General features: G+C 47.6%; 199 protein-coding genes and 1 pseudogene (2 of these 200 cut by a window edge). 78 read left to right on the plus strand and 122 right to left on the minus strand.

Annotation, left to right across the window (positions count from 1 at the left end):
• Both BLU87_RS01300 and BLU87_RS01305 read right to left on the minus strand, forming a co-directional pair.
• A protein-coding gene (locus BLU87_RS01300) for a DUF4198 domain-containing protein (RefSeq protein WP_092344126.1) crosses the window boundary here: on the minus strand, nt 1–365 show its beginning. It extends 454 nt beyond the left edge of the window; the window shows 365 of its 819 coding nt (coding positions 1–365); the start codon lies at nt 363–365; its stop codon lies beyond the left edge, outside the window.
• Between the two features lie 77 nt (nt 366–442).
• The gene (locus BLU87_RS01305) at nt 443–2,329 is read right to left on the minus strand and encodes a TonB-dependent receptor plug domain-containing protein (RefSeq protein WP_092344127.1); all 1,887 of its coding nucleotides are present in this window, start codon (nt 2,327–2,329) and stop codon (nt 443–445) included.
• Nucleotides 2,330–2,644: 315 nt separating this feature from the next.
• Between BLU87_RS01305 and BLU87_RS01310 the strand changes: the two genes are divergently transcribed.
• From BLU87_RS01310 to BLU87_RS01375, 14 genes are all read left to right on the plus strand, one after another.
• On the plus strand, nt 2,645–3,421 hold the full coding sequence (locus BLU87_RS01310; RefSeq protein ID WP_092344128.1) for a DUF3450 domain-containing protein: 777 nt from the start codon (nt 2,645–2,647) through the stop codon (nt 3,419–3,421).
• Entirely contained in the window at nt 3,418–4,857 is a 1,440-nt protein-coding gene (locus BLU87_RS01315; RefSeq protein WP_092344129.1) for a MotA/TolQ/ExbB proton channel family protein, read from the plus strand. The genes BLU87_RS01310 and BLU87_RS01315 overlap by 4 nt, the downstream gene beginning before the upstream one ends.
• A complete protein-coding gene (locus BLU87_RS01320; RefSeq protein ID WP_092344130.1) occupies nt 4,841–5,464 on the plus strand; it encodes a MotA/TolQ/ExbB proton channel family protein in 624 nt (207 codons plus the stop codon). Before BLU87_RS01315 ends, BLU87_RS01320 begins: the two co-directional genes overlap by 17 nt.
• A 4-nt stretch (nt 5,465–5,468) precedes the next feature.
• Nucleotides 5,469–5,891, plus strand: a complete 423-nt coding sequence (locus BLU87_RS01325; protein WP_092344131.1) for an ExbD/TolR family protein — start codon at nt 5,469–5,471, stop codon at nt 5,889–5,891.
• A complete protein-coding gene (locus tag BLU87_RS01330; RefSeq protein WP_092344132.1) occupies nt 5,892–6,536 on the plus strand; it encodes an energy transducer TonB in 645 nt (214 codons plus the stop codon).
• A gap of 4 nt (nt 6,537–6,540) precedes the next feature.
• Entirely contained in the window at nt 6,541–7,725 is a 1,185-nt protein-coding gene (locus tag BLU87_RS01335; protein WP_092344133.1) for a tetratricopeptide repeat protein, read from the plus strand.
• Between the two features lie 284 nt (nt 7,726–8,009).
• Nucleotides 8,010–8,597, plus strand: coding sequence for a DUF1007 family protein (locus BLU87_RS01340; RefSeq protein ID WP_092344134.1), 588 nt, complete (start codon nt 8,010–8,012; stop codon nt 8,595–8,597).
• Nucleotides 8,594–9,481 carry a nickel/cobalt transporter gene (locus BLU87_RS01345; RefSeq protein WP_092344135.1) on the plus strand — a complete coding sequence of 296 codons (888 nt, stop codon included), beginning with the start codon at nt 8,594–8,596 and terminating at the stop codon, nt 9,479–9,481. Before BLU87_RS01340 ends, BLU87_RS01345 begins: the two co-directional genes overlap by 4 nt.
• A gap of 179 nt (nt 9,482–9,660) precedes the next feature.
• Nucleotides 9,661–10,728 (plus strand): LbtU family siderophore porin, encoded by a 1,068-nt coding sequence (locus BLU87_RS01350; RefSeq protein ID WP_092344136.1) that lies wholly within the window; start codon nt 9,661–9,663, stop codon nt 10,726–10,728.
• 137 nt (nt 10,729–10,865) lie between these two features.
• Nucleotides 10,866–11,300 (plus strand): Fur family transcriptional regulator, encoded by a 435-nt coding sequence (locus BLU87_RS01355; protein WP_245706322.1) that lies wholly within the window; start codon nt 10,866–10,868, stop codon nt 11,298–11,300.
• 211 nt (nt 11,301–11,511) lie between these two features.
• Nucleotides 11,512–12,168 (plus strand): DUF3793 family protein, encoded by a 657-nt coding sequence (locus tag BLU87_RS01360; RefSeq protein ID WP_175498229.1) that lies wholly within the window; start codon nt 11,512–11,514, stop codon nt 12,166–12,168.
• Between the two features lies 1 nt (nt 12,169).
• Complete coding sequence (locus tag BLU87_RS01365; RefSeq protein WP_175498230.1) at nt 12,170–12,883, plus strand: Crp/Fnr family transcriptional regulator; 714 nt, start codon at nt 12,170–12,172, stop codon at nt 12,881–12,883.
• A 275-nt stretch (nt 12,884–13,158) separates the two neighbouring features.
• Nucleotides 13,159–13,656, plus strand: a complete 498-nt coding sequence (locus BLU87_RS01370; protein ID WP_092344139.1) for a flavodoxin — start codon at nt 13,159–13,161, stop codon at nt 13,654–13,656.
• Between the two features lie 18 nt (nt 13,657–13,674).
• Entirely contained in the window at nt 13,675–14,025 is a 351-nt protein-coding gene (locus BLU87_RS01375) for a DUF2325 domain-containing protein (protein ID WP_092344140.1), read from the plus strand.
• A gap of 70 nt (nt 14,026–14,095) precedes the next feature.
• Here the strand turns inward: BLU87_RS01375 and BLU87_RS01380 are convergent, their stop codons facing one another.
• The 7 genes from BLU87_RS01380 to BLU87_RS01410 all read right to left on the minus strand — a co-directional run bounded on the left by BLU87_RS01380 (nt 14,096) and on the right by BLU87_RS01410 (nt 20,667).
• A complete protein-coding gene (locus BLU87_RS01380; protein WP_092344141.1) occupies nt 14,096–15,718 on the minus strand; it encodes a DUF4857 domain-containing protein in 1,623 nt (540 codons plus the stop codon).
• A complete protein-coding gene (locus tag BLU87_RS01385; RefSeq protein ID WP_092344142.1) occupies nt 15,718–16,578 on the minus strand; it encodes an ABC transporter ATP-binding protein in 861 nt (286 codons plus the stop codon). The genes BLU87_RS01380 and BLU87_RS01385 overlap by 1 nt, the downstream gene beginning before the upstream one ends.
• A complete protein-coding gene (locus tag BLU87_RS17260) occupies nt 16,556–16,720 on the minus strand; it encodes a hypothetical protein (protein ID WP_175498231.1) in 165 nt (54 codons plus the stop codon). Before BLU87_RS17260 ends, BLU87_RS01385 begins: the two co-directional genes overlap by 23 nt.
• A 72-nt stretch (nt 16,721–16,792) precedes the next feature.
• Nucleotides 16,793–17,611 carry a DUF4198 domain-containing protein gene (locus BLU87_RS01395; RefSeq protein WP_092344143.1) on the minus strand — a complete coding sequence of 273 codons (819 nt, stop codon included), beginning with the start codon at nt 17,609–17,611 and terminating at the stop codon, nt 16,793–16,795.
• A gap of 49 nt (nt 17,612–17,660) precedes the next feature.
• On the minus strand, nt 17,661–17,972 hold the full coding sequence (locus BLU87_RS01400) for a hypothetical protein (RefSeq protein WP_175498232.1): 312 nt from the start codon (nt 17,970–17,972) through the stop codon (nt 17,661–17,663).
• Between the two features lie 11 nt (nt 17,973–17,983).
• Nucleotides 17,984–20,422 carry a ferrous iron transport protein B gene (gene feoB, locus BLU87_RS01405; RefSeq protein ID WP_092344144.1) on the minus strand — a complete coding sequence of 813 codons (2,439 nt, stop codon included), beginning with the start codon at nt 20,420–20,422 and terminating at the stop codon, nt 17,984–17,986.
• On the minus strand, nt 20,416–20,667 hold the full coding sequence (locus tag BLU87_RS01410; protein ID WP_217637415.1) for a FeoA family protein: 252 nt from the start codon (nt 20,665–20,667) through the stop codon (nt 20,416–20,418). The genes feoB and BLU87_RS01410 overlap by 7 nt, the downstream gene beginning before the upstream one ends.
• 461 nt (nt 20,668–21,128) lie before the next feature.
• Between BLU87_RS01410 and BLU87_RS01415 the strand changes: the two genes are divergently transcribed.
• A complete protein-coding gene (locus BLU87_RS01415) occupies nt 21,129–22,202 on the plus strand; it encodes a GTP pyrophosphokinase (protein WP_092344146.1) in 1,074 nt (357 codons plus the stop codon).
• 44 nt (nt 22,203–22,246) lie between these two features.
• Here the strand turns inward: BLU87_RS01415 and BLU87_RS01420 are convergent, their stop codons facing one another.
• The 12 genes from BLU87_RS01420 to djlA all read right to left on the minus strand — a co-directional run bounded on the left by BLU87_RS01420 (nt 22,247) and on the right by djlA (nt 33,958).
• A complete protein-coding gene (locus BLU87_RS01420) occupies nt 22,247–22,459 on the minus strand; it encodes a hypothetical protein (protein WP_092344147.1) in 213 nt (70 codons plus the stop codon).
• A 64-nt stretch (nt 22,460–22,523) separates the two neighbouring features.
• Nucleotides 22,524–22,928 carry a hypothetical protein gene (locus tag BLU87_RS01425; RefSeq protein ID WP_092344148.1) on the minus strand — a complete coding sequence of 135 codons (405 nt, stop codon included), beginning with the start codon at nt 22,926–22,928 and terminating at the stop codon, nt 22,524–22,526.
• A gap of 346 nt (nt 22,929–23,274) precedes the next feature.
• Complete coding sequence (gene prxU, locus BLU87_RS01430) at nt 23,275–24,000, minus strand: thioredoxin-dependent peroxiredoxin (protein ID WP_092344149.1); 726 nt, start codon at nt 23,998–24,000, stop codon at nt 23,275–23,277.
• 248 nt (nt 24,001–24,248) lie between these two features.
• Nucleotides 24,249–24,971, minus strand: coding sequence for a gamma-glutamyl-gamma-aminobutyrate hydrolase family protein (locus tag BLU87_RS01435; RefSeq protein ID WP_175498233.1), 723 nt, complete (start codon nt 24,969–24,971; stop codon nt 24,249–24,251).
• 13 nt (nt 24,972–24,984) lie between these two features.
• Nucleotides 24,985–25,965, minus strand: coding sequence for an ABC transporter ATP-binding protein (locus tag BLU87_RS01440; RefSeq protein WP_092344151.1), 981 nt, complete (start codon nt 25,963–25,965; stop codon nt 24,985–24,987).
• Nucleotides 25,958–26,947: an ABC transporter ATP-binding protein gene (locus BLU87_RS01445; RefSeq protein ID WP_092344152.1), complete on the minus strand. Its 990-nt coding sequence runs from the start codon at nt 26,945–26,947 to the stop codon at nt 25,958–25,960. The genes BLU87_RS01440 and BLU87_RS01445 overlap by 8 nt, the downstream gene beginning before the upstream one ends.
• Nucleotides 26,948–26,955: 8 nt before the next feature.
• Nucleotides 26,956–27,969 (minus strand): ABC transporter permease, encoded by a 1,014-nt coding sequence (locus BLU87_RS01450; protein ID WP_092344153.1) that lies wholly within the window; start codon nt 27,967–27,969, stop codon nt 26,956–26,958.
• A gap of 9 nt (nt 27,970–27,978) precedes the next feature.
• Nucleotides 27,979–28,917, minus strand: coding sequence for an ABC transporter permease (locus BLU87_RS01455; protein WP_092344617.1), 939 nt, complete (start codon nt 28,915–28,917; stop codon nt 27,979–27,981).
• A gap of 66 nt (nt 28,918–28,983) precedes the next feature.
• The gene (locus tag BLU87_RS01460) at nt 28,984–30,522 is read right to left on the minus strand and encodes an ABC transporter substrate-binding protein (protein WP_092344154.1); all 1,539 of its coding nucleotides are present in this window, start codon (nt 30,520–30,522) and stop codon (nt 28,984–28,986) included.
• A gap of 177 nt (nt 30,523–30,699) precedes the next feature.
• Entirely contained in the window at nt 30,700–31,530 is an 831-nt protein-coding gene (locus BLU87_RS01465) for an HAD family hydrolase (protein WP_092344155.1), read from the minus strand.
• Nucleotides 31,527–33,185, minus strand: coding sequence for a glucose-6-phosphate isomerase (gene pgi, locus BLU87_RS01470; protein WP_092344156.1), 1,659 nt, complete (start codon nt 33,183–33,185; stop codon nt 31,527–31,529). Before pgi ends, BLU87_RS01465 begins: the two co-directional genes overlap by 4 nt.
• A gap of 8 nt (nt 33,186–33,193) precedes the next feature.
• Nucleotides 33,194–33,958: a co-chaperone DjlA gene (djlA, locus tag BLU87_RS01475; protein ID WP_092344157.1), complete on the minus strand. Its 765-nt coding sequence runs from the start codon at nt 33,956–33,958 to the stop codon at nt 33,194–33,196.
• 158 nt (nt 33,959–34,116) lie between these two features.
• Here djlA and BLU87_RS01480 point away from each other — a divergent pair, with 158 nt between their 5' ends.
• From BLU87_RS01480 to BLU87_RS01500, 5 genes are all read left to right on the plus strand, one after another.
• On the plus strand, nt 34,117–34,755 hold the full coding sequence (locus BLU87_RS01480; protein ID WP_092344158.1) for a lysophospholipid acyltransferase family protein: 639 nt from the start codon (nt 34,117–34,119) through the stop codon (nt 34,753–34,755).
• 170 nt (nt 34,756–34,925) lie between these two features.
• Nucleotides 34,926–35,135: a GSU3473 family protein gene (locus tag BLU87_RS01485; RefSeq protein ID WP_092344619.1), complete on the plus strand. Its 210-nt coding sequence runs from the start codon at nt 34,926–34,928 to the stop codon at nt 35,133–35,135.
• 438 nt (nt 35,136–35,573) lie between these two features.
• Entirely contained in the window at nt 35,574–36,089 is a 516-nt protein-coding gene (locus BLU87_RS01490) for a YgjV family protein (RefSeq protein WP_281242479.1), read from the plus strand.
• Nucleotides 36,090–36,197: 108 nt separating this feature from the next.
• Nucleotides 36,198–37,481, plus strand: a complete 1,284-nt coding sequence (locus BLU87_RS01495) for an aconitase X catalytic domain-containing protein (protein WP_092344160.1) — start codon at nt 36,198–36,200, stop codon at nt 37,479–37,481.
• A gap of 1 nt (nt 37,482) precedes the next feature.
• Nucleotides 37,483–37,899 (plus strand): aconitase X swivel domain-containing protein, encoded by a 417-nt coding sequence (locus tag BLU87_RS01500; RefSeq protein WP_092344161.1) that lies wholly within the window; start codon nt 37,483–37,485, stop codon nt 37,897–37,899.
• Nucleotides 37,900–38,070: 171 nt separating this feature from the next.
• Here the strand turns inward: BLU87_RS01500 and BLU87_RS01505 are convergent, their stop codons facing one another.
• The 16 genes from BLU87_RS01505 to BLU87_RS01580 form a co-directional block, all read right to left on the minus strand.
• Nucleotides 38,071–39,372, minus strand: a complete 1,302-nt coding sequence (locus tag BLU87_RS01505) for an aspartate kinase (protein WP_092344162.1) — start codon at nt 39,370–39,372, stop codon at nt 38,071–38,073.
• A 165-nt stretch (nt 39,373–39,537) separates the two neighbouring features.
• Nucleotides 39,538–41,166 carry an anaerobic glycerol-3-phosphate dehydrogenase subunit C gene (locus BLU87_RS01510; protein WP_092344163.1) on the minus strand — a complete coding sequence of 543 codons (1,629 nt, stop codon included), beginning with the start codon at nt 41,164–41,166 and terminating at the stop codon, nt 39,538–39,540.
• Nucleotides 41,167–41,193: 27 nt separating this feature from the next.
• The gene (locus BLU87_RS01515) at nt 41,194–42,876 is read right to left on the minus strand and encodes an FAD-dependent oxidoreductase (RefSeq protein WP_092344164.1); all 1,683 of its coding nucleotides are present in this window, start codon (nt 42,874–42,876) and stop codon (nt 41,194–41,196) included.
• Between the two features lie 142 nt (nt 42,877–43,018).
• Complete coding sequence (locus tag BLU87_RS01520; protein ID WP_092344165.1) at nt 43,019–44,038, minus strand: proline racemase family protein; 1,020 nt, start codon at nt 44,036–44,038, stop codon at nt 43,019–43,021.
• A 66-nt stretch (nt 44,039–44,104) separates the two neighbouring features.
• Nucleotides 44,105–47,107, minus strand: a complete 3,003-nt coding sequence (locus BLU87_RS01525) for an NAD-glutamate dehydrogenase domain-containing protein (protein WP_092344166.1) — start codon at nt 47,105–47,107, stop codon at nt 44,105–44,107.
• A gap of 643 nt (nt 47,108–47,750) precedes the next feature.
• Nucleotides 47,751–48,923 (minus strand): M24 family metallopeptidase, encoded by a 1,173-nt coding sequence (locus tag BLU87_RS01530; protein ID WP_092344167.1) that lies wholly within the window; start codon nt 48,921–48,923, stop codon nt 47,751–47,753.
• Between the two features lie 144 nt (nt 48,924–49,067).
• Nucleotides 49,068–50,357: a TRAP transporter large permease gene (locus BLU87_RS01535; RefSeq protein ID WP_092344168.1), complete on the minus strand. Its 1,290-nt coding sequence runs from the start codon at nt 50,355–50,357 to the stop codon at nt 49,068–49,070.
• Between the two features lie 2 nt (nt 50,358–50,359).
• The gene (locus BLU87_RS01540; protein ID WP_245706324.1) at nt 50,360–50,989 is read right to left on the minus strand and encodes a TRAP transporter small permease; all 630 of its coding nucleotides are present in this window, start codon (nt 50,987–50,989) and stop codon (nt 50,360–50,362) included.
• A gap of 135 nt (nt 50,990–51,124) precedes the next feature.
• The gene (gene dctP / locus BLU87_RS01545) at nt 51,125–52,171 is read right to left on the minus strand and encodes a TRAP transporter substrate-binding protein DctP (protein WP_217637416.1); all 1,047 of its coding nucleotides are present in this window, start codon (nt 52,169–52,171) and stop codon (nt 51,125–51,127) included.
• Nucleotides 52,172–52,323: 152 nt separating this feature from the next.
• Nucleotides 52,324–53,529, minus strand: a complete 1,206-nt coding sequence (locus tag BLU87_RS01550; RefSeq protein WP_092344169.1) for a M20 metallopeptidase family protein — start codon at nt 53,527–53,529, stop codon at nt 52,324–52,326.
• 11 nt (nt 53,530–53,540) lie between these two features.
• Nucleotides 53,541–54,269 (minus strand): aspartate/glutamate racemase family protein, encoded by a 729-nt coding sequence (locus BLU87_RS01555; RefSeq protein WP_092344625.1) that lies wholly within the window; start codon nt 54,267–54,269, stop codon nt 53,541–53,543.
• Between the two features lie 60 nt (nt 54,270–54,329).
• Nucleotides 54,330–55,355 (minus strand): aspartate-semialdehyde dehydrogenase, encoded by a 1,026-nt coding sequence (locus BLU87_RS01560; RefSeq protein WP_092344170.1) that lies wholly within the window; start codon nt 55,353–55,355, stop codon nt 54,330–54,332.
• Between the two features lie 87 nt (nt 55,356–55,442).
• Entirely contained in the window at nt 55,443–56,825 is a 1,383-nt protein-coding gene (locus tag BLU87_RS01565) for an aspartate aminotransferase family protein (protein WP_092344171.1), read from the minus strand.
• 46 nt (nt 56,826–56,871) lie between these two features.
• Nucleotides 56,872–57,633: an IclR family transcriptional regulator gene (locus BLU87_RS01570; protein ID WP_092344172.1), complete on the minus strand. Its 762-nt coding sequence runs from the start codon at nt 57,631–57,633 to the stop codon at nt 56,872–56,874.
• Between the two features lie 320 nt (nt 57,634–57,953).
• The gene (locus tag BLU87_RS01575) at nt 57,954–59,024 is read right to left on the minus strand and encodes an aspartate-semialdehyde dehydrogenase (protein WP_092344173.1); all 1,071 of its coding nucleotides are present in this window, start codon (nt 59,022–59,024) and stop codon (nt 57,954–57,956) included.
• 230 nt (nt 59,025–59,254) lie between these two features.
• Nucleotides 59,255–60,124: a DMT family transporter gene (locus tag BLU87_RS01580; protein ID WP_092344174.1), complete on the minus strand. Its 870-nt coding sequence runs from the start codon at nt 60,122–60,124 to the stop codon at nt 59,255–59,257.
• A 218-nt stretch (nt 60,125–60,342) separates the two neighbouring features.
• On the opposite strand from BLU87_RS01580, the gene queF reads away from it, so the two are divergent.
• Together queF and BLU87_RS01590 are read left to right on the plus strand one after the other, a co-directional pair.
• Nucleotides 60,343–61,173 carry an NADPH-dependent 7-cyano-7-deazaguanine reductase QueF gene (queF, locus tag BLU87_RS01585; RefSeq protein WP_092344175.1) on the plus strand — a complete coding sequence of 277 codons (831 nt, stop codon included), beginning with the start codon at nt 60,343–60,345 and terminating at the stop codon, nt 61,171–61,173.
• 54 nt (nt 61,174–61,227) lie between these two features.
• Entirely contained in the window at nt 61,228–61,674 is a 447-nt protein-coding gene (locus BLU87_RS01590; RefSeq protein WP_092344176.1) for a hypothetical protein, read from the plus strand.
• A gap of 63 nt (nt 61,675–61,737) precedes the next feature.
• On the opposite strand, the gene BLU87_RS01595 is transcribed toward BLU87_RS01590, so the two are convergent.
• Complete coding sequence (locus BLU87_RS01595; protein ID WP_092344177.1) at nt 61,738–62,226, minus strand: universal stress protein; 489 nt, start codon at nt 62,224–62,226, stop codon at nt 61,738–61,740.
• Nucleotides 62,227–62,394: 168 nt separating this feature from the next.
• On the opposite strand from BLU87_RS01595, the gene BLU87_RS01600 reads away from it, so the two are divergent.
• Together BLU87_RS01600 and BLU87_RS01605 are read left to right on the plus strand one after the other, a co-directional pair.
• On the plus strand, nt 62,395–62,757 hold the full coding sequence (locus BLU87_RS01600) for a rhodanese-like domain-containing protein (protein ID WP_092344178.1): 363 nt from the start codon (nt 62,395–62,397) through the stop codon (nt 62,755–62,757).
• Nucleotides 62,758–62,767: 10 nt separating this feature from the next.
• Complete coding sequence (locus BLU87_RS01605) at nt 62,768–64,372, plus strand: B12-binding domain-containing radical SAM protein (protein WP_092344179.1); 1,605 nt, start codon at nt 62,768–62,770, stop codon at nt 64,370–64,372.
• Here the strand turns inward: BLU87_RS01605 and BLU87_RS01610 are convergent.
• The gene (locus BLU87_RS01610) at nt 64,356–64,556 is read right to left on the minus strand and encodes a DUF1232 domain-containing protein (protein ID WP_217637417.1); all 201 of its coding nucleotides are present in this window, start codon (nt 64,554–64,556) and stop codon (nt 64,356–64,358) included. The genes BLU87_RS01605 and BLU87_RS01610 overlap by 17 nt on opposite strands.
• 179 nt (nt 64,557–64,735) lie before the next feature.
• Between BLU87_RS01610 and BLU87_RS01615 the strand changes: the two genes are divergently transcribed.
• The 3 genes from BLU87_RS01615 to BLU87_RS01625 all read left to right on the plus strand — a co-directional run bounded on the left by BLU87_RS01615 (nt 64,736) and on the right by BLU87_RS01625 (nt 68,409).
• Complete coding sequence (locus tag BLU87_RS01615; RefSeq protein ID WP_092344181.1) at nt 64,736–65,233, plus strand: hypothetical protein; 498 nt, start codon at nt 64,736–64,738, stop codon at nt 65,231–65,233.
• A gap of 159 nt (nt 65,234–65,392) precedes the next feature.
• Nucleotides 65,393–67,675: a Tex family protein gene (locus BLU87_RS01620; protein ID WP_092344182.1), complete on the plus strand. Its 2,283-nt coding sequence runs from the start codon at nt 65,393–65,395 to the stop codon at nt 67,673–67,675.
• A gap of 140 nt (nt 67,676–67,815) precedes the next feature.
• Nucleotides 67,816–68,409, plus strand: a complete 594-nt coding sequence (locus BLU87_RS01625) for a MarC family protein (protein WP_092344183.1) — start codon at nt 67,816–67,818, stop codon at nt 68,407–68,409.
• Nucleotides 68,410–68,441: 32 nt separating this feature from the next.
• On the opposite strand, the pseudogene BLU87_RS17925 reads toward BLU87_RS01625, so the two are convergent.
• The 27 genes and pseudogenes from BLU87_RS17925 to larB all read right to left on the minus strand — a co-directional run.
• Nucleotides 68,442–68,729, minus strand: a pseudogene (locus BLU87_RS17925) (ArsC family (seleno)protein); the annotation flags it as partial.
• A 133-nt stretch (nt 68,730–68,862) separates the two neighbouring features.
• The gene (locus BLU87_RS01630; RefSeq protein ID WP_092344184.1) at nt 68,863–69,744 is read right to left on the minus strand and encodes an ATP-binding protein; all 882 of its coding nucleotides are present in this window, start codon (nt 69,742–69,744) and stop codon (nt 68,863–68,865) included.
• A gap of 145 nt (nt 69,745–69,889) precedes the next feature.
• Nucleotides 69,890–71,125 (minus strand): LL-diaminopimelate aminotransferase, encoded by a 1,236-nt coding sequence (locus tag BLU87_RS01635; RefSeq protein ID WP_092344185.1) that lies wholly within the window; start codon nt 71,123–71,125, stop codon nt 69,890–69,892.
• A gap of 77 nt (nt 71,126–71,202) precedes the next feature.
• The gene (locus BLU87_RS17750; RefSeq protein ID WP_281242480.1) at nt 71,203–71,328 is read right to left on the minus strand and encodes a hypothetical protein; all 126 of its coding nucleotides are present in this window, start codon (nt 71,326–71,328) and stop codon (nt 71,203–71,205) included.
• A gap of 21 nt (nt 71,329–71,349) precedes the next feature.
• Nucleotides 71,350–72,150 (minus strand): 4-hydroxy-tetrahydrodipicolinate reductase, encoded by an 801-nt coding sequence (gene dapB / locus BLU87_RS01640; protein WP_092344186.1) that lies wholly within the window; start codon nt 72,148–72,150, stop codon nt 71,350–71,352.
• A gap of 104 nt (nt 72,151–72,254) precedes the next feature.
• Nucleotides 72,255–73,130, minus strand: a complete 876-nt coding sequence (gene dapA, locus BLU87_RS01645; protein WP_092344187.1) for a 4-hydroxy-tetrahydrodipicolinate synthase — start codon at nt 73,128–73,130, stop codon at nt 72,255–72,257.
• 229 nt (nt 73,131–73,359) lie between these two features.
• Nucleotides 73,360–74,733 carry an argininosuccinate lyase gene (gene argH / locus BLU87_RS01650; RefSeq protein WP_092344188.1) on the minus strand — a complete coding sequence of 458 codons (1,374 nt, stop codon included), beginning with the start codon at nt 74,731–74,733 and terminating at the stop codon, nt 73,360–73,362.
• A 148-nt stretch (nt 74,734–74,881) separates the two neighbouring features.
• On the minus strand, nt 74,882–75,373 hold the full coding sequence (locus tag BLU87_RS01655) for an NUDIX domain-containing protein (protein ID WP_092344189.1): 492 nt from the start codon (nt 75,371–75,373) through the stop codon (nt 74,882–74,884).
• A 67-nt stretch (nt 75,374–75,440) separates the two neighbouring features.
• Nucleotides 75,441–76,661, minus strand: coding sequence for an argininosuccinate synthase (locus BLU87_RS01660; RefSeq protein WP_092344190.1), 1,221 nt, complete (start codon nt 76,659–76,661; stop codon nt 75,441–75,443).
• A gap of 30 nt (nt 76,662–76,691) precedes the next feature.
• Nucleotides 76,692–77,318 carry an RDD family protein gene (locus BLU87_RS01665; RefSeq protein ID WP_092344191.1) on the minus strand — a complete coding sequence of 209 codons (627 nt, stop codon included), beginning with the start codon at nt 77,316–77,318 and terminating at the stop codon, nt 76,692–76,694.
• A 3-nt stretch (nt 77,319–77,321) separates the two neighbouring features.
• Entirely contained in the window at nt 77,322–78,233 is a 912-nt protein-coding gene (gene argF / locus BLU87_RS01670; protein WP_092344192.1) for an ornithine carbamoyltransferase, read from the minus strand.
• Nucleotides 78,234–78,320: 87 nt separating this feature from the next.
• The gene (locus tag BLU87_RS01675) at nt 78,321–79,514 is read right to left on the minus strand and encodes an acetylornithine transaminase (RefSeq protein WP_092344193.1); all 1,194 of its coding nucleotides are present in this window, start codon (nt 79,512–79,514) and stop codon (nt 78,321–78,323) included.
• Complete coding sequence (gene argB, locus BLU87_RS01680) at nt 79,511–80,401, minus strand: acetylglutamate kinase (protein WP_092344194.1); 891 nt, start codon at nt 80,399–80,401, stop codon at nt 79,511–79,513. The genes BLU87_RS01675 and argB overlap by 4 nt, the downstream gene beginning before the upstream one ends.
• A gap of 90 nt (nt 80,402–80,491) precedes the next feature.
• Nucleotides 80,492–81,820 carry an ATP-dependent protease ATPase subunit HslU gene (gene hslU, locus BLU87_RS01685; RefSeq protein WP_092344195.1) on the minus strand — a complete coding sequence of 443 codons (1,329 nt, stop codon included), beginning with the start codon at nt 81,818–81,820 and terminating at the stop codon, nt 80,492–80,494.
• A complete protein-coding gene (hslV, locus tag BLU87_RS01690; protein WP_092344196.1) occupies nt 81,817–82,347 on the minus strand; it encodes an ATP-dependent protease subunit HslV in 531 nt (176 codons plus the stop codon). Before hslV ends, hslU begins: the two co-directional genes overlap by 4 nt.
• Before the next feature lie 134 nt (nt 82,348–82,481).
• The gene (locus BLU87_RS01695; RefSeq protein WP_092344197.1) at nt 82,482–83,594 is read right to left on the minus strand and encodes a hybrid sensor histidine kinase/response regulator; all 1,113 of its coding nucleotides are present in this window, start codon (nt 83,592–83,594) and stop codon (nt 82,482–82,484) included.
• A 114-nt stretch (nt 83,595–83,708) separates the two neighbouring features.
• Nucleotides 83,709–86,348 (minus strand): alanine--tRNA ligase, encoded by a 2,640-nt coding sequence (gene alaS, locus BLU87_RS01700; RefSeq protein WP_092344627.1) that lies wholly within the window; start codon nt 86,346–86,348, stop codon nt 83,709–83,711.
• 239 nt (nt 86,349–86,587) lie between these two features.
• Complete coding sequence (locus BLU87_RS01705) at nt 86,588–87,115, minus strand: rhodanese-like domain-containing protein (RefSeq protein WP_092344198.1); 528 nt, start codon at nt 87,113–87,115, stop codon at nt 86,588–86,590.
• 1 nt (nt 87,116) lies between these two features.
• Nucleotides 87,117–87,653 carry a MauE/DoxX family redox-associated membrane protein gene (locus BLU87_RS01710; RefSeq protein WP_092344199.1) on the minus strand — a complete coding sequence of 179 codons (537 nt, stop codon included), beginning with the start codon at nt 87,651–87,653 and terminating at the stop codon, nt 87,117–87,119.
• A gap of 23 nt (nt 87,654–87,676) precedes the next feature.
• Nucleotides 87,677–89,518, minus strand: coding sequence for a VTT domain-containing protein (locus tag BLU87_RS01715; protein ID WP_092344200.1), 1,842 nt, complete (start codon nt 89,516–89,518; stop codon nt 87,677–87,679).
• A gap of 237 nt (nt 89,519–89,755) precedes the next feature.
• Nucleotides 89,756–90,238, minus strand: coding sequence for a regulatory protein RecX (locus tag BLU87_RS01720; protein WP_092344201.1), 483 nt, complete (start codon nt 90,236–90,238; stop codon nt 89,756–89,758).
• Nucleotides 90,210–91,400 carry a type IV pilus twitching motility protein PilT gene (locus BLU87_RS01725; RefSeq protein WP_092344202.1) on the minus strand — a complete coding sequence of 397 codons (1,191 nt, stop codon included), beginning with the start codon at nt 91,398–91,400 and terminating at the stop codon, nt 90,210–90,212. Before BLU87_RS01725 ends, BLU87_RS01720 begins: the two co-directional genes overlap by 29 nt.
• A gap of 35 nt (nt 91,401–91,435) precedes the next feature.
• Complete coding sequence (recA, locus tag BLU87_RS01730) at nt 91,436–92,464, minus strand: recombinase RecA (RefSeq protein WP_092344203.1); 1,029 nt, start codon at nt 92,462–92,464, stop codon at nt 91,436–91,438.
• 209 nt (nt 92,465–92,673) lie between these two features.
• On the minus strand, nt 92,674–93,924 hold the full coding sequence (locus BLU87_RS01735) for a CinA family nicotinamide mononucleotide deamidase-related protein (RefSeq protein ID WP_175498235.1): 1,251 nt from the start codon (nt 93,922–93,924) through the stop codon (nt 92,674–92,676).
• Nucleotides 93,925–93,970: 46 nt separating this feature from the next.
• Entirely contained in the window at nt 93,971–94,456 is a 486-nt protein-coding gene (locus BLU87_RS01740) for a phosphatidylglycerophosphatase A family protein (protein ID WP_092344205.1), read from the minus strand.
• On the minus strand, nt 94,446–95,648 hold the full coding sequence (gene larC / locus BLU87_RS01745) for a nickel pincer cofactor biosynthesis protein LarC (RefSeq protein WP_092344206.1): 1,203 nt from the start codon (nt 95,646–95,648) through the stop codon (nt 94,446–94,448). Before larC ends, BLU87_RS01740 begins: the two co-directional genes overlap by 11 nt.
• Before the next feature lie 95 nt (nt 95,649–95,743).
• On the minus strand, nt 95,744–96,499 hold the full coding sequence (larB, locus tag BLU87_RS01750) for a nickel pincer cofactor biosynthesis protein LarB (RefSeq protein ID WP_092344207.1): 756 nt from the start codon (nt 96,497–96,499) through the stop codon (nt 95,744–95,746).
• Nucleotides 96,500–96,828: 329 nt separating this feature from the next.
• Here larB and yjgA point away from each other — a divergent pair, with 329 nt between their 5' ends.
• Entirely contained in the window at nt 96,829–97,332 is a 504-nt protein-coding gene (gene yjgA, locus BLU87_RS01755; RefSeq protein WP_175498236.1) for a ribosome biogenesis factor YjgA, read from the plus strand.
• A 35-nt stretch (nt 97,333–97,367) separates the two neighbouring features.
• On the opposite strand, the gene BLU87_RS01760 is transcribed toward yjgA, so the two are convergent.
• The 10 genes from BLU87_RS01760 to BLU87_RS01805 all read right to left on the minus strand — a co-directional run bounded on the left by BLU87_RS01760 (nt 97,368) and on the right by BLU87_RS01805 (nt 115,909).
• Nucleotides 97,368–100,271, minus strand: a complete 2,904-nt coding sequence (locus BLU87_RS01760; RefSeq protein WP_092344209.1) for a PAS domain S-box protein — start codon at nt 100,269–100,271, stop codon at nt 97,368–97,370.
• A gap of 143 nt (nt 100,272–100,414) precedes the next feature.
• Nucleotides 100,415–101,611: an L-2-hydroxyglutarate oxidase gene (gene lhgO, locus BLU87_RS01765; RefSeq protein ID WP_092344210.1), complete on the minus strand. Its 1,197-nt coding sequence runs from the start codon at nt 101,609–101,611 to the stop codon at nt 100,415–100,417.
• Nucleotides 101,612–101,660: 49 nt separating this feature from the next.
• Entirely contained in the window at nt 101,661–103,505 is a 1,845-nt protein-coding gene (locus tag BLU87_RS01770) for a chloride channel protein (RefSeq protein WP_245706325.1), read from the minus strand.
• Nucleotides 103,506–103,560: 55 nt separating this feature from the next.
• Nucleotides 103,561–105,252: an ABC-ATPase domain-containing protein gene (locus BLU87_RS01775; protein ID WP_092344212.1), complete on the minus strand. Its 1,692-nt coding sequence runs from the start codon at nt 105,250–105,252 to the stop codon at nt 103,561–103,563.
• Between the two features lies 1 nt (nt 105,253).
• The gene (locus BLU87_RS01780) at nt 105,254–106,312 is read right to left on the minus strand and encodes a type IV toxin-antitoxin system AbiEi family antitoxin (protein WP_092344213.1); all 1,059 of its coding nucleotides are present in this window, start codon (nt 106,310–106,312) and stop codon (nt 105,254–105,256) included.
• Between the two features lie 225 nt (nt 106,313–106,537).
• A complete protein-coding gene (locus tag BLU87_RS01785; protein WP_425429682.1) occupies nt 106,538–107,932 on the minus strand; it encodes a tetrathionate reductase family octaheme c-type cytochrome in 1,395 nt (464 codons plus the stop codon).
• Nucleotides 107,933–108,194: 262 nt separating this feature from the next.
• Nucleotides 108,195–110,471 (minus strand): DNA translocase FtsK, encoded by a 2,277-nt coding sequence (locus BLU87_RS01790; protein ID WP_092344215.1) that lies wholly within the window; start codon nt 110,469–110,471, stop codon nt 108,195–108,197.
• Nucleotides 110,472–110,680: 209 nt separating this feature from the next.
• Nucleotides 110,681–112,360 carry a ribonuclease J gene (locus tag BLU87_RS01795; RefSeq protein WP_092344216.1) on the minus strand — a complete coding sequence of 560 codons (1,680 nt, stop codon included), beginning with the start codon at nt 112,358–112,360 and terminating at the stop codon, nt 110,681–110,683.
• A complete protein-coding gene (locus BLU87_RS01800; RefSeq protein ID WP_175498237.1) occupies nt 112,353–113,063 on the minus strand; it encodes a lysophospholipid acyltransferase family protein in 711 nt (236 codons plus the stop codon). Before BLU87_RS01800 ends, BLU87_RS01795 begins: the two co-directional genes overlap by 8 nt.
• A 122-nt stretch (nt 113,064–113,185) precedes the next feature.
• Nucleotides 113,186–115,909, minus strand: a complete 2,724-nt coding sequence (locus tag BLU87_RS01805) for a response regulator (protein WP_092344218.1) — start codon at nt 115,907–115,909, stop codon at nt 113,186–113,188.
• A gap of 518 nt (nt 115,910–116,427) precedes the next feature.
• Here BLU87_RS01805 and BLU87_RS01815 point away from each other — a divergent pair.
• The 8 genes from BLU87_RS01815 to flgL all read left to right on the plus strand — a co-directional run bounded on the left by BLU87_RS01815 (nt 116,428) and on the right by flgL (nt 123,718).
• Nucleotides 116,428–117,150, plus strand: coding sequence for a winged helix-turn-helix domain-containing protein (locus BLU87_RS01815; protein ID WP_092344220.1), 723 nt, complete (start codon nt 116,428–116,430; stop codon nt 117,148–117,150).
• Nucleotides 117,151–117,476: 326 nt separating this feature from the next.
• Nucleotides 117,477–118,787: a flagellar filament capping protein FliD gene (gene fliD / locus BLU87_RS01820; protein ID WP_092344221.1), complete on the plus strand. Its 1,311-nt coding sequence runs from the start codon at nt 117,477–117,479 to the stop codon at nt 118,785–118,787.
• A 22-nt stretch (nt 118,788–118,809) separates the two neighbouring features.
• Nucleotides 118,810–119,472 carry a flagellar hook assembly protein FlgD gene (locus BLU87_RS01825; RefSeq protein WP_092344222.1) on the plus strand — a complete coding sequence of 221 codons (663 nt, stop codon included), beginning with the start codon at nt 118,810–118,812 and terminating at the stop codon, nt 119,470–119,472.
• Complete coding sequence (locus BLU87_RS01830) at nt 119,469–119,750, plus strand: hypothetical protein (protein ID WP_092344223.1); 282 nt, start codon at nt 119,469–119,471, stop codon at nt 119,748–119,750. Before BLU87_RS01825 ends, BLU87_RS01830 begins: the two co-directional genes overlap by 4 nt.
• A 31-nt stretch (nt 119,751–119,781) precedes the next feature.
• Nucleotides 119,782–121,053 carry a flagellar hook protein FlgE gene (locus BLU87_RS01835; protein WP_092344224.1) on the plus strand — a complete coding sequence of 424 codons (1,272 nt, stop codon included), beginning with the start codon at nt 119,782–119,784 and terminating at the stop codon, nt 121,051–121,053.
• Nucleotides 121,054–121,077: 24 nt separating this feature from the next.
• Nucleotides 121,078–121,431: a hypothetical protein gene (locus tag BLU87_RS01840; protein ID WP_092344225.1), complete on the plus strand. Its 354-nt coding sequence runs from the start codon at nt 121,078–121,080 to the stop codon at nt 121,429–121,431.
• Between the two features lie 2 nt (nt 121,432–121,433).
• Complete coding sequence (gene flgK, locus BLU87_RS01845; protein WP_092344226.1) at nt 121,434–122,831, plus strand: flagellar hook-associated protein FlgK; 1,398 nt, start codon at nt 121,434–121,436, stop codon at nt 122,829–122,831.
• 11 nt (nt 122,832–122,842) lie between these two features.
• Nucleotides 122,843–123,718, plus strand: coding sequence for a flagellar hook-associated protein FlgL (gene flgL / locus BLU87_RS01850; RefSeq protein ID WP_092344227.1), 876 nt, complete (start codon nt 122,843–122,845; stop codon nt 123,716–123,718).
• Between the two features lie 41 nt (nt 123,719–123,759).
• Here the strand turns inward: flgL and BLU87_RS01855 are convergent, their stop codons facing one another.
• Both BLU87_RS01855 and BLU87_RS01860 read right to left on the minus strand, forming a co-directional pair.
• A complete protein-coding gene (locus BLU87_RS01855) occupies nt 123,760–125,088 on the minus strand; it encodes a sensor domain-containing protein (RefSeq protein ID WP_092344228.1) in 1,329 nt (442 codons plus the stop codon).
• Nucleotides 125,089–125,401: 313 nt separating this feature from the next.
• A complete protein-coding gene (locus BLU87_RS01860; RefSeq protein ID WP_092344229.1) occupies nt 125,402–127,168 on the minus strand; it encodes an EAL domain-containing protein in 1,767 nt (588 codons plus the stop codon).
• A 443-nt stretch (nt 127,169–127,611) separates the two neighbouring features.
• Between BLU87_RS01860 and BLU87_RS01865 the strand changes: the two genes are divergently transcribed.
• Complete coding sequence (locus BLU87_RS01865) at nt 127,612–128,115, plus strand: single-stranded DNA-binding protein (RefSeq protein ID WP_092344230.1); 504 nt, start codon at nt 127,612–127,614, stop codon at nt 128,113–128,115.
• A gap of 328 nt (nt 128,116–128,443) precedes the next feature.
• Here BLU87_RS01865 and BLU87_RS01870 read toward each other — a convergent pair whose 3' ends face one another.
• The 7 genes from BLU87_RS01870 to BLU87_RS01900 form a co-directional block, all read right to left on the minus strand.
• The gene (locus tag BLU87_RS01870; protein WP_092344231.1) at nt 128,444–129,475 is read right to left on the minus strand and encodes a response regulator; all 1,032 of its coding nucleotides are present in this window, start codon (nt 129,473–129,475) and stop codon (nt 128,444–128,446) included.
• A 23-nt stretch (nt 129,476–129,498) separates the two neighbouring features.
• Nucleotides 129,499–132,867, minus strand: coding sequence for a response regulator (locus BLU87_RS01875; protein WP_092344232.1), 3,369 nt, complete (start codon nt 132,865–132,867; stop codon nt 129,499–129,501).
• A 6-nt stretch (nt 132,868–132,873) separates the two neighbouring features.
• Nucleotides 132,874–133,944: a chemotaxis-specific protein-glutamate methyltransferase CheB gene (gene cheB, locus BLU87_RS01880; RefSeq protein ID WP_092344233.1), complete on the minus strand. Its 1,071-nt coding sequence runs from the start codon at nt 133,942–133,944 to the stop codon at nt 132,874–132,876.
• Nucleotides 133,941–136,244 carry a hybrid sensor histidine kinase/response regulator gene (locus BLU87_RS01885; protein WP_092344234.1) on the minus strand — a complete coding sequence of 768 codons (2,304 nt, stop codon included), beginning with the start codon at nt 136,242–136,244 and terminating at the stop codon, nt 133,941–133,943. Before BLU87_RS01885 ends, cheB begins: the two co-directional genes overlap by 4 nt.
• Nucleotides 136,245–136,264: 20 nt before the next feature.
• The gene (locus tag BLU87_RS01890; protein ID WP_092344235.1) at nt 136,265–137,716 is read right to left on the minus strand and encodes a methyl-accepting chemotaxis protein; all 1,452 of its coding nucleotides are present in this window, start codon (nt 137,714–137,716) and stop codon (nt 136,265–136,267) included.
• Between the two features lie 79 nt (nt 137,717–137,795).
• A complete protein-coding gene (locus BLU87_RS01895; RefSeq protein WP_092344236.1) occupies nt 137,796–138,830 on the minus strand; it encodes a chemotaxis protein CheW in 1,035 nt (344 codons plus the stop codon).
• The gene (locus tag BLU87_RS01900; RefSeq protein ID WP_092344237.1) at nt 138,823–140,319 is read right to left on the minus strand and encodes a CheR family methyltransferase; all 1,497 of its coding nucleotides are present in this window, start codon (nt 140,317–140,319) and stop codon (nt 138,823–138,825) included. The genes BLU87_RS01895 and BLU87_RS01900 overlap by 8 nt, the downstream gene beginning before the upstream one ends.
• Nucleotides 140,320–141,204: 885 nt before the next feature.
• On the opposite strand from BLU87_RS01900, the gene BLU87_RS01905 reads away from it, so the two are divergent.
• Both BLU87_RS01905 and BLU87_RS01910 read left to right on the plus strand, forming a co-directional pair.
• The gene (locus BLU87_RS01905) at nt 141,205–141,894 is read left to right on the plus strand and encodes a DUF1847 domain-containing protein (protein WP_092344238.1); all 690 of its coding nucleotides are present in this window, start codon (nt 141,205–141,207) and stop codon (nt 141,892–141,894) included.
• 91 nt (nt 141,895–141,985) lie between these two features.
• Nucleotides 141,986–143,785 carry a cation:proton antiporter gene (locus tag BLU87_RS01910; RefSeq protein ID WP_092344239.1) on the plus strand — a complete coding sequence of 600 codons (1,800 nt, stop codon included), beginning with the start codon at nt 141,986–141,988 and terminating at the stop codon, nt 143,783–143,785.
• A gap of 68 nt (nt 143,786–143,853) precedes the next feature.
• On the opposite strand, the gene BLU87_RS01915 is transcribed toward BLU87_RS01910, so the two are convergent.
• Entirely contained in the window at nt 143,854–145,470 is a 1,617-nt protein-coding gene (locus BLU87_RS01915; RefSeq protein ID WP_092344240.1) for a glycerol-3-phosphate dehydrogenase/oxidase, read from the minus strand.
• 49 nt (nt 145,471–145,519) lie between these two features.
• Complete coding sequence (locus tag BLU87_RS01920) at nt 145,520–146,308, minus strand: DeoR/GlpR family DNA-binding transcription regulator (RefSeq protein ID WP_092344241.1); 789 nt, start codon at nt 146,306–146,308, stop codon at nt 145,520–145,522.
• A 185-nt stretch (nt 146,309–146,493) separates the two neighbouring features.
• Between BLU87_RS01920 and glpK the strand changes: the two genes are divergently transcribed.
• On the plus strand, nt 146,494–147,993 hold the full coding sequence (gene glpK, locus BLU87_RS01925; protein ID WP_092344242.1) for a glycerol kinase GlpK: 1,500 nt from the start codon (nt 146,494–146,496) through the stop codon (nt 147,991–147,993).
• A 133-nt stretch (nt 147,994–148,126) separates the two neighbouring features.
• Here the strand turns inward: glpK and wrbA are convergent, their stop codons facing one another.
• Together wrbA and BLU87_RS01935 are read right to left on the minus strand one after the other, a co-directional pair.
• Complete coding sequence (gene wrbA / locus BLU87_RS01930) at nt 148,127–148,729, minus strand: NAD(P)H:quinone oxidoreductase (RefSeq protein ID WP_092344243.1); 603 nt, start codon at nt 148,727–148,729, stop codon at nt 148,127–148,129.
• 265 nt (nt 148,730–148,994) lie between these two features.
• Complete coding sequence (locus BLU87_RS01935) at nt 148,995–149,810, minus strand: class I SAM-dependent methyltransferase (protein WP_175498238.1); 816 nt, start codon at nt 149,808–149,810, stop codon at nt 148,995–148,997.
• Between the two features lie 84 nt (nt 149,811–149,894).
• On the opposite strand from BLU87_RS01935, the gene coaE reads away from it, so the two are divergent.
• Nucleotides 149,895–150,524, plus strand: a complete 630-nt coding sequence (gene coaE / locus BLU87_RS01940; RefSeq protein WP_092344245.1) for a dephospho-CoA kinase — start codon at nt 149,895–149,897, stop codon at nt 150,522–150,524.
• A gap of 105 nt (nt 150,525–150,629) precedes the next feature.
• On the opposite strand, the gene BLU87_RS01945 is transcribed toward coaE, so the two are convergent.
• The 5 genes from BLU87_RS01945 to BLU87_RS01965 all read right to left on the minus strand — a co-directional run bounded on the left by BLU87_RS01945 (nt 150,630) and on the right by BLU87_RS01965 (nt 154,714).
• The gene (locus BLU87_RS01945; RefSeq protein WP_092344246.1) at nt 150,630–151,421 is read right to left on the minus strand and encodes an alpha/beta hydrolase; all 792 of its coding nucleotides are present in this window, start codon (nt 151,419–151,421) and stop codon (nt 150,630–150,632) included.
• A 77-nt stretch (nt 151,422–151,498) separates the two neighbouring features.
• Nucleotides 151,499–152,281 carry an IclR family transcriptional regulator gene (locus BLU87_RS01950; protein ID WP_092344247.1) on the minus strand — a complete coding sequence of 261 codons (783 nt, stop codon included), beginning with the start codon at nt 152,279–152,281 and terminating at the stop codon, nt 151,499–151,501.
• A gap of 156 nt (nt 152,282–152,437) precedes the next feature.
• Nucleotides 152,438–153,673, minus strand: a complete 1,236-nt coding sequence (gene truD, locus BLU87_RS01955; RefSeq protein WP_092344248.1) for a tRNA pseudouridine(13) synthase TruD — start codon at nt 153,671–153,673, stop codon at nt 152,438–152,440.
• 2 nt (nt 153,674–153,675) lie between these two features.
• Entirely contained in the window at nt 153,676–154,359 is a 684-nt protein-coding gene (gene trmB, locus BLU87_RS01960) for a tRNA (guanosine(46)-N7)-methyltransferase TrmB (protein WP_092344249.1), read from the minus strand.
• A 22-nt stretch (nt 154,360–154,381) separates the two neighbouring features.
• Nucleotides 154,382–154,714: a c-type cytochrome gene (locus tag BLU87_RS01965; RefSeq protein WP_092344250.1), complete on the minus strand. Its 333-nt coding sequence runs from the start codon at nt 154,712–154,714 to the stop codon at nt 154,382–154,384.
• Nucleotides 154,715–154,874: 160 nt separating this feature from the next.
• On the opposite strand from BLU87_RS01965, the gene BLU87_RS01970 reads away from it, so the two are divergent.
• Together BLU87_RS01970 and aroF are read left to right on the plus strand one after the other, a co-directional pair.
• A complete protein-coding gene (locus BLU87_RS01970) occupies nt 154,875–156,029 on the plus strand; it encodes a pyridoxal phosphate-dependent aminotransferase (RefSeq protein ID WP_092344251.1) in 1,155 nt (384 codons plus the stop codon).
• 64 nt (nt 156,030–156,093) lie between these two features.
• On the plus strand, nt 156,094–157,101 hold the full coding sequence (aroF, locus tag BLU87_RS01975; RefSeq protein ID WP_092344252.1) for a 3-deoxy-7-phosphoheptulonate synthase: 1,008 nt from the start codon (nt 156,094–156,096) through the stop codon (nt 157,099–157,101).
• A gap of 86 nt (nt 157,102–157,187) precedes the next feature.
• On the opposite strand, the gene BLU87_RS01980 is transcribed toward aroF, so the two are convergent.
• Both BLU87_RS01980 and BLU87_RS01985 read right to left on the minus strand, forming a co-directional pair.
• Nucleotides 157,188–157,388, minus strand: a complete 201-nt coding sequence (locus BLU87_RS01980; RefSeq protein WP_092344253.1) for a hypothetical protein — start codon at nt 157,386–157,388, stop codon at nt 157,188–157,190.
• A 27-nt stretch (nt 157,389–157,415) separates the two neighbouring features.
• Nucleotides 157,416–157,628: a hypothetical protein gene (locus BLU87_RS01985; protein ID WP_092344254.1), complete on the minus strand. Its 213-nt coding sequence runs from the start codon at nt 157,626–157,628 to the stop codon at nt 157,416–157,418.
• Nucleotides 157,629–158,038: 410 nt separating this feature from the next.
• Between BLU87_RS01985 and BLU87_RS01990 the strand changes: the two genes are divergently transcribed.
• The 3 genes from BLU87_RS01990 to BLU87_RS02000 all read left to right on the plus strand — a co-directional run bounded on the left by BLU87_RS01990 (nt 158,039) and on the right by BLU87_RS02000 (nt 161,956).
• Nucleotides 158,039–160,231, plus strand: coding sequence for a primosomal protein N' (locus BLU87_RS01990; protein ID WP_245706327.1), 2,193 nt, complete (start codon nt 158,039–158,041; stop codon nt 160,229–160,231).
• 103 nt (nt 160,232–160,334) lie between these two features.
• A complete protein-coding gene (mltA, locus tag BLU87_RS01995; RefSeq protein WP_092344256.1) occupies nt 160,335–161,519 on the plus strand; it encodes a murein transglycosylase A in 1,185 nt (394 codons plus the stop codon).
• Complete coding sequence (locus BLU87_RS02000; RefSeq protein WP_092344257.1) at nt 161,516–161,956, plus strand: NUDIX hydrolase; 441 nt, start codon at nt 161,516–161,518, stop codon at nt 161,954–161,956. The genes mltA and BLU87_RS02000 overlap by 4 nt, the downstream gene beginning before the upstream one ends.
• Here BLU87_RS02000 and BLU87_RS02005 read toward each other — a convergent pair.
• Genes BLU87_RS02005 through BLU87_RS02015 form a run of 3 tightly spaced genes read right to left on the minus strand, consistent with a single transcriptional unit; the run spans nt 161,938 to nt 167,812 of the window.
• Nucleotides 161,938–163,527 carry a TolC family protein gene (locus tag BLU87_RS02005; RefSeq protein ID WP_217637418.1) on the minus strand — a complete coding sequence of 530 codons (1,590 nt, stop codon included), beginning with the start codon at nt 163,525–163,527 and terminating at the stop codon, nt 161,938–161,940. The genes BLU87_RS02000 and BLU87_RS02005 overlap by 19 nt on opposite strands.
• The gene (locus tag BLU87_RS02010; RefSeq protein WP_092344258.1) at nt 163,524–166,613 is read right to left on the minus strand and encodes an efflux RND transporter permease subunit; all 3,090 of its coding nucleotides are present in this window, start codon (nt 166,611–166,613) and stop codon (nt 163,524–163,526) included. Before BLU87_RS02010 ends, BLU87_RS02005 begins: the two co-directional genes overlap by 4 nt.
• Complete coding sequence (locus BLU87_RS02015; protein ID WP_092344259.1) at nt 166,613–167,812, minus strand: efflux RND transporter periplasmic adaptor subunit; 1,200 nt, start codon at nt 167,810–167,812, stop codon at nt 166,613–166,615. Before BLU87_RS02015 ends, BLU87_RS02010 begins: the two co-directional genes overlap by 1 nt.
• A gap of 351 nt (nt 167,813–168,163) precedes the next feature.
• On the opposite strand from BLU87_RS02015, the gene aceE reads away from it, so the two are divergent.
• The 4 genes from aceE (at nt 168,164) to BLU87_RS02035 (ending at nt 176,379) form a co-directional block, all read left to right on the plus strand.
• Nucleotides 168,164–170,848 (plus strand): pyruvate dehydrogenase (acetyl-transferring), homodimeric type, encoded by a 2,685-nt coding sequence (aceE, locus tag BLU87_RS02020; RefSeq protein WP_092344260.1) that lies wholly within the window; start codon nt 168,164–168,166, stop codon nt 170,846–170,848.
• Nucleotides 170,849–170,857: 9 nt separating this feature from the next.
• Complete coding sequence (locus BLU87_RS02025) at nt 170,858–172,207, plus strand: 2-oxo acid dehydrogenase subunit E2 (protein ID WP_092344261.1); 1,350 nt, start codon at nt 170,858–170,860, stop codon at nt 172,205–172,207.
• A gap of 4 nt (nt 172,208–172,211) precedes the next feature.
• On the plus strand, nt 172,212–173,618 hold the full coding sequence (gene lpdA, locus BLU87_RS02030) for a dihydrolipoyl dehydrogenase (RefSeq protein ID WP_092344262.1): 1,407 nt from the start codon (nt 172,212–172,214) through the stop codon (nt 173,616–173,618).
• 184 nt (nt 173,619–173,802) lie between these two features.
• Entirely contained in the window at nt 173,803–176,379 is a 2,577-nt protein-coding gene (locus BLU87_RS02035; RefSeq protein ID WP_092344263.1) for an amino acid permease, read from the plus strand.
• A 123-nt stretch (nt 176,380–176,502) separates the two neighbouring features.
• Here BLU87_RS02035 and BLU87_RS02040 read toward each other — a convergent pair whose 3' ends face one another.
• The 7 genes from BLU87_RS02040 to BLU87_RS02080 all read right to left on the minus strand — a co-directional run bounded on the left by BLU87_RS02040 (nt 176,503) and on the right by BLU87_RS02080 (nt 184,799).
• Entirely contained in the window at nt 176,503–177,135 is a 633-nt protein-coding gene (locus BLU87_RS02040) for a MarC family protein (protein ID WP_092344264.1), read from the minus strand.
• Between the two features lie 225 nt (nt 177,136–177,360).
• Nucleotides 177,361–178,749: a phospholipase D-like domain-containing protein gene (locus BLU87_RS02050; RefSeq protein ID WP_245706329.1), complete on the minus strand. Its 1,389-nt coding sequence runs from the start codon at nt 178,747–178,749 to the stop codon at nt 177,361–177,363.
• Between the two features lie 46 nt (nt 178,750–178,795).
• The gene (gene mprF / locus BLU87_RS02055; RefSeq protein WP_092344267.1) at nt 178,796–181,363 is read right to left on the minus strand and encodes a bifunctional lysylphosphatidylglycerol flippase/synthetase MprF; all 2,568 of its coding nucleotides are present in this window, start codon (nt 181,361–181,363) and stop codon (nt 178,796–178,798) included.
• Between the two features lie 97 nt (nt 181,364–181,460).
• Nucleotides 181,461–182,327 (minus strand): alpha/beta fold hydrolase, encoded by an 867-nt coding sequence (locus BLU87_RS02060; RefSeq protein WP_092344268.1) that lies wholly within the window; start codon nt 182,325–182,327, stop codon nt 181,461–181,463.
• Nucleotides 182,328–182,430: 103 nt separating this feature from the next.
• Entirely contained in the window at nt 182,431–182,835 is a 405-nt protein-coding gene (locus tag BLU87_RS02065; RefSeq protein WP_092344269.1) for a SpoIIAA family protein, read from the minus strand.
• 380 nt (nt 182,836–183,215) lie between these two features.
• On the minus strand, nt 183,216–183,698 hold the full coding sequence (locus tag BLU87_RS02075) for an alpha/beta hydrolase (RefSeq protein ID WP_092344271.1): 483 nt from the start codon (nt 183,696–183,698) through the stop codon (nt 183,216–183,218).
• Between the two features lie 114 nt (nt 183,699–183,812).
• Nucleotides 183,813–184,799 carry an undecaprenyl-diphosphate phosphatase gene (locus BLU87_RS02080; protein WP_092344272.1) on the minus strand — a complete coding sequence of 329 codons (987 nt, stop codon included), beginning with the start codon at nt 184,797–184,799 and terminating at the stop codon, nt 183,813–183,815.
• A gap of 270 nt (nt 184,800–185,069) precedes the next feature.
• On the opposite strand from BLU87_RS02080, the gene BLU87_RS02085 reads away from it, so the two are divergent.
• The 3 genes from BLU87_RS02085 to BLU87_RS02095 all read left to right on the plus strand — a co-directional run bounded on the left by BLU87_RS02085 (nt 185,070) and on the right by BLU87_RS02095 (nt 189,069).
• Nucleotides 185,070–187,349 (plus strand): ribonucleoside-diphosphate reductase subunit alpha, encoded by a 2,280-nt coding sequence (locus BLU87_RS02085; protein ID WP_092344273.1) that lies wholly within the window; start codon nt 185,070–185,072, stop codon nt 187,347–187,349.
• 41 nt (nt 187,350–187,390) lie between these two features.
• The gene (locus BLU87_RS02090) at nt 187,391–188,428 is read left to right on the plus strand and encodes a ribonucleotide-diphosphate reductase subunit beta (protein ID WP_092344274.1); all 1,038 of its coding nucleotides are present in this window, start codon (nt 187,391–187,393) and stop codon (nt 188,426–188,428) included.
• A 215-nt stretch (nt 188,429–188,643) separates the two neighbouring features.
• Nucleotides 188,644–189,069 carry a bacteriohemerythrin gene (locus tag BLU87_RS02095; RefSeq protein WP_092344275.1) on the plus strand — a complete coding sequence of 142 codons (426 nt, stop codon included), beginning with the start codon at nt 188,644–188,646 and terminating at the stop codon, nt 189,067–189,069.
• Between the two features lie 63 nt (nt 189,070–189,132).
• Here BLU87_RS02095 and BLU87_RS02100 read toward each other — a convergent pair whose 3' ends face one another.
• Nucleotides 189,133–190,749 carry a GGDEF domain-containing protein gene (locus BLU87_RS02100; RefSeq protein ID WP_092344276.1) on the minus strand — a complete coding sequence of 539 codons (1,617 nt, stop codon included), beginning with the start codon at nt 190,747–190,749 and terminating at the stop codon, nt 189,133–189,135.
• A gap of 293 nt (nt 190,750–191,042) precedes the next feature.
• On the opposite strand from BLU87_RS02100, the gene BLU87_RS02105 reads away from it, so the two are divergent.
• Complete coding sequence (locus BLU87_RS02105) at nt 191,043–193,700, plus strand: hybrid sensor histidine kinase/response regulator (protein ID WP_092344277.1); 2,658 nt, start codon at nt 191,043–191,045, stop codon at nt 193,698–193,700.
• Between the two features lie 117 nt (nt 193,701–193,817).
• Here the strand turns inward: BLU87_RS02105 and BLU87_RS02110 are convergent, their stop codons facing one another.
• Nucleotides 193,818–194,426, minus strand: coding sequence for a YceI family protein (locus BLU87_RS02110; protein ID WP_092344278.1), 609 nt, complete (start codon nt 194,424–194,426; stop codon nt 193,818–193,820).
• Nucleotides 194,427–194,516: 90 nt separating this feature from the next.
• On the opposite strand from BLU87_RS02110, the gene BLU87_RS02115 reads away from it, so the two are divergent.
• Nucleotides 194,517–194,963 (plus strand): YaiI/YqxD family protein, encoded by a 447-nt coding sequence (locus BLU87_RS02115; RefSeq protein WP_092344279.1) that lies wholly within the window; start codon nt 194,517–194,519, stop codon nt 194,961–194,963.
• A gap of 6 nt (nt 194,964–194,969) precedes the next feature.
• On the opposite strand, the gene BLU87_RS02120 is transcribed toward BLU87_RS02115, so the two are convergent.
• Both BLU87_RS02120 and BLU87_RS02125 read right to left on the minus strand, forming a co-directional pair.
• A complete protein-coding gene (locus tag BLU87_RS02120; protein WP_092344280.1) occupies nt 194,970–195,413 on the minus strand; it encodes a tetratricopeptide repeat protein in 444 nt (147 codons plus the stop codon).
• 121 nt (nt 195,414–195,534) lie between these two features.
• Nucleotides 195,535–196,059, minus strand: a complete 525-nt coding sequence (locus BLU87_RS02125) for a shikimate kinase (protein WP_092344281.1) — start codon at nt 196,057–196,059, stop codon at nt 195,535–195,537.
• 230 nt (nt 196,060–196,289) lie between these two features.
• Between BLU87_RS02125 and BLU87_RS02130 the strand changes: the two genes are divergently transcribed.
• Nucleotides 196,290–196,532, plus strand: a complete 243-nt coding sequence (locus BLU87_RS02130) for a CDGSH iron-sulfur domain-containing protein (RefSeq protein WP_245706331.1) — start codon at nt 196,290–196,292, stop codon at nt 196,530–196,532.
• A gap of 60 nt (nt 196,533–196,592) precedes the next feature.
• Here BLU87_RS02130 and BLU87_RS02135 read toward each other — a convergent pair whose 3' ends face one another.
• Entirely contained in the window at nt 196,593–197,237 is a 645-nt protein-coding gene (locus tag BLU87_RS02135) for a peroxiredoxin (protein ID WP_092344282.1), read from the minus strand.
• A 260-nt stretch (nt 197,238–197,497) separates the two neighbouring features.
• On the opposite strand from BLU87_RS02135, the gene BLU87_RS02140 reads away from it, so the two are divergent.
• The gene (locus BLU87_RS02140; protein ID WP_092344283.1) at nt 197,498–198,331 is read left to right on the plus strand and encodes an MYG1 family protein; all 834 of its coding nucleotides are present in this window, start codon (nt 197,498–197,500) and stop codon (nt 198,329–198,331) included.
• Nucleotides 198,332–198,335: 4 nt separating this feature from the next.
• On the opposite strand, the gene BLU87_RS02145 is transcribed toward BLU87_RS02140, so the two are convergent.
• Together BLU87_RS02145 and BLU87_RS02150 are read right to left on the minus strand one after the other, a co-directional pair.
• The gene (locus tag BLU87_RS02145; RefSeq protein ID WP_092344284.1) at nt 198,336–198,935 is read right to left on the minus strand and encodes an NUDIX hydrolase; all 600 of its coding nucleotides are present in this window, start codon (nt 198,933–198,935) and stop codon (nt 198,336–198,338) included.
• Nucleotides 198,936–199,019: 84 nt separating this feature from the next.
• Complete coding sequence (locus BLU87_RS02150; protein WP_092344633.1) at nt 199,020–200,012, minus strand: NAD(P)H-quinone oxidoreductase; 993 nt, start codon at nt 200,010–200,012, stop codon at nt 199,020–199,022.
• Between the two features lie 345 nt (nt 200,013–200,357).
• On the opposite strand from BLU87_RS02150, the gene BLU87_RS17070 reads away from it, so the two are divergent.
• The 13 genes from BLU87_RS17070 (at nt 200,358) to gspN (ending at nt 213,107) form a co-directional block, all read left to right on the plus strand.
• Nucleotides 200,358–200,567 (plus strand): hypothetical protein, encoded by a 210-nt coding sequence (locus BLU87_RS17070; protein ID WP_139167441.1) that lies wholly within the window; start codon nt 200,358–200,360, stop codon nt 200,565–200,567.
• Nucleotides 200,568–200,625: 58 nt separating this feature from the next.
• The gene (locus BLU87_RS02160) at nt 200,626–201,786 is read left to right on the plus strand and encodes a hypothetical protein (RefSeq protein WP_092344285.1); all 1,161 of its coding nucleotides are present in this window, start codon (nt 200,626–200,628) and stop codon (nt 201,784–201,786) included.
• 192 nt (nt 201,787–201,978) lie between these two features.
• Nucleotides 201,979–202,878 carry a type II secretion system protein GspC gene (gspC, locus tag BLU87_RS02165; protein WP_092344286.1) on the plus strand — a complete coding sequence of 300 codons (900 nt, stop codon included), beginning with the start codon at nt 201,979–201,981 and terminating at the stop codon, nt 202,876–202,878.
• Nucleotides 202,879–202,887: 9 nt separating this feature from the next.
• The gene (gene gspD / locus BLU87_RS02170; RefSeq protein ID WP_092344287.1) at nt 202,888–204,885 is read left to right on the plus strand and encodes a type II secretion system secretin GspD; all 1,998 of its coding nucleotides are present in this window, start codon (nt 202,888–202,890) and stop codon (nt 204,883–204,885) included.
• Between the two features lie 3 nt (nt 204,886–204,888).
• Nucleotides 204,889–206,589, plus strand: coding sequence for a type II secretion system ATPase GspE (gene gspE, locus BLU87_RS02175; RefSeq protein WP_092344288.1), 1,701 nt, complete (start codon nt 204,889–204,891; stop codon nt 206,587–206,589).
• A gap of 3 nt (nt 206,590–206,592) precedes the next feature.
• Nucleotides 206,593–207,801 (plus strand): type II secretion system inner membrane protein GspF, encoded by a 1,209-nt coding sequence (gene gspF / locus BLU87_RS02180; RefSeq protein ID WP_092344289.1) that lies wholly within the window; start codon nt 206,593–206,595, stop codon nt 207,799–207,801.
• Between the two features lie 127 nt (nt 207,802–207,928).
• Nucleotides 207,929–208,441 carry a type II secretion system protein gene (locus BLU87_RS02185; protein ID WP_139167443.1) on the plus strand — a complete coding sequence of 171 codons (513 nt, stop codon included), beginning with the start codon at nt 207,929–207,931 and terminating at the stop codon, nt 208,439–208,441.
• A complete protein-coding gene (locus BLU87_RS02190; RefSeq protein WP_092344291.1) occupies nt 208,416–208,808 on the plus strand; it encodes a type IV pilus modification PilV family protein in 393 nt (130 codons plus the stop codon). The genes BLU87_RS02185 and BLU87_RS02190 overlap by 26 nt, the downstream gene beginning before the upstream one ends.
• Nucleotides 208,805–209,392, plus strand: coding sequence for a prepilin-type N-terminal cleavage/methylation domain-containing protein (locus tag BLU87_RS02195; RefSeq protein ID WP_092344292.1), 588 nt, complete (start codon nt 208,805–208,807; stop codon nt 209,390–209,392). The genes BLU87_RS02190 and BLU87_RS02195 overlap by 4 nt, the downstream gene beginning before the upstream one ends.
• Nucleotides 209,392–210,339 carry a type II secretion system minor pseudopilin GspK gene (gene gspK / locus BLU87_RS02200; RefSeq protein ID WP_092344293.1) on the plus strand — a complete coding sequence of 316 codons (948 nt, stop codon included), beginning with the start codon at nt 209,392–209,394 and terminating at the stop codon, nt 210,337–210,339. The genes BLU87_RS02195 and gspK overlap by 1 nt, the downstream gene beginning before the upstream one ends.
• A 4-nt stretch (nt 210,340–210,343) precedes the next feature.
• The gene (gene gspL, locus BLU87_RS02205; protein WP_092344294.1) at nt 210,344–211,732 is read left to right on the plus strand and encodes a type II secretion system protein GspL; all 1,389 of its coding nucleotides are present in this window, start codon (nt 210,344–210,346) and stop codon (nt 211,730–211,732) included.
• Nucleotides 211,729–212,247 (plus strand): type II secretion system protein GspM, encoded by a 519-nt coding sequence (gspM, locus tag BLU87_RS02210; protein WP_092344295.1) that lies wholly within the window; start codon nt 211,729–211,731, stop codon nt 212,245–212,247. The genes gspL and gspM overlap by 4 nt, the downstream gene beginning before the upstream one ends.
• Nucleotides 212,244–213,107 carry a type II secretion system protein GspN gene (gene gspN, locus BLU87_RS02215; RefSeq protein ID WP_092344296.1) on the plus strand — a complete coding sequence of 288 codons (864 nt, stop codon included), beginning with the start codon at nt 212,244–212,246 and terminating at the stop codon, nt 213,105–213,107. The genes gspM and gspN overlap by 4 nt, the downstream gene beginning before the upstream one ends.
• Before the next feature lie 8 nt (nt 213,108–213,115).
• Here the strand turns inward: gspN and BLU87_RS02220 are convergent, their stop codons facing one another.
• Together BLU87_RS02220 and BLU87_RS02225 are read right to left on the minus strand one after the other, a co-directional pair.
• Nucleotides 213,116–213,823, minus strand: a complete 708-nt coding sequence (locus BLU87_RS02220) for a response regulator transcription factor (RefSeq protein ID WP_092344297.1) — start codon at nt 213,821–213,823, stop codon at nt 213,116–213,118.
• A complete protein-coding gene (locus tag BLU87_RS02225) occupies nt 213,810–214,766 on the minus strand; it encodes a sensor histidine kinase (protein WP_092344298.1) in 957 nt (318 codons plus the stop codon). Before BLU87_RS02225 ends, BLU87_RS02220 begins: the two co-directional genes overlap by 14 nt.
• A 150-nt stretch (nt 214,767–214,916) precedes the next feature.
• On the opposite strand from BLU87_RS02225, the gene BLU87_RS02230 reads away from it, so the two are divergent.
• Nucleotides 214,917–215,996 (plus strand): NAD(P)H-dependent flavin oxidoreductase, encoded by a 1,080-nt coding sequence (locus BLU87_RS02230; protein WP_092344299.1) that lies wholly within the window; start codon nt 214,917–214,919, stop codon nt 215,994–215,996.
• 168 nt (nt 215,997–216,164) lie between these two features.
• Here BLU87_RS02230 and BLU87_RS02235 read toward each other — a convergent pair whose 3' ends face one another.
• The 4 genes from BLU87_RS02235 to BLU87_RS02250 are packed head-to-tail and all read right to left on the minus strand — an operon-like array spanning nt 216,165 to nt 218,945.
• Entirely contained in the window at nt 216,165–216,821 is a 657-nt protein-coding gene (locus BLU87_RS02235) for a DUF8082 domain-containing protein (protein ID WP_092344300.1), read from the minus strand.
• Nucleotides 216,822–216,832: 11 nt separating this feature from the next.
• On the minus strand, nt 216,833–217,171 hold the full coding sequence (locus tag BLU87_RS02240; RefSeq protein WP_092344301.1) for a hypothetical protein: 339 nt from the start codon (nt 217,169–217,171) through the stop codon (nt 216,833–216,835).
• 23 nt (nt 217,172–217,194) lie between these two features.
• Entirely contained in the window at nt 217,195–218,058 is an 864-nt protein-coding gene (locus tag BLU87_RS17570) for an OmpA family protein (protein ID WP_092344302.1), read from the minus strand.
• A gap of 20 nt (nt 218,059–218,078) precedes the next feature.
• On the minus strand, nt 218,079–218,945 hold the full coding sequence (locus tag BLU87_RS02250) for a c-type heme family protein (protein ID WP_092344303.1): 867 nt from the start codon (nt 218,943–218,945) through the stop codon (nt 218,079–218,081).
• A 670-nt stretch (nt 218,946–219,615) separates the two neighbouring features.
• On the opposite strand from BLU87_RS02250, the gene BLU87_RS02260 reads away from it, so the two are divergent.
• The 5 genes from BLU87_RS02260 (at nt 219,616) to BLU87_RS02280 (ending at nt 224,947) form a co-directional block, all read left to right on the plus strand.
• Nucleotides 219,616–220,338 carry a hypothetical protein gene (locus BLU87_RS02260; RefSeq protein WP_092344305.1) on the plus strand — a complete coding sequence of 241 codons (723 nt, stop codon included), beginning with the start codon at nt 219,616–219,618 and terminating at the stop codon, nt 220,336–220,338.
• Between the two features lie 114 nt (nt 220,339–220,452).
• Complete coding sequence (locus BLU87_RS02265) at nt 220,453–221,562, plus strand: radical SAM/SPASM domain-containing protein (protein ID WP_092344306.1); 1,110 nt, start codon at nt 220,453–220,455, stop codon at nt 221,560–221,562.
• Between the two features lie 129 nt (nt 221,563–221,691).
• Nucleotides 221,692–222,726, plus strand: a complete 1,035-nt coding sequence (gene hemE, locus BLU87_RS02270; protein WP_092344307.1) for a uroporphyrinogen decarboxylase — start codon at nt 221,692–221,694, stop codon at nt 222,724–222,726.
• Nucleotides 222,727–222,794: 68 nt separating this feature from the next.
• Nucleotides 222,795–223,766: a ferrochelatase gene (gene hemH / locus BLU87_RS02275; RefSeq protein ID WP_092344308.1), complete on the plus strand. Its 972-nt coding sequence runs from the start codon at nt 222,795–222,797 to the stop codon at nt 223,764–223,766.
• Nucleotides 223,767–224,122: 356 nt separating this feature from the next.
• On the plus strand, nt 224,123–224,947 hold the full coding sequence (locus BLU87_RS02280; RefSeq protein WP_092344309.1) for a protein phosphatase 2C domain-containing protein: 825 nt from the start codon (nt 224,123–224,125) through the stop codon (nt 224,945–224,947).
• Here the strand turns inward: BLU87_RS02280 and BLU87_RS02285 are convergent.
• Complete coding sequence (locus BLU87_RS02285; protein WP_092344310.1) at nt 224,933–226,168, minus strand: glycosyltransferase family 4 protein; 1,236 nt, start codon at nt 226,166–226,168, stop codon at nt 224,933–224,935. The two genes, BLU87_RS02280 and BLU87_RS02285, sit on opposite strands and share 15 nt — an antisense overlap.
• Before the next feature lie 290 nt (nt 226,169–226,458).
• Between BLU87_RS02285 and BLU87_RS02290 the strand changes: the two genes are divergently transcribed.
• The gene (locus BLU87_RS02290; RefSeq protein ID WP_175498239.1) at nt 226,459–226,932 is read left to right on the plus strand and encodes a CBS domain-containing protein; all 474 of its coding nucleotides are present in this window, start codon (nt 226,459–226,461) and stop codon (nt 226,930–226,932) included.
• A gap of 118 nt (nt 226,933–227,050) precedes the next feature.
• Complete coding sequence (locus BLU87_RS02295) at nt 227,051–228,391, plus strand: ArsB/NhaD family transporter (protein WP_092344312.1); 1,341 nt, start codon at nt 227,051–227,053, stop codon at nt 228,389–228,391.
• A 108-nt stretch (nt 228,392–228,499) separates the two neighbouring features.
• Here BLU87_RS02295 and ccsB read toward each other — a convergent pair whose 3' ends face one another.
• Together ccsB and resB are read right to left on the minus strand one after the other, a co-directional pair.
• Nucleotides 228,500–229,360 carry a c-type cytochrome biogenesis protein CcsB gene (gene ccsB / locus BLU87_RS02300; protein WP_092344313.1) on the minus strand — a complete coding sequence of 287 codons (861 nt, stop codon included), beginning with the start codon at nt 229,358–229,360 and terminating at the stop codon, nt 228,500–228,502.
• Nucleotides 229,361–229,363: 3 nt separating this feature from the next.
• Nucleotides 229,364–230,686, minus strand: partial view of a cytochrome c biogenesis protein ResB gene (resB, locus tag BLU87_RS02305; RefSeq protein WP_092344314.1) — the 3' portion only. 57 nt of this gene lie beyond the right edge of the window; the window shows 1,323 of its 1,380 coding nt (coding positions 58–1,380); the start codon falls outside the window, past its right edge; the stop codon is at nt 229,364–229,366.

The following is a 230,686-nucleotide window of genomic DNA, read 5'->3' on the forward strand; positions in this document are numbered from 1 at the left end:
TTGTACATTGTGTAGAAGCCGGTGTTTGTTGACGCTGATACTGTATAGGCACCGGCTTTTTTCAGAACCAGCGGTGTGGCCAGAAAACCACCGTTACCAGCTTCAAGATCCATTGTGCTTTGGTCGGGACGAATCAATTGGAATTCGCGCAATTTGCTTTTATCGAGGAAGTCGGCGACCGGGAATTTATGTCCAAAACCAAAATAGACTTTGCTATGCGCACCGGCGCGTCCCGTCAATGTTGGTGAAAAATCGGTTGCATTCAACCACAGGTTGTGGGCTTGAGCCTGAAGTGGAAGTAAAATAAGGAGCAGTAAAAACGGTAATAATTTTGCGTTTATGAGTGCTTTGAATTTTGATCTCATCGGTTTGGTTCCTTTTAGATAATGGTATTCAGCTGACGTTGTGTTTGCTGCGTGAAATGCGATTGATATCCCTGTTATTAAAAGCGGTAATTGATGCTTGCATATACCAACCTGCCCTTGATTTCATAAGGGGAGTCGTCCAGGTCTTCATCGGTGAGGTTGTCGATTCCCAATCTGGCAGTCAAAGAGTCAAGGAAGGTTTTTGCCAGTTGCAGATTGTATTGGGTGAAGGCATCGTATTCCTCTCCGGATGCTTCTTGCTCGCCAGTGTAGTTGGCGCTTAAAGTGGCATTAAGCCCCCAAGGTAACTGAGAAATCAGTCGGGCATTGATTGAATGTTTCGGGCGATAAGACAAATCTTCTCCGGTCGATTTGTCTTCGGTATCAAGGAATTGGTAGCCCAGCCTGATGTTATGATCTGCGGTTATATCCTGCGTCAGTTCGAGTTCGAATCCTTGCATCTGTGCCTCGTTGACGTTTGCATACTGATATATTCTCCCTCCTGACGCTGTGGAACCGATCTGTTCGCTGGCGATTAGATTGTCGACTTCAGTTTTGTAGAGAGCTGCTTTGAAAACGGTTTTTTCAGCATGATACTCGTAGCCAACTTCATAGCTTTTTGAGTTTTCAGGCTGTAGATCGTCATTGCCGTGAAAAATATGTCGTGAAGTAGAAACGTAGCTAGAAGAGTTTTGCGTGACTGTGGGCGCCTTAAACCCCTCTCCATAACCGGCTTTAATGCGATGATGTGAGCCGAGCTTGTAAAGTACGTTCATTTTTGGAGACCACTCACCAGCAAATTTCTCATGATAGTCATAGCGGGCACCAATAGTGATTAAGAGATCATCGGTGACTTCGATTTCATCCTGTATAAAGGCTGAGGTATTGTAGATCTCGTTTTTGAAGTTGGAGCCTGAGCTGGCGTCCAGGTCGTAATCCTTGTCGTATTCTTCCAGTTTGTATTCTGCACCGGTAACGATAAAGTGCTTATCGAATGCCAGAGTGCTAACTTCGGCTCTGGCGACGCTATCGGTCATATTGTGGGTGTAACTGTTTGATGAGTTGTAGTGAAGGTCAGAGTCGACGACATAAGCATCGATATCCAAAGACAGGTTTGCAAACTGTTTATGATAGCCGAGGGAATAGTTGCGGCGGTCAATATCATAGTAAAGAGTGTCTCCGACCTCGTATCGGTCTTCAACCCCTTGAGAATAGGAGGCTTCAAGGGATTGGCTGCTATCCAGGTCGAATGTCAGCTTAACCATACCGTTGGTGATCTCTTTTCCTTCAATCTTGGTAATCGAATCATTTTCTTCGTCTGCAACAACATCCAGATCGGTGTGCTCAGCGCTGACAAACAAAGAGAATCTATCCGAAATTTTGCCACCGATATTGGCGCTGACATTTTTTAAGTCACCGCCATCATCGTCACTAAAACCAAACTTTGTGTTGATATCACCGGAAAAAGTCTCTTGCTGTTTTTTGGTTATAATGTTGACGACACCGCCGATGGCTTGCGACCCGTAGATGGAACTTGCAGGTCCCTTGATCACCTCAATCCGTTCAATCGCATTCATTGGCACCCAATTGTATTGGAAGTCAGAATGGCCGATCTGTGCATCCGAACCCGATACTTTTTTGCCATCGACAAGAATCAAAACATGGTCGCTTTGAGATCCCCGAATGCTGATGTTCTGGCGTCCGGAAATTGAACCGGAATTGACCCCTAGGTTGATCCCTGCAGATTGCACCAGGACATCATTGATGGATGTCGCATTAGATCTGAGGATCTCTTCAGCATCAATAATGGTGACTGCCACGCCTAGATTTTCGATTTCTTGCAAAGATTTTGCGGTGACAGTCATTGTTTCTGTTTGTGGAACTGGTTCTGCCGCCAGGCTATGGGAGCATATTGCAGTGACCGCAATGAGCCCTAGCATGGCTGATTTAAACGCTATCTTCATGTTCTTCTCTCTTTTTCAATATTGGTTAATGGGTTTATGGCAACTCCTTCAGTTGCCGCGACGGGTGGCATATTTTTGTCTATCCGAGGATTGGAGACGCTAGTAGAAATGCTATGAACTTGTCCGTGATTCTGATCACAAAAATGACGATAGTTTTCAAAATCAAATTATTGGTGAAATGTTTTGTTCCGATGTGACGGGAATCACGGTTTTTCTGTTACGCAGGTGTTATTAAGTATCCACTTGAAAACGAAATCCAAAATTCTTTTGGCAATCGATCTGTTGCCGGCTTACTTTTTTGCGTAATTGGAGTGAATGAATTCGATGGGAAAGCTGCGGTTATTACAGCGGGGAGTTCTCTTCCCCTTGCTTTGTTTGTTGTTGATGGTTTCAACGGTTAGGGCTGAGAAGGGGGTGGAGGAGTTAGCTTTTGATGTTTTGCGAAACCAGCAGGCCATACAGGAGCTGACAGAGGAATGGAGCCGCGATGAAAAAAAAATGGTCGCTGAAATAGAGCAGTTGCGGGCTCAGTTGAACCGTTTGCAGGTCCAATCTGGGCAGGTTGAACAAGCATTGCTGGTGGAGGAAGAGCGGATCGCACAGCAACGCCATCGGTTGGTTGAAGCGCAAAAACTTCGTGACGGGTTGCATGGGTGGTTGTTGGATGTCGCCCAAAGATGTGCAACCGGGGGGGAGCAAAGCCTCCCTTTTCTTGCTGGGGAGCGAGAGCAGCGCCAAGCTGATTTAGAGGCTGTTTTGCAGGATCCATACACACCCCTCTATGAAAAGTTTCGCCGCGTTTTTGAAGTGCTGTTGGTCGAGACCGAATATGGTTACAGCAATGAGGTGTACCGCGACAATATTGTTCTGGAAGGGCGGGATGTGCAGGTCGATTTATTGCGCATTGGGCGCACCGCGTTGTTTTTTCGGACACCTGATGGAACTGAAAGTGGCTACTATGATCCTTCGACCCAAAGCTACGAACTTTTCCCCGATGCCTCTGTTGATCTCTCTGCTGCTTTTGCGCTGGTGAGACGTGAAACTGCCGCTAAGATGGTGTTTTTGCCTGTGGGGAGGATTCTGGTGCCATGAGTCAGTCGAGACAATACCTGCCATTGTTGATCTGTTTTTTGTCCCTCTTTTTTATCACCATCCAACCGTTGTGGGCCGCCGACATCCGTGCCGTTTACGGTCGCGTGGCGGCAGAACTTGAGGAGAGTCAAGAAAATAAAAAGGCGCTGGAGGCAGGAATCCATCTACAAAGAGATCGGCTGAAACAGCAACTCAAAGAGATGCAATTTACCGTCACAGCTCAAGAGAAAAAATTACAGCAACAGCGGTCTCTGTTAGAACAGCACCAACAAGAGTACGCACAGTTGCTTTCAGAGCAGGCAAGCGATGCGGAGTTGATGAATAATCTGGCAGCTTCGGTGCGCGTGAGTGCAAAACAGTTGCAGGAGTTATTGATTCGTTCACCGCGAACGTCCCTTGATCGACAACTGCCCGAGTCTCTTGACCCGATTCTCAATGCGGATTATTTCCCTGGCCTTGATGATATGGAACAGATGGCAAACCTCTTTTTGCTGGAAATGGAACAAGTGGGTGAAGTCTCTGTGCAGACTATGCCAATTGTCGATCCCTCCGGACTCGAAAAGGAAGCTCCTGTCCTTCTGGTGGGTCCCTTTTTGGCGGCCTATCTGGATCAGGGTAAACCGCACTTGTTGCGCTACGATAGTGCTATGCGCAGTCTTGTGCAGGTTGACGCCAAGTTGCCATGGAATGTCTCGCGCACACTTAAAAGTTATCTTCAAGGTGAAAATGACAGTGTGCCGCTCGACCTGTCGGCAGGAGCAGCGCTGGAACAGTTGGTTCGTAAGAAAAGTTTTGTTGACCGGGTTCGGGCTGGTGGAGTTCTTGTCTGGCCCATCCTGGCTTTGGCTGTGATTGCCTTTTTGATTGGTCTGGAGCGCGCTTTCTTTCTCAAGCGGGTCCATGACAATACCGACCGGACCATGGGCGAGGTCAACAACAGGGCGATCAAGGGCGACTGGGGCGGCTGTCAAAAATTGGTCCAGGGGAGAAAGAAGTCACCTGTTTATAATGTTGTCAGGGCAGGTCTGAAAGCTCGTCATGAAGGGCGGGAGGTTCTTGAAAGTGTGTTGCAAGAGGCCATTCTTAAAGAATTACCGCGCTTAGAGCGGGCCTTGCCGCTGCTGAATATTATGGCTGCGGTAGCTCCATTGATGGGATTGCTCGGGACAGTGACGGGGATGATCGGAACCTTCGAAGTTATTAATATCTATGGCACTGGCGATCCGCGGATGATGTCTGGGGGGATTTCTGTGGCTCTGGTCACCACCATGCTGGGGCTGATGGTCGCAATCCCTATCATGTTGATGCACGCATTTCTCAGCCGTCAAGTGGAACATATTGTTGGCGATATGGAAGAGAAAGCTGTGGCATTGACCAATATTATTTATCTTCACGGGAAGAACGATGGAGTGTGTCCCCATGTCGCCAATCCCTGAATTTTTGAGCTCAGGTCAGGAGCTCGGCGTCCAACTCTATAGCTATTTTAAGGGCGGAGGGGTGATTATGTATCCCCTGCTTTTGGTGGCAATCTATATGTGGACATTGATATTTGAGCGGATCTTTGCGTTTCACCGTCTTGAATTTAGAGACCTGGATATGGGGGAGTTGTTGGAGGGGTGCCGCGATAGGCGACGTTTCCCGCCCAAGACAGGACTTCGTGCGCAGATCGGTTACTTTTTGTGCCACCATAGAACCACAGATCACTTTTTGAACCGCCGCCTCCTTGATCAGTGCTGTATGCAACTACGACCAAAAATTGACAAGAATATCATGTTGATAGCGGTTCTGGCGATGGTTTCACCTCTACTTGGGCTGTTGGGGACAGTGACGGGGATGATTACAACTTTTGATGTTATTGCTCTTTTTGGTACTGGTAACGCAAGGGCTCTTGCTGGTGGTATTTCTGAAGCCCTGATTACGACTCAAAGCGGTTTGCTGGTGTCCATTCCTGGGGTTTTCTCCAGCGCTGTCCTCAGTTTGCGTGCTCGACGCCTGCAACTCCGCTTAGATGAATCGATGACAACATTAAAACGGATTGTTTAAAGTTATGATAAATGTCAGACAGCATTTGCGCCAAAAGGGTGGAACCTCAGAGATTAATATTTCCCCGCTGATTGATCTGGTCTTTTTGCTTTTGATCTTTTTTATGGTGACGACCAGTTTTGTTCGTGAAACAGGAATTGAGGTTGATCGTCCGACAGCAAGTACTGCCGCCGCTTCAGAAAACAGTAATATCCTGGTTGCTGTCAGCAGTGATGGCGAAGTGTTTTTTGACGGACAACGGGTGGATATTCGCACTGTCCGTAGCCATATCGGCCGGGCTATTGCTGAAAATCCTGGTGCTGAGGTGATTGTTGTCGCCGATAAGGAGAGTCGTACTGGACTTGTTGTCCAGGCTATGGATCAGTGTCGTCTAGCGGGTGCTGAGCGTGTCAGTTTGGCGGCAGCTGATGGTGGAGTAAATAACTAGATGGGAGCAACACCGAAGTCTGTGATTTTGGCCAGTTTTGTCTTGGCGTTATTGGTGTGTTTCTGCCTGTTTGCCCTCATCCCACAGTTGGCTCAGCATGATACTCCACGAAAGTTGCCTGTGCGTCGCACTGCTGCGCAGCTGTATGTCGAACCGCCTCCAGAGCCGGAAAAGCCGCCGGAACCGCAGCAGCCAAAAGTCGAAAAACAGCAGTTGCAGCAAACTCCGCAGCCCCAAATTGCACCAAAGCCCAGATTGCTACAGCCTCCCGAGTTTGATTTTCGACCTCCTGATATCAATATTCAAATGGCCACAGGAGTTGTTCCGGTTCCCCCTGCTGATCTGTCTGGGATTTATCAAGCGAATGATCTGGATTGCCCCCCCAGTATCAATTTTCACGTTAAGCCCATTTATCCCTATCGGGCAAAACGGATGAATATTACTGGGTATGTAAAGATCCAGTTTGACGTTGGTCGTGACGGTCATGTTGGAACGATGAAGATTCTTGAATCTGTCCCCCCTGGAGTCTTTGATGATGCCGTGTTGCAGGTTGTCCAGAAATGGCGCTTTCAGCCGGGTGAAATCATGGGGGATCAGGTCGCGACTCGGATGGTGAAAAAAATTGTCTTTAATCTGGAGGACTGATGTCATGTGTCGATCCTATATAAAATATGGTTTTTGCTTGCTGCTGTTTTTGGCGTTCTTGCTTGTTGTTTCTGCCCCAGTGTTTGGCGCTTGTCAGCAACAAGGGAGTTTGCGGGTTGTCAGGTTGTTACAGCAGGTCGATCAAGAGCTGTCTGCGAATCAACTGGTGGCGGCACAACAACGCTTAGAGCTATTCAAACAGCAATATCCTGATGACCCCCATTATCTGATTGATTATCATCTTGGCAATCTGTATGGCCAGACAGGTCAGCTTGATAAGGCATTGTCTGCTTATGATGCTGCTTTGAGCCATTGTGATCAGGAGCCGAGTCTTTGGCAAAATCGTGGCAAAATTGCTTGGGATTTAAAGCAGTACAGCATAGCTGCTGATTCTTTGTTCCAGGCTTATGAGCTGGCGCAGAACAAAGACCCTTCACTTTTATTTCATACTGCCATGGCACGGAGCTACGCTGATCAGAAAGAGGGGGCTGTTAAGCTGCTGGAAACGTTGCTTGGTGACCAGGCAGAAGCGGTTGAGGATATTTGGTTGGAAACTTATACCAACCTGTGCATCGAAACAAAACAGATCGACCGTGCTTTGCAGCGCCTCAACGGTTGGCGACCAGAGTTGGAGAACCGGAAACTGTTTTGGCGCTTGCTGACGATCTTGCAGGTGCAGCAACATGACTATGAAAAAGGGGCGACCAGTTTGCAAGTTCTTGCCGCTTTTGAGCCATTGAATAAGGATGATAAGAGGCTTTTGGCCGATCTGCTGCTACAGATTGATATCCCCTTGGAGGCAGCAGAGCAGTACGAGGAGCTACTGGCAGACAACCCGCAAGAGCAGGACCTGCATAATCGGGTCATCACCAGCTATCGTCGTGGGTTGCAGCCACAGAAGGCTCTAGTTGCCATCGAGCGGGCGCTGGCACTTAACCGTTCTGAAGCTTTGTTGCAACAACGGGGTGAAATTCTCTTTGAGCAACGTCAATATGAACAGGCGTTTCGGGCGTTTGAAGAGCTGGTTCAATTAGATGCCAATAAAGGAGTTGCCTATCTCTATCAAGGATATTGTGCCCTGCGGATTGATGATTTAATGCTGGCCCGAAAGGTCTTAACCAAGGCTTCCGCTTTTAAACGGGAGAGAAAAGAGGCACAACGGTTATTGGCTTGGATGGATCGTGGATGAGCTAACTCTGCGCCACCTTTTTTGTTGAATTTTATTATCCGAACTGCATTTTTTCGATTTTGAAAACTAAAAACAATCTGTGACTGCGGTCACAGATTGTTTTTATTCCCGACTGATATAACCCTATACATTAAATCATTAGCCTGAAATCCATTCTTTAACCAACCTTTTACAGCGTGTGGCAGCGCTTGCTTAGCAAGCAGGGGGCTCCTCCTTCCTCTGCTTGCTAAGCACTATGTATTCAGGGGATAGTTTAATTTGCTCTCTTTTGATATAAAGCAGCCATGCGAACAATTCTCTTTATTTCCCTCTGTTTATTCTTGTTCCTGCCACTAACAGCTGCGGCGCACCCGCATGTTTTTGTTGATAACCATATGGCTTTTGATTTCGATGCGAAAGGGATTGCTGGAATTGAAGTTATGTGGGTCTTTGACGATATGTTTTCAGCGGGAATATTGTTGGACTATGATGATGGAGATGGTTTTTTATCTGCCCAGGAGATCCGTGCGATTAAGGCGGAAGCCTTTGATAATCTGAAGGAATATGGCTTTTTTTTTCGTATTCAGATTGACGGGAACTTGTTTCCAGTGAAGTTTATAACCGATTTTACTGCTGCAGTGCGTGGTGGGGCTCTGGTTTACCGGTTTACGGTTCCCTGTCACGTTTCAGCTGCCGCGACCCCGAAGGTGATCGATGTGCTGGTCGAGGATGAAACTAATTTTGTCTCGATCATGACAAAAAAGAGTGCCATCTCTGTCGCTTCTGCTGGAGTCCCCTTTGATCTTAAGTTCACATATGCACCTGCACCGTACTTTCTGCAATTGGAATCGGCGGATGCGGTCGGTTCGGTAAGGATTCAGTTTAGCCAATGATAAAAATTATTCTCCCTGTTCTGTTCTTGCTGATGGTTTCCACTTGGGCTAATCCTCCTGTCGTCTTAAGTTCCTTTTCGGCACGTCAGGGGTCTCCAACTGAATATGTTGGCTCTGGCTCCGGTTTGCAGGTGCAAATTGCTCAGCTTCAGAAGCAGTTAAAAAGTAAGATGACCGACTTGTCTCGTACTCTGCGTCAAGGGGACAAATCGGTGATCAGTTGGTTGTTGGGGCTGGCGTTTCTCTATGGGGTGATCCATGCCATCGGTCCTGGACACGGTAAAGCTGTGATTGCTTCATATTTGTTGGCGCATGGGGGATCGCCATGGCGGGGAGTGGTGATTGGCGCAATTGGTGCCATGTTGCATGGTTTTTCGGCTATTGTGGTTGTGATGTTGATTTATTTTTTATCTCTGGGCCGATTGACAACAACCTTTTCGGCTTGGAGTCATAATCTCCAGATCGTGGCTTACCTGTTGATCAGTGTGATAGGTCTATTCATGCTCATTGCTGAACTTTCGTCACTGCGACAGAAGAAGGAAAAATCCAGCACTGCGGTAAGGGGGAACATGCAACGCCCGTTGTGGCTATTCATCTCTTTGGGGTTGATTCCCTGTCCTGGGACTATGATTGTCCTTCTCTTTTTTCTCTCCTTAAAGATGCTTGGGTTTGGCTTGTTGATGGCTGTGACTATGGCACTGGGGATGGCATTTACGCTATCGGTCATCGGTCTGATGACCGTATTATCTCGTTCAAAAGTGATCCGGCACACAGCGGGGCAGTCACATCCAATGTTTTCTCGGGTGCATAATTTTTTGGGTATGACTGGTGCGGTTCTTGTTTTAGTTGTTGGTTTGCTCCTGCTTTACACTTCCATCCATTAATAATTGGATCTTCATATCGTCTTTTTGATAAATGATCATGTTTTTCATTTTCTTTATCGTTTGTGACTGAAATCACGGATTTTCTTTCTCTATCTGTTTATCTTCCATCTCGAAACATACTTTGGGTTCTGGATAGCCAAAAAGCGTCCATAAATAACATTTGAGAAAGGAAGTATTGAATGAAGTTGTTTGCTGTTTTGAGTCTCTTTGGGATGTTGTTGATGCCGGCGTTTGCGATGGCAGGAGATGGTGCTTTGGCGAGTCGGGTGACCGCCTTGGAGGATGCGTTGAGTCAGGGTGTTGTGCAACAGGTGCAGATATCTGGTGCCATAGAGGCAGAAGTGGGCTATAGCTCAGACTATGACAACGTCAAGGAGAGTGATGTCGACTTAACAACACTGGAGTTGGGAGTTGATGTCGTATTAACAGATTTCTTTTCTGGATTCGCATTGATGAAGTGGGAAGAAGATGGCGATGAAGGGGTGTTTCTTGATGAGGGTGGCGTCGTTCTGGGCAATGTTGAAGAATACGGCGTTGCTGCGACCGTTGGTAAACTTTATGTCCCCTTTGGGGTTTATGAAACGGGGATGATCAGCGATTCTTTGACTCTGGAACTTGGTGAGGTCCGCGAAGGTGCCGTGGTTGTCGATTTTGGTGCCAGTGGTTTTTACGGATCAGCATACGCCTTCAATAGTGCTATTAACGATGATGACGAAGACGATATGATTGATGCCTATGGTGTCACTGCTGGATATTTGTTTGAGTCCAATAGTGTCAGCGTTGACCTGTCTGCAGGCTGGATCAGCAATCTGACCTCTTCTGGTGGCTTTTCCGGTTATCTAGATGACGAAGGTTATGATCCAATTGATGGTTATACGGCTGGAGCAACTGCCACTGTGGTTGTCGGTTTTGCTGATTTTACCATCATTGGTGAATACTTGACTGCTCTTGACAGTGACTATCTGGCAGAGGCGGAAGCAGAACCTGCGGCTTGGAATCTGGAAGTTAATTATGGTTTTGAAGTCGCTGGGCATGGTGCGTCACTTGCTGCCTCTTATCAGGGGTCGGATGAAGCTGCAATTCTTGGATTGCCGGAGATGCGCATCGGGGCAGCATTTGGGTTTGATATCACTGAAGGATTTGGTATTGCCTTAGAGTATGTCCATGATGAAGACTATGACAGCGTTGATGGCGGAACGGATGAGTCCGCGGATGCTGTTACCTGTCAACTCGCATTGGAGTTCTGATAGGTTGGTGGAGAGAGAAGGTGGGGTAGGCGATATCCAGGTGTCGCTTGCTCCATGTTTTTATTGACCATTTTACTTTTTTTATCTATATTCTGAAAACAGTTTTCAATTTCTTAACTGTTTTGGGAGGGGATCTTTTGAAAACTCGCAAAAAGACACTCAGGGATTACTTACAGTTAAAAGGGTTGAAAATAACCAATCAACGGGAGATTATCCTGAAGACTTTTCTGGATTCTCGCTCTCACTGCTCTACCGATGATCTCTATATCCGCTTGAGAAAGAAACATCCCAAAATTGGTTATGCGACAGTCCATAGGACTTTAAAGCTCTTAGTTGCGAGTGGGATCGCTATTGAGCAAAATTTTGGCGATGGACAGGCTCGGTATGAACCTGTCCAAGATAATCATCATCACGATCATCTGATTTGTCGGGAATGTGGTTTAATTATCGAGTTTGAAGAGCCACAAATTGAGAAATTACAGCATCAGGTTGCAGCAGCACACCAGTTTACAATTGAGAGTCATCGGCATGAATTGTATGGTCTCTGCTCCCGGTGTTCCCATCTTAAGTAGAAGATTATATTATTTGTGGATGTGATCTGGGTCACAGATTGTCTCCGGAAAATAGTTTAGTCTGAGGATCAACAGGTTAATGTTAGGTCCAGCCTTCAACAGCATTTAGTTCTTGCTGTTTTTTATTTACAATATCAATGATAATGGTAATCAAAGTCGATGGGTGTCCAGTATGGTATGTCGAAGTAAACAGAACTGTATAGTGGGAAAGATGATGACAGAAGCAGGTTCTTCTTGTTCAGCATCAGGGTTGAAGAGAGAGCCAACGTGGATTGATGTTGCCGGAATGTTTCCCGATCCCAAAGAGTGCTTGACTGCATTTTTAACCGTTGCTGCCGCTGAGGTTGTTGCCGGGATCAAGCCTGCGAATCTGATCCGTATACCCAATCAGAAACTCCCTTGTGGTCGCCGTATGTATCGATTATGGCAACGTTTTGGAGAAGAGTTGATGTCGATTTTACCGTTTACCGTCATGACCATGAAGGTTAGTGAGGAAAGTATCCTTCTCCTTGTCTATCGCATAGAACTGTTGCAGAGGAGATTGCAAGGGCGCACTATGCAGACGTTTCTTGCACGCCTAGGTTATCCTCAACCGTTGGATTTAGACGCAGCCCTGGCACAGTTACAGGGATCTTTTGCAACGGGAATCCCCCACGAAGTCGGCATGTTTTTGGGCTACCCATTCAAGGACGTGAAAGGCTTTATGGCACAGAAAGAACCCACTTCTCAGGAGCGGGGGATGTGGCGAATCTACGGTCCGGCGGGGCGGAGTTTACAACTAAGCAACTATTATCGCAGTAAGAGAATGGAAATGATAAGAAAATTGGCACATGGACAGGTTCCTAACCAGTTGTTGCAGGCGGCCTAATATGTCTGTTTGTCCCTTAGGGTTATTGCAAAAAGCTCCTTTATTGAACGATGTCGGACATGAGCTGATCACTCAGATCTCTCAAGCTGGACGTGTGCGGACCCTCAAAAGAAACTTTGGGCGGATTGGTCCTGACGAAATGTCAAAGCGGTTGTTCTTTGTTTTGTCTGGAGAAATGCGGATGATGCGGATGGCACCAGATGGGCAGGAACACCTGATTCAACGGTTTAACTCAGGGGAGTTCTTCTGCCTCTCTGCCCTTGTTTCCAGTTTTTCGTGTAATAGTCAGATGGTCAATGCTGGATCAACTGAACTCATGTATTGGGGGCACGATGTTTTTCGGCAGTTTATGGACGCAAACCCTCACTTTTATGGCAATATCCTCCATCAGATGGCATCGCAAGTCGAACAGGAACGGGAAATGCGTACCCTCTCCCGCTGTTGCAAGGCGGACATCAAGGTCGCAGCTTATCTGCTACACAAAATTAAGCAGGGGGAATGTACCCGAAAATTGGCCTGCAGTCTCGATTTGAGGCCCATCAGTTTGACAGCTCAAGAACTTGGAATCGCTCGTGAAACCTTATCACGTAGCTTGCAACGGCTGGTTCAAAGAGATGGGATCGACTATACCAGTGGTAGAGTTCAGATTTCCAGCCTAGCAAGTTTGGAAGCGGTTCTGGAGGAATCTGAATGTAGTTGTAGTTGTCGTTGTTGATTTTTGACGCTTTACCGTAGTTTGCTGCTCATCTTGATCTGAATTCTGTTGCCGAGCTCCTCCCCCCTTTTTTTCAATCCAATATTATTTATTGCACTGCTTTTGCTCCCCTCCTTTTTTAGGGGAGCTTTGCAATATTATCACCTCAAATTCCAAATAAAACCACCATAGTGACCGCTATCACAGATTCAGCCACAAGAGTTTGTTATGGTGATGATATTGGTTTTCAATATCTGATTAATCGTTAGAATGATTCATGTAAAGGAGAGAGAAGAATGAAAGTCGGTATCTTTTATGGCAGTACCACAGGCAACACAGAAAATGTAGCAAACGAAATTTGTGGGATGATAAGTGGTTCGCAGGTTGCGCCCATCGATGGTGCAGAAAAGGCTGATCTTGAGTCGTGCGATCTCCTGTTTTTTGGGGCTTCCACGTGGGGGCTCGGTGAGCTGCAGGATGATTGGGCTGATGCTCTTACCATGCTGAGAAGCGCCAATCTTAAAGGAAAAAAGGTCGCCTTGTTTGGTCTTGGCGATCAAGAAACCTATTCAGGAACCTTTGTTGATGGCATTAAAGATATTCATGACGCTGCTGTTGAGGCGGGAGCAACAATTGTAGGGAAGTGTTCTTCTGACGGTTATGATTTTCAAAGCTCAGAGGCGTTTGTAGATGACCAGTTTCTTGGCTTGCCGTTGGACGAAGAGAATCAGTCAGAAATGACAGGAGAGCGGATCAAGGAGTGGGTCGGTCAGGTCCTCGAAGAAAGCAAATAAACTGCGAATGGAGTTGATATGGTCGTCTTGATTGTTGGTGCAGATAAGATTGGAGCTTTTGTCCCCAAGCTGGAAGAGTTAGGTGCGGAGAAGGTTCTTCATTGGAGTGCTCGCAGCCAGAAAGTTTCAAAAAATTGCATTCCAGCCAGCGCTGATCTGGTGATTTTTTGTACCGACTTTCTTCATCATACTGCGGCCAGAACAATTAAGAAGAAAGTCAAAGAACGTGGCCTGCCGGCGGTTTACTGCCGGCGAGCTTGGACGGAGATCGCGCCGGAAGTGGAGCAATTGCTCCGGCCCGAAAAGTCACGTCAAAAGCACCCATGTGAGGGGTGTCAACACTGCCGTTGTAAAAGACGTCATCACTGAAGCCATTACTACGGTAGGAGGAGCGTCCCAGGGGCACTCAGTTAAGATACGTGATTGTTCTCGTAGCTCGTTATGGTGTGGGCAAAGATGTTGTCGCCACGAGCTGGTAATGTTTGTCAAACAGGGCTGCTCTGTAGATGGTTTCATCATCGTAACGCACCAAATAGTGTAGTGGATCGGCTAGCAGATGAAACTTCATTGATCGATAATCGAAATCTTGCAAATTAAGGGGAATAAACTGATAGTCTGGGTAGGACACCAAATAAACTGTGCTGTTGACGTCGATGGCATAACCATAAAAATTTTGCAGCCGATTTTCAGTGATGCGCATATGGACAATAGAACCGATATTATCTGGGGTTGGGACTGGAGCAACGGAAATGCTGTTATTGGCGCGGCGTAAATTTAGAATTTTACCCATATCATCCTTAACAAAATATCCCCAGTCAAAAGGTTTCATATTCGTGGTTTTTCCCCAAATATGACGGAGGGGAAATATCGCACCTGCAGCTAGAAGTTGCTGATTGACTTCATTGCTGAGCCTCTCATTTTCTTTAACGGTTTCACAATTGTAGACTATAATCCTATCTGATTTTAATGCCAAAGCCTCTTCTGGAAACGGTATCACCCCCTGGTTGCTGATGGGGTTGAAAAGAGGATAAAGGCCGACCTCTTTAGGTTGCAGGTCACTGGGGTGATATTGGAGGCTCTGCCGCGCAGCTCTGATGCGTTCTTTATCGAAACTTTCATGGTTTATCTGAATAGGTAATTTGCCTTGAATGTCGAGGTTTTTCCAATAGACAAAAGGGAGGTTGCTTTCGTAGGTTACGCGGTCAAAAGTTTGTTCTTGCGTGCCGTAGATGAAGTTATGCCCTTTACCATTTTTCTGATAAATAAAGTCATTCAGGATTGGCGAGAAAAAAATATAATATTGTTCAAAGTGACGACTGTATTCTTGCTGATAACGGTTTACACCAATCATGATAAGTAGCAGGCAGAGTGGGAGAATACTGATCTTAAACAGGAAAGAGTGCAAACGTTGTCGCTTGACGCTTAAGAAGCTGTCGTAAACAGGAAGTGTTAGCCAGAGAACCACCAGAACAAGAAGCAGATCGATGCTGGTGTAGTGATTTTTAAAATAAAGCAAACCCAGCAAAAGTGAAAACAGCAGCTTAAGCGATTTTCTCCATAGATCACGTTCCAGAATTGCTCCGCTCAACCCAAGGTAAAGGGCTAATCCAAGAAGTGTCCAGAAGAAGCAGTCTTTGGCGGCAACCCAGACAACATCAGGCGGGTAATATCGCATGATGACAGCAACAATCAGGCTTCCGGCCAAGCCATTAATTATAAAAATACTTGATCCTCCAGCCAATAGATGGTGCGCTGCAATGGTTTGTAAGCGGCAGGGGAGATGGATGAGAATGCGTACCCGGTTACGGATGGTTTCGGGAAGAAATTGAGCCACGGCGATAACAACGGCACTGAACAGAAAGAATAGAGCCAGATTGGTGTAAGGTTTGTCGCCGATCTGGGCAAAGCGGTACCACATCATCGATTCTGGTTCGATTGATTTGAATGCAAAATTGAGATGAAACCAGAAGTAACTGCCAGCTCCGAGAGCTGTCAAACAAAGTCCCCAGAAATACCATCTGAGCTTGAGCCATTCCTTGGTATAGATAGCCTTGATAATCATCAGTATTTTCCTACAAAACCGAGAAACCGTTCTTCAAACGAGACTTCAACCGGTGTGGTTTTTTTATTGATTTTTGTCTCTATGGCTTGTTGATCCAGAAAAGAATAGAGCCGCGTGATTTCCCCCCTTTTTTCTCTGCGGTGAATCCCTTCGATTTTGGCCTGTTCTCCATCGACTTCGTAGCAACGGAATTGTTGGCAGAAGTTAGACATGCTATCGCGATAAACATCAGTGCTTCTGTCTACAATGGCGATCTCTTTTACCAGCTTTTCCAGATCGCTCATGATATGCGAGGTGATGAGTACGGTTTTCTGAGTTCCTTGGATGTAGTTTTTCAAATAGTCAACTAACAGGTAACGGTATCCGGCGTCCAAACCCATGGAGTAGTCATCGAGAATCAGCAGGTCGGCATCTTGAGCAAACAGGAGTCCCAGAATGACTTGCGATTTTTGTCCGAAAGAGAGGGTATTCAACTTTTGCTGCTGCTGCACATCCATTAAAGCAATTAATTCATAAAAGAGCCTTTTTTCCCAACGTGGGTAAAAGGGGGAGAAAAAACGCTCAATTTGCTCGATGGTCATGTAGTCATAGCTGGTAAATCCTTCGTAGAGGAGGGCAATTCTTTGTCGGGTCGGAGCCGAGAGTTGATGGGAGGGTTCACCAAACACCATACATTGACCACGGGTTGGTTGTAGATAACCCATCAAAATGTTGATTAATGTTGATTTTCCCACCCCATTTTTACCCAGCAGCCCAAAAACGGTCCCGGGTTCAATGGTTAAATCGAGTTTGGCATAAATCTGTTTAGATCCATAGCTGTGATGCAGATCAATAACTTCAACGGTCGGTGTTGTTGCCATCTTTCTTGTCCTTCAGTGAAACGGTCGGTGGCGGGGAGCAACAACTTTTATTACTACAGCTACAACCTTTATTTTTGAACAACTTTCGGTAGAGATAATAGATAGCGCCAACAAAGATGGCGAATAGGAGGATTTGTTCCATGACTCATCCTGTCGGTTTTATCAAGGTCTGTCAGCCAGCTCTTTTCCTTGGCTGACAGACCTTGATAGGGGGTTATTTCATGTCTTTAGCCTGGACCCAGATAACGGCATCCTGACTGAGCTCTTTCCCTTTATATTCCTTGTCACTACCAGCACCCAGGGCGCAGAACCCCCACCAACCGGCTTTGGGAATTCCGAAAGTGAATTTACCGTCCTGATCAGCTTTAATCCCAATGGTGACAAAGCTATCTTGAGGCGCTTCGACTAAAGCAGGGCCCATGGCATTGGCAGCCAGATCGACATTACGATTCAGGTATTCGACTTCGATTTCAGCAAACGGAACGGGTTTGCCGTTGCTTTTAACGATGCCGCTAAAAGTCGAACCGGTCCAGATACTGTAAGGTTTAGTTAGGGGGACTATTTCAGCCTTCAGGCCTAATTCTTTATCCCAGTCGGTCGGTGCACCCGCAACATTGACAATCATTTTGGTGATCTGCTGGATATAGATATCTTCGCCCGCTTCATAATAAGGAGCCGGTTGCAATACAAACAGGTGATCACCCATCCGTTGCGCTTTATATTGTGATTTGTAGGCGGAACCTGAATTGTGGTGACCTTTCCAAGTGATTTGCTTCAAGCTGTTGAGAAGATCTTTTTTCTTGCCTTTGTTGATGACATAGAAGGATTCAACCGCACTGTTTTCTTTGCTGTCATGTTGCTTGCCCATGTTCATGGTGTGTTCATCAGCAAAAGGATGGGTAAAAACTTCTCGCAGCTCTATGGTCGTCCCCTTTTCAAGAGCGGATTCTGGAGTATAAAGCATTTGGAAGTGGGCAAAAGAGCTGCTGCACCATAAGACTGACAGTAACAATGTTAAAACAACTTTTTTCATCTAACTTTTCTCCTTTTGATCAGTGTAATGAATTGCAATGGGTTGTTATTTATTCAACAATATCGTTGCCATCAACGATAACCTGATGCCCTTCACCGGCATCGAATACCGCCTGATAGTCACCTTCTGGCTTTTTAAAATTCACTTCGCTGTATTCGTTCATTTTTGTTTCCAAAATCTTTTGGCCTTTTTGTGCAACGTGGAATTTGACCCCGCTGGCACTGCTGCCATCACTGAATCCCCCTTCACAGGTAATGGTCCCGTCTCCTTCATCAAAGCACGACATCAGAGCCGTATGAGCTGATGCGGTTGCGACCAACAGCAGCATGTAAAACATAGTCATTAAAATAATCTTCTTCATTGTTTGCCCTTTCATTGCGATTTACCGACTTGCCAGCCGGATTGTTTGGTTTTGAATAGTGATAAAATAAGTGCCAGCGTTGCAGCGCTTAAATAAAAATTACGCATCAGTTCTAAGCCGCTCCAACTGAACTGTACCGCCATGGAGAAAAACAGGATTGAGAGGACGACACCTAATGTGGTCGGGAAAAAGATGGCAAACAACATCCACCGATAGGAGTTAGTTTGCAGCTTGACGACGACCATTGTAGCGATGCACGGTGGCGTTAGAATCATGAAAAGCAACATTGCTGCAGCGTGGATTGGCGTGTACGCACCGTCCTGCGCGAGTGATTCCTCGGCGCTGAGATTTGATTTGCCTTTTTCGTAGATTGAGCCGAGGGTTGCGACGGCACTTTCCCGGGCTGCAAACGAGCTGAGAAACGCAACATTGATGCGCCAGTCAAATCCAGCATATTGAGTCACTGGTTCCAGGGCGCGGCCGAACATACCGAGAAAAGAGTTGGTAATCTTTTCGTTTTTAATTGCGATCTGCAGCCTTTTGTTCGTTTTTGAAAGTCTCCGTGCCGCTTTGCTGACCTCTCTGGCATCTTTGTCCTGAGGTCGTACCAATGGGAAAAGTTCTGGGTTTTTAGCCAGAAACTCCGCATCAAGTGAAGCTACGGCGCTTTTGGTTTTTGTCAACATGCGCTGATTTTTGTAGTTATCGTAAAGATTTACCAGATTTGAAACTTCTGCAATCTGATCCACATGTTGATAGTGAAGATTGTCTTTCACCGTTTTATCAAACTTCTCTAAAGCACTATCCATTTGCTGGGAGAAGTCAGTCATTTTTTCATCTGATACCCCAGGGTACTGCAACAAAACAAAGAGGACGACCGCGACGGCAAGGACGATGGTCATAACTTTTTTAACGTAGAGCCAAACCCGTTGACTGGCACGAAACAGGACGCCGCTGAGTGTTGGCAGGTGATAAGTTGGCAACTCCATAATGAAGGGGGCTGTCTCTCGATTCTTCAGAACTGTTGAGGTGGCCAATTTAGCGATTATTAAGGCAATAAACAGGGTGACGGTGGAGATAAAAAACATCATCAACGCCATCTGTTCTTTAAAGAATGCTCCCAGAAGCAAGGTATAAAACGGCACTTTGGCCAGACAATTCATGTAGGGAACAGTGAGGATCGTCGCCAATCTAGCGCGGTCGTCAGCGATCCCTTTGGTTGCCATGACGCCAGGAACGGCACATCCACCCACAAATGCTCCACCGAGGACTAAAGGCAGCGTCGACTGACCATGTAGCCCAAATTTTCTGAAAACTCGATCCAGGATGAATGCCATGCGCGGCATGTAACCGACATCCTCGAGAACGGCGATGAGGGCAAACAAAATAAAAAATATCGGGATATAATTGAGCAACGCAATGGCACTATTTACCATCCAGATGCTGAAGTCGGTGATTATGGGAACGTTAGTTAACTCTGGTGGCGGCAGTAGCGCGACTATTCCGTTTTTGAGGGCTGCAAGCAGCGGCCAGGTATAGTTAGTGAGCTTGTAACCCCAGACAATAGATAACTGGTAGATCAGATAAATAACCAGCCCTAACACCGGGAATGCCAACCATTTATTGAGAACTACGCGGTCAATCTTGGCTGTCAAGGTGTCCAGATTCTGTTTTTTCTCTTTCACGCATTTGTGATAAACGACATCAGCGCTATCGTAGCGTATGCGGGCAAAAGTTTGGTCGACATCAAGATCAAGCTTTGTGTGGATGTTGCTAGTGACATCCTTGATGGTCTCTTTGCAGATATTAACTTTCTCCAGAATGACTTTATCTGCCTCTAGAGCTTTGATGGCAAGCCAGCGTTTGGAGATGGTTGAATCAAACTCGATCATCTGTTCAATTTCGAGAATGAAGGTTTCAAACTCCATATAATCAATTTTAAATGGTTCGGAGATAGAGATTTTTCCTGCTTGAGCGATCGCTTCCAGGATCTCCCTTTTTTTGCCGCCACGCTTGGTCCCAACGGTTTCAACGATGGTGACGTTGAGCATTTTTGACAGTCTGTCGATATCTATTTCCAGTTCGCGACGTTCAGCGATATCCATCATATTGAGGATCATCACCAGCGGTTTGCCAAGTTCCAGCAATTGAAAAGTTAAATACAGATTGCGACGTAGACTGGAAGCATCAACGACATTGACGATGACATCTGTTCCTTCATCAAGAAGAAACGTTTTTGCGACCATCTCCTCCAGTGAATAGGTACTGAACGAGTAAGTCCCCGGAAGGTCAACAATTTCAAATTGTTCCCCTTGGAATTTTAAGGTCGCTGATTTTTTATCAACAGTGACTCCAGGATAGTTAGCAACATGTTGGTTAACGCCACTGAGCATGTTGAAAATTGTTGATTTACCGCAGTTGGGTTGACCTGCGAGCGCAACTTTTAGCATATGGCTTCAATCCTTAATAACGCTGCTTCACTTCTTCTTATGGTGATTAAGCAATTGTGAACTTTCACTTCAATCGGGTCACGGAGAGGGGCATTTCTGAGCATCATAATCTCGGTTCCGGGGATGAACCCCATGCTCAGAAGTTTTTGTTTCAGCATCCCCTCTGCGTTGCAGCTTTGGATGATGCCGCGTTGATTTTGAATAAGATCAGATAGATATAAGGTGGATGCAGTGGTTTGTGTCACGATGTTCTCCTGATAAAGTAACGACGCACTTTTAAGGGTGACTGTCGGAAAAGAACTATGCCTGAACAACAATGCAGATTCTGTGACTGAAGTCACACTTTTGCAATTTTTGATAATTATTTTCATAATCATGATGATTTTGGATTAAGAATAAAAATCAGCATAAAGATGCTGATCTGAGGCAAGGTTTATTTCTGTTCGGGCGAGTCATTGTAAAATTGACCAGCAGGCAGGTTTCTCGATCATCAGAAGCGCCCTGTGTTGTAAGATATGAGTGTACCTGGAGGTTGTTAGTGGTATTGCTCTTGCGGTTGACAAATACTTTGCCCTTGTCGCAAATTAGAGCAGTTTGAGCGGTATGTTCCGGGAAGCTTTTAGGGTGATTTCTTTGGCGCTGCTCTTTGTTTGTAACAGCATTGTCTGTTTATCTTAGTCAAGACGATTACATCAGGAGTTATACTGTGGCCTCGCTGGATTTTGAGCTGGAAAAATACAAATTTAGAAAATTTTATGATAAAAATCTCTCCCTGATTCAAGCGACCCAAGACCGCTATATCAGTACAATCGAGAAGTTGATAGAGCAGTTAGACGTCGGAGAGGTGACAAAAATAGAAGGGCGGATCAAGGATAAAGAAGAATGTATTAAAAAGTTTCAGCGTAAATATCAGGGTAAGCTTGAAGCTGATGAGAAACCGTACCGCATCAAAGATTATCTCTCTGACTTGATAGGTATCAGGATTGTCTGTCTCTATGAAGATCAGATCTCCGTTGTCTCAGATGTCCTCAAGAGTCACTTCCGGATTATTGAGGTGACCGACAAGATAGCAGCGGTTGAAAGCACCGAAGATTTGTTTGGTTATAAGGGGTTGCATATGGATCTTGTCCCCGTTCAGGCGGAAGGGGCTTCTCCCCGGCTTCAGGAGTTTCCTTTTGAGGTGCAGATCAGATCTTTGATTCAAGATGCCTGGAGTGTCCTTGATCACAAGATCAAATATAAAAAGTCGATTCCTAATAACCTCAAGCGCAGGATTAATGTGCTCTCTGCCCTGTTTGAGCTAGCTGACCGAGAATTTAAAGAAATTCGCAATGCGACAATGGAGTTATTGCAACAGGCAACAGCGGATCCGATCGGTGATTCATTGTCTGACAGCAATGGCAATGGTGAGATTCACCAGGCAGGCAAAGGGAAAGGGATCAATGTTTTTAACTTTTTGCGTGTTGCCGGCCATTTTTTTAAAGATTTTGTCTTTGAAGATTACAAGGTTGATAACTTTGTTCAGGATATCTTAAAACAAAACCGTGACTTTGAAAGGGCGGATCTGCATAAAAGTTTGATCGAAAATCTAAAAACTGTCAAAGAATATCGGACTCAATTTCTGCTGCAAAACCCTGAAAACACCTTTAGTCCCTACACTTCCATCCGTCATTGTTTGTATAAGTACGACCGGGAAACCTTTGGTCGGATCTTATCTCGAGGAGCAAGAGAACATTTTGAAGAGTGGCTAGAAGATGTAGGGGGTAGGGATCATCATTAAGTTAATTATTGACAGTTTTGCAAACGGAAAAATCCGCAGAGACATTAGCCCCGCCAGAGGGTCCATGGTAAATCGTTTTTATCCGTACTATGGGTAAATTTTTCTTTGCATGTCAGACACTGGTAGTCCTGCTCTTCAAAGCCTCGTGGGCTCTTCCCCTTGAAGATACGTAATTCGCCAACTTTTCTTAAATATTCATGAGGCTTACCATTCTTTGATTTCTTCGATTGTTCTTCACACAGGCTGCAAATTGACATTTCATCTCTTTCTTTTTGGTGTCTCTTCAGTGTCAGGAGGTAACTTTGAGTTCCTGATCGGGTGTTACTGACAACGCATGGTTTTTCTTCCATCAGCAAATAAAATTTCAACCTTTTGTGAACCAATGACGCGTTGAACAATACCGAGACCGAAAGAAGGATGATCAATCAGGTTATTTAGTTTATAGGTCTCAGTCATGGAATAGGGTTTTGCTTTTGCGCTTTCCATTTCGGGGCGCAGCGATTCCCACTGTTTACGATCAGCATCTTTAGGCTTCGTGGTTTTTCGGGCAGCAGGTTTTTTGGCGACAGTCGGTGGCCGATATTTATGCTGGCGAGAGCATGTCTGACATTCAACCTTCTCTGGAGCATCGTCTTTCAGAGAGATAACAATGTGGTTGGTGTTTTTACGACATTTTGTACAGCGGCCTTCAATGGGGTCACCGACAGACAATGTGGTGCTTTGCATGGTCCTACTCCCTTGTTTGAGTTAGCCAAGATATGGCCGATAAAAACCAGGGAGAGTGCCGGATTCTACGGGGCTGGCTTGACAGTTGATATATCATCCTCAACGACGTGGAGTATCTTCAGTGTGGCAACGTCATCTCCATCTGGATTGAAGAAGAGAGGTCGTTGTGAGGAGATTGATGCTGGTGTGTCTCAACATAGTACACCTTTTCCCCAGCAAAAGATATTTATCAATGATAAAAGACCATAGCGCCATCTGTTTAAATGGGTAAGCTGCATGAAAAGAGGCCTTGATCTGTAAAAGTTCAAGGCCTCTTTTCATGAAATAATTTTGGCATGGAATGCTGTTATTCGTCGGCTTCGCTTACTTTCCACGCTTGCCAAACCTTGCCAACCAGATCAATCCCTGGCTTCAAGGTGGTTTTCCCCGGTTTCCAGCCAGAAGGCGTCGCTTCAGCACCACCGGTATTCCGGACGAGCTGGAACGCTTTTAATTGACGTAAGGTTTCATTGACGTTTCGACCGACAGGGGGGGTGAGTACTTCGTAACCCTGAAGAACACCATCTGGATCAATGATGAAGCGTCCCCGATTTTCAACTTTAGCACCTTCGTTGAAGATCCCATAGAGGCGGCCAATATCACCACCAACATCAGACAGCATTGGGAATGGTACGCCCCCATCAACCATTTTAGAGAGTTCAAGATCATTCCAGATTTTATGGGTAAACATGCTATCGATGCTGACAGATAAAAGTTCGACCCCGAGTTCCTGAAATTGTGGGTATTTCTCGGCAACTGCCGAGAGTTCAGTCGCTCAGACGAAAGTAAAATCGCCGGGATAAAAACAGAGGACCAGCCATTTCCCCGCGTAATCAGAGAGTTTTACGCCGTCCAAAAAGGCCCCGTTATGGAACCCTGGGGCAACAAAGTCCGGCGCTTTTTCACCAACTTGTACCATTTTTATCTCCTTTTTAAGGGTGGTTTCCTGTACCACTTCTTCAGTGTGAGATGTGTCGTTTACAGCGCCTGCGGCCGTTGGTCTGGAGCAGCCCGCTGCTTGTTCTTCGCTCATATGTCTCTCCTTTTCTTTAACGTAAGAATGATGCTTAAATTGTATCTTCAATATTTATAAAATCAATCAAAGGGACGTAATATATTTGTTTAATGACTAGCCAAAAAGACTAAAACACGGTGAAAAGCTGTGTTCTTAGGTGGTTGTCATGACAATCAAAAAAAAGTCGTTGATTGCATCAGGTCGGGAGGAATGAACTTCGGGATATTAAGTATATTGGGGGGAGATGTTTTGTTTGAGCTCTCGCGTCAAGTGGTTTTTCCGGTTGCTTTGATAAAGGCTTTAAACAGTTTTATAAAATGGGGATGCGCATCCGTCAGTGCTTCTGGGTGGGCTTGAATACCGATAATGAATGGTGCAGTTTCTGATTCTATTGCTTCAATAATCCCATCGTCCGAATGGGCCGAAGCTATGAAACCCGGAGCAATTTCTTTAACCGCTTGATTGTGAAAAGAATTGGTTGTGAGGGTGTCCATGGCAAATATTTCGTAGAGTTTGCTCTTCGGGATGATTTTGATGTCGTGATAGAGCTCGCACATCAGTTTATTCTTTGTGTAATGGTTGGTACAATCTTTGACCTGATTGCACAGATTCTGATAGAGGCTTCCCCCTTCAAAAACGTTAATGATCTGGGTCCCACGACAGATTCCGAGGATTGGCTTGCCCGCCTGTTTGAACTGACGATAAAGGGAAAATTCCCATGCGTCACGTTCCTTGTTAATCTGACAGGCACACTGGCACTGAATCTCTCCGTAAGCTTCTGGATTTATGTCTTCGTCGCCTCCCGAAATGATGAGGCCGTCAAGTTTAGTGGCCAAATCTTTTGCAAGATTGTTATCCCGAAGGATTGGGATAAGGACAGGGAGACCCCCCGATATCTCAACGGAATGATCGTAGTACTGAGTCACTTGGTTGTAAGGACGATGGTGTTTTTGGACTGTACTCGTTGTTATCCCGATCATTGGTTTCATAAAAACATCCTGTTCATTTTTTATGAAGATTGTTCCAGTGATGACAGGCGACCAGATGCCCATCTCCGACTTGTTCCAGTTGTGGCACTCTGTCCCGACAGAGCTCTGTTGCGTAAGGGCAGCGAGTTTGAAATTTACATCCTGGAGGGACATTGAGCGGCGATGGAATCTCCCCCTGTAGTGGTACCTTTGCTGACCGTTTACGCGGATCGGGAATGGGAACGCTGGCGAAAAGGGCCTGCGTGTAAGGGTGAAGGGGGTTGTTGTACAGCTCTTTGGTCGTAGCAACTTCCATCAGGCAGCCGAGGTACATGACGCCGATACGGTCAGAAATATGTTTGACCACGGAGAGGTCGTGCGCAATGAACAGGTACGATAATCCCAACTCACGCTGCAATCTCTTCAGCAGATTGATGATCTGCGATTGGATTGACACATCAAGTGCCGAGACCGGTTCGTCGGCGATAATGATCTCTGGTCGACAAGCCAGAGCACGGGCAATGCCAATACGTTGACGTTGCCCACCGGAAAATTCATGTGGATAGCGCAACATACACTCTTTCCGCAACCCGGCCATTTCCAGATAAGCGGTAATTTCTGCGGTGACGTCGGCATCTGGACGATGGAAGCGGATCGGTTCAGCAATAATATTGGCGACAGTCATGCGCGGGTTGAGCGACGAGTAAGGATCTTGAAAGATCATTTGTGTGGTCGCTCGATACGGTCGCATCTCAGCTTCACTCAGGTTGGTGATCTCCTGCTCTTTATAGTAGATTTTTCCTGCAAAAGCCGGTTCGAGATGGACAATAGCTTTGCCGATGGTTGTCTTCCCGCAACCCGATTCACCGACCAAGCCGAAAGTTTCCCCCTGTTTGATTTCAAAGCTGACACCGTCAACTGCTTTGACGTGACCAACCGTCCTTTTCAGCAACCCTTTTTTAACGGGAAAGTAAACTTTGAGATCCTCAACCTTAAGGACCAGCTGATCAGTCATGATGACCTCCGTCGGCATAGAGCCAGCAGCGGGCATAGTGGCTGTCGGAAAAGAAAATCGTTGGTGGTTCATTCTGACAACACGCCATCTCTTGTGGACAGCGTGAGCGAAAAGGGCAACCTGATGGAATATCGAGGGGGTTGGGTACCATACCTGCAATTGTATAGAGCTCTTCCTGTTCGATATCCAGTCGTGGCATCGATTTTTTCAACCCATCCAGATAGGGATGTTTGGACTGATGAAAGATTTCATCGACGGCTCCATATTCTACAATTCGGCCACTATACATAACTGCGACAGAATCAGCCGTTTCGGCGACGACGGCAAGGTCGTGGGTGATCATCAAGACAGACATGTCCAATTGTTGTTGCAACTTTTTTATTAAACTCAGAATTTGCGCCTGAATAGTGACATCCAGGGCGCTGGTCGGTTCATCGGCAATAAGGATACGGGGGCTGCAGGCCAGAGCCATGGCGATCATCACCCGTTGTTTCATCCCGCCACTAAGTTGATGGGGAAACTCATTGCAGCGTTGCTCTGCGGAGGGAATGCCGACCAGATCAAGCAGTTCAATAACACGCTGCTTAATTTTTGTTGATGAGAGTTGAGGTTCATGGAGTTTAAGTGACTCACCGATCTGTCGACCGACAGTTATGACCGGATTTAATGAGGTCATCGGTTCTTGAAAAATCATTGCGATCTCTTTGCCGCGGATTTTACGCATCTCTTTTTCAGAAGCGGTTGTCAGGTCGATGCCGTCAAACAGAATCTGACCACGGACGATTTGACCCGGTGGTTCGGGAATCAGGCGGAGAATCGACATCGCAGTCACTGATTTTCCTGAGCCAGATTCCCCGACGACGGCCAAAGTTTCACCCTTTTTCAGGCTGTAGCTGACACCGTTGCAGCCGTTGACGACACCATCTTCGGTGGTAAAGGTGGTCTGTAAATCTTTGACTTCCAGCAAAATATCAGGATCCAAAATGACCTCTATTGGGTAATGCGAGAATCAAGGGCGTCACGTAGTCCGTCACCAAACAGGTTAAAGGACAAGACAATCAGGAGAATGACGGTCCCAGGTACGATCGACATAGTAATGTTTTCGTAGAGAAACTGTTGCCCATTGGCAAGCATACTCCCCAAGCTGGGCATCGGCGCTTGGATTCCTAATCCCAGAAAAGACAGTCCGGCGATTGTCAGGATCGTTTCACCGATACGCAGGGTGGCCATAATGATAATTGGGGCAAGGCAGTTTGGCAGAATGTGGCGTTTGAGGATTTGCCGATCAGGGATGCCCATGACCTTTGCTGCATTGACGTAGTCGGCCTGTCTTAAGAGTTGCGAATCTCCCCGGATGATGCGGGCGAACTCAAGAATTCCGGTCAAACTGACAACGAGAATCAGATTGAAGAGCCCGCTTCCTAAGGCAGCCATCAGAGCAATGGCCATCAGAATGAAGGGGATGGAGTTCCAGAACTCAAGGAGACGCATAATGAAATTATCGGTGTTTCCTCCGTAATAGCCGGCCAGTAAACCCAGGCTTGTGCCGATGAGGGAGTTCAATGTGACAGCCATCAAGCCAATGCCCATTGCAATTCTGGTAGCATAGATTGCCCGTGATAATGTGTCTCGCCCCATCTCATCGGTGCCAAGCCAATGGTGGCTCTCCGGGCCCAACGAGAGGGCTCCCCAATCCATAATGTAAGGATCAAATGGGACAATAAAAGGGGCTAGAATGGCGACATAACAAAGTCCACAGACCACCCACATCCCTGCCATAGCCGATTTATTTCGCCTTAGCTTGTTCCACATCAGGTCCCAGCCTGTGCGAATTCCCCGTTCTTTGGTTTTGTTGCGACGTCGAAGGGTTAATATTATTGCCGCCAGAATCAGGGTGATGACGGCAAAGATGCTGTAGGATATGAGAGTGTCAGCATTTGTGGTGATTTGTCCAGCAAACAGGAGCAATAAGAACAGATTGACAAGAAAGACTATGCGTAACATCGATTCCCCTTAGTCGTAGCTTATTTGCGGGTTGAGGAAGCCGTAGACCAGATCAACCAGCAAGTTGATGATCACATAGACGACTGCCATCAGCAGGACGCAGCCAAATACCAGGGGTTCATCACGACGAAAGATTGCATTGACGGCCAGTCGGCCAACCCCGGGCCAGGCAAAAACGGTTTCGGTGAGAACCGCGCCAGCAAACATCCGGGCGATCTGGTTGCCGATGTTGGTCGTTATCGGGATCAGAGCATTTTTAAAGGCGTGGTGCATAATGACGACGAAGCGGCTCACCCCTTTGGCCCGGGCGGTACGGATATAGTCCTGATTGATGACTTCAAGCATGGCTGAACGGGTCAATCGGGTTGTTGATGCCATCAACACAAACGACAGCGACAATGCTGGGAGAATCATGTGCCGTAGCCCCTCAATCGTCCAGAGGTGACCGCCGTAACCTGAAGCGGGGAGAACCTTGAGGATGACCGCGAAAAGATAAATCAATAGAATTCCGGTAAAAAAGACCGGAATTGAAACCCCGAACATGGCGACCGACATGGACGCATAGTCGAAAAAGGAGTTGCGCCTAACCGCTGAGATGATTCCGACCGGTATCGAGATGATGACTGCAATCAACAGGGAAAGAAAACCCAATTCCAGAGTCGCTGGTAGGCGTTGCAGAACGATGGAGAGGACATTCCCCTTATAGAAAATGGATTGTAATTCACCAGAGAAAAAATTGACCATCATCTGTAGGTACTGGAGATAAAAGGGTTGATCGAGGGCATATTTAGCCCGTGCCAGGGCAATGGCCTCTTCGGTTGCCTGATCACCCAGAAGCGCTGTTGCCGGATCACCGGGGGACAGCTTGAGGATGGCAAAGACAAACAGAGAGACAAAGAGCAGCAAGGGGATCAGAAGTAAGAGCCTGCGGATTGTGTAGTTGAGCACAGCTGCCTCATGCTGGAAAAGCCCGACGCAGAATTTCTGCGCCGGACAGGTCATCTTCTTGTTGTTCTATTTGATATCGACATTTCGTTTTGCGGTGACCAGGTGAATATAACGTTGGGGGGAAGGATCAAGCCCCTGAACTTTGGTGCTGGTGACAATGGTTGTTTTGAGGAAAGCAATGGGAATATGGATGTAATCCTCAACCAAGGCTTTACGCATGGCGGTCTGATAGAGTTTGGCACGCAGCACTGGGTCGCTGATCGTCCGCCCTTTTTTAAGTGCTTCCGTGACCATAGGGTCACTGTATTGAGAAAAGTTCATATTAGATTCGGGGATGAATATTTTATAAGTCCAGCGGTCGGGATCAGGGACCGACCCCCAACCCATGGCATACATGTCACATTGACCTGCTTTGAGCATTGGAAAGAGCGTAGCCCACTCAGGAGTTTCTACCTTCACGGTTATCCCGTACTGCCGCAGTTGGGTGCTGACAACAGTGGCAATTTTCTTCCGCTGTGGGTCTTGTGGGCTATAGATTGTAAACTCAAAATTTTCAGGGAGGATGCCCTCGTTTCTCAGTTCGGCAAATAAGGCTTTGGCTTGAGCGGGATTGTAAGGCAGAGTGTGCTTTTTCATGTAATCGACATCATCACCGAGGACTCCGACCGGAATCCATGAGTAGGCCCTGTCACCATCATTGCGGAAAATCCCAGGAATCGCCTGGTCAAAGGGGATGGCATGATACACCGCTTGCCGGAAACGCAAATCGGAGAATGGTTTCCTCTTGGCGTTAAAGCCGAGATAGCGTGAAGTCAGGCCCGGAACCGATTTAACCGATAGTCCTTCTTCTTGCATCCGGGAAACATCCTGCGGCAGTAACTCTGAACCGACATCCAGACCACCAGACAGCAGTTCGGCTGCCATCGTTTCAGGTTTTGGAATAGGACGGAAGATAACCTTGTCGATATTTGGAGTGGCGACAAAATAGTCGTTGTTTTTGGTCAGGACAATCTTGTCATCGGGAGACCATTCTGCAAATTTGAACGGACCTGTGCCGATAGGGGCGCGGTCAAATTTATCCATCCCCATTGCCATGGTTGCCGCTTTTGGCATAATCCCGGCGGTGTGACTACCAAGTGCGAGAAGAAATGGCGCATAGGGATCGGTTAAGGTGATAACAACAGTAAAGTCGTCAGGCGTTTCGATGGTCTGCACCGGTTTGAAAAATTGGGCACTGGGGGAAGCGTTCTTCTCATCCATGATCGCTTCAAGGGTAAACTTGACATCACTGGCTGTGAAATTGTCGCCATTGTGAAATTTGATCCCTTTTCGCAGTTTGAAAGTGTAAACTTTGCCATCTTTAGAAATTGTCCAGCTTTCAGCCAGCAGTGGCGCAGCTTCCTTGGCACTCTCCTTAAAAGAGACAAGGGTGTCAAAGATATTTCCAGCGACTGATTCACCATAAACACCATGAATGAAGACCGGATTCAGGCTGGCCGGTTCTTTGGCGATACCGATGCGCAAGATTTTTTCTGCTGCGGCACCGTTGACAAGTATTGTTGTCGTCAGCAATAAAGTCGCTAAGATAATAGCAATCTTTCTCATTTTGTTTCTCCTCTTATGGTGAAGTCTTTCGACAACCCTCTGTGTCGTCAAGAGATGTCCATTGGTGTGATGATTCCGGTTTAGTTTGCATGAAAAGCATAACGAATTGCACTCAATCTTGCAATCTCATGGGGACTAAAACACCGCTTTTGGTAAAGAATTAAGATGTTTTTAGGGCTAAGACGGGTTCATCTCTGAACAAATCAGTTGATTGACCAGTTGGCTGAATCCGTTCCTGTCGTTTGATGCGACGGTAGGATAGCTGTTTTTGAGTTCTTCAGGGGCATTCGCAACGACAAAGCTGTATTTACAGTAAGAGAGCATATCGACGTCGTTATAATCATTGCCGATAGCGACTGTCTGCGTGCTGGATATGTTCAGGAGTGTACACAGGTAGTCAACCCCTGAAGATTTAGATGCCAGCGGCGGAAGGATTTCCATCCATAGGGTTTTCCCATCCAGGGGAGATGTTGCCCGGACAATTTTAACGTTGTTGAACTTCTGACTGAGTTGCTCAAACCAAACGGTACTATCTCCGAGGATCGCAATGATTTGCGATGCCTCTTCAATTTTATTCAGATCCAGTTCGCGGCAATAGTCGCGATAAATGGCCAAGCGGCGTTTGAAGTCCTGATTATCTTTATTGGGCAGACTGTAGCTGAAATGGTGGTTGTTGGGAATTCTATCCTGGATAGAAAAATCAACCTTGTGATCAAGTAAAATTTTGGTGATGGTCTCGACCTTCTTTTGGGGAAGATGTTGCGCCTGAATGATCTCTTTGGTCTGCCAGTCCATAATCCCTGCACCACAAGAAAAAACCAGATAATCAATCGGAAAATCAGCACTCAGAACTTTGCAAGCGGAAAAATAACTACGCCCAGTGGCGATCACCCGGCATATCCCTGCGCTACCAATCGTCTCCAGAGCTTTGCGATCAACAGGACAAATTGTTGCATCTGATCTTGCCAGGGTGCCGTCAAGGTCGGTCACAACCATTTTTATCTTCATACGGACTGTTTACCCTGTTTTTGAGAACGAAAATAATTGATCAAGCCGTTCGTTGAAGAGTCATGATCGGCAACAGGACTGCTTTGACTGAGTTCTGGGAGAATCTTCTGGGCTAGCTGTTTACCAAGCTCAACACCCCACTGATCAAAGGGGTTGATATCCCAGATGGCGCTTTGAGTGAAAATTTTATGCTCATAGAGGGCGATCAGTGAACCGAGAGTTCTTGGTGTCAGTTTATGAAACAGAAAAGAGCTGCTTGGGCGATTTCCGGGGAAAACTTTATGTGGTAAGAGCTGTGCAATCCTTGCTTGAGATAACCCCTCCGCGTCCAGTTCCGCACGCACCTCTGCCGGTGTTTTTCCGCGCATAAGCGCCTCTGGTTGGGCAAAAAAGTTTGATAATAAAATCTGCTGATGGTTCCCGAGAGGGTTCTGACTTTCGACCGCTGCAAGAAAATCAGCAGGGACCAGTTTTGTCCCCTGGTGGAGGAGCTGGTAAAAGGCATGTTGTCCGTTGGTTCCGGGCTCTCCCCAGATAATCGGTCCGGTTGAGTAGTTGACCGATTGACCGTCAAGGGTTACTCGCTTGCCATTGCTCTCCATATCTCCTTGCTGAAAATAAGCGGGGAAACGGTGTAGATATTGATCGTAGGGGAGAATGACGTGAGAATCAGCCGCAAAGAAGTTATTGTACCAGACCCCGAGTAGCCCCATGATGACTGGGATATTTTTTTCAAAGGGAGTCTCGTAAAAATGTTTATCAACCTGGTAGGCTCCAGAGAGTAACTCCTCAAAGTTATCCATGCCGATATAGAGTGCAATAGATAAACCGATAGCAGACCAGAGAGAATAGCGGCCGCCGACCCAATCCCAAAATTCAAACATATTGTCAGGGTTGATCCCGAATTCGATGACTTTTTGTCGATTTGTGGAGATTGCGACAAAGTGACAGGCGACTGCCTTGTCATCTTTAAGCTGCTGCAACAGCCAGTCGCGAGCCGAGTGGGCGTTGGTCATCGTCTCCTGGGTGGTGAAGGTTTTGGAAGCGATCAAAAACAACGTCGTCGCTGGTTGCAGATGTCGTAAGGTTTCCAGCAGGTGGGTTGCATCGACATTGGAAACAAAGTGGACGTTAAGACGTTCATGGCCATAGGGTTTTAAGGCTTCAGTGACCATCAGTGGGCCAAGATCTGAGCCCCCGATACCAATATTAACGATATCTGTGATCGGCTGCCCCGTGGCTCCCAGCCAGATGCCATCGCGAATCTGCCGACAGAACTTGCCCATCTTGGCAAGAACAGCGTTGACTTGTGGCATGACATCCTGACCATCTACCAGAACCGGAGAATTGCTGCGATTACGCAGGGCTGTATGGAGTGCCGGTCGTTGTTCGGTGGTATTGATTCGTTCGCCGGAGAACATTTTCTCTATTTTGTTTTGTAAGCCTGTTTGCCGGGCGAGTTCAACCAGCAGTTTTAATGTGGTGGAGGTGATGCGGTGCTTAGAGTAATCAAACAGGATGTCATCGAGCTGCAGAGAAAACGTTGTAAACCGCTGTGGCTCTGCAGCAAACATATCGCGCATGTGGAGGGCTTCAATACTTTGATAATGTCTTTGCAGATTTTTCCAGGCTTCCCGTTTGGTTAACTCCGGCATAGAATCCCCTATTTTTTTTGTGCCGCCATAATTGCATCATAGGATGCGTTGATTTCGGCAAGTTGATCATTGGCAAATTTGATGAATTCCGGTGGCAACCCTTTTCCTTCAATCTTGTCTGGATGGAATTCAGTCGCTTTCTGACGATACGCTTTCTTGATTTCTGCCGTTGTTGCAGAGCTGGAAACACCCAGATTTTCATAGTGCTTCTTCAGGCTAACGCTGGAAGAATGCAGACCGACATAACGGCTACGCAGCGATTGATAAACAGCTTCAGAAATCCGAAAGGCTGTCTTTGCCTCCAGCAGCATATTCTCTTCCTGGGGATGAAGTTCACCGTCAGCCATCGCAACTTCGAACAGGAAGCTCATCATGAAATTACAGAGTTGCTGGTCTTGGGCGAACAAGTTGCCAAACTGTCTGGCATAATCGGCAAAGGTTTCAGCGCTGTCTTTTGCTTGAGAGAAGACATTGATAGCGTAAGCACGGGTCTGTTGATCCAGTCCCAGAGCTTCTTTAGAAATTTTTTCAATCGCCGCAATCTCATCGGGACAAACCCGACCATCAGCTTTGGCGAGTTTCCCGACCATAGAAAAAGCCGCCGTAAAAAAGATCGCCTGTCGTTGCTCTGACGGATTAAATCCGCCCCTGGTCTGGGGCATCTTTTGAGAGCTCCCCATGCTGGCGCCGATGGCGGCTCCCATAATTGCACCAAACGGACCGGCGATCATTGCCCCGAGCCCTCCACCGATAACACCTGATAACCAACCCATAATCCATATCCTTTTCGGAAAAAATGTGTAAATTCATGCTATAAATTCGTGTTAAAGTGAAACCGTTAAATATAATGAGTGAAGTTTCTGGTGTCTGCAAGGGTTTTATCTATCATTCCCTGAATTCATCCGTGCAGAAGATATCGAGGAGTTCAACCGTGAAAGTTCCATTTGTCCGCCGTCTCTGGGTGACAATCAGCTCTGCTGTGATTCGTTTTTATGCCTCTATTTTAAATCGGTTTGAGGTTGTCGGGGCGGAAAATATTCCTGCTGCTGGAGGTGTCCTTCTTGCGGCCAATCACATCTCTGCCTATGACACTGTTTTTATTCCAGCAGCTGTACTCAAAGCGCACCCTTGGCAAATGGTCTGGGCTCCAGCTAAGGAGGAGCTGTTTCGTAATCCCGTCATTGGAGCTATTTATCGTTCATGGGGGGCTTTCCCAGTGAAGCGGGGACGTGATGTTCGTGCTGGAAAACATCTGGGTTCATTGTTGCAGAATCAGAAAGTTATGCTTTTCCCTGAAGGAACCCGCCATAAGGATGGTAAGCTCGGGCCAGGAAATCGGGGGGTCGGGAAGCTGATTTACGAGCATCATCCCGTGGTGATTCCAACAGCATTATCTGGAATTAACACCTGGGAATTTATGAAGGGACAGCAGCAGGGGAGGATCTGTTTTGGTGCACCTCTCGATTTCTCCGACCTGTTTGAACTCGAAGACGTCAAAGCGACTCACCTGTTAATCGTTGAACGGGTTATGTCGGCTATCGCTTCAGAACTCGAATCTAACGCAAATTAGTATTTGCATCTCCAGTAGTCGTATTCACCCTTCTTGATAATTTTTTAATTTGCCGCAGCTATCCTTCTAAATAACTAATAAATAACAAGAAATAATTTGGCTGAGATTGCTATTCAGGGGCAATGCGGTTATTATTGAAACATAAAGATGATCAGAAGGGAGGTCAAGAAATGGGATACTTTAAACAGAAACCTAAGGTGAATGTTGTTTATCGCAATGGGGTAAAAGATCATATCAGTCCTGCTTTACTTGCGACCCTGATCAGTTCGAAACAGATTGATAAATTTGAGCGTACCAGTGGTTGGGTTCAGATCGGCGTTGATCCGGTACGTGGCGCCGCATCAGCAGGTTATTCCGGACCTGAGAGGAGAGCCTCCTGATCGTTACCAACTTGATCCTGGTTGTGTGATCGGATGTTTGTATTTACTCTGGTTGTCAACTGATTTTCCTAAGAAGTAAAGCCCTAGGATAATTGCGCCGACAACAATGCTTAGCAGTAAAAGCTTAATAATGTCTTTTCCCATAGTGTCCTCTCTTGAATCTTATCGGCTTGTTTACGGGCAGAATTTAGCAAAGAAGATCACCAATTTCCAGTCCCCAATCGCGCTTATCTCATTTCCCCTGATCAACGTTTCATTGCGGACTTCAGTCACTCATCCTATCGTTCCTTGCACCGAGATAATATTGGCAGTGACAATCAGTGTAAAGCTGCTAGTATGGATCCTTGGCCGAGTTTCCTCGTAAGCGTTTTTACGGCCATTAAAAGGGCTGCTGAGATAAAGCGGTCATGTATAAACCCACTAACAGACTGTGTCGAGATGATTGATATATACACGCCAGAATTTATATTTGGTCTTTTATCTACAATCCTTATTGTTGTTTGCATGTTTTTAAAAACCCGAGAGAATATCCTCCTTCTCAAGTTGGGAGCTGACGTATCCTGGGTTCTTGCATTTGTTGTCCAGGGCGCTATTTCCGGCACAATCTCGATGTTTTTTACCGCTGTGCGGACTTTTTGTGGACGAAATTTTGTAGAATACAAGTCCATCGGTTTCTGTTTATGGCTTCTTTCATCAATCATCACCTGTTATTTCTGGAGCGGGTTCTACGATATCTTTTCTTTGTTGGGGCTTACCTTCGTGACCATCGCTGTCTATTTAAAAAAGGCTCAAAGGGTCAAGTTGTTTTTTATCTTATCCTCTATATCATGGGGCTTTTATGGCTATTTTATCGGCTACTTTGAGCTGATCATTTTTGAGTTTTTTATTACCTTTGCTGGTTTTATAAACATGTATCTAAAGGCTGGAGAGACTGCCAAGGTATTGTCTCAGTGAGTGACCCGTTTGTAGGGTATGACTATTTTTATAACCTGCCAAAGATAGGTGATATTTTTGGCAGCATAGATTGTTTGACGCGTAGAGATGAAATTATAAGGTGGCAAAATGGTGAGGTTAACAGACGTCGAAAAAGCGATTCTCCGTGGCGATAACGGAAGGTTACAACAGAAAGCACTTGAAAATATTATCAGCTATGCTGAAGCTCTTGGCGCTCAAGAACTCTGTGTTGTAACCAAGGCGACGCTCGGATTAGGTGCGCAGCCCTATCTCAATAACATCCAGTCGGATGACTACAATCAAATTTTTTCCAGGGTTTATATGTGCACCGATGAGGTTCTTGACATCAGTCATAATAAATTTTCGGCAGAATGTTTCTGTATGACTTGCACTGAGAACTGTGATACCGAGGACTATGAAGAAGTCGGACTGACAAAAGAATATTTTGACAAAAACCGTAGATTTCTTGAAGTCGCTCGAGCAGCAGGTGTCAGTATGGCGAGCACCTGTACTCCTTATCTTCTTGGATGGTTACCCCTTAAAGGTGAACATTTTGTGACGACCGAATCAAGCAATGCGATGTTCTGTAATTCACTTCTTGGAGCCTGTGGTAATCCCGATGGTGTCGAAGCCGCAGCCTGGTCAGCAATCTGTGGTCGGACTCCCAAGTGGGGACTGCATTGTGCTGAAAATAGATATGCAAGCCACGAGTTTAAAATTGAATGCCCCGCCCAGTCAGCGATAGACTGGGATGTGATCGGTTATACCATCGGCAGATTGCTTCCGGCTGGAGGCATTCCGGTTATCACCGGTGATTTTGCTTACCCGACCATAGCTGAGGTTAAACAACTGTTTGCAACCATCGCCACGACCAGTGGTGCCGTTATGTGCCATATTCTCGGTATGACTCCTGAGGGACAGACAATGACCATGGCAACCGGTGGGCATGGGGTTAAAGAGAGCTTTAACGTTTCCACCGCAGAATATCAGAAATCGCTGACCATGCTCTGTGATGTAACGCCGGGGCCTGTTGATTTTATCTCCCTTGGCTGTCCGCATTACACTCTGGAAGAAATTCGTGATGTTGCCAATTACATCAGTGGCAAAAAGATCAAGAGTGGCGTTCGTTTATACCTCTGGACGGCGTATCCGATTAAAGAAATGGCGCGGGCGAGTGGTTATCTCGATGTTATAGAAGATGCTGGTGGGCGGATAATGACGAGCTCCTGTCCAATTATGGTGGGTCAATCGATCATGAAACAGAGTCGCGGAGTTGTGCTGGATGGAGCTAAACAAGCCCATTATATTCGTTCGATGACAGATGCCGCAGTTTACTATGGCGATAAATATCGGTGTATTGATGCTGCAATTTCGGGGAAATGGGACCATTAAGATGAAAGAAATTATCAAAGGACGAGGTGCAATCAAAGGGATTGCAGAAGGCGAGGCGCTTGTCTGTCCTGACAGCATTCAAGGATGGGCCGGTATTGATGAAGTCACGGGTGTTATCATCGAAAAAGGGCATGTTGCAGAGGGGACATCCATTGCCGGACGTATCTTGGTCATTCCATCTTCCAAGGGCTCAAATTGCTGGTCCGGCCATTTTAATTCTGCAATGATTAACGGTGTGAAGCCCGCTGGTTGGGTTGTGAGTCAGATTGATTCAAGGGTTGGTGTCGCCGCTGTCGTTGTCGGTAGCCCGATGGTTGTTGATTTTTCTGATGTCGACCCCTGTCAGGTGATTAAGACAGGTGATTGGGTCAAGGTGAACGGTGATAGTGGCGAGGTTGAGATTTCTCGACAAGGATAGGTGGGCTATAACGCTTGGCTCTGCGTGAGCGTGGGGTTCGTTGTTCTCAGAGCCGAGCGTGTTTTCATGTTTTGTCGCCTATTGGTTGTTCTTTTTTCTCTTGCTCTTCGAATTAAAAAATGCGGACACAAGAAGTGCCCGCATCTTGATGCTCATCTGTCTTATTCCCGCTTATTTTTGCAGCTGTGCAACCAGAACCTTGAGGGTATTTTCATAGTCTTCCAGGTTAATAGCCAGCAGTGCGGTGAGTTGTGAGCCGCCATAACTGATGCTCCGAATCCCAATTTCAGCTTGATCGAGGGCGCTGAGCATGCGACCGAGGAGACCGGTCTGACTCTGTAATCCTGCACCGACAATACCAACTAGAGCGACCGTCATGCCGAAACTGCAAGCATCAACTTCGGTCTTCTCAAGAATATATTTACAGATCGCATTTTCATCAAAATTGCTGCTGCTATCAACCATGAGGGCAAAGCTGTCGAAGCCCTTCATGTCGAATTCAACGGCCAAGTCTTGTTGTGTCAGGGCTTCCTTGATCTGACCCGGAAGCTCTGGATAGCGGTTGAGCATGAACTTTTCTGCGTTCAAAATACGATAAGGTTTTTTACCCGAGACGCCAACCACAGGCATCTTCTCAGCTGAACGTGTGGGTTGGATCATGGTGCCACAATCAGCAGGGCTGTTGGTGTTCTTAATGTTGATAGGAATCTTTGCGTCACGAACCGGAGCAATCGCTTCTTCATGAAAAACACTGGCCCCGCATGACGCCAGTTCGCGGACTTCGGCGTAGGTAATTTCGGGGATAGATTGCGCTGCCGGAACAATGCGGGGGTCAGCCTGAAGAATACCGGAGACATCGGTCCAGTTTTCATAGACATCGGCGTTGACGCCGCGAGCAACGATTGCACCGGTGATGTCGGAACCACCACGGGAGAAGGTTTTGATTTCACCATCGGGGCCGGTTCCATAAAAACCCGGGACCACGAAGCGGCCAGTGGCATTGCCCAGTTGCTTGCTGATCAGTTCGTATGATTCTGGATCAACACGGCCATCGATGGTCAAGCGGACGACGTTTGCAGCATCAACAAATTCAGCGCCAAGATATTTGGCAATGATCAGACTGTTGAGGTATTCGCCACGTGACTCAACGAAATCAAGGGTTGTCCCTGCGGTAATTTTTTGCTCGATTACGTCGAGCTCAGCTGCAATATTGACGTCGACTTCGAGGAGTTCTGAGAGTTCGACAAAACGTGCACGAATTTTTTCGAAGGTTGGCAGGTACTCTTCTCCAGCGGTCTTTTGCTTATGTGTATTGATCAATAAGTCAGTAATCTTGGTATCCTGATTGTCACGCTTTCCTGGGGCGGAGAGAACAACAGCCTGCCGCTGGTCATCAGCCTGAATGATTTCAACAGCTTTCTTAATCTGGGCCGCACTGGCGAGGGATGTGCCGCCGAACTTCACGACTTTCATAATCTGACTCCTTGTTTATAGTGATGCTTTTGAGTGGATATAGATGGATGTGTATAGATAGCAGAAGGGTCGTTGACAGTAAATACCTGTCTCACTAATTTCTGTGTCAAGGGTTTGCGAGCCCATCCCTGGTTGCGGATGAGCTCGCTATAAACCGGTCTTTTGCTATTCTAATGCACTCCGTAAAATAGAAACCGGATGAATAACAGGCAGCCCAGAGACATCATGCATGCGCAATTGACAGGGACCACACTCACTTAATCCAATTTCCGGGTTAAGCTTCTCCATCGACTCTTTCAGTTCATCACCGACCGCTTCACTGATCGAATACTTTTCAGCTTTGTAACCGTAACTTCCCGACTGGCCACAGCACTTGGCATCCATGACTGCAACATTAAAGTCTGGAATTTTATTCAATAACTCAATGAATGGCAAACCGATCTTTTGTGCTTTCAGGTGACATGGGGTGTGATAAGCGGTGTGCATTGGTACGGGGCTCAGTTTTAGCTCAATTTCATTGTTGTCATCCAGCTTATTGATGTATTCAGCCAAGTCATAGGTGCAATCAGCCAGACTTTCAGCTGCTTTAATCCCGAAAACTTCAGTGTATTCGGTTTTGAGCATCAGACTACAACTGGTACAGGTGGTAATGACATCATAGCCTTTGTCAATCCATGGCTTAAACGCAGCGATATTCTTTCTAGCTTTATTCTCAGCGGCAGCCATATCGCCATTGGCGACCAAGGGGAGGCCGCAGCAGCTCTGTTCCGGTACTTCAACTTGAATCCCGAGTTTTTCAAGAACGGCAATTGCGTCGATTGCGGTATTGGTCTCATTATAACGGGCATAACAACCGGTGAAAAAGGCGACTTTGTGTTTCTTTGAGATAGCGCTTGGTTGTTTGTCGTCAGCTCTCTGTGCCGTCAGTGGCTTAGAGAACTTAACCATTGATGGTTGACTGCTGATATTGAGGGTTTTTTCCAAGGTTGTGCGAACCAGGGGAGCGTTGACTAAGGCGTTGTTCAATCCCGGAGTCAATGTTGCCGCTTTATCAGCAAGCTCAGCGTGACCAAGCAGGCGATCACGCAGTTTTTGGCCCTTGGTTTGGACGTAAGTATTTTTACTCTGGCTATTAGCGCGGTTCAGATGGACGCCAGCGGGGCAAGCGGTGTAACAGTTGAGACAGAGACTGCAATAATCGCTATTTGTACCGATAGGAAAAGCGAGTTGGCCATCTTTTCTGGTGAGTACCCCTGAACTCATAACACTCACCAACATTGACGGGTTCGGTCCATTCTCATCCATCTGTGCGTTGTATGGACAGGCGGAGGTACAGACCATACAACCGAGACAGCGGGACAGGTTCTCATAGTCAATTTTTGCTTCATTCAGAACCGCTTCCGGTTCAGTATGAACGTGACCGTTGCAGGACCCCTCACAAGCATCCGTTTGTGACAGCATCTTGAAGAAATAATCTTCACTCTTGCTGCGATCAACAATCAGGTCATTGATGACCGGAAAGTTCGGCAAGGGACCAATGGTGATGTCTTGACCATCAATCATGGTGTTGCAGGCCAGAACCGGTTTGCCGTTCAGGGCAACAGCGCAACTCCCACATTTGGCCCCCTGGCAGGAGGAGCGGAAGGAGAGGCTGTCATCAAGGTTGTCGCGGATATAGTTCAGAGTTTGTAGCACTGTCTGGCTGGGGATGAACTCAACCTCGTACGTTTGGATCAAGCCTGTTTTTGTGTCAGGATTGTAGCGATCAACAAGAACTTTAAAGGTTTGTTTCATAGTTTCACCTTAGTCTCCATCTACTGATTAAGCCGATTGTTCCGGCGTAATTTCTGTCATCTTTACCGGTCTGGTTTGGATGACAGGTTTATGGTCTTCTGTGTAGGCCAAAGTGCACTGTGGGGCCATCGATTTGTCCCACTCCGGATAATCTTCACGGTAGTGTGCACCACGACTCTCTTTTCTGATCGTAGCCGCCGCAACCATGGTTTGCGAGATGGTCACCATCTTCTCAAGCTCGAGGTACGATTGCAGGCTCTGGTTGAATAGAAGTGAAGACCCTTGCACATAAACTGTTGGCAATAGCTCCTTGAGCTGCTGTAGCTCTTGCGCCGCCAGTTCCAACCCTTTTCCGGTGCGGGTCACTCCCATGTATTTAGCCATAATAGAGCGCAATTGTTTTTTGCCTTCATTGGGAGTGATGTCGGATTTGGGTCGATTGAGTGCTTTGCTGATGCGCTCATCTTCTGCTTCAGCTTGATCTTTACAGGAACTGATGGCTGTTGCCCGGGCATGCTTGACTGCAGCGGCACCAGCACGTGAACCGAAGACCAGCAGCTCTGAAAGTGCATTGCCGCTGAGTCGGTTGCCACCCTGAAGCCCGCCGGAACATTCACCGGCCGCATACAGTCCAGGGAGAGATGTGCTCGTATCGGTATCAATTTCGACTCCACCCATAAAATAGTGAGCAGAAGGGGCGATCTCAAGGCGTTGTTTGCGGTAATCGAAACCACGTTCGGCTGAAACTTCGATTTCGTGCAGAAAGCTCTTATAGGTTTCGTCACCCAGATCTCTGGCGTCAAGCCAGACACCACCGTGTTCAGTGCCACGACCGGCGGTGATTTCAGAATGGATCCCCCGAGCAAGGCGATCACGGGTGGTTAACTCAAGTTTCTCGGGCTCATACTTTTCCATAAAGCGCTCATTTTTGCTGTTATAAAGCTTGGCATATTCTTGGATTCCGAGAATAAAACCTTTGAGTGATGGCGGATGCACCATACCGCAAGGGAAAAACTGAACTTGCTCCATGTTGATCAGGTTGGCTCCGGCTTCATAAGCGATTGCCATGCCGTCACCGGTCACCTGAATCGGATTACTGGTGACGGGGTAAAGTTGACCGACACCACCGGTCGCTAGAATAACAGCAGAGGCTTGCATACAGACGGTTTCACCGTTGCGAAAATCTACCCCAACGGCACCGCTGACTTGACCATCATTGACGAGAATTTTTGTCGCAAGGGTATCTTCACCAAAAGTGACGTTGTTAAAGGTGTGGAGCTTGGTGCGTAAAACTTTTGACATCTGCAAACCAACCCGGTCGCTAATCGCCATCACCCGTGGATGGCTGTGACCACCGGCAGTATAGATGAGGTAAGAACCATCGCTATTTTTGTCAAAACGAATTCCCCAATCTTCCAACTCCTGGATACGCAGGCGGGCTTCATCAGCGAGGATACGAACCAGAGGTTGGTCGCTCAGATATGATCCGCCTTCAACTGTGTCACGGAAGAGGCTATCGGCTGAGTCTTCCGGGTCACTAAAGGAACCGTAAGCTGATGGGCCAGCACCACTAACGGTACCGCCAGTACGGCCAGCAAGACCTTTTTCCCACAGGGTGATCCGCAGGCCAGATTCGGCTGCTCGGATGGCCGCGTAAAAACCAGCAGCCCCTGAGCCGATGACCAGCACATCTGTTTCAGTAGATTTCATTCATAGTCTCCCGCATTCAAAATGGTGATCAGTCTTTGATCTGTTAAAATGTGTCGACGAAGTGAGGTGTGTCGTAGTTTTAAAGTTCGGCTTAAATAACGACAGAGAATGCCGATATCTAAGCCGGACTGGAAGAACTGGATTAAGCAATGGGCTGAATCTGGACTTCTTTGGGGGTCGGCAGGCCATTGATTCTGAGCTGTAGCCGCTGATGACCTTCGAGCAGATCTGCGCCAAGGATATCGATGTACATGGTTGAACCGATTGGCGACTGAACTTCAACCCGATCTCCGATTTTAGCTTCGCCAGAGAGATAGCGCATCAGCGTATGGGCTGAAGAACCGGTTCCGGTCGGGCAATAGCAGATGACATCGGGGTAGACAAAGGTTGCACCGATATAATGACCGGCTGGTTGTTTGTCTGCCATGAAGTTGGCAAAGGGGATCGGACCAACATCACCGACGGTCAGATGTTTTGGATAGTAGATTGCACGAGCATCTTCGACCGCTTGTTTCCCAATTTTGATGAATTCGTCGTAATTTTCAGCCTTAAGCGCCGTTGGAATCTCTTTGCTGGGGATCATCAGGTAGAACCCACCACTGTAAACGACGGGGATTTTGAGCTTTTTGCCACAGATGGTTAGATCCAATCCCTCATGAGCCAGGTAAACATCTTGTCCGGTGATACTGACCATTTTGATTTCACCATTTGCTGATTCGTAGGTGATTTCAGAAAGGCCAGCAGCGCATTCGATAAAGAAGCTGTGTTTGCCTTCTTTTTGCTCAACGAAACCATTCTGCAACAGTGAATAGCCAGTGCTGAGGGTGTTGGACCCTGAAAATGGGGGATATCCCATGGTTTCCATGATGATGTAACCGGCGACGGCACGGGGATCTTTGGGGGGGACGATAAGGTCGACACAGCGAGTTGGGACATCACCTAAGAGTTGTGTCCGGATATTATCCCGATGCTCTTCCATATAATTCATCTGTTCAAGAAGGCTTTCACCAGGAACCACCATGTCAGTAAATGTGATCAAATGGTCATCACCATCATAGGTGATATTGTCGATATGGAGTTTTTCAGGGGTATTGCTGTGAAAGTAATTTTGCATGACGCGAAGGTTGTTCGCTTGAAAATTATGTCCAGGGAGTTGGCTCATTTGGCCTCCATTTTTGCTAAAAGAACCGGCATTGCTGCCGGTTCTTTTAGGCTCAATATTCAATGATTATTTATTGCCGTAAACGCGCTCCAGATGCCCTTTGGCAATGAGCATGAAATCACTCTCTTTATTGCCGTGATAAGTCATAGATGTCGCAACCTCGACTGCCAGTATGGCGTAGAGATATTTTTCTGGCATTTGTTGGATGCGGTCGTGATAAGCCTTATTTTCACTCAGGAAATTGGGTAAATGTCGATAAATTGCCTGTTGAAACAACGGATCTTTGGAACTCTCAGGGTTCGCCTTGAAGAAGTTGAACAGCTCTGCATAGTGCTTGTTGATCTCCTTGCTGATACCGTCTGAGATCTCAGTGTAAAGCTTAGCCCCTTTTGCTTCTTCATAGCGTTTGAAGATCAGTCGTGCTTCGTCTTCAGCGCGGCGTTCGAGGATACCCAGCACATCAGCAACGTAGGCGTTTTTGTGTTCAATAAACTCGTCAGTGCTCATCACCAGGTTGGCAATGATTTCATAGGATGATGAGATAACACCACATTTGTTCGCAGAGGCATCGCGCATAACAATAACGCCTTTTTTCTGCAATTCAACCCGGGCTGCCGGAGTGATAAAGGAGTTTGCCCCTTCAATGATAGCACGAGCCGATGGGGTGCCGTCATCAGCAAAGAACCGTTGCCAGTTCTCAATATCGATGGTCTCAGGACGGCCACCGCCAGGAATAAAGATGTCGGCTTGTACGGTGAAGGTCAGGCTGTTGAATTCACGGTAGAACTCATCGGTTGAAATCCATTGTTCTTCCAACCCTTTTTTCGTTTGTACAACCTTCATGTAGAGTTCACGCATACCATCAGTACGACGTCTGTTCCGATAGAGCATAAAACCGCCGATATGGAGTTTCTCTGGGTTGAACTCTTCGATGTCATGAGCCAGGATGATGCGGCGCAACTCGTTACGATCCGCTCCGTCTGGATCATAAAATGCTCCGGTGCCGTCCAAAATCAGGTTGATTTTGGCTTTCGGGCAATGATCAAGCAAGAGACGCATCGCATTCCCGGCGACATCACCACCAGGGCCACCAGTCATTTTCACGGTGAAGGCATCTTTACTATAATTGATCCCAAGTTTTTCCATGGTGATTTCGGCAAATTTGACGACACCTGCAGATGTCACCCCAAACTCTTTATGGTTGATACCGACTTTTTTCCCCGACATGATGCCAATACCAAGGATATAGCCACGTTTTTGTGCCAGAGTGGCGATGGTTTCGATCATGATATCATGCATGTTTTCGTCAGGACCAAGCTCGATGGCTTCATCATCGCCATAATAATCAACCACATTCGGATCTTTAACCTTGCCGTTCTCATTGACGTAGATATCGAGGAAAGCATTGATAAAACCGTACTGGAGTTTATACAGACGCTGATTGACGAGGACCTGATCATTGATGCTGACAGCATTCAGCACGGAGACCATCTTGGACCCACCTTCATAAATATCTTTGTTTTTCAAATGCTGGGTATGAGCCAGGACATAGTTTTCTTTGAACATGCTATCGGCACAAGTGACATAATCGTCACGACCGTTGGCAATCAATGTCCGCCATCCGCCACGGGCAATATCAGAGAAGCCGATATGGTAACCAACACCGTAGCGTCCGAAGAAGAAGGTGACCCGGAACGGACGTTCTGCGGGCAAGTCGTCTGTGAACGTGCTATCCAATTCCGACAGATAGGTTGGATCCAGTCTGAAAGATAAGGCTTGTTTTTTGTCGACGAAAAAATTGGTTTTCAAGGTGTTGCGGATGAAGGAGAGGCAGCAACGGAAGATTGTGCGGCGATAGGCATCGACCCGTTTATGGCCGGTATTATACTCTTCGACTGTGGCAACGACTTTTTCTAACATTTGCGCATAGAGTTCGTCGCGATTGTCCTGTTTCGGATCAAAGCGGGTGCGGAACAGCTCTACCAATTGCAGACAAAGTTCCGGTTGTAGATGAAATGCTCGCTCAACCCCTTCAAGATCATACAGGTCACTGCTGTGAGCCAGACTGGTGTGACAGAAAGCGATAAAAGCGTTGACCAGGGTTGCGTCTTCACCGCACATGATCTGCTTGGTGACAAATTCCTGATAGGCGTGTGAACGGGTTTGCAGCAGTTGGGTATTGAATAATTCAGAGCGTAACTTTTTAAATAATTCTGTCCCCTTGACTAACTCAGGAGCATCTTTTTTGCGGACATAAAAGGTCCCCAGAAATACTGGATGAACACCGTTACTCAGAGTCAGACCGTAGGTTCTTTTTGTCTCAATGCCGAGGCGGGTGAACACTTCCATGATCTGCAACAGGAAATCACGCTGAGGGGGGTTGCTGACAGCGAACATAATGCGGATTTCGTCGCCTTCAGAGCCGAAACCTTCAGTCTCTTCCACATCAAGATGGATCCCCTCGTTATCTCTGACCTGTTGGTAGAGCCAGAGAATTTGAGCAATCCGATCCCCTGGAGAGATGTTGACATAGGTTGGATTGTTCAACCAGAGAATGTTTAATAAGTGGTTAAGATTGTCCAGATCAAAATCGGGATAACGTTTGCTAACGACCTCAGCGACTTCCTTACGGGTGTCTTCAGGGACATGTACAGCAGATTTTAAACCCGACGCAATTTCCTTATGACTTTTCCGATCAAATTCAAACCGTTGCAACTCAAGCTCTTCATCCCGTCCGGGAAGTGGGGCATAGGAGTGGGCAATGTGGGCATAAGAGATATCACGTTCGCGAATGGTTCTTAGGGTGTCATATAGAGATCCCGGCATGCTGGTGCGGGCGAGGATCAGAGTCTTCTCAGTGTCAGCCAGAATGCTACGGCGGTTGGCTCCAAGTGAATTCATGATTGTCGCAAGAGTAGCGATGGCTCTACCTTCTTCGTGCATAGTGATAAAGAAGTAGGGATGCATCTCTTGCTGTAACCACGCCAGATTCTTTTTGGCGTCGGTTTGGGTTTCATCGATTAATTGATCAACCTCTTTGTACATTGGGCTTTCAGTTGAGAAGTTCATTATGAATTCCTTTATGGTTATAAATGCTATGACGAAAATTACTTCCTGATACCCTGTCACTGAAAAATCAGATAAAAATACCGTTTAGTCGCCTGAATGTCCTAACAGCAGCTTCTCCTTTCAATAGGCTCCCAGTTAAGTGTTAACGCTTTCCCATTGCGGGACGTCGCATACAAATCTGCATCGATCAACCATGGTCACCCGATTAAAAACCTATAAATGGTTGCTCAATGACGCTTGTCTTCATATGGGACTCTTATTCAGGCAATAATTGATAGTCATCATTCTCGTCTGAAATTCAGACCCATACTAAAAAATTCTTTTGTTTTATGATGAATGCCATACGACAATAAACGTTCATTATTTGAACGAGTGTTGTAATAGTGACACCGTGTGGGAAGTATAGCAATTTATTATTCCAAGTCAATCATAAAACGATTCTCACTCAAAGGGCTGGGACTATTTATAAGTCTAGTATTTTACTATTGTTTAGTCCGCGGCGAAGGGTACAGAAAATGCGGGATTGTCTTTGCTTGAGAGAGTCGTTTTTTACGGAAAGGAGATGATTTACTGAAGAGCTGATCGAGTTGCCAGATAAGTTTGACAACTCGATCAGTTGAACATAAAGATCGATCTGCTAGAACTATTTAAGAACCAGATCTAGTGGAAAATCAAACAGATGCTCATAGCCGGTCTCAGTAACGACGATACTGGCATCAATTTCAAAACCAACATTGTCGTACCAGATCCCTGGGATCAGATGCAGAGCCATTCCTGGTTGAATGACCGTTTTATCGCCTGGACGCAAGCTGATTGTGTGCTCACCCCAGTCTGGAGGATAGTTAATGCCGATCGAATAACCGAGGCGAGACTCCTTGACAATACTTGAGTGGGCAATCGCTTCGCGCCAGCGTGCTTCAACGTCCTCAGCAACAACACCGGGCTTGATGCTGTCGAGTGCAGCTGCAAGTCCTTCGGTCACGATCTCTGCTGTTTCGGTCATGATGGGTGGTGGGTTCTGACCAAGAAAGATTGTGCGTGCGATGGGTGAATGGTAGTGGCGATAAACACCGCTGAGCTCAAGCAGGACAGCTTCATCTGCTTTAAATTTTGTTTCGGTCCATGTTAAATGCGGGGTTTTGGTTTTTTCTCCTGCCATCATCAAAGGGACAATAGCGGGGTAATCGCCTGAGTGCTCTGCGGTGCCACGGTATTGAGCACGGGCAATCTCCGCCGCGGCATCACACTCGCGGACGCCGACATTAATCGAATCCACAGCGGCCTGCATGACATTTTCTGCCACTTGACCCGCAATTTTCATAAATTCGATTTCACGAGGGGATTTGATCACGCGGACCCAATTGACTAAGGCATTCGCATCGACAAATTTAGCATTGGGCAGTTTGGCCTCGAGTTCGAGATAAGCTCTGTGGGTGAAATAGAATTGATCCATTTCAACGCCAAATGTTTGCTTATCCCAACCTTTTTCCTGAATAATTTTTGCGACATGATGCATGGGGTGTTCAACTGGATTCTGCACCAGATAGTCGGGATATTCGTAAATATTTTCGTCATCCAGAAAGGATAAAATTCTGGCGCCGTTGGCATCCATTGAGCGTCCAATCCAGATTGGCTGCTCTTGTTGCAAGGAGACAATAACACACTGATGGACATAAAAACTCCAGCCGTCGTATCCAGTCAGATAGTTCATGTTGGCTTGCTGTGAGATCAACAGACAGTCAATCCCTTCTTTTTGCATTCGTTCCTTGGTTTTTGCAATCCGTGCCAAGTATTCCTCACGTGGAAATGTCAGCATTTTACTCTCCTTTGTTCTGGCGCTCTTGTGCCTGCTGGTCACAGCAGTGCAGCTCGAGGGTCGTTCGATGGTGAATGAAAAAGCGGGGACATGGCTCGTTCCAGTCCCCATGAAATGGGGTCAATACGGTCAGTTTTTTTTACCTCAACCTGCTAACGCGATGTTTGGAAGAAACAAAGCGATCTGAGGGAAAGCTACCAGAATAACTGTTGCCAGAATTAGTATCAGTAGAAATGGTAGCGAATGACCGATAACCTCAAGGTATGGTCGACGGAAAATTAATTGTGCGGTAAAAATATCACAGCCAAAGGGCGGTGTTGCGGAACCGATTGCTGCCTGTAGAGTGACCAAAACCCCAAGGAGGATTGGGTCAACGCCAGCACTGAGGACGTAGGGTTTAAATACTGGGCTCAGTACAAAAATCGCCACGATGGGATCGACAAACATACAAGCGACAAAATATACGACAACAACGATGGTAATAACCCAGAGTTGTGATGGTTCTGGACCAAAAAGAGGGGGTAACAGTTTGGCAGGTAACTGCAAAAAACCAATCAGAAACGAAAAGGCCTGACCTGCGCCAACCAGAATAAAGACAACCCCAGTAATAACCCCAGTTTGCAGAAAAGAATCAATCAGCCGATTGAAAGTAATCGCTTTATAAATGACTGCTTCAAGGACAATGGCGTATAAAACAGCAGCAGCTGCCGCCTCTGTGGGGTTAAATAGGCCTGTGTAGATACCACCAACTATAATAACTGGGAAGCCGAGAACTGGCAGACCATCCTTGATTGCTTTCCGTCGTTCTGCCCAGCTTGCTTTCGGTAATGTTTTGATCTTTTTGAATCTCGAGTAGAAATAACAGTAGGTCGAAAACATCAAAAGAATCATCAACCCTGGAAGGATCCCGGCCAGAAACAGACTGCCAATGGATGTGCTGGTTGCAACCCCGTAGACAATGAAGCCGATACTTGGCGGAATTAAAAACGCAATATCACTTGAATTAATGATCAATCCCAGAGTAAAGGAGCTTTTATATCCAGCTTCAAGGAGCATGGGACGCATGGTTCCACCAATTGCAGCAACCGTTGCCTGGGTCGATCCAGATACGGCGCCAAATAGAGTACAACTGGCGTTTGTGGTGATTGGCAAACCACCATGGAGATGTCCGACAAAGACTTTTAACATGTGGATCAGACGTCCAGCAGATTCTCCGGAAGTAATGATGTTTGCAGAGAGGATGAACATCGGTACACAGACCAGAGCCGGCGGAGTGACACCGGTGATAACCTGCTGCACCATGGTGATGAGCATCTTCGGAGCAAAGTCAGGCATGTAGATGAACAGATAGAGAACGATAGAACCGAGCAGTGTAACCATAAATGGAAACCCGAGCAGTAGCATCGAAGCAAGACTGATACCAAAAATTCCCATGATTACACTCCTCCTATTTCTTCATCTTCATATTCACTTTGCTGATCAGGAGATTGCCATGGCTCGTCTTCTGTCAGATTCTTTATAATCGTCCGTATATACTGTAACGTCGCCATCCCAAACCCAATGGGAATAATGACGTAGAATATCCATTTCGGGACCCGCAGGGCTTGGCTCATATGATGGTTGTCGTAAGCATTCAACAGGTATTTCCATGAAGCCCATGTCATAATTCCCAAGACGACAGCGCTGATCACTGAGATTCCGATGATGAAAGCTTTCTCCATTTTCGGGGGCATCATATCTAGAAAAGCGCCCATACGAATATGGCGAGCTTTTCTGACCCCATAACTGACCCCGGTGAAGGTGATAAGCAGGACCAGAAAGACAGAAATTTCATCAGCGAAATAAAGGCTTTTATGGAATGATCGTGCAAAAACATTTGCTATCAGAAGAATGGCGAGAGCTGCCACACAGATCACCATGATTGAGACTTCTACGGCATTGACATAGATGCCAATATGGTGATTTATCTTTTCAAACTTAGACATACTCGAGGTGTCTATGTAGGCATCCGGGTGCATCTGCTCCATTATCGATTTGTTTTCAGGTTCAGGGGGTAACTCTGTCATTTTATGCTCCATTGAGGAGTTGATTTTTGACTGTGAAGCTTATTTCTTTTTTCGACCTAAGAAAACTCCAAGCTCTAACGGTTGTTATGACGAAGAAACCCGTGGCAGAATTTCTGCCACGGGTTGAGTGTTGTACTATTTAAGACCAAGTGCTTTTTTTGCAGCGGCAACATCAGCGCGCAGGGTGTCAAGCATTTCCTGAGCACCTTCTCCTCCAATTTCAACATAGAGGGGATAGACTGTTTCTGCTTTTGCTTTGAATTGAGCGATCGTAGCATCATCAAGGGTGTTGACGATCAACGATGGTTTTTCTTTCTTCATTTTTTCAAGATCGCTGGCGTTTCTCGCGGTGATCCATTCGCCTGCAGGAACAACAGCTTCACTCCAGAATTTGTGAATTTCTGCCTGTGCTTCAGGAGTTAGGCTGTCAAAGAAATCCTTGTTGAAGGATGGAATTCCGATGAAAGGCTCACTTTTGAGTTGGGTCAGGTACTTTTGTACTTCGAAAAATTTCATGCTGTAGATAGCGAACAGTGGATTAACCTGACCATCGATCAGACCCATCTGCAGACCACTGTAAACTTCACCATAGCTCATTGGGGTTGGGGAAGCGCCATAGGATTTGTAGTCTTCAACCAATAACTTTGACCCCATGACCCGGATTTTTGTGCCGTTAAATTCATCGAGGGATGTTACAGGTTTTTGAGTGGACAACCACTGCCAGCCCTCAAACATGATCGCAGCAGGAACCAAACCATTGTTGGCAAAGTGCTGAGTCATCAGAGGCATCATTTTCCCGTTCTTCATCATCCAGTCAAGTACCTGTGGGACTTGCTCAGTCGGGAAAATATAGTTCAGAGCTAGAACTTGAGCTTGAGGAACAAAGGCGCTGATCCAGGCATAATCAGAAAATACAGCCTGAACAACACCCATCTGTGCGAGTTCGTTGATATCACCGGTAGCACCTAAGGTGCCATAGGGATAGATTTCGAATTGAATCTTGCCATCGGACCACTCTTTCATGTGGTCAGCAAATTTGTTCGCCCAGACAGTCATGAAGTCACCTTCAATCTCTTCTGAGGCTAATTTTGCATTGACGACTGGGCCAGTATAGGCACCAGCAAAAGCGAATCCAGTTGAAAGAATCATTGTTGTTAAAAGTAATACCAGGATTTTTCTCACATTTTCCTCCCTTACAGGTTATTGGCTCTTTTGTCAGAGCCGGTTAGTGAATCAGAAGCAAGTTTTGTGTCGTCTTTTCTTATCTACCTTTTGATCTTGCTTGTGGTGGTTCATTCCCGACTAAAGTGCTTGGACTATCTGTTTAGACTGACTTATTTTGCAAGAAAAGACAATGTCTTGTTCGCATTTAGAAATTTGAACGCGCCAATGACATGCATGGCGACGCCTTGTTTCATGGTCTGTTCATCAATGTTGAAGCAATTGTTGTGATGTGCAAAACATGAGTCAGTATCCGGGTTGGCGGTACCGAGAAAGATAAAAACGCCTGGCACGCGGGCTGTGTATTCTGAGAAGTCTTCACTTGCGAGTGAGCGGTTTGTCTGAATTGAATTTTTGTTTGGAAAGACTATTTCAGCGGCCTGCAGAGCGATGTCAGCCATCTCTTCGTTGTTGATCAAGGGGATATTTTCATGTTCAATGGCAATTTCACATTGACAGCGGTGCGTTTCACAAATTCCCCGGACAATACGGATGAACCGTTCAGTTGGTTGTTCGATGCTCTCTGCTCCCCCCTCATAGAGGAAGCGGATTGTCCCTTCTAACTCAATTTCATCTGGAATGACACTCCCTTTGAAACCACCAGAGACTTTACCAAACATAATGACGGTTGATTTAAGTCCGCTGATCTCGCGTGTTTGCAGCATTTGCACTGATTGAATAACGCTGGCGGCCGTCAGCACCGGGTCAATAGATTCTTCTGGCGCCCCTGTATGTCCACCTTTGCCAATAATCTTGATTTTGAAGGCGTCGAGTCCTGACATAATTGGTCCTGGGGTGGCCGCAACTGTTCCTGAATCCATAAAAGACCAGATATGTTGTCCCATGACGGCATCAACTTTGGGGTTTTCGAGGACGCCATCGTTGATCATATGGATGGCCCCTGCAATCTCTTCATTGGGTTGAAAGACGAGCTTGATGGTCCCTTTGATCTGATCGCGATTTTCGACCAGTACTTTAGCCGCGATTAGCAGCATGGCGGTGTGGGCATCATGTCCGCAAGCGTGCATGACCCCGGGATTTTGTGATTTATAGGGGATTTCGTTTTCTTCGGTGATGGGTAAAGCGTCCATATCCGCACGCAACATCAGCACCGGACCTGGCTGGTCGTCTTCAATCAGAGCGACAACTCCAGTTTTGGTCATGCGGGTCGGTGAAAGTCCGAGATCGCGAAGATATTGTTCGACAATCCCTGCGGTTCGTTGTTCCTCAAAGCCGAGCTCAGGATGCATATGGAAGTCACGTCGCAAGGCTACAAGTTCATCATAGAGTTCTTCAATTCGCTTTAGAATATCTTGCATCGCCACCTCTTTCAGTATGAATCCGGGAAGGTTTTTTTGACAATAGCCGACTGCACATAGTTGATCATTGTTAAAAAATCGAAAACAGGTAATCCTGTCGCCTGCTGGACGGCAAAACCGTAAACTGGAAGCAGGCTGCACTCAAGCAGTATCGCACCGACATTTGGATCTTCTGCCAACTGTTGACTCGCTGCGACAACCTCAGCAGAGATCCGATCACTGTCGAGAGTCCCAACTTCAGCTATCGCGGCTTCGTGAAAATACTTCGTGTCATCCAACCCTTTGATGACCAGTTTCTCAATTTCGGTAAAACCAACAGCTGTGAATAAATCTGCTGTCAGCGAAGTTGCATTTGCGGTGATGATGCCAATTTTATTATTATTACGTAGAATCTGAGAGATAAAGGGGAGCTGGGTTAAGCTGCTAAGGAACACCGGAATATTGACTGCATCTTTGACCTGTTGTTGAAACAGAGCCATAAACCCACAGTCGCCGGTGATGGCCTTGACCCCTTCTCGTTCCAGTTCTCTCGCAGCATCAATAATTGCTGTCGTAAAGCTGGCATCATGAGAAAAAATTGCTTCTACTGTCAGCCCTTTAATGACCTTGTAGCGCACTGGATAGTTATAGCTTTTTGCGTTACCAACATCTCCCTGGATAAAGGGGGTCTCGGTATCTAATAACAAGATCCCGATATCTTCTCCATAGGAGGTTTGTTGTTTATTGACGTGGAATAGCATAACTTCAATCCCAACAAAAAAGGGGCGTCCAAAATGGATGCCCCTTTGCATTCAAAACAATTAAACGATGCCTCTTTCTAGCAGTGTTTCAGCAATCTGTACAGCATTAAGTGCCGCACCTTTGCGGATGTTGTTGGAAACAACCCACATATTCAGAGCATTGTCTTTGGTGTTATCTTCACGGATACGACCCACCATGGTGAGGTCTTCATTGTCCGAATCACAAGGAACCGGATACTCAACCTCGGCAGGATTATCGACGACGAGCAGGCCAGGAGCTGCCTTAAATAACTCACGTGCCTTATCAGCGGAGATCTTTTTCTCGGTTTCCACGTTAATTGATTCTGAGTGACCGTAGATGACCGGGATCCGGACGCAGGTTGCTGTGACGTTAACTGAGTCGTCCTTCATGATCTTTTTGGTCTCGTTGACCATTTTGAGTTCTTCTTTAGTGTATCCACCTTCTTGGAAGACATCAATATGGGGCAGGCAATTCATCGCAATTTGCTTACCGTAAGCATGAACCGTTTTAACTTTGCCATATTTGACATATTCTTTGATTTCGGCATCTAAACCATCCAGCGCAGCCTTCCCTGATCCAGATACAGCCTGGTAGGTTGAGACAATAACACGCTTGATTTTGGAGCAATCTTGCAACGGTTTCAACGCTACAACCATTTGGATGGTTGAGCAGTTCGGGTTGGCAATAATGCCGTTATGCCAGTCGACATCTTCAGGGTTAACTTCTGGAACAACCAGGGGACAATCAGGATCCATCCGCCACGCTGAACTGTTATCGATGACAATGGCACCCTGTTTGACCGCTTTAGGGGTCAGGGCCAGGCTGGCATCGCCACCGGCAGAAAAAATAGCGATGTCAATGTCTTTAAAATTTTCAACGTTAGCCGTCTTAACGGTACACTTCTTACCATTAAATTCGACAATCTTACCTTCATGAGCAGGAATATCGAGAGGACGAAACTCAGCGATCGGGAATTTGCGCCGCTCGAGAGTTGCCATCATTTCACGACCAACAACACCCATTGCGCCGACAACTGCTACGTTATAACTTTCTTTTTTTGCCATGTTAGATCTCCTATAATTCTGATCCCAACGGGACAACGATTTGTGTGTTTCGTTGCCCCGTTGGGTTGCGACCGTTTGACTTGTGAATTAAGAAAGCTTGCCGTCTTCAATGTCCTTGATAACGCCAGCAATAATTTCAATCCCTTTCATTGCCAAATCTTCAGTAATAATCAATGGCGGCAGGAGACGGGCTACGTTTCCGTGGTGACCACCGACTTCAATCATGACACCACGCAGGTGAGCATGCTTGCGGACAAGTTTGGCGTAATCACCTGCTGGTTCACGACTTTCTTTGTCTTTAACCATTTCGATGGCAAGCATCATCCCGAGTCCACGGGATTCACCAACGATGGCTGACTGGGCTTCAAGCTCTTTGAGTTTAACCATGCATTTTTCACCCAAGCCTGCAGCATGTTCAATAACACCATTGTCCTGCATCCACTCGAGAGCCGCGCTACCAGCAGCAAAGGCGATCATGTTGCCACGGAACGTACCGATAGTGAGTCCGGTAGGCCAGGTGTTCAGCTCTTCACGGTATGCGATGGCTGAAATCGGGAAGCCGATACCACCCAGAGCCTTACTCATGGTGACAATATCAGGAACGATGCCAGCATGCTCAAACGCAAACATTTTTCCAGTCCGGCCGAGACCTGCCTGAATTTCATCACAGATCATGACAATGTCATGCTTGGTGCAAATTTCGCGAACCCGTTGCAGGAAGATCGGTGCTGGGATAATTGTTCCCCCTTCACCTTGAACTGACTCCAGAATAACTGCGGCTGGTTTTAAATAGCCTGAATGTGAGTCGGAGAGAACCCGTTCTAGATTTTCAGCAGCTTGGAGCTGGAGATCTTCGTCAGGGCAACCAAAGGGGTTGCGGTACTCATAGGGGTAGGGGAGAAATTGTACCCCTGGAGATAGAGGACCAAGACCTTGACGGTGATGGGCGTCACAAGTTAGAGCCAGTGCCATGCCAGTCATGCCGTGGTAAGAACCTTCAAAGGCAATAACGCCGTAGCGACCGGTGTTGAATTTTGCCAGTTTGATCGCTTGTTCAACCGCATCGGAACCGGTTGGGCCACCAAAAAACACCCGAGTGAGTTCTTTTGGTAGAATTTTTTTCATGGATTTCACCATTCTCTGGCGAATCGGAGACGGAATATCAAGGGTATGAGTGATGTCTTCAATCGCTTCATGAGACGCTTTGAGGACATCTGGATGGCTATGTCCCAGCGCCATAACTCCGGCACCTGAAAACATATCGATATAGATGTTACCATCAACATCTTCAATGGTTGCACCCTTTCCCTTGGCCATCGCCATGGGCATCCCTTTGGCATATGAAATTGCAGAACTTTCATTGTCAGCCTGATATTTAAGGATCTCCTGAGATTTAGGTCCCGGAGGGGCAACCTTGATCTGTGGAGCGTCTACATGCGATAGCTTTGCAAAAAGTTTGTCCTGTTTCATCTTTCACCTCTCAATGATTCACTTGTGTTTATACGTTGTCGGGTCGCTAGCTATTTTTGCCGCTTCCAAAACAACGTGATAGTTCGCGGGCCGTTGCCTGAAGGTCTGGAATGTGAGCAGTCATGTCTGCTTCAGTTAAACGTGTTCCAGGTCCAGAAATGGCGATGGTTGCAATTATTTTATGATCATAGTTATAAATTGGAGCCGCAATGCTTAAGATATCGTCGCTGAATTCAAATAAATCTGTTGCGTAGCCGGTTTTCTTGGCTTCTTCCGCTTGACGATGCAGCTTTAATTTATCTGTGATGGTGTTGCGTCCCAGACCTTCCAGATGCAGTGTCTCTATGTATTCTCGCCGATCAGATGGTGTTAGTTCGGAGAGGAATAATTTCCCCGATGCACAACTGTGGATCGGGTATGAGTAACTTATATCCGGATTCAATGTGAGGCGATGAGATGACTTCACGTCATCTATCGCAAACACCATGTCCTCGACGCGTACACAAAGATAAACGTTTTCACCGACTCTGTTGATCAGATCAATCATGTATGGCTTTGCTGTGTTCCGTAGATCTTTACTGAGAGGAATTGTCCGTCCTAACTTTAGAAGCTTGAAGGTCAGACTGAATCCTTCTGCTGTTTTGACAACGTAGCCAATTTCAGACAAGGTCGCGAGGAGTCTATGGACATTTGTCCGATTAAGTTCAAGATCTTTGACTATGCTGGAAGGCAGAACTGGCTGGTTTGCACCAACATATTCAAGAACTTGAAACGCCTTAAGGACTGTTGTCGATAATTTATACGCCATGTGTGCTCACTATTTGGTCGGATGTTTATATAGTGTTATGTGCCCAGATTGTAGCAGACAGTTGTTTTGTGTCAACATAAAATTTCAGGGGGTGATAATTGTCTCTGCTTTAGACCCGGTGTCGTTGTTGTGGATGTCTTTTGTGGTCTCTTTGATGTGGGGATTTAGCGGACTTAGCTTTATTTGCTCAATGCCGTGTTCACTTCTCAGCGCAAGAATTTTCAGAATATAAAAAGCCCCGCATTAAATTAATGCGGGGCTTTATGAGTCAAGGTGGGTTGAACTTAGTTTGAAAAATCAGAACCTAGAGGTTTTGCTGTTTAGAAACCACTGACGTCTTTCAGAGCAGGGTTGGCTTTCTGCGCATTTTTGACCAGTAGTTCGGCAATCTGGATTGCATTCAGGGCTGCCCCTTTGCGGATCTGATCTCCTGAAATCCAAAAGTTCAGGGCGTTCTCTGCGGCGATATTCTCACGGATACGACCGACGTAGCAATCGTCCTGAAATTGCGATCCCAGAGGCATTGGATATTCGCAGCCATCAGGGTTGTCATTTACTTTTAAGCCCGGTGCGTTATTGAATAGCTCACGTGCTTTTTCAGGAGAAATCGGCTCTTCAGTCATCACTGTGACCGATTCAGAATGTGAATAAAGTACTGGAATCCTGACGCAGGTTGCTGATACACGGACTTCATCGTCGTGGAGAATTTTTTTGGTTTCGTTGAACATTTTCATCTCTTCCCCGGTATAACCATTGTCTTGAAATGTGTCGATGTGGGGAATGACATTATAAAGCAGTTGATGGGTGAACTTGTTGACTGAGAGATCTCTCCCTGCGGCCCAATCCCTGACCTGCTGCTTCAGTTCTTCCATCGCCTGTGCGCCAGCTCCAGAAGCAGATTGGTAAGTTGAAACAAAAACCTGCTTCACGCGGCTGTAATCATGGAGCGGCTTTAAAGCAACCAGCATAATGATGGTTGTACAATTTGGATTTGAGATGATTCCGTTATGCCAAACAACATCTTCCGGATTGACTTCTGGAACAACCAGAGGCACTTCCGGGTCAAGGCGGAAAGCGGAACTATTATCAACGACGACAGCACCGGCTTTCACTGCGAAAGGAGCATATTTCTTGCTCTGTGCCCCACCGGCTGAAAACAGTGCGATATCAATATCTTTAAAGGAATCTTCGGTTAATTCTTCGATGGTGTACGTGGTGCCCTTGAACGTGACCTGTTTACCCTTAGAACGTTTGGATGCATAAAGCTTGAGCGTGTTAATTGGAAAGTTTCTCTGCTCGAGGATGTTCAGAAATGTCTCACCGACAGCGCCAGTAGCACCGGCAATAGCGACGTTGTATGCTTCCTTAGGTCTCAGTTGGTTCGCGTTCATGATTGTACACCTTTCCTTCGTTTTTTTGTGTGGGGGATACCCACCTTGGCTCATGCACTGCTCTAGGGTCTTGGGAAATTACACCCGAAGATTTTCTCTGTCAATTTAATTTCACTATTGTAACAGAAAGTGAACGCCAATTTTATTATTGTAATATTTTTGTGGTTTCTCTACTTTATCGTGGTTGTCTTTGGCAGGGTTAGTCCTTATTTGGTACGGATTTATCCGTTTTATTCTGCCGGAGGAGCTTTTACTCTTGCTGCTAACCATGTATTGGTTGCCAGTGCTGCAATGATGACACTCCCGCCATAGATTGTATTGAAGGGTATTGTTTCTCCCAGGAAAATAAATACGAGGAGCGGACCAAAGACGGTTTCAACAATCATGAACATACTGGCTTCAGCTGCAGAAATAAAGCAGGTTGCTGTGGAGAAGAGAACCATAGCCAGAGGCATCTGTACTAGGCCCATAAGGGCTAGTACCACCAGTTTATCAGGTTCGGGGCTCAGGTTGGCAAAGGGAAGTGCGAAAAGCGCCATCAGGTAGCCGCTGACCATAATAATTGTTATTCGCTGCAGTTTCTGGTGCCGACGCAGGTATGCCTGGGCCGTTCCCATAGCTGCGGCTGTCAACACCGCGAGCATATCCCCCAACAAATGACCACTCCCAACAGAAGCAGAGACAATAATCAAGGTGCCAAGGACCATGGCGGTCATGGCAATAAAGGTGTAGCGTTTGATCACCTCTTTGTTCAGCAGGTAGCTGATCAAAGCAGAAAAGAATGGAGCTATGGAGAGAATGACGACGGTATTGGCCACGGTGGTGTTTTGAACGGAAAAGACAAAACCAAATCCGGCCAATGCAAAGAACAAACCCGCAAACAAGTAAGGATATCGATTTGTATTCAGAACCTTCAAGGGTGAGTGTTTTGTTTTGACAACCGTGAAGGCCGTTAACGAAATCCCGATGAAGAGCCCTCTCCAGAACAAAATGGTGATACTGGGGGTTTCTGCGAGGCGCACTAGCAGGGAATCAAAGCTAAGGACCAGCACGCCAAAAAAAGCGTATAAGACACCCCGAAGGTGAAGATTGTTCTGCATAAAATTAACTGTTCCGATGCTATGGCAAACCAAGAGTATTCAGCAGGTTGACGCGATTTTAGACATATGAGCTGGATATTCATTGAGTGTTGCTGAAATAGGTTTATCGATAAAGTTATCTTTACAAAATACGTGGGTTGGTTTTTTATAGCAATATTCAAATTGTTATTATTTTTCCGCGTTTGCAAACCGTCGAAAATAAACAGGAGCGTTGTTTTATGGTTGACCATAAGCTCAATCTTCCCTTGGGGGAGAAAACTGCCTATAAAGCTGAATATGATCCGGCTTTGCTTTGCCCTTTTCCTCGGCAGATCAAGCGCGATGAGATCGGTGTTGCCGAGGATTTACCTTTCTCTGGTTATGATATCTGGAATGCTTTTGAGTTGTCCTGGCTCAACCTGAAGGGAAAACCCGTGGTTGCTATGGGTGAATTTCATATCCCTTGTGAATCGCCAAATCTGGTGGAGTCGAAATCATTTAAACTCTACTTGAACTCTTTCAATCAGACCTGTTTTTCGGGGTTTGAACAGGTTGAAGCGCTCTTGGTAAAAGATCTTTGCGATGTTTGTGGTGCTCCGATTCTGGTGCGATTGTTCGACAGCAGGCAATTTGACACTGCAAAACTTCAGAGCTTTCCAGGAACATGCATTGATGGGTTAGATATTGAGGTGAAGGGGTATTCTCTTAATCCTGCTTTGTTGAAAAATGCAACGGATTCTGAATGCCGGGTTGAAGAAGAATTGTACAGCCACTTGTTAAAAAGTAATTGTCTCGTCACCAATCAGCCTGATTGGGGGAGTGTGTTGATCCGCTATTGTGGCCGCAAGATTGATCAGGAGTCGCTGTTGCGTTATCTGATTTCATTTCGTCAGCACAATGAATTTCATGAGCAGTGTGTCGAACGTATCTTTATGGATTTGATGCGTCACTGTCAGCCAGAACGGCTCACTGTTTATGCCCGTTATACCCGCAGGGGAGGTCTGGATATTAACCCCTTTCGTTCAAATTACGAAGACAAGATCGAAAATTTACGCTTAGCGCGGCAATAAACAGATTTGGGGCATTGATTGGGAATATTGTGTCCTTCTAGAAGGGGATCAGCGGTGAAAAAGTTTATTGTTTATGTTGTCTGTGTTTTTGTGACCGGCTTCTCTGCCTATTTTGTTTATGATGCCGTTTTGTCGTCTCGTTATGCGGGAACAGTGGGCCCTTATATCCAGAGAGTTTTACCCGAAATCTCTACGTGGAATCCAAATATAGCGCGACAATACATGGCCCCAGAGATTTTGAAAACAGTCACAGCCGCAGACTTGGACCATCTTATGGAGGCGCTGTCGAAAATCGGTTCACTGCAAAAAATTGGTAAGATGAGTTTTAAAAGTCAGTCGGAGGTTGATGATGTCGAGTTTGAAAAGCGTCCGCTGATCACTTATGAGGTTGATGCTCAATACTCAACCGGGGATACAAAGATAACCATCAGCCTACTTGATCGCAATGGTTCGTATGAACTCTATCATTTTAATTTTCAATCAAAGGCTTTGGCACCATAATATGAAGTGTGAATTTGAAACAGGGGCGTGGCAAATGCTTGCACGCCCCTGTTTATGGTTAGATTATTCTGGCAACGGGATAACAAATACCGGTCGTTTCGATTTTTTCAGGAGCTTTTCAGCGGTACTTCCAAGGAACGCATGTTCAATCGCCCCTTTGCCATGGGTTCCCATGACAATCAAATCGGCATCCAACTGCTTGGCGACCTCGAGAATTTTAACGACAGGGTGGCCAATGACCACTTCTGCTCCGGCAAAACGGGCTAAATCTTCAGGAAAGTCGGCAAGTTCCTTTTTGGCAAACTCTTCCAGATCGTGTGTCATTTCTTCTTTCGCTTTTTCCATATTTGTGTGTTCAAGGTCTTCCAGCTTGTTTTCGCCCATCACCGCAGAAATATAACTACGCATGGATGAATCAACCTGAGGAAGAACGTGGAGCAGGTGAATTTTGGCATTATTCCGCCGACTAATCATGACAGCATGTTTAAAGGCATATTGGGAGTTGGGTGTCCGGTCACATGGAACAAGAATTGTTTTATAAAATGGGAGCATCGTGGCACCTCGTAACGGGAAAAGGGTTGATAGTCTCGGTGACTATTCAACCTGTTTTTTTCTGTGATAAATATAATTTATTTATCAGCCTCTTGCGTTTACTCGAATGATATTAATGATCTAAGATCAGTCTTACTTTGAGCTTAACAAATTTTTCCGGAAAATACGATGAGAAGAACATATAAACCGATAAAAAGCATAGAGATCGCCGATTTTTTAAATCATGGGGCTGCTATTGTTGATGTGCGGCGTGCCGAAGAGTGGCGATTGACTGGCGTGGTTGCTGGCAGTGAGTTGTTGACATTCTTTGATGCTCAGGGGCAAAGTCAACCGGAAGAATGGGTACAGCAACTGAATGCACGGGTTGCTGAAGAGCGACCTTTGATTCTCATTTGTCGCACCGGGCACCGAACTCGTTTGATCTGTGAATTCCTGATAGCAGCAACCTCTCGTCCTGATATTTATAATGTTACCGACGGAATCTTGGGCTGGTTGGCTGAAGGACTCCCTGTTGCCAGGGTCAGGGGATAGCGACTTATTTATGACCGATGTCCTGTTGATTCAACCTCCAGCATTGCTCCCCTCCGAACCTCCTCTCTCTCTGGCTGTTCTGTCTGCGGTGTTGCGTCAAGCCCATGTCGATGTCAAATCTCTGGATGCCAATCTGGAAAGCTATCTCTATCTGCTGGATTATCAACGTCTGATGGCGCGGGCCGGGGATCGACCAAAAACCTCTGTGCGCCGCGCGTTGAAACACTTAGATGAGTCTTTGCGTTTCTTGCGTTCTCCTGCTGCAGCGACTTCTTTTTCCCGTTATAGTACGGCAGTCCGGCATCTGAATCTATTGCTGAGCCTGTGGACAGGCGGTGGAGATAATGAACGCTTAACTCTCGGTGACTATCAATATAATGGGCGTTCTGTCTTTAATCCTGATGACCTGTACCTGTTCAGCAGCGGCAAACTTCAGACCCTGTTTCATGCCTATTTCGTCGCTGAACTATTCCCCCAAATCAAAGCTCATCAGCCCAAGATTGTCGCCATCTCAATTAACTATCTGCATCAGGCTTTCGCTGCATTTGAATTGGCAGGGTTGCTCCGTCGGCAATATCCTCACCTGCAACTGGTGGCTGGTGGAGGACTGATAACTTCATGGCAGGAACCGCTGCAAAAACTTGATTATAGGTTGCCCCCTTTTGATCGTCTGGTGTTCGGCCCAGGAGAGGCCTCTCTTGTTCATTTAGCAAAAGGTTCTGCTCCTGAGGGCTATTATTTGAAGGATGTTGCCGATATCGGTTTTATCCCGGACTTTTCCTTTGCTGATTTCAGTCGCTATTTAAGCCCGCAGCCCATTATCTCGGTGAGTGCTTCGCGGGGCTGTTACTGGCAAAAATGTTTATTCTGCCCTGAGGCAACGGCACCGGTGCATCCCTATGACAGTTTGCCGCCACAGCAGTTTCCTGATGTGTTGTTGCAGTTATCAGCAAGGTACAAGGCGACAACCTTTCATCTGACAGACAATGCCATTCCTCCTAGTATTCTTCAGAGTTTGGTGCAGCGTAAAGCTGACTTGAAAGAGATTGCCTGGTTCGGATTTGTCCGCTTTGAATCTGTTTTGGCAGATCCTGAATTTGTCCAGCAACTCGCGCAAACAGGATGCCGGATGTTGCAACTGGGATTGGAAAGTGGTTCGCAAAAGGTCCTTGACCGGATGAGAAAAGGGGTCAGGCTGGAGATGGCCGCGAAGATTTTAACCAATTTGTCTGCTGCCGGAATCAGCAGTTATATCTACATTATGCTGGGGACTCCGGGAGAAACTGAAGCAGATGCAGAGATGACACTGAACTTTCTGGAAGAGCATGCAGAGAAAATTGGCTTTCTTAATATCTCCATAATGAACTTGCCGCGAGGTTCAGGATTACTCGAAGATCTGGATTTATACGGGATCGACAGCTCGCAGCTGCAAGACGAAGAGAGTCCCCTTGGGCTCTATCATGAATTTCAATCAACAATCGGTTGGGATCGGGGAGCAGCACGCAAGTTTTTGCAGCAACGGTTGTTGGGATCAGCTATTATCCGTCAGATGGTTAACCGCAATCCCCCCCTGTTCAGTTCTAGTCATGCTTGCTTCTTTACTTCTTCGGATTAAAAATATCTGGAAGCTCATAACCGAAATACCGTAAGCACATCAGCAGAAGAGTGACAGCGGCAGCTTCATCCAGATTGCCGATAAGGGGAAGATTATCGGGAATGAGTTCGAAGACTCCAGCGGTTGGATTTAACAGATAGAGGATAGAGAGCAACCCCAGCAGCAAAACACCCATTTTTTTCATGATGAACATCCCTTGGTTAGAATCACAGAGTTGCTCCAGCATAACACAGGATGATGGCTTGTCAGTCGCGGACTGAGTCAAAATCCAGTTTCAATAAAACAGAGTCAATCTCGTCTTAATGTGCCTCCCTGTGATAAAATGACCTTATGTAAATAACTTGCAAGCAGGAGTGACGAGCTATGAAAAAATTATTATTTATTGTGTTGACCGTATGTGTTGGGCTGATTTTCTCCGGTTGTCAAACGACAACATCTTACTACCTTGGTGCAAAAGCTGATGCCGAGGGGGTTGTCAGCTTGGTGACGGTACCGGAGGGGACACAACAGTGGCAGGACTTGAATGTCACGGTTGATTATGACTTAAACCGCAATGGTGACAATCTGGGCATCAAAGGGAGCCTTACTTTTTCTAATAGCCCACAGATGAATTTTACGGCAGTTCGGGATTTAAAATTAAAGTTATTCCTTTTGGACCAGGATATGCGGGTCGTCGATTACTTTGATATTGCCCGGACACTTGGTCATGACTTGGAAGGTCAGACCCCGTTTTCTCAAGAGGTGCAACTTAAAGCTGGGGTTGTGGCTATGACGTTTGGCTATGAAGGGTTTTTTGTTGACAGTGATTCTGAAGGCTCCTCATCGGAAACGGTTTGGAAATTGCCGAAACGGTCTGAGTAACTAAAAATGGACAGTTCGGGCAGCCAATCGGTTGCCCGAATTATTTTGCTATTCGGCCGCTATTATCGCTTTTGACAAGCTATGCAAATCATAAACAGCATGCTACCATCGCCTCCCTTTAAATGAATCCTCAATCTTTGTACGGAATAGAGTTGACCAATGACAATGTTTAATCTTGCACAGCTATTATTTGAAGAGACCGGTCTACAACAGAACCAGATTAAAGCCACTGTAGCGCTTTTGGAAGAGGGGGCGACCGTCCCTTTTATTGCCCGTTACCGCAAAGAGGTGACCGGGGAATTGGATGAAGTGCAGATCCGTCAGTTGCAGGAACGGCTGATTTACTTCAAAGAGTTGCAGGAACGCCGCGAAGTGATTCTGAAATCGGTTGAGGAGCAAGGCAAGCTGACAGTTGAATTACGCGATAAAATTACAGCGTGTCGACAAAAAACTGAACTGGAAGATCTCTATCTTCCCTACAAACCCAAACGTCGTACCAAGGCTACAATTGCCAAAGAGAGAGGTCTTGAACCCCTAGCCGAGCAACTTTTCCACGCTGTGACCGCTGGCCCGGAAATCGAATCTTTGGCTCTTCCTTATATTAATCCGGAACTTGAAGTTCTTGATACTACAAGCGCCTTGGCAGGTGCGGGACATATTCTAGCAGAACAGTTTGCTGACAGTGCGGAGGGGCGGGCTGTTGTCCGTGAACTGACTTGGCAACAAGGGGTATTCTGTTCGCAACCGGCTCGCGGTAAGGCTGGAACCGTTAGCAAGTATGAGATGTACTATGATTTTAGCGAACCTTTACGGCTGGTCCCTTCTCATCGCATGCTCGCGATGCGCCGAGGAGAAAAAGAAGATATTCTTCGGCTATCGATTCAAGCTCCTGAAGAGGAGATCCTCGCCCGCCTCAGTCAGTTGCTGATACCACAAGCAAACCCTTATCATCCTTGGTTACGATCGGTGATTGATGATGCTTACCAGCGACTGTTGGCACCGTCAATAGAAGTTGAACTGCGCTTGCAAGCGAAAAAAAGTGCTGATACTGAGGCGATCCGGGTTTTTGCCGAAAATTTACGCAACCTGTTGTTGGCGGCTCCCGCTGGGAGTTTTCGGGTTCTGGGCGTCGACCCTGGATTACGCACCGGATCAAAGCTGGCGGTTGTCGATGAGACCGGCCGTTTTCTTGAGCATGTCACTATTTATCCCCACACAGGACGGGGAAGGGCTGAAGAAGGGCAACGGGAATTGTTACGTCTGCTTGCAGCACATCAAGTGCAGATGATAGCGATTGGTAACGGCACTGCCGGACGGGAGATGGAGCAATTTGTCCGCCAGAGCTTAAAGTCACAGGGACAAAAATTGCCTGTGGTGATGGTCAGCGAAGCGGGGGCGAGCGTCTATTCGGCTTCTGATATCGCCCGTGAGGAATTTCCCGATCTCGATTTGACTATACGGGGGGCGATCTCCATCGCGCGGCGGTTGCAAGATCCCCTCGCGGAATTGGTCAAGGTCGATCCCAAGAGTATCGGCGTTGGTCAGTATCAGCATGATGTCAGCCAGACTGCTTTGAAAAAGTCGTTGGATGAAGTTGTTGAGACCTGCGTCAATTATGTCGGTGTTGATCTCAATACGGCGAGCTGGGCGCTCCTGGGTTTTGTTTCTGGTATCAGTGCTTCGCAGGCTAAAGCGATCATTCAGTATCGCAATGAAAATGGGATGTTTCAGCAGAGAAAGGATCTCTTGAACGTCCCCCGTTTTGGTAAGAAAGCCTTTGAACAAGCTGCGGGGTTTTTACGTATTCGTGGTGCCCAACAACCTCTGGATAACACCGCTGTTCATCCTGAACGTTATCAACTGGTTGAGAAAATGGCTGCAGATGCTGGTGTTGAGTTGCCGGCACTGATCGCAGATGCGGCACTGCTGGATTCTATTGATCTCAACCGTTATCTGGCCGATGACGTCGGACTCCCCACTTTACGAGATATCATCAGCGAACTGAAAAAACCGGGTCGCGATCCACGGGAGTCGTTTGTTTCCACCAGCTTCCGTGAGGATGTCATGGAGATGAATGATCTTAAGGAAGGGATGGTTCTGAATGGTGTGGTGACCAATGTGGCTGCTTTTGGTGCGTTTGTTGATATTGGTGTGCATCAGGATGGTTTAGTTCACGTTAGCCAACTTGCTGACCGCTTTGTCAAAGATCCCAATGAAGTGGTTAAGGTGGGGCAGCAGGTTCAGGTTCGGGTGCTGGAAGTTGATGTTCAACGTAAGAGAATTGCCTTAACGATGCGTAGTGGCGAAGTAAAACCGCAAGCAAAGAAGGAGCAACGAGGGGCTAAAAAGGTAAAAACAACGAAACAAGCTCCCCGAGAAAATACCCAGACTGATCTTGCCGCTGCGTTGCTGAAGTCAGGCTTCAGGGTGAAAAAAAGTTAGTCCGGGTGTTGATGGCCGTCGTTGGACATTCAACGGTCGGGGAGGATAGCCCTTATTTATGTTGATCTCTGTTGCTTTTTCGAGGTGAATTGTTTATATGTCCACTGCATCTGCACCCTCTAAAGCTTGGAATGACGAGAATGTTCACCCTCTTTATCAATGTTTTTCTGAAGATGTTCATACTGCTGACCCCCTTTTTTGTCCTCTCTGCCTTTTTGTCGCTCACCAAAGACGTTCTACAATCTGAACGGCAAAGAATCGCGCTTAAAGTCACTTTTTCGGTCATCCTGACCTGCTTTGCACTGTTTTTATTTGGCAGGTATATTTTCGCTTTATTCGGAATTACCCTCGACGCCTTCCGGATCGGCGCCGGAACGATTCTCTTTTTATCTGCTGTATCGATGATTCAAGGTAATGCGAGTGTTTCTCATCAGGGAGCCAAAGAAGATGTTGCTGTGGTTCCTTTGGCGATCCCAATTACGGTAGGTCCCGGAACGATTGGTGCTTTATTGGTGATGGGCGCTGGCCTTAAAACTGTGCCTGAAAAAATTATCGCCAGCCTGGGATTGCTTTGTGCTGTGCTTGCCGTTGGCGGTTTGCTCATCATTGCCGGTCGTTTGGAAAAAATTCTCGGTCAGCAGGGGTTGTCGATCCTGACCAAGCTGACGGGGTTATTTGTGTCCGCTATCGCAGCGCAGATATTCTTCACCGGTCTGAAAAACTTTCTCGGTTGAGGCCGGAGAGACAGATTTGCATCGTTCCAGCCTTATTGAAATTTCTCCGCATAAAGCTCTGGATTGAATCCAACGATGAACTGATCATTGAGCTGCAATGTCGGAGCGCGTAAGTTACCGCTGGGACCCATGACAACCTTGAGAATCGCTGCCTTTTCATCTGTCTCCGGGTGAAAGTGGATAACTTTTTTTCCTTTGGCAACGCTGATGACTGTTGCTGCTTTGATGATATCCCAAGCCGATTGTTCCTCTATCCTGTTTTTACGCGCATCCAGAACTTCGCTGATGGTGATCTGTTCCTTCTCAAGAAACTCTTGAGCATTTTTACACGACGCTCATCCTTTACGTAGATATGCCCATACAATATTCATGTGTTCTCCTTGACTGAGGCAAATAGGTCCATTTTCCCCGCACCTTGATGCTCATAGCTATTTCTTGAAACAGACAATTCCCTTATTTTAACAGGAACTTGCCGACCCAGTTTTTTGAAAATTGGTATGCAGTCCGGCCGCAACGTTTAGTTTTTTCATTGGCCCATTTGATGGCCGCACGTTCGAGGTCATCATTCCATGGAATCTCCTGACCAAGTTGTTTACTCCAGCGTTCAGTACAGAGTTTGACCGCATCAAGGTAGCGCTCTTGAGTAAATACATGAAATGGAACCCAAAGGCCGAAACGATCGGAAAGAGAGCTTTTTTCTTCCTGCACTTCACTCTGTTGCAACTCACCTTTTACATATTTTCCCCCAATGTGATCACTTTCATATTCAGGGAGCAGATAGCGGCGATTGGAGGTGACATAGATCAGGACATTCTCAGGGGCGGAATAAACCGAACCATCGAGAGCACTTTTTAGCATCTTATAGGTCAGTTCGCCCATCTCAAAGGTGAGATCATCACAAAGCATGATAAACCGATAGGGTTGATTTTCTACCGCAGTAAAAATCTCTGATATATAGATGAGGTCCTCCTTTTCAACCTGAATAACACGTAATCCTTGTTCCCCGTATTGGTTGAGTAAGGCCTTAACAATCGATGATTTTCCCGTTCCACGTGAGCCCCAGAGGAGCGCATTGTTGGCTGGTAATCCTTGCAAAAACTGACGGGTGTTATTGACCATTACCGCTTTTTGATCGTCGACACCAAGGAGCTCATCAAGTTTGGTCGTGTCAGTCATTTTTACCGGTTCAAGGAATCCTGAAAAAGAGTGTCTCCGCCAATTGGCTGCATAACAAGTTGACCAGTTTATGGGCTTGACCGCTTTAGGGAGCAGCATTTCGACAGAGCTGAGTACTCGTTCGAGTTGTTCAATGACTTCAGGCTTCAGGTTGATCATCAAGAATCTCTCTTTCCTATCTGGGACGTTATACGAAAATTTTCAAAATTATTCGAGGGGGTGACCCCTTATTGGTGATTGCTTGTTCGGGTACAAAAAAGGCGCCGCAATGGACGCCCTTTCAGTTGGTCTATAAAGAAGGAGATTATTTACCCCACTTCTCTTTAATGCGTTGTACCGCTTTGACGATATTGTCCCTCTCGCCGAAGGCGGAAAGGCGGAAATAGCCTTCTCCACTTGGGCCAAAGCCGCTACCAGGGGTACCGACGACAAAGCATTCGTTCAGCAGTTTATCAAAGAAATCCCAGCTGGTCATTCCTGCGGGGGTTTTTAACCAGATGTAAGGGGCATTGATGCCGCCAAAACACTGGAACCCTGCCGTGGTCAAACCTTCGCGGATGATGCGCGCATTTTCCATGTAAAAATCAATAATCTCTTTAGTTTGGGCCCAGCCTTCATCGCTATAAACGGCGGCAGCGGCCTTTTGTACGGGGTAGGAAACGCCGTTGAATTTGGTGCATTGACGCCGATTCCAGAGTTTGTTGATGCTGTACTTTTCTCCCGTTGCTGTGGTCCCCATGAGCTCTTCAGGAACCACTGTCAACCCGCAACGCACACCAGTAAAGCCGGCTGTTTTGGAGAATGACCGGAATTCCATTGCACATTGTTTGGAGCCTTCAATTTCATAAATGGAGTGGGGAACACCTGCTTCGGTGATATAGGCTTCATAGGCGGCATCAAAGAGAATAATCGCATCATTGGCGAGAGCATAATCAACCCAGCCTTGTAATTGCTCTTTGGTAGCAACAGTTCCGGTTGGATTATTGGGAAAGCAGAGATAGATCAGGTCGACCTTCTCTTTGGGAAATTCAGGGTTAAAACCATTCTCTTCCGTACAAGGCATGTAGACCAAACCTTCGTAGTAGCCTTGGTCGTCCATTTCACCACTGCGGCCCACCATGACGTTGGTGTCGTTATAAACCGGATAGACTGGATCACCAATCGCCACTTTATTACCGAGGTCAAAAATATCAAGAATGTTTCCTGTGTCACACTTTGATCCATCAGATATGAAGACTTCAGAAGGTTTTAAGTCAACCCCCAGTGGCTTATAGGCTTTGTCAACGATCGTCTGTGCTAACCAGTCATAACCTTGTTCTGGGCCATAGCCATGAAACGTTTCCACCGCGGCCATCTCATCGACCCCTTCATGAAAGGCTTTAAGAACCGCAGGGACCAGAGGCCTGGTGACATCACCGATACCGAGGCGGATGACATTTGCTTCTGGATTGGCCTGGGTAAATTCACTGATGCGACGACTGATTTCGGGGAATAGGTAACCAGCTTGAAGTTTAAGATAATTATCGTTGATACGTGCCATGTACGCGTCTCCTGAAGTTTTGATAAAAAGTAACTTGTAAACAAAGTGATCGTATTTTTAGCTCTTACCGCTGGCTTTTAACTGGATTTTTGCTGCAGCCACTGGCCGGCCTTTTCAAAATCTCTTCCGAGACCATGGAAAGTTTCGCATCCAGAAATAATCAATGTGACGAAAATCAGCAATAAGATGAGAACTTTTTTCATGTCAATCTCCAGCGGTAAGGTTTAACTCAAACCGAGAACATCCTGCATGTCATAGAGCCCGGGATCTTTATCTTGTAACCATTGGCAAGCACGTACCGCACCACGGGCGAACATGTCACGGCTCATAGCCCGGTGACTGATTTCTATCCGTTCCCCCATACCGATGAAATAGACGGTGTGTTCACCGACAATATCTCCACCACGTACTGTCTGCATGCCAATCTCTTCGTGGGTGCGTGCTCCACACATCCCCTCGCGGTGATAATTGGCGACTTGATTATAGTCCCGACCGAGAGTATCAGCGACAACTTCTCCCATGCGTACGGCTGTCCCTGAAGGGGAGTCCTTTTTCTTGTTGTGGTGGAGTTCAACAATTTCAACGTCAAAATCATCCCCTAAAATGTTGGCGGCTTCTTTTAGGAGCTTAAAACATGCATTGACGCCAACGCTCATGTTGGGAGCGAGAACGACCGGGATTGTTTCAGCAAAATGGGCTGCTTGTTGTTTTTGTTCGGGGGTAAAACCGGTCGAACCAATGACGACCATTTTCCCTTGTTGCGCACAGATTTCCAGATTTTTCAATGTCACTTCTGGAAAGGTGAAATCTATCAAGACGTCTGCGTTGGCCATGGTTGCAACCAGGTCATCGGTGATTTTAATCCCCAATTTTCCTACCGCTGCTAATAGCCCTGCATCTGCACCGAGCTGTGGGTGTCCTGTCCGTTCAACGGCACCAGTTAATTCCATGCCTGGTGTTTCCTGAACCGCTTGAATTAAACGGCCACCCATCCGACCGGCGGCACCAACAATAGCTACTTTCATTTTAATTTCCTGCGTGTCAATGTCAGTTACGGGGAGAAAGATCTCTGCCCTTGAGTTTTACCGTGATCTGAAACGGGGCGATCACCAGACCGCCCCCGACGTTGTTAGATTAGAGAGTGTTTTTTTAGTATGGTTTTCAATTGTTCCAGAGTATTCTCTTGCATCTCCACCAGTGGTAACCGCATATCGATGCGACATTTTCCCATCAGTGCCGAAGCGGTTTTAACCGGAACCGGATTCGATTCAAGGAACATGGACTGATGTACGTCGAGCAGTTGCAGGTGCAACTTACGGGCATCATCCCAGCGCATTTCCTGAACGGCCTGAACCATGGATTTCACCTCTTTGGGCATGATGTTCGCGGTGACTGAAATGACCCCTTTGGCACCGCAAGCCATCAACGGCAAGGTGAGGAAATCATCACCGGAGATAACATTAATCTTGTCCCCTGCACGAGCAATAATTTCGCTGGCTTGGATTACGTCTCCAGAAGCTTCTTTAATGGCGACAATATTGCTGATCTCTGCCAGTCGTATGGTGGTCTCTGCTGTCATATTGACGCCGGTCCGCCCCGGAACGTTGTATAATACCTGAGGGATGGCAACATTTTCAGCGAGGGCTTTGAAGTTTTGATAGAGCCCTTCCTGGGACGGTTTGTTGTAGTAGGGGGCGACCAGAAGGACACCGTCGGCACCCATCTCTTTAGCATGTTGAGAGATAGCAATTGCCTCAGCAGTTGCATTGGAGCCAGTGCCTGCAAGGATTGGAACCCGTTTGTTAACTTGTTCGATACAGGCTTTAATGACCTGATCATGTTCCGCATAGTCGAGGGTTGCAGATTCCCCAGTGGTGCCGCAGGGGACAATGACATCGGTGCCATTTTCAATTTGAAATTCAACCAGTTGGCGGTAGGTTTCTTCATCAAAATTGCCCTGGGCATCAAAAGGGGTAATGATCGCTACCATAGATCCTTGAAACATATTTTCCTCCAGACTAATATTGGACGGTTTTACCTGACCGTCATTCAGAACATCTTCGAGATTCGGTGGCTGTTTCGACATTCGTGTTATTTGAGAGTGTTGCGTCTATGGGGCGAACAGGCCCCTTTTTACCGCAGCCATTAAGCAACAGTATCGCTATAAGTAGAAACAGAAACTTCTGAGTTCGCATTGATGCTCTTCTTTATGATGATGTAAAAAAACGTTAAAATTAAGGATTTTGCAACCGTTTCAGTTCACGTTCAACCGCTTCCCGAGCTGTTCCCCCTGTCGCTTTTCGCGCATTGACGGAGGCTTCAAGGGTGACATAATCGTAAATATCCGCTGTAATCAAATCGGAAAAACTTTGAAATTCAGCTAAACTCAGCTCAGGAATATCTTTTCCAGTTTCAACACAATAGCGGACTGTTTTACCGACCACTTCATGGGCTTGACGGAATGGCAATCCCTTGCGGACACAGTAATCAGCAACATCTGTTGCCGTCGAGAAGCCTCGTGCTGCGGCAATCCTCATATTATCCCCTTTAACTTGCATTTCCACAACCATGTCAGCAAAAATTTTCAAGCTCCCTTTGATCGTATCGATGGTATCGAACAGAGGCTCTTTGTCTTCTTGCATATCCTTATTATAGGCCAGTGGTAATGATTTCATCAGTGTTAACAGGGCCATCAAGTTGCCATAAACGCGACCGGTTTTGCCGCGAACCAATTCCGGCACATCAGGATTTTTTTTCTGTGGCATGATGGAACTCCCAGTGCAGAAGGCATCTGAGAGTTCGATGAAATTGAAGTCGGCACTGGACCAGAGGATCAACTCTTCAGAGAGGCGGGAGAGGTGCATCATCAGGATACTGGCAAAGCTGCAGAATTCGATGGCGAAGTCCCGATCGGAAACACTGTCCAGGCTGTTTCTGGTGACACCATCAAAACCGAGGCGCTTGGCGGTCCACTCGCGATCAATAGGGAAGGTTGTCCCCGCCAGCGCACCAGCACCGAGAGGCATCAGGTTGAATCTCGCCCTTAAATCTCTCAAGCGGCTCCTATCACGACTGATCATTTCGCGGTAAGCGAGCATATGGTGGCTGTAAAGTACCGGTTGCGCCGTTTGTAGATGGGTGTAGCCAGGCATAATGATATCGAGATTGTTTTCTGCCTGTTGAATGAGGGCAGCCTCTAACTTTTTAAGATAGTCGAGAATGACATCGATTTCATCTCGCAAATAGAGGCGAATATCGACAGCGACCTGATCATTACGACTGCGACCCGTATGCAGTTTACCGCCGACTGGACCGATCCGTTCAATCAGTTGAGCTTCGATGTTCATGTGGATATCTTCCAGAGCGATGGAAAACTCCATTTTCCCAGATTCAATTTTATTGAGAATTTCATCCAGGCCGGAAATAATCTTTTGTGCATCTGCTTCTGAAATTATTTCTTGGCGACCGAGCATTTCTGCATGGGCTTTAGAGCCCTGGATGTCGTAGCTACCGAGGCGCTGTTCAAAACCGATTGACGCCGTAAATTCTTCAACAAATTTATCTGTAGGCTGGGTGAAACGTCCGCCCCAGAGCTTGTTGTTCATTATGCTTCTCCTTGAGAATTAAGGACCATGTTATTGCTGTAAACCTGTTTTTTAGCTCATCAGTCTGCTTTGAGGTCCGCTACCGTGAGCTTTTAGTGCTTTGTGCGTTATCTTCCGCAAGCGCCCCTTTATCCCGATGGGGACTTAACCCTCAGCGTAAGGCGGTAATATTGGGAATTTCGTTGTCGGCATCCTCTCCGGGATGTTCCAAATCCGCCCATGTCAATTTCGGGAACAGGCGTGCCAGAACCTGACGACAACCCGGTGGCACATTGAGGTCAGGAAGTTGGTGATCGGAAAACCAGACTGCCTCGCTGAGTTCACTGTAGTTGAGCTTCAGCTCAGAGCTTAACGCTATGGCTCGGTAGTAGAGGATGATGTAGTGGTCCTTTTTGTTGCCGATTGCCAGGTGTTCGTAGATGTCAACCAGCTTATCAATCTTCACTTTTAGACCAACTTCTTCTTCGACCTCACGAAGCAGAGCGCTTTCAATTGATTCGCCGTGGTCAATCTTCCCACCGGGCATAACCCATTGACCAAAGAAGGGGGGAATATTTCGACGTGTCAGTAAGATCCGATCTTTGTCATCCATAATACAGGCGACCACAGAAGTTTTGATTTGTCTTTGTAACGCTTGTCCCATGGTTATTTCCCGTTAAAACTCGGGGTGCTTTGCAATGCCAGCACCCCGAGTCAGTCGCACAGTTGGTTTATTTTTTAGCGGCCCGTTGCATTGCGGCAATTCTCAACCGCAGAGCATTAATTTTAATAAACCCTTCAGCATCGGCCTGATTGTAAACTTCATCGGCCTCAAAAGTGGCAAAATCGACATTGAACAGACTGTCGGTTGCTGAATCGCGTCCAACAACGCGGCAGTGACCTTTATAGAGCTTGATCCGGGCTTTACCGTTGACGGTTTTTTGGGTTTCGTCAATCAGCGCTTGCAGGGCTATCCGCTCAGGGGCAAACCAGTAACCATTATAGATCATTTCCGCATAGCGGGGGACTAAAGAATCTCGCAGATGCATGACTTCACGGTCCATGGTGATCGATTCTACCGCTCGATGAGCTTCCTCAAGAATGGTACCGCCTGGGGTTTCATAAACACCACGGCTCTTCATCCCGACATAGCGGTTTTCCATCAGGTCAACCCGCCCAATACCATGTTTGCCACCGAGTTGATTCAATTTAGCTAAAAGGTTGGCTGGCGAGAGACGTTCACCGTTAATGGCAACGGCATCCCCTTTTTCAAACTCAACCTCGATGTATTCCGGTTGATCGGGTGCATCTTCGGGGGCAACGGTGAGGGTGTACATCTCTTCTGGAGCCTCAGCCCAAGGATCTTCCAATGCGTATCCTTCAAAAGAGATATGGAGCAGGTTGCGATCTGAACTCCAAGGCACTTTTTTGTTGGTTGGAATCGGAATGGCATGTTTCTTTGCATAGGCTTCAAGGGCAGTACGGCTGTTGAGATCCCATTCCCGCCATGGCGCGATAACTTTGACCGCTGGGTTAAAATGGTAGTAGGACACTTCAAAGCGGACTTGATCGTTGCCTTTTCCGGTCGCCCCATGGGAGACAGCGTCAGCCCCTTCTTTTGCGGCAATTTCCATCTGTGCCTTGGAAATTAACGGTCTGGCAATGGAGGTGCCAAGGAAATAACGCCCTTCATAGATGGCATTAGCGCGGAACATCGGGAAAACAAAGTCACGGGTAAACTCTTCTTTTAAATCGAGGATATGGCAGGAGCTGGCCCCGGTTTTTTTCGCTTTCTCCGGGATGTGATCAAGCTCTTCCCCTTGGCCGAGGTCGGCAGAAAAGGCGACAACTTCGCATTGGTATTCTTCGACCAGCCATTTAAGGATAATCGATGTGTCTAGTCCACCGGAGTAGGCAAGAACGACTTTTTTGACATCTTCTTGTTTAGCCATTTTAATTTCTCCTGAGATTATGTAGTTCGATCAAAGTTTAATTACGTATGTATCAGCCATACGATCGTGTAATCCCTGTTTCTGTTCATCAAAGGCGACCATCAGGTAGCCAATTCCAAAAATTATACCCGAGATAAATTTTGCCGGAACTTCACGAAAAGCAGCACGAAGGTAGCTGATTTGTGAGCCGTCACGGCGAATAACCTTAATTCGTAAAGCCATTTTTCCGGGGGTTTGTCCGCAGGAGCCGGTGAAAATAATATAGTAAGCAAAGCTGAGGACAAAGCTAAACAGCTGAACCAAAGTAGCAATATTGACACTGGCCCCCTGGTAATTCGCAGCAATCCCGCCTGTAAAAGCCAAAAGGGCTCCAAATAAAAGCTGCAAGACCAAGACAATAAAGGCATCTATGGTCGTCGCGACCAGCCGCATCCAGAAACCTGCTTTTGGCAAAGCATCTATCTCTGCATGGGGAGAGATTGGTGCTCTGAGAACGTCAGTTTGTGAATCCTTTGCGGCGACTTTTGCCTGAGGTTCCGTGTCTGTGGGGTGCAGTGGAAAGCTTGTCTTGCACCTTGGACAGTACACCTGACGAGCATTTTCAGGCACCTGATCGACCACTTTATTGAAGCCACAATGTGGGCAGGTGATTTGCATAAATCAATGAGCCATTAACGTTGCCAGAATCGCTTTCTGTGCATGCAGGCGATTTTCAGCTTCGTTGAAAATAATTGACTGTGGTCCTTCCACGACTTCGTCAGTTATCTCTTCGTTGCGGTGTGCGGGTAAGCAATGCATGACCACAGCTTCAGGGTCGGCTAACTTCAGGATATCGGCGTTGATCTGAAAGCCGGTAAAGGCTTTAGCCCGCTTTTGTTGTTCGGATTCCTGTCCCATGCTGGCCCAGACGTCTGTATTCAAGACATCTGCACCTGCTGCGGCTTCGCGAGGGTCATTGGTCAATAAAATTTTAGCACCGGATTTTTTTGCCAGGGCGACAATCTCCTTATCTGGTTCGTAGCCTTTTGGGGAGGCAATGCGAAGCTCAAAACCGACGAGGGCGGCAGCGTTGATCCAACTGTTTGCCATGTTATTACCATCGCCGATCCAGCAATATTTCAAATTGCGATAGTCCTCTTTGTGCTCTGTGACGGTGAAGATATCAGCCACTAATTGGCAGGGGTGGTAGAGGTCACTGAGGCCATTGATAACAGGAACATAACTGTTCTGCGCGAACTCTTCCAGCGCTTGATGGGAGTAGGTTCGTGCCATGACACCATCACAATAGCCTGACATGACCCGGGCGGTATCCTTGATCGGTTCGCCACGCCCCATTTGAGTCGTTCCTGAATGGAGAAACAAGGCATGGCCTCCAAGTTGAAACATGCCGACTTCGAACGAGACCCGGGTCCGGGTTGAACTTTTTTCAAAGATCATACCCAGAGTCTGCCCCTTGAGGAGGGGGTGAGGTGTCCCTTCTTTTTGTTTCTGTTTCAGTTCTCTGGTCAGTGAGAAGATCGATTCCAGGTCTTCCAGGGTCCAATCAGAAAGGGCAAGAAAATCTTTATTCATGGGGTTAATCTCCTAAACTTTGTGGGTTGCCGCAAGAGGTCCGGTTTTGAACTCATCTCAGGCTGGATGTTTTTGAGTTTCAAGACCTTATAGCTCTTTTAAAATGCCATCCAGAATCTCGATCATTTGATCGATCTCATCTTGGGTTACGATCAATGGTGGCACAAAGCGTAGAACTTTTCCTGCCGTGCAATTAATCAGTAATCCCCGTTGAAGAGCCGTTTTAACAATTTCAGCCCCCTCAAAGGTTAATTCCATCCCTAAGATGAGGCCGCGGCCGCGGATATTTTTGATGAACGTATATTTGTTTTGTAACTGTTCCAATTGTGCCTTCAGATAGTTGCCCATAGCGACGCAATTATCGATGATATGATCTTCCAGCAGTACTTTCATTGCTGCGACACCAGCAGCGGTTAATAACGGGTTACCACCAAAGGTTGATCCGTGGGTCCCTGGACTGAGTGCTGTCGCATATTTTTCTCGGGCGATCATCGCGCCGATAGGGGGACCTGCTGCGAGAGCTTTGGCTAAGGTCATCACATCAGGCTCGACGTTGTCATGCTCATAGGCAAAGAGTTTCCCTGTCCGTCCGAGACCGACCTGGATTTCATCAAAGATCAGCAGCAGATTATGCTTATCACAGAGTTCCCGGGCGGCTTGAAGGTAGCCTTGTGGTGGGACATTTATCCCCCCTTCGCCCTGAATGGGTTCCATCATAATGGCACAGGTTTTAGGCCCAATCGCAGTTTTCAAGGCCGCGATATCTCCAAACGGGACATACTTGAATCCTGAGATCAGGGGAGCAAAACCCGACTGAATTCTGTCTTGCCCCGTGGCGCTGATGGTGGCAAGGGTCCGGCCATGAAATGAATCGATTGCCGTGATGATTTCAAACCGGTCGGTCCCATAAGTATCTGCGCTGTACTTACGGACCAGTTTCAGCGCCGCTTCATTAGCCTCAGCACCGGAATTGCAGAAGAACACCCGGTCACCGAATGAGTGTTCACAGAGGATTTCTGCCAACTCAATCTGTTGAGGAATGTGGTAATAGTTGGAACAATGTAGCAGTTTGGCCGCTTGTTCCTGCAGAGCAGCAACAACTTTAGGATGACAATGGCCAAGGCTGTTGACGGCGACCCCAGCAAGAAAATCGAGATACCTTTTGCCGTCAATATCGGTTAGCCAGCAGCCTTTCCCGCTTGCTGCAACCAGAGGAAAGCGTCCATAAGTGTTAGCGACATGGGCCAGACCCCGATCAATCCAGTTTTGAGACTTGTTCATTTTTTATACCTCGCGACAGCGGTGCCAATACCTTTGTCGGTAAACATTTCCAACAGACAAGCATGTTCCATCCGTCCATCAATAATATGGGTTTTTGCTACACCGGCATCAATGGCCTCGACGCAGCAGTTAACTTTAGGAATCATGCCGCCGGAGATGGTGCCATTGTTAATCAAATCCGGAACCCGTTGAACATCGATCGTAGAGATAAGTTTTCCTTGCTTATCTTTAACCCCTTCGATGTCAGTCAGCAAGATTAATTTTTCAGCTTTGAGAGCTCCGGCGATTTTTCCAGCAACAAGATCGGCGTTGATATTGAACGTTTCACCATTGAGGCCGCCACCGATAGGGGCGATGACCGGGATGAAATTATTCTCTTTCAATCCCTGGATAATGCTTGGATCAACCGATTCAACTTCGCCGACCATGCCGATATCGATGATTTCTGGCGTCAGGGTGTCTGGATTGATCGCCGTCATCTCCAGTTTTCTCGCCTTTAGCAGACCACCATCCTTGCCGGTTATCCCCACAGCATTGCCACCATGCAGGTTGATGTTCGTGACAATTTCCTTGTTCACTTTGCCGCCAAGGACCATTTCAACCACGTCCATGGTTTCACTGTCGGTGACCCGCATTCCTTGGATGAACTGGCTCTCGATGTGCATCGCTTCGAGAACTTTACCAATTTGTGGCCCACCGCCATGGACGACGACCGGATTCATACCAATATACTTCATCATAATAATATCGCGAGCAAACCCTTTTTTCAGATGCTCTTCAACCATAGCGTTACCACCGTATTTGATGACGATGGTTTTTCCATAGAAGCGTTTGATCCATGGCAGGGTTTCCATGAGGATATTGGCTTTTGCAATCAGTTCTTTCATTGTTCTGTTCCCGTCGGGGCAACTTTTGTCCTCGCCCTTAGCGCGTAATCGTTATCTGCGGTAAGGCAATCCAGAGTTGGCCTGATATGACTATAAAATGTAGCGTGACAAATCCTCATCCTGACTGATTTCGGAGAGCTTCTGTTGCACCTCTTTAGCGGTGACATTGACTTTATTCTCAGTCAGTTCCGGAGCCGTGAAAGAGAGTTCCTCCAGGAGCTTTTCAAGGATTGTGTGCAAGCGCCGGGCACCGATATTTTCGGTGCGATCATTAACCGTTTTGGCAATCTTGGCGATTTCACGGATCGCCTCGTCATCAAAATCCAACCGAATAGATTCAGTTTTCAGCAATTCTTTATACTGACGGATCAAAGCGTTTTTAGGCTCCGTAAGGATGCGATAGAAGTCATCTTCATTCAGACTCTGCAGTTCTACCCGAATGGGGAATCGTCCTTGCAACTCAGGGACTAGATCCGATGGCTTGGCGGTATGAAACGCCCCCGCAGCAATAAACAGGATATGATCCGTTTTGACAGAGCCATGTTTCGTACTGACAGTGCTCCCTTCGACGATGGGGAGGATGTCCCGCTGCACCCCTTCGCGAGAGACTTCGGGGCCATGGCCCCCTTCGCGGCTGGCAATTTTATCGATTTCATCAATAAAGATGATGCCGTTTTGCTCGGTGCGCTCACGCGCCAAAGTGGTCACATTTTCCATGTCAATCAGCTTTTCAGCTTCAGATTCAATCAACTGTTCACGTGCTTCACTGACTTTGATCCGTTTTCTTTTTGAACTTTTCGGGAAGAGATTACCGAACATCTCTTTGATGTTCATCCCCATTTCCTCGTTGCCCTGCGGAGTAAATACTCCCATCGCCGGCATGCTGCTCACTTCGATCTCCAGCTCAACAAAGCGTTCTTCCAGTTCCCCGAGGCGTAATAGCTTGCGCAGGCGATCACGGGTGTGTTGGCGTTGTTCCTGTTTGTCGGGAGAACGGTCAGTTTCACCTGGAAGGAGAAGATCCAACAGCTTCTCTTCGGCGTTGGCTTCCGCTTTGATCTTCATCTTTTGGGTCTCTTCTTCCTTGACCATATGGATGGAGAGCTCCAGCAAATCGCGCACCATGCTTTCAACGTCACGACCAACATAACCAACTTCGGTAAACTTGCTGGCTTCCACTTTGATAAATGGAGCCTGTGCCAGTTTAGCCAGACGCCGGGCTATTTCAGTTTTACCGACACCGGTAGGACCGATCATAATAATATTTTTAGGGGCAATCTCATCGCGTAACTCAGCTGGAACCTGTTGCCGACGCCAACGGTTTCTCAAGGCAACAGCAACGGCGCGCTTGGCGTCATTCTGGCCGATAATATAGCGATCAAGTTCGGAAACGATTTCTCTCGGGGTGAAATTATTCACTTAAGAACCTCAACGGAAATGATTTTGTTGGTGTAAATACAGATGTCGGCGGCAATGTTAAGAGCTTCTTTGGTGATCCTCTCTGCATCGAGGTCACTGTGGGCAATCATAGCCCGCGCTGCGGCCAGAGAAAAGCTCCCGCCGGAACCAATGGCGGCAACGCCATCATCGGGTTCAATGACATCTCCTGCTCCAGAAATAACCAGGCTGAGGTCTTTGTCAGCCACGATCAGCAGCGCTTCCAGACGCCGTAGCACCTTGTCACTACGCCAGTCTTTGGCGAGCTCAACGGCAGCGCGAGTGAGGTTGCCTTCAAATTCTTGGAGCTTAGCTTCAAATTTTTCAAACAGGGTGAATGCATCGGCGGTGCTGCCAGCAAAACCTGCTAACACCTGTCCTTGATATAGGCGGCGAATTTTTCGGGCATTATGCTTCATGACTGTATTGCCTAAACTGACCTGACCGTCGCCGGCCAAAGCGACCTGTGAGTTATGGCGAACACAGCAGATTGTTGTTCCTTTAAACATAGACAACTCCAATAAAATATAGGTCATCGTGCAACAGCAACAAATGATAACAAATAACATAAAAAGGGGCGGATAATAAAGATTTAAAGCGAAATATAACCGGGAAATTGTTGAGAAGTTCGGGGCTTTAAGCCCTATAGGGGAAACTCAATAGTTGCAGTGGCACCTTGACCTGGCTGACTTTCAACGTAGACTTGTCCTCCCATGCTTCTGATGAACTCACGGGCATAGTAGAGACCGAGACCAAAGCCGCGAACCTGACCGGTATGCTCGGGATCGATCTGGTAGAATTTATTGAAAATTTTTGCCAGTTCTTGCTGCGATATCCCTATCCCATCGTCTTTAATCAGCAAGGTTATCTGTTGCTGATCAACCTTTGCGGTGAGCTGGATTGCACCCCCTTTAGGGGTGAACTTGATGGCATTGTCAAGCAAGGCACGAATGGCAAAACTGATTCTTTGGGCGTTCAACATCAACGGTTTTTGTGCTAGATGTGGATCAATGTTGGTTTCAAGAGTCACACCGGAATGTAGTGCTGCTGTTTGCAAGGAGAGGGAGACGCGGTCAGCAAGAGCCCCAAGATCGACTGCTTCGAGGGTTGACGTTTCTTCAGTGAGGGTGGCTTCGCTAAAATAGAGGAGATCTTGAATCAGTTGTTCCAGGTGGGCGGTTTCTGCTTGAACCATGGTGATCATCTGCTGAAAGTTTTCATCTTCGGGGCTCTCAATCCCTTCAGCGATGTTTTGGATGAAGAGGGAGATGGCCGTCGCAGGAGTCTTTAATTTATGGGAGATGAGCCCCAGAAAATTATTTTTCAGTTGTTCCGTCCGTTTTAAATCGGCCAACTCTTGGCGGATCTTTTGTTTCTCAAAAACCTTTTCGACCGTAGTGCTGAGTTGCAGGATATTAATCGGTTTGTTGATAAAGTCATCAGCCCCCGCTTTTAAAGCCTGGAGGATCAAGTCCTGATCTGAATAGCCCGTCATTAAAATCACAGCCTGGTCAGGGTATTGCTCTTTAATGCTCTTTAATAGCCCCAAGCCATCCAGATTAGGCATTTTGACATCGCTAAGGACAATATCAACCTCTAAGGTTTTGAGGATTTTTTCGGCTTCTAGCCCGTCTTTCGCCTCCAACACATGATAATCGCTTAAAACATCGACACAGAGTTCGCGGATGATGGGTTCATCGTCGACGCACAGAAGTGATTTTTGTTGTGGTCGTTGATTGCGGTTTGCAAAAGTCATGCGTTTTAGCTCTCTCTATCCCCTCCCTTAACATGTGCCCTTGATAAATATAGCGTAGCAAGCAGAAATGTCTATCTTCTCACTGTTTATCGATGCAGAAAAAATCTTATTGCTCTATCCTAACATCTTCTTGAGTTGTTCTGGTGCGGCCTGTAAGAGCATCTCAATTTTATCAGTTTCTGACCCGCCTGCCTGGGCGAGTTCTGGACGACCTCCACCACGACCACCAACAATCTCTGCAAGAGGTTTAATCAAATCTCCTGCTTTGACTTGACCGATCAGATCCTTACTGACGGCGACTAGCAGGGAGACTTTACCAGCGGCTGCGGAGACCAGAACCAAAATGCCTGAGCCGAGTTTTTCCCGCAGCTGATCAGAAAATTCACGCAGGCCTTTACCATCTGTCTCCGGGATCTTGACCGCAAGTAATTTGAGACCTTCAACCTGTTGTACTTTATTGATCAATTCACCGCTACGGTCAGCGTTAGCCTTGGCATGGAGTTGCTCGATCTCTTTCTCCATCTCTTTTTGCTGTTCCAAAAGTTTCTGTACCCGCAGTTCGAGTTTTTGCGGATCACTTTTGACCAGCTCTGCGATACGGTGTAGGGACTGTTGTTGTTGTTGCACCTGTGCCAGTGCTGTTGCTCCGGTTGTTGCTTCAATCCGGCGCACTCCCGCTGCTATTCCACTTTCACTCAATATCCTGAACAGGCCGATATCGCCAGCAGCGCTGGCATGGGTTCCACCGCAAAGCTCCATGCTGTAGTTGCCAACGTTGATGACGCGCACGACATCACCATATTTCTCGCCAAAGAGAGCCATGGCCCCGGCTTCCTGTGCCGCTGTAGCGCTCATTTCACGACTTTCGACCTGAGCATTGGCGCGAATTTGTTGGTTGACTTCATCTTCAACCTTCTGCAATTCTTCGACCGATACCGGTGAAAAATGGGTGAAATCAAACCGGAGCCGTTCCGGGGTGACCAGCGATCCCGCTTGTTTAACATGCTGTCCTAACTGGTTCTGTAGTGCGGCTTGGAGCAAGTGTGTCGCGGTGTGGTTAAGGACGATCTGTTGTCGCCGTTCTGCGTTAACCTTAATGGTGGCCTTGTCCCCGGTCTTGATGGCTCCAGTGACCACCTCGCACCTATGGACATAGAGTTCAGGCAGCGGTTTTCTAGTTTCAATAATCCGCAAGGTTGCCTCAGGGGTGCTGATCTCTCCCGTATCCCCGACCTGCCCGCCGGATTCGCCGTAGCAAGGGGTTGTTGAGGAGATAACTTCGACCGTTTCACCACAGGCGGATTCGTTAACTACCTCTCCCTGATGGATCAAAGAGAGGATCTCCCCTTGATCTTCCAGCTTTGAATAGCCTGAGAATTGGGTTCGAATCCCTTGATCAACCAGCTGCTTGTAGATGGTTGAGACGGCCTCTTCACCAGAACCTTTCCAATGTTTTCGGGCTTTGGCCCGTTGCGCTTCCATACAGGCGGCAAAGCCTTCTTCATCGAGGGTGTAACCGTCTTTTTCAACAATATCAGCCGTCAGGTCAACTGGGAATCCGTAGGTGTCATAGAGCTTAAAGACGATTTCTCCGGGGATGATGCTCTGCTTTGCTGCTGATAACTGGGCAATTTCGTCCTGAAGTATCCGTAAGCCATTTCCAAGGGTCTGAATAAACCGTTCTTCTTCGTTTTGCACCACCTTAGCGACAAAATCTTTCCGCTTTGCCTCTTCCGGGTAAGCGACAGCCATCGAATCGAGAACATAAATGGCTGTTTTAAAGAGGATTGGATTTTCAAAACCGAGCATCTTGGCGTGACGCATGGCACGACGCATGATACGGCGGAGTACGTATCCGCGCCCTTCATTGGAGGGGAGGACGCCGTCGGCGATCAGATAAGCTGTGGCACGGCTATGGTCAGCCATAACCCGCATGGAGACGTCATCTTCCTCATTGTCCCCGTAGGTTTTGTGTGCCAGCTCTTCAATATAGGAGATGATGATGCGAAACAGGTCGGTATCATAGTTGGATTGTACTCCCTGCATCACCGTAGCAAGTCGCTCCAGACCCATGCCGGTATCAACAGCAGGGTTTGGTAGCGGAATCAGGGTGCCATCGGGTTGCCGGTCAAACTGCATGAAGACGTTATTCCAGATCTCCATGTAGCGATCGCAGTCACAACCAACGGTACAGGTGGGTGAACCGCAGCCCACTTCCGGGCCGTTGTCGTAGAAAATTTCTGAACAGGGGCCACAGGGGCCGGTATCACCCATGGACCAGAAGTTATCCTCTTCAAAGCGAAAGATCCGCTCCCGGGGGATTCCTTCCTGATGATGCCAGATGTTTGCAGCTTCATCGTCGTCGGTGTAGACCGAAACATAGAGACGGTCTTTATCCAGCTCCATCTCTTCGGTCAAAAATTTCCAAGCGTAGGCGATGGCCTCTTTTTTGAAATAATCACCAAAGGAGAAATTGCCGAGCATTTCGAAGAAAGTATGATGCCGGGCGGTCCGACCGACATTTTCCAGGTCGTTATGCTTGCCACCGGCACGCACACATTTTTGAGAGGTCACTGCCCGTGAATATGCACGTTTTTCATCACCGAGAAAACAGTCTTTAAATTGGTTCATCCCCGCATTGGTGAACAGCAGGGTCGGATCGTTGTGGGGAACCAGAGACGATGAAGAAACCGGGGTGTGGCCCCGATCTTTAAAATATTGAATAAAACGGGCACGTATTTCATTTCCAGAAATCATTTGTAGCAACCTTTCAGTATTAATGACCAAGGCACAGAGTGTTGGTAGAATATTTATGAGACTGGGATCTTAATCGAAGATGGGTGATTTGAAAAGAGTTTAAACTGAGGTTCGGGTTGGATGCCTGTTGTTGACTATGTTCTAGAAGCGAATGAAGCCGCAGTGATCTCTTGTTTAAAGAGAAACAGAGAGGAAACCGAAGCAAAAAGCTACAGTACCTCTCTGTTGTCTAAATCCTAATTTTTCTCTATCGGGTAGTCAGCCCCTTTCCAGGCAAACACACCGCCGGGATAACGATAGACATTGGTGTAGCCTAGTTTTTTCGCCCAGACGGCACCGTTATGGCTGCGGGTACATTTGACAAAGCCACAGTAGACGACGATCAGCTTGTCTTTGTCTGGTCCCAACAACGTTTCATAATCTTGAATCGATTGCCCTGCGGTTTCCTTTTCGTCCCAAGTGACCATGTCAGGGATGGGAAATAAAAACTGCTTTGCGCCGGGAACATGAGCTTTTTTATAGCTTTCCTCCAGAGGCATGGTGTCAATGATCAACATCTCTTTGCCATCGTCCTGCCATTTTTTCAGTTCAGCGGTGGTGACAATACCGTATTCTCCGCGTTGGACTTCGCGCAATAATTTGACCGCTTGTTGTTCCGCTTTAACTTCTTTTTCAAACTTGTTATCGAAGCTCAAAGCCGGTGAACTGAACAGGCAGAGAGCCCCTAGAAGACAAAGAGAAGTGATGAATCGGTTGCGCAGCATGTTAAACCTCCTTGGTTTGTGCTTGGTTGTCGCCATGTCCCCACCATGGGGACGGTGTCAGGCGGTTAGTGAAACGCCATAAGTACAGGTAGACAATGGCGAACATAAGTGAAAAATCGCGATACAGTGCCCCACGCAAATTGTGGAATGCTTCAGCTTCAGGGTCTTCTGGGCCGAAACAGCCACAATCTATGTCGAGCCCGAGAGTGATACCGTAGATTAAGATTCCCATAAAGAGAATCATCATCAGGGTTATTAAAGACAGGGATCCACGTTTGTCAAAAATCAGTCCAATAGCGGCAATAATCTCCAGAGAGATCAAGCTGATAGCAACAGGAAATATCAACACCTCAGGGAGTAACCCGTAGGCGCCGATAATTTCAGCAAATTGCAGCGGGTGGATCGCTTTGGAGATACCAGACCAGAGAAAGACAATGACCAGTACCAGCTTCAACAGGTGGTAGCACCATCGCCCTGGAGGGCTGGAGAGCCTGTTGGTTAATCTGTGAATTGCACCGTTATTGACTATCTGCGACATATCGATCACTTGTCTTTTGACAGCTATTCTGCCGTTTGTCCTCGGAATCTTTTAATCCATTTATAACCCATTGGTAGCAGTGAAACGCCGATAACAAGGGCGAGTCCGACCTTAAAAGCAGGGGAAATATGCCCTTGCAGCAGATCTGGTAGCGAACTGGAAAAAGTGATAAACGCAATACAACCAGGCAACATAAATAGAAATGTGGCAAGAACATATTGGCTGAACTTGATCTTGGTCAGGCCGAAAGCGTAATTCAACAGATTGTATGGGAACAGGGGGATCAGACGGGTTAAGGCGACCATTTTCCAACCACTTTTTTCCACCCGTTGTTCTAACTGTTGCCAATGAGACCCTTGCAGGCGTCGTTCGATCAGGTCACGAGCCAAATATCTAGAAATCAAAAATGCAAGACTGGCCCCCAAAGTTGAAGAGGTTATGGTGTAAACAACCCCCCAGAATGGACCGAATAGGATTCCACCGACAATTGCAATGGGGATCCCCGGTATAAACAGGCTTGGGGCAATGGTATAAATCAACATGTAAACAATTGGAGCTAGAGCTCCGTAACTTTGAATTAGTGTCTGTAGCTTGTCCTGATCAAGATACTCCATGGCACCACTGCTACGAGCGGTAAAAAAGGCCAGCACCAAGAGTGTCAGGATCGCCAGTTTTTTTAGGATTGGGCTTCGCATCTGCGTGTCGCTGGGTAATATCCGTTCCCGAGTGACGGCCGCGGCGACATTGCGCTGTAGGTGCTTTTTAACCTTGAGACGGTTGAGATAGGTGAACGGCGGCTTGGATTCGGACATCTTATTCTGCATCGCTTTTTCAGGGCTGATGAGCAGATCGAGTACGTGGCTGCTAGGGGCGTGAGCCCCAAAGGTGTGGGTGCAACTGGCGCAGTAGCTGACGATGCGATGTTCACCCGCTTCATCGACGCGCTGTTGGGTCCACGCCTCCGATTTTTCTGGCGCGAGACAGCCAACTCCCCCTCCCGCTCCGCAACAAAGGGTTTTTTGTCGACTGTGCGAAGGCTCTTCAATCTGCAACCCCATGTTGGTGATCAGCGCTCTGACCGAGTCCTGAGTCGCCGTACGACAGCGAGAGATGCATGGATCGTGGATGCTGATAATTCCTGCCACTTGCTGTGCTTCAGGTGACGGTTGCTGAATCTCGTTTAAGAGATCGTAGATGCTGCGTGTGTTGAGTTCTTTACCATGCTGGGTAAAGACTTCAAGACAGTTGGGACAGGCGGTTAGTACCGTTTTGATCCCATGGTCTAACAGATACCCCTTCAATTCGCCGAACATGGCATTGAAGTGGTCGCTGTCACCGAGGTCATGAGATGGTTTGGTGCAACAATCAAGGACAATTCCGAGGTTAGGGACCGTCTTCTGCAGCAGAGCATAGGTCTGCAAGGTTATTTGCGGTCGGGTCCCTGTCAGGGCGCAACCAGGGAAGAAAATGGTATCGCAATTCTCTGGAAACGCGTACCAGGTGAAACGTTTCGAGGTCCCGACTTTTTCATAGCGGCGGAGCACACGATGTTCAGGCAGGTCCGCTGCACCCCGATCAAAAGTCTCTCGACGCATTTCCAGAAACATTCTTGATGGATTAATATCTTTAGGGCAGACGACAGTGCATAGATTGCACAGGCTGCATTCAAAGGGGAGGCGCAAAAAGGATTGCTGCTCTGGATTGTAGTTGTCTGCAATGCTTTTGGGATTTCCATAATGGGTCAGAAACGTGCAGTCTTTGACACAGGCACCACATTGGGTGCAGGTGGAGGAGATCTGTTGTAACTGCTCAAGGAGAGCGGGTCTGATGGCTTTAGGTTGATTGATGCCGTGAGGAAAATCCATTATGATTGCTATCTTTCGAAGTTCTGGCCAGGGGAAAACCTGCTTTAACTAACAGTTTTAACGATGATATTTGTGAAAAATGTTTTTAAATCACATAAGTGATTTTTGAATAGAAGTTATGAATAGGGGATAGGAACGACCATGTCAAATTGATATTTTTAATGAACACAATGTTATGGATTTATAAAATGAATAGGTGGTTTTGTTTACGGTCTTCAGCGGGTAACGTCACTACTTCTAGTGGTCAAGTTGGTTTTGCTTGACCACCTGAAAAATAGCCTCAAGGCCAAAGCCGCGGCGCTGGAAAAAGCTGACCACGCGGCGTCGTTCCTGGGCATTTGCCGTATCATAATTGAATGTTGGAAAGCGACGGTTGAGTTGTTCATGGAGAATTTGTGTCGGTGAAAATTCAGCGGCAGCAGCTTCCACCGCATGCTGCGCAGTCAGTTCATCAATTCCGCGTCGGCGCAAATCAAACATGATTTTGACGCCCACACCACGACCACTGCGCATGAATGAGCGGGCTCGCTCCAGCGCGTAGCGTTCGTCATTTAAGTAATTGTACTCCCGACATTTCGCTATCGCCGTGTCGATGGCCGATAGAGAAAAACCGAACTGCTCAAGTTTTTGTCGCAGTTCGGTTTCACTTCGGTCACGCCGGCTAAGGACCCGCAGAGCCGCGGCAAAAGATTTAGAATCTTTCGACTTCGATTTTTCCATCGTCGTCCAGTCCTTCAGCTTCCTCTGTCTGGGCGTCTATCTCTTCTTGATCTTTGCCACGCTCAAACTCGCCCCATGAAGCGTCAGAGGTCGAGTCAATACCAGAAAATTTGAGCTTAAAGTCATCCGGGTTAGAGCTTTGCCGTAGCGCCTCGTCGTAACTGATGATCTTTCTCTTGACCAGATCCATCAGCGCTTGATCAAAGGTTTGCATCCCGTAGGTCGTATAACCTTTGGCAATGGTGTCTCTTAAAAGGAGGGTTTTTTCCTGATCATCGATCAATTCGCGAATTCGACCGGTTGAAACCATGACTTCAACGGCTGCAACCCTCCCGGTCCCTTCAATTCGTGGAATCAACCTCTGGGAAATAACCCCCTTAAGGACATTAGAAAGCTGTAAACGGATGTGACGGTGCTGATGCGGTGGGAACATGGAGACTATTCGTGAAATGGTTTCCGGAGCATCCACGGTATGTAGTGTCGATAAGACCAGATGACCGGTTTCCGCTGCCGCCAGAGCTGTTTCGGTTGTCTCTATATCCCGCATTTCGCCAACCAGAATGACATCGGGATCTTGACGGAGAGAACTTTTGAGCGCTGGGGCAAAGCCTGCGGTATCAAACCCGACCTCCCGCTGGTTGATAATGCACTTGCGGTCACGGTGCAAGTATTCGATCGGATCTTCAACAGTGACAATATGAGCTGTTCGATGACTGTTGATATAGTCGATCATGGCGGCAAGGGTTGTTGATTTCCCTGATCCAGTCGCTCCGGTAACTAAAACTAACCCCCGCTGCTCTTCGGCGATCTTTTTTAAAATATGCGGCATCAACAAGTCATCAAGTGTCGGAATTTTAAAAGGGATGGCGCGAAACACCGCTGAGACAGAATTGCGTTGCATAAAAACATTGGCCCGAAAACGGCCCAGTCCCGGAACCCCGTAGGCCAAATCAACTTCGTTCGCCTCTTCAAATGTCGCCAACTGTCGCTCGTTCATTATCGCGACGCACATGTTACGCACACCCTCAGCGGTCAGTCTCGGCGCTTTTGGCAGGGGACGAAGATTGCCGTCGATACGGTAGACCGGTGGTAGTCCAGCTTTGAGGTGGATATCCGAGGTATTTGACTTAAGAGCCATGCCAAGAATGTCATTTAAATTCATGATTATATCCTCTTCCACTTTACAATTTAGGTATGTTAATCGGTTCCTGTCTCAGGCTTGGTTTCTCCGGCTCCAACGCCATAGAGTTCACGAAGGGTGGCGTCAATTTCATTGGTGATTTCAGGATGTTCTTTTAAGTATTGTTTTGCATTCTCACGCCCTTGACCAACACGTTCGCCCTTATATGAGAACCAGGAGCCGCTTTTTTCGACGATATCGTTGTCGACGCCAAGGTCGAGAAGGTCCCCTTCACGAGAGATGCCAGCTCCATACATAATATCAAATTCAGCTTGCTTGAAGGGGGGAGCAACTTTGTTTTTGACCACCTTGACCCGGGTCCTGCCGCCGACCACATCCTGCCCTTGCTTAAGGGAGGCGATGCGCCGGATATCGAGCCGGACAGAGCAGTAGAACTTCAGAGCGTTGCCCCCGGTTGTGGTTTCAGGGTTGCCGAACATCACCCCGATTTTCATCCGGATCTGGTTGATGAAAATGATGGTGCAATTGGATTTGCTGACGATGCCGGTTAATTTTCGTAGGGCCTGGGACATTAAGCGGGCTTGGAGTCCCATATGGGAATCACCCATTTCCCCTTCAATTTCAGCGCGTGGTGTGAGAGCTGCAACTGAATCAATGACGAGCAGATCAATAGCGCCGCTTCGAACCAGCATTTCAGTGATCTCCAGCGCTTGCTCACCAGTGTCTGGCTGACTGATCAAGAGGTCATCCGCTTTAACGCCAAGGTTTTGGGCGTACTGGATATCTAGGGCATGCTCCGCATCAATAAATGCTGCAACTCCTCCTTGTTTCTGTACTTCGGCAAGAATATGCAAGGCGAGGGTGGTTTTACCAGAAGATTCTGGGCCAAAGACCTCAATGATCCGTCCTTTGGGAATTCCGCCGACTCCCAGTGCAAGGTCGAGGCTCAGGGCACCAGTGGAAATAGTTTCAACGGCAGGCATCTGAAAATCAGAGCCAAGGCGCATAATGCTGCCTTTGCCAAATTGTTTTTCGATCTGTCCCATGGCTAAGTCTAGGGCACGGTTACGGTTTTCGTCAGACATTTTTCCTCCCGTTTTTCTATCGTTATTTTAAATGGTTTTATCGTTTAATTTATTAACTCTCCCCGAAATGTCTCATGTCAATGTGACAGAAAAAGTCGTAGGTTTGACTCGGGTCTGATTGCAGAGTTATTTGGAATTATTTCCCCCCTCAAAGGCTAACATTAAAACTTTTTTTTGCTGCTGTCGAGGCAATATTGTTTCTGTGACGGCTATTTTTCCATCTGTTGCAAGGTAAAACGGCGCAACCACTCCAATGCCATTGTCGCGCTCATCCGCTGAATCTGGTTGCGATCTCCGGAAAAAGTGTACCTCTTGACATGTACACCGCTGGCACTGGCCAAGGAGATGAAGACAGTGCCCACCGGTTTTTCTGCCGTACCGCCACCCGGACCTGCAATTCCGGTGATTGCCAGCGATAAATCGGTCCGCGTGTTCTGTCTTAGCCCACTGGCCATGGCTCGAGCACAGTTTTCACTGACGGCGCCATGTTGCTGTAATAGTAACGCCGGGACGTTCAACCAGTCCTGTTTGGCCGAGTCGGCATAAGTGACCCCCGCGCGTTCCAGAAAGGCTGAGGCTCCGGGTTGACTGGTGAGCATTGCGCTCAGCAGGCCACCAGTACATGATTCTGCGAGAGACAGGGTTAAGCCGGCATTGCTGAGCAATTTACTGACATTGCCTTCGGGGGTCTCACCATTTTTGGCGATCACATAGTCTCCCAGTTTATTAAGAACTAGAGCTTCTGCTTGATCAAGACTCGATGCTGCATCTTTCCCGGTTGCTTTCAGTTTGAGGAGCACTAATGGAAAGTCGAGGGCAAAGGCGACATCAACTCCTGCGGGCAGTTGTTGGTAAGGAATCAGCTGGTCAATTTTTGGTTCTGACAGACCAAATAGCTTAAACGTACGTTGCTGCCGTGGACTGACGTTGGGCATTTTCTGCTGGAGGACGGGGAACACCGATTGTTTGAACATGGCCTGCATCTCTGCTGGAACCCCCGGCAGAAAGAAAAGTTCGCAACCGTTTCGATGTTGTAGTCGAAATCCGGGGGCGGTGCCCAACGGGTTTTTAAGCGGCTGCGCCAATTGCGGTAACAGCGCTTGTCTTTCGTTGTTGGGCTCCATCGAGAAATTGCGTTGTGCAAACCATTCTCTTATCAGTTCCAGCGCCACATCGTTGACCACCAGTGGTTGGCCAAGGGCTCTTGCTGCCGCCCGGGCGGTGCGATCATCACCCGTGGAACCCAGTCCACCGGTCACGATGATGAATTGAACGTGACTCATCAGGTATTGCAGTGCCGCGACAATTTCTTTTTCCTGATCTGGAACCGACAGGGAGCAGCGGAGTCGATAACCGTAAGTGGAGAGGATTTCGGCAACTGTTCTGGTGTTGCTGTCGCTGATTTCTCCGCTGAGGAGTTCGTCTCCTGTGGTCAATATGGCGATGTCAAAGGGGGGCATGTAGAACTCCGAAACGTGAACTGGACAGGCACCAGGCCTACCTTTACTAGGAAAAAAGGGCCAGACATACACGCAGCAAGATCGCCGCGTAGATCCCAGCCATAACATCATCCAATGTGACCCCGAGGCCGTTTTTCATCTCCCGGTCAAACCAACTCGCCGGGGGTGGTTTCACGATATCAAAAATCCGGAACCAGATAAAAGCAAGGATCGCTGTTGACCAGGAAAAGGGGAGGAAGGCGGTGGTGACCAGAAAGCCTACCAGTTCATCAATGACAATGCGTCCATCATCGGCTTCGTTATAGTATTTTCCGGCAACATCGCAGACCCAGAAGCTTAAAAAGAGGATGGCAACAAGGGTGAGTAGCTGTAGCGGCCAGGAAAACCGGGAGAGGTAATAAAATGCAGGGATTCCGGCTAAAGTGCCAAAGGTTCCCGATGCTATGGGGGCATAACCGAGGCCACCATTACTGCTTAAAAATAAAACTAACTTACGGTAACCCCCAGTCTCTATTTGATTTTCATCGGTCATCAGAGCTCTCCTCGCTGCTAAGGTCCAACTGTTCGTAGGCCGCTGTTTCGACCTGTCGGTAAATCTGTTGCAATGACTGCCCACTTTCCCGGGATAGCCTTAGGCAATCATCATACTCGGGACTGAGGCGTAGAAACTGTGACCCTTCATAAACTAATTTTACTTGAGCAGTTCCAAGCTCGGTCATCACTTTTTTGCTGCGCCGGTTGAGGCAATAGCGATGACAGTCGCTACTGCGGACACCGATTGCGCTACTCTCTCGCATTATCAGGGTCGCTAATTGTGTTGCTTGCTGTGGACGACAGATGACCGTCAGCAGCTGACCTGGTCGATTTTTTTTCATTTGTAACGGGAGATAACCGACGTCCAAAGCTCCAGCTGATAATAACAATTCCATCAAGTTGCCGAGTTGTTCTGGGGTTGAGTCATCAATGTTACTTTCAAGAATCTGGACTTTATCCGTCACATTACTGGCGACATGATCTTCAAACAGGATGCCGCGCAGCAGATTGGGACGGTCTTCAAGTTCCCAGCCGCCGACACCGTAGCCGGTTTTTTCCGGAGAGAACGTGGGCAAAGGACCGAACTCCGCTAATTCCGCCGCAATTGTTGCTCCGGTGGGGGTGACCAGCTCCTTCTCAATGTGACTATCGTAGACAGGTTTTCCTTGTAATATTTCCAGGGTTGCCGGGGCCGGTAGTGGCAATGCTCCATGTGCGCAATGACTCATGCCGCGTGAAAGGGGCAGGGGAGAACAAAGGACTTTTGTGACTCCTAGGAGGTGTAAGCCGATTGCCGAACCGACCAGGTCAACAATGGCATCGACGGCGCCAACTTCGTGAAAATGAACCCGATCGATATCAATTCCATGAACCTGGGCTTCAGCCTCTCCAAGGCGCCGGAAAAAGTTGCGAGCAAGTTGTTTTACTGATGTTTGCAGATTGCTCTCAGCTAACATTGCATCGATGGTACTCCAGCTGCGGTGATGGTGCGTCTCTTCGCATCCCACCTGTAATCGGATCCCTTCAATGCCATGTCGTTGTTCGCGGCCAACATCAAGTTTATATCCGCTGATTGGTAGTTTCGCCAGCTCTTGCTCCAGGGCTTGTTGTTCGACACCAAGGTCCAGCAACAGGCCGAGAAACATGTCACCGGAGATTCCGGAAAAGCAATCAAGGTAGAGAGTTTTCATAAGTTATGTCCTCTTGAATTACGACCGCAGAGACACAGAAAAAAACAAGATATTTTGCCTTTTTCAGTGTCTTTGTGTTTTATCGTTGATTGTCACTAATTCTTTTTCTGATTAATCCTATTTGCCGCAAAAGCTGCACCGAAACCATTGTCGATGTTGACAACCGTCACGCCGCTGGCACAGGAGTTGAGCATCCCGAGCAAAGCGGCAATCCCTCCAAAAGAGGCCCCGTACCCCACCGACGTCGGGACGGCGATCACCGGGACCGCGACCAACCCTCCAACCACAGAAGGTAAGGCCCCTTCCATTCCAGCGATGACAATCAGTACCGCGGCTTCATTGAGTAATTCTTGGCGGGCCAGCAAACGATGAATCCCTGCAACCCCGACGTCAATCAGTTCCTCAACGTCATTGCCAAGCATTCTGGCGGTTATCGCTGCTTCGCGAGCAACAGGGATATCAGATGTCCCCGCACAGATCACCAGAATTTTACCTTGGCCGGTGATCTTTGTTTTTTGTTGAATCAGGCAAAAAGTACGGGCATCAATATCGTACTCTGCCTCCGGAAACTGGTTACAAAGTGCGGTTGCTTTTTCATTATCCAGGCGGGTGACAAGAATATTCTGATCCTGCTTGGCCATCGCGGCAACAATGATTCGCAGTTGTTCCAAACTTTTTCTTTCCCCGAGGACAACCTCTGGAACCCCCTGTCGAAGGGTGCGGTGGTGATCAATCTGGGCAATGCCAAGGTCTTCAAATGGCAGCTGTTTCAGCCGTTCGACCCCATCATCAACACTGATCTGACCATCGGCCAGTGATCGGAGTAAGCGTGCCAATTCCTTATTATTCATAAACGATCCAACTTTAATTTTTGTTTAACGCTGACCAGAGAATATTGCATCAAATTGAACTTCTCAGCTAGAGATTAAGTGGTTGCAAAGCCTGTGGGCGGTTGGTTCAGTTGTCATTGATGAACCCCTAGCCTGATTATCAACTGAATCATAACAAAAAACTGATAGTCAGGCAGGAATTTTCTCAATTGACCCTCCTCATGATCTCAGGGTAGGTTTGCGGGGTTATCAATAGTACCGACTGGCGGCACGGTTATTTTTGCTCAACTCCTCATGTGTCTTTGTCGGCGATTTAAATGAATATTATAATTTGGAGATATGACATAAAAATGGATGAATTTGCAGCAGATAATCTGCCCCTGAGCCGCACCAAAAAAAAGCAGCAGGCAAAACAGATTGAGGAAATTGCCGCTCAGATCACAAATTTAACGGACAAGCAGTTTGCCCAGCTTGATCTTCCTGTCGAGATTGCTAAAGAAGCTGAGCTGGCACGTACAACCAAAGGACTCAGTTCACAGCGACGCCAACTGAAACACCTGGCAGGAATGATACGTAAGTCAGAAGGGGCTTTGGACAATCTGCTGCTGCAGTTAGAGGGGCTCGATCAAGTTTCGCGGGGTGAAAAAAAGCAATTTCACCAACTGGAAAAATTGCGAGACCGACTCTGTGATGTCGATAGTTTTGCCGCTGCTTTCGCCGAGATGCTTGAATTAATGCCTGATATTGATCGCAACACCATCTCCCGGTTGGCGCGGTCGGTTCAGCATCATGATGATCGCCGTGCGTATCGTGATATTTTCCGCCGCTTGCGTGACCAATCGGCAGAAAAATAATTTCTGCCCGTTTGCATGCAAGGGTGGTTATCGCCTTACGTATCAAGTAATTCCCTTATCACCTTCGCCAGCTCATTGAGGCACAGTGGCTTACGGCAATATGCCGAAAATCCAAACTTTTGGATATCCTCTTTGGCGACTTTAGAGCTGTACCCGGTCGACAGGATGATTGGCACCTGTGGATTCATTTTCCTGATTTTCTGAACCAGCTCTTGACCCGTCATTTCTGGCATTGTCTGGTCGGTTATAATCAATTCAAAGCGATGCGGCTTGTCCTCTATCAACTGCAAAGCAGCCGCCCCGGATGACGCTGTCGTGATCTGATAGCCAAGTTCTTTGAGCATCTGCTCGCCGAGTTCAATGATCATTTGATCATCGTCTATGAGCAGAATTGACTCCGTCCCTTCTTGAGGGGGATCCTCCAATACCTTTTGATGCGCGATTGAGGGGCCATCAAACACGGGGAAATAGAGCTCAAAGGTGCTCCCGTGTCCAGGGGTACTCCGTACCTTTATCAGACCATGATGTTGGTCCATAATTCCTTGCACCGAGGCCAGTCCCATTCCCGTTCCTTTATCAACCTCTTTGGTGGTGAAGAAGGGATCAAAAATTCGTGAAATGGTCTCCTGTTCCATGCCGCAACCAGTATCTTGAACACTGAGCTTGATATAGTCTCCCGGATGACAATTTGGATATTGCGCCGGAATATCTTGTTGGCGCAAGGGGACATCCTGCACGGTGATGGTGAGGTCGCCTTTTTCATCCATCGCCTGTACCGCGTTGTTACACAGGTTCAGCAATGCTTCATGAATGCGGCTCGGATCAACATTGACCCTGTACTCTGAAGCTTTCGAGGAGGTGACAATGTTGAAGTTGATGGTTGTTGGCAACGTTGAGCCGATCAATTTCTGGATTTCATTTGTCACCAAGGTCAGGGGGGCTTTATCTTTCTTGCTGATCCCTTTACGGCTGTAGGTCATGATTTGGGTCACCAGGTCACGAGAACGCAATGTGGCTATTTTGGCATTCTCTATGAAATTCCTAACTTTCTCTGGTTGGGAGAATTTTCGTTGAGCCATTTCCAGGTTGCCTAAAATAATAGCCAGGGAATTATTGAAATTGTGAGCGATCCCTCCCGCCATCACACCAATCGCTTCCATTTTATATTTTTGTCGTAATTGTTCTTCCAGTTTCAATTGTTCTGTAACGTCATGGAAGAGGCCAAGCATCATTTTCCGACCATCGTATTCAATCGTATGAGCTCTGATTTCAACCTCAATCCGTTTTCCATCCTTGGTTAGCAGCTGGTTACGGGTCGCGTATTGGGGGACGGTATCGCGATGCTGCACAAATGCAGCGGTCAGGTCTCCGCTCATTGTCTGGTTCGGGTGGAGAATTGATTGCGTCTGACCAATTAATTCGCGCCGTTCCCGCTTAAGCATTTTCATGAGGGCATCGTTACACTCAACAATGACACCGGTTTCAGCATCAGCAAGAGCAATTCCCATACTGACCCCCTGGACGAGGATTTCATACTTTCTTTCAATCTGCTTGCGTTGGGAGATATCCCGGACGGCGGTCACCCGATAATGTCCCCTCTCATTCTTGACATTTTTGGATTGAATTTCCGCCGGGACCATGGTTCCGTCTTTTTTACGTGCCAAAATTTCGTAAAGTGCCGGCAGATCATAGTCAATATTGTTTCTGACAATCTCCTGCTGATCCTCCGGGACGACTAATTCAATGAGATTTTTGCCAATGAGTTCATCTCGGTTGTAGCCGGATAGTTCCAGAAATGATTCATTGACGTCTAACACAACCCCTTGCTGATGCAGGATGATTCCCTCAAAAGTCAGACCTGAGAGGTTTTTAAATCGCTCCTCACTACGTTGAAGTGACGCCGTCCGTAGCCTGACTGTCGTCTCAAGGTCCTTATTGCTTTTTTGTAGTTTATTGTTGAGTGTTTCAATGGTTCCCACCAGTTTATTAAAGCTGAGGTTAAGAATGATAAAAGAGAAGAATAGCCCGGCGGCACTGATAAGAGTCATCAACCAAATATTTTGCGAAAGGCTTATCTCGCGGAGAGTTGTATCAATGGCAACAAACAGACTTCCTTGTGGTTCATGTGAGTAATTTAAAAAGTCAAAAACGCGGACGAAGCGGTAGCTCCTGTCTTGGAGGATGATTCTCTGGATGTCAAGAGACCAGTCAACTTCTTTGCCCGGAGTTTGAAGGATGTTCCGTTGGCTAGCATATATAGTGTGGGTTGAATTGTGCCATGAAGGGGTTTTGGCGTTAGTGATAAATTGAGCTTTGTTGCGGGAGATGACCAAAGCCACAGGCATCTCCAGTTGTTCCTCAATGGAATCCAGTAACAACTTTGTGTCAATGCCAAACTGCACCGCACCGACATGTTCTCCTGCATAATCAACTGGTTGTACAATGCGGTACTGCAATCCGGTTTTGGCAACCATATAGCTGGCAATCTGTGAATGGCTTGCATTTGCGGTAACAATGTCAGGACGCATGGTGCTGATATCGTCATCAGAGAGTCCATTCGGGCGATGCACCCGGAGGAAATTCCGATTGTCTAATGTGATCCAGGAGAGAGTAGAAAAATAAGGGTTTGCATGTTGTAGATGGTTAAAAATAGGTTGACTTCTGGTGAGTAAGACCTCCCGGTTTTGATGTGCGAATGCGGTCAGAAGAGAATCTTGGGTAGCGCTGTTATCAGTGACGAAGCTTCGAATCCGGCGGCGGTAAGTTTGATATTTCTCCTTTTCCAGCAGATTGACAATACTTTTGATACTTTTGATTTCTTGGGCGATTTCGGCATCGAGATTTCTTTTATCCTGAGAAACGATCAGGATCATGAATGTCGCACACCCGGCAAATACAATCAGCATGACTAAAGAAATGATTTTCCATTTAATTTTCACGCGTATTGATCCTTATCTGAGGATGATTATGGCTGCCTTGATTGACTGCGCTGAGGGGGCAATAGCTTGAAACAGGAGGCTGGGAATACGGTATTTCTCAGCCTCCGACTGGTCACTGTAACTGAAATGTGGCATCAGAAATTTTAAGCAATCAGCTTCGACACCTTATCACAAATATGCCGGGCGATCGGCATTGCTGAGGTTGCGGCTGGTGATGGTGCGTTGCCAACGATCAGAGAGCGTTCACTCTCAACAAAGAGAAAGTCATCCAATGTGGTCCCGTCGGCCTTAACTGCTTGCGCCCGGACCCCGGCAGGATAGGGGCGTAAATCGCTCAAAGTGACTTGAGGACAATAACGGTTGACAAGTTTTAGATATCCGGGACGGTAGAGTGAATTTTTTAATTCCATCAAAGTTGGCAGAGGATATTTCATCACCAAGCGGTAGAGGCCTGAGTAGCTGAGCATCTCTATCAAGTCGTGCAGGTCGATTTTCCAGCGGCTGTAACCTTCGCGCGCTAATGCCAGAGTGGCGTTGGGGCCGACAGTCAGGGTGCCATCTATCATCGGAGTCAGGTGGATGCCCAAAAATGGCAAGTCCGGATTGGGAATCGGGTAGATCGGGTGGGTGACAATCTGACTTTTCTCTTTTGGGAGTTGAAAGTATTCACCACGGAAAGGGAGAATTTTAAAGGTTGGTTGTTGGCCGAGCATTTGGATGATGCGATCAGAATAGAGGCCGGCACAACTGACCAGAAAACGGCCGGAGAAGGTTCCCAAAGTGGTTTTAACCACCATATCAGCGCTCTCTGACAATCCGGTGACCCGACAGTTAGGGTAGATCTCTCCTCCGGCAGAACGGATTTGTTCAGCCAGCTTTTGTGCTACCTGTTCGTAGTCGACAATCCCCGATGAGGCAACCCATGTCGCAGCGACGCCAACGACATTGGGTTCAAATTCGTGCAACTGTTGCTGATCGAAGACTTCGGTTTTAATCTCATTCTTCCGGCAACGCTCCAGCAGATCTTGCATCCGCACAGCATCCTGCTCATCAGTTGCGACCAGGAGCTTGCCGGTTTCGCGAAAGGGGATATCGTGTTCGCGGCAGAACTGCTTGGTGTCAAGATTTCCTTCACGACAAAAACGGGCTTTCAAGCTGCCTGGGGCATAATAGACTCCAGCATGAATGACGCCACTGTTATGCCGGGTTTGATGGCTGGCGAGTTCTTTTTCCTTTTCAAGGACGACAATTTTTGCCCCGTGATACTGTTGTTGTAATTGTCGAGCCGTTGCCAAACCAATGATGCCCCCACCAATGACGATAAAGTCGTACGCTTTCATTTGTTATAATCCTTCGGTTAGGTGATCTGATAAATACAAAGAACTTTTCTCAGGTTCTTTGATAGTCCGTTTTGGTCTTTTCCATCTGTTCTGCATAATGTGCCAGTAAGCTACGCCGCGACATCATGTACAGGACTTGTTGCGGGGTATCCGTCGCAACGACTGGAATTTCGTCCAGATTGCGTGCCGTCAATTTTTTCATGACATCGGTCAAGCATTCATCCGGGGTCGCCGTAATCACATTTCTGGTGGCGATGTCCCCGGCAATCACCAAGGTTGGGGGAATATCATCGTTGAGAATACGGCGAATATCGGTCATGGAGAAAATTCCCACCATCTGCTGCTCGGCATTGACGACCGGGTAATAACTGGTTTTTGCCGGAGCGATTTTATCGAGAATATCGGGCAGAGTCATCCCTTCTGGAATCAGGGTCGGTTTGCTTCCCTTTGCGGCGATGCTCTGAATTTTAACCCCTTCGAGAATATCGATAACAAAGTCACCGAGATGAGCCGGTGAGTCAAAGCGGCTAGCGACTTGCTTCTCGTAGATACTGTTCTTGCGCATGACGATCATGGCGACGACACAGACCAGCATCAGCGGTGCCAGTAAGCTGTAATTTCCAGTTAATTCGCTGACCATGATCAGGGTCGCGACAGGCGCATTGGAAACCCCAGCAAAGAAACCGGCCATCCCCACCAGGACATAAGCGCGTGGATCCTGTACTAACATCGGAAAGAGAATTTCTGCGGTTGCACCAAAGGTTCCCCCCAACATCGCACCAATGACAAGGCTGGGGGCAAAGACTCCCCCCGAACCACCCGAAGAGATAGTCAGACTGGTGGCAACGACTTTAGCGATGGCGACAACCAACATCACCCAAAGGGCCATTTGGCCGTAGAGGGCGGCTTGAACCCAGCCATAGCCTGAACCCAGGACTTGTGGCACGAACATGGCCAGGATGCCCAGGAGTAGTCCCCCCAGGGCGGGTTTCAGCCAGTTGGGCAGTGCCAGTTGACGGAACAGATCGCGCATACCGTAGAAAAATTTGACATAGAAGACGCCGAACAGAGCACAAATGATTCCAAGGCCCAGATATAACAGCAGCTCTGAAGGTTTATTGAAGAGAAATAACGGGGTGTCCAGTAGCGGAGCCCAGCCCGTGATTGCGCCGAATAGGGAGTAAGCGATAATCGATGAAATAATACACGGGATTAACCCCTCATGTTCAAAATCAGGGTCCCGATAGAGGACTTCGGCGGCAAACAGAGCGCCACCGAGAGGGGAGCGGAACGTGGCGCCAATTCCGCCAGCCATTCCGGCCATCAGTAGCAGTCGTCGATCTTGAGCTGAGAGGCCAAGTTTTGTCGCCATAAAAGAGCCGAACCCGGCACCAATCTGGGCGATAGGACCCTCACGACCGGCTGAACCTCCAGTGCCGATCGTAATCACCGAAGCGAATGTTTTGATAATGGGAACCCGTCCCCGGATCACCCCCCCTTTGCGATGGAAGGCTTCAATTGCGGCGTCGGTACCATGTCCTTCTGCTTCGGGAGCAAAGGTGTAAACCAGCCAACCTGAAAGTAACCCACCCAAAGCTGGCAGCAAGAATAGGCACCATCGGTAGGGGAAAGAAAGGCTATCGATAAAATGGGTAAAAGAGCTTTCTGGAGTCCCCTCCAATGGGGGATGAAAGTTGCCGATTTTTCCCAACATCAAATGTTCGACACTGTTGGTGGCGAAGTAGAAAGCCAGAGCTCCGAACCCAGCGACAATCCCCACTGGAATAGCCAGAATTAACAGACGAAAGCCAGTACGATCAAGAAAATTGAGAATTTTGGGGGTAAACGTCATGGTAAAGTCCAGGTTGATGATGACCAAAATGCTTATCGCCATCTTGTTTAACAGTTTCAAGCAGTCGGGACAAGGATAGAATCAGTGGCGGTCAGGATTAAACGCCCTTTTCAGCTCCGGGACGGAGCCGATTGGCGGCCGCGACAACTTCGTACAGTCGTGGCAGTGCTAGATGTCCAGCTTTCCACGGTAGCAAGATGTCGAGCCCTTGCTGCTCAACCTGTTCAACCGCCTGTTGCAAGGTGTCCAGGACTCCGAGTTTTTGTTCTGGGTGGTGTCGGTGGCACCAGAGGAGGATGCGCCCGATGGCTTCAGTCTGACCGCTGTCGAGAAGTTGTTCAACTTGGGAAAGATCAATTCTTTTCTGACCGTACTCTAACAGTCTTTGCTCGCGGACCTGAATTTTTGCTTCGCGCTGTCGTGGCAAGGGGTGAATGGTTAAATCAACCTGTCGTTGTTGTCCGGTTTTGAATGGCATCCGTGGTGTTGCTGGCATAGGTTTTCTGCCCGCGATAGATTTCGCTTTTTCTGAGACATCAAAGGGTTGATAGTTATCCAGCATAATAACCCGATCGGCCACCGCCAGATAATCGCCAGAACCACCCGTGACAATAATACTTGAGATTCCCTTGTTTTCGTAGAGTTCACGAATTCGATACAACAATGGGGTGATGGGCTCCTGATTGTCTGGGACGAGCTTGCGCATGCGTTGGTCACGAATCATGAAATTTGTCGCCGAGGTATCCTCGTCAATCAGTAAGCATGTGCAGTTGCATTCGAGAGCTTCGATGATATTAGCGGCCTGTGATGTGCTGCCACTGGCATTGTCAGTTGAAAAACTTTCAGTCGTCCGCTTGCCGGGGAGGGTGGCAATAAAAGGGCTGATGTTGACATGGTTGATCGTCCGGTGATCTTCGGCGCGGATCTTTACTGCCGAGGCGGTGGTTGTCACCAACTCTCTGCCATCTCCTGGGATATGGTTATAGATCCCCCGTTCAAGGGCATGCAGCACGGTTGATTTCCCATGAAAACCACCGCCGACAATTAGGGTGACGCCAGTGGGAATGAGCATGCCGGAGATCAATCCACGATGTGGCAGTTTGACGTTGATCTTAAGTTCTTCCGGGGCTTTAAAGGGGACGCCATCAATCAACGGATGGTCATCAATGCCGCTGTGGCGGGGAAGGATTGATCCGTCGGCGATAAAAGCCACGCCATTGAGCTGTTTGAGTTGTCCCCGCAAATTGTCTTGATCTTCGATCTGGTCGATGTGTTGCTTCATCTTCAGGAGAGAGTTCTGTGTCGATATCAGACTTTCGTCGATGATCTGTGGCAGTTCGGTGAAAAACATCGTGGCGGCTTCATCAGCCAGAATTGAACGTCCGGATCCGGGTAATGCAAACAGTAATCGGGCTTCAAGTTGCTGGTCATCTAACAGCACCGCATTACGCTGAAGGACCTGCTGCCCGTTTATAGAAATTTCCATCTCGCCACTGCGTCCGGTCCCCCGCCCCCCTTTGACATGTTTTTTAATCGCGGTATGGATCGCCCGCCCGAGGAAGTCTTCCAGTGCCGTTTGCTGAATCCGCTTCTCCCAGAAGAGCGGCGGAATCCCGTGTTGATCCCCTGAGAGTTGCACGCTGATCCGTGACGGTAGAGCGAAGGGATCACCTTGAACATGGTCGATACTGAGCTGAAAGCGGTGGAAGTTATAGGTCCCTTGTAGCTGTTTGTAGGTTTTATATCCTTTATTCTTCATGCCGTGGAGCAGAGTGCGGAGTTTCTCCATGTCAATAGCCCAATCTGGGGGTTAAATACTGGTGATAAAGCTTATCAGCGACCTGATCCGTTGCGCTGCCACAGAGTTCAGCAAAGGTCAGTAGTGGGTCGGCGAGGGTGATCCCATCCGGCTGCCAACCTCCCCAGTGACATTGATTGCCGAAAGGTTGTAATAAGGTAATCTGTCCATCAGGGTCGGGGGTTAGATGTAATTGTAGCATCAGCTTCAAGAGTTGTTCTGCCTGTATGTAAAGAACGGCGCTTTGTGGCTGAAATTTACTGCTTAAGATCGCCGCTCCCAATTCTCCGCCGATTAGAACCTCCTTCCCGATAGCCATTTGTTGTAACTGTTCGACGATCTGGTTGATGTCGTACCCTGCGGGTAATTGACACCGTTGCAAGAACAGTTTGGGGCGTAAGGTCTCCAAATAACCCAGCTGCCAGCGCTGTAATAGTTCTTCACCTGCATTTAATATTCTTTTCCCCTTGTCATCGACCGATAGATTGCCCCGCTTTTCCAGTTCGCTAAATAGATCGCCGATGGCTCCCAGGGCGATTCCGGCATCATCGGCAAGGGTACGATAGGTGGCATTGATCGCTTGCGGATTGCGTAATAACAAATAGATCAGCTTTAACCCGGTGGTGCGGAAAATACGGTCTGCTCCAGCAGGTTTTTTCGGGTGCTTTTGACCACCGATCTCAATATAGAGTGGCATCTGGTTCAGATACAGATTGCCGGCACCATCGGCATATTCAATCCCTTGCTGTTTCAACAGTGCTGCCATTTGCGGAGAAATATAATGACTGACCAGTAAAGGACTGGAATGATCTGGCGCAGGAGATGTTTTTATTTGGTGAATGACCAGATCCGTCAGGGTTGGGGTTAGCTTGGGAATGACTTTAAGATAATAGTATTTGTTTCCCCAAGCCCCGGAAAGGCGAAAGGTTCCGGCAAAAGGTCCACCAACTTTTTGGAGCATGAATTCGATTTTCGTCTGCGGAATCGTGCGAATAGCCTTCATGCTGTTATAGATGATCTGTTCATCCTGTAAAATGGGTTTTCTGGGCATAACATCCTCTAGAACTGAGTATTACGTTCATAATAATTCAAATGTTCAAGATCTATTGATTTTAAAACAATTGAACATGGGGACGGTAACCGTTGTCAAGTGAAAACCATAAAGCCCCCAAAGTGCTGAGACTTTGGAGGCCTTATGGTTTTTGGTCCTGGTGTTCGTGTGAGCCGATCTGTCGATTGGCGGCTCTAGCTTAATTAGATCAGTCTTTTGCTGGAGTTATTTGCCTAGAGGATCGCCTTTATAGCCAAGCTCAGTCCAGTTGAGGCGACCGCTGTCACCATGACAGTCAAGGCATTCTAACGCTTTGTCGGCTGAAGCAACCATATGGTTGATTGACCAGTAGGTTTCTGTCGGAGCAAATCCGATATTACCACTGAAGTCGAGGCCAGTCGCTTTCATCCCGGCGGCGGAGGCAACTTTCCATGCTTCCTGAGGATCTTTTTTCAAGAAATTGTTCCAATAGGCTTCTTTATCACCCTTTGGTCCCCAAACTTTTGGAGTAATGAAGTAGTTGTTGGTCGTGTCGTAGACCTGCTTGCCACGATGGACTTTGAAAGGCATGATCTTGGCGTTGACATCATTGATGTCACCCAGTGGTTCATTCAGAGCGGTCACGACATTTGGATCCATTTTGTCACCAAAGTTATATGCATCGGCAGTACCGTTGTACCATCGATATTCCGGCACCACATTTTGTTCGTAGGTAAAACGCCCTTTTTTGGCAATGAATACTTTATGGCCGTGCTCAATTTCTTCCATGTTTTCTTTGGTGCGTTGCGCTGATTGAGACCAGTCCCACGTCATTTTAGTGCCGTCAACCTTGGCGTAAAATGGAATGTGGCAAGTTTGACAAGCAACTTTGGCACTGTGTTGATTGAGGATGGATTCATTGTGTGGACTGTTGTCGTGGCACTGTTCACAGGTGACCTTGCTGGTATTATTCGGGGAAACGATAAGTGATCCACCAGCGATATTATGTTCTTCTGTCGTGTGACATTCCTGACAAGAAAAATCGAGGCTGTCTGTGCCCATGTGGAAATCGACATCTTTCGTCGGTTCGATTAAAGCTCTGCCGATATCACCATGTTTGACATTATTACCCCCGCCGCCATAGGCGTGGCAGACTAAACAATCATCGCGCTCTGGGACACCGACGTTTTGTGCGACTTTAAGCAGATCGACCGGATTTTTATCGAACTTTGCATTACCGGTATAACCAGCCGGATTGCCAGCTCCTGCAGCAGATTTGACATAGGTTCCAGTGGTATCGTGACAAACCAGACAATCAACTCTAGATTGATCAGAAAAGTCGAAGTTTGCATCTTTCCAACCGTAACCAACGTGACAGCTAGTACAACGTGGTTCATTGGAGGGCACCGAAACACAGAAATTGTTCATCACGTTTTTTTTGCCACGTAATACTTTTTTACCGTCGATAATTTGCTCAGACTCCCAAGTCCAGTGCGTCGTCCCCATGACTTGAGTTGCTGCATCCTCATGACATTCGAGACAGGCCTTGGTGACTTCCGGTCCGCTGTTGAATGGACCTTCAAAAAAATCGGAATGATCCTCTGCGCTGACGGATCCAGCGCCGATCAAAACCAGAGTCATAAAACAAAATATCAGTTTTTGTGACACCTTCTTCATGTTGTTTGCTCCCGTGAATTCAAAAATAATAATAGAAAATAACCTTCACTGATAGGAAGGTCTGGCAGATAGATTAAAAAACCTCTATATATTAAATAGTAAACGTAATGGTGGTTGGAAAGGTATGATAAAACGTGGACGGGCGCAATAAAAAAAATATAAAAAAATGTATCTAGCCATCTGGAATAGCGGAGTTTTTTAGTCTTGATTTCAGCGGAATGAGGAGTTATTCAATTTTATTGGCAAGAACTTCACGAGGTTTACCGCTGCCATCGGATGGTCCAACAATGCCTTCTTGTTCCATCCGTTCGATCATCCGCGCGGCACGGTTGTAGCCAACCCGTAACCGGCGCTGCACCATGGAGATGGATGCTTGACGGCTATCTGTGACCAGTTTTACCGCCTCATCCCAGCGTTCGTCATAGTCTTCTTCTTCCAAACCATCAGCTGCCGCAGTCGGGGGGGCCTTGAGGATGGATTTATCGTAGCTTGGTTGGCCTTGTTTGGAGAGAAAGTCAACCACCCGTTGAACTTCAAGCTCGGAGACAAAAGCGCCGTGGACCCGTTGCAGGTAACCGACACCAGGCGGGAGGAAAAGCATATCGCCCATCCCCAGCAAGGTTTCAGCCCCCATGGAGTCGAGAATGGTTCGGGAATCGGTGCGGGAAAAAACTTTGAACGAGATGCGGGTTGGAAAGTTTGCTTTGATTAAGCCGGTGATAACGTCAACACTAGGGCGCTGGGTGGCGAGGATGAGATGGATACCAGCTGCACGGGCCATCTGTGCCAACCGGGCAATGGATTCTTCAACTTCACGCCCTGCGACCATCATCAGGTCGGCAAGTTCATCAACAATAACGACGATATAGGGCAAGTGACCATGCTCAAGCTCTGCTTCCGGCTCGCTAAACGCAGGGAGTTCAGCGTCGATATCGAGAAAATCTTCTGCTGGTTCTGGCTCTGGTGGCAGGTTTTCTGCCTCTTTTGACTCTTTCGCTAACTTGCGGTTGTAACCGTCAAGGTTGCGGACCCCTTTGTCAGCCATCAATTGATAGCGGCGTTCCATCTCCCTGACTGCCCAGGCGAGAGCCAGAGATGCTTTTTTCGGATTGGTAACGACGGGGAGCAGGAGGTGGGGAATCCCCTCGTAGATTGACAATTCCAGCATCTTCGGATCAATCATGATCAGCCGCACATCTTCAGGAGCCGCACGGTAGAGAAGTGACAAAATGATGGTATTGATGGATACCGATTTCCCGCTCCCTGTTGACCCTGCAACGAGCAGGTGAGGCATTTTAGCCAGGTCAGAGACGACCACTTGGCCAAAAATATCCTTGCCAAGAGCCATTGGAAGTTTCCCACTGTTTTTCTGGAAGGCATCAGCTTCGATAATCTCTTTCAGGTAAACGATCTCACGATCCTTGTTGGGGATTTCAATGCCAACAACACCGCGTCCGGGGATTGGGGCGACAATGCGGATAGAAACGGCTTGAAGTGCCATCGCCAAGTCGTCTTGCAGGTTGGAGATCTTATTGACTTTGACTCCGGGAGCCGGAGCAAATTCATACATGGTGACAACCGGGCCGGGTTTGACCTCAACCACATCACCTTCAACCCCGAAATCGAGCAGTTTTTTCTCCAGCATCCGTGCTGCCATGGTTAAACTGTCACGGTCAATCGGTTTGGGATCTTCACCATCATGGTTTAACAGTGAGGAGACCGGCATATGGTAAGTTCCACTAGGCTCCAGAAAAGAGAATGCGACCTGATTCTCTTCGTCGCTGGCCTTTTTTTGCTTCTTCCCTTTTTTCGGTTTTATCTCCAGATGCTTTTGGGGTTCTGGTTGAACAATGGCCGGGGCGTGAATCTCCAAGGTGTGTTTTTCTTTCTTCTGTAGCTCTTTGCGTGACTTGCGGCTTTCACGTCGCTGATCCAATCGTCGACCGAACCGTTCGAGAATCCCATCAAAGAAAAGGACCAGTGAAAAACGGGTTGAAAGAATCAACGAAACCAGAAAGAAAACGACCAGAACAATAGCGGCCCCACCAATATTGAGATAACGCGACAGGAGCTGCACGAGAACGCGGCCGATTGCACCACCCGCTTCATTGATCTGGCTGCCAAAAAGTGGCACAGAGGTGAATTCCAGAGCTAACAACCCACCGAGCGTGACCTGTAAGAGGAAAAAAGCGGTGAGTCTGACAGTGCGTAGATGGACTTCACGAAACTTCAACCAACGCCAGGCCAGGTTCAGGCACCCCAGTGGCCAGAGAAGTGCGGTCAGACCAAAAGCCTGATAAAGAAGATCTGAGAGGTGAGCGCCGAAGACACCTACCAGATTATTAATGCGATCAGGATTGAGATTGTTGTTGAATGAAGGATCATCATTACTGTAGCTGCCAAGGCAAATCAGGAGAAAAATTCCCAGTGCCAGCCAGATGAGTCCGAGAATTTCTTTACGCATACGGTTTTCGGTGGGAATTTCTGGAGTCGCTTTACTCATGAGCTTTAATCTTTTCAATTTGTAGAAACAGTCTCTCTCTGAGCAGGATTCACGTCAGGGGAGGACGATTTCATTTTTACTGATAAATAATGCCGGATCATGTTTATGGATTTCCAATAAGTCGGATGAGAATACCTGATTATTGAATAATCGACCAGTAAACAATCATGCCTGAGGTTATCTGTCGTTCGCAGTTGGTCTTTTTACGCTCAAAGTTGCATGATCAAAGGCAATATCAGCGGACGACGGGCAATTTGTTTGTTAAAACAACGGCGCAGGACCTTGCGTACTTCAACCCGCAACTCTTCCCAATCACTGAGCATCTCCTGACTATGTTCATTGAGCAAATCGCAGACGGCCTGCTTGGCATCGGCAAGCAAAGCTTCGCTGCTCTGATTGTCCTCGGGGACAAATCCTTTCGTAAAAATTTCGGGGCCATGGACAATTTTCCCAGTTGACTGATTAATTGCCAGTAGCAGGATCACGACACCGTGGTTGGCGAGGTGTCTGCGGTCCCGGATCTCCATTCTCCCGACATCACCAACCCCTTTGCCATCGACAAACACCCGACCGGTTTCAAAGGGTTCCTCAAGCTTAAGCCCTGCTGTCCCCACTGAAAGCTTTTGCCCGTTTTCTAAAACCAGAGTGTTTTTTTCGGCCAGACCCATTTCGATAGCCAGTTGTTTATGTTTGACCAGATGACGATATTCCCCGTGGACCGGGACAAAATATTGGGGCTTGACCAAGTTGTGAACCAACTTCAACTCTTCGCGGCTCGCATGCCCAGAGACATGGATTTCACTGGTCTTTTCATAAAACACCTCAGCACCACGACGATAAAGATTGTTAATCAGATCGCTAATCGCTTTTTCATTTCCGGGGATAAATTTTGATGACAGGATGACGCTGTCGCCCGCTTCCAATTCAATCTGTTTGTGGTCACCCAGAGCTATTCGCATCAGGGCACTTAAAGGTTCTCCCTGGCTCCCGGTAGTGATGATCAAAACCTGCTCTGGAGGGAAGTCTCGCATGGCGCGGAGAGTGATAAACTGCTCCTCTGCAATCGTCAGGTAGCCGAGTTGCCGGGCAATGTCGACATTACTGACCATGCTGCGGCCGTTGATCAGTATTTTCCGCCCAGCAAGTTTTGCCGCATCAGCAATTTGTTGAATCCGGTGGATATTGGATGAAAAGGTCGCAACAATGACCCGTTGCGGACATTGGGGAATGATCTCCTCGAGGACTTTTCCGACCGTTTTTTCCGACAGTGTGTAGCCTTCATTCTCGACATTGGTCGAATCGGCCAGCAACAAGAGGACACCCTCTTCACCAAGCTCTGCCAGCCGAGCTAGATCCGTATTTTCACCATCGACGGGAGTTTGGTCGATTTTGAAATCCCCGGTATGAATGATGAGACCGGCGGGGGTGCGGATGGCGAGTCCCACACCATCAACAATTGAATGGGCGGCACGATAGGGTTCAACCTGAAAGGGGGGCAGGTCAATCTTTTCACGTGGTTTTATCTGGACTAATTCGACGCGATGATCTAGCTCAAATTCTTTCAATTTGTTACGCAGCAAACCAAGGGTCAAGCAAGTTGCATAAATGACCGGCTCTCCCAATTGCTCCCACAGAAATGGGATCGCACCGATATGATCTTCATGGCCGTGAGTTAACACCAGCCCGACGATATCGTCGCGACGATCTTCCAGGGCGCTGACATCTGGCAGCACCAGATCAATGCCAAACATATAGGCCTCAGGAAACATGAGGCCGCAATCGATCAACAGAATCTTCCCTGCATACTCGATCCCCAGCATATTCATGCCAATCTCCCCAAGTCCGCCAAAGGGGAGTAACTGGATTTTATCGGGGGACTTGTCAGCCATTTGTCTTTGCTCCTTCAAGGCTCTGGGCGATCTGTTGCCGAACCTTCTGCGTCAAAGCATCCAGATCGCTGCTTTTCAGTCCCGTCGTCGATATCGGTGGCAGAACCTCAATGTGTAAAGGTCCCCCTTTGACCAGCCAACGATCTTTGGGTTGAATTTGATAGCTACCATGAATGGCAATCGGGACAACGGGCACCTGCGCTTTGGTTGCAAGCAACAGAGCCCCTTTTTTAAACTCTTGTAGCTGACCATCCGGGGTCCGTGTCCCTTCAGGAAAAATAACCACTGAAGTGCCTTCTTTGATCCTTCGCGCTGCGGCGCTGATGCTGTGGATTGTGGTGCGTCGGTTAGAGCGGTCAATCGCGATGATGCCACTGCGTTTCATTGCCAGACCAAAAAATGGGACGCGAAACAGTTCCTGCTTGGCCATCCAACGAAACTGGACTGGCAATCCGGCATAGATGATGGGGATATCAAAATTGCTCTGGTGATTAGAAACATAGATTGCCGGGCTATCGAGAACGATATTTTCAGTCCCGCGTGTCTGGATTTTGAGCCCGGCAAAGATTAAACAGCTTCGGCCCCAGAAACGGACAAAAGAATGGGTTTTGTTCTGGCTGAATAGCGATATAAACAGGGCAATAAAGCTAAAAATCAGAGTCACTGGAAAAAAATAGAGATAAAAAATAAACGTGCGTAGCACGATCGACCCTCCCGAAAAGAGATAAGTCGCCATGATACTGACTTTCAGCGGAGTTCGTCAAATAATTCACTGCGATAATCTCAAGAAAGCGCTGGCGATGTTTGCGGGGGTGCTGAAATTATTCAATGATTCTCTTTTTTTTCGGGCATTCTGTCTAGAAGCTGGCGAACTGAAAGGGCCAGCTGGTCTGCTTGCATGGGTTTATTGATGCAGGATTTGATGCCAATTTCCAGGGCTTTCTCAGTGCTGTTAATGTCACTGAAACCGGTACAAAGTAAAATTGGTAAATCTGGACATATTTTAAAGAGTTCAGTCGCTAGATCGATACCATTCATCTGTGGCATCGTGTAATCGGTGATAACCAGATCAAATAGTCCCGGGTCTCGGGCGAAAATCATCAAGGCTTCAGAGCTGGAAGAGGTGCTGGTCACTTGATAGCCATAACGTTCAAGCATGTTCTTGATGAGGCTGGAAATCGACTCTTCATCGTCGACAACGAGAATCGTCTCTGTGCCGCTGGGATTACTCAACAGGGTCGTTTTTTTCTCTGCTGCCGGGAGCTCTTTGGAGACGGGAAGGTAGATCTTGAAGCAGGACCCTTGGTCGGGTTTGCTGTCAACCGCAATATAGCCGCCAAAACTATGAATGATTCCATTGGCAACGGCGAGCCCCAGTCCAGTCCCCTCGCCGGCTTTTTTGGTGGTGAAGTAAGGATCGAAGATTTTTCCTAGAGTGGCTTCGTCCATCCCAGTTCCGGTGTCGCGGATAGTGAACAGAAGATACTGACCAGAGGATAAGTTAAAGTGGGGGATGGCGATCTCTGGGGAGAGGTTTGTTTTCTGCAGAGACATCTCTAGAATCCCGGATTTTTGCTCACGCATCGCATGGTAGGCGTTGGTGCAAAGATTCATAATAATCTGGTGGATTTGTCCTTCATTGGCGAAGATAGGCGGACAATCCTGATCAATGTTCAGCCTGATATCAATGGTGGCCGGGAGCGAGGGACGCAGTAGTTTCAGCGCCTCGCTGATGACATCCTGTACCGTCACTGGAGCCATTTGATGGCCTGTCTTACGGCTGAAACTGAGGATCTGTTTTACCAGCTCCGTTGCTCGCTGTCCCCCCGCGATGACTTGGTTCAAGGCCTCAAGCGCTTTGGAGTTCTGCGGAATGTGCAGCTGCGCCAGTTGAGTATAGCCCATAATGGCACTGAGAATATTGTTGAAGTCATGAGCGATTCCCCCAGCCAAGGTGCCGATGGATTCCATCTTCTGGGCTTGACGCAGTTGTTCCGCCAGTTTCTTTTGTTCAGTAATGTCCTTTGCAAAGTGAGAAATTCCGGTGATTGTGCCGTTGTCATCAAAGATAGGGGAAACATTGATGCTGAAGGTTTTCCCTAGTTTGGCATGAAAGATCTCCTCAGAATAGGGCTCCAGATTTTTCACAGCGTTGCCGGCTGGACACTTTGGACATGGGGTGTCAGAACCGGTGAACAGTTCGTAACAGTGCTTGCCGATACACTCCTCTGGTTGCAGGTTAAATGTTTCGGCGGTCGCACTATTGCACTGAGTGATCCTGTGCTCAAGGTCCTGGATCGTGATAATGTCAGAGATTGAATCAAAGGTTCTTTTCCACAAGCGTTGTGACTTCCGCTCTTGCTCTTCAGCCGCTTTGCGTTCGCTGATATCACGGGCAACAGCAATAATGTAATGACTCTCTTCATCGACAACGGTTTGATGACTTATTTCGACAGGAAAGACTTCTCCGCTTTTGGCCTTATGGATTGTCTCAAAAACAATGGTCTCATTGACTGTCATGACGTGAACCCGTTGCAGCCAGTTTTCAAGTTGCTGATAGGTCGGATTCAGTTTAAGAATTGTTTGTTGGGTCATCTCCTCATGACTGTAGCCATAACGTGTACAAGCTCTTTTGTTAACATCTCGAATGTTTCCGTTTGCAGCATCAATGATAAAGTAAGCGTCATTGGACTGATCGACCATATTGTGAAAGCGATGGAGTTGACTGTCTCTTTGATGTAGTTCGGTTTGATCCCGGGAAATCAGGATGATGGTTGTCACCTGTCCGGTTGCGTCCCGAATGCCAGACGCCGACATCACAACATGGAGAACTTCATCATGCTGCAGAGTCAGTTCAATGGCCTGCTGATAGGTGCTCCCTTGTAACACTTGATTCAGTAATGATGACAGCTCCTCGGCATTGAGACAGCTGGTAAGAGAATCTCCCGCGGACTGACATTTGAGGTTGTTGTAAAGTTTCTTATGGGCAAAGTTACTTTCCAGAATATCACCCGTCGGTGAAATGATGCAGATGGGATCTTCCACCTGCCGGAAGATATCTTTATAGCTCTCCAGTTCGCAAACTTTCGCAGTCAGTTTTTTTGTCAATCGCCGGTTACATCTTTGCAACAGCCCCGGAGGTTCATCCAGCATCGGATCAGAACCTAGCAATGTGCCATTTTCAACCTCAGTGATTACCGCCTTGATATCTTGTAGAAATGCAGACAGCTCAACCGGCTTGACAATGTAACGCGCAGCTCCCAGAGCCATCGCCAAGCGTTCATCTTCCTGGTCAAAATCTGTTGTGGTGTAAAATACAAACGGGATGTTCCGCAGGCGCTCCTCACTTTTGACCGAATAACAAAATTGAAAGCCGTCCATGTCGGGCATTGAAACATTGGAAATAATGATCTCTGGTGGATCGTTCAAGGCCTTTTTTAAAGCATCTTTGCCGTGGAAGGTTCTCGTGACCTGGTGTCCGGAACTGACTAGAGTTTTTTCCAGCATCAGGCAGGAATCGGGTTGATCTGCGGCAATGATGATATGCATATATTTCTCTCTTAAGGGGCCTTATTTGATAAAAGTAAATCGATTTTATCGATGACCTCAATGGAATATATTGATCTTTTACAATAACGGGTTTCACCCAAAGATGAAAGTTTTTCCTGTTTTCTGCTGCCAACAGGGACCTCTTCGCTTCCAGGTCTTTGGTGTTTGCGGCTGAATCTGAATGAAAGCACATTTGTCGTCATCAATAAGTCATTTCTATCCGCTATCGTCTAGCAAACTTGTAAAGTACTATCTATGTAACTGCTTAAGTCCATATAAACAAGGCTTTTCTCTTGTAATTAATTAGAAACTTTCACATTTCTGCCACATTTCCTGCAAATTTGAAGGTTAAAAAACCTTTGTTCCATCTCTACTGCAGTGCTCAATAAACCGAAGTACATCATTATTAATTACATGATAAAGATCAATTGTTACAAAAATCGCACAAAGATTAATGACTCTACAGACGATGAATCGCAATGTGAGGATTCTATTTTTTGTCACTTAGAAGGGACTCAATGATAGTCGGGAACGATATGGGTGAAATAAAAACCAAAAAAATATTGCTCATGACAGATCATCATATGAGCGCCTCCGTTGTTAATGGTTTAGAAGCTGAAGGGTACTATGTCTATAATCGAGCCTGTCAGGATTTTGAAATCGAACTTCTCGAGACATTGGAGCCAACGGCGGTGATGATCGATCTTGATTATCCTTCGATTGAAGGCATCTCAATCTGTCAGACACTGCGCACCTGTTATGATGGACCCATTCTGGTATTGACTGCGAAAACAGATGAAATTGTCCAAATTATGGGGCTGGAAATGGGTGCAGATGACTTTCTCCTTAAGCCACAGTCGAAAAATTATCTGCTGGTAAAACTCAGAGCGTGTTTGCGTCGTTCTGAAAAATATCGAGTCCAAGAGAAAAAAACAGTTCAATTGGGCGAGCTGATTGTTGATTCCGCTCGGCGTGAAGTCCTGTGTTCCGGGGCAATCATCCCGTTGACGACGCGTGAATTTGATCTGCTCTGGTGCTTGGCTGAAAAGGCTAAAAACATTGTCAGCCGGGAAGAAATTCACCAAGCGCTTTACAATTCTGAATATAACGGCTTTGATCGTTCTATCGATATCTATGTGTCACGTATACGGCAGAAAATTGGTGATGACTCACTTCATCCGCGCTATTTGAAAACCATCCGTGGAGCGGGTTACTTATTGGTTGAGGGTTATTCTGAATAACTGTTGTTCCCTGTTGACTGAGTGCAACCAAAACAGAATTTATCCACCACAACATTTTATTTAATACCTTTGCCATCTGTCAGATGCAAAAAGGGCTATTCCAGTCAGGAGTGGCCCTTTTTTGCGTTTACAGTTTTCACATCATTCCACCAATAACTTCAGCAGTCGTCATTCTAATGAGTAACTAAATGTAAATAAACCTCTCATATCGCAACGTTTTCACAACGTTTTCACAATATAAAACTGCCCCGAAGAACCCGAAAAGATCATCAGCAAAGGGAGATGGTTCCCGCCAATCAAGAATCTTTTTCAATGAGGAGTCAGTTATGAGCTCAATAACTTTCAGCGGTCTGGCTTCAGGCTTAGATACCGACTCGATCGTTACATCTCTAATGGAGGTAGAACGTCAACCGCTTGAGCTGTTGGAAACCGACATCGAGTATTTTGAACTTGAAACGGAAGCTTATGCAGAATTCGATACGTTGCTTGCAAATTTGCGAGATTCGGCCTCGTCAATGGATTCACTTGACAGCCTGGCCAACTATTCCGCCACTTCCGGTGACAGCTCTCTGTTGATGGCGACGGCCAGCAACTCGGCCATGGCAGGAACCTATCATGTTGAAGTGTTGAGTCTTGCTGAAAGTCAGAAAGATGTCAGTGCTGAAGGGTTTGCCGATAGTGATAGTGAACTGCTCAGCGGAACCCTGACGATTGGCGAGAACAGCATCGATTACACCGACGTTACCCTTGAAGAACTCAGTGAGATGATTAACGAAGCCGACACCGGTTTGCGCGCCGCAATTATTAATGACGGAACCGAGTCGGGTTATCGGTTGACGTTGCGCGGCGAGGAAGCGGGGCAAGCGATTGAAGTTCTGGGCACCGGGAGTATTGCAATTGATACCCTTAGCAACGGACACACCTATAGTGCCTCACAGGCTCACGTGATTGTCGACAATGTTGACATTTATAGTAACAGCAACACGTTGGACTCGGCCATTCCCGGTCTGTCGATAGAGCTTTTCGATGCGGAAATTGGTTCCGAAGTCACTTTAACGGTAGCAACTGATACCAGCAAGCTTAGCTCTTCAATCAGTTCTTTCGTCAGTTCTTTTAATGCGATTGTTCAGTGGATTGATGATGAAGAAGGGAACAGTTGGGCGAATGATTCAGGGATTGTCGGCGCCAAGCGGAAATTACAGAATTTTTTGACGACGAATGTCTCTGGTTCTGAAAGTTTCAGTAACCTGGTTGAGCTTGGCTTTTCAACCGATTACACCACTGGCTTAATCAGTGTCGACAGTGAAACCCTTGATGCTGCTCTAGCCACCGATATGGATGGGGTTCTCGCACTATTTGCCGGCGATGACGAAACTGATGGTATTGCCGATCTCATGTACGCATATCTCGATTCCGAAACCGACAGCGATGATGGTATTTCCGCCCGTCGTAAAGATTCCAATGACGCCAATATTGATCGGCTTAACAGTCGGATCGAGCTTATGGAAATCCGCTTGGAAACGCGGGAGGAGTATCTTCGCGCCCAATTTACCGCGATGGAAACCCTGATGTCTGAAATGGAAACCCAATCAAGTTATTTATCCGAAATTTCGGCTCTCAGTTCAAGCTCAGACTAAACTTTATCTGGAGAAAACACCTATGTCAGTCAGCAGTGTTAGCGACAGCAGCAGCATCAGCACCTACAGCAGTTCCATCACTGGCAGCAATAGCCTTGGCGAAGAGGACTTTTTGACTCTGCTGGTGGCCCAGCTGGAAAATCAGGATCCCCTTGATCCTCAGGACAATACCGAGTTTATCGCTCAGTTAGCACAATTCAGTTCGTTGGAGGCACAGACCAGTACGAATGACAAGCTGGACACTTTGATCGCTGCGCAAAGTAGCAGTGAAAGGTCGGAAGCTTATTCTCTTCTGGGACAGGAAGTGATCGTCGCCAGCGATAGTTTTTACTTGCAGGGGGAGGACCTGGAAATTGGCTTAAACCTGGCGCAATCTGCAACCGCTGCCAATCTGAATATTGTCGATGATGATGGCAAGACTGTTGCCAGCTTCTCTTTGAATAACTTGCAGGAAGGCAACAACTTTGTTCCCTGGGACGGCTGCAACAGTGCAGGAGAACCATTAGCCAAAGGAACCTATCATCTGGATATTGAAGCTTACAACTCTGCCGGACAAACACTTGACAGTCAATCGATGATCAAGGTCCGGGTTGATGAGGTGGAGCTCGATTCTTCCGGCAGTATCCTTGTGACTGACGCCGGCGATATCCCGATCAGTGGTGTCTCTTCGGTGGTGTCATTATGAAAGGGGCCGCATTGCACAACAATATCGAAGTGAGTTTTTCCTGGCATGCCCGACAACGGCTGGAACAACGGCAATTGGACCTTTCTGAACAGGAACTCGATCGACTGGAAAAAGCCGTGGGTGCTCTTAGCCGCAAAGGAGGCAAGCTGTCTCTGGTGCTGCTGGATCAACTGGCAATGTTAGTCAGCATCGTCAATCGACGGGTGATCACTGTCGCCGGTCAAGAACAGTTGGAACAAAACGTTTTTACCAATATTGACAGCGCTGCTGTCGCCTGAAGCTGTTTAACCACAGGCATCGGAGGAATAGATGGGACTTACAAGCACACTTTATACTGGAATTAGTGGTTTGCAGGCTAATTCTGAAGCAATGAGCGTAACCGGCAACAATATCTCTAACAGCAATACGATCGGTTTTAAATCGAGCAGCACCCTTTTTTCCGATGTGTTATCCGCCAGCATTTCCAGCGCCAGTGGTGATTCGCAAGTGGGACGGGGGACGCAAATTGCAACGGTTCAGACCAGTTTCAGTCAAGGTTCGTTCCAAAGTACCTCTAATTCTACTGATTTGGCGATTGAAGGGGACGGGTTTTTTATGGTCAGTGAAGCCGATTCGAGCGAAACTCTCTATACGCGCAACGGTTCTCTGAGTTTTGATGCCGATGGCTATCTGGTCAATTCCGAAGGATATCGGGTGCAAGGGAAGTCATTTGATGCCAACGATGAACTAGTTGGTGGAGATCCAAGCGATATTCAGGTGAATATTAATAATCAGATCCCAGCTCAACAAACCGGTTCATTAACATTGACGACCAATCTGGATGCAGATTCATCCGTGGTCGGTCCCTTTGATATCAGTGATCCGGATAGCACCTCCAACTATTCCACCTCGACTCAGATCTACGATTCCCTGGGGAATACGCATCTCGCAACCACATACTTTTCTATGACTGCAGATCAAAGTTGGGAGTGGCACACCGCAGTCGATAGCTCTGAATTGGATACTTCCGTTGCCGGTGTGGATGCCCTGACGGAAATCGGCAGCGGCACTTTGAGCTTCGATAGCTCCGGCAATCTTGTCACCGGCTCAACGGCGGTAACGACTGCGGGTTCGTTGGTTTGGAATAACGGTTCGGATGCCACCCAGCAGATTGATATGACCTTTAATACGACTCAGTACAGCAGTAATTCGGTCGTCATCTCACAGAGCCAGGATGGATATGCTCCTGGGGAGGTTGTCCAAGTCAACATCGACAATAGTGGAACCGTCACTGCCAGCTATTCAAATGGTGCCAGCATCGATGTCGCTATGTTGACTCTGGCAACGTTTACAAATGCCAGCGGACTAAGTAAAGAAGGGGGGAGTTTGTATGCAGAAACATCCAGTTCTGGTGAACCCAGTGTTGGTACCTCTGGCGCATCTCAGGGGTATATCTACACCAACAGCCTGGAGTTGTCGAATGTCGATTTGGCCGCAGAGTTTGTCGATCTGATCACGATTCAAAATGGTTATTCCGCTTCCTCGAAGGTTATCACGACGACTGATGAAATGTTGCAGGAAGTGATTAGTCTCATCCGGTAATAAAAGAGAGTAGGAGCTTGAACCATGGAACAGGATCTAACCCAGAATCTGATGCAATTGGAGAAGTTGATCATGCAAGAACGATGCTTTGCTTGCACAATGAAAATTGCTGGCCTGCAGCAGATACAGCAAGAAAAGAAGCAGCTAATCGATGAGATTAGAGCGTTAGATGGTCAGTGCAGTGTCGAACAAAAACAGGTTGCCGGGCGTCTCCGTGATGAAAATCGGCGGAATGCCCAGCTGCTCTACACCTGTCTTAATTATTTGCGACAGGCGATGCATAACTGTACCCGGCAATTGACACCGACGAGTTATGGCTGTTTCGGTAACAGTCTCCAATCGACGCCGTCTGGTCTGCTGTTAACGGGGAGAATCTAACTATGAGTGGTCTCAGTTCAGCGTTGAATATTGGCAGCACCGGGCTCTCCAGTAATCAGAAAGGCATCGAAGTCAGCGGGAACAATGTCGCTAATGCAAACACGCTCGGCTATTCGAAGCAGACCCTGGAACTGAGTTCGACACCGACGTTGCAGTTTAACGGACAGATGATCGGTCAGGGAACAGTGGTGAGCAATATCACCCGTGAAGGGAATAGCTTTGTGACGAAACAGCTGATCAGTAAAAATGCTGATTATGGTGAATCCGAAGCCAAAACCATCCCCCTGGCTGAGGTGGAGCGCATTGTCGGCATTGACGATAGCAGTATTGCTAACGACATCGATGAATTTTTTGATGCCTGGCAGGAGCTCAGCACCGATCCTTCTGGTGATTTGCAGCGTCAACAAGTCATGCAGATGGGAGAGATGCTGGCCAATAATTTCCAAGGGATGGTCAGCGATCTGGATGAGGCAATGCAGGGGATCGATGAAAGTTTGGAAGGAAACATGGTGAATCTGAATCGACAACTCGAAGAGCTTGCCGATCTGAATGTCCAGATTGCCTCCGCAGAATCGACCGGAATCTCATCAAATGCGTTGCGTGATCAGCGCGAATTATTGTTACAGGAGGTCTCAGAATCAGCGGGCATTACTTACTATGAGGAAGCCAACGGCATGGTGTCTGTACAGTTAGCAAGCGGACTGCCTCTGGTAACTGCTGACGTTGTCAGCACCATTTCTACGAGTGGAATGTCCGGATCATTGCAATTTACCTTGACCAACGGCAGCATGACAACATCCTTAGACAGTACGGACTTCGGCGGGGAAATTCATGGTTTGCTTGATTTGCGTGATAATTATATCCCCGCGCTCAAAGATGACCTCGATTTGCTCGCTTATGAATTGGCCGAAGCCGTTAACGGTGTCCACACCGGCGGTGTCGATGCTAACGGCGACTCCGGCGTTGATTTCTTCAGTTATAGCAGTACCGGTTCTGATCCCTGGAGTGGGGCGGCTTCCACCTTGAGCATGAATTTGACCACGACCTCTCAGGTTGCCGCTGGAACTATTGCCAGTCCGGATCATCAGCCGGGCGATAACAGCAATACTTTGAATATGGTCGCCCTGCAAAGCCAAACTTTGGTCAATGGTACGAGCACCTTCACCGAGTATTACGCCAAAATTGCGGCAGATGTCGGGTTGGAAGTCAGTCAGAATGATCTGACTTTGGCCAGTGCTGAAGATGCCCTGGTCCAGATGCAGAACATGCGTGATGCTATTGCTGGTGTCTCTATTGATGAAGAGATGCTGCTGTTAACTCAGTATCAAACCGGTTATGAAGCCGCCGCCAAGTATCTCAGTACTGTAGATGAAATGCTTGATACCTTGATGAGTATGTAAGGAGAATCAGAATGAAAATTACCCAGATGGCAACCTATCGTAGCCTGCAATATAATTTAGGAAAGAACAGCGATAGCCTGAACAAGCTTTATGAGCAAGCAGCGACTGGAAAACAGCTGGAGCGTGCTTCTGATGATCCGTCAGGACTCAGTCCGCTGTTCAGCTCACGCACCCAGATAGAAACATCCGATCGTTATCTGGAGACGATCGCCACAACTCAGGACAACTTGGATATCGTTGATGGCTACCTTGACAGCGCCGAAAGTCTCCTTGTCAGAGCTAAGGAAATAGCCATTTACGGGGTCAACGACTCCCTTTCTGATGAAGATATGCAAACGTTAGCCGCCGAGGTGGTTCAGTTGCAGAGTGCTCTGCTTGATATCGCCAATGCCAAGGTTGACAGCAAGTATATTTTTGCCGGTTATGCCGAAACCACTCTGCCATTTAGTGGTGATCCTGTCGTTTATAATGGTACCGATGATCATAAATTGGTTGAAACCAGCGCTGGACAGACAGTACAAACCAATTTAACCGGCAACGAAGTTTTTATGGAGCCCGTAGACATGTTCGCGGTTTTAAGTGATTTAGAGGCCGCACTAAGCTCTGCGGATGGCGACGCTGTGGAAGCTGAACTGGATAATCTGGAAGCCGTTGCCGAACAGGTGCGCAGTAAACAGAGTGAGATGGGCAACATCAACTCCCATCTTGACGACGTCAGCTCACTGACCGAAAATATCAAGCTGCAGATGCAGGAACGACTTTCAAGCTATGAAGATGCTGATATCGTTGCCGTGATGACTGGAATCACGCAAGCAGAACAAGCCTATGAGGCGGCACTGAGTGTTAGTGCACGAGTGTCGAGTTTATCGATTCTGGATTATCTCTAAGCATAGCGTTAGGGCAATGCCGTTAACCCTGTGGACAGTGGTTAGCCAGTCACGTCTGGGGCCGATATCCTTCGGGTGAAAGCATTTTCAGCCGAGAAAAAATGAATCTTGTTTTTCCCCGAGTTTTTGGCTGCATACATGGCCGCATCAGCATTGCGGATTAAATCAACGGATGTTTTCCCGTCCGTGGGGAACCTGGCAATGCCGACGGATGTCCCGATCCCGATGACGTGACCGTGAATCTTCACCGGCTTATTTATCGCGTTGATAATGCGGTGAGCAACATCGGTGATTTCTTCTTCCCCCTTAGGTTTGTGGAGGATAAAAATAAATTCGTCGCCACCGACACGGGCAACGGTATCTGACTCCCTGACCAAAGACAGCAGTCTTCTCGCAACCTCTTTCAATAAGTCGTCTCCGATATTATGACCAAACTTGTCGTTGACCGATTTGAACCCGTCAAGGTCAAGAAACATCAGGGCTAAATTGCACTCTTCTCGGTGAGAATTGATAAGTTTTTGGTTTAATCGTTCTATCAGCAAAGTCCGATTTGGCAAGTCGGTCAGGGCATCATGAAAAGCCAGATGTCTTATGTGTTCATCTTTGTGCCACAAGGCGGTGATGTCGCTAAATACCGATACGTAGCGTAGGGGTTCGCCTTCCAGGTCGCGAACCATGCTGATGGTCATACGCTCCAGGTACAGCTCCCCATCCTTGCGGCGATTCCATAGTTCGCCAGTCCAACGGCTTGTGGTGGTTAGCTCCTCCCACATAGCCGAATAAAACGCGTCATCATGGCGGTTGGATTTAAGAATGCGGGGATTCTGACCAACAGCTTCTGCTTCGCTGTAGCCGGTTATTTCGGTAAAAGCTGGATTCACCGACAAGATAATTCCGTCAATATCGGTGATTACGACACCATCGAGGGTGTTTTCATAGACACATGCGGCTAGCTTGAGTTGTGCCTCCATCTCTTTGAGCTCAGTGACCTCGCTGGCAAGACTCGAAAACCCTTGAACACGACCATCGGCATCAAAATCGGGGATATAATGTCCAATGATATTTCCCGGTTCTCCGTTAGCTTTTGTGATGGACCGTTCAAAGCGTTGTGGCTCTCCCGCCAGAACAGCATGGATATGTGGCAGATTCAAAGTAAACAAGCGCTCGCCGGCCAGTTCCACAAATGTGATCCCGATAATTTCATCAGGTTGTTTCCCAAACCACTCTCTATAGGCGTTGTTGGCATAACGGCAGCATAAATCTTTGTCCCAGTATCCGATCATGTTTTGCGCATCGTCAATGATGGATCTAAGGTGTTGCGAGCTGAGTGCCTGATTGGTCACATCACCTTTTTTCGTCGTTCCATTCATGTTCTGTCCTTGGAGGGGATAGCTAATGCAACATTGGTTTCTCTTCTAAAAAATAACATATTCCTGCTTTTGGTGTTAGCGGCCCGCTGTTTTCTTTGCGGTGATATGTTTTTAATCCTTGCCATTTTGGTCAATGGATGGGCTGGCTGCCTAACGGGGCAAGTGCAATGAAATGGTGCTGAAGTTAACCGGGATGACGGATTTTTAGTGGTGAATCGCAAAAGGTGTGAAGGATATGCAAGCTAAGCGAACAAGCCGATGGTGACAGGTTGAAAGTGTTTATGATGTTGCGGTTTAAACTAAGGCAGCAATATCAACCCTCAGTTATTGTCCCTCCCATTAAGTCTTCCAGAGGGACGGGCTTGGCATAATAATATCCTTGAGCATAGTCAACCCCGAGGTTTTTCAACGCGACGACAATGGCTTCGTTTTCCACATATTCGGCGACAATCTCCAGTGCTCGCGATTTTGCTGAATGAATCATCCCTTCGACATCTGCCCTTGCTTGTGGATTCTCCAACAGTTTATTGATATAGCTACCGTCAATCTTGACAATATCGACCGGAAGTCGCGAAAAACTCTGGTAGTTTGAGTAACCAATACCGAAGTCATCAAAAGCGATCTTACACCCCATCTCCCTGAGTTGGACCACGAGTTCCATTGCCGCTTCACTGTCGTGAATTTGCTGCGTTTCTGTCAGCTCAAAGCATAGCTTCCGCGGATCGATACCGGTTGACTCTATCTGTTCAATGATAAAGGACAACATTCTTTCGCTCGAAGCCGAATCTCCTGAGAGGTTGATGGAACAGCGTGAAAGATTGCTAACGTGGTCGGGATTTTTCCGCAGCTGCGCCAAAGTATTCTCGATGACATATTCATCGAGTTTAGTGGCCATCCCCAATTTTTCTGCCGCAGTGATGAAGACGGGTGGCGGAAGCATATTGCCGCTTTCATCCTCCATACGGGATAATATTTCGTAAGAGATGCGGTTCTTGCCCGAGTTGCCAGGAAGAAGTGGGACGATCTTCTGTGCATATAACATCAACCGTTTATTGCTGAGTGCGTTATAGATGGTTGGTTCCAACTGCAGATGAGAAGTATCTTCGGCTTTTGCGACCACAATTTTGTTGCGCCCTTTGCTTTTGGCAACACTGCAGGCACCGGAAGCCTGAGTGACTGCCTCGTGTAAAATTGTGGACTCAGTTACTGGAGCGATGCCGATGCAGAGACTGGTGAGGTAAGGTTGAGCTGTCGTCCGTAAGTTCAGAGTCTGAAAGTCGGTTTTAAGCCGGCGAGCTAAAGAGAGAGCTCCGGCAAGTGAGGTGTCTGGCAGATAAAGGATAAATTCATCCGCAAGAAAACGGTTAATCATGGCATCCGCATCGCGATTGTTGCCATGGCGGGTGCTATTGAGCAACCAGGTCGCGATCTTTTTGATCGCTTGATCGCCACAAGAGCGTGAAAAATAATTGACAGTTTTGAAGTAATCAACATCCAGATATAAAATTGCGGCTTGGTACTCTTCTCCTGCAGCTAGACGACGGTTTTTTAAGGCGCTGATTTTAACATCATATTCATGCCAATTCATCAGCCCCGTCAAAGAATCATGGGAGGATTGATGGCTCAAGGTTTGTTGTAATTGGTGCTGCTGCGAGTTGTTCTGGATGATGGCAAAAAAACCGATCAGGAGGTCAGCCTCTCCCCGTACCTCGTTGATTGTGAGTGAGATCGGCAGTTCCTGCTGGTTTTTATGTATTGCCGCCATCCGTATCTGGCCATGATTTGGAAAGTTGACATTCTCCGGGAAAAAGCGCTGCGCACCGATGATCTTGGATTGAGATATTTCACCGTTATTTCTGAGTTTAACGTATTTTGCATAAAGATCTTTGTGGGCTTGTTTCACCGCAGGAGGAATTAAAATCTCAATATCCCGGCCGATCAGATCTTCGATGCTGTAACCTAAGATCTCCGTTACTCCGTTGTTGATATCGCGAATAACACCTTCAGTATCAACAAAAATCAGCGCGTTCGTATCAAGCTCTTGTAGTGCCTGCCAGATGTGTTCTTTGTAAGAGTCCATTCAATTTATGCCTTATTGGTTTGATCAGCAAAAGTTTAAGCTATCGATACTGCAAACTTTTAATTTGTCACTATAACACTAGGCTAAATCCATTGTCGTCAATTTCTTGTAGGGTTAAGTTTCACCAGCCTGTCCAGAAGGGGGATGCTCTGCTGAATCAACGTCAGGTTCCAATGGTGGAAGAGACCTGTTCCTATACGATTTTCTGCAGTGAATCTATACAGTCAACATCTATAGTGTCGAATTGAGAGAATTGACTTCCGATGATCCTCCTAAAAATGTATCATGTTCAGTTCAAGAAGTTAAAATGATCATTTCATTTCCGTTATCGTTTATTTCATTGGCGGTGAGAGCCGTCGTGTAATAGACACTTTTTTGAATGTCAGTAACTTTAGTTCAGTGACAACAACTTTTGTTATTTCGCAAATTTATAGGAGGTTAACATGTCGGTTAATAAGGTGATTCTCGTTGGTAATTTGGGTAAAGACCCTGAACTGCGTTACACACCGTCTGGTACGGCTGTGACAACATTTTCTCTGGCAACGACAGAGCGTTACAAGGATCGCGAAGGCAATCGGCAGGATAAGACCGAGTGGCATAATATTGTTGCTTGGAGACAGCTGGCTGAGATTTGTGGGAAATTTCTCCACAAAGGGAAGCAGATCTATGTTGAGGGGAAGATTCAGAATCGCTCTTATGATGATCGTGACGGCAACAAGCGCTATATCAGTGAGGTTGTGATTGATCAAATGCAAATGCTGGGTAGCCGTGATGATTCTCAAGGTGGCAGCGGCTCTGGTGGTGGTCAGGGTTATAACCAAGGGTCGAATAACTCTGGGGGTGGCCAATCCTATAATCAGGGGACACAAAATACTGCAGCTCCAAAATCACAGGGGAGCAGTTTTGAAGAGCCGGTGTTTAATCCGGATGATGAGATCCCCTTCTAGGGTTCAGTCTCTAGAAAAACGTAGAAATAAACAGAGAACCCCCAAACACTTCGAGTGGTTGGGGGTTTTTATTGAAATAGGTTGATAAGTTTGAACTGTCTTGGTTTTCAGTTTTTACTCCTGCAAATCGTTTGACTAAAATGACAGTCACCAAGAGAAGGTCATCTTCTCAAGCTAGAAGCTCTTGGTTTCATTCTCGACTTCCTCCAGGCCGTTGCGGGAAAATCGGTTAGAATGATTGTGTTCCCGCAGCTCATCTCGTCTTTAAATATTATCCTTATTGACATTAACTATGAGTATTTGTTGTTTTGCCTCTGTTTCTCCCCATTTATTTATCTTTGTGGGTTTCAAATATATCGGCAAAGGTGTCAGTCAGCCTGACAAATGCAGACAATACTTCTGGATCGAAATGTTCTGGTAAGGTCCGACCATCCCCCTGAGTAATGATAGATACGGCCTTCTTGTGGTCAAAAGCCGGCTTGTATGGCCTTTGGCTACGCAATGCATCATATTGATCGGCGATATTCATGATACGTGCGGTCATTGGGATAGCCTCTCCTTTAATACCATATGGGTACCCCCCGCCGTCCCAGCGTTCGTGATGGTATCTGGCTATTTCCTCAGCCATTTGCAAGTAGGGAGATTTCGAGTCTCCGAGGATTTTGGCACCGACCTCGGCATGGGTTTTCATGATTTTCCACTCTTGTTCATCAAGGGGACCTTCCTTGAGCAAAATAGCGTCCGGAATGGCAACTTTGCCGATATCATGCATGAGTGAGGCGAAATAAATCTGTTCGCAATAGGTAGGTTCAAAGCCCATCCGTTCGGCAAGTGTCTTGGTGTAGAAACTGATCCTTTTGACGTGCTTGCCCGTATCCTCATCCTTGAATTCAGATGCCAGGGTTAATCGGAGGATGGTGTCAACATAACCTTCTTTCAGTTGCATGGTCCTTTTGATGACCAAATCTTCAAGTTTGTTCTGGTGGCGTTTCAAATCAAGATGGTTGCGCACTCTGGCCAGAAGAATCGGCGGGCTGATTGGCTTAATAATATAATCGACTGCGCCAAGGTCGAGCCCCTTGGCTTCGTCTTCGACCTCATCCTTGTCTGTGACAAATAGGACGGGGATTTTAGCGGTTTTTTCGTCGGCCTTAAGATGACGACAGGTTTCATAACCGTCCATTTCCGGCATCACGACATCAAGCAGGATGATGTCAGGGGACTCGTTGTCATGAACCAGCTCCAAGGCCTCAAGCCCACTAGTTGCAGCCATGACCGAATAGCTGTCTTGTAGCACTTCGTTTAGGATCAGGACGTTCGCTCTGCTATCATCAACTACTAGAATTTTTGGTTTCCCCATATGCATCTCCACTAAAGTTCCAGTTACAATGCTTCAATTATCTGCTGCAATGATTTGCTGGCAGCTTTAAAATCAATCGCATCCAGTTCTTGATCCAACTGCTGGGTTAAATCAGGACAAGCCTTATAAAGCGCCGACTTGAATTGCTGGAAGACCTTGCGGGCGTTCATGTCATTTTTTGCCAGATACTCAGCCAATTCCTGCAGGTTAGAGCTTGATATCCTGACGGTTTCCTGGCCTGCTGCGCTCTCCCATTCACCGTCTTGGTTTCCAGTGAGTGGCAAGAGCCTGTTCAAGGTCCCCAAGACTTCTTTGAGTTCAGTTTCAAGACCACTCAAAGCCTCTTCGTAGTCGCCGGTATCTTCCTTCAGTGTTCGTTCCAGAAGCTGGGCCGAGGCGTGCACGGACATGGCGCCGATGTTGCCCGCGACCCCTTTGAGGGTATGAACCAGTCGCCGGGCCAGTTCGTTATTATCTGTGGTCAGGGCTTCTTTAAATCGCTGAATAAAGCTTTCGTATTCTTGGGCAAAATCCCGCAAAATCTTTTTATAGAGTTTTTGATTGTTCGCTACCCGGTTTATACCGGCCGCGACATCGATTCCGGGGACAGCCTCTGGGAGCTCAAGGTTCCGATCTGTCTCCGGTCCCCTTTTCGTCATTGGCATGGCAGCTTCGACTTCGTACGCTGATCCTGCTTCGTTGAGGCTGCCGTTATTCAAGCTGTTATCTGCCTTGGGACTGACCCATTTGGTCAATGCCTGATAGACCTGTTCCGGGTCAATAGGCTTGGTGATGTGATCGTTCATTCCGGCGGCGAGGCTTTTTTCATGATCGCCGGCCATGGCATGGGCCGTCATGGCGATGATGATAAGATCAGCTGCCGGGCCTGCCAGTGCCCGAATGGCCTGGGTCGCGGCATAGCCGTCCATCAGGGGCATCTGGATATCCATAAATATTAGGTCATATGCCCTGGAACGGGCCTTCTGCAAGGCTTCCTGACCGTTCCCGGCAAATTCAACCTCCATCCCGACATTACCAAGCAACTCGCCGATCACCTCCTGATTTATGGGGTTATCTTCAGCCACAAGGATCTTCGCCCCCCGGATACCATCCAATGGCCCGCAGGCGGTTCGTACGGGGATGCCGCGATCCTCTTTCTCACCGGCAAAGAGAGTCATGATCGCGGATAACAGCGTTGATGGGGTTACGGGCTTGGCCAGAAATTCGTCAACGCCGGCCGTCGCTTTCTGGGATACGGCGTTATCCCAACCCAGGCTGGTCAACATAATAAAAGCGGGGAGGTTATCAAGGTTTGTCTCACTCTGGATGCGGCGGGCCACTTCAAGGCCATCCAAGTCCGGCATCTTCCAGTCCATCAGTACCAGATCGAAAGGGTTTTCTTGTAGCTCTGCTTGAACAAGGTTTGCCAACCCCTCTTCACCGGAAACAGCACAGGTCACCTGGAAGTGAAATGATTCTAACATCTCCCGTAGGACGTCCCGGCAGGATTCATTGTCATCGATCACAAGGACATGAAAATCGCGGAGGCTTTGAGGTAGGATGATTTTTTTCTGTTTTTGCTGCGGCTGAACGTCAAAAACTGCCGTAAAAGAAAAGGTGCTGCCTTGCCCCGGTACGCTTTCGACCGAGATGTCGCCCCCCATCAGTTCTACCAACTTTTTGGAGATCGAAAGCCCCAATCCCGTGCCGCCATATTCCCGGGTAGTCGAGGTGTCGGCTTGGCTGAATGCCTGGAACACGGTTGACTGTTGCGCCTTGGTCATGCCGATGCCGGTGTCACTGACATTGAACTGGAGGGTTACTTGATTATTCTCTTCTTTCAGCAGGTTTATGAAGATGACAATCTCACCTTGGTCGGTAAACTTGACCGCGTTGTTGAGCAGGTTGATCATGATCTGGCCAAGACGCAAGGGGTCACCTTTAAGGGACAGCGGGATATTGCATGGGGTAGACAGGACTAGCTCAAGGTTTTTACCCTGGGCAATCACAGAGGTCTGACTGGCGGCATTTCGCAGTACTTCATCCAATTGGAAGTCCACAGACTCCAGCTCCAAGTGACCGGATTCGATCTTTGAGAAGTCGAGAATGTCATTGATGATTCCCAGAAGCATTTTGGCGGAGAATGTTATTTTGCTGAGATAATTCTGCAACTGGGGGGATAATTCCACCTGCTTAGCCAGATGGAGGTAACCCAGAACGGCGTTCATCGGGGTGCGGATTTCATGGCTCATGTGGGCAAGAAACTCGCTCTTGGCCTGGGTGGCCGCCTCGGCCATGTCCACGGCCACTTGCAGCTCTCGGGTCCTCTCTTTTATCCTGGCTTCCAGGGTTTCGTTATTTCTCCTTAAATCGTTTTCGGCCGCCTTTCGCTCACTGATATCGCGGATAATTGCCAGGTAACCGCAGGTCTCGCTCTCTTCGTCCTTGATGACAGTAGCGACGGTTTCTCCAGGGAATAAGGATCCATCTTTGCGGCAATAGTAAACTTCAAACGGTTCGCTCTTTATCGTAGCACTCGGATTGAAGCGCTGGTGGCCCAGCTCGTCGTAATCGTCCTGACTGGCGTAGAACAATCTTGCACTGTGACCGTCTAACTCGTCTGGACTATAACCAAACAAGGTGCATAGCGCCGGATTGACCATCAGGATATGCCGCTCCGAATCCTCATAAACCACTGCATCTGGGTTTGCCTGGAAAATAGATTCAAACTGGGCTGTCTTTTTCCTTAACAACTCTTCAGTTTTTTTGCGTTCGGCGATCTCTTTGCTAAGGCCGAAGGTCCTTTCTCTGACCTTGATCTCGAGCTGCTCATTGAGTTCTGAGAGCTGTGCCTGCACCCGGTTCATTTCCATGTTCTGCCAGACGGCACTTTCGTAAGTAGAGACCAGAAAGCTGAGCGTCTGGGAGCGGGTCGATTTGACCTCGTACTCGCAGCCGTTATAGGTAAAGGAAACACTCTTGCGCTCAGGCTGGTTTAAGAACTGAATCGGATTTTCCAGGAAGGTTTTCACCTTGGTCAGAAACAAGTCCTCGTTGACCGCCTTGGTCAGGTAGGCGTCGGCCCCCGACTCAAGTCCACGGATGATCTCCTCGGGAGCGTACAACTGGGTCATCAGCAGGACTGGGATCGCTTTGAGTTCCGGCGCATCCTTGATCAGTCGGCACAACTCGTAGCCATCCATTTTCGGCATCACGATGTCGGACAAGATCAGGTCCGGTTTCTGCTCTCTGACCAGAGTCAGCCCCTCTAACCCGTTTCGCGCCACGTCCACTTGGTAGCCTGCACGAATGAGCCTCCGCCGAATGGTTTCGGCCTGGATGAGACTGTCTTCCACAAGGACAATACGAGTTCCTGTTTGGTTGTTACTCATTGTCTGTCACCTTTTCTTGAAACGTTTGTCATCGGTCAGACGGATAATGGCTTTAGCCATTTCGTCCAACGGAAGAACCTGTTGCACTGCGCCCTGTTCGATCGCCTGTTTCGGCATACCGAAGACAACGCTGCTCTTTTCATCCTGCGCAATAGTGGTGCCGCCTGAGCGGGCGACCTCTAGCATCCCCTCCGCCCCATCGGCCCCCATGCCGGTGAGCAGAACACCAAGGACTCCTCTGCCATAGCGCTGCGCGGCAGACTTCATGGTATTGCTTATAGAGGGGGCGTGCATATCCGTCGGCAGGCCGGGGAACATAACGAATCTGCCGAGATGGTCAAAGCCCAGGTGTTGCCCCTCCTGTGGGAAGTAGACGGATCCGGGTTGTGGCAAGGCACCTTTTTTTGCCAAACTGACTTTCAGGGAGCACGATGTCGAAAGCCACTGCGCCAACCCCTGGATGAAGCCGTCACAAATATGCTGAACACAGATGATCGGCGCAGGGAAATCGGCAGGAAGCCCGGCGAGAATCTTCTTCAAGGCATTAGGTCCCCCTGTGGAAGCTCCGATGACGATAAGGTTCACCGGCTTTTTTGCCGTTGTCAGTGGTGGAGATGTTGGCAGGGCTGCCAGTTCAGGTCGCGATTTTGGAATGCGACGAAAGACCTTGACCGCGGAGATGATTCTGATCTTGTTGATCAATTTGGCGGCGATGGTCGAAAAATCCTCCTCGGTATTTAATAACGGTTTGTTGATGACATCGAGCGCCCCGGCCTCAAGCAGTTTGAAGACATTGAGACTGTCGTCGGCTACTGAAATGCTGACCACCAAGATCGGTCGCGGAAAGCGTGCCATGATCTCACGGGTAAGTTCCAGACCATCCATCTTCGGCATATGCAGATCGGTACAGATCACCGATGGGGCAAGTTGGGGAATCAGATTCAGAGCCTCAATTCCGTTGTGGGCAATTCCGACGACCTCGATATCAGGTGCAACGGCAAGGGCCTTATTTATTAAGGTGGTGACAATCAGGGAATCATCGACGAGGAGAACTTTTATGATGGGCTGAGAATTCACACAAGCCTCCTTAGGGTGTCTAGTAGCACTTTCTGGTCAAAGGTGGGCTTGGTAAGATAGGCGTTAGCACCCACATCCGCGCCTTTTCTCCGATCTTCCTCGGAAGCCAGGGAGGTGACCAAGATAATTGGCAGCTCGCGATACTTTTTAAGCTGCCGCACTCTGGCGGTCAGGGTCAGTCCATCGATGTTCGGCATCTGCACGTCGGAGACCAGAGCGTCGACCGGTTGTGCCTTGAGTTTGTCCAAGGCATCCAAACCATCAACAGCAGTGATCACCTGGTACCCGGCTCCCTTGAGAATCCGCTTCATCTGGGTTCTGGTGATCAGGCTGTCTTCAGCCATGAGGATGGTTTTAGGCTTCGGCGCCTCTTCGGCCTGTGCTTTCTTGGGCACAATCGTCTGATGGCACAGGGAGTTCAACAACTCCGAAGGGCTGACGATAAGACAAATTTCTCCCGTTTCGAGGAGAGTCGCACCCAAGATATTTCCTGCTTGCTGCAGCAAAGGGTTCTGTTGTTTCAGTAATACTTCCTGATCCATGAGGAGTTCATCCACGATCAGAGCAAAACGTTCCTCTCCTACGGCACAGGCGATAGCGGGGAGGAGAACGTTCTCCTCCCCGGGGGCATCGATCTGCGCCTGCTTCGGCACCGAAAAATCGTTGCGCGCAAAATGCATGAGACCGCCGAGTCTGGCGACGGAAACGGCCTCTCCCTCAAAGAGAATCGATGAACGCCCTTCCATGGTAAAAATTTCACTGCGGTGCACCGGAAAAGTCTTCAGAATTGACTCGGCAGGGATGGCATAAGTTAGCCCGGAGGCCCGCAGGGTGAGGACCTTGGTCGCGGCAAGGGTCTCCGGTAGCCGCAAGCGCACCATGCAGCCCTGTTGAGGGACCGATTCTACCTCGACCTCTCCTTTGAGGCGCTGAACATTGACGCGTACCACCTCAAGGCCGATTCCACGGCCGGAGATGTCAGAGACAAAGGGCGCGGTCGAGAGGGTACTCTCAAAGATCAGGCTACGCAGTTGCTCGGGCGTCATAGTTGCCAGAACCTCTGGCGGGTGGATCTTTCTCTTGGCGGCCGCGCGGCGAATCGCCTCGACATCAAGGCCGCGGCCGTCATCCTGCACCTCGACCACCAACTGCGACCCGCTCCGATAGGCCCGCAGCGTAATCGTTCCGACGGGCGGTTTGCCTAGCTGCATCCGTTCTTCTGGCGGTTCGAGTCCATGATCGAGGGCGTTTCTCATCAGATGCATGAGAGGATCTTTAAGCTCTTCGATAACCCGCTTGTCGGCTGTGGTATCCCCTCCTTCGACGACCAGTCGTGCCTCTTTGGATTGCTCCCGGGCGAGCTCCTTGACCATGCGTGGAAACACTCGAAACAGAGAAGACAGTGGAAGAAGCCGCGTAACACGAACGCTCTCCTCCAGCTCTGAAGTTGTGAATTCGAGTTTTGACCGGTCGTCGTACAAGCGGCTTTTCAGCTTCTCCAGCAGGGCGGTAAAGGATTCGATCTTCTCCTGCGCTTTGGCCGTGGGCGAGGCATTTTTTCTGATCTCCCCAGCCAGTTTGTGCCACTTGTCAAAACCATCCTCCAGGTCGAGATGGCGCTGGACGATTCTCTGCTTTATCGCGGTCAGTTCCCTTATCTGGGATATCAGCAGGTCGAGCTTTGAAGTCGCCACCCGAATGTTATCGATCTGAAAAGGGACGATATTCGCCTGAGCCGAAGGGAAGTCAAATGGCGCGGCTGTTTCGGCTGAATCACCTGTCTCGCGCTGTTGTTCTCTGTTAGCTTGAGCCTGCATAACAATCAGCTCCGACTCGTCCAGTGATACGGGTGACTCAGGGGGTGGGGGTGGTACGGTGGTGTCCGTCGGTTTCAGCTGCGGAGGTCTGACCTGCGGCTGTCCAAGAGCCTCCGGCTCGAGCCGGCAAAGCAGATCCGTCACCTTGACATCACAACGAACCCCGGTCAGGGCCTCTTCGACGAGCATTCTGATCGCCTCCAGGCAATGGTAGAGCTGATCAATGTGAGGGGGCAATAGACGAGTGTTCTGGTTCTTGACTTGGGCGAAGATCTCTTCAAAGCGGTGGGCGAGTGCTTCGATCTCCGTCAGGCCAAGCATCCGTGCAGCTCCTTTAAGGCTATGTGCCTCGCGGAAGACCTCGTCAGCGGCCTCCTTGTTGCCGGGGTCATTTTCAAGGATCAGCAGGTCGTCATCGAGCCGTTGCAGATGTTCACTGCTCTCGATCCGGAAAAGTTCACGCATTTCAATGTCTTCAATCATCCTCAGTCCCTGATTGCAGATTACAGCATCTGCTTGAGCTTATCGGTAGTCTCGTTCAGACTCAGGATGCCGACCTTGGTCTGCGAGATCCCCGCCGCGGTTTCATTGGCACCATCTTTGATGCTATTGGAGGCCTCAAGGACCTGGCCGAAGGCAACCGACTGTTGTTTGAGATTCAGCAACACTTGCTGCGAGCTGTTATTGATCAGATCGGAGGTTTCGGAGAGGGTTTCGAACAGCTCCTCGACCGTCTGCACGATGGTGGAGACATTTTCGATGCTCTTGGTTCCTTCCTCGGTTCTCATGATGGTCGTATCGGTCGCTTTTTGGATTGCCGAGACGATGCCGGAGACCTGTTCCACTGATTTCTTGCTCTCCGCAGCAAGCTTACGCACCTCGGTTGCTACCACCGCAAACCCCTTGCCGTGCTCCCCAGCACGAACTGCTTCTACCGCGGCATTGAGGGCCAGCATGTTGATTTGTACCGCCAGGTCTTTGACCAGTTCGGCGATGCTACCGATCTGTCCGGTCTGTTCGCCCAGTTCGAGGATTTGTTCGGCCACCGCGGTGACCTTGGTGCTGAGCTCGTCCATTGCGGCCATGGCCTTTCGCACCGCGACTCTCCCATCTTCGGTCAGCATCGTCCCTTTGCCGGCCAGCTCCGAGGCGGAGGTTGCCTGTTCGGTGGTCTGTCGGGATGAGACGGCCAGTTCCTCCATGGTGCTGGCTGTTTCTGCGACCATGGCCGACTGCTGGCTGGCTGTCCGCTCATGTTGAACCACCGTTGCGGCTATTTCCGCCGAGGTCGAAGAGGCGGTGTTGGCTGCTTCGGTGATTGAACTGCTGATCCGGGAGGCGACCCAGGAGCCGATCGCGAGAGCCAGAACGACGGTCAGCAACACTCCGGCAAAGATGGAGGTTATCAGTAAAGACGTGGCGCGCTTGATTTCGCTCTTGCTGCGTTGCAGAGACGCCTTCTCGTGGGACTGGTATTCAGTAATGAGGTCGTCAATCTGTAAAGAGAGGTTGAGCCCGCCATCGGAGGCAAAGCGGATGACCGCCTCATCCTTATTCCCCTCGTCGACGAGGGAAATCATTTGGTGGTTCGTTTCAACGGACTTATCCACCAAGTTGAGTATCTTTTGCAGCCGTTCCTTTTGCACCCGGTCGTCGATGCGCCCCACGAGCTGTTGGGATAACTTCCGATAGTGTTTCTCATTTAGTTCGACGAGCTTGATAAAGTTGTTATCTTGTTGCAACAGGTAGCCACGAGTAGAGCGTGACATGCTGCTAATATCATACTCAAGCTGAAGAATTTCGATCATATTCTGGTAGGATTTATCGACCATGACTTCATTTCTGGCCACCGACTGTGCGCAGATATAGACAACGCTAAAAGCGACAATCGCCAGCAGCAGGGGGATAGTGTAGCCGAGCAGGATACTCTGTTTCAGCCTGAGATTTTTGAACATGGAGGTCTCCTCTTTAAAGTTGTGCAATATGCAGGTACAGAATTCAAGATGCTGATTATGACGGACGATGCTGCGCCCATTATTGTTTTGCTCCCGCCATCAGGCTCAGCTTCTCAAGGATGGGAGGCAATGCCAGAATCGTCACCGGCCGGTCATCGCAGACAGCGCTTCCCAGGGCATATGTCTCTACCTCTGAGGCAACAGATGCGGGTAACGGAGAGATTTCGGCGGGGGGCAGAGAGACGATGTCGTGGATCATATCGATGGCTAACCCGACCGTGAGATGATCGTCGCTGGGCACAATAACTTTGGCCTCATGGGTGAAAGCCCCAGTCGGCATCGACAACAACTCCCTGATGTCGATGATGGGCAAAAGGCTGCCCCTGTGGTTCATGATGCCCACCAGATGTTCAGGACAGTTGGGCAGGGGCGTGAGGTTTCCTATGGAAGTGAACTCACGGACCGCAGCGAGATCGATGCCGAAATATTCTCCGCCCAACGAGACAACGGCCAGCTGGCATGCATCGCGGGCCTCTTCTGCTTGACTTTTACCGATTAAGCCGAGGGCGCGGGAATGAAACACCGCTCTTTCTTCAGGGGTCAGTTCGGCCAGAGGCAGGAAGTCAGATTCTGGGGACTCCTCTTCAGAGGCAGACTCAGCGACCAGAATCTCGGCATAGTCGCCCGACACTAGCAAGCGGTTGTGATCAAGAAGCATTACGATCTCATCCCCGACCCGAGCTTCGCCTCTGATGAAGATGGGGGCATCTCCCTCCTTGCCGGGAAACAGGACCGGGTCGATATCTTCAGGGTCCAGGGCAATGACGTCATGCACATCGTTCACCACGATGCCAGTCATCTGTGCGTCGACTTCGATCACCAGAAGGCCATCGGTGAGCCGGTACTTCGCTGGAGGAAGACCGAGGCGCACGCTGAAATCGACGACCGGGATGACCCGGCCCCGCAGATTGATGACCCCAGCGATATAAGTGGGGGCTTCTTCGACCCGGGTGATTTCGGGAAGTCGTACGACCTCCCAGACCGCTGTTGCATCGATGGCGAACCGGGACCCGTGGAGGTCGAAAACAAAAACGTGTAGTTGTCCCTTATCCATAAATTCCGTTCCTGGAGGTTAGTTGTTGCTCAAGGTCTGAAAGTAAGATTTTTGCGTGTTGAAGTAGTTCTCCCGCGGTCATGTCGAGATATGGGGGCATGGGAGATTCTGGAGGCAGCCCTGAGAGGATTTCACCAGCGGCAGCCAACATTTTTTGCGCGAGTTTTGTGTCTTGCTCTGTGGCACAAAGGGTGCCGAGTTCAAGATACGCAGCCACATAAGCTGGCTCCAGATAGATTACTTTTTTCAACAGATTTTTCGCCTCGCTATTGTCCCCGGTTGCCTCGCAAATCTGAGCGCAGAGGAACAGAGGTTCAGGTGCCATGGGAGCAAGCTCGATGGCTTGCTCGCAACTGCGCAGGGCAGGGGCATACGCTCCCCGGTCCGCATAAGCCTGGGCCGACGTGAGATGGGCCCGGTACTGATCGGTACCTTCAGTCGCTTCGGGTCTCGCCAGCGACTGGCGCATCGAGGACTGATTCCCTGCCCGACCTGTAGCCGGAGGAATGTTGTTGGAATCCGTGCGATAGTTGTCGCTGTTTTTTTTGCCGGTGACGGTTTTCTCGGACCGGGCCTCAGCGTGGGTGGCAGGTCTAAGGAGAGATCTGAGGGGCGCTTTTTTTTGCGCAGCCGCGGCAGCAACCATGCGTGCGCCGGGGGAGATCTTCTGAAAAATGATCTGATCGTTGATTGTTTTTACCGACAGTCCTACTAAGGCCCTAGGGGAGAGTTCGCAGTGGCCTGTCAGCAAATAGCCGTCATCGTTAAGCGTGTCGCCAAACCGCTCGACAACCTGATTGACGGTTTTCTCCTCAAAATAGATAAAAACGTTCCGGCAGAGGATAAGATCCATGTGATGCAAGCCTGAAGAGTTATCTGGGAAAAGCTCACCGACAAGATTATGGCGGCGGAAACTGACCATGTCGCGAATCTTCTCAGACAGCGTCCAAGACTCCTTTTTTTGCACAAAGTGGCGCTGCTGCTGGGCGGCGTCCACCATCCGGAACGACCATCGGGAGAACACCCCTGTGGCCGCCTTTTCGAGCGCTTCGCCATTGAGATCAGTGCCGAGGATAAGCAGATCCCATCGGTCCGCATCTGGCAACAGTTCGCTGAGTAACATGGCGATGGAATAAGGCTCCTCACCTGAAGAGCAGCCGGCACTCCAGATGCGCAGACGCCGTTGCGCACGCCGGCGGTTGATGAGTTCCGGAAGGATGTGGTCGCGAAGGAGTTCGAATTGTGCTCGAATCCGGAAGAAGTACGATTCACCGATAGTCAACAGAGGGGCAAGTTTCTCCCATTCCAGACGACTTGCTGCCGTCGTACCGGCCAGCAGCCGGAAATAGTCCTCTTCGGTCGAAACGCAGCTGGAACGGATCCGCGCGAGGATCTTAGAGCTAAAGACCTCGGGATTCCCTTGGTCAAGGCACAGCCCGGTGCGTTCCCTGACCAAGTCTACAAAATTCTTAAACAGCTGCTCTTCCATAATCCTTCCGAGAATCTATTGGTTTCTTAAAACCACAAAAGCAACAAAAAAGCATTTCGAGATCGTCATGAGCTTTCGTCTTTTACATCCCCTTGAGAAGGAGAAATGTAAAAGACTGAACATGAACAAGCTATTCGGTCTAGATAACTACATTTAGAAATATTTTGGGGAGAGAGGGTCAATGAGGGAACAATGTGATTTACCCCCTTCCTCACATGCAGCTTCATTATATTCCAATAATAAACAATTGTAAATTTATTTCAGTGTAAAATATATTTACGCAGGTTTTTAACTTCTCTTTCCGGTTGTATTTCAATAGCTTAAATGATGTTTCCATTGGGCAAATTGTATCAAATCTCTGGAGATTTGTGCTTTGACTCACTCAGATACATGAGAAGAAAGGAACACATAATCCATCTGACCAACACATTCGAAATAAAATAGAGAAAGTGTTGACCCTTTTGTTTTGTTAGTTGTGGTGTTGCTAACTATCTTGATTGGCAACGGAATATTATTTTGGACCAAGAGAATTTCGTTATTGAATTGGCGGGAGAAGGATTGCGGCTTTTATTTTGATTTGTTCCCGCCATTTTTTCTCCCATGCAAACTTTGGGTCTGTGCTAAAATTAGCTCCGTTGCCTATCTTTTCTCCTTGGAGAATCTGATCTGGAGATAAATAAAAATTATCATTTATTGCGAAACGGTTGCTGCTAAAAGGTTAATATGGCTCTGTTTTTATCCCATCAAATAAGAATAAACAGCGGTTAAGTAGTCGCGTTAGCTTTCTTGCTCAGAAGGCTTCCTGAGCGATTACCCCTGATGAGCCCAAGCTGATCTGCTGTGTGGCTCGAACTCAATAATTTTGTAGAAAAGGAATGTCTAGCTATGGCAAAAAAAACACCACTACCTACCTGTGCCGTCTGTCCGGTTAATGTCCCCGAGCGAATTTGTCGCACGGAAAAGGGCAAAGCTCCGAGTAACTGTCCATCGACTCGGTCCATCGATATTGTAAAAGAAACACTGGAAATCCTCAAAGATCCCGAAGTGATGGAAGCTGTGCGTCAGGCATCAATCCAGGAAGGTGAGGGATATGGGGACAAAGATAAGGGGTATGCTCATATCCGCGCAATCAAGCCCCGTATTCAGGAAACGGTTGAATTTGCCAAGAAGATGAAATTTAAGCGCATCTGTTTGATCTTTTGCATTGGTATGCGCAAGGAAGCGCAGATTATCCATGAAATTTTCACGGTCAATGGCTTTGAGACTATTTCAGTCATGTGCAAGGCGGGGGCCGTTTCTAAGGAAGAAATTGGTTTGTTGCGAGAACAACAGATTGATCCTGGCAGCTTTGAAACCATGTGCAATCCGATTCTTCAAGCCTTGACAGCAAATTACCATCAATCCGATTTGAATGTTATTTTTGGGCTCTGCGTGGGTCATGATGCTCTGTTTTTGAAGTACGCCAAGGCTTATAATACCGTACTAGCTTCGAAGGATCGGCTCTTGGGACATAACCCTTTGGCCGCAATCTATCAGTATGATGGTTACTATCGTTATTTGAAAACCCCGCTGTAAGGCGATTTTAGGAATATTCTCTACTTGGGTGGTTGAGAACCCGCGGATAACTGGTCTTTGCATGGATTGACAATGATCGGAGTGTTGGTTGATGAATGAATACGCGCTTCCCGCTATAGCAATTTTGGTCGGTGTTGGTGCTCTGTGCCAGTGGGTTGCCTGGCGCGTCAGACTGCCTGCGATCATTTTCTTGTTATTGGTCGGTATTCTGGTCGGTCCAGTTCTTAACCTGTTTGACCCTCAACAACTGTTTGGTGAGCTGTTTTTCCCTTTTATCTCACTGTCGGTTGCCATCATTCTTTTTGAGGGAAGCCTGACTCTGAAATTCAAGGAAATTTTTGGATTGCAGCGGGTGGTCCGTAATATGGTGTCGATCGGTATGTTGGTCACTTGGATGATCACAGCGTTGGCGACCCATTTTGCCCTTGATATTTCCTGGCAGATCTCCTTTCTCTTTGGAGCCATCACCGTTGTCACTGGACCGACAGTCATCATCCCGATGCTGAGAACTGTGCGGCCGAAGGCGTCGGTTGCAAATATTCTGCGCTGGGAAGGTATTGTTATTGATCCGATCGGCGCTTCTCTAGCGGTCCTGGTCTACGAGTTTATTATTTCAGGGGGGGGGCACGTCGCTTTTGGTCATGCCTTGATGGTTCTCTCGCAGATCGTCATTGTCGGGATGTTGATGGGGGCTGGCTGCGGTTATATGTTTGGCTTAGCGTTACGGCGGCACTGGCTTCCCGAATATCTGCATAGCATTGTGACTCTGGGGTTGGTTTTGCTCAGTTTTGTCGCTTCGAATATGCTTCATGAGGAATCCGGCTTAGTGACCGTCACAGTTATGGGCATCTGGTTGGCAAATATGAAAGATGTTGATACCGACGAGATTCTTAACTTTAAGGAAAGCCTGAGCATTCTTCTCATTTCAATGCTGTTTATCATGTTGGCTGCACGGCTCGAAGTCGCATCCTTTAAGGCGCTGGGTTGGTCAGCACTATGGGTTTTTCTGGCGATTCAATTTCTTGCCCGCCCTTTGAGCATTGTTGTGTCAACGATCGGTTCAACGTTGACCTGGCCTGAGCGGCACCTGTTGGCTTGGATTGCACCACGGGGAATCGTCGCGGCGGCCATTTCCGCTTTGTTTGCCTTGCGCTTGGTGGATGTCGGTTTTGCTGGGGCAGAGATGCTGGTTCCTTTGACCTTTCTTGTTATCATTGGAACTGTATTGTTGCAAAGTACAACGGCGCGTATTATTGCTCTGTGGTTGGGGGTTGCAGAACCGGAACCGAAGGGGTTTCTTATTGTTGGCGCCAGCATTGTCGGGCGTGACATTGGTAAAGCGTTGATGAACAGTGGTTTCCGGGTACAACTTGCGGCAACCAGTTGGGATGATGCGACAACGGCCAAGCTGGAAGGATTACCGACCTACCACGGGAACCTGATGTCAGAGCATGCGGAGCGGCACCTGGACTTTGTTGGTATCGGTCGATTACTGGCACTTTCTTCGTATGATAGTGTCAATATGGCGGCCGTTCTCCATTATCGTATGGAGCTGGGAAAAGACAATGTCTATATGTTGCAATCTAAGTCTGGCGATGTGGAAAAAGTCAAACAGATACCGGCTTACCGGCGGGGGAAGCTCCTTTTTTCTGAAGGAGTGACCTATTCCACCCTGGCTGCCAAGTTGAAGAGCGGCGGCGTCATCAAGGTCACAAAATTGACCGAAAGCTTCAGTTTTGACAATCTTCATGACGTGCATGGTGAAGATCTTATCCCCCTGTTTGCGATAGACCCACGGGAGAATATTCAAATGTTCACCCAAGAGAAGAGTATCGACCCCGGAGCGGGATGGTCGGTCATCAGTTTGGTCCCGAATCCATCCCCGTCCTGAGTTTCTTTTTTCCCTTCAGGGAAATTCAGATTCACCTGTTATAATGGCGACTTAAGAGCCTCTGTTTCCTAAAGGGCATTATTCAGCCGTTGTGTGGTCCATTGTGTCTCTTCATCCATCCGTTTTTGATCCCAGCCCAGTTCGTTTGCCATAATTTCCAGCACTCTGGTCGCCGCCAGTTTGCTTGCTTCAGTATCTAATAAAGCCAGAGGGGTCCGACGCGCAAGCACATCAATGACACGTTCGGCCAGTTCAAACCGAGCCGCATAAAGAATCTCCGCCTCGATCACAGGGTGATTGTCGACCAATCGTGCGGCATAACCTTCGAGACTGAGGGTGGCAACTTTTGCGGCTTGATCGCCATAGGTCCGATTCAGGTAAGCAGCGATGTCAGGAGCAAGATTGTAAGTGTTTATCAGTTCCTGCTCGCCCTGATCATTATAGTTCGCGCTGCCAAGGATCGGCAACTGTTCCGTTTGGCAGGTTGGTTTCGGTGCCGATAGCTGAAACACTTTGATGGCGTGGTCGACGGTATCCAGTGCCATTTTCCGATAGGTGGTCCATTTTCCACCGGCAATCGTTAAGAGTCCATCTTCGCTATCTTCGATGACATGATCTCGAGCCAACTTGGCAGTGTCAGCCGCTTTGGGGTCTGAAACCAGCGGGCGGAGCCCTGACCAGACCGCCTTGATGTCGCTTTTCTCGACCTTCAGGTTGAAATAACGACCGACGTGGCGCAACAGATATTCAATCTCACTCTCCAGCGGCAGTGGATGTTCGGTCACTTCTGCGGGTTCATCTGTGGTGCCGACGATGGCGTGATCTTCCCACGGCAGGACAAACAAGACCCGGCCATCTTCAGTCTCAGGGATCATCAGCCCTGTATCTGGTGGGGCAAAACGTTTATCCAGAATGATGTGGATGCCGGTACTGGCCGAAAGAATCTTCGCGGCCTGCGGGTTATCCATACTTCTGATATTGTCGACAAACGGACCTGTGGCATTAATGACCCCACGAGCCTTTATCTGCCAACGCTCGCCGCTCAACGAATCCTCAAGTTCTGCTCCAGAGATTTTCCCATCGTTTTTCAGGATGGCAACCACGGCAACGTGGTTACTGATGACGGCACCCTGTTCTTCTGCGGTCAAAGCCAGAGAGAGAGCCATGCGCGCATCGTGAAACTGACCATCGTAATAGAGAACCCCAGCCTTTAATCCTTCTGCTTTAAGTCCAGGAAAGCGTTTTAGCGCCTCTTTACGACTCAGCAAGCGGCTGTGACCGATATTTTGTTTGCCAGACAGGACGTCGTAAAATTTCAGCCCAGCAAAAACGTAAGGGACATCAATCCATTTATAAAGGGGAGTCACTAAGGCCAGGCGATTGGAGAGGTGACGAGCATTTTTAAGCAGCAGTCCTCGTTCGTGGAGGCCATCCTTCACCAGATTGTATTGCACCCGATCCAGCTTTTTAACGGCCATTTCCAGATAGCGTACTCCGCCATGGACCAGTTTCGTACTGCGACTGCTGGTCCCTTCAGCGAAGTCATTTTTTTCAACTAATGCAACTTTAAGCCCTCTGGCCGCAGCATCGAGGGCAACACCACAACCGGTTGCTCCTCCGCCGATAACTAACAGATCAAAGGTTTGCCCATTTTTAAGTTGTGCTAAATTGTTATCTCGTTTCATTTCTGCCTCCCCTGATTTGGGGTTAAAATAATGGCGCATGAAGTCAGCGTCATTGTGACTGTTTGTGGCCTGGGGCAACTTTGCTCCGGACCGTATGGAGGTCGATGTTGTTTTCTGCCAGTAAGGTGACGATATGCTCAGTCGGATAAAGATCGGTGAATAGAGCGTCGATTTGGTCGATACTGCCCAAGCGGACCATTGCATTACGATCAAACTTAGTGTGATCAGTGGCGAGAAAAACCTGCCGGGAATTTTCAATAATCGCCTGGGCAACCCGCACTTCGTGGTAATCAAAATCAAGCAAGGTGCCATCAGGATCAATAGCTGAAATCCCGATAATGCCGAAATCAACCTTGAATTGCCGAATAAAGTCGATGGTGGCTTCTCCGGTAATACCGCCGTCGCGTTGGCGGACGATTCCACCTGCTATAATAATCTCAAAGGTCGGATTGCTACGGAGAATGGCGGCGACATTGAGATTGTTGGTGATAATTTTTAAGCCGTTATGATGCAGTAATGCTTTGGCTATTTCTTCCGTTGTTGTGCCAATATTAATAAAGATGGAAGCCCGATCGGGGATGTGGTTCGCTGTCAGTTTGGCAATCTGTTGTTTCTCTTCCAGATTCATGATCTGACGGGTGCTATATTCAACATTTTCAATGCTTGAGGAAACCCCTGCTCCACCATGGTAACGGGTGAGGAGTTGTTTGTCACCGAGGCTTTTGATATCACGACGAATCGTCTGTGGGGTGACGTTGAAGTTTTGCGCTAAGGTTTCAATGGTAATAAAACCTTGTTGTTGCACCAGGGAGAGAATTTCTTGTTGGCGTTGGTTCATATTGTTTCCAGCTCTTGGCGGTGAAAAAATTGAATGTCTATTTGTTTTTGTCCTCTGTGAGTTAGATTCAACTTTAGCCGATCTGCAAGGGAAAAACTAACAAAAAATGTTCGAAAGAAAACATTTCGAACAATATATTTATTTTATTGTTGTAATTTGAAGATAAACGAAAAAAGGAGGAATTTATGAGTGTAGGCCATATTCTTGCTATCGACCAAGGGACGACCAGCTCAAGAGCGATGATTTTTTCTCCCTCTGGCCACTGTGTCGCCGTCGCCCAACAGGAATTTCGGCAGATTTTTCCTCAGGATGGCTGGGTTGAACATGATCCAGAAGAGATCTGGCAGTCGGTCCTCAATGTTTGTCGAGAGGCTTTGGGGCAAGCGGATGAAAAGGGGATTGATGTCGTCGGCATTGGCATCACCAATCAGCGTGAGACGACCCTTGTCTGGGATCGTCAAACGGGGCGTCCTTTGTTTAATGCGATCGTCTGGCAGGATCGCCGCACTGCGGACTGGTGTGATCAACTGAAACAGGAGGGGTACGAAGATCTGGTCAGAGAACGTTCCGGCCTGTTGCTCGATCCTTACTTCTCGGCAACGAAACTGCGCTGGATTCTCAATCATGTCGACGGGGCTCGTGCGAGGGCGGAAGCAGGGCAGCTTGCCTTTGGGACGATTGACTCGTTTCTCCTCTGGCGCTTAACCGGAGGTGCAGTCCATGCCACTGACGTCACCAATGCTTCGCGCACCATGCTCTACAATATTTATACAGAGCAGTGGGATACCGAACTGCTGGATCTTTTTGGCATCCCTGCGGCCGTTTTGCCCGAGGTGCGCGATTGTGCTGCTGATTACGGGCTGACGGAGAAACGTTTGTTCCGACAGCGCTTGCCCATTGGTGGCATGGCTGGTGATCAACAGGCTGCTGCGATTGGTCAGGGATGTATTGAGCCGGGAATGATAAAGAGCACCTATGGAACCGGTTGCTTTATCCTTCTCAATACAGGTAAGCAAGCGTATCAATCGCAAAATCGCCTGTTGACGACAATTGCTTATCGTGTTCAAGGGCAGACCTCCTATGCGATAGAGGGTTCGATTTTTGTCGCCGGTGCTGCTATTCAGTGGCTTCGGGATGGCATCAAGTTGGTGAGTATCGCGGCAGATGTTGAAGGTCTAGCCGGGTCTCTTGATTCCAACCGAGGTGTTTATATGGTTCCGGCTTTTACCGGGCTGGGAGCTCCACACTGGGATCCGCACGCTCGCGGCGCTATCTTTGGGTTGACCCGAGACACTGGGATCGCAGAGATTGCCCGTGCGACCCTTGAGTCTGTTGGCTATCAAACCTATGACCTGATGACCGCGATGCAAGGGGACAGTAAAACGGTGCCCAAAACATTACGGGTTGATGGCGGCATGGCGGCAAATAACTGGTTTTTACAGTTTTTAGCGAACCTTCTGGATCTCCCGGTTGAGCGGCCCAAGGTGACAGAAACCACAGCGTTGGGGGCGGCATATTTGGCTGGGGTGCAGTTGGGATTGTTTGCATCAGTTGCTGATATTTGTAACCACTGGGAACGAGATGCCATATTCACCTCGCAACTGAGTCAAACGGAACGGGACAAGTTGTTAAAGGGGTGGCAAAAGGCACTTTCCAGAGTTTTAGAGGGGGACAATGGACGGTGACCTCTGGAAGTTAAGGTAGAATTCCAACGGCTTGCATCTCTTCCGGGGGACCTTGGCAGATTGCGACGGTAACAAACATCAATTTTTTGTCGTTGACGCTTGTTACCGCCTGCCATCAAAATGAACGCTGCTATCAGGCTGATTGCTTTTTAGCAATTTCTGCCACGTGCTTCCCTTGGAAACGGGCAATGGTTAATTCGTTTGCGGATGGTTGACGCCCGCCATCAGCACCCGCCAGGGTGCTTGCCCCATAGGGTGTTCCCCCGGTGATTTCAGCCATATTGGTGAGTTCAGGACAAGAGTAAGGGATGCCAACGATGATCATTCCATGATGAAATAATGTGGTATGAAACGAAGTGATGGTTGTTTCCTGCCCACCGTGTTGGGTGCCGGTAGACGTAAAGACGCTCCCCACTTTGCCAATCAGTTTCCCTGAGGCCCATAACCCTCCGGTTTGGTCGAGGAAGTTGCGCATTTGCGCGCACATATTGCCGAAACGTGTCGGTGCGCCAAAAATGATGGCATCGTAATCCGCCAACTCTTCAACGGTAGCAACTGGTGCTGTCTGATCAAGTTTGGCTCCGGCCTTCCGCGCTATCTCTTCTGGCATCGTGTCGGGTACGCGTTTAATGACAACGTCAATGCCTTCGACACTGCCAGCGCCGTCAGCGATCGCTTGTGCCATGGTTTCAATGTGACCATACATGCTGTAATAAAGAACGAGTATTTTAGTCATGTTATAACTCCTTTGCATCTGTGAAATGAGGATCACTGCCGATGTTAAGCCGATCTAGGGATAATGAATCTTGCACGCAACAAAAACGCCGCATCTCTGAAGTTGATTCACAAAAGCGGCGTTAATTTTTGATGTGTTCCTTTTGTCCCACAATATTCCGCTTTTAAGAAGAGATTGCCTTGGGAATGGTGCTCTGTGTCCAAGGTGTCTTCAGTTGGTAACATCTCAATTTTAACACTTTGTCGCCGTTTTGACATGGCTTGTTTCAGATTTTACTTCCAGCAAGGATAATTTTATTGCTGGAAAAGCGCTGATTAGGATATGAGCGGGCAGAAGAAATTATCTCTAGTCCGCAGTGAGTCATCAACTTGGTGAGTTGGGCGCGGGTGAAAATTTGCTTGTGACCATAAGGGGCTGTGGAATAAAAACCGGGAAGGAACAAGCTGGTTTTTCCGGGGAGATATCGATAGCATCTTTGACTTATGCGGTAGGTAAAACAGCTTCGGGAGGGTGTATCTAGAAATAACCTCCCGCCGGGTTTGAGTAATTGACACGCTGCTTCCAGTGTCTCTTTCGGAAAATTGACATGTTCGATGACATCCCACAGGGTAATGGCATCAAAATATTGTTGATAAGTTGTTTGCCAATAGTTATCGTCAACGAGTTCGGCGTGAAGAGTTATTTCCGACATTTTCCGTGCATATTCACGCCGGATGGTGCTGGGCTCAATGCCATGACATGATGCTCCCTGCGCATTTAAGAGTAATTGGAACTGTCCCAATCCGGCACCGATATCCAGAACTTTAGCGCCGGAAAGATGCATATGATTGAGGACAAGTTGTAATCGACTCTGGTGCAGATGAGCGTTTTCATCAGCTCGTGCTTGCAGATATTGCTGATTTTGGCTATTCAGTGGCATTGAATTATTGCGGTTTTCAGGAGTAGTATCCAGATAATTGAGGAAATGAAAGTCGCAATTGTGGCAGACATAGATCATACTGCTGATGAGATCATAGGTGGCAGCTGCGGTATGCTGGCCGCAGAGTTTACAGCGTTCGAAATTGTATTCTGATGTCGTCATAGATGACACGATCATGATGAATTTTTAAATAAAGTCAAGTACCGGCTGGTTTTTATGACGCTAATTGCTGGGTGGAGAGATGAAATGGAGGGAAGTGTTTTGGTTCTAGGCATTACCGGAAACATTGCTTCGGGGAAAAGTACGGTGTCAAAAGAATTGGCCCGTCGGGGTGCGGTCGTCGTGGATGCTGACCAGCTGGCTCGTGAAGTGGTTGAGGCCGGATCCGCTGCCTTACAAAAAATTGTTGCTGCCTTTGGGACTGAGGTCCTTCAACATGATGGTTGTCTGGATCGGGACAAGCTTGGGCAGATGGTCTTTGCAGACGTGAAAGTCCGGGCTATGTTGAACCGGATTGTCCACCCTGAGATTGCGGAGAGGTCCAAGCAACGCCTTCAGGAGCTCCAACAGCGAGGGGATATTCCACTGATTGTCTACGAAGCGCCATTGTTATTTGAAGTTGGGGCAGAGAGTCGTGTGGATAAGGTTCTTGTTGTTAAGGTTGATCCGGTTGAACAACTGAGGCGGCTTCAGTTGCGCGATGGGTTGAGTGAGATGGCGGCGAAGGAGCGGATGGCGGCGCAGATGCCACAGTCGCAGAAGATTGCTCGCGCCGATTTTGTGATAGATAATTCTGGTCGTATTGAAGAGACTCTGAGTCAAGTTGAACTTCTGTGGCCTAAGCTGGTAGCAGAGGGCCAACCCAAAGCCAGTTAAAAGGGGGCACCGAACATCTCAATTAGAGCGACTGTTTTGCGCGTTTTACCAACATCTTGTTTTCGATATTTCTCTCGGTGGTCTCCAAATCAGAGGGATCGTGTTTTATGATTCAACTGATGTTTCAAAAAAATTAATGCATCGTTGTAGGACGTCTTGTTGTTGTGGGTTTTCAGCCGTTGTCAGGACGTGGGGGACATCATCACCATAGCAGTGAAATTGTTTCTGCCTACCCCCCAATTTTTTGTAAACTTTTTCTGCACTCCCTTTGGCGATTGTTTTATCCCCTGAGGATGCTAGGGTCAGGCTTGGCACTGTGATCTTGTGGATCTGGCCCGATAATTGTTTGCACAATGTATTGATCTGGGCGACCCCTTTGAGTGGACGACGCTGGTAATAAAATGGTGCTTCTTCCGGGCTGATGGTTTTGTTTTGGTAAGGGATCAAATAGCTTAACGGGGTGGCAAAAGAGGACAGTGGGTGTTTTAGTTGTAGGAACGGGGAGAGCAGAATCATCTTTTTTAAGGGTTGTTGGAGTGCTAATTTTAAGGTTAATAATGCTCCTGTGCTCAGCCCCGCCGCGCTGATCTCAAATCCCATCGCCAGTAAAGCCAGGTAGCCCCGTTCGATGGTGGCGAACCACTCTGTGGCGTGACGTGTCGCCAGATCTTCAGGCGTGGTGCCATGACCAGGGAGGCGGACACCGTAAACAGTGAACTGGTGTTGCAGGAGGATCTCGCCGACGGCTGACATCTCTTTGGGGCTTGAACTAAAACCGTGAATGAGCAGGACTGCTTGTCCGTTGGTTTGTGTTGGTGTCAGTAAAAAGGGGAGATTTCCTTGGTGGGTTACCCCTTCACGCTGCGCTAGCTCAATTTCTTGTTCAAACCATTGCACGGTTGTGGAAGTCTCCCGACCAATAGAAAAGGCTCCCTATGCAGGAGCCTTTCGTGAACCATGACGTTATCGGTCAATTATTTTGGGTAACCCAATCGGGTTGAAAGTTCAGCAGCCGCTTTGAGAACCAGTGGCACAAGTTCGCTCTCTGTCCGCGCGTTACTGACCCGCATGGTTGGCCCAGAAACGCTGATTGAACCGACAATGCGCCGGGTATAATCGCGGATCGGCGCTGCAATACAGCGAACCCCAAGGTCGAGTTCTTCATCGTCAAAGGCATAACCCTGCTCACGGATCTTCGCCAGTTCTGCGCTGATCTCCTCAGGGGTACAGATCGTTGTCGGCGTGTGCTGGGTGAGCTTCACCCCGCCCAAGAGTGATTCTAACTCTTCCTCAGTCATGAACGCCATATGCACTTTTCCCGCGGCCGTGCAATATGCCGGGAGTCTTGAACCGACTCGAGAAACAACCCTGACAGTAAGATTTGTCTCGACAACATCGAGATAGACAATGTGATTTTCTTTGTAGATGGCAACATATGCGGTTTCGTTGCAGTCTTCGACGATTTGCTCCAGGATTGGCTTTGCTTGACGCAACAGGCCCATTTGTTTAATAAATGTTTGTCCCAATTCCAGAGCCTTTAGCCCCAGACGGTAATTTTCAGTCGCCTTGTTCTGCTCAATATAACCACGCGATTCAAGAGTTGCCAATAATCGAAATACATTGTTTTTATGAAGTTTCAACCGCTTGCTAAGCTCAGTCACACCAAGCTCATCAACATCGTCATGAAATTGCTCGAGTAGATCGAGTGCATGTGAAACTGCTTGAATGATATATTCGGATTTATCTTTTTTGACCATAACTCTTGTATCCCTCTTGTCTCTTGTTGATTAATGGCGCCGATACTAGCCTTGAGAAGATCCTGCTGTCAAGCAGTATAGGTATGTTTACAAAGAGTTTTTGTACCTGTTTGCAACTATAGAATGCTGTTCTATTTTTGTCAAACGAAAGTGGTCTTAATTTTGATTATTTGTTGCCGTCACAAGTGGGTTAACTGCAGTTGTTTCTTTCATTAATTCTCGCAAAACGCTGGTGGCGTAACTTCCTTTAGGTAGGCAGAATTTCAGGGTTAAGTGTTGTTCTCCAAGCTCCTGAACTTTTGCATCAACGATCGGGACTCGCAGTGGACGGCGTTCACCTGTCATGGTTAATCCTTGTGGCAGTTTCCAGCTGTCAAGAGTTAATCCTCTCTGTTGCAACAAGGTTTCTTCTATTTGACCGACTTCCCCCATGGCAAGCATGACTTTGCTGCCGAATAACGGTGCGGAAGGGCTAATCTCAAAGCTACAGACCCGGGGCTGTTCTTTGCTTGCGTTTTCGACCCTGAAGCAGGATCCGTTGCTGTGTTTGACGGCGATATCACCGTCAAACAGTTGGTCCAGGGTTGGCAGACGCTGAAAAAGCAGCTGGTCAAACAAGAGAGATTGTGACGCGGAGAGATAGAGTCGGAGTAAGTTCCGGGGTAAAGAGGTCACCGCTGTTTGCATGGATTTGCCATCCAGTAACATCTGTAAGAGACGTCTCTCATCAACCATTTTTTTTGGTAAGCAGGTGATGGCGGCTTGCAATTCACCTTGCCGATAGAGCTGTGCTGCCCTTTTCCAATCCGGGTTGCGGATCAGTTGTGGATCACCGATAAAGCTATGGCAAAACTGGACGAATTTTTTCTGCAGGAAGAGTTGTCCAAGTTCTGCTGAGTTGCCGAGAATTCCATAGCGTTGCTCGCCAAAAAAATTGGGAACCCCCCGTTGCTGTAATTGTTTCAGGATCGCTTCGGCCTGTGGCAGAGGCTGCTTGTGGAGGTGGCGCAGAATAATGGTAAAGCGGTTTCCGGCAAGATGACCGAGGCGGAGTTTGTTGGTATGACGCTCTATCTTGAGGATTTTTACGTTGTTGATGTTTAACTTGCCAAGTTTGTCAATCTTATTGAAGGGGATGGAGATCATTTGCCGGGTGAGGGCGCGAGCATCTTTTAACCCCGCGTAACCGATATCCCGATCTCTGATATTGAGTATTTGGGAGAGATGAGACAAAAGTTCACGGGTGGTCATGGCGGTTTTTTCAACCCAGAGGTAGAGGTGTTCTCCCTTACCAGAACATGGGTAGAGGGGGATCTCTTCTACCTGAAAATCTTCAGGGGTCTGCTTGTAAGTGCCGCCAATCCCGGGGATGTCTGCCGTTAACCAATTCAATTTTAGTCCTTGGCCCAGCGAAGTCTGAACCCTTTGCTGAGGTTGGGTTCTGGAATCTGGAGGCCGGATTTCTTGCAATAGCGGCACAGATAGATAGGCTGACCAAGGTCCAGAAAACGTTGCATATATTTCGAAATCGGATAATCGCCGAGATTGTGTGTAAAAGGGGTTGACGCAAGATTTTCAAAGCGCTGTTCCTGGCTCAGGAGCTCTGCCGCAGATTCTCCATAGTCGGCAAAATCGGTACAAAAATTTAATTGGCCAGCGTCATGTAAACAGTAGAGAGCCAGATCGAGAAAATCCTGATTCAACAACCTCCGCTTGCGTTGTCTTTTTTTGGGCCAAGGATCGGGACAGTTAATGTAAATTGCGTTCAAACTGTTTTCTCCCAGATAATTGTGCATCAGGTACCGAGCTTCAATCCTCATCATTAAGATGTTTGTCAGCCCAGAACGCTCAATTCTGTTGCAGGTTTGACGACACCCTTGGTTAAAGATATCGATAGCAACAAAATTTTGTTCTGGGTGCCGAGCGGCAATCTGTACCACGAAGTCACCGATGCCACATCCAATTTCAAGGGCTAGTGGGTTATTATTGCCAAACAGGGCGTGGAAACTGCCGGCATCTTTTAACCGTGCTTCGGGGATAAATATCGGTGATGTGATCAAGGTCATTCGTTGGGGCATGGTCTCTTCTTCTCTATCGGGGTTAAGGAAGGCTGTACAGATATTCACTGATACGGTCGAGGTCTTCCTCTAATAGCGGTCGGTAACTGGGCATAAATCCCCCTGTCCTGTCCGCCGGTTCAACAATCAATTGGGCCTTGATTTGTTGCGCTGACATGCGACTGCCAATCTGGGTTAGATCCGCAGCCAGAGATCCCCCTTCGGCACCGATGGTATGGCAGCCTTTGCAACCAAGGACATTGATTAGTTCCAAGGTCGGGTCGATTTGAGCCGATTTATCCGCAGCAGTCGCCAGAGTAACAAGAAATAATGAAGATATTATCAGGACTATGATTTTAAATTGTTTCGTTCGCACTGATTTCTCCCTCTATTTTTATAGCCGCAATTTATACCTTCACTCTCTCTACATTGCAATCGATTCTGTCTGCTCAACGTCAGTAAATTGGTTGCAATCAATCCAACCGAGGATTAACCTTATCAGGTTGTCTTGTCGAGTCATTGTTTAGGAGTAAAAAATGCAAATACCGATTTCGAAACGTGCCAAACTGGTCGAACCTTTTCTGGCAATGGAGTTAATGGAGCGCGCGAAAGAATTAGAAACAGCCGGTCAAGATGTTATCTATCTCTGTCTGGGAGAGCCAGATTTTAATACTCCTGCGGCAATTTTGGCAGCAACTGGACAAGCTTTGGCTGAGGGGGCAACCTCATATACCCATTCTCTTGGTCTGCTGGAGTTGCGCCAAGAAATTTGTCGTCACTATCTTAACTATTATGGCGTCAAGATTGTCCCTGATCAGGTGATTGTTTCTTCTGGAACCAGTCCCTTAATGCTGCTCCTTTTTTCTACCCTTTTGGATCAAGGGGATGAGTTGATTCTTACCGATCCGGGCTACGCATGCTATCCGGGCTTTGTGAAATTTTCCGGTGGGGCACCGGTGTTGTTGAAGACCGCAGCCAAAGACGGCTTTCAACCGAAGGTTGATCAAGTTAAGGCCCTGATGACTGAGAAAACTCGTGGCTTGTTGATCAACTCTCCTTCTAATCCTGCGGGATCTGTCTTGTCTGGGGAGGAGATGCAAGCTCTGGCACAACTGCCTATTCCCATTATCTCTGATGAAATTTATCATGGTTTAACTTATCATGGGGAAGAACGCTGCATTTTGGAATTTACCGAAAATGCCTTTGTCCTTGGCGGATTTTCAAAAGCATACGCGATGACCGGTTGGCGGTTGGGGTTCCTGATTTCACCTCTGTCTTGTATTCGTACCTTGCAAACGTTGCATCAGAACTTTTTGATTTGTGCCAACCATTTTGTTCAACGTGGTGGAATTGCGGCACTGCAACAATGTGATGATGAAGTCGACGCTATGCGTTCTGTGTACGATAAACGCCGCATAGCGTTGGTGGCAGGTTTACGTGAGCTTGGTTTTGGTGTCCATTTTGAGCCTCAAGGGGCTTTTTATGTCCTTGCTGATGCTCGACATATTGATGGCAATTCACAAAGACTGGCACTTGATATCCTTGAAAAAACGGGAGTTGCTGTGACTCCTGGAGTAGATTTTGGCCAAGGAGCTGAAGGGTTTCTACGTTTCTCCTATACCCGGCCACTGACAGAGATTACGGTGGCATTACAGCGGCTCGGAGTTTACCTGCGACAACGGGGACATTAAACGGAAACACATAGATTAACACCTAGAAGGGTGATCTCACCCTTTCTCTTTTTAAGGAGTTTTTATGCTGATTGTTATGCACCATCAAGCCACAAAAGAACAGGTTGATCAGATTATTGCTGCGGTTGAATTGATGGGGCTGACTGCCGAACCCATCCCCGGGAGCTTGCGGACCGCAATCGGTGTCCTCGGAAATCAGGGCTATGTCGATGATGCGACTATCCGCACCTTACCGGGAGTGCGGGAAACAATTCATGTGAGTAAACCATATAAGATGGTGTCGCGTGATTTTCATCCGGTCTCCTCGGTTGTTGATGTCGCTGGTGTCAAATTCGGTGATGGCCATCTGCCAGTGATTATTGCTGGTCCCTGTTCTATTGAAACTTCAGAGCAGATGTTTGCTGCAGCAGCAGAAGTGAAAGCAGGTGGTGGTCAGATGTTGCGCGGTGGAGCTTTTAAACCACGTACCGGGCCCCACTCTTTTCAAGGGCTTGGTGTCGAAGGGTTGAAGTATCTGCAACAGGCCGGCCGTTCACAAGGGTTGCCGGTGGTGACTGAAGTGATGCGGATTGAGCAACTGGATACGGTTTGCCAATATGCTGACATGTTGCAGATTGGTGCCAGAAATATGCAAAATTTTGATTTGCTGAAAGAGGTTGGTAAAACCCGCCATCCGGTTCTTCTCAAGCGTGGTATGAGTGCGACAATTGAAGAATTTTTAGCAGCCGCTGAGTATATTCTTGCTGAAGGTAACCCCAATATTGTCCTCTGTGAGCGTGGCATTCGAACCTTTGAAAAAGAGACTCGAAATACCTTGGATTTATCGGTAGTGCCGTTGGTTCGTGAGATGAGTCACCTGCCGATCATCGTTGATCCCAGCCACGCAACCGGGAAACGGATGCTGGTGCCGGTTATGAGTAAGGCGGCGTTAGTTGCTGGTGCTCATGGGGTGATGATGGAAGTGCACCCTAACCCCGCCATGGCTCTTTGTGACGGTGCACAGAGTTTGTCCGGAGCCGATTTTGCAGCGTTGATGCAGGAAATCAATCAGCTTCTGGACTTTTTGAACTAAGTGAATTCAGAGGTGTCTGGCTAAAAAAAATGCCGGCTGGCTACGTATAGCCAGTCGGCATTTATTGAGTGCTTATCCCGTAGTTCTTAAGCGTGGATGGGCTCAAGGGCAAGATTCCAGTTTTCAATGGCTTCTTCGAGGCTGTCACCTGTTGCCATATATTCGCAATCATCATTGTTACAATATATCCCCCAGTTGCTGCGGGGAGCGTAAGAACAGGGGCCAAAAACTTTGACTTGACCACCACATCGACAAGGAGCAGGTTGTTTGACGTTCAGGTTTTCCATGATTGATTTCCTTTTCACTGTTGTTAGTTAAGCAGCCCAGGTGTAATCATCAGCTTCAACACATTCACTCTGTCCTTCAATAAACGATAAGAGTTGGGTGTCAACAATCATATCAGCATGACCATGGTTAATTGACCAGCTGCTGTCGCAGGCCGAACATTCAACCAGACTCTCGTTGAATTGATCTGATTTGATTTCGAGGGTCATTTGTTCATAGCTACCACAGATTGGACATCTCATTCTGGTATCCTTTCGCTTATGTAGTTATTATTACTTCAAGTTGGTTATTTGCCCTCTCTTGTACTATTTGTCGCTATGCGAAGTCAACAGTAACCGGTTGAAAAACGTATAAATTACACTAGGTTATGTCGATTTACGTTCTACTGTTCATACTGGCAGTTTATTTGTCTGTTGGCGTAGAGAAGAGAATGGTACGTAAAAGTCTTAACTATTTGTTTTTATTAATAACGGCAGGGTATACAGCGGTTTTATAGGCGTTTCCTGTAGAATGTGGGGGCGGTTATTCCCCATAAAATTTAGTGTGAAGAGAAAACTTTTAGTTATCCTAAACACTCATATATGAATGATCATTGTTGTGGTAAACATAGGCAAGAGGGTTTTCTTGTTTCTGACATTTAATGAGGCTTATTTTGTCTGACTTCATTGCTGATATTGCTGTTAACATCCCATTGAAACAATTGTTTTCCTACCGGATTCCTGAGTCCCTGGTGTCGTCAACAGACGTTGGAATGCGGGTGAAAATTCCCTTTGGACGGCGGCTGACAGTCGGATTTATACTCTCGATCAGGAATGGTGATGCTGCTGGCCTCAAGGATCTACAAGGGCTCTTCGAAGACGAACCGATATTAAGCTCTGAGTTGATCAAGTTGCTACGTTGGGCCGCTGATTACTATTGTCACCCAATTGGACAAGTGGTGCGAACCGCTCTTCCTGCTGCTCTCGGGAATGAGAAAACGACAGTCAAAATTCGGACAGAGGCTATTTATCAGCCCCTTGATCCAGAGATTAAACTTCGCGGCAAGACGCAGCAAGAACTTTTGACTTTTATCATTCAGGAGAAAAGCGTTGGTTTAACCCGCATACGTGAACAATTTTCAGCACCCCATGCTGCTTTAAAGCGATTAGTTGAGGTCGGGGCTTTACAGTGTGATGAACGGGAATTGTGTCGCGACCCATTCCGCCTGGATAAACTCCCTGTAGACCAATGCATCACTCTTAACAGCGCTCAAAGTGAGGCCGTTGATAGAATTACATCTGCTATTGATGACAATTGTTTTTCTGGGTTTCTGCTCCATGGCGTGACCGGAAGCGGCAAGACCGAGGTCTATCTGCATAGCGTTGATCAATGTCTTGCAGCTGGCCGACAAGCGCTGGTTCTGGTTCCGGAGATTTCACTAACGCCGCAATTAGTCTCCCGTTTCAGAGCCCGGTTTGAATTAAAAGGGATTCGAATTGCTGTTTTGCATAGTGGGCTCTCTTCGGGAGAGCGCTATGACGCTTGGCGAGAGATTATGCGTAATCAGATTCAGATTGTGATCGGTGCCCGCTCTGCCGTCTTCGCCCCATTGCAAAATCTTGGCTTGATTGTGGTTGATGAGGAGCACGAATCCAGCTACAAGCAGGCAGAGGGGTTCCGTTACAACGCACGCGACTTAGCCTTGGTGCGTGGGCAACAGCAGCACTGTCCGGTTTTACTTGGCAGTGCAACCCCTTCGTTCGCCAGTTATTACCGCAGTGAGCAGGGGGCGTTGACGCGATTGACTCTGGATAAACGTGTCCACGCCGGGGATTTACCCAAGGTTGAAATCATTGACCTGAAAGAACAGGTCTGTGATGGGGAACTGTCAAATGTCCTCATTGAGGCGATCCAACAGGCTCTGGAGCAACAAGAGCAGGTCCTGTTGCTATTGAACCGGCGTGGTTTTGCGCCATTTTTGTTATGCGCTGATTGCGGAGAGACTTTCTGTTGTCCCAATTGTGAGATTACCTTGACCTATCATCAGCAGAAAAGAGAACTAAGATGTCACTATTGTGATTATGTCGATGTGGTACCTGAAAGCTGCCACAAGTGTCAGGGTTTGAATATTGAACCGCAAGGGGCGGGCACTGAAAAGCTTGAAGAGGAATTGGAAAAGTTATTCCCGTCCGCCCGCATAAAACGCATGGACCGGGATACAACCAGCCGTAAAGGGGCCCATCAAAACATCATGACCGAGATGATGGCGCGCAAAATTGATATTCTTGTCGGAACCCAAATGATCGCCAAGGGTCACGATTTTCCCGGCGTCTCTTTGGTGGGAGTGTTAGCCGCAGACAGCACCCTTAATATCCCCGACTTCCGTTCCGGGGAACGAAGCTTTTCTCTATTTACACAGGTTGCCGGACGGGCAGGACGAGCCAGCGGTGGTGGTAAGGTCTATATTCAATCATACAACCCTGAGCACTATGCATTAACCTGTGCCGCAGAGCAGGATTATCACCAATTTTATCTGCAAGAGCTTCCGTTCCGGCAGGAGTTAGGCTATCCTCCTTGTGGTCATTTGGTTAATCTGGTTTTCTCTGGGAACAACAACCATCAAGTCCAAGCTGCTGCCAAGCAATTCAGCAGTTTTCTCTTCAGAGTTGCAGGCTCAGTTGAGATCCTCGGCCCCAGCCCATGTCCGCTCGCACGACTCAGGGGAAAAAGTCGTTATCAAATTTTGTTGAAAGCAGCGGCTCGACCCGATCTGAGGCGGTTATTGAATCGCCTTGATGAGCAGATTGCGCAACTGCCAAGACAGGTGACGCTGCATATTGATGTTGATCCAATTGACATGTTGTGATGTTGCGGAATTTTTGAGAAGATTGGCACTTGATTTCACTCGTGTATAGGTATTAATGGATAGTGGAGAGTTTTGTTGCTCCGAAAATGAATCTAGGAACGTCATGAGATATTATCTCTTATCACTTTTGATTATTGTCACCCTTGCCGGCTGTATGGGGAAGCCTGCGGTTCAGGTTCCCCCTGCTCCTGAAATTGAGTTTGAACCTCTGAAGCCGGTGTCCTGGGAGCAGGTTGATGGCTGGTTGCTCGACCGTCCTGCGGCGGCTCTTGTGGCCTTTCAGCAAAGTTGTAAGGCGATTGGCAAGCGGGACATGTGGCAACAGGTATGTGCTGAGGCCATCAAAATTTCGACACCGGGGGAGAAGAATTCCCGTGACTTTTTCGAATTGTACTTCCAGCCTTACCAAGTTCGTAATGCTGATGGCAGTGACGATGGAATTATCACTGGTTACTACGGACCAGAGTTAGAAGGCAGTCGAACGCCGACAGAGGAATACCGGTATCCACTCTATAGGCTGCCTGATGATATGTTGATTGTCGACCTGGATGAAGTTTATCCCGAACTGAGCAAATATCGACTCCGGGGACGTGTTGTCGGTAATCGGGTGGTTCCATACTTTGATCGTAGTGAGATCGACGCAGGTAATGATCCTCTTGCCGGACAGGAACTGTTCTGGGTGAAAGATCCTGTCGATCTTTTTTTTCTCCACATCCAGGGTTCAGGACGGATACGGTTACCTGATGGTGAGCTGGTGATGGTTAATTATGCCAACCAGAACGGTCATCCCTATCGCTCTATTGGTAAATTATTGTTGGAACGCAATGCCATGACCCGAGACCAGATGTCGATGCAGAATATCCGCAGCTGGGTTGCCGAGAACCCGGAAGCGGGGAAACAACTGTTGGCAGAAAATCCCAGTTACGTATTTTTTCGGGAACTCTCCGCTGAATTTCAATCCCCTCCGGGAGCACTGGGAGTTCCGTTGACTGCATTACGCAGTCTGGCTGTTGATCCCCGCACGATTCCGTTGGGTGCCCCGGTTTTTTTATCAACAACTTTTCCGGGAACCGATTTCCCTTTGAAACAACTGATGGTTGCTCAAGATACCGGTGGTGCAATCAAAGGAGAGGTGCGGGCGGACTTCTTTTGGGGGATGGGGAATGACGCCGGGGAAATTGCTGGAAGAATGAAGCAAGATGGACGCCTTTGGGTGTTGTTGCCTAAAGAAGAGTTGCAGCAAAGTCGATCTGAAAGTGCAGCATTAGATAATGGAATAATCAATTGAAACCTGAACCCAAACATCTTCTGGTCGTGAGTTGCCTGATTCGCAACCCACAGAATCAACTGCTTCTGGTAAAGCACCATATTCGCGGTTGGGAATTGCCACAAGGCAAGGTTGAAGAAGGTGAAAATCTTATTTTTGCTCTCAGTCGAGAAGTGCTGGAAGAGACGGGCGTTACGATCAGCCACGCCAAGTTAGCGGTGATCTGGTCCAAGGTCTCTGCTCCGGCGGCGCTGATTTTTTGCTTTAATGCCCACTATGCGTCAGGAGAGTTGACCCCGAGCGAGGAGACCCCTGGCGTTGAATGGTGTAGCGAGGCAGAAGCGGGACGTCGGGTTTCACATCCGGCTAACCGGGATCGGATTATTTCGATGTTGGAGTCCGATGGCTCCTTACAGTTCCGCAGCTATGCCACCGGTCCCTATCGGGTCCTCAACTGACCTAGATTAAACTCATCTCTCATCACCCTTACCCCGCGACGGTCAAGCAGACTTCCTTCCGCAAGATACAATTTCACCAAAGCAATGCGATAGTTAATGATCGCCTCGATTTCGGCAATCTGAGTTTGTAGCAGGTCACGTTGTGCCTGAGCGACCAACAGAGCGGTGCTGGTTCCGACATCAAAACGTTCCTGTTCGGCTGCCAGTGTCTGCTCCTGAAAGAAGCGGCTGGCACGGCTTGCATCGATTTGTTGCCGTGATCGTTCAAGTTCATTAAGGGCCAAGCGCACATCAAGATGCACCATCTGTCTGAGATTGGCTATCGCATCAAGTGCTTGCTCACGCGAGACTTGCGCGGCAAGATTTTCGGCCTTGGCCTTGCGGTTGCCCAGCAGATAATTGAGTCGCAGCCCGGCTGTAAAATCATACTTGTTGCCATCCATTGATCGAAACGAATCGTTGAAGTTGTCATCAAATCCAGTTTTTCCCAAAGAGATAAAAAAGTCGAGCCGCGGAAGAATGCCATTGCGGGTGGCGACAGTTTCCAGCCTTCTCTGCCGCAAGCGCAGTCGAGCTTCATTGAGGTCGGAACGCGATTGCTCTGCCAATTGCAGGCGGTCTTTCAGGTCAGTGATGGGTTGCGGGGAAAGCCGCGGGTCACTGATGGCGTTAATCTGTTGGTCAAGTCGTCCCTCTGGATTGGGGTTGATTCGTTGCAGGAGTTGCAGGCGCCGTTGTTCCAGGAGGCTGTAGGAGTTGATCAAAGCCTGCACCCGCAACGCTTCTTCGGCCTTTGCTGCAGCCACCTCGATCTCGGGGAGAAGACCGACTTCAATGCGCAATTCAACCTCTTTACGCTGCTTCCTGGCGACAACCAGAGACTCTTCAAAGATGGCAATTTCATCTTTTGCCAAAACATAATTCCAATAGGCTATTTCGGTGTCGGCTAACAAGGACTCACTGAAACCGCGGAGTTCATGGATGCTGGCAAGGGCATCGATTTCAGCTTGGTGAACGCTGACGAGGTTGACGGCAGAACCGAACCCACGCAGCAGCGATTGGGTTACACTCAATCCCAGGCGGGCGCTTTGCTGCTCCGGTTCCTGATCAGAGCGACTGCGTTCCTGAGACAGGCTGGCTTCGATGGTTGTACCTGTTGGCAATAGTTTCCGTAACCCCGCTATGGCGGTAAAATCATCCTCCACGGCGTCATACTTGGAGTTGCTGGAACTTGAAGTCTCCTCTGTCTGTTCCTTGAAGTAATCGATCTCAGCAAACAATTCCGGGTCAAAGATCCCCTGCTCTATCTGGGTAAATGTTCCGGTAATGACCGGGATATGATGTTGTACCTGAAGATCACGATTATTCTGCAGCGCAAGAAGAACGGTCTGTTCCACTGACAGTTCAAGGGTCTCCGCGGCTGATGGTGTCGGTTGAACCATGTCTGCGAGCGAGGTCTGGTATTGCAAAGGATTGTCAGCTGATGCTGCAGCGTTGCCGAGGTGTGGCAGCAGAAAACATAACAGGAGGCTGAAGGGAAAGAATAGTTTGCCGGGGCTGCAATATTTCACTGCTCAGCTCCTTTGCTTTCGGGGTGGAACAAGGAATACACCGCAGGGATGAGGACTAGCGTGATCAAGGTCGATCCTGTCAAGCCACCGACGACAGCTCGAGCCAGAGGAGCTTGCGCGTCTGCGCCCTCGCCAATGCCGAAAGCTAAAGGGAGGAGCGCCAGAATTGTCGTGAGTGTCGTCATCAGGATCGGTCGTAACCGCCGTCTTCCCGCTTCAGCGACGGCGTCATTGATTGCCATGCCGCTACGATGCAATTGCCCCGCTTGATCGACCAGAAGGATGGCATTGTTGACGACGATCCCTCCTAGCATGATACAGCCGATGTAGGACTGTAGGTTCAAAGTGGTGTTCGTCAGGAACAAGATCACCAGTACGCCAACAGCGGCGACTGGAACTGAGGCCATGACAACAATCGGATCGCGCAATGATTCATATTGACAAGCCAGAACCATATACACAAGAAGCAAGGCCAAAAGCAAGGAGGTTACCAGTTCGCCAAAGGCTTTCTGCTGTTCTTCAAAGTTTCCGGCAACAGCAAGGTTATAACCCACCGGACGGGGGATCTGATTGAGGATCTCTTGGACTTCGGCAGCGACCGACCCCAGATCGCGGTCGGCGACATTGGCCTGAATTGTAACCAATCGTTGCTGATCTTTCCGGTCGATCACGATCGGACCATAGCTGGATTGGCTGGTGACCAGATTGCGTAACGCAACTTGGTCACCTGTCGGAGTCGTCAAGGTCAGGTCGAGGATCTCCTCGATGGAGCGTTGCTCGACATCTTTGAGTTGCACAAAAATGCGATAAGAATTTCCTTCGGAACGAAAATCCCCAGCCTTAGCCCCTGCCACCGATGTTTCGATGATTTCTGTGACGTCACGGATACTCAGCCCAAGGTCAGCAACCTTGTTCCGATTGATGCGAATGTCCTGTTGCGGGATGCCGGCTTCGCGACTGGTTTCGATATCGGTCAGACCGGGAATATCGATGATCATCTGCGCGACTCTGGCTGCAAGAGTATCGAGGGTGGGAAGATCGACGCCACGAATTTCTATCGTCAATCCTTCGACCCCGCCAAGAATCCGTTGGAGCAGGAACTGCCCCTGCGGTGCCCGCGTGCGAATCGTCATCCCTGGAATTTTACCCGTGAGCTGACTGCGCAAATCATTTGCGATTGCGGTGTTACTGCGTTGTCGCTGAGATGCAGGAAGCAATGACAGGCGGATTTCGCTTTTTGCGGCATCGCTGGGGCGCCAACCAGAGGAACCGACACTAATGACCGAAGAGATCGCCTCTGGTACGGCGGCATAGACAACCTTTTCCATCTTACTGGCCTGCTGATCAAGTAGCTCGAGGCGTGTACCGATCTCCATTTCTCCACTGACCCGAACTTCCCCTTCATCACTGGGTGGCATGAACTCAGTCCCGATAAACGGGAGTAGCAGCAGGCTGAGACCGAGAATGGTCATGGCAATGAAGACGGTGCGTAGGCGGTGACGAAGGACGCGCCGGAGAAGATTCCGGTAGGTGGTGTCCAACCCTTTGAACAGTGCATCTGACCAGGCAATTGAGCTCTCGATCCAGACTGGCCGACGGGCACTCAGTTGTTCGGGGGTCTCCAACAGGCGCGAGGCCAGCATTGGCAAGAGGCTGAGTGAAACCAGCAACGAGCAAATCAGCGAAAAGATGATCACAAAAGAGAGTTCCTGAAAAAGTACCCCTGCGACGCCGCGAACAAAAATGAGTGGCAGGAAAATGACCAGAGTAGTGATGGTGCTGGCGACAATAGCCGGGCCGACTTCGCGAGCACCTTCAATCGCAGCGGTCTCCGGTCGTTCACGGTTCTCATTGCGTCTGCGGAAGATGTTTTCGAGGACCACCACCGAACTGTCGACCATCATCCCCACGCCGAGAGCCAGACCACCCAGAGTCATCAGGTTCAGGGTGAAGCCGCCGAAATAGATGAGGCTGAAGGTGGCAATCACCGAAATGGGGATCGCCAGAGAGATGACCAAGGTTGAGCGGATGTTACGGAGAAAAAACAACAGCACCAGAATCGACAGACCACCACCATAGAAGACCGACTGTGCGACGTTGGCGATGGAGCGTTCGATGAAATTCCCCTGATTGATAACCGGAATAATGTGAATCTGGGGGAAGGAGCTGTTTACTGCAGCGATTTCGTCAAGGATGGCTTTCGCCACTTCCACCGTATTGGCATCGGCCTGCTTGCGGATCGCGACACGTAGACCGCGTTCACCATTGACCCGGACAATCCGCCGTTTCTTTTCATAGGTGTCGCGTACGCTGGCTATCTGACCGAGAGTCACCGCAGCTCCTTCGCGTTGAAAGATCACCGTATTACGGATCTGATCAAGGCCGGTGAATTCGGCGGGCGCGCGGAGAGTCACTTCGTAGGAACCCTGCTCAATCTTACCGGCTGGCAGATCGAGGTTAGCGTTGCGGACAGCCTGTAGTATCTGGTCGAGGGGGATGGCGAGGGCTTTGAGTTGGTCCGGGTCGAGTTCAACCCGCACTTCGCGCTTGAATTCTCCCCACAAGTCAACCTGGGCAACCCCCGGCAAACGTCCGAAACGGTAGCGGACTTGATTATTGACCAGTTCGGTCAGTTCAACTGGATCCAGCTTACTGGAGATGCCGAGGATAACCACCGGGAAACTGGCGACGTCAAATTTGCTGATCCGGGGTCGTAAAACATCGTCGGGGAGTTCGTTGATCTCATTTTCAAGGATGGATCTGACATCTTGAGCGGCCGTGTCAATGTCCGTTTTCCAGCCAAAACTGACGCGGACGGTGCTGCTCCCCTCGGATGATTGAGAGGTCATCTCTTCGACTCCAGGGACGGTGGCCACAACCTCTTCGATGACCTGAGTGACCAACCGCTCCATGACTTCCGGACTTGCCCCTTGATATTCAGTGCGGATGGTTAAGGTTGGCAATTCGATATCCGGAAGCAGATCGATTTGTAGCCGACTGAGTGAAAATATCCCGAGAATCACCACAATTAGGGTGACCATGGTGGTAAAAACCGGACGCTGGACACTGAACTGGGGAAGATTCATTAGCGTGAATCCTTTTGTCCAGTCTTTAACGACTGGTCGGAGGGGATGCTGATTGTTGCGTTATCATCGAGCATGTGTTGCCCTAAGGTGACAACCTGTCCGGTGATGTTTTCGCCGCTCACCTCAACCCGATCTCCATCACGAATCCCGACAATGACCTGGTGCCATTGAACTGAGCTGCCATCCGCATTGACCAGAAAAATCCCGGTTTGATTATCACGCGTGGCTAAGGATTGCTCCGGGACAATAGTGACATTGGTTTTTTGATCCAGAACGACAGTGGCACGGATAAACATGCCAGGTTTGAGGCGTTGTTGTGGATTGTCGATAGTCAGCTCAACCCGAGCCTGACGGGTGGCCTGTTTGAAGATTGGTGCGATGCGTTCAATCTGCCCGAGGAATTCTTCATTGGGAAAGGCATCCGTGGTTAAAACCGCTTTCTGCCCGGGTTGCAACAAACCATAGTCACGTTCCGCAACAAAAACGACCCCAGTCATCGGATCCAACTCGACGATCCGCAGCAACGGGGTGTTGACCGCCACCATTTCCCCCTCATCAACATAGCGCTCGGCGACGATTCGCTGTCCGTTACCGCCGCTCCATCCAGCTGTGATCTGGGTATAGCCCAATCGCGTGAGTGCTGTTTCAAGGGCAGATTCAGCATAGCTCACCTCTGCTTTGGCAACTTCGACTTTGACCTTATTCGTTAGCTGATTGGCAGTCGCTACATCAAGCTGTGATTCTGATGCAACCCCCCTTTGCTGCAGGGTCTTGATCCTTTTAAGTTCGCGGTTTGCGATCCCTTCTGCGCTGCGTGCTTCAGCCAGGTTAGCTTTGGCTACCGCCAGAGTTGCCCGAGCCTGGTCGACCAACTGGACGTATTCGTCGTTATCCAGCGCCCCCACGATCTGGTCACGTTTGACCGCATCTGAAATGTTGACACTTAGTTGCTCGACTCGACCCGCGACTTTCGGGGCGACAATGAATTCGGCCCGAGGTTCAAGGGCGCCGCTGAAGGTGCGACGCAGATCGATGGATCCAACTTCGACCGGTCTGACCTCGACCGGGATATTCCGGACTTTGTTGCTATTGTTCCCCGATTTATTGTCTCGTGGGGAGTTGTTTCCAGCCCAGAACCATGTCATGAGTCCGGCTGCGAGGGCGATGAGAAGGAGGCTTTTTGTCGCGGTGATTTTCATCGTCATAATCCTGAGTCAGAGGTGCAATCAAATAATATAATTTTCGAACTTGTCAGCATAAAATAAATTGCTATGTAAACGCTCAAGAATAATTCTTGATGGACGTAGAATATAAAGGAATCGTTAGAAATAAACATTATAAAAACCGATTGAGGCCACTGGTGATATAATCATTATGGCCTTTTACATCGATCACATAAAGATAGCCGAATTAAAAGTCTGTGGTCATGGTTTGACGTTATTACATCGACACCTTGTTAATTATTTATGAGAGAAACTGACAGGGTGAAGATAATTGTGTATTATTTTAGTCAGATTTTAGCACTGCTCATGTCAAAGGAGTTGATATATATGACCGTAGATAATTCGCAAGATATAAAAAAAATTCTCGATATTGAAAATAAGGAATGGCGAGAATCGCTTGATTATGTTCTCAAAGAGCAGGGACCCGAACGGGTCCGGCAGCTGCTCAGGCAATTGCAGATCCGGGCCCAAGAACAGGGGGTGAGTATCCCCTTTACTGCCAATACCCCATATATTAATACCATTCCCCATACCCGCGAGCCGAACTTTCCAGGTAACAGAGAGTTGGAGCGGCGGATTAAGTCGATTATTCGCTGGAACGCAATGGCAATGGTCGTACGCGCGAATCGTGAGTCCGATGGCATCGGCGGGCATATTTCCACCTATGCCTCCGTTGCCAACCTATGGGAAGTTGGTTTTAACCATTTCTGGCGTGGTCGGACTGATGATTTTCTCGGTGATATGGTTTATTTCCAAGGACATGCGGCGCCCGGAGTTTATTCCCGGGCTTTTCTAGAGGGGCGTCTTACCGAACAGGATTTAAGTCATTTTCGCAATGAACTTAATCCTCAGGGTGGTTTGTCTTCCTACCCCCATCCGTTCCTGATGAAAGATTTCTGGGAGTTTCCGACCGTCTCAATGGGATTGACGGCGTTAACAGCCATATATCAAGCCCGGTTCAATCATTACCTCGTGGATAGAGGATTACGTAAGTCAAGTGGGCGCAAAGTTTGGGCCATGTTGGGTGATGGTGAGATGGATGAACCCGAATCTTTAGGGGCGATCACTCTGGCTGCACGGGAGCATCTGGATAATCTGATCTTTGTTGTCAATGGCAACCTGCAACGGCTTGATGGCCCGGTCCGTGGCAATGGCAAAATCATTCAGGAACTTGAGGCGGCATTTCGTGGTGCTGGCTGGAATGTCATTAAGGTCATCTGGGGGAGCGACTGGGATCGCTTGTTGGATGAAGACAAGTCAGGGCGTCTGGTGCAGCGGATGGACGAGGTCCTGGATGGTGAAATGCAACGTTACAAGGCGTCCAGTGGTGCTTTTGTGCGCAAGGACTTTTTTGGGAAATATCCTGAGTTATTGCAGCTTGTTGAAAATTATACTGACGAACAGCTAGGACGTTTAACCCGTGGTGGCCATGATCCGGTCAAAGTTTACGCGGCCTATAAGGCGGCGGTTGAACATAAAGGTTCACCAACGGTTATTCTGGCGCAAACAATTAAAGGTTATGGGCTTGGTGAAGCCGGTGAAGGCAAAAATATTACCCATTCGCAGAAAAAGCTCAATGAGGAGGAATTGAAGGAGTTTCGGACCCGCTTCAATATCCCCATCAGCGATGATCAGATCGCCCAGGCTCCCTGTTATAAGCCTGCGGAAGACAGTCCGGAAATGAAATATTTGAAACAGCGTCGCGAAGTTCTGGGGGGCTGTTTGCCGAAACGTTTTGACGGTAGTCAACCGATGGCGTGTCAAACCGACTGGTTAGTGCAGGATTATCTTGCTGGTTCTGGCGAGCGTGAATTGGCCACCACCATGGTTTTTGTCAATCTGTTGGCCAAGCTGTTGCGTGATCCTGAACTGGGTAAATTGATCGTTCCTATTGTTCCTGACGAGGCGCGTACTTTTGGGATGGAGTCGTTGTTTCGGGAGGCCGGGATCTACAGCCATACCGGGCAGCTGTATGAGCCGGTTGACAAAGGGAATTTGCTTTTCTACAACGAGAAAAAAACCGGAGCGATCCTCGAAGAGGGGCTGAGTGAAGCTGGTTCTATGGCCAGTTTTATTGCTGCAGGAAGTGCTTATTCAAACAATCAGGTGCAGACCATTCCGTTCTATGCTTTTTATTCCATGTTTGGCTTTCAGCGGGTTGGTGATCTTATCTGGCAAGCCTGTGACAGCCGCGCCCGTGGCTTCTTGATCGGCGCGACTGCTGGTCGGACGACACTCGCAGGAGAAGGATTGCAGCATCAGGATGGCCACAGTCACGTCCTCGCCCTTGCGCCGACTAAGGTCAAAGCCTATGACCCCGCTTTCGCTTATGAGTTAGCGGTTATTGTGCACGAAGGACTCACCCGGATGTATTGCAATCAGGAAGACTTGATCTATTATCTGACGGTGATGAATGAAACCTATAAAATGCCGCCCATGCCAAAACAAAAAGGGGTTCGCGAGGGGATTTTAAAGGGGATGTATCGCTTCCAGTCGACGCAAATCAAGGGGGGAAAATCTAAGGTTCATCTCCTTGGTAGCGGGGCGATTCTTAATGAAGTGATTAAAGCACAAAGTCTGCTTGAAACCGATTTTGGGATTGCTGCAGATGTTTGGAGTGTCACCAGTTATAAAGAGCTCTACCAGGATGCGATAGAAGCCGAGCGCTGGAATCTTCTTCATCCTAAAGGGAAAGCCAAAAAGCCGTATGTCAGCCAATTGTTAGAGAAAGAACAGGGTGTTTTTGTGGCTGCATCGGATTATATGAAGGTTCTTCCGGCCTCGGTTTCTCAGTGGTTCCCGGGTCCTGTTCACTGTTTGGGAACAGACGGCTTTGGTCGGAGTGACAGTCGCAGTGCTCTGCGTAATTTCTTTGAGGTAGATGCTCGTTATGTTGCTATTGCAGCACTTTCGCAGCTGGTGAAAACCGGTGATATCGATCAGTCTATTTTACTAAAGGCAATCAAAGATTACAAGATTGACCCCGATAAATTAAACCCTCACAACGATTAGAGGAGAACTATGTCACTAGAAATTATTGTCCCCGAGGTCTCTGATGGTGTGACTGCAGGAACGGTGATCGCAATTACCGTTGCGGTGAATGATCAGGTGGAAGAGGATCAGACCTTGCTGGAGCTGGAAACCGATAAGGCTGTTGTTGCGATTCCATCCCCGGCGGCTGGGGTCATCTCCGCGATCAAAGTGGCGGAAGGGGATAGCGCCGCTGTTGGTTCGGTTATTATGGTACTGGAGCCCGTCAATTCTGTAGCAGAAGAGCCAGTGAGCTCTGTCGAAGATGCTGCTGAAGTGGCGCCACCACAGGCAGAGGCTCTTCCGGTTGAGCCAGCATCGACATCGGCTCCTCTCGAAGTTGACCCTTTGCCTCCGGCAACGGATCAACATGTGGCTGATGAGGTTGATCTGGTCAGCGTGCGTCGAGATCATCTGGTTGCTCCTGCGGCCCCGTCGGTGCGCCGCATCGCCCGTGATCTAGGGGTTGATATCTATCAGGTCCAAGGGACGGGAGCTGGCGGCCGTATCAGCGAAGATGACGTGCGCCTGTTTGTGCGTGAAACCATGCAGCGGGTCACTGGTGGACAATCAACGCTGGCCGTTACTGGTGAATTCCGTGGACTGCATGCCCAACGGCCGCTGCCCGACTTTAGCAAATGGGGAGAAGTGTCACGCCAACCGCTCTCTCGTGTACGTGAGTTGACTGCTGATGCCATGGGCTATGCCTGGTCAACTATCCCCATGGTGACCCAATATGACAAAGTGAGGGTCTCAGGGATTGAAACTTTCCGGCGTGATTTTAATTATGCAGCTAACGGTGAGAATAAACTGACCATGACCGCAATTCTGGTCAAAGTCTGCGCTGCAGCACTGACCGCATTTCCGCAATTCAACAGCAGTCTGGATCTGGCGAGTAAAGAATTGGTGCTGAAAAAATATATCCATGTTGGCGTCGCTGTTGACACCCCCGGAGGCTTGTTGGTGCCGGTGATCCGCGATGCAAATCAGAAAGGGATTGAGTCTTTAGCGCTGGAATTGAACCAACTGGCAGTGAAGACCCGCGAAAGAAAAATAAGTCCAGCTGATCTGGAAGGTGGAACTTTCACCATCAGCAATCTGGGTGGGATCGGCGGTACCTCGTTCACACCCATCGTCTATGCACCTCAGGTTGCGATCCTTGGGGTCTCGCGGGCGGAGACTGAGCCGCAATGGAACGGTCAGGAATTTGTCCCCGAGAAGGTGATGACTCTATCGTTGACTTACGATCATCGCGTCATCGATGGTGCAGATGGTGCCCGCTTCCTGCGTTGGATCTGTGAAGCTATTGAAAACCCTCTCAACCTGGTGATGAAGGGGTAGACTCATGAATCAAGCAGAAAAGAAAATTGATCGCACTCAACTGGTTGTTATTGGGGCTGGACCTGGAGGCTATGCAGCTGCGTTTAAGGCTGTGGAGTTGGGGCTTTCTGTAACCCTGATCGATCCCGAAATCAATCCTGGAGGGGTCTGTCTGCATCGCGGATGTATCCCCTCAAAAGCGCTGTTGCATGTCGCTAAACTTGTTTCAGAGGCTGAAGAATCCGAAGCAATTGGGGTCAGGTTTGTAAAACCAACAATTGATGTTGCGCAGGTTCGCGATTGGAAGAATGGGGTCGTGGAAACATTGACTGGTGGACTGGGAAATAAAGTGAAAAAGCTGAAAATTACCTACTTGCGTGGCACAGCGCAGTTTAAGGATTCCCACACATTAAACCTGTCGCTGGTCGATGGTGTAACTAGAGAGCTAGCTTTTGACCAGGCAATCCTGGCGACTGGTTCCCGTCCGATCATGTTGCCGAACATCGCAGCAGACAGTCAACGCATCATCGATTCGACTGGTGCCCTGGACTTGGTTGATGTCCCAGAATCTTTATTAGTCATCGGCGGCGGCTATATTGGTTTGGAATTAGGGTCGGCATATGCTGCGATGGGCAGCAAAGTCTCGGTGGTAGAAATGACCAACGGCCTGCTGCCAGGTTGCGACCGGGATCTGGTTTCGGTTTTGAAGCGTAGATTGGAGAAAAAATTTGCTTCAATTTTGCTCAATACCAAGGTTGTCGACCTCAAAGAACAAAAAGGCTCGGTGCAGGTGACTCTGGAAGATAAGCAAGGAGAACAGACGAGCAAGCGGTTCAAAAAAGTTTTAATTGCCATAGGTCGAAAACCTAATACTGAAAGCCTGGGACTTGAAAATACAACTATAGTAAAGGATAAAAAGAATTTTATTGTCGTCGATGGACAGCAACGTACGGCCGAGCCGCACATCTTTGCGATTGGTGACATTGCTGGTGAACCAATGTTGGCTCACAAAGCATATGCCGAAGCCAGTGTTGCAGCAGAGGCGGCGGTCGGACGTAAAGCCGTTTTTGATCCTCGGGCGATTCCTGCTGTCGTTTTCACCGATCCTGAAATTGCCTGGTGCGGCTTGACAGAATCTGCAGCACGGGAGCAGAAGATAAAAATTAAAACCGCTAAAATTCCTTGGCGCGGAAATGGTCGAGCGTTGACCCTTGGACGAGATGATGGAATGACAAAGTTGATCGTTGATCCAGAAACGGATCGCCTGCTCGGGATGGCGGTTGCCGGACCGGGAGCCGGAGAATTAATCGCCGAAGGGGTTGTGGCGATGGAGATGGCTGCTGTCAGTGAGGACCTGCGCCAGTCAATTCACCCGCACCCGACTTTGTCAGAGACGGTTTTTGATGCCGCTCAGATGTTTTTTAAACCGTGATTTAAGCAGATATTTACGAACTAACCTGTGGTCTTAAAAGCTGAGAAAATTTTCTCAGCTTTTATCCGTTGGCCCTGAATCAACGATGATATTCTGGGTTATTTGCCGTTGAAGTAGCAGGTCAAAATGGTCTGAATCGGGGTTAAGTTTGGAGCAATACTGCTGTCAGTGATCGGGAACATTTATGACCGAACCGAAAAGCAAGCCGGGGGAAAAGAACAATACCGCAAATAAACTGGGGACTTTCTCAGGAGTTTTTACCCCCAGTATCCTGACGATACTGGGCATCATCCTTTTTATGCGTCTGGGTTATGTGGTTGGAGCGGCCGGCCTTCGGCAAGCGTTGTTGATTCTCCTGATTGCCAATACTATTTCTGTTCTTACGAGTCTATCGCTTTCAGCGATCGCAACCAATCTAACAGTTCGTGGTGGTGGCGACTATTACTTGATTTCACGAACCCTGGGCTTTGAATTTGGTGGTGCACTGGGACTGGTGTTGTTTCTCGCTCAATCTGTTTCAGTGGGGTTTTATTGTATTGGTTTTGGTGAGGTCGTTGCTGGACTGTTAGGGGGCAGTGAAACCATAGCTCAGTTTATCGCTCTCTTTGCCATTGCCGCGTTGTTCTCTCTGGCGTGGAAAGGCGCTGATTGGGCGACCCGCTTCCAATATGCCGTCATGGGAATTCTCTGCCTGGCAGTCCTCTCATTTTTTATTGGTGGCGTTTTGAACTGGAATGCGGATCTGTTGCAGACCAATTGGTTGCCAGCGGCTGACGGTCCGGGTTTCTGGGTTTTGTTTGCTGTTTTCTTCCCTGCCGCGACTGGTTTTACTCAGGGTGTGAGTATGTCCGGGGATTTGCAGGATCCGGGAAAAAGTCTGCCATTGGGAACCTTTCTTGCCGTTGGCGTCTCTATCCTGGTCTATCTGGTTGCCGCAATTTTGTTTGCCGGGAATTTACCCCAGGATGTCCTCAGTGGTGATTTTCAGGCGATGAATCGGGTTGCAATCGTTCCATTTCTCATTGTTGCTGGAGTGTTCGCCGCGACCCTCTCGTCGGCTATGGCATCGTTTTTAGGGGCGCCACGGATACTTCAATCTATGGCTGCTGATAAAGTCTTTCCGGTGTTGAACCTCTTTGCCAAGGGGGTTGGCCCAGCGAACAACCCACAACGTGCGACTCTATTTGCCGCAGCGATCGCGGTACTGACCGTCGGTCTGGGCAATCTAAATCTGATTGCCAGGGTGGTGACGATGTTCTTCCTGATATCTTATGGACTACTCAATTACGCGACCTATTTTGAAGCACGGGCAGCCAGCCCCTCGTTTCGTCCCCGCTTCAAATGGTTTCATCAACGCGCCAGTTTCGCCGGGGCTCTAATCTGTCTGTTTGTCATGCTTGCCATCGACTGGAAGTCTGGCGCATTGGCTGTGGCAGTGCTTTATAGTCTTTATCAGTATCTAAAGAGAACTTCCAGCACGAGTCGTTGGGCTGATAGTCAACGTTCATACCATCTGCAACAGGTTCGTGAGCATCTGCTGCAAATTTCGCGTGAACTGGAACATCCACGCGATTGGCGCCCACAAGTTCTGACTTTTTCTGAAGACCGTGAGCGTCGGATAAGGTTATTGAAGTTTTCATCTTGGATGGTGGGTAAGAGTGGTTTGATTACTGCTGTCCAAATTCTTGAAGGGAAAGGCGCGCAACAAATACGGTTGAAAAATGAGGCAGAAAACGAACTTTATCAAGATATTGCTGATTCCGGTGTGCAAGCTTTCCCGTTGGTCGTGAACGCGCCTTCTTTTGAGGTGGGTAATCAACTGCTGTTGCAAACTTTCGGCATTGGACCGCTACGAGCCAACACGATTCTGCTGAACCATCACGGGGTTTATGCGCAGCGGTTTTTTAGCGCTCATTTTAAACGTTTCGGTCAAAACCTGCGCACCTCATTGCGGCTGGGATATAATCTTGTCGTGCTCGATGCTTTGGAAGAAGAGTGGCAAACGTTGGAGCGACAACCGGCTAACGAGCGTTGCATCGATATCTGGTATCAATCCGGGAACACAGGTTCTTTGATGCTGTTGTTGGGCTATCTTATGACCCGTTCAGACTTCTGGAGCCATGCTCGATTAAGAGTGTTGGTCGCGGAACAGGATGACAACGCAGAGGCCACAAAGGAAAATTTGCGTCAGGAACTTGAACGGGTGAGGATCACCGCCGAAGCTGTAGTTGTCAAAGATTGCAGTGCTGCAACTATCATTGCTTCTTCTGCCGATGCCAGTCTGGTCTTTTTACCCTTGGCCCTGAAAGAGGGGCGAATTATAGACAGTACGGGAGAGATGGTTGACAACCTGTTACCAAATCTTCCTTTGGTCGCTCTAATCGTCGCTGCTCAACAGATCGATTTAGATGCTGAACCGGAGTCTGGTGCTGCTGGCTTGTTGGCTGACGCTGAGGACGCTGTTGCCGCTGCGCAAAAACGACAACAGTTGGTTGATGAAGAAATTGCGGAACTGAATGCAGGCTTAGAGAAAACATTGACTACGTTGATTGCAGCGCGCAAGGATGGCAACGAAGAAGAAGCTAAAACTCTCTACGCCGATTTAGCCAAGATACGGCAACAACTTGATAAGGCAACACGTCGCTCTGCCAAGGCTGATAGCAAACTTGAACAAGACAAGGAACGTCTGGAGAAGCTACGTGAAGAATACCACCTGAACGAATCGACTGAAGAGGACGCGGAAGACAAGAACCTGCCATGAGAGGCTAGAGATTATGGGCGCGTAAGGGGAGGAAATCTTCTCAAATTTTAGAAATTACCTTGCATTCTTTGCCAACTAAATACCGATATTCTCGTTGCTTATGATTATTACCCGGTTGCTGGATCAGGCAAGACCAGGTAAAAGTATGACTAACCCAGAAGTAATCATTTGGATCCCAATGGCCGCAAGGAGTAACCCCATTATTCTGGTCGAAATATTCAATCCGGTGACCCCTAGCTTTTTGCCGATGGGTTCGGCAAGACTTAAAGCGAGCAAGACGACCAGAGCTGCAGCGACAGCACTGACACTGAGAAATATCCGTCCACTCAGATGGACCATTTGATGAGCGTCAGCAATCACTAAACTGATCGCCCCAGGACCTGCCAACAGTGGAATAGCAAGAGGAACAACGGCGATACTTTCCTTATTGTTGGCCTCTTCCGCCTCATGGAGAGTTTGTTTTGCCTGGCTCTGTTTGGCGTGGAGCATGGATATCGCCATTAAGAGGATCAACAGACCGCCTCCCGCGCGGAATGCCGGGATACTAATCCCGAAAAAGGTCAAAATTGTTTCGCCGCACCAGATGGAAAGCAATAAAATCAAGGCCACAGAGAGGGCACTGGTGCGTGCAATTTTGCGGTACTCTGGCGCAGTCTTTTCGCCGCAGAGCGATAGAAATATTGGAATCGCCCCTAACGGGTTGATAATTGCGAGTAAACCGATCAGGGCTTTGGTGTAGAGGGCATATTCAGACAATTTTTTAATTCCTCTTCAGGTTATGTCAGTAAAACACAGAAAATCTAAGTGGCAGGCTTTTAACCTTACTTTTAAGAAAGAGCCGTTGATCGAATCCGGCAAAAGTCTGAACGTGAAGTTGCTAAAACTCATAACAATTCTGATCCCGCTCATGATAACACTCTCCCGTGATGTTTCGGCCAAGGATTCACTTCATTGTCTGCTTGGTTTAATGATCATTGACCTCTAAAGCATTGGTGCCATCATACGAATGATTCCTTCAAGCAGGTCGCGGAAAAGGCCCGCCTGTCCAATACCGTGACGACAATGACAGGTCAGGTCTTCAATCCATGCTTCTATCTGTTTGACCTCTGTTTGGCTATAGAGCAGTAGGCCGGTTTCGTAGTTGAGAAACAGACTCCGCATATCAAAGTTGGCCGAACCAATGACCGCGAGGAAAGTATCAGCTAACAGCGCTTTTCCATGTAACATTCCACCTTGATAAAGTAAAACCTGTCCACCAACTTGTTGTAATTCACGTAAGTAGGGCCCACGTGCCATATCGGCGAATTTGTGGTTCGAGATTTCTGGTAATATGACCCGCACATCGACTCCACGGTGTACGGCTAGTTGTAATGCTTGAGCTAAAGCGGCGTCAGGAATGAAATAGGGAGTGACAATCCAGAGACGTTCTGTGGCCTGAAATGCCGCTGATATCAGTGCCGAGTAGAGGGGATCACCGCTGACGTCGGGTCCAGAGGGGACAACTTGAACTGTGGCATCGCCGATCACTGGAACATTCATTTTTGCAGGATTTATGGTTGAGCCGGATAATTGCTTCCCTGTGGCGAATTGCCAGTCAGAGCTGAAAATATCAATATAATGTTGGGTCGCTGGCCCCTCCAGGATAAAAGAGAGGTCGCGCCAGCGGTGCGGATCATAGGTTGGACCAATATATTCGTTGGCAATGTTGGTACCACCGGCCCAAATGCGACAGCTATCAGCGATGACGGACTTGCGATGGTTGCGTAAATTGGTACGACCACGAAAAGGACGATGCATAACCGGCATAAAAAAGGCAATCTTTCCACCTGCAGCGGTTAATGGAGCCAGATCTTTTCTATGCGTATGCAGGGAACCGACACCATCAAGTAAGACTCGAACCTCGACCCCGGCAGCCGCGCGGCGAGAGAGTCGATCAATAATGTCCCTGCCCACCTGATCTGGATGCAGAATAAAAGTACTCACCCAAAGGTGTGTGGTTGCCTGTTCAATGATTTCCACCAGTGCAGCATAACCCTCTTCACCAGAGCCCAGTAGCTGCAGTTGATTACCGGTGACAGCGCCGGGGAGACCATAAGAACGCATTAACCGATCAATATCGGGGATCCCCTTTTGTAATGTCAGCGATTGCTCCGGGAGTTGTAGGTTTGTTTTGCTGGCGGCCAAACTGCGCATCTTGCGACCACCTAGCATCAGGAACAGGGGGATGCCTAAATAGGGTATCAGGATGATACTGAGCAACCAAGCCAGAGATCCCGCTGGTGAATACCGTTGTCGAATCATTTGCGCTATCACCGGTAGGGCCAATAAAAAGCCAAGCAGTAAGACAACATGGGTTAATAGCCAAGACATCAACATAAGAATCCTGAAGTAAAAGAAAACAATCTTTCTTGTCTGCTTATTTTATGAACACCCCTTTGACTCCACCGCTGATCAAAGAGGTGACATTTGTCAGGATCCGAGGTAACGCCAATCCTCCTGGACACGCTAGGTAACGGGGAGACCAGACGGGTTTGTACTTTTGTTTATACTCACGTAACCCTTCAAAATTGTAAAAATGCTCACTTTTACTGAAAATAATCGATCCGATCCGGTTCCAAAGGGGGGCGAAAGATCTATTTTCCAAGCCGGATAAGGGAGCCATGCCAAGATTAAAAGATTGAAAGCCTTGTTCCTTCCCCCACAGCATCAAGTTGGTAAACAGGTAGTCCATGATACTGCGTGGCGCTTGAGGACTGTAACGCATTAGATCAATTGAAAGCTCGGTTTGGTTTGCTCCCAGCCATAGATTGGCAAAAGCGACAATTTCCCCTTCTTGTCTGATTATAGCAGCAGGAAAATTCAACAAATAGCTTTCATCGAAGAATCCCAGAGAAAAACCTTTTTCCCGAACACTCTTTTCTTTAAGCCAAATATCAGATATGCGACGTAATTCCGGTAAAATTTCGTTGATTCTGTCTGCCGGATAAACTTCAAAAGAGCTTCCTTCCTTATTGAGATGTCGATATGTATAGCGCAAACCTTTGCGCTCTGATCCTTCCAGTGAAAAATTGACGAGAGGAACACTTGCCTGCTCTCCAAGCTTGAATAACGTGAGTCCCATGTCGAGGTAAATAGGCAACATCTGGGTCCCAACTTCGTAGAAAATTGTTTGTCCCCCGTGGCGTTCAACCAGTTCACGGTATGTCCAGGCTAGCGCCTGAGCCTCCTCGGGAGGACCGATTGGATCCCCCATTGCGATCCATGAATTTCCTGCGACGCCGTACATAACAAAACTGTTCTGTTGCTCATTAAACAACAGGGTTTTGTCCCCCAGGAGTGCGAGGTTGGCTTCCGTTAAAGGGGATTGGCTGACAATTTGTCGTGCTTGATTCAATTCCTCAGCGCCAGGTTCAACGGGATCCTTCGGTGCTGTTCGTAGCAATCTGGCAATGGCAAGGACGAGGAGGAGAATGACCGCACCCACCGTAGCCCGAAGAAATCTTGGCGCCCCACCATGGAGGGTGAATTGCCACCAGAGTTGATTGGAATAGTCGACGTGCTTATAAGTAAAAATTCCAAGCCAGATCGAGCTTCCTAAGACCAGTAGAACCGTTACATTCCAGCCTAGGGTAAATGTTTCATTGAAAAGAGATGTTTTCCGATAAAAATGCGCTCGACAGGGGAGTAAGGCAACAAGCATAAGCCCCAGCAAAGCTGCTTGTTCGTAGTTTCCCCCTTTTAGCAACGATAGCAGACTTCCGGCTGCAAGCAGAATTGCGGTTAACAAATACGCAGCATCGAGCCGTCGTTGCAGTCCCCGCGCCAATAACAGAAGTCCGACTCCGACGAGACTGCTAAGAAAGTGTGATAATTCGATCACGGGCAGAGACAGAATATCCTTGAGCCAGTTCAGGCGCCCCGGAGCCGCCGGGGTAACGCTGGAGAACAGTAGCAGGGCGCCAGAAGTTAAGGTTGTTGCCGCCAAAAAAAGGGGTATAGCCGTGCGCCCAAATTGTCCTGCAAAGACAAGCGCTTTCGAAACTTGAGTCCTCTTCTGTAACAGTTCGCTTCCTGCGAGCAGCAGCGCCGCCAAGGTGAGAGGCAACAGGTAATAAATACCCCGGTAGACCAACATAGATCCCAGTAACGCATCTGCCGGGATGCTCGGAGCTGAGAGGAGAATCATCGATTCGAACACTCCTAACCCTCCTGGGACGTGGCTGATCAATGCGACCACCTGAGCCAAAAGAAAAATCCCCAGAAACTGAACCAGTGATATTTCTGAGTTCTCAGGCAGAAGCACATACAGGGCGCAACCGGCCAGCATCCAGTCCAGGGAGCCAATCAATAACTGGATCCAGGCGGTGGACATTGACGGCAGCTGTAGTTCCCAGTTCTGGAAGTGAAAGGGGGTTTTTCTGCACCAGACTGTCAGCAAATAGCTGATGACCAACACCGCTAACAAATAACCAATCGGGCGAGTGGAATGGAGCGGGATATGCTTTAGTATGGGGATTGATGCCGGTTCGTAAATAAATACAATACTCCCAATGGCGCCAATTCCCAGCCAAAATGTCAGCACCGTAAAGGCAACCAGCTGGGCAATGCGTTCTGCTGATAAACCCCATGAGGAGTAGAGCCGGTAGCGGATTGAACCGGAGGTTAAAAGGGACAAACCAATCGTATTGCTGAAGGCGTAGCTGATAAATGACACAAAGGTCACTTTCGCAATACCGATCGGATTTTTAATATACCGGATCGCTAGGTGGTCGTAGCTGGTCATGACCAAGTAGCTTAATATTGTAAAGCCAATAGACAGGACAATATCTGCAAAGGGGATTGATCTGAGATTTTGCAGGATTTGGTGGTAGTGAAATTGCCGTAAAGAATTGTGCAGCACCCAGATTGCTGCGGTAAAAAGCACCAAGATAATCAAGGGCGACAACTTACGGGTGACCAAAGAGAGTTTTTTTAACACTTTCATCGCTCCTTGTTTTTTTATCTGTAAGGGGTTGCTGCTGTCACCAGGATTTCTCGCTAAAGCTGAAGATTTCCCAGAATTGAAAAAATATTAACTACGGTTATTTATGCTGGTATGTCGAGATGTCCAGAAAATTGCCAATCAATCGGTTAACCTCAGGGGCACGGGTAAAGATGGTCATGTGGCCACCATCCGGGATGATAGAGAGTTGTCCCTTTGGTAAACTACGGGCCATTTGTTCTGCATGATCAAGTGTAATCAGGTCATGTTCCCCAACAATAACAAGGACTGGTGTGTCGATTTTACGCAAATCTACCGATTTCAATTGCGGAGAAGTCTGCCATAATTTTCTAATCCGGGTTTCAAGTTGATCAAGGCGATCGCCCGCGCCGGTCCACCAGCGGTAAAACCAGTGGGTCAACCCGCTACTCCTGACTTGACCATCAACCTGGGCGGCGAGGGTGAGTCCGGAAGGATCTGAGTTGCCGCTGACCGCAATGATTCTTTGGACGCGTTGCGGCCAGTCAAGAGCCAGTAACATTGCGGTGTTGGCTCCATCGCTCCAGCCGATGATGTCCGTTTTCTGAATGCCAAGTTGATTGAGAACCTGAATGGTGTCAGCAGCCAATAATCGATAACTCAGTTCCGAGTCACCCAACTCGGACTCACCATGCCCCCGAGTATCCAGTAAGATGACCTGGCGGCCAGAATTCACCAGCCATGGAACCTGAGAAAACCAGATGAGCCGATGACTCAATCCTCCATGAAGGAGCAGGATCGGCAACCCGGAACCATAGGTGACGTAGTGAATATTGGCCTCTCTTGAAACGATATTCCCTTCTGTCGCTGCTGCTGTTGTCCGCCACCAGAGATAGTAGGCCAGATTGATTGTCATCGGTTGCAATAACCACAAAGCGATGACCAATATGACCACGACAATGGTTGAAAAAATAAGTAGCCATTTCACGTTATCTCATGCCCATCACCCTGTGATTTAAACGTTATCCAACGAGTCCCGAATCAATCTGGATAAGTTTCATAGCAATTGTTTGGCGTATTGAGGGGAGACATTAATTCTCCATCAGCCAGCTCAACGCATCTGTTTCATTGCCAAAATATTTGATTTCACCAGAAATAAACCATGAACCAATTTTGGCGGCCATTTCTTGCCAGTGTTTATTGCCGTATATGGCTATTTTCCCGAAGTCATTTTTATGCTTTAAGCCTATTTTGAAATCATCCCATGCTGCTCTTGCTTCCCATCCATCCATGTCACTGATATCAACGATAGCTTTCACTTTGGGTTCTTTGACTTCACTTAACGCCGCGTCAATCATTGGTGTGATCGTCTCGTAGTCGGCATGAGTCAGTTTTCCGACCACTCGAAGTGAGAGAAAAATGTGAATTCCAGACCTCTCGATACCAATTGACAGGCCATGTTTGGTTATTTCTTTACCGGTTTCTTTGTTGAGCATAGCATTCGCCCTCCTTGAGAGCTGTCTTGATGAAAAATTTGTGCGGGTTGAAAGGTGATGAATCAGGGCTCTTCAACTTTTGAGTTTGGAAGCCTTGTCCATTCCCTTTAGTTCACTAATATTATACAACGTTATTCTTGCGGTAAGGTTTCCGAGATATTACAAATTTGTAACTTTTTTGTAGATTTGCGCCGCTGATGAAAGGCCAAGACGGAAATGATGTGAATGGTGGGAGGGGTTTTTAGCGATGTTTCAGAACCCCAGCTTTCGATGATGTTGCCGATGAAAGAGGTCTGGATCGTATCGGTGGCAATGTTGTCGATGTAAATATAGAATAATTGTGGTTTAAAAGCGGATACCATATATGCGGGGTGCAGCTGTCATTTCTGTTCGTTAACGGTGCGTCTGATCTCAGCAACTGCACAGAGAATCTCTTCAATACTGTTGCTGAGACGGTGATCGTCATTGACTGTCCTTAACCGCTCACCAAAGGGGTGACTCGCTTCTATGGGGACCACATCATCCTCGATTCCATGGATAACAATGGTCGGGGGTAAGTTGTCCAGATTCAGGTCCGCGCTTGTCGGTCGATGAATAGCGGGGGCACAGAGAACCAGCCCAGCGACCTGATCCGGGTGGGCATTTTGGAGTCGTAACGCCATCAAGCCTCCCATGCTTGATCCAACGACAAGGAACGGACCGGTTTCGTGATTGATAACTTCGGTGATGATTTTTAACCGTTCTGTTTCATCTTTGATCCCGCGACAATCGGGAGCCAGAATGTCACCGAACATCGCTTTAAGTGCTTGATACTTATGTCCATGGGGCCCGGATTCCAGGCCGTGAAGAAACATGATTTTCATATTGATCTCCAGATGATGTTGGCTTGAGAAAAAGTTGAGATTTTTTCGACCGTTGATTCGCCATTCAGCAGTTCTATCCCGGCTATGTGGCTAAAAATATCCTTCGAACGGATGCTATAATGTTCCTGTCGTCAATAACAGTCCGGTGACCAGTGCCAACACGACCCGGTAATACCCAAAAATGGCGAGGCCATGTCGGTTAAGGTAACTGACCATCCATTTGACGGAAAGAATTGCGGCAAGGAAAGCGAAGATGACGCCGACAGTCAAGGATAGAACGTCAAAGGTTTGCAGCATGATTTGACCATGTTTAAGGGCATCATAGCAGGTGGCGGCACTGAGGGTGATCAAACCGAGTAAAAAGCTAAACTCTACAGCGGCAGAGAGGGATAGTCCTACCAGTAGACCACCGACAATAGTGACCAGACTTCGACTGACGCCGGGCCACATAGCAATACATTGGATGAAGCCGATAATCAGAGCCATCTGCCAGGTTAACTCGATGATAGACCGACCACTTTCGGTCTGCCGGCCGCCTCTTTTCTGGTTCCAACGACTCACTGCAAGGATGGCTAACCCACCAACAAACCAGGCAATAACCACCGGCCAGGTGCCAAAAAGATAAGATTTAATGAGTTTATTGAAAAGTAGCCCGATCACAGCAGCAGGGAGAAAACCGGCAATAATATTAATAAAAAGTTTGCGCCCTTCGATATCTTTGCCCAGCAACCCGCGGACCATCTGTTTTACCCGGCGGAAATATAATCCCAAAACGGCGATAATAGCACCGATTTGGATGCAGATCGTATAGGCGTCTGTCGCTTCTTTGATTGCCGCCAGCTGTGCGTCTGTTGCCGAATCATTCTCACCAATTCCCATAATCCGTTGAGCCAGCAGCAGATGTCCGGTGGAGCTGACCGGCAGGTATTCTGTCAACCCTTCGACGATGCCAAGAATGGTGGCCTGACCTAGAGTGAGAATCTGCTCCTCTGATGGCTTTGTTGGCACGGTGGTCTCTGGGGTTGCAAAACTGCTGCTAGCCAGAAAAATGCAACAACAGGCAAGCAGGAGACTGATGATGAGGTGATTTTTGTGAAGCATAATTTATGATCTCGACGATTTGGGTTGAGAAATAATATCAATGCGAAAGGCTACGATAAAAAAAGGTAAGTTATCATGGTTGTAAAAAACAGTACAGTCACCGTCGCTCATCAACATGGATTGATCAGCAAATTATAAGAAAAATATTACTGTTATGGTCTTATATTATTCTCAAGATGATGTATACTTCAAAACTTATGACTCAACATGTAGTGTTTTTTCACTCATTTATTATTTACAACCATAATCGTCGGGAGAGGAAGTTGTCATATGGCCAAACGTTACCGTGTTATCAAGCGGGATGGGGAATCCGCTGCACTGGACATAGCAAAAATTCGCAAGGTTATTCAATGGGCTGCAGAGGGGCTGGATATCAATCCGATTGAGTTGGAATCAAACCTGGAGATTCATTTTCGCAATAATATGACCACGGGGGAAATCCATGAAACCGTCATCGAGACATCGTTACGGCTAACCTCTATTGAGGAGCCGGATTGGCGGATCCTGGCAGCCCGTTTGAAGCTGGTTGATTTTTACAAACGGGTCCACATGGCCCGGGGGATTCCTTACGAATACCGCTACCCCAGTTATTGTCAGACGGTGAAAGATTTTGTTGCTAAGGGGATCTATACTCCTGTGCTGCTGGAGAAGTATGCAGACAAAGATCTCCATAAAGCCGGACAGTTTTTACAGCAGGATTACGACTATGACTACGATTTTGCCGGGATCAGCCTACTGATCAAACGTTATATGCTCGAATATGAAAATCAGGTCATCGAGATGCCTCAGGAAGCGTTGTTGACGATTGCATTGTTGATTGAACAGAATCAGCCGCAAGAAATCCGCCTGCAGCGGGTGCGCGATACCTACAGTATGTTGGCCAGACGTAAAATTTCTCTGGCAACGCCGATCCTAATCAACCTGCGTAAACCGAACGGCAATCTGTCCAGTTGCTTTATCACCGCCTTTGACGATGATACCAACAGTATTTTTCATACTTTTGAGCAGGTCGGTCAGATCAGTTCTGGTGGCGGTGGTGTTGGTGTCAGCATCAGTCGCATTCGTTCACAGGGGGCGCGAATCCGCAACTCTCTCGGTCGGGCTGGTGGCGTCGTGCCAAATATTCGCGTTGTTAACGATATCGCCCTGTATTTTAATCAAGGTGGGAAACGGGCTGGAGCGGTCACTGTCGCTTTGGATAGCTGGCACCTGGATATGGAAGATTTCCTTGAGTTACAAACCGAAAATGGTGATCAACGGCGCAAGGCTTATGATGTGTTCCCACAGGTTGTGGTTTCTGATCGGTTTATGCGTGCGGTCGAACATAGCGAAGACTGGTACCTGTTTGATCCCCATGAAATTCGCAGCAAATACCAATATGAATTGGCTGATTTGTGGGGTGAAGAGTTTGAGACAGCGCTGGATCATCTTTACACCGAGGTCGATGAGGGTCATATCGAGCTGTTTGAGAAGGTCAATGCTAAGGATCTTTACAAGCAGATCATGAAGGTACAGATTGAGAGTGGTATGCCTTATATCTCTTTTAAAGATACCATCAATCGGGCCAATCCAAACAAACATATCGGCATCATTCCCTGCACAAACCTCTGTGTCGAATCCTTCTCGGTGGTTAAGCCGACCAGAATTGGACCACAGCGGTTTGAGAATGGCAGCATTCACCGGGATGTGGAGCCGGGGTTGGTACATACTTGTAATCTAGTTTCTCTTAATCTGGCCAATCTTGAAGATGATGAGTTTTCAAGCGTCTGTGAAACGGCTGTGCGCATCCTCGATAACTGTATCGATATCACTGATGTCCCAGTCGCCGAAGGGCAGCGACACAATGAGCTGTTACGGACTATCGGCGTCGGCTTGATGGGGTTGGCTGATTATCTGGCGCGTCGTGATATCCCTTATATCGGGGCCACTGATGCAGTGGATAAACTTGCAGAAGAGTTCGCCTATCATTGTACGTCGGCAAGCTGTAAACTGGCAGAGGAGCGGGGTGGTTATCCGCTGTTTGCGGGGAGTGACTGGTCGCAGGGGTTAATCCTTAGCCGTGACCGCAGTTGGTTTGCGGAGCATGCAACTCTGGATTGGGACACATTGTTCGACCGGATTGCCAAGTATGGCATCCGTAACAGCCATATTACCGCAATTGCACCTAATACCAGCAGTTCGATTGTTCAAGGTTGTACCGCGAGTATCTTGCCCATCTTTAGCAAGTTTTATATCGATAATAACAGCAATGGTAATGTCCCGATTGTGCCACCGTACATTAAGGAGAAGCTCTGGCACTATCAGGAATCAAAGCATATTGATCAAAAAATTATTGTTGACCTCGTGGCGCGATTGCAAAAATACGTGGATACTGGAATCTCGATGGAGCTATTGTTCAACCTGAATAAAAACATCACCGCTAAGGATATATATGAAACTCACATGGATGCCTGGAAAAAAGGGTGTAAAGCGATTTATTATACCCGCAGTATCCAGAAAAATAGCAATATCGCTTCGGTTAAGGATGAATGTCTCTCCTGCGCCGGATAGTATTTGGTTGAAAGAGAAAATTGTAACAGGGAGGAAAAATCATGGAACCAAAAAGGCTATTTAATCCTGAAGGGGACGACTCTCTTGAAAGCAGACGGATTATCGGCGGCAATAGTACAAATATTTTCAACCTGAATAATGTCCGTTATCAGTGGGCGAATAAGCTTTATCGCAATATGATGGCTAACTTTTGGATTCCTGAGAAAACGGATCTTTCCAGCGATATTGAACCTTATAAACATCTGACGGTGGAAGAGCGGCAGGCGTACGATGGAATCCTCTCTTTTTTGATTTTCCTCGATAGTATCCAGACCAATAACCTGTCGAATATCAACGATTATATCACCGCTCCAGAAGTCAATTTGTTGCTAGCAATTCAGCAGTATCAGGAAGCGATTCATAGTCAGAGTTATCAGTATGTTGTCGAATCGATCATCCCGACTGACAGGCGTAATTCCATCTATGACAAATGGCGCACCGATAAGGTTTTATTTGAGCGGAATAAATATATTGCCCAGATTTACCAAGACTTTATCGATGACCCAGCGGAAAAAAAGTTTGCGAAAGTTCTGATTGCCAATTATTTGCTGGAAGGGTTGTATTTTTACAATGGTTTTAACTTCTTTTACAACCTGGCCAGCCGGAACCTGATGTTGGGAACTTCGGAGATCATCCGTTATATCAATCGTGATGAACTGACCCATTGTGTGATGTTTGAATTTATCGTGCGAGAAATCCGCGAACTGGAAGCCGATTATTTCTCTGTTGCAGAGGTCGAAGAGATGTTCCGTTTTGCCGTCGATCAGGAGATTTCCTGGACCAACCATATCATTGGAGATGGGATCCTCGGAGTCAGTGAAGCGACGACAGAAATGTACACCAAGTGGTTGGCAAATGAACGCTGGAATAAACTCGGGTTCGGCGGAAAACTCTATGAAGGATTTGACAAAAACCCCTATAAACATTTGGAAAAACTGGCTGATACCGAAGGCGAAGGCGATGTTAAAAGTAATTTTTTCGAATCGACTGTATCGGCTTACAATCAATCTTCAGTCCTGGATGGTTGGGATGATTTTTGATTGATTTATTTGCGGGGGCCGATATCCTGATAAAACAGTTATCTTTTAGAACCAGTGTGTGATTTGGATCTGAGCGGAATTTAGCGTTTGCTCTGGTCCGGAAACCGTCAGTTGCTAATTGAAACAACAACACGACTTTCTCCTAGTACTGTGGTCGTTATATGGTCATAATAATCTGATTTTTTCAAACAATCTCATCACAGAAAGCAATCGCCATGGGTTTAAATAACAAAGAGAATGAAAAAGCAGAATTTATTATCTGGACTGAAAAATACAGCGTGGAAAACACGGTACTCGACAATCAGCATAAATATTTGATTAAAATTATAAATAACCTTTATAACGGCACCCATGGAGATGAGGGTCAATATAATGTAAAGACCATTATTGACGAGCTATGGCGATATACCGATGTCCACTTAAAAACAGAAGAAAAAATGTTGCAGAACATTAACTATCATCAGTTGGATAGCCATATTCAGCTACATGGGGAGATGGTCGAAAAAATAAAATCCTGGAATTTAACTTCAGACTGTAATGAAAAAGAAGAACTGACTGCCCTTCTGGATTTTTTAAAGAAATGGTGGACGAATCATATTTTGATTGAAGATCATAAATATGTTGAATTCATGCAAAGCTAAGGGTTGGTCAGATGAAGCAACCGTCAACCCTTTAGCTGTATCCCCATCGCAGCATAAACAGAATTAATCGACCGCAAACGTTAAGGTGTTTTTCCCTTTGTTTTTAGAGCTGTACATGGCTTTGTCAGCAGCATCGAGTAATCCTTCTAGGCTGGTTCCATTTTCGGGATAGATACTGATTCCAATACTCACACCGATATGAGCTTCCGACTTTTTAAGAATAAAAGGATCCTGAAAGGTTTTAAGGATTTTCTCCGCCAGCAATTGAACGCCGGAGATGTCTTGAATCTCAGGAAGTAACACTGCGAACTCATCCCCACCCAAGCGGGCCACAGTATCAGAAGCACGACATTTGGCTTTAATCCGTTCACCGACAGCCACAAGCAGATCATCTCCTGCGTCGTGCCCGAGGGTATCGTTGACAGCTTTAAAGCCGTCTAGGTCCATATACATCACCGCAGCTTTACGCTGATAACGTTGACAGCGATACAGCACTTGCTGCAAATGCTCAAACAGCAGAGCCCGATTTGGTAATCCGGTCAGTAAGTCGTAGTGGGCCATCGCAAATAGTTTTTCCTGGTAAAACTTTCTTCGCGTCATTGATTGAGCAAGGAACCAACTGCCAACCATAATGATGATCAAAACTCCTCCCCCCAGCCAGAGAATTTGCCAGAGCAATGGCGATTTTATCGCTGCTAATTTTTCTGCGGGAATGAAAGACATCAAAATCCAGAAATATTCAGTGTCAGTCTCCATTCTTTCAGATGCGGCCATCCGTTCTGAGAAAGTCGTTGCTGCTCCAACCGCTGCGTTCAGTGGGCTGAGTTTGGTAAAAGTATAGACACCATCGTCGGTTTTGATCTGTCCAGACGAGGATGTCTGCATCTTTTGCCATAGGTCCAGATGCTGTGGCAAAAAGCATTGTTTGTCATTCGGGTTGATCATAAAGCCCCATTCCCGCTCTGAGTCGGGATGTGACAGAAAGTAGCCATCTTGATTCAACAGCATGATGTCACCGTAGGCGATTAAAGACATCGACTTGATCAGCTTTAAGTAATCTTCACCAAGATAATTGAGGAGTACAATTCCCTCTTTGGTCCCTGAATCATCGAAAACCGGTGTGCCGAAACGCAACATGGGTTTATAGGGGACCTCAATCGCACCATATTCGACATTTAAGTCAAACGGCGAAATATACACCTCATTTTTTGCCAGCTTGAATGACTCGGCAAAGTAATAACGGCTCAGTTTGTTCTGCAGTTTTTCTGGATTAATCAGAACCGGGTTGCCGTTGTTGTAGTTGACGCGAAGAATCTCATTGCCCTGGGCATCAATATAACGAATCTGGTCATACCTTTTTTTCTGGGCGGAAAAAGCGAGTATTCCTCGTTTAAGGTAATCAAGATCTTTTGTTGAGGAAGGCGCATAACAATTGTTTGAGCTGCCTTGATCAGCCAGAAATAACAGGTCCGAAACCACTGTTGAGAAATGTTCTCGGGATAGATCACGCTCGTGATTAATGTAATATTGTTCTTTTTCCAGCAAACTCATTTCGCTGTCGTGGACGCTCGAATAATAGAAGGAGAACAGCATTCCTCCCAAGATGAGGGAAAGGCAGGGAAATATAATGATAAAGAGCTTTATCGTTTTTTTAAACAGCTCCTCTTTTCCTCTGAGCATAGAACATTATCCTTCTTTATGATTGCCCCTCTATTGGGCTTGTCGGTCAGTATAGAGATACATAATGTGAGGATTACAACCTAATGTCAAAACTATTTCTTAAAAAAATCCAAGAAGGTAGTGGTCCTGGTGCTGAGATGCGACTGTTGTCGATGTTTTATCGTGGATCTTTGTTGGGAATAGCGGTAGCTTATTGATTGTTCATTGAATGCTATTTATGTTGAGCGGTAAGAATGGATTATTTTTACCGTTGCAACGAGGATGGTTTAGAGCAGGTCTCTTGAGGAAACTCTATGCAAAAGCAGCAAGAGGAACTATTTAAAGTCTTTTTTGACAATCAAGTTGTCGGGATGATGAAAGTCGGTGCTGAGGGACAATATCAGCATGTCAACAAGCATTGGAGCGAAATGATCGGTTATTCGGTTGAAGAGCTCTTGTCGATGAATGTTAAAGCGATAACTCATCCTGACGATTTACCCCGGCAAACCCTCTTTGATTGCGAACTTGAGGAGGGGACACGAACTTCATATCGGATGGAAAAACGCTACTTGTGTAAGTCTGGGGACGTCCTCTGGGGTGATCTCTCTGTCACCGGGGTCTATGACGCTCAAGGGACAATGACTGGAATGGTTGAGCTCATTCTCGATATTACTGAGAAGAAGGCTGCAGAGAAAAAACTGGCGATGGTGGAAGAATGGCAACGAACGCTGTTGAATGCCTCGCCTGACATTATCTGCTTTAAAGATGGAGCAGGACGTTGGTTGCTCGCCAACGAAGCTGATCTGAAATTGTTTCACCTTGAAGGAGTCGATTATCAAGGCAAAACGGACGTCGATCTGGCACCGTACAGCTCTTTTTTTTCTGCGACCTTTATGAATTGTGCCGCAACGGATGAAAAGGCTTGGACGGCTGATGGTATTTCTATTGTTGAAGAAATCATTTCGACGCCCGATTGCGGCGAAAAAACCTATGAGGTCATTAAACATCCACTGTTTTATCCGGATGGTCGTCGCAAGGCTTTGGTTGTTCTAGGTCGGGATATCACCGCTCGAAAAAAAGCTGAAGAGTTGTTGCGGGAGAGTGAAGCAAAGTTCCGTTCCCTGCTTGACAGTCTTGAACACATCCCGATCCGTGGTTATGACTCTCAGCGCAAAGTTATTTACTGGAATACCGCTTCTACAGAGGTCTACGGATTTAGCAGGGAAGAGGCATTAGGCTGTAAGATGGAGGATCTCATTATCCCTGAAAAATTACAGGAGGAGATCGTCGCTGCCGTTGACAGTTGGAGAATGCGTGGTGCGGCTATCCCATCGCAAAAATTAGTCCTTTGTGACAGAGATGGCAATGATGTTCCAGTTTATTCTTCGTATATTTTTCATCAAACCGACACCGGGGCGAAAGAGTTATTCTGTGTTGATATCGATCTGCGTACTCTACACAAGGCGGAAGACCGCTTGCGACGGCTGGCCGCGGCGGTTGAGCAAACGGGAGAAACCATTGTTATTACTGACACTGATGGAATTATCGAATATGTGAACTCTGCATTTACTGCGGTCACAGGATATTCCCGCGCCGAGGTTCTCGGCAAGAACCCCAGATTGCTTAATAGCGGTGAACAGGACGCTGCCGTTTATATAGAACTGTGGGCGACAATTACCCGGGGATATACCTGGAAAGGGCAGTTTGTTAATAAAAAGAAAGATGGCAGCCGGTTCGTGGAAGCCGTAAGTATTTCCCCGATAGTTGATGAAGTTGGAACAATTGTCAACTTTGTGGCTACAAAGCGGGATATCACCGAGCAACTGCGGACAGAAGAGCTGTATCGACAATCGCAGAAAATGGAAGCAGTTGGACAGTTAGCCGGGGGGATAGCGCACGATTTTAATAACATGCTGGCGATTATCCTCGGTCAGGTCGAGATCGCTTTTATGAAAACATCATCCAATGATCCTCAGTATAAACGTCTGCTCGAGATTCAGGTCGCGGCCAATCGTTCTGCTGAACTGACCCAGCAATTACTTGGTTTTGCCCGCAAACAACCCAGTAATCCACAGGTTGTCAATATAAATGATGAAGTGACGACTGTGCTGCAGATGTTGAAACGGGTGATTGGTGAGCATATTGATCTCCTCTGGCGACCTGGTGAGGAGCCGTTGTTTGTCTCGATCGATTCAGGCCATTTGGGACAAATTTTGACAAATTTGGTTGTCAATGCCCGGGATGCGATTGCCGGGTCGGGTACCATTTCAATCTCTACCTCCAGCTGTTGTCTTGATGAAGCCTATTGTCTACGGCATCCAGAAAGTCATCCTGGCGAATATGTGGAATTGAAAATCAACGATAATGGTTGTGGTATGTCCCCAGAGGCGCTTGAAAAGATTTTTGAGCCGTTTTTTACCACGAAAGAACTCCATAGAGGGACCGGCTTAGGTCTGTCGATGGTGTTTGGCTTAGTTAAGCAGAACAACGGTTGCATCACTGTTGAAAGTACTTTAGGTCAGGGATCGTTGTTTAGTCTCCTTTTCCCGCGGACCTCAAAAGCGGCACAACGACCGCAATCAATAGAGAACAGCATCTTGGTGCGTGGCACTGAAACGATTCTGGTGGTAGAGGATGAGGCGGCACTTCTCGATATCACTGTCGCAATGTTGACAGAAGCTGGATACGTTGTCCTCTCTGCGCAAGGGCCAAGGGAGGCGATCCGGGTGGTCGAAAAATTTAATCCACCGGTGCACCTTTTGTTGACCGATATTGTCATGCCTGAAATGAGTGGGGTCGAGCTCAGCGCTCAGCTTGAAGAAAAACGACATGAGTTGAAGACACTGTTTATGTCGGGCTATAGCCAGGACAACCTGACTCAACATCGAAGAAAAGGGGAAGATTTACTACAGAAACCTTTCACCGCACATCAGTTGACCCAAAAAATCAGAGAAGTCCTAGATCACGAGTAGGACAACGTGGCGCTCATAACCGCAGAGATATCAGCGGGTCACGCAGATATTTGGGCGCTGATACTGTTCGCATGAAAGGGCCGGTATTGAAACCAGCCCTTTTTTTATCGTCGAAAACTATCCGCTGGTTGACATCATACTTTCAGGCTTGATCATTGCTTCGATCTCCAGACCGATCTGAATCTCATCGCCGACAATCACACTGCCGGTTTCAGTCAGTTTGTTCCAATTTAAACCAAAGTCCTTGCGGTTAAGCATCCCGGTGGCCTCGAATCCGGCCCTGAGCTTGCCATCTGGACCAGCCGTTGTTCCAAGGAAACTCCCTTGCAACATAATTTCTTTGGTGACACCTTTTATTGTGATCTCACCCAGGACAATGATATTGTCCCCGCTACCGGTGATGCTCTTGCTTTTGAAATGGAGCTGTGGATGGTTGGATGCGTCAAAGAAATCGGCACTGCGCAAGTGCTGATCGCGTTTTTCGATCCGGGTATCAATGGATGCTGTTTGAATGGTAGCTGCTGCAGAGATCAAGGTCCGGTTATCTGGGTTAGCTTCAATGATTCCAGTAAAATCGGTGAAGTTTCCTCGCACCTTAAAAACAACCAGATGCTGAACCGAGAAGTGAATTTGTGTATGAGCGCTGTCAACTTGGAACCTTGCGGCAAAAGAGGTTGAACAGATGAACAGCAGCGTAAGAAAGGTTAAACCTATTTTTTTATTCATAGAAATTCTCCCTATAACGAGTTAGGGGCTAAAGATTACCTTTTTGGTAGTATATCATATTGTCAGCCGTTGGAGATAAGAAGGAACAGTATGAAAATATGGATTGATGCAGACGCTTGTCCGAAGCCGATAAAAGAACTTCTCTATCGCGTTGCAGAGCGCAAGCAAATTATCTTGACACTGGTTGCCAATCGTTCATTGGGGCACCCTACTTCAATGTGGATTCGTTCCATTCAGGTTGGTTCCGGGGCAGATGTCGCCGACCAGGAGATTGTCCGCTTGTTAGAGGTTGGTGATCTTGTTGTCACCGCGGATATCCCTCTCGCCGCTGAGACCATCACTAAGGGGGGCCATGCACTCGATCCTCGCGGGATTTTTTTCAGTGAAGATAATATCCGCGAAAGACTCTCAGTGCGTAATTTTATGGATGATTTACGTTCTAATGGGGTTGAAACTGGAGGACCTGCAGCGTACAGCCCCAAGGACAAGCAGAAGTTTGCAAATGAGTTGGATCGTTTCCTGACACGACAGAGATAATAGTGTTTATCTGAGACCCAGAGTCCCGAATATCTTTCCCAGAGCGCGGTTAATAGGGTGGTTTCTTTTGAGACTTTTAAAGACGGGTGGCTTGCGCAGGCCCAGTTTTTTAAATTCATCAATAATCAAAGGGTTCGGACTGGCAATAAGCCCTTGACGAAAGGTCTTGATGGCCTTGCTCTTGTCCCCTGACAATAACAGGATTCGCCCTAAAATAAGGTAATGAAGGGAATTGTTGGGTTCGTGTTTGATCGATTCACGACAGATTTTTGTTGCTGAATGGATGCGGCCTTGCCCTTTTGCCAAGCAGTAAGCCAAGTAACTTTGTAGCTCAGGTGTGTTTCGATGTTCAGAAACCTGTCCGAGAAAAACCTGAGCCGAATGAATATAGCCCTTTTCAGCAGCTTCAATCCCTTTTAGTAATAAATCGTCAAGCTGGTCTGGACTCATCAAGATTTCCTTTTGTAACGTATTTTGCGTTTATCCGTTGGCAACAACTGATTGTAGCCTATTTTAAAGCAAAGGTTGGAATAATTTCAATCGCGCTTCAACCTTCTTTTGGGAAATGTGGTTATGATGAAGGTGACGCCCATGTTTGGAGTAATTTTTTTTCTATTTTAGCTGCAACCTGCTCGGCGTTCTTGTCATGACTCGATATTGTTATTTCCGCAAACTTTTCATACAAAGGGGTCCGCTCCAGATAAAGGTCCTCAAAGGTTTGTCCCTTAGCCATCACTAAGCCCCGTTGCCCCATATCGGCAATTCGCTGCTGCAGCAGCAGAAGTGGAACGTGGATGTATGTCAGGCAACCGCTATCAGCTAACTTTTCCATCCCATTTGTGCTGTAGATAACAGATCCCCCTGTCGCAATAACGCTCCGCTCCGCATCCAATTGCAACAATATTTGCTCCTCAATCTGTCGGAAATGTTGCAGACCATGTTGGTCAATGATCTGTTGTAGGCGACGTTTTTCCTGAATTTGAATCAGGAGATCCGTGTCAATGAAATGAAAGCCAAGCCTTTTAGCTAAGATGACACCGATAGTGCTTTTTCCCGCACCTGGCATACCAATTAAGATGACGTTGCTTTTTTGCATTAATTTCCCTTTGTATTGAATTATAATGACTTGATTGTATTCTATGAAATAACTTGAAAGCTTGGATTGATGCAACGCTATAAAGGAAAACCTTGTTGGTTATTCAGTAAGTCATATCAAGTTTTCTGCAGAATAAATTAAAATAGTAATTTCAAGAAAATTGAACAATATATGTTATATGAACATACTATCAAGTTCTTTAGATGGTTTTATGATGCTTGGAGGCTTTTGTGAATAAAATAAATAATGATGCGGGGATGCCCATTGCTATAACTCTTGAGCCGGGAACTTACTACCGTTGTACCTGTGGCCAGTCCGAAAGTTTACCTTTTTGTGATGGCCACCATCTGGGAGGAGGGGAGAAACCGCTGCGGTTTGAAGTGAAAACCCGTAAGAAAGTTTATTTATGCAGTTGTGGCAAGAGCAAAAACCAACCCCATTGTGATGGCAGTTGTGGTGTTTCTCTTGCTTGATGTTGCCACTGCCGGTTGAAAAGGTCGGGCCCGGATGAAACCAATCCGGGCCCGACTTCGTTATTTTTCCAATGGTTTGTGACAGAACCACCAGTCATAACATTCGTATTGTTCTTTCCGTTTAGCGGCAGTTTTTTCATCGGTTGCCGGTGGAACAATAATCCGGTCGCCAATCAGATTGTTCTCTGGCCAGTTCGCAGGGACTGCACCCTGACTGTCTGATATTTGTAGGGCTTTAACCGCCCGTAACACTTCAGCAATATTCCGTCCGATCTCTTGTGGATAATAGAGAACCAGACGAACTTTCCCCAGTGGATCGCCAACAAATACAGCACGAACCGTATTGCTTCCCTTGCCAGGGTGAAGCATCCCTAATTTCAGGGCGATGGCATCATTGGCCGCAATAATAGGGAATTGGATTGTGACATTCAGTTCCTGCTTAATCCATTCGTTCCATTTAATGTGGGAAAAAACCTGGTCGACTGACATCCCGATCAAAGTGCAGTTGAGGGCTTTAAAGTCTTCATAGCGCTCTTGAAAAGCCACGAACTCCGTGGTGCAGACAGGGGTGAAGTCTGCGGGATGGCTGAAGAGGACGAACCATTTCCCTTTGAGATCACCAGGGATGACCATTGGACCTTGAGTTGTCTGCACTGATAGTTCCGGAAAGTCATCTCCAAGTAATGGCATGTTAAGTTGTTCCATGATTTTCTCCTTTTGAATGCTGTGAATAAAAGTGGGCTGCTAAATGCAATAGGATGTATATGGGAATAAAGATATGTCGATGTTTGCCTCTTGTCAAGAATAATTCTTAGGTAGGATGTAATATTTATTACTTGTATTGAACTGACTCACAAGTCGATTGTGATCATGAGAAACTGAAGTAGAGGTCAAAGGTGTGTTATATTTGTTGCTTGTGGTTAGAAACCTTTGTGTTGCAATTCATCACCATGAGGATCATGTGTATGTATAAAATTATTACTCACCCGGGAAGTGCCCATAAGGACGATTTCATGTCTGTCAGTCTTTTGCTTGCGACCCTTGGTTCAGCAGAAGTTTACCGACGCGAAGCGACTCCAGAGGATCTTGCAGATTTAGACACCTATGTTGTTGATGTTGGAATGGAGTATGACCCTGAAAAACATAACTTTGATCATCATCAGGATTCGTCTTCCCCCTGTGCCTTTCATCTGTTAATGCGATATCTCGGGTTTCATGATGCTGCTATGATCGTGTTCGGCTGGTATGGCCATATGAGCATGATGGATGTCCGTGGACCCTATCGAACCGCCCAATATCTTGGCATCGATACGAGCATCCTGTTCGCTGCTTCTTCACCGATTGATGGATATATTCTCTCCTGTTTTTCAAAGATAACCGTATTAACTCAACAGGATGCTTTTTATGGGCTCATGAAAGAATTTGGAGAAGATTTGATTGGGATGGTTGGACAGAAGATGGGGCGGTTGGAACAATTACAACGGGAAACAAAGATTCTGCCAGTGAAACATCTGAAGGCTCTTGTCAGCAGGATTGACGAAAACCCTAAGTTATCTATGGAACTTTATTTGCGCGATCTTGCCGATGATGATGTTGTCATAAGCATCACCCCATCGATTCGCGGAGCAGGGTGGGAATTGCTGCGTTTAGGAGACAATCTGCAGATTGATTTTCGTTCTGTAGCCACGCACCCGGAAATTCGGTTTGTGCATGCCAACGGGTTTATGGCTAAGACGAAAAGTTTGACCTCTCTGGATGTCGTGCTTGATATTGCTGCACAGGCGATCGCTGATTCTTAGGGACTCAGTCTTCAATCGAGAGCTTCTGTCCTGCATCGCCATATTGTTCAAAAAACCAGTAGAAAGCAAACATCAATGCTGGTGTTTTTGCCAGATCTTCATTGTACAGAAAATCTTTCGCTGCGGTGATGGGGATATACTCAAGCATAATCTGTTCGCTACGAACACCACCCCCGGCGTGGATCTTCATTGATTCATTGATGATAGCAAAATAGACGCTTTGCTTGCTGCCGGTGATGCCGACATTGGTGAAGAAGGAACTCACTTTTTTTATTGCGGACAATGGGACGTCGTAACCACACTCTTCATCAATTTCTTCTTTGGCAATCTGTTTTAACGATGATTTTTTATCCACAATCCCGGCGCAGAGTTCGTGAGTACAGGTATATTTCGTGTTGTTCATGTAAACCGGCGGGCGAAATTGCCGGACCAGTAGAAATGCTTGTTTTTCAGAGTGGTAGAGCAGCACAGAGACGCTGTCGTGACTCTCTACTGCCTCCCAGGTACGCTCCCCACCATTTTGGCAGTATTTTAGTTGTAGGGGTCTGACATAGGTATTTTGATGATAAGGTGCTATGGAAAAATTGGTGATTTCAAATGGCATTGACTTCTTCTTTCCGAGTCCAAGCGAAAGCGCCTCAGTTAAAAAATCAGAGGCGCTTGGGGTGCTCTTTTAGGGGTTGTGAAATCAGGAATCTGCAATTTTTAAGACAATCTTGCCAAAATGTTTGTCTTCTTCCATCATTTGATGCGCTGCGACCACATCTTGCAGTGGGAAAACCTTCTCAATCATCGGGACAATACTGCGATCGGCAAATTTGGGTAGCGCGCGTTGGGTAAACTCAGCGATAATCTCCCCTTTTTCGGCGACAGGACGGCTTCGCAAAACTGAACCAATAATTTGTTGCCGTTTAACCATCATTAATGCCAGATTCAACTCCGCTTTAATCCCACTGATAATGCCAATGATAATCAGCTTGCCTTGATATCCCAGAGACGCCATGTTTGGTTTTAGATACTTGGCGCCAACATGGTCAAGAATGACATCGGCCCCTTTTTTCTGGGTAAATTCTTTGACTAAGCTAGAAAAGTCGGGTGTTTCTGTGTAATCAATGACGAGGTCAACTCCGAGTTTCTTGACCCGCTCCAACTTGGTCGGACTGGCAGTGACGATTAATTTTGCGTTTGGAGTCAAGGCTTTTGCCAACTGGATGGCAGCAGTATTGACGCCGCCTCCGCCCCCATGAAAAATCGCTGTTTGGCCATCTTGCAGACCACCAATCATGAAAACATTGAGAAATGCTGTGATGTAGCTTTCATTGACGCAAGCCGCTTCTTCAAAGCTCATGCTCTCGGGGATGGGCATCATATGGATAGCGTACGCCACGGCGTATTCTGCGTATCCGCCCCCACCGACCAGTGCCATGACTCGATCACCAACTTGCCAGCCACTGACATCGCTGCCAATCGCAGCAATCGTTCCAGCAACTTCAAGACCAAGTATTGTCGAATCACCTGCTGGCGGCGGGTAGTTGCCGACTCTTTGCACCAGGTCGGGGCGATTGATACTTGTGGCGACAACTTTAATTAATACTTCGTCGGCCTTGGGTTGTGGGGTGTCAATCTCTCCAACTTTCATAACCTCAGGGGGACCAAAATCATCGATGAGAACGGCTTTCATTTTTGTTGTCGACTTCATTTGCATGTTATTCCTTTTTCGGTTAGTTTTAAGTGGTAGTTGAAAATATAGAACCTGATTTTGCTGATCATCTATAAATATGAATAACTTGCTTAGCCATGTTTTCAAAATCGTTTTTAAAGGCATGATAAGGATAGAAAATTTTGACACGATGTGCAAGAGGAGTTATTGAAATGGACGTTTCTCAACCACTTTTTTTAGGGGGATTGCTGTTGTTTAAAACGTGGATATTATAACCTTGTTATACTTAAAGTAATAAAAATTACTTTACTTGGTTCTCGGGCGGGGCGTATATTATGTCTATATATTAACTATATGGAGGATTCTATGAACTGTCCTTATTGTAACCATCATGACCATCTGGAGGTTGATCTCCACGCAGATGGTTTTAGCTCAAATCTTTTAGAGTGCACTGAATGTGGTGCCATGTTGGTAGATACTGGAAGTAAACTGGCAACTGTCCATGGACCGGATAAACAATCTGGGGTCGCGGGTAAACAATCAAAGGCTGATATAGCCCCAGCTGAAACATCTTAAAGCGCACAATCATGAAATTTGTTCGATTGTGTCTGGTGGGATTGAGTTAGATTAAATTATGTTCCAAATTGTTGAAAAAGACCTCCAGATCAAATTTCCCCTCATGAGGCATCTCCACGTCTTATCTTGTCAGGTCCCGAATAATCTGGAAAAGCGAAAATTTGTCTATCATCTTGCGGATCCTGAGGGGAACTGGAAAACCATCTGCTCTGTTCTTGACTTGGTTATCTCCGGTTCTGGCAATTTAAAGAAGATTAACTTTATATTCTTCCCTGAGTCTCTCCTCCCTCTTGCGCGTGTCCCTGAAATGCTGGATCGGCTTGACAACTTTCGTCCCAACACCATCTGTGTGATTGGCTTAGGGCCGATCACGCTCGGAGATTATAAAGGTTTATTGCAGCAATTTGCATCTGACAACCAGGAGGCCCTAGCTTCAGTGATCGAGGACCTGGATTCGGGTGCCATCGATACCCTTCCGGTGAACTGCTGTATGATTTCTGCCAAGGAGGATGACGGCACCCGGCGAGTTTTTTTTGAAGCTAAAAGTCATCCTTTTGTTGGTGAGGAGGCTCTTGACAGCGATCATTATCTCTATCGAGGGAAGGTTTTTCCCTTTTTCCGCTGTCAGCCCAGTTGTTACAATTTTATGGCTCTGATCTGTCTTGACTATGCTTACCGGGACATTTATCAGTCCAATATCAATGTTATTATCGAAAAAGCCAATCAACTCTTTTTTGATACTCGCCAGAAACTTAACCTCCTCGCTGTTATCGCTTGTAATCCAAAACCTGAGCACCATGCTTTTGGTGATGTTGCCAGGGGGTTCTATGGTGAGTACCTGGCACGTTCTCCTGGTATTGATGACACCGTTACCCTTTTTTGTAACTCATCTGAAGATACCGTCTGTCCCGATTGTGGTCCCCACACATGTTACGGCCACTCCTCCGTTCTGATCCATAAGAATCACAAGCTTCGACCGATTCGTATGGCCGAATATTTAATCGATGATTATGGTGGTCGTCCTCTAGGACGGCTCCGGTTTGGATCTACAACTCGTTTGCACTATTTTAGCCTGCCATTTTTTCATGAGCTCGATCCCCGATCCACGCGGACACCATTGAAAGTCCATGCGATCTTTCGGCCAGATAAGGACGGCTGGTATCGGATCAACAGGGATGAGCTGACAAGTAATCCTTTGGATTCTATAGATCAATCCTGAAAGCTGTTAGCAGCTCAAAGTCTATCTTTGTCCTATCGTTAATTATCCGCGTCATCCTCTTGCCTCTGCTGAAAGCCAAGGCAGATTCATTAGAAGATAAAAACAGGTAATAACATTTTGTTAAATTGTGTATAATTGAACGTCTTACTGCGCTAATTTTAACATGTTTTTATTACCTTCTCTCGATTCTAAATGGGTCTGGCTGCTGTGCAAATTGATCTGCAAAGATTATTGAATTATCTGCTCCTGCTACTGTCAGTTGTCGGCGGGATCATTTCTGGGATGCTGGTGACCCGTTTGCTTGACTTGTCGCTTGGCGGGGCAACGATGGCCCCCGTCAGTTCTGTCTCTCGGCAAGTGAGAGCGCCACAATTACAGGAAGATGATTTCCAGATTATCCTAGATAGAAATCTGTTTAATTCTGCTGCTACGGGAACGGCTGAAACGATGAGCCTCTCTTCGACAGTTATTGCGGCGGAGACAGATGAAGCTGCTGCTGGGGCTGTCACTGATTTGATCCTTATCGGGACCGTTGTCGCTGGGGATGAGTCTTTGGCGTTAATTCAATCCGGTCCAAAAGCAGCTATCTTTCAGCTCAATGCAGAACTGGCTCCGGGGCTGGTTGTCAGTCAGATTGGCCGTAAACTTGTCGTCCTGATGGATCATGGTGTCCCGCGCGAATTGCTGTTGAAGCCACGCAAAGGGGCCAAGGCTCAACTGGTTAAGAAAAGTGATAGTGTTGCGACGCAACAGGGGGTCGTTGCTCTGGATGGAAGCCGTTGGCAGGTTTCGAAAGCCGTGGCGAATAATGCTCGGGCTAATCTGAATTCATTACTACAAACCGCGCGAATGATTCCCGAAATTAATAATGGCAAAACGGTTGGTTTCAAACTGATAGCGATAGACAAGGGTTCTTTACTGGAACAAATTGGTCTGCGTGTTGGTGACCTGATTGTTGAGATTAATCAGGTCAAGTTGAACAGTCCTGAAAAAGCGTTACAGATTTTTCAACAAGTCCGGGAAGCGAACAATATATCTCTTGGGTTAGTACGCAATGGCAAGCCGGAAACTTTTGAGTATAGTTTTGAATAGGAGCTGAATGTGGTGATTCGACACGGCATAAAAGTTTTATTGCCTGTATGTATTTTTCTGTTATTGCTGATTTCTCAGCCCCTGGCAGCGCAACAGAAACAGGTTGCCGGAGAGCTTGAGGTGACGCTCGATTTTCAGAATGTCGAGTTGATTGACATGATTGGGACGATCAGCGAACTGACCGGTAAAAATTTTGTTTATGACGAATCGGTGCGTGGCAAAGTCAGCATCGTGTCGCCCCGACCTGTTTCAGTTGATGAGGCATATCGATTATTCAGTACTGTTCTGCGGGTTAAGGGTTTTACGATTGTCCCCTCTGGGGAAGTGAATAAGATTATTTCGATTCGTAGTGCTAAAGAAGAGAATCTGCCCATTAGTAACGGAAAAAATCTTGGGGAACAGTTCATTACCCGGATTATCGAACTAAAGAATCTTGATGCGACAGTGGTTGTTGATACGATTTTGCGGCCGCTAATGCCAAAGACCAGTCATGTTGTTGCCTATGAACCATCCAATACGATTGTTATGACTGACAGTGCAGCAAATATTAGGCGCCTAGCAAAAATACTGGCTGAACTTGATCGTTCTTGGGACGGGGATCGGATGGAAATTGTCCCGCTGAAATTTGCTGAAGCAGAAGAGATTGCTGAGATGGTGCAACAGATTCTTGAAAATAAAGCTCCAGCTAGCAGTTCATCACGAACTACAAAGACTGTAGGTAAGAAGATAGGCGGTGAAATCATGGCCTATGCACGTACGAATCGGTTGATGATTGTTGGCGATGACAATTTTATCGAACAAGCAAAAGCATTGATCGACAGGTTGGATGAGAAGACCGAAAGGAATGAATCCGGCATTCATGTTTACTATCTGGAGCATGCTGAAGCTGAAGGCTTGGCCCAAATTCTGAATCAGATTATAGCTGGTGCTCTGAAGAGCAATGTGCAGACAAATAGAGAGGGGAGCACTCCAAAGACCAGTGATAATGTGAGTGTTACGGCAGATAAGTCTACAAATGCGTTGATTGTTAATGCCAGTTCTAAGGCATATGATGGAATCAAAGAGTTGATCGGGAAATTGGATATTAAGCGTAAGCAGGTTTTTGTCGAAGCTTTGATTCTCGAAGTATCCATGGATGCTCTGCTTGATCTCGGGGTCTCTCTGGGCGGTGCTATTGAAACTGGGAGCGATGGCGTTCTTGCTGGTTCGACCAATTCAGATAGTGGCATTACATCTGGTGGTGGCTATAGTTCCAGTCTGCTTAGCACTGCAGTTGACGGCATCATGCTCGGTGGATTGTTCAACCCGATAACGACAACTATCAATGGTGAGAGTGTCACTGTTCCGGCCCTTTCGGCGTTGATCAATCTGTCTCAAACTGATTCTAACGTTAACGTTCTTTCCGCTCCGCGTCTGTTGACTTCGGATAATGAGGAAGCTGAAATTGTAGTCGGGCAGAACGTCCCGGTCATATCGTCTTCATCAGTCGATGACAATGGCGATACCTCTTATTCTATTGAGCGTCAGGATGCGGCACTCACTCTCAGATTCACTCCGCAGATTACCGAAGGCAATATGGTGCGTTTGGAGATCTATCAGGAAATCACTGCTGTTACTGAATCCGTTGGTGAACTCAGTGAAGTGGGACCGACTTTTACCAAGCGCTTGGTCCGTAATGCCATCATTGCTGAAGATGGTAAAACTGTCGTTCTGGGAGGGTTGTTTCAAAGTGATGTGACGAGGACTGAAACTAAAATCCCACTGTTGGGTGATATCCCCTTTTTAGGAAATCTATTCAAATCCAGTAGTGATTCGGAAGAGAAGACCAGTCTGCTGATTTTTATTACGCCACGGGTTGTGCGTAACAGCGAAGACCTCGAAAAGATAACCAGAGAGAATCGTGCTAATCTCGAAGTATTCAGGACGGAACTCGGTGTTGAAGAGCTATTTCCACCGTTGCAAGGTGGTCAGTTAAACGAGCAACCTGTCGAAGAGATAGAGGAATAATCCATGCGACCGCTGAAGTGGCGACAACTCGGAGATATCCTGATCAGGGACAAAGGCATCCCAGAGGATGTCGTGCGTCAAGCACTTCGAGAGCAGGAGTCGAGTGCCTTACGTTTGGGAGAGATCCTTAAGCAGAAAGGGGAAGCGACTGAGATTCTCCTCGCTGAAGCCTTGGCAACTCAAAGTGGGATGGAATATGTCGCCGAACCGAAAGTCAAAACCAGCGCTTTGCATTTATTGACCACGGTCCCCATCAGTTATGCCAAAGAGAACCTTGCTGTTCCCCTTGAAATTGATGGCCAGACGATTCGCTTGGCGGTGGCTGATCCGAGCAATAATCAAATTTTAAATGATCTCTCCGTTTTGACCGGCTGCCGTATCATCCCCTGTTTAGCAGAACCTGATAGATTGATCGAAGCGATTAATCAGGCTTATGAAACCCTCTCAGGAGGTGGTGACAGTTCCATCTCTGATATTGGTGAGGAAGATATAGAACTCGATGGTGCTGAGATTGAAGACCTCCTGGACACCAGTGATGAGGCGCCAATTATCCGTTTCGTCAATGGTCTGTTGACGCAGGCATATCGCCGACGGGCCAGTGATATCCACATAGAACCATTTGAAACTGAAGTTGTTATCCGTTATCGGGTTGATGGTTTGCTCTATGAAGTGCAACGTCCACCGCATCGTGCTCTGGCAAATATCATCTCCCGTTTGAAGATTATGGCGAACCTTGATATTGCGGAAAAAAGGCTTCCACAAGATGGCCGATTTTCGGTGCGGATTGCAGGAAAACAGGCGGATATCAGAGTTTCAACTCTGCCTACGGCGTATGGTGAGCGGGTCGTACTGCGGTTGCTGGATAAAAGTACCGGAGTGTTAGGGCTCGGAGATATTGGTGTCGATGCCGAGATGTTACCGCAGATCAAAGCGATGGTGCAGAAAAATCACGGTATTTTTCTGGTCACAGGGCCGACAGGAGCGGGGAAAACAACAACCCTCTATTCGGCATTATCTGCGATTAATTCCCATGAACAAAATATTATCACCATTGAAGATCCCATTGAGTATCAGCTTCCAGGTGTTGGACAGATCCAGGTCAATTCGAAAATAAACCTCACCTTTGCTCAGGGATTACGCTCAATTTTACGACAAGATCCTGATGTGATTATGGTGGGGGAAATCCGCGATAGTGAAACCGCTAAGATTGCTGTCCAGGCGGCACTGACAGGTCATTTGGTGTTCTCCACCCTGCATACAAATGATTCGGCAGGGGCACTGGCCCGTTTGGTTGAAATGGGGGTGGAGCCGTTTTTAGCGGCTTCGGCTCTGATTGGAGTCTTGGCACAACGATTGGTGAGAACGATCTGTCCCCATTGCCGCGTCAGTTATCAACCGGATGAGAAGCTTCTTACTGAGCTGTTTGATCAAGCCGATATCCCCAAGCAAGCGACTTTCTATCGTGGGCGAGGATGCAGCCATTGTATGCAAGTCGGTTATTTAGGGCGTACTGGGTTGTATGAGCTTCTGGAAGTCACAGACCCCATTCGTCATCTGGTGACAGATAATGCCGATGCTTCATCAATTCGACAACAGGCTTTGAAGATGGGGATGCGTCCACTGCGCCAGGCGGGGTTGGCTAAAGTTTTGTCGGGGGAAACGACAGTGGAAGAAGTGCTGCGGGTGACTCAGGAGGAGGTTTAACCGTTGGCTCTTTATGAATACAGTGCTTTTGATGCCCAAGGTAAGAAAAAACGGGGCGTAATTGAGGCTCTGAGTCAGACGGCTGCCAGTCGTAAACTTCGTGGCCAAGGTTTGTTCCCGACGAGATTGGCAACAGCCAGAAATACGGGGGGAACGCACCAACGGACATTCTTACGGCAAGTCAGCGCCGTTCAACTAGGCGTTGCCACGCGTCAACTGGCAACGATGCTCACCGCAGGGATGCCACTTGATGAAGCTCTGGAAATGGTCGCAGGGCAGCAAACCAAGGGGACTCTTGGCTCTGTATTGACCCGGGTGCGTGATGATATTTTACAAGGGAGCGCATTATATGCCGCTATGCAAGCGCACCCGAAAGTTTTTCAACCGCTTTACACCAATATGGTTCAAGTCGGGGAAGCCAGTGGAACCCTGGATAAGGTGTTGCTGCAACTGGCCGAGTTCACAGATGAACAAGCCCGCTTCAATGCTCAGTTTAAAGCGGCATTAACCTATCCGCTATTGATGTTCCTGGTTGGCAGTGGAGTGTTGTTGTTTCTGATGACCTTCGTTGTTCCTAAAATTACCCGAATGCTTGAAGATATGGAGCAGGCGTTACCGCTGCCAACCCTCTTCCTTATGTCTTTCAGCCATTTTCTGGCCACATATTGGTGGCTGATTTTAATTATTGTGGTTGTCGTTATTTTGGTTGCCCGCAGATTTTCATTAACGGACCGTGGGCGGTTGTGGTTTGATCAGCAGAGGTTCCGGCTGCCGTTGGTGGGGCCGCTTGCTTTAAATATTGCGACCGCGAGGTTTGCTAAAACCACTGCCACCTTGTTGCACAGTGGGGTTCCATTGTTGACGGCTCTAGAGATTGTTCAGAATCTGCTTGGCAACAACTATCTGATGCAAGCTCTTGAGGTTGTCCGGGAGAAGGTGACGGAGGGAGCCGGCCTTTCGGAACCGTTATCTGAAGCTGAAGTCTTTCCCGTTATGTTGCCACAGATGGCCGCTGTTGGAGAACGCAGTGGTGAGTTAGAGGAGATGCTGTATAAGGTTGCAGAGATCTATGAACATCAGGTGAAAACGCGAATGACTGGTTTGATGGCATTGTTGGAGCCGTTGATGATTTTACTGATGGGGTCCGTTGTCGGTTTTATCGTTCTGGCCATTTTATTACCGATATTTCAAGCTAGTCAGGGGATGGGGTAGTCTTTAAGGGGCAGGCCGAAAGAAGGGGTAGTGAGTCATAATGATCTTGAATTGAAGAGGTTATGTGGGCGCTGATCTCACCCTTCCAGACTCGAGTGTGAAACAGATGGTGAAGGTGAAACCCTCTATGTCGCAAACAGGAACCTTGACCAGCCGTGGTGGATTTACCCTGGTTGAGCTATTAGTCGTTATTGTGATTCTGTCGCTGATCAGTTTCATCAGTGTGCCGCTGCTGTCAAATAACAGTGAAAGGGATGAAAAGTTAGTCGTACGGCGAATTGCCGGCACTGTGAAGCAGCTTTATAACGAAGCAACTTTAACGCGTGATGAGCATTTGCTGACGTTTCATTTCGCCCGTAACAGCCTGCTGGCATATCGTCTGCGATCCAGCGATGGAGTGATTGAAAAAGAACCGTTTGGAAGAGAAGTCAAGCTGTCGCCGCTATATATCAGACAAGTGAGCATCGAAGGGGAAGGAAATTTTAATTCCGGTGAGGTCACTATTCGGATTTTCCCCCTCGGCTGGATGGAACCAACTCAGCTTGTTTTGGGTAGGGAGAGTGAGGGTGAACTGGTGCTGACGTTTTCACCTTTGACAGGGGCCATAACGATTGATGATGAACAAACAGCTGAGCAATAAAGGGTTTTCTCTTCTTGAGGTGATGATTGCTTTGGCTATTGTCGCTATTGCTCTAGTGTCGCTGCTGGGGTTGACAAATCGCTCTATTCTGGTTCAGGACAAGATTCAGAAGCTGACACAGGCGACCATGCTAGCGCAGCAGTTGATGAGTGATCAGGAGTTGAATACATCTGGGTTGCAATCAAACTGGGAATTGCAAGAGGGTGAATTTACTGACTCTTTTGCAGGCTTCCGTTGGCAAATCAGTTATCAGGATACATTGATCAGTCAGGTAAAGCAGGTCACAGTGATTGTTATCTGGGGTGATCCCGCAAAGAATGAACAGGTTCAGTTGGTCTCGTTCCTCCCCGTAGGGGTATCGGGATGAAGAGCGTGACTCGTGGGTTTACCTTAGTTGAAGTGTTAGTGGCGATTTTTATTGGTTCTCTGGTTCTGACTAGTGTCTACGGGGTTTTTGGTTCTGTCAGCAAAGCACGAAACCGTTTGGAACTCGAAGGAGAGCTCTACCACCAGGCACGTATTTTTTTCGATCGAATTGGCGGTGAACTGGGCAGTTTGAGGATCTCCCCGCTTGGGACCGAGGCTGTTTTGAGCTCCGGGCTAACCGCTGCCGGTGATTTTTATCTGGAGTTCAATACGGAACTGGTTTCGCCATTACTGCAGAAATATGGAGGAATTTCCAGAGTCCGTTATGAAGTTCTGCAGCAAGAGGAGTCTTTTCAACTGTTGCGCAGTGAAAAAGTTTTGCTTGTGGATATGGCAGCGTCAGAACCACTCCTTTTTATCGCCGCGGTCAACAGTTTTCAAGTCCGTTTTTATTCTCGGGGAGATTGGTCTGAAAGCTGGTCAAATTCGACGCCGCCACAACTGGTTGAGATATCTCTGGAATTGCAAGCAGATGGACAGGTAATACCGTTTCGTAGCAGTTTTGTCCTGTCCGGGGGGCGTTGATGGAGCGGGCGCGCAATCAAAACGGTATGGCCTTGTTGCTGGTGCTGGTCATCGTCGCATTACTGAGCGCGATGGTGATTGAGTTTTCTTTTTCAACCTTAGTTGATTTGCGGTCGACAGAAATATTCCGTGATCGGACTAAAGCCGTTTATTTGGCGCGAGGGGGGATAGAGGCGGCGCGGACAATTCTCCAGGAAGATGATAACGACTTTGACCATCCTGCAGAGTTTTGGGGAAATCCTCTCGCCAATATTCCTGCAGGTGATGGGGATGTCAGCATCACGATAACGGACCTGACAGGGCGCTTGAATATTAACTTTGTTGCCGATAAGAGAGGCAATCCGTTACCCGGTTACCACCGATTCGTCGCATTGTGTGAAGATGTTCTGCTGTTGGACTCGGAGCAAGCTGAAGAGCTGGCCGATTCACTGGTTTATTGGTTCAACGCGGATAAAACCAAAACAACGCCGGATGATAGTTATTATGCTAACCTCCATCCTCCTTACCAGAGGCGGGGGGATAAGTTGACCATTATCGATGAATTGATGTTGGTTAAGGGGTTTGATCTACAACGTTTTGAGACAATCAAGCCGTATATCCGTGTTGTTGGTGGCGAACCGATCAATCTGAATACGGCCCCAGCAGCCGTTTTGTATGCTTGGCAATTTTCTGCTGCAGAGGGGAATGTCGAAGTTATTTTTGATCAGAAAGATATTGCTGCTCTGGTTGATTATCGTCAGCAGTCTGTTTACCAGACATTGTCCGATCTGGCTCTGGCAGAAGGGATTGGCGAACGCTGGTCTTCTGCATGGATGTTAAATTCCGTCACCGTGTCAGGGACGGTCTATCAAGTATTTAGTCAGGGCCGAGTCAATGAAGGGACACGCCAAGCGTCCGCTGTTATTGATAAACAAACGAACGAACTTTTGAGTCTCAAGGTGGAATAATCCCATGTCTAAACGGTTTATAGGTATTGATCTGGAAGGAACAGATGTCAGGGTCGCTATCTTAACAGCGATACCGGGGAAGATTGATATTGAACTGGATAAACGCAGCTATGAAAACCCTGCAGCGGCTGCGGTGGCAATCAAAGAGATGCTGGGAGGTAAAATCACTCTACGAGATCGTCTGATTACGGCACTCCCTTGTCGCGTCGGCTTGTTTCGCCGTCTCAGGTTTCCCTTTCGGGAGAAAAATAAAATAGAAGCAGCGTTGCCTCTGGAATTGCGGTCACAATTACCCATCTCTCTGGAAGAACATGTTATCTCTTTTTTACCACCACGAGCCCGCGAAGATGACTATGAAGTTGATGCCGTGGTTGTCAACAAACGCGAAATTGACGAACTTCTGACCCATTTCCCTGACCCCGAACAAAATCCACGCCGTATTGATCTTTTCCCCTTTGCGCTCCTGCCGATACTGCGGGAACAAGATGGAATCCTGGTTTATTGCCGACGTCTCGAAGTTGTTGTGGCTCTTGTGTATGATGGTATGATTCGGGACTATCGGTTGTTACCCGGGACCAGTGAACTGAATGAAGAGGAAATTTTCGATTTTATTGCCAGCCAAGTCAGCCAACTGGAAAATACTATCGGTCACGAAGGTCTCCCACTCTGGATTATCGGTGCGGGGGTGACTGAGGATCTCTTGGTCCTCCTGTATAAAACCGATCGCCCGTTGTTGACACCGGCGGAAGATGTGTTTGCTGATAAGGTGAGTTATGAAATGGCACCTGCTGCATTGCTGGCACTGAGTGAAATGCGTGAAGAGAAAAAATCCGGTCAGCTGAATTTCCGCCAGGGGGAATTTTCAGCTCGGGGACAGTTGGAAGTTTTTCGTGCCAAACTCATTGCCGTAGCTCTTCTGACGCTGCTAGTGGTCTTTGTCGGAGCCATGGTGATGCATCTTGACTTTCTGCAAAAGACCCGTCAGGAAAGCAGTTTAAAACAACAAATGGAAACAATTTTCAGGCAAATCATGCCGGAGAATTCAACCATTGTTGATGTGCCGTTGCAGTTGGAGAGTCAACTTAAAGATCTGCAAGAGCAAGTGCAGCTTTTTGGTCTGGGGGGGCAAGGTGCCGCACAGGTCCTGCAAGGATTATCCAGTCTTATTGATCGCGATATTCGTGTTGATTTTAGAGACTTTAATTATGACAGCGATGGCGTAAACCTGGCGGGGAACGCCGATTCATTCGAGGCTGTCAACCAAATTGCTGAAAGTCTTAAAACCAGTCCGCTCTTTGGGCAGGTCGAAATTATAGATGCCAAGTTGGCGGCAGATAACAGTGCGGTTGATTTTCAGCTGCAACTAAAATTCCTCAACGGGGGAGAGCGATGATTAAACATCTCAGCCCAAGGGAAAAAGTCATTGTTGCTACAGGCTTGATTATTTTGCTGTTGCTATTTGTCTGGTTTGTTTTGCTCAACCCCTATTTGGAGACGATGAGGAGCCTTGAAGGTAAAATTGTCACCCATCGACAAAACTTGCAAAAAGTCGAAACCATGCGTGACCAAATCAGTCAGTTACGAGAGGATCTTGCAGGGGTGAAAATTGCCAAACAGGGGGCGAAGCCGTTATTTTCTCTGGTCGAAAGTATGGCTGTGCAGACGGGTGTTCGTGAACAACTCCTCTCGATGCGACCACAGCCGACAACCACTCAAGGTCAGTTTCGTCAGCAACTCGTCGAGATCCGGCTGGAAAAAATATCATTACCTCAAGTTGTCAAATTGTTACACGCTATCGAGTATCGCAGTGCTGGTGTGCAAGTGAAATCAATGCAGGTGAAGCCCCGGTTTGAAGATCGTTCGATGCTCGATGTCAATATGGTTTTGATGTCTTTGGAGAGTTTATGAATCTGATTTCAGGTTGGCAGCGGTTAGCTGGTAACCGCAGGCTTTTTACCCTTTGTCTGCTGTTGTTTATTGTCAGTACGTTGTTATCGACCTGGATATTTCTTCCGGTTGATGCTCTGCAGCGGCGTTTGTTGCAGGAGGTTTCACAACAGACTGGTCTTGAAATTCAGGGACGTAATGCTTCTATGCTTTTTCCTCCGGGTTTAGGATTGGATCTGTCTATCTACTCTACCACTCCCGGGTTGAACGATCTTGAGTTAACTGATCTGCAGGTTACTCCTGTTTGGCATAGTCTTTTTACTGCGGATAAAAGGCTGAACTTGACGGCGATCTTGGCGACCGGTCATATCGTTGTCGATGTGGCCCAGAGTGGAACAATTGATTCGAAGTTCAACGATATTGCCTTAGCGCCACTGCAGAAAGCGGATCTGCCTTATCGTCTCAGTGGTAAAATAACCGGTCAACTTACGGGAGAAAATCTTTCCGAAAATATGGAAGGTCGGGGGGATTTCTCTTTTTATGTTGTTGATACCCAGATTGCAGGATTGGAAAAAATTGGTTTGCCTGCCAGTGTTTTTGCTGGGGTTTTGCGTCTTGAAGGTCGATTTGATCAGCGTCGTTTCAGTTTGGAAAAAGTAGTGTTGAAAGAAGGTTCTCTGGACTTAAGTGGCGGGGGGAACGTTCTGGTCGGAGAGACAGCTGAGCAGACCCGGTTAAACCTGAATGTCCGCCTGCATCCGACAGCAACCACACCAGACAGTTTACTGGAACTGATGAGTTTAACCGGTATGCAACCAACGGTAGACGGGAGTTATCTCCTGCGTATTGGTGGCACCTTGGCGAAGCCAATGATCCGTTAGCTTTGAACTCAATCGGGTTTTTTGATGAAACGGTAGCCGCGTCCACGAACGGTGAGGAAATAGCGGGGTTTAGTTGGATCGACTTCAAAGTACTTACGCAGGCGGACAATGAAGTTGTCCAAGGTTCGAGTTTCCGTTTTAGGTGACATTCCCCACACCTGTTTAAGTAATTCTCCCCGGGACAATACTTTCCCTTCCTGATCAAAAAATAGCCGCAACATTTTCATCTCCAGCTCGGTGAGCTGAATGGTTCCATGGGCTGTGATTGCCTGATCTGTTTCCAGGTTAATCTGATTGCTTCCAAAGACATAGCGGGTTTTTTGCGGGAGGGTTGGTTGCCAGTTGGCACGCCTCAGCAGGCCAGCGACCCGTAAGAGAAATTCTTTCAAATTGAAAGGTTTAGCCAGATAGTCGTCGGCGCCTTTACTGAGACCGGTAATCCTGTCCTGCTCTGTTCCTCGAGCGGTTAACATCAGGATGGGGATATGGTTCTCCTGTTCTCGTAACCGATCACAGACTTCTAGCCCATCAATCCCAGGTAACGCTAAATCGAGAATGACCAGATTAAATGGATTTTTCTCCAGTTGTTCAAGGGCCTGTTCGCCACTCTCAACGTGGGTGACCCGGTACCCCTCCTCCTCAAGATTAAAAAGTAACCCTTGGGCAATATGAGGTTCATCTTCGACCAGAAGTAGGGCGATGTCAGGTTTCATCATGCAATTCTTCTGTCAGTGGAATCATCAGGTGAAAAGTCGTTCCTTTGCCACCTTCTATGCTCTCAATCCAAACTTTGCCACCGTGGAGACGAATGACATTGCGGACAATAAACAGACCAATACCGGTCCCCCGTATGGTCTTTCCCGTATGACGAATCCGATAAAAGATACGAAATACTTTTTTCTGAAATTTTCTTGGGATGCCATAACCCTGATCACGAAAAGACAGATGTGCCATGCTGCCGTTTCGTCGCAACGTCACCACAACGACCGGTGGTTCATGTGTATAAAAAGTTGCGTTTTCTAAAAGATTTCGCATCACGGTTTCAATAGCGTCGACATCAAACCGGCAATTCAGTCCGGGTTCAATCTCCCAGCGTAGGTCTCCGAATTCTTGAAATTTCTCATGTTCATGCGCCAGGTACTCTTCAATCATTTGAGAAAAGTTGCCTTGTTGGAGATTCAGCTTGGCCCCCCGGTGTTCAACTTTGTTCGCGGTCAAAAGATTGCTGATCAAACCATTCAGGCGTTCACTGTCCCCTTGCATCCGCAGCACAAATTGTTGCAATTGCTCCGGGCTCGGTTGGCGCATCTGGATGGTTTCCAAGTGGAGCTGAATGGATGCCAGCGGCGATTTTAATTCATGGGTCACCTGATTGATGAAATGGCGTTGTGCCCGGTTCAAGGACGCCTGTCGGCGCCAGTAGAGAAAGATGACGTAGATGCCGATGAGAATAGCAACGAGGAGCAGAATCCCCTCAGTGAGGATGAGCCAGTCACTGGTTTCTGGTAACCATTCAACTTGGTACTTAATTGCCAGGGCTTTCAACTGTTGATGGCGCCCGATAAACCAGTAGATCCAGGAGACGAGTAGGAGAATCCAGACAATCTGAATGACAATAAAAGTGATAAGTGGATGGAAGAGGCGTCGAAACAGTTTCATGACTCATCTATTACCATTGAAAACAGGGCGTTACAAGTGGGTTTTTACACAAGTATTACAATTAAGGATGAGCGGTACTGCTAGTATCAGTAAAAATTTAAGCAACTGTCAAGCTGTAAGAGATCGACGGTTTTGCAAACAGGAGTAATTATGCGTTCAGGATTGACCATCGGTCGGCACCACGTTCCGTATCCAGTGATTCAAGGTGGAATGGGGGTGCGTATCTCGGGATTTCGTTTGTCAGGGCATGTTGCCTTGAATGGCGGGATTGGTATTATTGCATCGGCTGGTTTGGCACTGGCTGATACTCATTATGACGGCCACAACTTCTTCAAGGCGGATCGCCTGGCACTGTTGGAAGAATTGCGCAAGGCTTATGAAATTGCACCCGATGGCGTTATCGGGGTTAACTGCATGGTTGCGGTTAAGAATTATGATGAAGTTGTCCGTACTTCATGTGAAGGCGGCGCAAAACTGATCATCAGTGGTGCTGGCCTGCCGTTGAATCTTCCCAAGCTCACAGCTGATTTTCCTGATGTTGCCCTGGTTCCGATAGTTTCTTCGGTGAAGGCTGCTGAATTGATCGTGCGTAAATGGCAAAAAAGTTATCAACGTTTCCCCGATGCCATCGTTGTTGAAGACCCCGACACTGCCGGTGGCCATCTGGGTGAAAAAATGGAACGGATTGGTTCTGGAGACTATGATCAATATGAGACTGTCCGCGGGGTTAAAGCCTACCTTAACGATAATTGGAATATTGCCATTCCGGTGATTGCCGCTGGTGGTATCTGGGATCGAAAAGATTTGGAATATGCGCTGGCTCAAGGTGCGGATGGGGTGCAGATGGGAACTCGCTTTGTCGTTACCGAAGAGTGTGATGCCGATGCTGCATTCAAACAGGCTTATCTCGACTGTAAGCAGGAAGATATTGGTCTGATCATGAGCCCGGCAGGATTACCGGGACGAGCAATCAAGAAAAATATTGATCAGGTTCGGCAACGAGATGTCGATCTTGATGTCTACTGTCCTTCGGCCTGTTTAAAAAAATGTGCGTATCAAAAATCGCGGGAACGGTTTTGTATTGTTCATGCTTTGGATCGCGCGCAGAAGGGGGATACCGAGACCGGATTGATTTTTTGTGGCAGTAATGCTTGGAAAGCAGATCGGATCTCAACAGTCAAAGAGGTCTTTGCTGAATTGTTTCCCCAGGAGGAGCAGAAAACCGGCTAGAATTTTTTGCCGAGAACTCTCGCTATAAAAAAGGCGAAAAGACCTGAATAAACCGGTTTTTTCGCCTTTTCTATAGCTGAGAAACGTTGAAGCTCTAGACCTGAAGATAGGCTCCACAACTGCTGTGCTTGTTAACGTTTGAGAACTGGTTCTGTGGTTTGAAAAAGGTTAAATAACCCCCTTCATCTCAACAAGAAATTCATCTCTGGACGCCTTGTCATCAATTTCCCGTTGCATTATTTCAGCAAGCTGACCAAGCCGTTGTGCCGATGGTTCCCCTTGTTCAAGCCATTGTTGTACCGAAGTTTTTAAGGCCTTGTTGGCGACTGGGCCAATGTGCGTCGCCAACAGCCTTTTCATTTGTGTGAATTTATCGGCCAACGGTCCGTTCAGAACCGACTCAAGGTCTGCAGGGGGCGCGGTTGCAGTGACTTTCTCTTGTGGCGCTACAACTTTTTTTTCAGGAATTGGCGCTTCTTCGCAATCGGAAATGAGGCCGAGGAGGTCTGTCGTCACCATACTGGCAGACATGTTAATCAGATGAACCTTGGCATCCGGTTCGCAGATGAAAATCAAAGATGAGGTGTCACATAGTTTTCGAATCAGTAAGAGTGCTTCATCATATTGAATTTCAAAAGAATTGACATCCAGTTTGACCGTTTCATTCAACTTGAAAACTCGGTGGAGAATATTGCCGATACGCTCTTGGGTGTCTGTCTTGAAGACCTCTGGTAAGTTGGTGGCAAGAATCCCACGTTTCGTTGTGTAAACCGCTGATCCAAGGACTCCCGGTATTATTTTTATTTCATCCAGAATTTTCTGCATAATTTGCCCCATTAAATAGTGATTTGATCAACCAGTGGCCCGAACTGCTCAAGGATCTTTGCAGGAGAAACATTGGAACTTAGATCGAATCCGACAATGATTTGTTCACCCAACAGAGTTAATATCCGTTCACCCGATGTTTGTTCCATGATGAGATGATATGGACCGGTGAAACCGAGGTGCGGCCGTAACTGCTCAGCCATAACCGCGACATAAGCAACATAATCCCCCAGATATTTGCTCTGCCCACCGCTCTGGAGTAGCACTGTTCCATCACGGGCAACAATGACCAATTCCTGAATCCCGGTCATGTTGTCAGATTGTTTTTTAAACTCCTGCAGAGTTGCCATGAAAGCTCCTTTGTCGACCTGATTTATTGACTGATTCGCCTGAATTCCACGCGACGATTAAGGGCGCGGTTTTCTGTTGATGTGTTGGGCACCGCCGGGCGAGTATCTCCATAATAGGCAACAATCAGGGCTTCAGGATGAATTGAAAAAGTGTCAAGCAGGTACTGTCTGACTTGTTCTGCACGGTGTTTTGACAAGACTAAATTCGATTCTTCACCGCCGACATTATCAGTATGGCCTGATATTTCAAACTTTTTGTCTTGTAATGCAGAGTCTTCGAGTGCTTTACCGACATTCAGTAATTGTGCCTTTGCTTGCTCAGATAATTGCGATGAAGCGCTGTAAAAGTGGATCTGCATCCGAAGTAGAGGCCCATCGACGGCACCGGGAGCTGTTTCTTCACTTTTACTCTCTTGCATGACCTGAATAAATTCAGCGGAGGTGATCTGTTCGCCAGTCTCTGACTTATTCTTGATCCTGGCAAGTTCGTAAGAGGCCCGTGCGCGTTTATTCTGTGGTGCTAGCGATAGTCCTTTTTCGTAAGCATCAATGGCTAACCGGGCATTTCCCAAAACCATATAGATATCACCCAAGCCAAAATATGCCTTGGCATAGGTGTTATCGAGCTCCGTTGCTTTGAGGTAATTGCGTTGCGCTTTATCGTAGTTCCGCAGTCTTTCTGCCGCGTAAGCACAGCTATAATGGATCTCTGCGTCCTGCGGACAAACCTCAAGAGCATGGTTAAGAAGTTCGCGCTTTTTCAGAAGGTTACGCTCTTTTTTAATCTTGTTTTTGAGCGCTCCACAATCCTGCCCGCTTGCGAGTACCGGACTCAATGTCAACATGAGGATGCCAATGGCAGCTATAAAGTATCGAATTTTATTCATCGCTATGATCCTGCATCAAATTACTGCAAAAGTTTAACCAGACTGATCCGCAACCGTTCAATCGCGTGTGACAGTGCTCCGATTTCATCTTTTGACGTTGCAACAATCGGGTCATTGAGTTGTTCGCCTAAACTGAAGCTTTCTGTTTTCTCCGCCAGTTGGACAATGGGGAGGACAACGCTGCGGTCCAAGAAAAACCAAAGGATAAGGAGGATCATGACAATTCCCCCTGCACCGACCAACACAAGAGTGAGGGCCAGGTTTTTGGCTGCTGCGATAGCCGCTGCCGTCGGAATATAGACAACAAAGGCAGCAACGGTGTCATTCATTTTCCAGTTATATCCGGTTTCATCCCCGTAGATTTCAATTTGATCTTTTGGCGCATCATAGGGGTCGCCATGGCAGGTTAAACAACTGGACTTGTCGGTCCGTATCGGTTGGGCGAAATAGAAAACCTCTGTTCCGTTCTTGGTGATCCTCCCCTCGGAAGATTTCAGGGAGCGGTTTTGGTCAAAGTTTTTGATAAACTCAATTTCATCGGCATCGGCACGGTTTGACGGATTGAGGGGATCGATAGTGGCCTGTTTAAAAACATAATCTGGAGAGGCTTGTTTAAAAATATCGAAGGTTCCACGTGCCGCGACAAAGCCAGACATTAGTTCAGGATAGAAGCGGTCTTTTTCGATGAGCTCTTGCACCAAGGGTTTCTGCACCTGAGCCATGTAATTTTTGGTCGCCATGGCATAATTCAGGATGATATTACTTTTAGTTTTTGCTTCGGCAAGGGCATTATTAACGCTGAGCTTGTAGCTGGTGATACCAATCACAGCGATCGCAAGTAACCCTAAAACCCCCATAACCAGAATTGACCTCATCCGGATACCCATTTAGCTTCTCCCTTTTTTTAATTTTGAATAGCGGCAGTTGATAGTAAGAAATCATTTTCAATAGAATGACTGTTCTCTCTGTTGGTTTATTAAAACTAGCCCATTATTTATTCTTAGTCAACAATATATCACATTAAATTACATATACTTAGTGCTATAGTTTATTATATGGATAACCATATGTTTGTGGGTTTGTGGTGGTTAATGTCTGATTTTAACGGGGAAGGTATTGTCGCAGAAAATAGAGGGTGAGTGCGACAGGCCTCTATGCATTGATTTAGGGTTAAAAAATGGGGTCAGCAAACGATCTGGGGCGATAATTCAAATGGATTTCTTGTGGACCTGTTTTGCTAGATACAATGGGGTAGAGAGAGTTGTTGAGCACTGTTGTGAGGAATTCAGTCAGACCTTCTGCAGCACTGATGTTGAGGTCCCTGTTGTTTATCCCCTCCTCAAAGTATGCGGTGAGAGGCGGCTCTATAACAATTTTTATTTCTATTTTTTTTGTCATAAGAACCCTTTTTGTTAAAATGTCTTGTCGTTTTGTTCAAGAATGACCAACGCTATATGTTGTTTTTGTTTGATCCGTTTTAGAAAATCCCCCTAAGCTGCAGGTTTTCTGTATAATCTCCCAAGTTTCAGAGATCATTTCTTTTTCAGGAGTCGATTTATGTCAAAGTATAGCATGAGTTTTCTTTATTGTTTCTTGTTGCTGTTCTGTCTGCAGCACATCTATGTGCCTCCTGCGGTTGCAGGTGAGAAGCAAGAGAGGGTGAAACTGCTGCAACAGAAAATGGAAAAGTTGCAGGAACTGCTGGCCAAGATGGAAGAAGAGAAGCTTCGCGAGCAGCCGCCAACGGAAATGCCTTGGCAAGCGCTTCTGCAAGAGGGTACCGAACGACCGGCTTATGATCAGTACGCCTATTTATTAGCCCCACTTATGCGGGCCGGTGAGCTTGACAGTATTTTACAGCAGGTTCACTTCTTGGCGAGTCAGGACGAGATGAAGGAGCGGGGAACATTGTTTATTGTCCCGGCAACGCCACTGGCAGCAGGAGAGTCAATGTCGGTGAAGAATTATAACCGTGACCTTGCTGGAGCTCTGCTGCAAAAAGTGGATATCCCGAAAGCTCTGGAAGGGGGGGTTGTCGTTGTTTCTGATCCACTTGAGACGTTGTCAGCGAGCAACGGGATGTCTCTGTTTATCGATCTAACGGGTTGTGACCAGGTTTTACGCTCACGAATTTTTGGCCTGCTACAAAAGACCCGTCTATTTACCGAGGATGGGAGTATTTATAAATATTTGGAAGAGTTATTAAGGAGTGCCTCTCCCCAGGCGTTCACGGTCTATATGCAAGGTGATCTCGTATGGTTGTCATTGGCCAAAGAGTAGAGAAGAAAAGCGTCAGCGTTAAAACTACTATTTCGGTCGAGAACCCTTGAGTTGAGTAAAATAACTGTAGTAGTCTTGGGTAAACGAGAACCAAGATCGCAGTCAGGAGAGGTTATGAGTCCTAAACAGGAAGAGTTTATCCCTAAATGGATTGCTTGGGAGAGCACCCAGAGATGCAATCTTAACTGTGTCCATTGTCGGTGTTCTTCCGATATGTCCGCCGCAGCAGGGGATTTTAATACCGCTGAAGCATTCAAGATGATTGATGATATCTGTGAAGTCAGTAAACCGGTACTGGTTCTTTCCGGCGGCGAACCGTTGTTGCGTGAAGATATTTTTGAAATTGCCCAGTATGGAACGGACAAAGGCTTGCGGATGTGTATGGCGACCAATGGTACGCTGGTCACCGACGCCGTTTGCGAGAAGATGAAGGCGACAGAGATCAAAATGGTTTCGCTCTCACTTGATGGGTCGACAGCGGAGATTCACGACAATTTCCGTAACAGTCCGGGAGCCTATGAAGGGGTGATGCGAGCGGCTGAAACCCTTAAGAGAAATGGTATCCCGTTTTTAATAAATTCATCTTTTACCAAGAGAAACCAGAATGATATTGCCGCGACCTTCAAGGTTGCAAAAGCTATTGGAGCGACGGCCTGGTACATGTTTATGATTGTCCCTACTGGTCGCGGCGAAGAGATTATGAATGAACTGGTGTCAGCAGAGGACTATGAAGAGATTCTCGCCTGGCACTATGAGCAGGAAAAACATGAAGATGAGATTTTAATGCGTCCAACCTGTGCCCCCCATTATTATCGAATTGTGCCACAGATGGCCAAAGCAGAAGGTGTTAATTTTAAGCGCCGCAGCTTGACCTTCTCTACCGGAGGTGGCAAAGGGTGTATTGCAGCGCAGACCATCTGTTTAATTGATTGTTTTGGTAATCTCAAGCCTTGTTCTTACTTCCATTCATCGGTCGGCAACGTCAAGCAGGTTCCGTTCAAGGATCTTTGGTTTAACTCCAAGGTTTTTAATGACCTGCGGGATTTCAGCAAATACAAGGGTAAGTGTGGGGAGTGCGAATTTATTAACGTTTGTGGCGGATGTCGGGCCAGGGCTGATGCTGTCTATGGTGACTATATGGCTGAAGAGCCATTCTGTAATTATATTCCCCCGCGCACTCAAAAACGGTTAGAAAAAGAGGCCGCTGAAAACAGATCGAAATAATCATCAAAGCGGTGACCCTTGTGACTGCCCTCGGCGAACAATTTCCCAGGTGCATAAATTCAATAGGTGAGGAGAGGACGAATCCAAGATTCGCCCCTAGGTTTCAGACCCATACAGGAGAATTTCAAAATGACGGAATACAATTTTTTAAAAGCATGCTGGGGACAATCCGTAGATCAGGTTCCCGTCTGGTTGATGCGCCAGGCTGGTCGTTATCTCCCTCAATATAAAGCCGTACGGGCACAAGGGGGAGGAACTTTTCTCGACTTGTGTAAAGATCCTGCTCGGGCCGCTGAAGTTTCCATTCAACCTATTGACATATTAAACGCTGATGCCGCGATTCTTTTTTCCGACATTCTGACTCCGATAGAGCCGATGGGGATGAAACTTGATTTTGTTCCTGGCCCCGTGTTTGAGAACCCCGTTCGTACATCAGCGGATGTCGATGCTTTGGTGGTTCCTGAAGATATGGCCGCAGCTGTCTCTTATGTCCCCGCTATCATTAAACGGCTGCGGTTGGCATTTGCAGGACGTGTCCCGTTGATTGGTTTCGGTGGAGCCCCTTTTACTCTGGCTTGTTACATGGTCGAGGGAAAAGGGAGTAAAGATTTTGCCAGCCTTAAACAGATGATGTATTCAGATTTTCCTCTTTATGATGCGCTGATGCAGAAAGTCACAGAAATGGATCGGCGTTACCTGAATATGCAGATCGATTCTGGAGCGCAAGCCATTCAGATTTTTGATACCTGGGGTGGAATCTTGGCCCCCCATGACTACGAGCGTTATATTCTGCCGTACGTCAAGCTGCTGATTGATGGTCTTAACCGCGACGGTATTCCGGTCATCTACTTTGTGAAAGGGGGTGGCGGTATGCTCGATCTGGTGAAACAGTCTGGAGCCGATGTCCTTGGTCTTGACTGGCACGTTAATCTTGGCAAAGCACGTGATATTCTTGGTCCTGATATTGCGGTACAGGGCAACCTTGATCCAACCGTGCTCTATGCTCCCAAGGATTACATCGAAAAAGAGGTCCAGCGGATTCTGGATGAAAACGGTGATCGTCCTGGGTTCATTTTTAATTTGGGTCACGGAATCTTGCCGACAGTCCCACCAGAAAATGCAATTCATATGGTTGAGTGCGTGCACCGACTCAGTCAAAAATAATTTCATTATGAGCCATTGGTGGAGCAGAAGAATATTCTGCTCCATTTTTCTTATCAGGGATAACATCTATGCCAGATAGCAAGCCGATCGCACTCATCCTTCTCAATATGGGTGGACCTGATTCTTTGGAGGCGGTTGAACCTTTTCTCTACAACCTTTTCTCCGATCGTGAACTGATTCAGCTTCCTGCCGGGGCGTTGTTGCAGAAGCCTTTTGCCAAGCTGATCTCACATTTTCGGGCCAAGAAGGTGGTTGAAAACTACCGCACCATCGGTGGTCAATCTCCTTTGCTGGAATGGACTAAAAAGCAGGCAGAAGGGACCGCAAAGAAGTTGGGAGACAGGTACAAACCTTATGTGGTCATGCGCTATTGGCACCCCCGAGTCGAGCCGGTTCTTGCTGAAATCAAAGCTGCAGGGATTGAAACTGCAGTTGTGTTATCCATGTATCCACACTATACCGGTGCAACCACGGGTAGCAGCATCAATGATTTTAAACGCGCTGTAACCAAGGTTTATCCCGAACTTGAATGCCAATTTATAGCAGAATGGTATGACTGGCCGAACTATCTGGAGGCATTAGCCAACCGTATCAACAGCGGGTTAGATAATTTTCACGATCTGATGCGATCAGAAGTGCAAATCCTGTTCTCAGCACATGCTTTACCGCAGAAATTTATCGATCGAGGGGATCCCTATCGGAAACATGTTGAAGAGACGGTCCAAGGGGTGATGCAACGCGTAGGGTGCTATGACTGGTCGATCGCCTACCAGAGCCGCAGCGGACCAGTAAAATGGATGGAACCGGGAACCGAGGAAGTTCTCCACGAGTTGGCTGAGGCCGGTCATCGTGCTGTGCTGATGGTGCCGATTTCCTTTGTTTCGGATCATATTGAGACACTGGAAGAGATAGACATTCAATATCACGATCTAGCTGTTAGCCTTGGGTTGGTGAATTTTTGTCGGGCGCCATCTTTGAATGATGGTGACGATTTTCTCGACGCCCTTGCAGAGTTGGTGCGGGTAAAGTGCACTATTTAAATATTTCGAGGGTTATGGTTTTGGGGGCTGTAAAGCTGTAATGCTTATTGCTTCTCTTCTTTGGACTCCATGTCGGGATACGGTTTGGCCATTATCAAGAGGAGGACTCGATTATCTTTATCCGAGTCCAATGCCTTACAACCTACCTCCTGTTAATCAATTTTTCCTGTCTTTTAAATCCCTATTTTGATGATGTTTGAACCAAATATTACACCGATATCTCCGTCCCATTACCTCTTCACATATTTGTAAATACGATAACTATCTTGATGTGTATTTAAAGGATGAATTTCACAGGGCAGCTATATTCATTTACTATCGCTTCTGGTTTCTTATCGGAGAAAGCGTGAGTAGTGATGCAGAGGAAAATTAAACACATCGAGCGGATTCTGGATCAAGGATCGGGACGATTAAATGAGGATAAACTTGTTTGTGCCAACAATCTATTTGCAGTCTTTGATGGCGCATCGAGCTTGGTTCCCGATCTTTATTCTGGCAAAACTGGTGCTTGGTGGGCTTCTCATCTGGTGAGTACGACTTTCTTTCAAAATGATGCGTCACTTTTTAGTTTGGGTCAACGTGCCAATGAAATCTTACAGAAGACAATGACTGAGATGGGGATTGAAAGTCGTGACAAGTTAAAACGCTGGAGCACGAGCGTCGCAGCATTCCAAATACAAGAAGACACTATCGCATGGCTTCAGAGTGGCGACAGCCAGGTATTGGCAATTGACGCAGACGGTGGTTTTCAACTTCTGACCCCTTATCACAATCACGATAAGGAGACATTGCAGTTATTAAAGCAGTTATTCCAACAAGGTGACCCCGATCCTCACAAGAGCCTCAGGCCACAGGTTGAAAACGTCCGGCGGCGGATGAATCAGGACTATGGGGTCTTGAATGGCGAGCCCGTGGCTCTCGATTTTTTACAGCTAGGTGCGACTGATCTCAGGGGAATTTCACATCTTCTGGTTTTCACGGATGGATTATTTCCTCCAAGTGAGGACCCAGAGTCTCAACCCGATTTTCGCTGGATCACAGATCATTTTCTTCAGGGCGGATTACGTCAGGTGAAAGAGCAAATTCGAGCCCAGGAAGAGAACGATCCCGATTGCCAGCGTTATCCGCGTTTCAAGCAACATGACGACATTGCTGCAATTGCTGTATCATTTGACCATTAGCTGCCGGTAGAGAGATTCAATTTTTCTAAACACCCCCTCCCACGTATAATCATTCAATAGACTTTGAATCTCATCAGAAATTGCAACGTCCTGAGATGATTTCAGAATCAACTCAAACTGCTTGTGTAATGCGCTGGTCAATGCGCCGATAAAATAATCCTCTTCAGATGCCTGGGGGATGTCGATTGAGGCCATTTTGGGGAGGTCAACAAGGATAATTCGATCAGAATTTATACCAGCAAAAAGTTCAATGATGCCAGGCAACGCCGTGGTGACAATCCGGCAACCACAAGCTAAGGCTTCGAGAAGAACGAGAGGTAAGCCCTCATACAAGGAAGGGAGGACAAAAAGATCTGTCTGTCGCAGCAAATGAGATAGCTGCTCCTGGTCAATTTTCCCATGAATCTGGATGCCACTCTCAAGTTTGTTTGCCAACTCTAAAATTTCCTGTTTTTCGACACCATCGCTATCGCCAACCAGATGGAAGCTGAACATGTCGGCAGGAAGTCTTTTTAACGCTCTGAGTAACCATGGAACCCCTTTAGCACGGCTGAGCTTTCCAGCGAAAAGAACCTGAATGGGGTTATGGGTATGTTTCTGAGTCGAGGAAGAAAAACGTTCGCTGTCATAGCCCGCCCCCATAACATGAATTTTGTCTGGTTCGATGCCGTACAGGGTTTGAATTTCAAGTTTTTGTGCCTGAGTGAGGGCGCAGATCGCATCAATATCCCGACATCCACTTAATACTGTCGCTTGTAGATGCTGACAGTTTTGAAACTGACGCAGATCCGATCCGTGACAACTGGTGACTAATGGGATGTCAGGAAAGAGCTTTCGGGTCAGTGAAGTCAGGAGCCAGAGGTGGTGTGAATGGATGATGTCGGGTTTCCAGCGTTCAACTGCTGCAACGAGCTTATGTTTAAAGCAAGCCTCATATAGCGATAAATCCGCCGCTGAAAGATCGCAAAAGCGAGTGCTAGGATAGGGCATGACATCGCTCATCCCGACGACGGGGAAGGGGAGGTCCTGTTCAAAACAGACCGCGCTAAAATCACTACATGCCAAGTTGCGAAGTTTATGCGGTTTTTGAAAATTTGTAGGCACCCCGGCTAAGAGATAATTTTGAAAGTCCCGCTTTGATGCTTGCTTCAAGATGGATTGCAGGTAGATTCCACTTCCTGTTGCTTCGGGGATTTGACTGAGCAGATGTAAGATTTTCATTTTTAAACCAGAGTTCAGCAATGGATTTTTAAATTGTTAACGTCACTTTGAACGAATCACTATGTCTTGGCAATAGGATAGTGAAATCAGGTGCACCCTTTGCTTCCACCATTGAAAATTTTGACGCTGACGTAAGATTACAAATTGGTAAGGTTCTGTGATTCATCTTGAATTTTATCAATTTTGAGATATCTTTTGAGCAAATACTATTTTTAACGATGGTTTTTATGGAAGTGTTGTGACGTAACTGAGTCGGAAAAGAAAGGTTAACTATGGATGTCTCTGAATGTATGAGAACGAAACTGGTGCTAGCAAAACCTGATTGCGATTATAAAAGACTGTTGTGTAAGATTGCAGACAGTGTCCCCAGACTGGCTTATGTCGTTGATGATAATTACAAATTGCTGGGCATTGTCTCGGCAGTCGATCTCCTCAAGGTCATTCTACCATCTTATATGAGCGTCGGGTTGGCGCGGTCATTTTCCGATGGAACCGAGTTTCTGCAGAAACAAGTAGAAAGGGTCAAAGATAAGCGTGCGGAAGATATAATGGTGAAGAAGTTTTCCTTTCTGCATCCCCATCACCAACTTCTTAAAGCTGATGCCATGATTGCTGAAAAAGGGTTCAACACTTTACCTGTGATTGATGAGAAGGGTAAGCTGCTTGGTGAAATTACACGACTTGATATCCTGGTAAACTTGGTAAACAACTGTTCCGATTATAATGTTGATGATGCGGGTCTTGTTGATCTTTCACTGCTGTAACTTCTGGCATTTTAAACCGATCTTGGCCTGGCCACCTGTATTTAAAATGGACCGCCGATAAGTCATCAAACATCAATTATCGTCTGTTCGAATCTATAGACAAAGAACGGAGAGTTTCATGTTCTGGACCGCAACATCCATATTCCTCGTAGCTTACGCCCTTATTATCTCCGAAAAAATCCATAAGACTAAGGTTGCCATGTTTGGCGCTGCCTTGACCTTGATAACCAAGGTGCTGCTTCAGGATGAAGCCTTTAACAGTATGGATCTTGGTGTTGACTGGAATGTTATCTTTCTCCTTATTTCGATGATGGTGATCATTAACATCATGACCAAGACCGGGGTGTTTCAGTATGTCGCCATCAAATGTGCAAAGGTGGCCAAAGGTGAACCTTTCAGGATTATGATTCTTTTCGCAATCATCACGGCTGTCGGGTCGGCTTTTCTTGATAATGTCACTACGGTTCTATTGCTGGTCCCAGTCACGTTGCTGATAGCTGAACAATTAGAAATCAACCCTATCCCTTACTTAATTACCGAGGCTCTGGCTTCCAATATCGGCGGTACAGCAACTTTGATCGGTGACCCACCGAACATCATGATCGCTTCCAAGGCGGGCCTCAGCTTTATGGACTTCATTTTTCATTTGACGCCGGCAATTATCATTATTTTTCTTTTTTGGATGCTGGCCTGGAAAGTGCTCTTTGGAAAACGTCTGCATGTGCGTGAAGATCTGAAGAAGAAGGTTATGTCTTTGCAAGAAAACGAACAGATTACTGATTCTGCTTTGTTGAAAAAGTCGCTGATCATTCTCGGTTTCACGATTTTAGGTTTTATGTTGCATGGCTTTTTTCATTATGAACCGGCGACAGTGGCTCTTATGGGGGCGGCAACGTTATTGCTCGTCTCGGGAGAGGAGCCGCAGAGTATTCTCGCTGAAGTTGAATGGCCGACAATCTTTTTTTTCATCGGTCTATTTATCATTATTGGCGGTATTGTTAAGGTTGGATTGGTCGAGGATATGTCCCGTGCGATGATTGCTGTGACCAATCCTCAACCACAGGATATGACCATACTTGCTATGGTGATGCTCTGGTTCTCGGCGATCTGTTCCGCAATTGTTGATAACATCCCTTTTGTTGCGACAATGAATCCGTTACTCATTGATATGATTCATAAAATTTATGGTCTGCAAAGTGGTACCGCAACGGCTGAACATATTCAGCACATGGCAATGATGCCAGTATGGTGGTCATTGGCCCTTGGAGCTTGTCTTGGTGGTAATGGTTCCCCGATTGGTGCATCCGCTAATGTTATTGTGGTGGGTCTAAGTGAAAAAGCTGGTTATAAAATCAGTTTCACACAGTTTTTGAAATATGGTGTCCCAGTGATGATCATGACTGTTTTCTTGGCCATGATATATATCTACGTACGTTATTACCTTCTCAAATGGTATTAAGTGGAATTTAAATCGTGGTGATGTTGCAAATATTGTGACGTGGCGGTCAGTAACGAAAAGGGGTGCTTCAGGTGTGAAGCACCCCTTTTTGTGGAGATGTTGCTGTTTTTAGGCGCTGCCGTAGGAGTGCAGACCTGAAAGGACTAGATTAACACCGAGGTAGCAGAACAGGGTGGCAGCAAAACCGATCACCGATAGCCAGGCTGCGCGACGACCAACCCAGCCGCGGGTAAAGCGTGCATGGAGAAACGCTGCGTAAAGGAACCAGACGATTAAACTCCAAGTCTCTTTAGGGTCCCAACTCCAGTAAGTTCCCCAGGCATAATAGGCCCAGGCAGCCCCGGTGACAATTCCCAGAGTCAGGAGCGGAAAACCAATCATGATCGCCTTGTAGTTCATGTCATCCAGAACCTTGGTGGGTGGAAACATTCCCAGGATTCCCCCCATGGGCTCATCTCCTTGATGCTTCTCTTCTTTCCCAATCTTCATCAGATACATGATGGAAACCCCGAAAGCAACGGCAAATCCAGCATATCCGAGGAAGCAGGTGATGACATGGTAGGTTAACCAGTTACTTTGCAGCGCAGGAACCAGTGGGTCGATAGAAGAATGCAGGCTCATCTGTGCCCAAAGCATACTGAACAGAGCGATCGGCAGGACAAAAGCACCAATTGTACGTTGCTTGTACTTCCAATCCATCAACAAATAGATCAGCAAGATTGACCATGCAAAAAAGACAACAGATTCATAGAGGTTGGTCAATGGGGCACGACCATCGACACCGAGAATCTGATATGATTCATACCAACGCAGACCCAGAGCTGTCGTCTGAATGAGAAAGCCTGCCAGCGATACGAGTGTGGCAATGAATGCGACGGTCTTATTCTTGGTGGCAATGTAAGCAAAGAACAGAACCATCGCAGTGAAATAGGCAATGGTGGTAAAATTAAATAATTGTCCGCTATCCATGAGTTATCCCTCCTTTTTTGGGGATGAATTTTTGGCAGTAGTTTCAACTTGTTGTTGTATTTCATCGAAGGCCAGAGCAAAACCTGGTTGGTTGCGGTGTGCGTTGCCAGCCATTTTTACTTTGATTTTTTTGCCATCATCTTCCAGAGATACCCAGATGCGTTTATGGGAGAAGAAAAAGGCGGTGAGTGAGCCAAACACGATCAAGAAGCAACCAGCCCAGACAATGTTGACCCCAGGGTCTTTGGCGACTTGCAACCCGGTAAAGAAGGGCTGATCGTAACCGAGCAAGGCAAAGCTGAAGGCGCCGCCACGTTTGCTGTCAATCGTTGGGTGGTTTTGCCAGACGACAAACGGGGCTCCGTGATTGCCATCGGGAGAATTGACATGGAGCTGAATTGCCGGTCCAAAGTTACGATCGTTTTCAGTGAAATTGGTGACCGCAAAGGAGTAGCCGTTGCTGAGTTGGACGTTTTTCCCCTGGTGCGCCTCAACTTCGAAAACTTTGCCGGTTGCAACCTCTGTTGCCTTGATTTTGAAGAAGCCGTTGCCTGCAGAACCGTAGCTGGATTGATAGAATTTTATCCCCTTATAGGTCAGAGGATCGTTCACTTCAATCCGCTTATGGACAACTTCCTTGCCATCTTCAAGGATCACTAAATCACTATTGTAATCTTTGGGGCGATTACTGTTCGGGTAGTAACTGACATCGAAATCATCACAGCGTACGGTAAAACCTAAGTCAATGGGGACTCCGTTGCGGGTGCTGACTTGGTTGATTGAACTGCCTTCAACAATGTTGACGTAGGCTTTGTATCCCCAGAAATTACCAATCACTGCGCCAGCCATGATAATCAGGATTGACACATGAGTAATATAAGCACCGAATCTTGAGTAGATCCCTTTTTGTGCAAATAGATAAAGTTTGTCATCTTTTTCAGAAAGGGTGGTTTTAGCGAATTCTTTTGCGATGACGCTAGAGATTTTCTCGGCGACCTGCTGCTTTGACCCTTTACAACTGAATTCAGCGCGATTTGCCGAACCATTAAAGATTCCGGGGCTGGCAATTAAGGTTGGTTGTTTGACAAATCTCCAGACCCGCGGGAAGTTCTTGATTGAACAGCAGATTAAATTAATGCTGAAGAGCGCCAATATGCCAATAAACCAGGTTGAATGATACATATCAATAAACTGCAATTTTTTAAACAGTTCGTAGTTTGCCTGACCATATTCGCGTATATATGCAGCCGGAGAACCATTCTGCAGGATAACTGTCCCGATAATAGAAGTTAGAGCCAGCAACAACACGAGAACGATTGCAAGTTT

Origin of the sequence: Desulfuromusa kysingii (genome assembly GCF_900107645.1) — a bacterium.
Classification (GTDB): Bacteria; Desulfobacterota; Desulfuromonadia; order Desulfuromonadales; family Geopsychrobacteraceae; genus Desulfuromusa; species Desulfuromusa kysingii.

Coding starts and splice junctions, on each gene's coding strand:
- BLU87_RS01515 (WP_092344164.1), bottom strand. CDS start 42,876: ATGAAATCTACTGAAACAGATGTGCTGGTCATCGGCTCAGGGGCTGCT.
- flgK (WP_092344226.1), top strand. CDS start 121,434: ATGAGTGGTCTCAGTTCAGCGTTGAATATTGGCAGCACCGGGCTCTCC.
- BLU87_RS01435 (WP_175498233.1), bottom strand. CDS start 24,971: ATGAAACCAATGATCGGGATAACAACGAGTACAGTCCAAAAACACCAT.
- BLU87_RS02250 (WP_092344303.1), bottom strand. CDS start 218,945: ATGGGTATCCGGATGAGGTCAATTCTGGTTATGGGGGTTTTAGGGTTA.
- BLU87_RS02145 (WP_092344284.1), bottom strand. CDS start 198,935: ATGCCATTTGAAATCACCAATTTTTCCATAGCACCTTATCATCAAAAT.
- recA (WP_092344203.1), bottom strand. CDS start 92,464: ATGTCTGACGAAAACCGTAACCGTGCCCTAGACTTAGCCATGGGACAG.
- BLU87_RS01785 (WP_425429682.1), bottom strand. CDS start 107,932: ATGACTCTGGTTTTGATCGGCGCTGGATCCGTCAGCGCAGAGGATCAT.
- BLU87_RS01885 (WP_092344234.1), bottom strand. CDS start 136,244: ATGATTGAAGACATTGAAATGCGTGAACTTTTCCGGATCGAGAGCAGT.
- ccsB (WP_092344313.1), bottom strand. CDS start 229,360: ATGGATAGCGGACAATTATTTAATTTTACCACCATTGCCTATTTCACT.
- BLU87_RS01720 (WP_092344201.1), bottom strand. CDS start 90,238: ATGGAAAAATCGAAGTCGAAAGATTCTAAATCTTTTGCCGCGGCTCTG.
- BLU87_RS01610 (WP_217637417.1), bottom strand. CDS start 64,556: ATGAAAAAAATGGGTGTTTTGCTGCTGGGGTTGCTCTCTATCCTCTAT.
- BLU87_RS01450 (WP_092344153.1), bottom strand. CDS start 27,969: ATGTTACGCATAGTCTTTCTTGTCAATCTGTTCTTATTGCTCCTGTTT.
- BLU87_RS02225 (WP_092344298.1), bottom strand. CDS start 214,766: ATGAAACTGTTTCGACGCCTCTTCCATCCACTTATCACTTTTATTGTC.
- BLU87_RS01905 (WP_092344238.1), top strand. CDS start 141,205: ATGGCAAAAAAAACACCACTACCTACCTGTGCCGTCTGTCCGGTTAAT.
- BLU87_RS01560 (WP_092344170.1), bottom strand. CDS start 55,355: ATGGCAAAAAAAGAAAGTTATAACGTAGCAGTTGTCGGCGCAATGGGT.
- BLU87_RS01910 (WP_092344239.1), top strand. CDS start 141,986: ATGAATGAATACGCGCTTCCCGCTATAGCAATTTTGGTCGGTGTTGGT.
- BLU87_RS01675 (WP_092344193.1), bottom strand. CDS start 79,514: ATGAACAAGTCTCAAAACTGGATTGATCGGGGTCTGGCCCATGTCGCT.
- BLU87_RS01710 (WP_092344199.1), bottom strand. CDS start 87,653: ATGTCGCAGATAGTCAATAACGGTGCAATTCACAGATTAACCAACAGG.
- BLU87_RS01895 (WP_092344236.1), bottom strand. CDS start 138,830: ATGGATAAGGGACAACTACACGTTTTTGTTTTCGACCTCCACGGGTCC.
- BLU87_RS01425 (WP_092344148.1), bottom strand. CDS start 22,928: ATGCAAAGCACCACATTGTCTGTCGGTGACCCCATTGAAGGCCGCTGT.
- BLU87_RS01325 (WP_092344131.1), top strand. CDS start 5,469: ATGATAAATGTCAGACAGCATTTGCGCCAAAAGGGTGGAACCTCAGAG.
- hemH (WP_092344308.1), top strand. CDS start 222,795: ATGCCAGATAGCAAGCCGATCGCACTCATCCTTCTCAATATGGGTGGA.
- BLU87_RS01860 (WP_092344229.1), bottom strand. CDS start 127,168: ATGGACTCTTACAAAGAACACATCTGGCAGGCACTACAAGAGCTTGAT.
- BLU87_RS02290 (WP_175498239.1), top strand. CDS start 226,459: ATGAGAACGAAACTGGTGCTAGCAAAACCTGATTGCGATTATAAAAGA.
- BLU87_RS01600 (WP_092344178.1), top strand. CDS start 62,395: ATGAGAAGAACATATAAACCGATAAAAAGCATAGAGATCGCCGATTTT.
- BLU87_RS01385 (WP_092344142.1), bottom strand. CDS start 16,578: ATGGCAACAACACCGACCGTTGAAGTTATTGATCTGCATCACAGCTAT.
- BLU87_RS01500 (WP_092344161.1), top strand. CDS start 37,483: ATGAAAGAAATTATCAAAGGACGAGGTGCAATCAAAGGGATTGCAGAA.
- BLU87_RS02230 (WP_092344299.1), top strand. CDS start 214,917: ATGCGTTCAGGATTGACCATCGGTCGGCACCACGTTCCGTATCCAGTG.
- BLU87_RS02095 (WP_092344275.1), top strand. CDS start 188,644: ATGGGTTTAAATAACAAAGAGAATGAAAAAGCAGAATTTATTATCTGG.
- gspK (WP_092344293.1), top strand. CDS start 209,392: ATGGAGCGGGCGCGCAATCAAAACGGTATGGCCTTGTTGCTGGTGCTG.
- BLU87_RS01360 (WP_175498229.1), top strand. CDS start 11,512: ATGATGACAGAAGCAGGTTCTTCTTGTTCAGCATCAGGGTTGAAGAGA.
- BLU87_RS01865 (WP_092344230.1), top strand. CDS start 127,612: ATGTCGGTTAATAAGGTGATTCTCGTTGGTAATTTGGGTAAAGACCCT.
- BLU87_RS02185 (WP_139167443.1), top strand. CDS start 207,929: ATGTCGCAAACAGGAACCTTGACCAGCCGTGGTGGATTTACCCTGGTT.
- BLU87_RS01620 (WP_092344182.1), top strand. CDS start 65,393: ATGACAATGTTTAATCTTGCACAGCTATTATTTGAAGAGACCGGTCTA.
- BLU87_RS01520 (WP_092344165.1), bottom strand. CDS start 44,038: ATGAGCCAACTCCCTGGACATAATTTTCAAGCGAACAACCTTCGCGTC.
- BLU87_RS02160 (WP_092344285.1), top strand. CDS start 200,626: ATGTTCCAAATTGTTGAAAAAGACCTCCAGATCAAATTTCCCCTCATG.
- BLU87_RS01805 (WP_092344218.1), bottom strand. CDS start 115,909: ATGCATATCATCATTGCCGCAGATCAACCCGATTCCTGCCTGATGCTG.
- BLU87_RS02035 (WP_092344263.1), top strand. CDS start 173,803: ATGACCGAACCGAAAAGCAAGCCGGGGGAAAAGAACAATACCGCAAAT.
- BLU87_RS01305 (WP_092344127.1), bottom strand. CDS start 2,329: ATGAAGATAGCGTTTAAATCAGCCATGCTAGGGCTCATTGCGGTCACT.
- BLU87_RS01320 (WP_092344130.1), top strand. CDS start 4,841: ATGTCGCCAATCCCTGAATTTTTGAGCTCAGGTCAGGAGCTCGGCGTC.
- BLU87_RS01375 (WP_092344140.1), top strand. CDS start 13,675: ATGGTCGTCTTGATTGTTGGTGCAGATAAGATTGGAGCTTTTGTCCCC.
- BLU87_RS02240 (WP_092344301.1), bottom strand. CDS start 217,171: ATGGCAACTCTGCAGGAGTTTAAAAAACAATCTGACAACATGACCGGG.
- BLU87_RS01345 (WP_092344135.1), top strand. CDS start 8,594: ATGATAAAAATTATTCTCCCTGTTCTGTTCTTGCTGATGGTTTCCACT.
- BLU87_RS01485 (WP_092344619.1), top strand. CDS start 34,926: ATGGGATACTTTAAACAGAAACCTAAGGTGAATGTTGTTTATCGCAAT.
- BLU87_RS02105 (WP_092344277.1), top strand. CDS start 191,043: ATGCAAAAGCAGCAAGAGGAACTATTTAAAGTCTTTTTTGACAATCAA.
- BLU87_RS01735 (WP_175498235.1), bottom strand. CDS start 93,924: ATGCCCCCCTTTGACATCGCCATATTGACCACAGGAGACGAACTCCTC.
- larB (WP_092344207.1), bottom strand. CDS start 96,499: ATGAATAATAAGGAATTGGCACGCTTACTCCGATCACTGGCCGATGGT.
- BLU87_RS01855 (WP_092344228.1), bottom strand. CDS start 125,088: ATGAATGGAACGACGAAAAAAGGTGATGTGACCAATCAGGCACTCAGC.
- BLU87_RS01505 (WP_092344162.1), bottom strand. CDS start 39,372: ATGAAAGTCGTGAAGTTCGGCGGCACATCCCTCGCCAGTGCGGCCCAG.
- BLU87_RS01780 (WP_092344213.1), bottom strand. CDS start 106,312: ATGCCCAGAAAACCCATTTTACAGGATGAACAGATCATCTATAACAGC.
- BLU87_RS01395 (WP_092344143.1), bottom strand. CDS start 17,611: ATGAAAAAAGTTGTTTTAACATTGTTACTGTCAGTCTTATGGTGCAGC.
- BLU87_RS02260 (WP_092344305.1), top strand. CDS start 219,616: ATGTCAAAGTATAGCATGAGTTTTCTTTATTGTTTCTTGTTGCTGTTC.
- BLU87_RS01635 (WP_092344185.1), bottom strand. CDS start 71,125: ATGGCACGTATCAACGATAATTATCTTAAACTTCAAGCTGGTTACCTA.
- BLU87_RS01365 (WP_175498230.1), top strand. CDS start 12,170: ATGTCTGTTTGTCCCTTAGGGTTATTGCAAAAAGCTCCTTTATTGAAC.
- BLU87_RS01335 (WP_092344133.1), top strand. CDS start 6,541: ATGTGTCGATCCTATATAAAATATGGTTTTTGCTTGCTGCTGTTTTTG.
- aroF (WP_092344252.1), top strand. CDS start 156,094: ATGCTGATTGTTATGCACCATCAAGCCACAAAAGAACAGGTTGATCAG.
- BLU87_RS02075 (WP_092344271.1), bottom strand. CDS start 183,698: ATGAAAATCATGTTTCTTCACGGCCTGGAATCCGGGCCCCATGGACAT.
- BLU87_RS02050 (WP_245706329.1), bottom strand. CDS start 178,749: ATGTCTTGGCTATTAACCCATGTTGTCTTACTGCTTGGCTTTTTATTG.
- BLU87_RS01465 (WP_092344155.1), bottom strand. CDS start 31,530: ATGAAGATAAAAATGGTTGTGACCGACCTTGACGGCACCCTGGCAAGA.
- BLU87_RS01310 (WP_092344128.1), top strand. CDS start 2,645: ATGAATTCGATGGGAAAGCTGCGGTTATTACAGCGGGGAGTTCTCTTC.
- BLU87_RS01830 (WP_092344223.1), top strand. CDS start 119,469: ATGAAAGGGGCCGCATTGCACAACAATATCGAAGTGAGTTTTTCCTGG.
- BLU87_RS02125 (WP_092344281.1), bottom strand. CDS start 196,059: ATGCAAAAAAGCAACGTCATCTTAATTGGTATGCCAGGTGCGGGAAAA.
- BLU87_RS01510 (WP_092344163.1), bottom strand. CDS start 41,166: ATGAAACAAACCTTTAAAGTTCTTGTTGATCGCTACAATCCTGACACA.
- BLU87_RS01770 (WP_245706325.1), bottom strand. CDS start 103,505: ATGGCGATAAGCATTTTGGTCATCATCAACCTGGACTTTACCATGACG.
- argF (WP_092344192.1), bottom strand. CDS start 78,233: ATGAATAAAGATTTTCTTGCCCTTTCTGATTGGACCCTGGAAGACCTG.
- BLU87_RS01835 (WP_092344224.1), top strand. CDS start 119,782: ATGGGACTTACAAGCACACTTTATACTGGAATTAGTGGTTTGCAGGCT.
- BLU87_RS17750 (WP_281242480.1), bottom strand. CDS start 71,328: ATGAAAAAAGTTCTCATCTTATTGCTGATTTTCGTCACATTGATTATT.
- BLU87_RS01595 (WP_092344177.1), bottom strand. CDS start 62,226: ATGCTCCCATTTTATAAAACAATTCTTGTTCCATGTGACCGGACACCC.
- BLU87_RS01900 (WP_092344237.1), bottom strand. CDS start 140,319: ATGGAAGAGCAGCTGTTTAAGAATTTTGTAGACTTGGTCAGGGAACGC.
- hemE (WP_092344307.1), top strand. CDS start 221,692: ATGACGGAATACAATTTTTTAAAAGCATGCTGGGGACAATCCGTAGAT.
- trmB (WP_092344249.1), bottom strand. CDS start 154,359: ATGCCCCAACGAATGACCTTGATCACATCACCGATATTTATCCCCGAA.
- BLU87_RS02190 (WP_092344291.1), top strand. CDS start 208,416: ATGATGAACAAACAGCTGAGCAATAAAGGGTTTTCTCTTCTTGAGGTG.
- glpK (WP_092344242.1), top strand. CDS start 146,494: ATGAGTGTAGGCCATATTCTTGCTATCGACCAAGGGACGACCAGCTCA.
- BLU87_RS02010 (WP_092344258.1), bottom strand. CDS start 166,613: ATGAATCTTCCCCAGTTCAGTGTCCAGCGTCCGGTTTTTACCACCATG.
- gspC (WP_092344286.1), top strand. CDS start 201,979: ATGGGTCTGGCTGCTGTGCAAATTGATCTGCAAAGATTATTGAATTAT.
- BLU87_RS01695 (WP_092344197.1), bottom strand. CDS start 83,594: ATGACTTTTGCAAACCGCAATCAACGACCACAACAAAAATCACTTCTG.
- BLU87_RS02080 (WP_092344272.1), bottom strand. CDS start 184,799: ATGCTTCACAAAAATCACCTCATCATCAGTCTCCTGCTTGCCTGTTGT.
- BLU87_RS01840 (WP_092344225.1), top strand. CDS start 121,078: ATGGAACAGGATCTAACCCAGAATCTGATGCAATTGGAGAAGTTGATC.
- hslV (WP_092344196.1), bottom strand. CDS start 82,347: ATGTTTAAAGGAACAACAATCTGCTGTGTTCGCCATAACTCACAGGTC.
- BLU87_RS01980 (WP_092344253.1), bottom strand. CDS start 157,388: ATGGAAAACCTGAACGTCAAACAACCTGCTCCTTGTCGATGTGGTGGT.
- lhgO (WP_092344210.1), bottom strand. CDS start 101,611: ATGAAAGCGTACGACTTTATCGTCATTGGTGGGGGCATCATTGGTTTG.
- BLU87_RS01825 (WP_092344222.1), top strand. CDS start 118,810: ATGTCAGTCAGCAGTGTTAGCGACAGCAGCAGCATCAGCACCTACAGC.
- gspL (WP_092344294.1), top strand. CDS start 210,344: ATGTCTAAACGGTTTATAGGTATTGATCTGGAAGGAACAGATGTCAGG.
- pgi (WP_092344156.1), bottom strand. CDS start 33,185: ATGCCGGAGTTAACCAAACGGGAAGCCTGGAAAAATCTGCAAAGACAT.
- mltA (WP_092344256.1), top strand. CDS start 160,335: ATGAGATATTATCTCTTATCACTTTTGATTATTGTCACCCTTGCCGGC.
- BLU87_RS02195 (WP_092344292.1), top strand. CDS start 208,805: ATGAAGAGCGTGACTCGTGGGTTTACCTTAGTTGAAGTGTTAGTGGCG.
- BLU87_RS01725 (WP_092344202.1), bottom strand. CDS start 91,400: ATGAATTTAAATGACATTCTTGGCATGGCTCTTAAGTCAAATACCTCG.
- BLU87_RS01665 (WP_092344191.1), bottom strand. CDS start 77,318: ATGCAAATCACCTGCCCACATTGTGGCTTCAATAAAGTGGTCGATCAG.
- lpdA (WP_092344262.1), top strand. CDS start 172,212: ATGAATCAAGCAGAAAAGAAAATTGATCGCACTCAACTGGTTGTTATT.
- BLU87_RS02280 (WP_092344309.1), top strand. CDS start 224,123: ATGCAGAGGAAAATTAAACACATCGAGCGGATTCTGGATCAAGGATCG.
- BLU87_RS01330 (WP_092344132.1), top strand. CDS start 5,892: ATGGGAGCAACACCGAAGTCTGTGATTTTGGCCAGTTTTGTCTTGGCG.
- BLU87_RS02015 (WP_092344259.1), bottom strand. CDS start 167,812: ATGAAAATCACCGCGACAAAAAGCCTCCTTCTCATCGCCCTCGCAGCC.
- fliD (WP_092344221.1), top strand. CDS start 117,477: ATGAGCTCAATAACTTTCAGCGGTCTGGCTTCAGGCTTAGATACCGAC.
- wrbA (WP_092344243.1), bottom strand. CDS start 148,729: ATGACTAAAATACTCGTTCTTTATTACAGCATGTATGGTCACATTGAA.
- queF (WP_092344175.1), top strand. CDS start 60,343: ATGGTTGACCATAAGCTCAATCTTCCCTTGGGGGAGAAAACTGCCTAT.
- BLU87_RS01795 (WP_092344216.1), bottom strand. CDS start 112,360: ATGGCTGACAAGTCCCCCGATAAAATCCAGTTACTCCCCTTTGGCGGA.
- BLU87_RS02085 (WP_092344273.1), top strand. CDS start 185,070: ATGGCCAAACGTTACCGTGTTATCAAGCGGGATGGGGAATCCGCTGCA.
- BLU87_RS02265 (WP_092344306.1), top strand. CDS start 220,453: ATGAGTCCTAAACAGGAAGAGTTTATCCCTAAATGGATTGCTTGGGAG.
- BLU87_RS17260 (WP_175498231.1), bottom strand. CDS start 16,720: ATGGAACAAATCCTCCTATTCGCCATCTTTGTTGGCGCTATCTATTAT.
- gspM (WP_092344295.1), top strand. CDS start 211,729: ATGATTAAACATCTCAGCCCAAGGGAAAAAGTCATTGTTGCTACAGGC.
- BLU87_RS02090 (WP_092344274.1), top strand. CDS start 187,391: ATGGAACCAAAAAGGCTATTTAATCCTGAAGGGGACGACTCTCTTGAA.
- BLU87_RS02135 (WP_092344282.1), bottom strand. CDS start 197,237: ATGGAACAACTTAACATGCCATTACTTGGAGATGACTTTCCGGAACTA.
- gspE (WP_092344288.1), top strand. CDS start 204,889: ATGCGACCGCTGAAGTGGCGACAACTCGGAGATATCCTGATCAGGGAC.
- BLU87_RS02115 (WP_092344279.1), top strand. CDS start 194,517: ATGAAAATATGGATTGATGCAGACGCTTGTCCGAAGCCGATAAAAGAA.
- BLU87_RS01535 (WP_092344168.1), bottom strand. CDS start 50,357: ATGGGAATTTTTGGTATCAGTCTTGCTTCGATGCTACTGCTCGGGTTT.
- BLU87_RS02150 (WP_092344633.1), bottom strand. CDS start 200,012: ATGAAAGCCGTTCTCATCGATGATTTTGGTCCCCCTGAGGTTATGAAA.
- BLU87_RS01870 (WP_092344231.1), bottom strand. CDS start 129,475: ATGGGGAAACCAAAAATTCTAGTAGTTGATGATAGCAGAGCGAACGTC.
- dapA (WP_092344187.1), bottom strand. CDS start 73,130: ATGTTTCAAGGATCTATGGTAGCGATCATTACCCCTTTTGATGCCCAG.
- BLU87_RS01550 (WP_092344169.1), bottom strand. CDS start 53,529: ATGCAAGATATTCTAAAGCGAATTGAAGAACTCTATGATGAACTTGTA.
- BLU87_RS01705 (WP_092344198.1), bottom strand. CDS start 87,115: ATGCTGCGCAACCGATTCATCACTTCTCTTTGTCTTCTAGGGGCTCTC.
- BLU87_RS01890 (WP_092344235.1), bottom strand. CDS start 137,716: ATGTTCAAAAATCTCAGGCTGAAACAGAGTATCCTGCTCGGCTACACT.
- BLU87_RS01970 (WP_092344251.1), top strand. CDS start 154,875: ATGCAAATACCGATTTCGAAACGTGCCAAACTGGTCGAACCTTTTCTG.
- BLU87_RS02220 (WP_092344297.1), bottom strand. CDS start 213,823: ATGATGAAACCTGACATCGCCCTACTTCTGGTCGAAGATGAACCTCAT.
- BLU87_RS01440 (WP_092344151.1), bottom strand. CDS start 25,965: ATGACTGATCAGCTGGTCCTTAAGGTTGAGGATCTCAAAGTTTACTTT.
- BLU87_RS01915 (WP_092344240.1), bottom strand. CDS start 145,470: ATGAAACGAGATAACAATTTAGCACAACTTAAAAATGGGCAAACCTTT.
- BLU87_RS01380 (WP_092344141.1), bottom strand. CDS start 15,718: ATGATTATCAAGGCTATCTATACCAAGGAATGGCTCAAGCTCAGATGG.
- BLU87_RS01540 (WP_245706324.1), bottom strand. CDS start 50,989: ATGACAGAGTTACCCCCTGAACCTGAAAACAAATCGATAATGGAGCAG.
- flgL (WP_092344227.1), top strand. CDS start 122,843: ATGAAAATTACCCAGATGGCAACCTATCGTAGCCTGCAATATAATTTA.
- BLU87_RS01660 (WP_092344190.1), bottom strand. CDS start 76,661: ATGGCTAAACAAGAAGATGTCAAAAAAGTCGTTCTTGCCTACTCCGGT.
- BLU87_RS01775 (WP_092344212.1), bottom strand. CDS start 105,252: ATGGAGAAACTCCGCACTCTGCTCCACGGCATGAAGAATAAAGGATAT.
- BLU87_RS01340 (WP_092344134.1), top strand. CDS start 8,010: ATGCGAACAATTCTCTTTATTTCCCTCTGTTTATTCTTGTTCCTGCCA.
- BLU87_RS17570 (WP_092344302.1), bottom strand. CDS start 218,058: ATGAATAAAATTCGATACTTTATAGCTGCCATTGGCATCCTCATGTTG.
- BLU87_RS01815 (WP_092344220.1), top strand. CDS start 116,428: ATGATAGTCGGGAACGATATGGGTGAAATAAAAACCAAAAAAATATTG.
- BLU87_RS02120 (WP_092344280.1), bottom strand. CDS start 195,413: ATGAGTCCAGACCAGCTTGACGATTTATTACTAAAAGGGATTGAAGCT.
- BLU87_RS01495 (WP_092344160.1), top strand. CDS start 36,198: ATGGTGAGGTTAACAGACGTCGAAAAAGCGATTCTCCGTGGCGATAAC.
- BLU87_RS02295 (WP_092344312.1), top strand. CDS start 227,051: ATGTTCTGGACCGCAACATCCATATTCCTCGTAGCTTACGCCCTTATT.
- BLU87_RS02140 (WP_092344283.1), top strand. CDS start 197,498: ATGTATAAAATTATTACTCACCCGGGAAGTGCCCATAAGGACGATTTC.
- BLU87_RS01615 (WP_092344181.1), top strand. CDS start 64,736: ATGAAAAAATTATTATTTATTGTGTTGACCGTATGTGTTGGGCTGATT.
- BLU87_RS01460 (WP_092344154.1), bottom strand. CDS start 30,522: ATGAGAAAGATTGCTATTATCTTAGCGACTTTATTGCTGACGACAACA.
- BLU87_RS01580 (WP_092344174.1), bottom strand. CDS start 60,124: ATGCAGAACAATCTTCACCTTCGGGGTGTCTTATACGCTTTTTTTGGC.
- argB (WP_092344194.1), bottom strand. CDS start 80,401: ATGAAAGAACTGATTGCAAAAGCCAATATCCTCATGGAAACCCTGCCA.
- BLU87_RS01420 (WP_092344147.1), bottom strand. CDS start 22,459: ATGTCAATTTGCAGCCTGTGTGAAGAACAATCGAAGAAATCAAAGAAT.
- feoB (WP_092344144.1), bottom strand. CDS start 20,422: ATGCTAAAAGTTGCGCTCGCAGGTCAACCCAACTGCGGTAAATCAACA.
- larC (WP_092344206.1), bottom strand. CDS start 95,648: ATGAAAACTCTCTACCTTGATTGCTTTTCCGGAATCTCCGGTGACATG.
- BLU87_RS01920 (WP_092344241.1), bottom strand. CDS start 146,308: ATGAACCAACGCCAACAAGAAATTCTCTCCCTGGTGCAACAACAAGGT.
- BLU87_RS01950 (WP_092344247.1), bottom strand. CDS start 152,281: ATGGTCAAAAAAGATAAATCCGAATATATCATTCAAGCAGTTTCACAT.
- BLU87_RS01655 (WP_092344189.1), bottom strand. CDS start 75,373: ATGGGACAAGCGTTACAAAGACAAATCAAAACTTCTGTGGTCGCCTGT.
- BLU87_RS01525 (WP_092344166.1), bottom strand. CDS start 47,107: ATGAACTTCTCAACTGAAAGCCCAATGTACAAAGAGGTTGATCAATTA.
- djlA (WP_092344157.1), bottom strand. CDS start 33,958: ATGGGTTGGTTATCAGGTGTTATCGGTGGAGGGCTCGGGGCAATGATC.
- BLU87_RS01935 (WP_175498238.1), bottom strand. CDS start 149,810: ATGACGACATCAGAATACAATTTCGAACGCTGTAAACTCTGCGGCCAG.
- BLU87_RS02025 (WP_092344261.1), top strand. CDS start 170,858: ATGTCACTAGAAATTATTGTCCCCGAGGTCTCTGATGGTGTGACTGCA.
- BLU87_RS01625 (WP_092344183.1), top strand. CDS start 67,816: ATGTTCACCCTCTTTATCAATGTTTTTCTGAAGATGTTCATACTGCTG.
- BLU87_RS01715 (WP_092344200.1), bottom strand. CDS start 89,518: ATGGATTTTCCTCACGGCATCAATCAACCTAAAGCCATCAGACCCGCT.
- BLU87_RS01570 (WP_092344172.1), bottom strand. CDS start 57,633: ATGGCGTATAAATTATCGACAACAGTCCTTAAGGCGTTTCAAGTTCTT.
- BLU87_RS02235 (WP_092344300.1), bottom strand. CDS start 216,821: ATGCAGAAAATTCTGGATGAAATAAAAATAATACCGGGAGTCCTTGGA.
- BLU87_RS01370 (WP_092344139.1), top strand. CDS start 13,159: ATGAAAGTCGGTATCTTTTATGGCAGTACCACAGGCAACACAGAAAAT.
- BLU87_RS01555 (WP_092344625.1), bottom strand. CDS start 54,269: ATGCTATTCCACGTCAATAAACAACAAACCTCCTATGGAGAAGATATC.
- BLU87_RS02100 (WP_092344276.1), bottom strand. CDS start 190,749: ATGCTCAGAGGAAAAGAGGAGCTGTTTAAAAAAACGATAAAGCTCTTT.
- yjgA (WP_175498236.1), top strand. CDS start 96,829: ATGGATGAATTTGCAGCAGATAATCTGCCCCTGAGCCGCACCAAAAAA.
- BLU87_RS01875 (WP_092344232.1), bottom strand. CDS start 132,867: ATGAGTAACAACCAAACAGGAACTCGTATTGTCCTTGTGGAAGACAGT.
- dapB (WP_092344186.1), bottom strand. CDS start 72,150: ATGAAAGTAGCTATTGTTGGTGCCGCCGGTCGGATGGGTGGCCGTTTA.
- BLU87_RS01400 (WP_175498232.1), bottom strand. CDS start 17,972: ATGAAGAAGATTATTTTAATGACTATGTTTTACATGCTGCTGTTGGTC.
- BLU87_RS01985 (WP_092344254.1), bottom strand. CDS start 157,628: ATGAGATGTCCAATCTGTGGTAGCTATGAACAAATGACCCTCGAAATC.
- BLU87_RS01630 (WP_092344184.1), bottom strand. CDS start 69,744: ATGATCAACCTGAAGCCTGAAGTCATTGAACAACTCGAACGAGTACTC.
- BLU87_RS17070 (WP_139167441.1), top strand. CDS start 200,358: ATGAACTGTCCTTATTGTAACCATCATGACCATCTGGAGGTTGATCTC.
- BLU87_RS02285 (WP_092344310.1), bottom strand. CDS start 226,168: ATGAAAATCTTACATCTGCTCAGTCAAATCCCCGAAGCAACAGGAAGT.
- mprF (WP_092344267.1), bottom strand. CDS start 181,363: ATGAAAGTGTTAAAAAAACTCTCTTTGGTCACCCGTAAGTTGTCGCCC.
- gspN (WP_092344296.1), top strand. CDS start 212,244: ATGAATCTGATTTCAGGTTGGCAGCGGTTAGCTGGTAACCGCAGGCTT.
- coaE (WP_092344245.1), top strand. CDS start 149,895: ATGGAGGGAAGTGTTTTGGTTCTAGGCATTACCGGAAACATTGCTTCG.
- aceE (WP_092344260.1), top strand. CDS start 168,164: ATGACCGTAGATAATTCGCAAGATATAAAAAAAATTCTCGATATTGAA.
- BLU87_RS01575 (WP_092344173.1), bottom strand. CDS start 59,024: ATGAACGCGAACCAACTGAGACCTAAGGAAGCATACAACGTCGCTATT.
- BLU87_RS01490 (WP_281242479.1), top strand. CDS start 35,574: ATGATTGATATATACACGCCAGAATTTATATTTGGTCTTTTATCTACA.
- BLU87_RS02065 (WP_092344269.1), bottom strand. CDS start 182,835: ATGCTCAACAAAGAAACCGGTAAAGAAATAACCAAACATGGCCTGTCA.
- BLU87_RS02110 (WP_092344278.1), bottom strand. CDS start 194,426: ATGAATAAAAAAATAGGTTTAACCTTTCTTACGCTGCTGTTCATCTGT.
- BLU87_RS01350 (WP_092344136.1), top strand. CDS start 9,661: ATGAAGTTGTTTGCTGTTTTGAGTCTCTTTGGGATGTTGTTGATGCCG.
- BLU87_RS01740 (WP_092344205.1), bottom strand. CDS start 94,456: ATGACCGATGAAAATCAAATAGAGACTGGGGGTTACCGTAAGTTAGTT.
- BLU87_RS01565 (WP_092344171.1), bottom strand. CDS start 56,825: ATGAAACAGGACAAACTTTTTGCAAAGCTATCGCATGTAGACGCTCCA.
- BLU87_RS01790 (WP_092344215.1), bottom strand. CDS start 110,471: ATGAGTAAAGCGACTCCAGAAATTCCCACCGAAAACCGTATGCGTAAA.
- BLU87_RS01315 (WP_092344129.1), top strand. CDS start 3,418: ATGAGTCAGTCGAGACAATACCTGCCATTGTTGATCTGTTTTTTGTCC.
- BLU87_RS01605 (WP_092344179.1), top strand. CDS start 62,768: ATGACCGATGTCCTGTTGATTCAACCTCCAGCATTGCTCCCCTCCGAA.
- BLU87_RS01530 (WP_092344167.1), bottom strand. CDS start 48,923: ATGCTGACATTTCCACGTGAGGAATACTTGGCACGGATTGCAAAAACC.